The sequence below is a fragment of the Streptomyces sp. NPDC037126 genome, from assembly GCF_055605965.1.
Genome location: NZ_JBVJTD010000002.1, coordinates 409,412 through 632,628 on the forward strand (window position 1 = coordinate 409,412; position 223,217 = coordinate 632,628).

Sequence of the window (223,217 nt, forward strand, 5' to 3'; positions counted from 1 at the left end):
CCGGGCCGGGGCCGCCGAGGCCGGTCCCGCCGGTGCCGGGTCCGCAGTGGCCAGGTCCGCCCTGGCCGGGGCCGCCCTGGCCAAGTCCGCCGTGGTCGGGGCCGGTTCCGCCGGGATCGGTGCCGTCGCAGCCGGTGCCGTCGAGGCCGCTCACGCCCGGGCCGGGGCCGCCGAGGCCGGTCCCGCCGGTGCCGGGTCCGCAGTGGCCAGGTCCGCCCTGGCCGGGGCCGCCCTGGCCAAGTCCGCCGTGGCCGGGGCCGGTTCCGCCGGGATCGGTGCCGTCGCAGCCGGTGCCGTCGAGGCCGCTCACGCCCGGGCCGAGGTCGCCGAGGCCGGTCCCGCCGGTGCCGGGTCCGCAGTGGCCAGGTCCGCCCTGGCCGGGGCCGCCCTGGCCAAGTCCGCCGTGGCCGACGCCCAGTAGGCGGCGGGAGGCCTCGGGGTCGGTGAGCAGGTCGGCGGTGGGGCCCCGGTGTGCGGTGCGGCCGTCGGCGAGGACGACGCAGTGGCGGGCGAGGCGGCGCACCACGGCGAGGTTCTGCTCCACCAGCAGCACCGGCACCGCCTCGGCGGCGCGCTCCAGCACCCGGGCGACCTCGGTGACCACCTTGGGCGCGAGGCCCTTGGTGGGTTCGTCGGCGATGATCAGCCGGTTGCCGCACAGCAGGGTCCGGGCGATGGCGACCATCTGCTGCTGACCGCCGGACAGGGTGCCGGCGGCCTGCCGGGCCCGTCGCCGCAGCTCCGGGAACAGCTCGTACACCAGGTCGTAGGCCGGTTCGCCGGCGCCCGGCCGTTCCGCGAGACGCAGGTTCTCGGCCACCGTGAGGCTGGCGAAGACACCGCGGTCCTCGGGGGCGTAGCCGATGCCCCGGCGTACCAGGGCGTGGGTGGCCAGCCGCACCGTCTCCTCCCCGGCCAGCAGGACGCTGCCGGTGCGCGGGACCAGGCCGAGGATGCCCCGTACGGTGGTCGTCTTGCCGGCTCCGTTGCGGCCCAGCAGCGCGGTGGTGCCGGAGGGGGCCACCTCCAGGTCGACACCGTGCAGGATGTGCCTGCCCCCGATCACGACCCGCAGGTCGCGCACGGTGAGCAGGGGCTCCGGGGCGGGGCTCACAGCTCCTCCCCGAGGTAGGCCTGCTGCACGGTGGGGTCGGCCATCACGGCCCGCGGGGTGTCCAGCGCCAGCAGAGTGCCGTGGTGCATCACGGCCAGCCGGTCGGCGAGGTCCAGCAGCACGTCCATGTGGTGCTCGACCATGAGCACGGTGCGGCCCTCCTCCTTGTGCAGCGAGCGGATGAGTTCGGTCAGCGCGGGCACCTCCTCGGCGCTCACGCCCGCCATCGGCTCGTCCAGCAGCATCAGCCGGGGCTCGCCGACGAGCAGGACCGCGAGTTCGAGCTTCCGCTTCTCGCCGTGCGAGAGGGCCTCGGCGCAGGTGCCGGCGCGGTGGGTGAGCTGGGTGCGGGTGAGCACCCGGTCGACCTGCCGGGTGTAGGTGCCGGCCCGGCGCCAGACCCGGTACGAGCCGCCGTCGGCGGCCTGTGCCGCGAGCCCCACGTGCTCGGCGACCGTCATGCCCGGCCACAGGCTGGAGGTCTGGAAGGTGCGGCCGAGTCCGCGCCGGGCCCGGGCGTAGGCGGCCAGCGCGGTGATGTCGCGGCCGTCCAGTTCGATCGTCCCCCGGGAGGCCGGGCTGAGGCCGCTGACCAGGTTGAACAGGGAGGTCTTGCCGGCGCCGTTGGGGCCGATGAAGGCCAGGAACTCGCCTTCGCGGACGTCGAGGGAGACGGAGTCGAGGATGGTCGCGCCGCCGACCGTCCAGCCGAGGCCGCGCAGCCTGAGCACGGGCGCCGGGGAGGTACGGGCCTCCCCCGCGTCCGGAGTGCCCATGGCGCCCGGAGCCTCGCCCGCGTCCGGAGTGCCCGCGGCGCCCGGTGACGTCGTGTTCGAGGAGGACATCTCAGCCCGCCGTCTTGGCGACCGGGGGTGCGACCGCCGTCATCGGGATGCTGTCGATCAACTCGGGCTCGGCGGTGCCGCCGCTGCCCTTGAGCCGGGCCGTGAACATCGGCTGCAGCAGGGCGTGGTCGGACGCGCGGATCTGCTCCTTGCCCTTGGGCCCGTCGAAGCTCCAGCCCTCCAGCGCCCTGACCATGGCCGCGGTGTCGGTGGCGCTGCCGGACTCGATCGCGTGCACGATCATCTGGGCGGCGGTGAAGCCGTCGGGGCTGAACAGGTCGGGGGTTCCGCCGGCCTTGGTGATGCCGTCGAGCATGGCCTTCTCCACGGGGGTGCCGCCACCGGCGCCCGGGAAGTAGTGCGCGAGGAAGGCGACCTTGGACCCGGCCGGGCCGAAGATCGGGTACGAGGCGGTGCCCGCGAGTCCGGTGACGGCCTTGCCGGCGTCCAGCACGCCCTGCTGGTCGAGCGCGGTCCACAGCGCGGGTGCGGTGGAGCCCGCCCAGGCGACGAACACCAGGTCCGGCTTGCCGGACCTGGTCTGGCGGGCGAAGGGCGTGAGGTCGGTGGCGCTCGGCGGGGCCAGCACGGAGCCGACCTTCGCGCCCTTCGCACCGAGGACGGCCTTCACGGCGGCCACGTTGGCCTGTCCGAACGCCGAGTTCTGGGCGAGCACGGTGACCTTCTTGCCCTTGGCGTCGCCCAGCAGGGTCCCGGCGGCGAGGATGTCCTGGTACGACTGCCGGCCCGAGCGGAAGGTGTAGGTGTTGACGCCGGTGAGCGCGTCGGTGGCGGCGGGGCCGCTGACGTACAGCACCTTGTTCTGCGCGGCCAGCGGCGCCATCTGCAGTGCCACACCGGAGTCGGTGGTGCCGGCGAGGATCTTGCAGCCCTGGCCCACGAGGGTCTTGGCCGCGGCGACGGCCTTCGCCGGATCGCCCGCGTCGTCCTGTTCGGTGACCTGGACGGGGTGGCCGCCGGCCTTGTCCGTCCCGTGTGTCGCATAGGCCAGGCCCGCCTTGAAGCCCTGCTCGTACTGCTTGCCGTAGGCGGCGAGCAGTCCGCTGCGCGAGTACACGAGCCCCACCTTCACGGGGGCCGTCCTGCCTTCCGCGCCGGCGGACGCGGTGCCGGCGGTGCCGGCCGAGGAACAGCCCGCGACCAGGGCACCGATGGCGACGAGCGTGAGCGCGCGGACTGATCTGCTTCTCAGGGGGTTCGTGACACCGGTACGCATGATGAGCGGCTCCTGACGGTGTGGCGCGTGATGGCCGGAACGATAGGAGCGCCGTGCGCGGGGCGGCATGTTGTCGGACACCGCACTTCGGGGCCCGGTCATGGCACCGGCACACATGGCCGGAGGCGTCCGGCGCGGCAAGGGTGAGGAGCACGGAACGGACCCCGGTGGGGAAGGAAGAGCGAAGAGCATGGACAAAGTGGTGGCCGAGGCCACGGAGGCGGTGGCGGACGTACCCGACGGCGCGACCCTCGCGGTGGGCGGGTTCGGCCTGTGCGGCATCCCGTCGACGCTGATCGCCGCGCTGGCCGGGACGAGCGTGTCCGGCCTGCGGATCGTGTCCAACAACTGCGGTGTGGACGACTGGGGTCTGGGACTGCTGCTGCGGACCGGCCGGATCGCCCGGATGACCTCTTCCTACGTCGGTGAGAACAAGGAGTTCGCCCGTCGGTACCTGTCCGGCGAGCTGGAGGTGGAGCTGACGCCGCAGGGCACCCTCGCCGAGCGGCTGCGGGCGGGCGGCACCGGCATCCCCGCGTTCTACACCCCGGCGGGGGTGGGCACCCAGGTCGAGGAGGGCGGCCTGCCCTGGCGCCACACCTCCGACGGGGGCGTCGCGGTGGCCTCACCGCCCAAGGAGACGAGGGAGTTCGGCGGGCGGCGCCATCTGCTGGAGGAAGCCATCACCGCGGACTTCGGCCTGGTGCGGGCCGCGGTCGCCGACCGGCACGGCAACTGCGTCTTCCACGCGGCGGCCCGCAACTTCAACCCGCTGTGCGCGATGGCGGGACGCGTGACCGTGGTGGAGGCCGAACGCATCGTGGACGCCGGTGAACTGCCGCCGGACGCCGTCCATCTGCCGGGCGTGTACGTGGACCGGGTGGTCGCCGCCGACGCGTCGCTGGACAAGCGCATCGAGCGCCGCACCGTGCGCCCGGCGCGCACCGGCGCCGCAGCAGCCTTCACGGGCACCGACTCCGAGGAGAAGTGACCATGCCGCTCGACCGCGACCAGCTCGCCGCCCGCGCCGCCCGGGAGCTGCGCGACGGCCAGTACGTCAACCTGGGCATCGGCCTGCCCACCCTGATCCCCGGCCATCTGCCGGACGGGGTGCACGTGGTGCTGCACTCGGAGAACGGCGTCCTGGGTGTCGGCCCCTACCCGTACGACGGCGAGGAGCACCCGGATCTGATCAACGCCGGGAAGGAGACGGTGACCACCGTCGCGGGCACCGCCTACTTCGACTCGGCCCTCTCCTTCGGCATGATCCGGGCCGGCCGGATCGACGTCTCCGTGCTCGGCGCCATGCAGGTGTCGGCCCGCGGTGACCTGGCGAGCTGGATGATCCCCGGCAGGATGGTCAAGGGCATGGGCGGCGCGATGGACCTGGTCCACGGCGCCCGCAGGCTGCTGGTCGTGATGGAGCACGTCGCCAAGGACGGCACCCCCAAGATCGTGGAGGAGCTGGGTCTTCCCGCCACGGGACGCCGTGTGGTGGACCGGATCGTCACCGACCTGGCCGTCATCGACGTCACCGCCGAGGGGCTGCGGCTGGTCGAGACCGCTCCGAGCGTCACCGTCGGGGAGGTACGGGCAGCGACCGGCGCCCGGCTGCTCGTCGACGAGGACGTACAGGCCCTCGCACCGGCCGATTCCGTCTGAAGCGCGTCCGGGGCGTGCGCAGCACCGACTCGCGGGCTCGGCGGTCACCGTGGTCGGGATGTTCTTCAAGGCGGTCGACGCCGACTCCTCGCTGTCGGCCGTCAGGGCGGAGGCGGAGGGCGCGGGCCCGGTGGCGGCCAACTCGGTGCCGCCGTCCGTGCCCTTCGCCAAGGCCGCCCCGCACGCGGTCACCGCGCTGGACCACGGCTACTCGCTGGGCTTCCTGATCGTCGCGGTCGCCGCGCCGGCCTGCGCGGTCACCACGGCGCTCTCCCTGGGCGGCAAGAGCGAGCACGAGGCCGAGATCGCCATGGTCGAACAGGACCAGGACCCGGCGGTCGTCTGACCTCCACCCGGTTCCGCGCGGCGGGGCAGCGGCGCGGTCAGCGGCGGTTGCGCGGGGCGGACAGGACGGCGGTGAACTCGCCGAGGGCCGCGAGGCTGTGGGCGCTGACGACGGCGTCGCAGTACGGCAGCGCCGCGGCCATGCCGGCCACGAGCGGACGGTAACGGGGGCTCGCCGTACGGGGGTTGACCCATATGACGCGATAGGCGACCCGGGACAGCCGCGCCATCTGGGTGGTGAGGTCGGCGGGCGGGCCGGTGTCCCAGCCGTCGGAGACGATGGCGACGACGGCGCCGCGCGCCATGCCCCGCCTGCCGAACCGTTCGTTGAACTCCGCCAGGCAGTCCGCGATCCGGGTGCCGCCCGACCAGTCCGGGGCCGCCCGGCCGGCCCGTGCCAGGGCGTCGTCCGGCCCGGCCCGCCGGAGGACGGGCGTGAGGCGGGTGAGCCGGGTGGCGAAGGTGAAGACCTCGGCGCGGGTGGCGCGGGCGGCGCAGTAGAGCAGTTGCAGCATCGCGCGGGCGTACGGCTCCATCGACCCGGAGATGTCGCAGAGCACGACGAGGTCGCGGGGGCGGGTGCGGTTCTCGAAGCGGTGCAGCCGCAGCGGGTGTCCGCCGGTGCGGCGGGCGGCGGAGAGGGTGCGGCGCACGTCGGTCCGGGCGCCGTGGCGCGCCGCGCGGCGGCGGCGGGACGGCCGGGTGGGGGTGCGCAGCACGAGGGTGCGCATCACCTCGGTGAGCCGCGCCAGTTCCTCGGCGGAGAGCTGCGCGAAGTCGCGGCCGGCGAGCCGGTCGAGCGGACTGGCGACGAAGGGTACGGGCGCTTCCCGCGGCTCCGCGCCCGCGTCCCTGCCGCGCCCGTCCGCGGTGTCGCTCCGGGTGCCGGGGACACGGCCGCGCACGGCGGTCGGCGGCGACCGGCTCGGGTCGCCGGGCTGCCCGCGCCGTGCTCCGTGGTCGGACGGCCAGCCGAACACCTCACGGAAGACGGCGTCGAACGGCTCGATCTGCTCGCGGCCGGAGACCAGGGTGGCGAGCGCGCAGTGCCGCAGCTCGCGCGTCGTCACCGGCGCGAGCAGGGTGACCGCCCGGACGAAGCTCCGCGTCCGCTCGGGCCCCACCGGGACCCCCGCGTCGCGCAGAGCAGCGGCGAACGACCCGGCCAACTCCGGCAGATCAGCCATCCGGACCCGCCTCCGCGTCGACCAGTTCGTCCAGGCCGGTGCGGCGTACGGCGTCCATGTCCTCGGCGTACTTGAGGACCGCGCCCAGGGTGCGGTCGGCGGCGTCGGTGTCGAGGGCGGGGAGCCCCAGGGTGTGCAGCGCGGCCGCCCAGTCGATCGCCTCGGCGATGCCGGGCGGCTTGGTGAGGTCCTGCCGGGCGCGCAGGCGTCCCACCCCGCGCGCCACGCGTACGGCCAGCCACTCGGCCGACTCCGGCACCCGTCTGCGGATGATCGCGGCGACCCGTGCGGTGTCCGGGTAGCCGATCCAGTGGTAGAGGCAGCGGCGTTTGAGCGCGTCGTGCAGGTCCCGGGTGCGGTTGGAGGTCAGTACGGCCACCGGCGCCACCACGGCCCTGCGGGTGCCGAGTTCGGGGACGGTGACCGCGGCGTCGGCGAGCAGTTCCAGCAGGAACGCCTCGAACTCGTCGTCGGCGCGGTCCACTTCGTCGATGAGCAGCACCGCGGGACGCGGTCCCGGGTGGCAGATCGCGGCGAACAGCGGCCGGGGCAGCAGATAGTCATCGGTGAACAGGTCGGCGTCCCGCAGGGGTTCGCCACGGGACTCGGCCAGCCGGATGGCCAGGAGCTGCCGTGGGTAGTTCCACTCGTAGAGCGCCTCGGCGGAGGACAGCCCCTCGTAGCACTGGAGCCGGATCAGCGGGGTGTCCAGCACGGCGGCGAGCGCGCGGGCCGCCTCGGTCTTGCCGACCCCGGGCTCGCCCTCCAGCAGGATCGGCTGCCGCATGCGCACGGCCAGCAGCAGCGCCGTGGCCAGGGCGTCGTCGGCCAGGTAGCCGGCCGTGTCGAGACGCGAGCGCAGGGCCGGGACGTCGGGTACGAGGGGGTCGGGGTCAGTCATGCGCGTAGCGGGAGGGGTCGTCGGCGAAGGCGTGCTGGCACCCCGGCCCGCAGAAGTACACCGTGGTGCCGGCCCGGTCCAGGGTGAGGGTGGCCGGCGTGATCGCCACGGTCATGCCGCACACGGGGTCCACGCCTTCGGCCGCGGCCCGTGGCGCGGCCGGCCCGGCCTCGGGGCGCATGGTCCGGTCCGCTCTCGGCCGCAGTGCGGTGATCTCGGCGTACACCGACAGCGCGATCTCCCCCGGCGTCCGCGCGCCGATGTCGAGTCCTGCCGGGGTGTGGACGCGCGCGCGTTGCTCCTCGGTGAGGCCGAGCCCGCCGAGCACCGCGGCGCCGCGCTTCGGGCTGGCCACCAGCCCGATGTACGGCACCCCGGCGCGCGCCGCCCCGGTCAGCACGGTCTCCTCGTCGCGGCCGTGGGTGGCGACGACGACGATGTCCAGATCGGGTGGCAGCGGCTCCCCAGGCGCGGCCGGCCGGGCGTCGAGCCCGAGCGCGCGGCCGACGTCGAGCAGGGCGCGGGCGACGGGCGCGTGGCCGTACACGTACGCGAGCGCCGGGGGCAGGTTGGCCTCCAGGAAGATGTCGAGCGTCCCGCCCGACAGACAGGGGTTGGCGACCGTGACCAGGCCCTCGCCCGGCACCTGCGCGCCGTCGGGCACGCTCCGGGCGCCGGGCGTGATCCTCAGCAGCAGCGACTCGCCGGTCTGCAGCACCCGCAGGCCCTGCAGTTGCACCGTCGTCTCGGCGCAGGTGCCGCCCACGAAGCCCTCGACGGTGCCGTCGGGCAGCACCAGCGCGCTGTCCCCGGGCTTGGCGCTCGTCGGCCGCTCCGCGTGGACGACGGTGGCCAGGACGAACGGGGTTCGGCCGTGCCGGAGCACGTCCGCCCGGGTCAGCAGTTCGGTGTTCGTCATCGCGGGCGCCTCAGGTGATCGCCAGGTCCGTGCGCAGCGGCCGGCCCTGGGCGGCCCGCCACACCGCCGCGGGCGTCAGCGGCATGTCGACGTGGTGGACGCCGAGCGGCTTCAGCGCGTCGACGACGGCGTTGACCACCGCGGCGGGCGAGCCGACCGTGGCGGACTCACCGACGCCCTTGGCGCCGAGGGGGTGGTGCGGGGAGGGCGTGACGGTCTCGCCCAGTTCCCAGGAGGGGCACTCGACCGAGGTGGGCAGGAGGTAGTCCATGAACGACCCGCCGAGGCAGTTGCCCTCCTCGTCGAAGGCGATCACCTGCATGAGCGCCATGCCGAGGCCGTCGGCGAGTCCGCCGTGCACCTGCCCCTCGACGATCATGGGATTGATCCGGTTGCCGCAGTCGTCCACGGCGACGAACCGGCGGACCTTCACCTGGCCGGTGGCCGCGTCCACGTCGGCGACGCAGATGTACGCGCCGAACGGGAAGGTCAGGTTCGGCGGGTTGTAGACGCAGGTCGCGTCCAGGTGGCCCTCGACGCCCTCCGGCAGCTCCAGGCTGGAGTGCGCGGCGAGCGCGATCTCGGCCATGGTCCGTCCCTGGTCGGGATCGCCGGTGACGTACCAGCGGCCCTTCTCCCATTCCAGGTCGTCCGGGCTCACTTCGAGCATCGCGGAGGCGACGATCCTCGCGCGTTCGCGCACCTTGCGGGCGACCATCGCGGCGGCGGCTCCGGACACCGGCGTCGAGCGGGAACCGTAGGTGCCGAGCCCGAACGGGGTCTGGTCGGTGTCGCCGTGCACCACCTCGACGTCCTCGACAGGGATGCCCAGTTCCTCGGAGACGATCTGCGCGAACGTCGTCTCGTGGCCCTGCCCCTGGGTCTGCACGGAGATCCGCAGGACGGCCTTGCCGGTCGGGTGGACCCGCAGTTCGGCGCCGTCGGCCATGCCCAGTCCGAGGATGTCCATGTGCTTGCGGGGGCCCGCGCCGACGGCCTCGGTGAAGAAGCTGATCCCGACGCCCATCAGCTCGCCCCGCTCGCGCTTCTCGGCCTGCTCCCGGCGCAGGTCGTCATAGTGCGCGATGTCCATGGCGAGGCGCAGGGCGCGCGGGTAGTCGCCGGAGTCGTACTCCCAGCCCGTCCGGGTGTCGTACGGGAACTGCTCGGGGCGCAGCAGGTTGCGCATCCGCAGCTCGGCCGGGTCGGTGCCGAGCCGGTCCGCGAGCACATTGACCATCCGCTCCACCAGGTACACGGCCTCGGTGACGCGGAACGAGCAGGCGTAGGCGACGCCGCCGGGCGCCTTGTTGGTGTAGACGCCGGTCACGGCGCAGTGCGCGGCGGCCAGGTCGTACGAGCCGGTGAAGACGCCGAAGAAGCCGGCCGGGAACTGCGTCGGCTGTGCGGTGGCGTTGAACGCGCCGTGGTCGGCGATCACTTGGACGCGCAGGCCCAGGATCTTCCCGTCCCTCGTCGCCGCGATCTCGCCGTGCATGTGGTAGTCGCGGGCGAAGGAGGTGCTCATCAGGTTCTCCGAGCGGTCCTCCATCCACTTCACCGGTTTGCCGGTGACGATCGAGCCGACGACGGCGCACACGTAGCCGGGGTAGATGCCGACCTTGTTGCCGAAACCGCCCCCGATGTCCGGGGAGATGATCCGGATCTTGTGCTCCGGGATGCCGGCCACCATCGCGTAGATCGTGCGGTGGGCGTGCGGGGCCTGGGTGGTGGACCACACCGTCAGCTTTCCGGTGATGGCGTCCATGTCGGCCACGGTGCCGCAGGTCTCCAGCGGCGCCGGGTGCACCCGTGGGTAGAGCATGTCCTGCTCCACCACGACGTCGGCGGCCGCGAAGACCTCGTCGGTGCGCTGCTCGTCACCCGCGGACCAGTCGAAGATGTGGTTGTCGCTCTGCTCGTCCTTGTCGTCGCGGATCAGCGGCGCGTCCGGATCGAGCGCCCGGCGGGCGTCGACGACCACGGGGAGCGGTTCGTACTCGACGTCGATCAGTTCGAGGGCGTCCCGGGCCGCGTAGCGGTCCTCGGCGACGACGAAGGCGACCTCCTGGCCCTGGAAACGCACCTTGTCGGTGGCGAGCACGGCCTGCGTGTCGTACGAGAGGGTGGGCATCCAGGCGAGCCCGAGTCCGGCCAGGGTCTCGCCGGTGATCACGGCCCTGACCTTCGGGTGCGCCTCGGCGGCGGTGGTGTCGACGGACACGATCCGGGCGTGCGCCAGCGGGCTGCGCAGGACCGCGCCGTACAGCATCCCGGGCAGGGTCACGTCGTCGACGTAGGTGCCGTGGCCGCGGACGAACCGCGCGTCCTCCTTGCGGGGCATCCGGCCGAATCCGACCGGCCGTTCCTCGGTGGTCGTCATGCCCGCACCTCCTCGCGGCCGGGCGCCGGCTCGGTGGCCGTGTCGGCCGCCCGCTCCCCGCCGCCGTGCTCGGCGGCCCAGCGGATTGAGCGCACGATGTTCTCGTAGCCCGTGCAGCGGCACATCTGTCCGGAGACGGCCTCGCGGATGTCCTCCTCGGACGGGTCCGGATCGTGGTCGAGCAGCCAGCGGGCGGTCATCATCATCCCCGGCGTGCAGAAGCCGCACTGCAGCCCGTGGCAGGCGACGAACCCCTGCTGCACGGGATCGAGTTCGGCGCCGTGCGCGAGGCCCTCGACGGTCCGCACCTCGTGGCCGTCGGCCATCACCGCGAGCACGGTGCAGGACTTGACCGGTGTCCCGTCCAGCCAGACCGTGCACACCCCGCAGTTGGAGGTGTCGCAGCCCCAGTGGGTGCCGGTGAGCCCGAGTCCGTCGCGCAGGAAGTGCACGAGGAGCAGCCTGGGCTCCACGTCGCTGGTGTGCTGCTCGCCGTTCACGGTCACGGTGATCCGCATGTCACGCCTCCTGCCCCTGGGCGCGGGCGGCGGCGGCGCGCAGCGCCCGTGTGGTCAGTTCCCCGGCCAGATGCCGTTTGTAGTCGACCGGGCCGCGCTGGTCGGCCGCCGGCCTGCAGTCCTCGGCGGCGATCCGGCCCGCCTCGGCGAAGCTCTCCTCGTCCGGCCGCCGGCCGCGCAGGTAGTCCTCGGCCCGCTCGGACACGAACCGTGGGGCGCCGACCGCGGTCAGCCCGATCCCGGCCTCCGCGACGAGGCCGTCGGAGATCTCCAGCACCGCTCCCGCGGCGACGACCGCCCAGTCGCCGACCCGGCGTTCGACCTTGCGGTAGGCGCTGGCGTGCGAGCGGATGGGCACGCGGATCTCCACCAGGAGCTCGGCCTCGTCCAGCGCGGTCTCGTAGGGGCCGAGGAAGAATTCCCTGATCCCGATGGCGCGTCTGCCGCCCGGGCCCTGGGCGATGAGGGTCGCCCGCAGCGCCGAGAAGGCGGCGGACAGGTCCTCCGACGGGTCGGCCTGGCACAGCGAGCCGCCCACCGTGCCGCGGTTGCGGACGAGCGGGTCGGCGATGACCCGTTCCGCGTCCCGCAGGATGGGGAAGTGCTCGCCGACGACCGGCGAGGCGAGCAGCTCGGCGTGGCGGACCATGGCTCCGACGGCGAGGTCGTGCCCGTCCACCCGGATCAGCGCCAGCTCGCCGAGGCCGTTGATGTCGATCAGCGCCTCGGGCTGGGCCAGCCGCAGCTTCATCATGGGCAGCAGGCTGTGCCCGCCCGCCACCACCCGCGCCTCGGGGCCGTACCGGGTGAGCAGTTCGATCGCCTGCTCGACGCTGGTGGCCCTCTCGTACTGGAACGCAGCCGGAACCTGCATCGGGCCCTCCTGGATCGCGCGTGCCCGTCGCTGAGGCGATGCTGCGCCTCCCCGCACCGGCCGTGCAATGGGTGGATAAGCATTCACTTATCCACCCGAATGCGGGAAAATCTTCCCGTGACCGTCACGCAGCTCAGCACCTTCGTGCTCGTCGCTCGCCTCGGTTCGGTGGGCGCGGCGGCGCGGACGCTGGACGTGAGCGAGCCCGCGGTGTCGCAGGCACTGACCGCGCTGCGCACCCACTACGGCGACCCGCTCATCCGGCGCGCCGGCGGGGGGATGCGGCTGACGCCCGCCGGGGCGCGGCTGCTGCCGGTCGCCTCCCGGATGGTCGCGCTGAACGCGGACGCCGAGGCGGCGGTGCGGGCGGCGCGGGGTGCGCCCGACGAGCTGCGGGTCGTCGCGACGAGCACCCTGGCCGAGTTCGTGCTCCCGTCCCTGGTGGAGGCCTTCGCCTGCCGTTCGGGGCGCCGGACCGAGACCTCGTTCGGGGTGGCCTCCGGCAGCGCGAGACGCGTGCTGGTCGAGAACCGTCTCGCGGACGTCGGGCTCGGGCCGTGCGCGGGCGCCGCCCGCAGGGGCGAACTGGTCAGCGAGCCCCTCTTCCGCGCCGAGCTGGTCGTGGTGACCGGCGCCCGGTCGCCGCGGCCGCCGGGTCCGCCCTCGCAGTGGTCGTGGCTGGTCGATTCCTCCGGGACCGATCCGGAAGCGGACTCCGGGCGGCTGCTGCGCCGGCTCGGGGTGCCCGAGGGGCATGTGTGGGTGTTCCCCAACCAGGCCGCGACCTGGGCGGCCGCCGCCGAGGGCGCGGGGGTGGCACCGGCACCGGCCCACCTGGTGTCGCCCCGCGTACGGCGGGAGGAGCTGCGGATCCTGGAGACCCCGGCGACGCCGTCCGACGCCACCTGGCACGCCGTCGTCCTGCCGCCCGGGCTGCGCTCCCCTGCCACCGACGCGTTCCTGCACTTCCTGCACACGCCCGCGGCGACCCGCATCATGCGGGCGCCCGGCGCGGGCGTGCCGCCCTCCCGGTTCCGGCCACCGGTGTACGTGACGCTCTGGGGCGCGTGAGCAGGGCGCCCCGGGTCAGTGGACCGCGCTCCCCTGTGCCGCCGCGGCGAGGCCCGGCTGCAGGCGGCGGGCGACGTCGACGTGGTCGCCGGTCCAGATGACGCGGACCGCGGTGGCCGTCGCCCGGCCCCGGCCGTCGACGAGGTCGGCGCGGACGGATTCCACGAGCTGCGACGCGCCCCTGGGACGGAGCGGGAGGGGGTCGGGGACGGGCGCCCTGCGGCCGAGGCTCGCCGCGAAGCCGCAGTACCACTCCATGACGTGGGACGCGGCGCCCGCGATGGCGCGGTGCGCGTCGGTCTGGCCGCCGTCCTTCGCGCCGGTGCCCTGCCACAGGGAGACGACGGCGTCGGCGGCCAGGCGCACGGCGGCCACGCCCGTGACCAGCGCCGTCATGTCGGCGAGCGGCAGGGGCTTCGCGCCGCGTTCGGCCAGGTAGGTCCGGAAGGCGTCGTCGAGGCGGCGTGCGGAGGCCGCCGCCTCGCGGTTCTGCCGCACGGGTTCGCCGACGGCCGCGGCGGGATCCGCCGGGTCGGCGGATCCGAGGCCGTAGTGGACGGCGTCGACGAGGTAGCGGGCGCTGTCGGTGTACGCCTCGGCGAGCGCCCTGTTGACGGCGGCCTCGGCGCCCCGGGGCCAGAAGAACAGCGCGACGACGATGCTGACCGCGCAGCCCAGGGCGATGTCCTGCACCCGGAGCAGGGCGACGTGCCAGTCGGGGGCGTGGCCGATGTTGAACAGCACGACGAGGGTGACGGTGAAGGCTGCCTGCCCCGCGGTGAAGGAGATGGCGGCGGGGGCGACACCGGCCACCAGGACGGCGAGGGGCAGCAGGAACCACAGGGCGGTGCCGTGGTGCCCGATCAGCTGGAGCAGCCCGGCGCCGATGAAGGAGCCGGCCACGGTGCCGAGCAGCGCGCGCAGGGCGTTCTGGCCGGTGCTCAGCGCGTTGGAGCGCAGCACGGACAGGGTGCCGAGCAGCACCCAGAACCCGCGCTGCACCCCGGTCAGGTCGGCGAGGAGCACCGCGATGCCCAGTCCGGCGGCGCCGCGCAGGCTGTTGTGCAGCCACACCGAGCGTGGTCCGAGGTGCGCGGTGGCCCGTTCGCGGGCCAGGGCCAGCGGTTCGGTCAGCGCGCCCGGTTCGCGGCCGAGGAGCCGGTCGAGCCAGGGGCGCTGCCAGGCGGTGGCGGCCAGTTCGACGTTGCCGGCGATCTGCAGGACGGCGAACCCCAGCTCCTGGGCGCGGAAGGAGAGGTCGAGGGTGGCGATGAAGCCGTAGATCTCGGCCGCGCTGCCGCCGACCGGGTGGTCGGCGGGCAGGCGGACCGTGGAGCTCCGCTCCATCCCGTCCATGGTCCGGCGCAGCTCCGCCATGGAGGCCCGCAGCGGGCCGGTGTCCCCGCGCATGCGGGTCAGCAGGGCGGCGCAGTGGTCGAGGACGTCGGCGGCGACGAGCCGCACAGTGCGCGCGGCCGGGTCGCAGGCCGGTGGGTCGTCGGTGTAGGCGGGGCGGTCCGCCAGGATGGTGGTCAGCCAGGTCAGCTCGTCGACCAGCCGGACCAGGGCGCGGGACGTCATGGACAGGCCGGTGGGGCGGTACGGGGTGGTGTCGAAGGCCTGCCGCAGTGCCGCGGCGGCGCCGGCGGTACGGTCGGCCGCCGCCCGGCGCCGCGCGGGATCGGCCACCGGGCCGAGGCCGGCCAGTCCGGAGGCGTCGGTGCGCAGGTGTGCGGCGGCGGCGCGGCAGACCCGGGCGGCGGGCGCGCTGAGCGGATCGGCGACGGGCCGCGGCCACAGGAGGCACACGGCGGGCACCGCCACCGCTGCCGCCAGGCCCGCCCCCGCGAGGCGGTCGGGCAGCTGGGACAGCGGCACCGGTGTGGCGACCGGCAGGACGAACCCCAGCAGGAGCGCGGTGGCGCTGCCCGCCAGGAGCGAGCTGACGACGCCGGAGAAGAGCACCACGAAGCCGACCAGCAGCGTCGTGACGACGGCGAGCCATGTCAGGTGTGCCACCAGGGTGCCCAGGCAGATCAGCACCGCCCAGGTCGCCGCGAGCCCGGTCTGCGCCCTCAGCCGTTCCACCATGGGGCCGCTGAAGTCGACCAGCAGCAGCATCGAGAAGGACCCGAACGCGGCGAAGCTCGCCATCGTCGGCGAGTGGAGCACCTGGCCGCACAGCGCGAACAGGGCCGGCATCACGATCGCGGTCCGCCCGGCCCGCCGCGTCGCGGCCAGATCGGGATCGCGGTCGCGCAGCCACGTCACCGGGCGCGGGGCGGCCGGCGTCCGCCCAGGGTTCCGCACGGACATGCGCACCTCCCGCCGGTGGGGCGCGAAGCGCCGCGCCCCCCTCTTCATATGAAGGACGCCGGGGGGATCTCCGCAACTCCGGGGCGGGCGGAAGCCGGGCCGGTGCGGGGTCGGCCCGGGCGGGCCGGCCGGCGAGGGAGGAACGGCCGGCCCGCCCGGGGGTCTGGCGCGGCGCCGGTGGTGAGGACGGCGGAGTCGACGCCGCGGGTCCGGAGTGGCACCTCCGGGCGAGGGCCGGGCCGAGGCTCGCCCGGAGGTGGTGTGGGCACCGCCGCGGGTTACAGGCCCACGTCGCGGCGGCGGATGTCCTCCAGGGACTCCCGGCGGACGAGCAGGCGGGCGTGACCGTCGCGGACGGCGGCCACGGGCGGGCGGCCGACGAGGTTGTAGCCGGAGGCCATGGACAGGTGGTAGGCACCGGCCACGGGTACGGCGAGCAGGTCGCCGGGGCGGACGTCGGCGGGGAGGTCCACGTCGGCGGCGAGGACGTCGCCGGCCTCGCAGTGGCGGCCGACCACGGTCACACGGGTGCGCTCCGCCGTGCTCTGCCGGCCGATGAGCCGCGGTGCGTAGCGGACGCCGTACAGGGCCGGGCGGGGGTTGTCGCTCATGCCGCCGTCCACGGCCACGAAGACGTGGTCGCCCGTGTGCTTGACGGCGAGGACGTGGTACAGGGCGACTCCCGCGGGGCCGACGATGGCCCGCCCGGGCTCGATCACCAGGCGCGGCACGGGGATCCCCGCCGTGCCGCAGGCGTCGGCGAGTTCCGCGCGGACCTTGCGCGCCAGCGCGGTCAGGTCCAGGGCCTCCTCGCCCGGGCGGTAGGCGATGCCGTGGCCGCCGCCGAGGTCGAGCTCGGGCAGCACCAGGCCGTGCTGCTCGTACAGCCGGGCCATCAGGCCGACCACGCGGCGCACGGCGACCAGGTACGGCTTGACGCTGGTGATCTGGGAGCCCAGGTGGCAGTGCAGGCCGGTGAGTTCGAGCTGTGGCTGGTCGAGTATGCGGGCGATGGCGTGCTGGGCGTAGCCGTCGGCGATGGACAGGCCGAACTTCTGGTCGTCGGTCCCCGTGCGGACCTTCTCGTGGCCGCCCGCCGAGATTCCGGGGACGACGCGGACCATGACCTTCTGGTGGCCCTCGGGCCCGACGGCGGCGGCGAGCCGGGCGATCTCCGACGGACTGTCGATGACGATGCGTCCGACACCGAGGCGCAGGGCGGTCTCCAGGTCACGGGGGGACTTGGCGTTGCCGTGCAGCACGATCCGCTCCGCCGGGAAGCCGGTGGTGACGGCGAGTTCGAGTTCGCCCGCGGAGCAGACGTCGAGGCCGAGGCCCTCCTCGTCCATCCAGTGGGCCATGGCCCGGCACAGGAACGCCTTGGCCGCGTACAGGACTTCGGCGTCGGGGAAGGCGTTCCGGTAGGTGCGGCAGCGGTCGCGGACCTCGGCCTCGTCCAGGACGTAGACGGGGGTGCCGAAGCGGTCGGCGACCTCGGCGAGCGGTACGCCGCCCACCGCGAGGCCGCCGGGCCGGGGCTCGGTGGTCGAGGCGGGCCACACCGCGAGTTCGGCGGCGAGGGTGGTGGTGGGTTCGTGAACCGTGGTCATCGTGGCTGCCCCTCTCAGGCGATCCGCAGCGCGGGGACGGCGGCCCTGACCGGCGTGATCGGCGTGGGTGCCGGCGCGGTGAACTGCGGGTCGACCGTGACGGTGGCGACGCCGAGCGGCGTGGTCAGCGCGCGCAGCGCGGGCTCGGCGAGCCGGATCCACGGCTGGCCGGGGCCGAGGACGGCGGTCAGCCGGCGCTCGGAGGTGAAGCCGACGGCGGTGCGCCCGCCGAGCGGTGTGCGGAACAGGCGGGCCGCACACCCGCGGGGGCCCGGCCGGACCGGGACGTACAGGGGTCCGGCCGGGAACCGATCGGCGGGCTCGGGGTCGTCGCCGTAGAGGAGTTCTGCCATGGGGTGCCTCCCGGAAGGCAGGGAGCGAGTGGGTCGGGGAGACCCCGGACGCGGGGAGGCGGACCGGGGCTCGCTCCCGACGTTATGCCCGGGCGCCCCGGCTTCCGGACAGCCCCTGACGGGACGCTGACGTGGATCCGGACGACCTTGACGGGATGCTGACGACCCTGGCGGGAGAGCACGGGAGGCGCCGTCAGAAGGGCGCCAAGAACTGGCGTACGCCCTGTTCGGACGCCTGGCGCGGAGGTGTGATGGATGCGGTTCCGCAGAGGATCGCCGACCGGACACGCTGCCGTCGGCGTACGCAGAAGGTGAAAGCGATGTCCGATTCACAGCCCCCCTCAGCCGCCCGTGTCGTGGTGGGGGTGAGCGGCTCCCCGGGGAGTCTCACCGCCCTGGGCCGCGCCGCCGGGGAGGCCCGCCGGCGGGGAGCCGAGCTCTGGCCGGTGCTGGCCTGGGAACCGCCGGAGGGGGATCTCACCGCCCGCAGGTTCCCGGCGGCGGCCGCCCTGGCGCAGGAGTGGGAACGGCTGGCCCGGGAGAAGCTCCTCGGGGCGCTCGGCGAGGTCTTCGGGGGCGCGGGCGCCGGGCTGCCCGGGCAGGCGCTCGTCGTCCGGGGCGCCGCCGGACCGGCGCTGGTGCGGATCGCCGACCGGGACGGCGACGTCCTCGTCATCGGTGCGGGCGGGCGCGGCCGGCTGCACCGGGCCCTGTGGCCGTCGGTCGGCCGCTACTGCCTCGCCCACGCGGGCTGCGCCGTCCTCGCGGTGCCGCCGTCCCCCCTGCAGGCCGCGCTGGCGGCGGCACACCGCCGCAACACCCTGCGGCTCCGGCTGGACACGGGTGACCTGCGGCGGGAGTTCGAGACGGTACCGCCGGACGCCTGAGCCACCGTCAGGACGCGGCCGGCACGGAGCGGTTCCGGCGGTCCCGATCGCGAGCGCCGCACCTCCGACACCCCGTCACGACGTGGCCGATACGGGCGGTCCGGCCGGGCCCTGTTCCTGACGCTTTGTCGATTCGTCTCTTCACGAGCACCGCTCGGGCCGTCTCCGGACGCCGAAGTCCGGCGGTGCCGTCAGGACCGGCTATGCGGAGGATCCGACCCCGCCCCGCTCATGACGATTCGTCAATCCGTTTCCTTCAGGGCGGGGTTCGAGGCGCCGGAGCCCGGCGGTGGCGTCAGGACGTGGCTGATGCGGGCAGTTCCGGCTGGTCCGGGTGTCCGCGTCGCGGGGCCGTCGGCACGGTGAGCACCATGGTGAGGCCGCCTCCGGGCGTGTCCTCGGCGTGCAGCGTGCCGCCGACGGCCTCCGCGAAGCCGCGGGCGACCGCGAGGCCGAGGCCGACGCCGACACCGCGGGGCGAGTCGCCGTACCGCTGGAAGGGTTCGAAGATGCGGCTCTTGGCCTCGTCCGGGACGCCGGGGCCCCGGTCCACGACCCGGTCGCCGAGGGCACTCGCGGACACCAGCACCCGCTCCCCGTCCGGGCTGTGCTTCACGGCGTTCTCCACGACGTTGGCGACGGCCCGCTCCAGCAGCCCCCGGTCGACGTCCACCATGGGCAGCGTCTCCGGGATGTCCAGCTCGACGCTGTCGTCGGGCACCCCGCCGAGCGCCATGGGCACGACCTCGTCCAGGTCGCTCTCGCGGATGATCGGGGTCACCGTGCCGGTCTGCAGGCGGGACATGTCGAGGAGGTTGCCCACCAGGTTGTCGAGGCGGTCGGCGCCCTCCTCGATGGCCTCCAGCAGGTCGGCCCGGTCCTGTTCGGACCACTGGACGTCGTCGGAGCGCAGCGAGGTGACCGCCGCCTTGACGCCCGCGAGCGGGGTGCGCAGGTCGTGGCTGACGGCGGCCAGCAGCGCGGTCCTCGTGCGGTTGCCCTCGGCCAGTTCCTTCGCCCGGTCGGCCTCGTGCTGCAGCCGCCGGCGGTCCAGCACGACGGCGGCCTGCGCGGCGAACGCCGCCAGCACGCGGCGGTCGGCGGCGGGCAGCACCCGGCCGCGCAGGGACAGGGCCATGTGACCGCCGGCCGGTACGTCGACGTCCGCGTCCTCGGGCACCTCGGCGGGCCGGGGTCCCACGCTGCCCGCGCACGTCCAGGGATCCGTCTCGCCGGTCCGCTCCAGCAGCGCCACCGACTCCATGCCGAAGGTCTCGCGGACCCGCTCCAGCAGCTCCTCCAGGCCTGTCTCGCCGCGGATCACGTTCCCGGCCAGGAAGGACAGGATCTCCGACTCGGCGCGCAGCCGGGCCGCCTGGTGGGTGCGGCGGGCCGCGAGGTCCACCACCGAGGCCACGGACACGGCGACCCCGACGAAGATCGCGATGGCGACGATGTTCTTCGGGTCGGCGATGGTCAGGGTGTGGACGGGCGGGGTGAAGTACCAGTTGAGGAGGAGCGAGCCCACGACCGCGGAGGCCAGCGCGGGGAAGAGCCCGCCCAGCAGGGCGGCCGCCACCGTCAGGGTCAGGTACAGCAGCATGTCGTTGGCCAGGCCCACGGCCGGGGTGGCGGCGACCAGCAGCCAGGTCAGCAGCAGGGGGCCGAGCACTCCGACGAGCCAGCCCCGGATCACCCGGTGCCGTCCGAGGCGCGCCCCGCGCGGCACCGGGAGCCCGCGGCCCTTGCCGGCCTCGTCGTGGGTGATGAGGTGGACGTCGAGGTCCGGGCCGGACTCGCGGGCCACGGTGGCCCCCACGCCCGGCCCGAAGACGGACTGCCAGCTCCGGCGGCGGGAGACGCCGAGGACGATCTGGGTGGCGTTGACGCCGCGCGCGAAGTCGAGCAGGGCGGCCGGTATGTCGTCGCCGACCACATGGTGGAAGGTGCCGCCGAGGTCCTCCACGAGGGTGCGCTGGACGGCCAGTTCCTTCGGGGAGGCCGCGGTCAGCCCGTCGCTGCGGGCTATGTAGACGGCGAGCACCTCGCCGCCCGCGCCCTTCTCCGCCAGGCGGGCGGCGCGGCGGATGAGGGTGCGGCCCTCGGGTCCGCCGGTGAGCCCGACCACGATCCGCTCCCGGGAGCCCCAGATCTTGGAGACCCGGTGCTCGCGGCGGTATTCGTTGAGGTACTCGTCGACGCGGTCGGCGACCCACAGCAGCGCCAGTTCGCGCAGGGCGGTGAGGTTGCCCGGGCGGAAGTAGTTGGACAGGGCCGCGTCGACCTTGTCGGGCTGGTAGATGTTGCCGTGCGCCATGCGGCGGCGCAGGGCCTGCGGGGACATGTCGACCAGCTCGATCTGGTCCGCCCTGCGGACCACCTCGTCCGGCACGGTCTCGCGCTGGCGCACCCCCGTGATCGACTCCACCACGTCCCCGAGGGACTCCAGGTGCTGGATGTTGACGGTCGAGACCACGTCGATCCCGGCGGCCAGCAGCTCCTCCACGTCCTGCCAGCGCTTGGCGTTGCGCGAGCCGGGGATGTTGGTGTGGGCCAGCTCGTCCACCAGGGCGACCCGGGGGCGGCGCGCGAGGATCGCGTCGACGTCCATCTCGCCGAAGACCGCGTCCCGGTAATCGAGTTCCCTGCGCGGGATCTGCTCCAGGCCGTGCAGCATCACCTCGGTGCGCGGCCGGTGGTGGTGTTCCACGAAGGCGACCACGCAGTCGGTGCCCCGCTCCACCCGGCGGTGCGCCTCGGCCAGCATCGCGTAGGTCTTGCCGACGCCCGGTGCCGCGCCGAGGTAGATCCGGAACCTGCCACGTGCCATGTCATCCCTCGAAGCGGTAGCCCATGCCGGGCTCGGTGATCAGATAGCGGGGGTGGGAGGGGTCCGTCTCCAGCTTCCGGCGCAGCTGTGCCATGTAGACGCGCAGGTAGTTGGTCTTGTTGCGCTGCGAGACACCCCAGACCTCCTGGAGCAGCTGCTTCTGGGTGATCAGCCGCCCGGGGTTGGTCACCAGGATCTCCAGCAGGTGCCACTCGGTCGGTGTGAGCCGGACGTCGCGCCCGTCCCGTACGACCTTCTTGGCGAGCAGGTCGAGGGTGAAGTCCGCCGTCTCGACCAGGATCGGCTGCGGGTCCAGCGGGGTGTCCTCGGTGCGCCGGACGGCGGCCCGCAGCCGGGCCAGGAGTTCGTCCATGCTGAAGGGTTTGGTGACGTAGTCGTCGGCGCCCGCGTCGAGGGCGGCGACCTTCTCGTCGGACGCCTGCCGGGCGGAGAGCACCATGATCGGCACCCGGGTCCAGCCGCGCAGCGCCTTGATGACGTCCACGCCGTCCATGTCGGGCAGGCCGAGGTCGAGCAGGACCACGTCGGGCCGGCGGGCGGCCGCGAGCCGCAGCGCGGTGGCCCCGTCGGGGGCCGGGTCCACGCCGTAGTGGCGTGCCTGCAGGTTGATGACGAGGGCCCGTACGAGCTGCGGGTCGTCCTCCACCACGAGCACCCGGGTCATGGGTGTGCGCCCTTTCGTGTCGTACGGGCCTGGTGCGCCGGGCGAGGGGTGCCCGGCGTCATGGCGGTGGGAGCCGGCGGGTCCGGGATGTCTCCCGCCACCGGCTCCCGCGCGCGTCGCGCAATGCCATCAGTGCTTCGCCGCGAGGTCCTTGAGCGCGATGTTCAGCTCCAGGACGTTCACGCGGGGTTCCCCGATGAAGCCGAGGGCGCGGCCGGACGTGTGGTTCTCGACCAGCTTCTCCACCGCGGCGACCGGCAGGCCGTTGCGCGCGGCGACCCGGTGGACCTGGAGCTCGGCGTAGGCCGGGGAGATCTCCGGGTCCAGGCCGGAGCCGGAGGAGGTCACCGCGTCGGCGGGGACGTCCGCGGCGCTGACCGGGTGGCCGGGCACCGAATTGTCCTTGACCACCGCGGACTTGGCGTCCTGCACCTGCTTGATCAGCACCTTGCTGTCCGCGGACAGGTTGGTGGCGCCGGACAGGATCAGCTTGTACTGCGTGTTCACGCTGTTGCTGCCCAGTCCGTTCGCCGGCCGGCCCTGGAACCACTTCAGGTCCGGGTCCGGGGTCTGCTGACCCTTCTTCAGCGGCAGGTCGTAGGACTGCCCGATGAGGGAGGAGCCGACGACCTTGCCGTCCGCCTTGATCTCGGAGCCGTTCGCCTTGCCGCTGAACAGCCCCTGGGCGATGCCGGTGACCACCAGCGGGTAGATGACACCGGTCACCAAGGTCAGCACGAGGAGGGCGCGCAGGCCCGCCCCGAGCAACCGGGCCGTGTTCACGAAGGAGTTGTTCATGGCTCAGCCGATTCCGGGGATGAGGGAGATGAGCATGTCGATGATCTTGATGCCGATGAACGGGGCGATCAGGCCGCCGATTCCGTAGATCCCGAGGTTGCGGCGCAGCAGCTTGTCGGCGCTGACCGGCCGGTACTGCACGCCCTTCAGGGACAGCGGCACCAGCGCGATGATGATCAGCGCGTTGAAGATGACGGCCGACAGGATCGCGGAGTCGGGCGAGGACAGGTGCATGATGTTCAGCTTGTCCAGGCCCGGGTAGACCACCGCGAACAGCGCCGGGATGATCGCGAAGTACTTCGCGACGTCGTTGGCGATGGAGAACGTGGTCAGCGCACCGCGGGTGATCAGCAGCTGCTTGCCGATCTCCACGATCTCGATGAGCTTGGTCGGGTTGGAGTCGAGGTCGACCATGTTGCCGGCCTCCTTGGCGGCCGACGTGCCGGTGTTCATCGCCACGCCGACGTCCGCCTGCGCGAGGGCCGGGGCGTCGTTCGTGCCGTCACCGGTCATGGCGACGAGCTTGCCGCCGGCCTGCTCCCGCTTGATGAGGGCCATCTTGTCCTCGGGGGTGGCCTCGGCGAGGAAGTCGTCGACGCCCGCCTCCTCGGCGATCGCCTTGGCGGTCAGCGGGTTGTCGCCCGTGATCATGACCGTCTTGATGCCCATGCGGCGCAGTTCCTCGAACCGCTCCCGCATGCCCTCCTTGACCACGTCCTTGAGGTAGATGACACCCAGCACACGGGCGCCCCGCTCGTCGTCGACCGCGACGAGCAGCGGGGTGCCGCCGGCCTCGGAGATGCGGCCGGCGATCGCGTCGGCGTCCTCGGCGACCGTGCCGCTGCGCTCCTTCACCCAGGCCATGACCGAGGCGGTCGCGCCCTTGCGGATCCTGCGGCCGTCGACGTCCACGCCCGACATACGGGTCTGGGCGGTGAACTCGATCCACTCGGCGTGCGCCAGCTCGCCCTGGTGGCGTTCGCGCAGCCCGTACTTCTCCTTCGCCAGGACGACGACGGAGCGGCCCTCGGGGGTCTCGTCGGCGAGCGAGGAGAGCTGGGCGGCGTCCGCGACCTCGGCCTCGGTGGCGCCGCGCACCGGCAGGAACTCGGCGGCCTGGCGATTGCCGAGGGTGATGGTGCCGGTCTTGTCCAGGAGCAGGGTGGAGACGTCACCGGCGGCCTCGACCGCACGGCCCGACATGGCCAGCACGTTGCGCTGGACGAGGCGGTCCATGCCGGCGATGCCGATCGCCGAGAGCAGCGCGCCGATGGTGGTCGGGATGAGGCAGACCAGCAGGGCGACCAGCACGACCATCGTCAGGTGCGTGCCCGCGTAGTCCGCGAACGGCGGCAGCGTGGCACAGGCCAGCAGGAAGACGATCGTCAGCGAGGCGAGCAGGATGTTCAGCGCGATCTCGTTCGGCGTCTTCTGCCGGGCCGCGCCCTCGACCAGGTTGATCATCCGGTCGATGAAGGTCTCGCCCGGCTTCGTCGTGATCTTGATGACGATCCGGTCGGACAGCACCTTCGTACCGCCGGTCACCGCGGAGCGGTCACCGCCGGACTCGCGGATCACGGGGGCGGACTCGCCGGTGATGGCGGACTCGTCCACGGACGCGACGCCCTCGACGACGTCGCCGTCACCGGGGATGACGTCACCGGCCTCGCAGACGACCAGGTCGCCGATCTTCAGTTCGGTGCCGGGGACCTGCTCCTCGGCGGTCCCGGTGAGCCGGCGCGCGATCGTGTCGGTCTTGGCCTTGCGCAGGGTGTCGGCCTGGGCCTTGCCGCGGCCCTCGGCGACGGCCTCCGCCAGGTTGGCGAAGATAACGGTCAGCCACAGCCAGGCGCTGATCGCCCAGCCGAACCAGTCGCCCGGGTCCTTGAAGGAGAAGACCGTGGTCAGGACCGAGCCGATCAGCACCACGAACATCACGGGCGACTTGATCATCACCCGCGGGTCGAGCTTGCGGCAGGCCTCGGGCAGGGACTTGACGAGCTGCTTCGGGTCGAAGAGGCCCGCTCCGACACGGCCCTCGCCGGGCCTGTGCCCGGTGGGGACGTCGCTGTGCGGCGCCCGGGTGGGTGTGGCTGTGGACATGGAGTCCTCTGGGTTCTCAGTACGGGTGGTCATGACGCCAGCCCCTCGGCGAGCGGGCCCAGTGCCAGGGCCGGGAAGTACGTCAGACCGGTGATGATCAGGATGGCGCCGACCAGCAGGCCGGTGAACAGGGGCTTCTCGGTGCGCAGCGTGCCCGCGGTCATGGGGACCGGCTTCTGCTCGGCGAGCGAGCCGGCGAGGGCCAGGACGAACACCATCGGCAGGAAGCGGCCGAACAGCATGGCGAGGCCGGTCATGGTGTTGTACCAGTCGGTGTTCGCGTTCAGGCCGGCGAAGGCCGAGCCGTTGTTGTTCGCCGCGGAGGTGAAGGCGTACAGGACCTCGGAGAAGCCGTGTGCGCCGGAGTTGAGCATCGAGTGCGGCGGGGTGGGCAGTGCCATGGAGGCCGCCGTGAAGACGAGCACCAGGGCGGGGGTGATCAGGATGTAGACGGCCGCCAGCTTGATCTCGCGGGCGCCGATCTTCTTGCCCAGGTACTCGGGGGTCCGGCCGACCATCAGGCCGGCGATGAACACCGCGATGATCGCCATGATCAGGATGCCGTAGAGGCCGGATCCGGTGCCGCCGGGCGCGATCTCGCCCAGCATCATGCTCAGCATCGTGATGCCGCCGCCGAGTCCGGTGAACGAGGAGTGGAAGGAGTCCACCGCACCGGTCGAGGTGAGCGTGGTCGTCACCGCGAAGAGCGACGAGCCGCCCACGCCGAAGCGGACCTCCTTGCCCTCCATCGCCCCGCCGGCCGCCTGGAGCGCCGGGCCGTGGTGGGCGAACTCGGTCCACATCATCAGCGCGATGAAGCCGAGCCAGATGGTGCCCATCGTGGCGAGGATCGCGTAGCCCTGCTTCACGCTGCCGACCATCACGCCGAACGTGCGGGTCAGCGAGAACGGGATCACCAGGATCAGGAAGATCTCGAAGAGGTTGGTGAACGCCGTCGGGTTCTCGAAGGGGTGGGCGCTGTTGGCGTTGAAGTAGCCGCCGCCGTTGGTGCCCAGTTCCTTGATGGCCTCCTGGGAGGCGACCGCGCCGCCGTTCCACTGCTGCGAGCCGCCCATGAACTGGCCGACCTCGTGGATGCCGGAGAAGTTCTGGATCGCGCCGCACGCCACGAGCACGACGGCGGCGACCACGGAGAGCGGCACCAGGATGCGGACCGTGCTGCGCACCAGGTCGGCCCAGAAGTTGCCGATCTCGCCGGTGCGCGACCTGACGAAGCCGCGCACCAGCGCCACGGCGACGGCGATGCCGACGGCCGCGGAGAGGAAGTTCTGCACGGCCAGGCCCGCGGTCTGCACCACGTGGCCCATGGTCTGCTCGCCGTAGTACGACTGCCAGTTGGTGTTCGTCACGAAGGACACGGCGGTGTTGAACGACTGCGCCGGGTTCACCGACGAGAAGCCGAGCGAGCCGGGCAGCACGCCCTGGAGCCGCTGGAGCAGGTAGAGGAAGAGGACGCTGACCGCCGAGAAGGCGAGGACGCCGCGCAGGTAGGCGGGCCAGCGCATCTCGGTGTCCGGGTTGGCGCCGATGCCCTTGTAGATCCACTTCTCGACCCGCAGGTGCTTGTCCGAGGAGTAGACCCGGGCCATGTAGTTGCCGAGGGGGATGTACACGAGGGCCAGCGCGCCTATGAGCGCCAGCAGTTGGAGGAGGGTGGCGAGTTGGGGACTCATGGGAAGTCTCAGAACCTCTCCGGGAAGATCAGGGCGAGGACGAGATAGCCCAGCAGGGCGACGGCCACGATCAGGCCGACTACGTTCTCGGCGGTCACAGCTTCGTCACCCCCTTGGCGACAAGAGCCACCAGTGCGAAACACGCGAGCACGGTGACGACGAAGGCCAGATCGGCCATCGCGAACTCCTGGAGTGAGGTTCGGTTGGATCGGACGTTTCGAGGAAACAGCCTCGGTGGCCGGATCCGGTCGCTCGTTGACGGCTCCCATACGGCTGCCGATTCGGCTTTGACGGGTCTCTTACGACTCCGGTCCGTACCGGCCGGCAGCCGCCCCGACGCGCGGTGACCTGGTTCACAGCACCCGGAAGCGGAGCCGGCAGATCACCGCGTCCGTCTCCCGCCGTACCGTGTGCGCGACGACCGCGCCCCGCTGGTTCTGCAGCAGGCGCTGCCACAGCCGCTCCGGCTCCGCCTCGGGAATCAGCACGGTGACCCGGGTGCCGGGCCCGGCGGCCACCTCGCGGACGTACGCGGCGATGGGACGGCCCAGGCTGCGCCGCTCGCAGGCCAGCCGCACCAGCGGCACGCCGGGGTCCCACTCGGCCCAGGCACGCTCCAGGGCGTGCACCTGGGCCCGGTCCTCGGGGTCCGGGTGGCACACGGTCACGGCGCGGACCTCGTCGCCGAGGGAGGCGGCCGCCGTGAGGGCCTCGGACGTCAGGCGGGACAGGGACGACACCGGGACGACCACCAGCGAGCGCTCGCGGTGCGGGGCCTCGGGGATGCGGCCGAGGCCGAGCCGGTCGCCGATGCGGCCGTAGGCCCGGTGCACGGCCTCGAAGGCCGCCACGAGCAGCGGGAGCGCGATCACGATCAGCCAGGCGCCGTCGGTGAACTTGCTCGCGGTGACGACCACGGTGGCGACACCGGTGAGCAGCGCGCCGAAGCCGTTCAGCAGCGCCTTCCCGCGCCACCCGCTCCCCCGCTCCAGACGCCAGTGCCGGACCATGCCGACCTGGGCGATCGTGAAGCCGACGAAGACGCCGATCGCGAACATCGGCACCAGGGTGTTCGTGTCGCCGCCCGAGAAGACCAGCAGCGCCGCCGAGACCACGGCGAGCGCGAGGACGCCGTGCCGGTGCACCTGGCGGTCGGCCTTCAGGGCGAACACGTGCGGCGCGTAGTTGTCCCGGGCGAGCAGCTTCAGCAGTACCGGGAGCCCGCCGAAGGAGGTGTTGGCGGAGAGTGCCAGCAGGATCATGGTCGCGAACTGGACCACGTAGAAGGCCCAGTTGTGGCCGAACGAGGCGTCCGCGAGCTGGGCGAGGACCGTGACGCCCTCGACCGGCTGGAGGTGGAAGCGGCCGATCAGCACCGACAATCCGATCAGCATCAGGCCGAGGACGGCGCCGAGCGCGATCTCCGCGCGCTGGGCCCGCTTCACGCGCGGGACGCGGAAGGACGGGACGGCGTTGGCGATGGCCTCCACGCCGGTCAGCGCGGCGCACCCGGATGCGAAGGCCTTCAGCAGGAGCAGCGCCCCCACGGTGGAGGCGTTGTCCGCGACGACCGAGGCGTGCCCGGCCGCCGTCGCGCTGCTCGCCGGGTGGGAGCGGAACAGGCCGACGACGACGAGGACGAAGATCGAGCCGACGAACACGACCGTCGGCACGATGAACGCCTTCGCCGACTCCGCGATCCCGCGCAGATTGACGCCCGTGATCAGGGCGAGCACCGCGAGGCACAGCCACAGCCGGTCGCCGTACAGGGCCGGGAACGCGGAGGTCAGCGCCGCCACACCGGCCGTGACGGCGACGGCGACGTTCAGCACGTAGTCCAGCACCAGCGAGGCGGCGGCCACCAGACTCGTGCGCGCCCCCAGGTGTGTCCTCGCCACGGCGTAGGAGCCGCCGCCGTCCGGGAAGGCCGCGATCACCTGCCGGTACGAGGCCACCAGCACCGCCAGCAGGGCGGCGATGGCCAGCGTCACCGGCATCGTGAAGCCGAGTCCGCGGGCGCCCGCGGCGGCCAGGACCAGGACGATCGCCTCGGGGCCGTACGCCACGGACGCCATGGCGTCCAGCGACAGCGCGGCCAGGCCGGTGACGGCGGTCAGCCGGTGGCGTTCGCCGGTATCGGGCGGCTCCTCGCCGGTGGGAACGGCATCCGGCTCGGTGGTCAGGACGGACATGGGCGTGTGCTCCTCACATGCTTCGGCCGCGCACGGGGGCCGAAGGTGCGCGGCTGCACCCAGGTTCTTTCCGTTCCGGCCGCTTCCGGCCGTTCCTTGCGCCATCTTCGCGCCCAACCGGCGGACCTTGACGTGATCTTGACGGGTAGGGCGTCCGGGCGACCGCCGCGATACGCCTCACGGTGTGCATGGACCGTGGCGCGGCTCAGGGGGATTCAGGGCATCGGGTTCGAAGCAACGGCCGGGGCCCGGTTCACCGGCCGCGTACCGGTCCCGCGGCGGCCAGGCCGTCAGGGCGAGGCGTTCGCCGCGGTCGGTGCGGGCTCCGGGCTCCGGGCTCCGGGCTCCGGGCTCCGGGCAGGGTGCTCATGGCGCACCCTCTGCGCTCTGTGCGGTCGGTCCGGCACCCACGGGCCGGGGCGCGAACGGCAGCGACACGACCATGGTGAGGCCGCCGCCGGGGGTGTCCTCGGGGCTGAGGGTGCCGCTCATCGCCTCGGTCAGGCCCCGCGCGAGGGCGAGGCCGAGGCCGAGGCCGGTGGTGTTGTCGGTGTCGCCGAGCCGCTGGAAGGGCTCGAAGAGCCGGTCCCGGCCGTCGGCGGGCAGCCCGGGCCCCCGGTCGACGACCCGCAGCTCCACCCGCCCGGCCAGGGCACTCGCGGTGACCAGCACCTTCCGGCCGGCCGGGGTGTGCCGCGCGGCGTTGCCGACCAGGTTGGCGACGACCCTCTCCAGCAGGGGCGGATCGGCCAGCACCGCCGGGATCTCCTCGACGTCCGCCACCTCGACCCCGGACACGTCGGCCAGCGCCATGGGCAGCACCTCCTCCAGGGAGGTCGCCCGCAGGTTCAGCGTGAGGGCGCCCGCCTCCAGGCGGCTGAGGTCGAGCAGGTTCTCCACCAGGCGGTTGAGCTTGGCCATGGACTCGTCGGCGGTGGCGAGGAGTTCCTCGCGGTCCTGCGCGCAGAAGGCGACGTCGCGGCTGCGCAGGGAGGTGACCGCGGCCCACCCCGCGGCGAGCGGCGTGCGCAGGTCGTGACCGACGGCCCGCAGCAGGGCCGTGCGCAGCCGGTCGGCGGCCTTCACCGGCTCGACCTCGGCCGCGGCCTCGGCCAGCCGGGCCCGCTCCACCGCGGAGCCCACGTGCGCGGCGAAGGCGGCCAGCACCCGCCGCTCGGACGAGGACAGCGTCCGGCCGCGCAGCGCGAGGAACGCGCCGGGCCCGGCGGGAACGGCCGTCACCCCGGCCGCGTCGGGCGGCTCGTCCAGCAGGTCGGCCGAGTCCATCCCGAAGGTCTCCCGGGTCCGCTCCAGCAGCGCCGGGATGGTCGCCTCGCCGCGCACGATGCTGCCCGCCAGGGACGACATGGTCTCCGCCTCGGCCGTTGCCCGGGCCGAGCGGCGCGAGAGGCGCAGGGACCGGTCCACCACCGCGGCCACCGTCGCCGCCACGACCACGAACACCCCCAGGGCCACCAGCGCGTTGGGGTCGTCCAGGGTGAAGGCGCCGATGGGCGGGATGAACCAGTAGTTCAGCAGCAGGGACGCCGTCACCGACGCGATCACCGCCGAGGCGACCCCTCCTATGCAGGCGACGCCGACCACGGCGAGCAGGAAGAGCAGGGCCTCGCTGGTCAGGTTCAGCGTGCCGCGCAGCTGGGCCAGGACGGCGGTGAGGAGGACGGGCAGCACGAGTCCGGCCACCGGGCCCGCGATCAGCCGGGCCGTCGACAGGGTGCGCCGGCGGGACGGCAGCAGGGTGCCGCGTCCGGCGCGCTCGTGGGTGACCCGGTGGACGTCGATGTCCCCGGACAGCTCGGTGACCGTCTCCCCGGTGCCCGGCCCGGTCAGGAACCGCGCGAGCCGCCCCCGCCTGCTCGTCCCGAGGACCAGCTGGGTGGCGTTCTCGGCGCGGGCGAACTCCACCAGGGCGGTGGCGACGTCGTCGCCGACGACCGAGTGGTAGCTGCCGCCGAGGTCCTCCACGAGCCGGCGCTGGCGGGCCAGCGAGGCGTGCGAGACCCCGGCGGCGAGTCCGTCGCTGCGGGCCACGTGCACGGCGAGCAGGTCCCCGCCCGCGGACCGGTCGGCGATGCGCGCGGCCCGGCGGACCAGGGTGTCCCCTTCCGGACCGCCGGTGAGCGCCACGACGACCCGCTCCCGTGTCTCCCACACCCGGCCGATGCCGTGCTCCGAGCGGTACGCCTGGAGCGCCTCGTCGACCCGGTCGGCCACCCACAGCAGCGCCAGCTGGCGCAGGGCGGTCAGGTTGCCGGGCCGGAAGTAGTTGGCGAGGGCCGCGTCGATCTTCTCGGGGGCGTAGATGTTCCCGTGCGCCATCCGCCGGCGCAGCCCCTCGGGCGGCATGTCCACGAGCTCGATCTGCCAGGCCCGCCGAACGACCTCGTCGGGCACCGTCTCGTGCTGGGGCACCCCGGTGATCTTCTCGACCACGTCGTTGAGGGACTCCAGGTGCTGGATGTTCAGCGCCGTGATCACGTCGATGCCGGCGTCGAGCAGGGTCTCGATGTCCTGCCAGCGCTTGGGGTTGCGGCCGTCACCGGGAACGTTGCTGTGAGCGAACTCGTCCACGATCGCCACCTGCGGCCGGCGGGCCAGCACCGCGGCCAGGTCCATCTCCTCGAAGTCGCCGCCCCGGTAGGAGCAGCGCGTCCGGGAGACGGACTCCAGGCCGCGGAGCATCGCCTCCGTGTGCGGGCGCCCGTGGCACTCCGCGAAGCCCACCACCACCTGCGCCCCGCGGGCGGCACGGCGGCGCCCCTCGTCGAGCATCCGGTAGGTCTTGCCGACTCCCGGGGCCGCCCCGAGGTAGACCTTCAGTCGTCCGGGCCGTACGTCACTCATCGCCGCCGACGCGCTCCGCTCACTGGTCCGGCCTTCGCGTGGAAGGTTTCTCCTCCAGGGAAGCCTCCTCGCGCGGCGGCCCGCGCGGCTGTTAGCGCTTCCTTGGCGGCGGCCCCGGAGACCTTGACACCGCCTTGACGTGCCCCGCCCTGCCGGGACGACCGGTCCCCGGTGGAAGCCCCGCCACCGGAGGTAGCGCCGCGGTAGTCCGGGGAGCACCCGGCGCCGTAGACCGCGTCGTTCGACGAGAGCGACGTTCGAAGAGGGCGACGTTCGAAGAGGGCGACGTTCGAAGAGGGCGACGTGCCCTCACGGCACGCGGCGCGTAAGGATCGCGTCAGGATCGGCCGGTACGGCGTCAGGGCCCCGTCAGTGGCGGTCCCCGCGGCCGTACGGGCGCCTAGCGTCGGCGACATGCGACGGAGCGGACCGCCAGGGCCGGCCGGCGACCGCCACTGGCGTGGCAGCGCCCGGCTCGCGGTGTGCTGCGCGCTCGCGTTCTGCGCCATGAGTGTCCTGGTCGACTGGGACGCGGGCAGCCTGACGCCCCCGCGCGCCCTGCTCTGGACGGCCCTGTCCGCCGCGGTGGGTGTCGTCCTGCTCCCCCAGCGGGTCAGCGCGGGCCCCGGCTGGCTCGCGGTGCGCACCCCCTGGCGCCGGCGCGTGGTGCGCACGGACGCGCTGACAGCCGTGTGGCAGCACGACGGCGTCTCCTCGCTCCTGGTCCTGCGGGACGTCGGCGGCCACCGTCTGGAACTCGACCCCCGCATCCTCGTGGCCAACCCGCTGCTCTGGCACGAACTCGACACGGGCGTCCGGCGCTCCCTGGAGCGTGGCACCCTGCGTCACGGCGCGGAGGCGCTGGAGCGGCTGGGCCACCACATCGACACCGAGACGGCAGGGGCCGTGCTCCGGGTGTCGGGAATGCACTGAGCACGGCGATCGGCGGCGCTTCCGCGGCCCGCCCCCAGCGGGTTACATGTACTGTGCACTTTCTCACTTGGCGGGGCGGCCGGACACGGGTAGCGTCCCGAGCGGCCGACGTGGCACCCGCGCCGGCCTGCCGCTCGCGTCCCGCCACCCGAATGGAGAAGCGACCCTTGCCCAGCTCCGCCGCACCCCAGGGCAGCTACTTCGAACCCATCGACGACCGCCGCTACAAGCCGACGACGCACGCGGGCGGCGCCTGGGACCCGGACGAGCAGCACTTCAGCCCACTCGGCGGGCTCGTCGTCCACGCCATCGACCGGTACCGGGTGGCCGGTCCGGACGACGGCCTGGTCCTCTCCCGCATCAGCTACGACATCCTCGGCCGACTCGCGCTCGACGAGTGCGAGATCGAGGTGGAGACCGTCCGCCCCGGCCGGACCATCGAACTCCTGGAGGCGGTCGTACGGATCGCGGGCCGTCCGGTCGTACGGGCCCGGGCCTGGTTCCTGGCCGCCGTCGACACCAGCACGGTCGCGGGCGGCCCCGGCGACCGTCTGACCCCTCCGGAGTCACTGGCCCCCTGGGCGATGTCCGAGGACTGGCCCGGCGGCTACATCGCCTCCGTGGACGTCCGCCCGGTCGCGCCGCCCCGGCCCGGGCGCACGGCGGCCTGGATCTCGACGCCCCTCGATCTGGTCGCGGGCGTTCCGGTGAGTCCGGCGGCCTCGTACCTGGCCCTGGTCGACACGGCGAACGGCATCGCGGTGCGGCAGCCGCCCGCTCAGTGGATGTTCCCGAACGTCGACCTCACCGTGCACCTGCACCGTCAGCCGCGCGGCCCATGGACCGGCCTGGACACCAGCGTCACGTTCGGCCCCTCGGGCCAGGGCCTCACCAGCACGGTCCTGCACGACGCCGACGGCCCGGTCGGCAGCGCCCAGCAGATCCTCACCGTCCGCCCCCAGCCGGGAGCGTGACCCGGGGACCGCACGGTCCCCTGCCCCCCACCGGCGGCCGGCCGCTCCGTGGCCGGCGCCCTCCCGCCCACCGGGTGCTCCCGACCGGCTGCCGCCGCGGGCACGGGCCTGGAGCGGGTGTTGCGGGCGCAGGGCGGGCCCGCCGCCGACGACGACCGCGGTGGTCATGGAGCTGTGTCCCAGGTGCTCGGCCGGAATGAACGGGCGTACGGGATGCACCCGGTGGAGAGGGTAGCCGGGCCGGGGCGGGCGGGTCCGCACGCCGTGCCCGGCCGTGCTCCGGCGGGCCGGGGACGCGGAACGCCGTCCCGGCGCGCGGCCGTGCGTCCCGCGGTCGGTCCGGCTCGATGAGCGCGAGACCGATGTCGGGGCGGTAGGTCTTCTGGAGTTCCCCGGGGCTCTCGCGGACGACGACCTCGAGTGTCGGCCACACCTTGCCCGCCAGCAGGTGGCCGCCGCGGGTCGTACCGTCGGCGAGCCCCAGCACGGCGTGCAGATGGGGGGTCGGCCCGTCGTCGCCGAGGGCGATGTCGCCCAGCAGCGACAGCACCTCGCACTGCTCGTCCACGGGTATCCGCCGGTAGTCCCTGGCGTCGCGGTCGAACCAGCCGACCGTGGCCTCGCAGAAGGCGCCGACCGCCGTCACCTGCGACGCGCCGAGCCCCTTGGCGCGCGCGAACCCGGTGATCCGGTCGAGCGCCTCCTCGTCCGGGTCCAGTACGAGGACGTAGACGGCGGCCGGGGACTCCTGCACCAGTTGCCACTTCATGCGCGCCTGGGTACCCGGGGCCGCCCGGCGTGAACCGCCGGGGCGCGCGGCGCCGAACCGTGGAGGGGCGGTCGATCGCGGTGATCGCGGGGCGCTTCGGCCATCCGGCAATGGGTGGTCGGAAACGAACCGATACGAGAAATGAGAGGCGGGCGCCGACACCGGCTGCACCCGCCTGGTCGTCCACGCCCGCACAGACGCCGCGATCGCCGGCGCCGCGGCACGCGCGATGGCCGCCTGCCCCGAGGGCACACCGGTGCGCTGCGGCCGGGCGCGGCCCGTCAGCGACGCCCGTGCTCCCCGCCGTTCGCGCCGTCCCGCTTCTTCTTCTCCAGCGCGGACGGCTTGTGCACCGCGGACCTGCCGGACTTGTGGCTGCGGACCTGGTACTGCGGGTCGTCCGGCGACGCGTCGACCGTGCGGCCGGCCGCCACGGTGCGCTCGGTGATCCTCTTCTCCACCTCGCCCTCGGCCCGGCCGCCGTGGCTGCGCCAGGCGACCGCGTCGCCCTTCTTCGGCTTCCTGCCCTCACCCCGGCTCTTCGTCATGCGGACGACTCCCTCAGAGAGAAGGAGACTGCCCCTCCAGCGTGCGTGCGTCGCGCCCGTCGCGCGGTTCCTGGACCTCCCCGCCGGTGAAGGCGCTGGTGATCAGGGCGAGGGCGATCGTGTACGTCACCATGACGAGCACCCCGCGCCCGGGGAAGCCGGTGCCGGCGGCGCCGAGCCCGACGAGCAGGTCCGAGCCGAGGAACACCAGCCCGCCCCAGGCCGCCCTCGGCCCCAGCACGCGCGCGGTCAGCGCCATGGCGACCAGGGCGGCGGCGTAGACGGCCACCGCGGTGCCCAGGACCGGTCCGAGCGAGGGGGCCAGGGTGGCGACCGCGGCGGCCCACACCGCGAGGTGGACGGCGCACAGCAGGCGCCGGCGGCGCAGGTGACGCAGGGCGCCCGCGCGCAGGAACGCCGCCGTCCAGCAGAGCTGTGCGCCCAGGAAGAACGCGATCCCGGCGGCGAAGGCGCCCGTGCCGGGCAGCATCAGCGCCACGTCCCCGGCCGCGGCGAGACCGAGGCCGGCCAGGACCGGCGCGTGCCGTGCGCCGGTCCTGCGCCACAGGTGTACGGCGAGCACGGGCGCCAGCAGGAGCTTGGCGACCCACTCCAGGGGCGGCAGGCCCGCCGCGACACCGGCGATGTCGAGGGCGGCCAGCGCGGCGAAGGCGAAGATCAGCGGCGGCATGTCACCCCTCGGCCCGGGGTGCCCAGCCGGGCGGCCCGAACAGGTACCCGGCACGGTCGCGCCAGCGCCGTGCCGTGCGGACGTCGCGCCAGGCGGCCTGGAACTCGTGGAAGGCGACCCGCACCGGGTTGTAGGTGTCGATGTTCTTCGTCAGGCCGTAGACCACCCGTACGCCCTCCGGTTCGAACGTGCCGAAGAGCCGGTCCCAGACGATGAGGATGCCGCCGTAGTTGCGGTCCAGGTAGACGTTGTTCGAGCCGTGGTGCACGCGGTGGTGGGAGGGCGTGTTGAAGAACCACTCCACGGGCCGCCACAGCCTGTCCACCCGCTCGGTGTGCAGGAAGAACTGGTAGACGAGGCTGAAGGCCTGCTGGAGCAGGATCATCCACGGCGGGACGCCGAGCAGTGCCAGCGGCAGCCAGAACGGCAGGCCCGTCATCGGGGTCCAGCTCTGGCGCAGGGCGGTCGAGAGGTTGAAGCGGAGGCTGGAGTGGTGGACCACGTGGCTCGCCCACAGCACCCGCACCCGGTGGTGGGCGCGGTGGAAGGCGTAGTACGCCAGGTCGTCGCCGAAGAACAGCAGCACCCACGTCCACGCGGAGGACGGCGACAGGTGCCAGGGGGCGACGGTGAAGACGGCCGCGTACACCAGGATCGTCGCCGCCTTCCAGGGCACGGCGACGACCTGGCTGCCCGCGCCCATGGACATGCTGGTGACGGTGTCGCGCAGCTCGTAGCCGCGTTCGTCGTCGTCCGGGAGGAAGCGGTAGGACAGCGCCTCGACGACGACCAGCAGCACGAACGCCGGTATCGCGTAGACCACGGCGGGGATCATGTCAGCGCACCGCCTTCCGCGGCGTGGCCGGCACGCTGCGGGACAGCAGCTCGCGCGCCAGCCGTTCGGCCGCCCCGGACTCGCGCGCCGCGATGTGCGCCGCCAGCCGCTGGTGCGCCTCGACGTCGAGGAGTTCCGCGGTCCGCAGGTCGTCCGGCACGTCGGCCACCGGGAGGGTGCCGCCCACCAGGCTGTTGAAGGCCAGCAGATAGGCGACGTTCCCGGACCCCCGCACGATCAGCCGCCACCATGCGACGTCCGCGTCGGCCAGCTCGGTCAGGTCGGGCCCGGAGCGCGCGTACCGGCCCGCGGCCTCGACGATCTCCCCGGCGGCGGCCTCGGAGCACCGCAGCGCGCACAGCCGGGCCGCGTCGGCGCCGATGCACGCCCGCATCTCCAGGGCGTCGCGGGCGAGGTCCGCCACCGAGGGCCCGGCGTCGGCCGCCGCGATGCCCATGGCGAGGTCGAGTCCCGCGGTGTGCCGCCAGTCCAGGACGAGCGTGCGGCCTCCGTGGCTGACCTCGACCAGCCGTGCCTGCTGGAGGCGCTTGACGGCCTCGCGGACGGCATGCCGGTTCACCCCGAACTCGGCTGCCAGGTCCCGCTCGGCGGTGAGCGCGGCACCGGGCGGCAGTTCCCCGCCGAGGATCCTGTCGCGCAGCACGGCGAAGAGCTGGTCCGAGACCGCCTCGCGCCGGATGAGTCCCTGATTCATGGCGATCAGAGTGAGGGCGCCGGGTCCACTGGTCAACTGGTTGGACCAGTTTTTCTTCGCAGCGTTCCAGCGGAACGGCCCGCGGCCCTCGGCCCCGGTGCCGCGGAATTCGAGGATGAAGTCCTTTTCAGGCGCTAGGCTGCGTGCTCGTCATGCCTCGCAACGCAGTCATCGGTGTGGACATCGGCACGTCGAGCAGCAAGGGCGTCCTCGTCGGTCCCGACGGCACCCTGATCCGCTCGGCCGTGCGGGAGCACAGCCCCGACAGGCCGGGCCCCGGCCGCTTCGAGATGGACGCCTCCGTGTGGTGGCGCGAGTTCACCGAACTCACCCGCGAACTGACCGGACCGGACGACACCACGGTCGTCGCCGTCGGGGTCAGTGGCATGGGCCCCTGCGTCCTGCTCACCGACCAGGACGACACCCCGCTGCGCCCGGCGATCCTCTACGGCGTCGACACCCGCTCGGTCCGCCAGATCCGCGGCATCGAGGAACGGCTGGGCGCCGAGGAGATCATCCGCCGTGGCGGCTCCGCGCTCACCACCCAGGCCGCCGGGCCGAAGATCGCCTGGATCGCCGAGGAGGAGCCGGAGCTGTACGCCCGCGCCCGGCGCCTGTACATGCCCAGCTCCTGGCTGGTCCGCCGGCTCACCGGCACCTATGTGCTGGACCACCACTCGGCCAGCCAGTGCACGCCGCTGTACGACACCCTCGCGGGCGAGTGGTACGGCCCCTGGGCCGCCGAGGTGGCCCCCGGCGTCGAGCTGCCGCCGCTGCGCTGGCCCGGCGAGGCCGCCGGCACCGTCACCGCGGAGGCCGCCGCCGCGACGGGCCTGCCGGCCGGGATCCCCGTCGCCACCGGCACCGTCGACGCCTGGGCCGAGGCGCTCAGCGTGGGCGCCCAGCGGACCGGCGACCTGATGCTCATGTACGGCACGACCATGTTCCTGATCCACACCGTGCCCGAGCCGCTCACCAGCCCGTCCCTGTGGGGCACGGTCGGCGCCCTGCCCGGCACCCGCAACCTGGCCGGGGGCATGGCCACCTCGGGGGCCGTCACGAACTGGCTGCGCGATCTGTTTGCCGCCGGGGACCACGCCGAACTGACCAGGCTGGCCGCCGAGTCGGGGCCCGGCGCGGGCGGGCTGCTGATGCTCCCGTACTTCTCCGGCGAGCGCACCCCGATCCTGGACCCGGACGCCCGCGGGGTGATCGCCGGGCTCACCCTGTCCCACACCCGCGGCGACCTCTACCGCGCCGCGCTGGAGGCCACCGGCTTCGGCGTCCGCCACAACATCGAGGTCATCGAGGAGGCCGGCGGCGACATCCGCCGCGTGGTCGCCGTCGGCGGCGGCACCCAGGGTGCCCTGTGGCCCCAGGTCGTCTCCGACATCACCGGCCGGCCGCAGGAGGTGCACACCATCACCGTCGGCGCCGGCTACGGCGGCGCGCTGCTCGCGGCCCAGCTCGTCGGGGACGCCGACATCGACGCCTGGAACCCGGTGCGCAGGACCGTGACACCGCGCGCGGAGCACAGGCACCGCTACGACGAGCTGTACGGCCTCTACCGCCGGCTGTACCGCGAGACGTCGGCGACCGTCCACGCCCTCGCGCCGCTCCAGGAGCGCTGAGGCGGACGGCCCGACCACCGGTCCTCCCGGCCGGCACCTGAGCCGGTGCACGTCAACCACCGCGGCGGCTGGAGAGTTTGACGCGCACCGCCGTCCCGGCGACGGCGGGCCTTCGGGTCCACGCCGACCGGTTCCGACGCGGCCGGTTCCGGCACCGGCTTCGCCGGCGGGCGTCCGCGAGACGCCCGCGAAGCCGCCGCCACCGCCGTACCCGCCCGCCGGAAGTCGAGGTGGCCTACGCCCCGACGCCCCGACCGCCGACAGGGCGCTGCGCGCCGAGGCCGCCCTCTTCGCCGAACTGGGCGTCGAGGCCCACCCGTAGCGGAGACGTGACGCTGTAGCAGGGGGCGCGCCGCACCGCGGCGGTACTCCCTCGTGCTCCGCCCGTCGCCCCACGGCACGGGCGGTGCGGCACGTTCACGTCGTCACTGCGCCGTACCGCTGCCGGCGCCGTCCCCGCCGAGCACCCTGTCCGCGCGGTGGGCGCCGTAGAACTCGCTCTGGGCGGCCATGATGTCGCGCATCGGGGTGCCGCGCGGGACGCCGTACACCGTGCCGGGGAAGTCCGACTCCCGCTGCACGGCCCAGATCTCCTCGTGCCGTTCGGGAGGGAGGAGCCGGGCCGGATCTCCCACGGCGATCCATCCGATCGGTACGACGGCCCCCGGCCGCAGGCGGCAGTTGACCTGCACGACCCCGTTGATCCGCACCTCGGCACCGGCACCCACGACCGCACCGGGGAACAGGGAGGCGCCGGTGGCGAGGAACGCCTCGTCCTCCACCCGCGAGCCGTTGACGTGCGCGTGCGGTCCGACCAGCACGGCGTCCCCGATCACCGCAGGATGCCCCGATCGCCCGCGCACCAGCGCGTTCTCCATCACCACGGTGTTCTCCCCGACCCTGACCTCGCCGTCCTCCGCGGTCAGCACCGCCCCGTGCAGCACCCGCGCACCCTCACCCAGCACGACGGCCCCGCACAGCGTGGCGGAGGGCGCGACATAGGCCGACTCCGGTACGACGGGCCGGCGGCCCCGGTGCTCGATCAGCATGCGTCTCCCTTTCGGCCGGATCGGCCGCCGAGGAGTCCCGGACCTCGGCGCACCCCACTCGCGGCTACCGTGTCCGGCGCCGGGCGCAGGATCGCACGGGCCGCCGCCCCGGGTGTCCACCGGGGCGGGAGAGGGCCGGTGCCGGACGCCGGACCGCGCTCGTACGGTCCCGCGAACGGGTCGCCGCATCGGCCGGCCGGGGTTCTGCCGGGCGCGCCGGTTTGGCCGACGGGCGGTCAGGCTACCCATGGCGCATGATCCCCTCTCGGGTCGACGAGACCCTGCCGGAGCTGGCGCCCTTCGTCCACGCCGTGCAGGCGCGGCGGCCCGACGACGGCACGTGGTGCGAGGCCTGGACGGTACGGGACGTCCTGGTCCACCAGACGGGCAATGCCGAGGAACTGGCCCGGGTTCTGCGGGCGTTCCTCTCCGGGACGCCCGTGGAGACCCGGGGGTTCGACCGTGAGGCCCCCTACCGGTGGATGTCCGACACCGACCTCTGGTCGGCGTTCATGGACCGCTGTGAACGGCTCACCGAGGTCGCCGCGGCCGCCGCGCAGGACCTGTCCCCTGACACGGAGGTCATGTGGACCGGCCGGTCGGTGAAGGTCCCCTTCTTCGCGGAGCACATGCGTGAGGAGCTGATCCTGCACCGCTGGGACCTGACCGGCGACGACCGTACGGCGGTGGGGTCGCTCACCGAGCCCTGGATGACGGAGCACAGCGTGGTGTCGGTCGGCCGGCCCCTGCTGGCCCGCGGCCACGCCGGTCTGGAACTGGGACCCGAGGGACGGGTCGAGGGGCGGCTGCGCACGCCGGGCACGGACGACGTCGTGGTGACCGCCGACGCCGGGGGCAGCGGCATCCGGCTCGCCGCTCCCGAGGGTCCGGCCACGATCGAGAGCGACGCGGCCGTACGGGTCCTGCTGCTGTGGGGACGGCGCCCGGCCGACCCGTCCCGCTGGCACAGCTCCGCCGGGCCGGAGGACCTGCGTCGGGTTCGGGCCCTCCTCGGCGGCTACTGACGGCCGTCGCGTGATCACCCGGGTGGCCGTGCGAGGCTCCGCATCTCGTCCCATGCTGGAAACGAGGGGGGTGGGACCGCGGAGGAAGTGGTGAAGATGCGGACCGTTGTCGACCTCACGCGCTGCCAGGGCTACGCACAGTGCGTCTTCCTCGCCCCGGATGTTTTCGAGCTGCACGGCAATGAGGGGCTGCTGTACTCCCCCGCCGTGCCCGACCACCAGATCGAGCGGGTGCGGAAGGCCGCGGCGGCCTGCCCGGTGCAGGCCATCCTCCTCGGGGAAGAGGTGAGCAGCGGTGCCCGCTGACCTGAAGGACGGCCGCATCGTCATCGTCGGTGCGTCGCTGGCCGGGCTGCGCGCCGCGGAGGCGCTGCGCGAGGAGGGTTTCACCGGTTCCCTGACCGTGGTCGGTGACGAACCCCACGCGCCGTACGACCGGCCGCCGCTGTCCAAGCAGGTGCTGCTCGGCCAGGCGACGGCGGACACCACCGAGCTGCCGATGCGCCGGGACCCCCACGCCGAGTGGCGCCTCGGTGTGCGTGCCACGGGCGTGGACACGCTGGCGAAGCGCGTGCGGCTGGAGGACGGTGAGTCGCTGCCGTACGACCGGCTGCTGATCGCCACCGGGACCCGTGCGCGGCCCTGGCCCAACCCGGACGAGGCCGCCCTGGACGGGGTGTTCACGCTGCGCACCCGTGAGGACGGCGCGGGGCTGTCCGAGCGGCTGGACTCGGGACCCGGGCGGGTGCTCGTGATCGGCGCCGGGTTCACCGGCTCGGAGATAGCCTCGGCGTGCCGGGAGCGCGGCCTGGAGGTCACGGTCGCCGAACGCGGCCCCGCACCGCTGGTGGGCGCGCTCGGCGGCACCCTGTCGAAGCTGGCGGCGCTCATGCAGCGCAACCACGGCGTGGACCTGCGCACCGGGGTGACGGTGACCGCGCTGCGCGGGAACGGCGGCTTCAGCGGCGCGGAGCTGTCCGACGGCAGCCGCGTCGACGCGGACGTGTGCGTCGTAGCGCTGGGGGCGCTGCGCAACGTCGAGTGGCTCGCGGACTCCGGTCTGGCGGCGGGCCCGCGCGGGGTCGCCTGCGACGCCGGGTGCCGGGCCTTCACGATGTACGGGATCGTCACCGACGACGTCTTCGTGGCGGGCGACGTCGCCCGCTTCCCGCACCCCCTGTTCGGTTACCAGATGCTGTCCCTGGAGCACTGGGGCAACGCGGTCACCCAGGCCGAGGTGGCGGCCCACAACATGGTCAACCCCGGGCCGCTGCAGCGTCCGCACCTGGCCCTGCCGACGTTCTGGTCCACGCAGTTCGGGCTCAACATCAAGTCGGTGGGCGTGCCCACCTACTCCGACCACGTGGTCATCGCCCAGGGGTCCCTGGAGGACCGCAGGCTGGCGATGGTCTACGGCTACCGGGGCCGGGTCACGGCGGCGGTGACCGTCGACATGGCCAAGTGGCTGGACTACTACAGGCACCTGATCGAGAAGGCCGCCCCCTTCCCGCCCCCGCCGGGCGCGGTGGGCCGGCCGATCGCGGCCGACGTGGAGATCCCGTCCGACGTGCCGGACCCGTCGGTCCTGTCCCACGGCCCGACCGTCGCGCTCACCGGCCACCTCCCCGACCGCCGGCTGACGGTGGTCTAGCCGGGCGGCCCGGCTCAGGGCGGGGGTGACCGCACGCCGGGGCGGAACTTGGGGATCCGGACCGTGATCTTCGTGCCGGCCCCGACGCCCGTCACGATGACGAGGCCGTGGTCGTCGCCGTCCACCTCGCGCAGCCGCCGGTCCACGTTGCGCAGCCCGATGCCGGTGGCCGGGCCGGCGGTGCCGCGCAGGACGGCGCGCAGGCGCTCGGGGTCCATGCCGATGCCGTTGTCCTCGACGCCGACCCGGGCCTCGGTGCCCCGGTCCTCCGCGGTGATGGTGACACTGCTGCGTTCCACGGCCTCCTCCAGGCCGTGCTCGACGGCGTTCTCCACCAGGGGCTGGAGGCACAGGAAGGGCAGCGTGACGGGCAGCACCTCGGGGGCGATGCGCAGGGTGACCCGCAGCCGGGGGCCGAAGCGGGCGCGGGTGAGTTCCAGGTACTGCTCGACGGAGCGCAGTTCCTCCGCGAGGGTGGTGAAGTCGCCGTCGCGGCGGGCGAGACAGCCGCCGGACGGGATTCGGCGCAGGTCCGTCACCCCCACGGCACCGGCCTCACGCCCGTCCCCGCCGATCCCGTGGGGACCCGGGTGCTGTCCCTTCTGATGGACTCGGTGCACGGCGTGCCGCGGCTGACGGCGGCCGTCCGGGTCACCGCCTTCACCGGCGAACCGGCCGTGACGGAGCCGCACCTGATCAGGCGCTGGGAGTGGCACGAGGTCTCCGACCTGCCCGCGCTCGGCGGACCGCTGTTCACCCCGAGCGCGCACGTCCTGGACACGGTGTGGCCGAAGCTGCTCCCGGGCCTGCCGCCGGTGCACCGGTATCCGGTGGCGGACGGCTGAGGGCTCAGTCCGGCAGGACCAGCCGGGCCGTCTCCCCCGGCCGTACCGGCACCACCCGGTCGGGCAGCCGGACGTCGACGGGTGAGCCGTCGGAGTCGGGGACGGCGACCTCCAGCAGGCCGAAGCGCAGCCGCAGGCGCACGCCCCAGTTGCCCTGGTAGCGGATGGCGAAGCCGTAGGTGGAGAGTTCGGGGAGCGGGACGGGGTCGAGCCAGAGGGCGCCGTCCCGGGTCTCCAGACCGGTCAGTCCGCGCTGCACGAGGTCGAGGGTCCCGGCCATCGCGCCGAGGTGGATGCCCTCGCCGGTGGTGCCGCCCTGGAGGTCGGCGATGTCGCCGCGCAGTGCCTCCTGGACGAAGGCCCAGGCGCCGGCGCGGCGGGCGCGGGCCAGGATCCAGCCGTGGACCAGGCCGCTGAGGGTGGAGCCGTGGCTGGTGCGGTGCACGTAGTGGTCGACGGTCGCGGACCAGGTCCGCTCGTCGAGGTGGTAGCCCAGCCGGTGCAGGAGCGCGCGGAGTTCGGCGGGTGAGAAGAGGTAGCCGAGCATCAGGACGTCGGCCTGTTTGGACGCCTTGTAGCGGTTGACGGTGTCGCCCTCCGCCTCCAGGATCCGGTCCAGGCGCCGGATGTCGTCGTACCGCTTGCGGTAGCCGTCCCAGTCCAGTTCGGCGAGGTCGCCGTAGCCGTCGAACTGGCTGATCACCCCGTCGTGGAAGGGGACGTGCAGGGTGCGCGAGACCTCCTCCCAGCGGCCGGTCTCGTGCTCGTCCAGGCCGGTGCCCTCGGTGAGTTCGCGGCGGCGCGGCTCGGGCAGGGTGCGCAGCAGTTCCAGGGCCCGTTCGAGCACCCAGGCGGCGGTGACGTTGGTGTACGCGTTGTCGTCGAGGCCGGGTCCGGTCGCCCCGGGGTAGGCGTCGTGGTACTCGTCCGGGCCGACGACGCCGCGAATGCGGTACCGGCCGAGGTGGTCGTCGTAGGTGGCCGAGTCGGCCCAGAAGCGGGCAATCTGGAGCAGCATCTCGGCGCCCTCGCCGTCCCGGAAGGCGGTGTCGCCGGTCGCCTCGCAGTACTGCCACACGTTGTACGCCACGGCCGAGCCGACGTGGTGCTGGAGGTGGGAGTGGTCCCGCAGCCAGCGGCCGGATCGGGGGTTGAGGTGCAGCTGCTGGGTCTCCTCGCGGCCGTCGCTGCCGCTCTGCCACGGGTACAGCGCGCCGCCGCGGCCGAGGCGGTGGGCGGCGTGGCAGGCCGCGTCCAGGCGGCGGTGGCGGTAGCGGAGCAGGGCGCGGGAGACCTCGGGCAGGTGGAGGTTGAGGTAGGGCAGGACGAACAGCTCGTCCCAGAAGACGTGCCCGCGGTAGGCCTCGCCGTGCAGTCCGCGTGCGGGGACGCCGACGTCGAGGTCCGCGGTGTGCGGGGACAGGGTCTGCAGCAGGTGGAACAGGTGGAGGCGCAGGATGCTGCCGGCCTCGCCGGGCACCTCGAGCGCGGTGCGCCGCCACAGCTGGTCCCAGGCGGCGCGGTGGGTGTCCAGCAGCGTGTCGAAGCCGGGTGCCTCGCCCACCCGGTCGACGGCGGCGCGCAGCGGGTCGCCGATGGCCGGGTCGCGGGAGGTGTGCAGGGCGACGGTCTTGTCGACCGTGGTGGTGCGGCCGGGCGGCACGGTGAGGCGCAGGTACTGGACGGCGCGCTGGAGTTCGTTCGCGTCGGTCACCGGCGCCGGGGCGGTGAGCCGCTGGGCGAGTCCGATGCTGATGTCGGAGGTGCGGGTGCGGCAGTGCAGCCACACGGTGTCCGGTGCCTCGGTGCCGGTGCGCACGTCGGTGAGGTGACGGCCGGCCAGGTCGAGGTAGCGGGCCACGCCCGAGTTGGTGACGCCCCCGTCGAGGGCGGCCTCCACCTCCAGGTCGACGGTGACCGCGTCGGCGGTGAACTCCGTGCGCAGGACGGCGAGATGGGGGTCGGCCAGGTGAACGAGCCGCAGCTGGCGCACGTGGAGCGTGCCGTCGGCGCCGAGGGGGTAGCGCGTGCGGCGCTCCAGCACGCCGGGGCCGAGGTGGAGGGTCTGGTGGTGCTCGGTGACGGGCGCGGTGTCCGGGGTGAGCCAGTCCCGCCCGGCGGGCCTGAAGCGCAGCGGCAGCCAGTTGGGCAGGTTGACCATGTCCTCGTTCTCGACCCGGCGTCCGGCGACCTCGGAGACGAGCCGGTTGTAGCAGCCGGCCGCATAGGTGCCCGGGTAGTGGATCTCGTCGGCGGTGCACTCGGGCAGCGCGCCGCGGGTGGCGAAGTAGCCGTTGCCCAGGGTGCACAGGGCCTCCCGCAGGCGTTGCTCCTCGGGCCGGTAACCGTCGTACTCCCAGGTCGGTCCGGTCACCTTCACCCCCCGGACAGCAGGCCGCACAGGATCCGGTCGGGTGTGAGGGGCAGTTCGCGGAAGCGGATCCCGGTGGCGTGGTGGACGGCGTTGCCGATGGCGGCGGCGGTGCCGACGATGCCGATCTCGCCGATGCCCTTGCTGCCCATGGGGTTGAGGTGGGTGTCGTCCTCCGGTATCCAGTCGGCCTCGACGGCGGGGACGTCGGCGTGCGCGGGCACGTGGTACGAGGCGAGGTCGGACTCGGTGAAGTCGCCGAACGCGGGGTCCATGGTGCTGCCCTCGGTGAGGGCCATGCCCAGGCCCATGGTCATGGCGCCGACGAACTGGGAGCGCGCGGTGCGGGCGTTGAGGATGTGCCCGGCGGCGAAGATCCCGAGCAGCCGGCGCACCCGGGTCTCGCCGGTGACGGTGTCGACGGCGACCTCGGCGAAGTGGGCGCCGAAGGCGTGCCGGGCGTAGGGGCTGTCGGCGTCGGCCCGGCCCCCGGTGTCGGCGTGGGCGGTGAGGCCGTCGGCGGGCAGTGGTCCGGTGTGCTCGGCGAGCCGGGCCGCGAGGCGGGCGCAGGCGTCGTGCACGGCCCACCCCCAGGAGGCGGTGCCCGTGGAGCCGCCGGCCAGCCATGCCGGGGGCAGGTCGCTGTTCCCGATCTCGGTGCCGACCCGGTCCAGGGGTACGCCGAGGGCGTCGGCGGCGATCTGGGCGAGGACGGTACGGGCGCCGGTGCCGATGTCGGTCGCGTTGGTGCGGACGACGAAGGTGCCGTCGGACAGTGCGTGGGCGGTCGCCGTCGCCGGGACCGCCGAGAAGGGGTAGGTGGCCGCGGCGACACCGGTGCCGAGCAGCCAGGGGCCCTCGCGGCGGGCGCGCGCGGCTGGGTCGCGGTCGGCCCAGCCGAAGCGGCGGGCCCCCTCGCGCAGGCACTGCTCCAGGTGCCGGCTGCTGAAGGGCTTGCCGCTGCCCGGCTCGCGGACGGGCTCGTTGCGGATGCGCAGCTCGACCGGGTCGGTGCCGAGCGCCTCGGCGAGTTCGTCCACGGCGGACTCCAGGGCGTACATGCCGGGCGCCTCGCCGGGGGCGCGCATCCAGGACGGGCTCGGCACGTCCAGGGGCACGACCCGGTGCACGGTGAGCAGGTTCGGCGTGGCGTACATGACCCGGGCGGGCACCGCGGCCTGCTCCACGAACTCCTTCACCCGCGAGGTGTGGGTGGTGACCTCGTGCAGTACGGCGGTGAGCCGGCCGTCCGGTCCGGCGCCGAGGCGCAGCCGGTGCAGGGTGGGGGCGCGGTGGCCGACGACGGTGGGCAGGTACCGGCGGGGGTAGGCGAGGGTGACGGGCCGGCCGGTGTGCCGGGCGGCCATCGTGGCGAGGACGACGTCGGGGCGCGGGGTCCCCTTGGAGCCGAAGCCGCCGCCGACGTGCTCGGCGACCACGGTGATCCGGTCCTCGGGCAGTTCGAACAGCTGGGCGAGCACGGACCGGACCGTGGTGCTGCCCTGGCTGGAGGTGTACACGGTGAGCCGGTCCCCGTCCCAGTGGGCGGTGCTCGTGTGCGGCTCCATGGGGTGGTTGTGCAGCGGCGGCACCCGGTAGGCGGCGTCGACCCGGACGTCCGCGGCGGCGAAGGCGGTCTCCGGGTCGCCGTGCTCGACGCGGCCCGGCAGGCCGGCGTTGGCCTCCTCCGGCTCGTAGGCGTCCGGGTGGTCCTCGGTGAGTACGGCGTCGTGGGGCTCGGCGTCGTAGCGGACGCGTACCGCGCGGGCCGCCGCCCGGGCGGTCTCCGGGCTCTCGGCCACGGCGAGGGCGACGCACCAGCCCCGGTGCGGCACGCGGGTGTCCTGGAGCACGGCGAGGATGGCGTCCTCGGGTTCGGCCAGCCGGGGGGCGTCGTCGGGGGTGAGGACGGCGAGGACGCCGGGCATCGCCAGGGCGGCCGAGGTGTCCACGGCGGTGACCCGGCCGCGGGCCACGGCGGCGGGCACGGGCCAGGCGTGGACGCGGCCGGGCAGCCGGTGCTCGGCGGCGTAGCGGGCTGCGCCGGTGACCTTCTGCCGCCCCTCCCGGCGCTCGGCGGGGGCGCCCAGGGCGGTGCCGGTGCGGGGCATGGGGTCTCCTCCTGTGACGTTCCTCCGGCGGTGGCGTTCCCGCGCGCCGCGTGTGGTGACGTGCCTGCGGGGCTCCCTTCCGGACGGTCGTGCCCGGGCGGTCAGGCCACGGCGGGTGCCGGGGTGAGACGGCCCAGGACGTCGAGGGCGAGGTTGCGGGCGAGGGGCACCTTGTAGGCGTTGTCGCGCAGCGGCCTAGCCGCGTCCAGCTCCAGGTCGACGGCGCGTTCCAGGGCGGCCGGGGTGGGCGCCGCGCCCAGCAGGGCCTCCTCGGCGCGGTGGGCCCGCCAGGGCCGGTGCGCGAGCCCGCCGAAGGCGAGCCCCACCTGGTCGATCGCGCCGTCCGCCAGCCGCACCACGGCGGCCACGGAGGCGAGGGCGAAGGCGTACGACGCCCGGTCCCGGGCCTTGCGGTAGGCGGACGGCAGGCCGGCCGTGCGGGCCGGGAGGGTGACGGCGGTGATGATCTCGCCGGGACGGATCTCGGTGTCCCGCTCGGGGTGTTCTCCGGGCAGCCGGTGGAAGTCGGCCGCGGGCACGCTCCGGGTGCCGTCGATGCCGTACAGCTCGACCCGGGCGTCGAGTGCGGACAGGGCGACGGCCATGTCGGACGGGTGGGTGGCGATGCAGTGCGCGGAGTGCCCGAGGACCGCGTGGTCGCGGTGGACGCCGTCCAGGGCGCCGCAGCCGCTGCCCGGGTCGCGCTTGTTGCAGGGTTTGTCCAGGTCCTGGAAGTAGGGACAGCGGGTGCGCTGGAGCAGGTTGCCGCCGGTGGTCGCGGCGTTGCGCAGCTGGCCGGAGGCGCCCGCGAGGAGGGCCTGGGAGAGCGCCGGGTAGCGGTCGCGGACGCGCGGGTCGGCGGCGAGGTCGCTGTTGCGGACGGTGGCGCCGACGCGCAGGGAGCCGTCGGGCAGCTCCTCGATCGCGTCCAGCGGCAGCCGGCCGACGTCGACGAGGACGGCGGGGCGTTCCACGCCGAGCTTGATCAGGTCGACCAGGTTGGTGCCCCCGGCCAGGTAGCGGGCGCCGGGGTGGGCGGCGTAGGCCTCCGCGGCCTCCTGGAGGCTGCCGGGCCTGAGGTATCCGAAGCCGTTCACCGGATCACGTCCTCCACCGCCTCGACGATGCGCGGATAGGCGCCGCAGCGGCACAGGTTGCCGCTCATGCGCTCGCGGATCTCGGGCCGGTCCAGCGGGACGGGCCGGCCGGAGGGGGCCGCGGGGTCGGTGACGTGGGAGGGGTGGCCGGCGGCGGCCTCGGCGAGCATGCCGACGGCGGAGCAGAGCTGCCCCGGGGTGCAGTAGCCGCACTGGAAGGCGTCGCGGTCGAGGAAGGCCCGCTGGAGCGGGTGCGGCTCCTCGCCGTCCCCGCCCAGGCCCTCCACGGTGGTGATCTCGCTGCCGTCGAGGGTGACGGCCAGCAGCAGGCAGCTGTTCAGGCGGCGCCCGTCGACCAGCACGGTGCAGGCACCGCACTGGCCGTGGTCGCAGCCCTTCTTCGAGCCGGTGAGATCGAGGTCCTCCCGGAGCAGGTCCAGCAGGACGCGTCGGTGGTCGATGATCAGGGTGTGGGGCTTGCCGTTGACCCGGAGGGTGACCTCGGAGTGCCGGCCTGGCCGGTGTGCGCTGGTCATGGCCTGGATGACCTCCCGGACGGGCGGTGGTGCCGTCCAGTCCGCGTATCCAGGCCACGGCGCCTCACACGTCCTTGGGGGCGGCCCTTCGGCCAGGGGTAGCGGACCAGGTCGGACACGTTGGTCGAGGCGTTCGCGGGGCCTCCGGTGTCGTCGGGGACGACGCCGGGGGTGACCAGCAGGTTCTGCCCGGCCGCCAGGGCCGCGTCGATCTGGGCGGCGGTGGCTCCCGGCTTGACGACGTAGAACCGGCTGCGCGGCAGCGAGGTGCCCGCCGGGTGGCCGTTCGCCCAGCTCGTGCCGGTGGAGTCGGTGCGCGTGGCGGGCACGAACACCTGGTAGCCGCCGGAGCCGTCGACGTACAGGAACGGCTTGTCCCGGGTGACCGGGCTCTGCGCGACCGTGGTGTACGGGGGCTTGGGGAAGCTGGTGGCGGGCACGCCCTGGCTGCCGGCGGACACCATGTTCCAGTCGGACCCGGTCCGGCCGCCCAGCTGGTGCGGCAGCGATCCGCGGCACCCGGTCCCCACGTCCCGGGTGCCGCGGCGGTTCAGGCGGGCGTCACCTCGCCGTCCCGCTCGGCGAACTGGGTCCGGTACAGCTCGGCGTACCGGCCGCCCGCCGCGAGGAGTTCCTCGTGGGTGCCGCGCTCCGCGATCCGGCCGGCCTCCACCACCAGGATCTGGTCGGCGGCCCGGACCGTGGACAGACGGTGGGCGATCACCACGGCGGTACGGCCCTCCAGCGCCTCGGTGAGCGCCTCCTGGACGGCCGCCTCGGAGGTGTTGTCGAGGTGGGCGGTGGCCTCGTCGAGGATGACCACCCGCTGGCGGGCCAGCAGCAGCCGGGCGATGGTCATGCGCTGGCGCTCGCCGCCGGAGAGCCGGTAGCCGCGCTCGCCGACCACGGTGTCCAGGCCGTCCGGCAGGGACCGCACGACGTCGGCGAGGCGGGCGCGGCCGAGGGCGTCCCACAGCTCCTCGTCGGTGGCCTCGGGGCGGGCCAGCAGCAGGTTGGCGCGGACGCTGTCGTGGAAGAGGTGACCGTCCTGGGTGACCATGCCGAGCGTGGCCCGCAGGGAGGTCGCGGTCAGGTCGCGGACGTCGACCCCGCCGATGCGCACCGCGCCCGCGTCGACGTCGTACAGTCGCGGCAGGAGCTGGGCGATGGTGGACTTGCCGGCGCCGGAGGAGCCGACGAGGGCGACGGTCCGGCCGGGTTCGGCGCGGAACGAGACGCCGTGCAGGACCTCGGTGCCGCCACGGGTGTCGAGCGCGGCCACCTCCTCCAGGGAGGCGAGGGAGACCTGGTCGGCGGCCGGGTAGGAGAAGCGGACGTCGTCGAACTCGACGGCGACCGGGCCCTCGGGGACCTCGCGGGCGTCCGGCTTCTCCACGATCAGCGGGCGCAGGTCCAGCACCTCGAAGACCCGCTCGAAGCTGACGATCGCGCTCATCACCTCGACCCGGGCCCCGGCGAGCGCGGTGAGCGGGGCGTACAGCCGGGTCAGCAGCAGGGCCAGGGAGACGACCGCGCCGGGCTCCAGGGTGCCGCGCAGCGCGAACCAGCCGCCGAGGCCGTAGACGAGGGCCAGCGCGAGCGCGGAGACGAGGGTCAGGGAGGTGATGAACACCGACTGGGCCGTCGCCGTGCGCACCCCGATGTCCCGGACCCGGGCGGCGCGCGCCGCGAACTCCACCGACTCCTCCTCCGGGCGGCCGAACAGCTTGACCAGGGTGGCGCCGGGGGCCGAGAAGCGCTCGGTCATCCGGGTGCCCATGGCCGCGTTCAGCGCCGCCGCCTCCCGCTGCATCCGGGCCATCCGGCTGCCCATCCGGCGGGCCGGCAGCACGAACAGCGGCAGCAGCACCAGCGCGAGCAGCGTGATCTGCCAGGACAGGGTGAGCATCACGACCAGCGTGAGCAGCAGGGTCACCAGATTGCTCACCACGCCCGACAGGGTGTTGGCGAACGCCCGCTGCGCGCCGATCACGTCGTTGTTGAGACGGCTGACCAGCGCGCCCGTACGCGTACGTGTGAAGAACGCGACGGGCATGCGCTGCACATGATCGAACACGGCCGTTCTGAGGTCGAGGATGAGGCCCTCGCCGAGCGTCGACGACAGGCGCCGGCCGAGGATGCCGAGCCCCGCCTCCGCGAGGGCGACGAGCGCGATGAGCAGGGAGAGGCGGACCACCGTGCCGGAGTCGTGCCCCGACACGATCGCGTCGACGACGTGGCCGGCGAGCACGGGCGTCGCCACGGCGAGCAGTGCGGTCACCACCCCGAGCAGCACGAACCGGACGATGCCCGCGCGGTGCGGGCGGGCGAAGGCGCCGATGCGGCGCAGCGTTTCACGGGCGAAGGGACGGCGTTCCGCCTGCGCGTTCATCACGCTGTGCAGCTGCGTCCATGCGGTGGTCTCCATGCTCATGGGAGAGACCGTAGAACCTCAAGCTTCATTGAGGTCAATGTCCCCGTCTTTTCACCCGCGCCGTTCGCCGGCCCGAGGAGCCCGATGACCACACCCTGTAATCCTCTGTCCGCGGCCCGGCCACCCTGCGTTGGGACGGCGCGGAAAACCTCTGCGAGTGTGACTGCCGTCCCGCTTCCCCCGCTCCCCCGGGGGCGACTCCCCCGTCGCGTCCCCGTCCGCCAGGTGCTGTGCCTCGCGCCGCTCCTGCTCGTCGCGGTGGCCGCCGTGCGCAACCGGGCCCTGCTCGCCGAGGGCTTCGGCCAGCTGCGCACCGCCTCCTGGCCGTGGCTGCTCGCCGCGGCCTCGGCCACCTGCCTGACCTGGGTGGCCGCCGCCGTCACCCGGCAGGGCGCGGTGGTCCAGCCGCTGCCGAAGGCGCGGCTGCTGGCCACCCAGTTCGCGGCGGCCTCGGCCAACCACCTGCTGCCCACCGGTCTCGGCGCGGGCGCGGTGAACCTGCGCTTCATGACCGTGTGCGGAGTGCCCCTGGCCCGCTCCTCGGCCGCGATCGCCCTGTACATGCTGGCCGAGTGCGTGGGCCGGCTCGGGCTGCTGGCCGCCCTGCTGATCGCCTTCCCGGACGCGCTGCGGTTCGGCTCCCTGCTGCCGCACGGTTCGGCGCTCCCGTTGCTGCTGGCCGCGGCCGGCCTGCTGGTGGGGGCGGCGGCCGCGGTGACGCTCGTACGACGGCTGCGCACCCGTGTGGCCGCGTTCGTGCGGGACGCCCTCGCCGAGGCCCGCTCGGTGCACGCCCGGCCGGCCCGCGCACTGGCCCTCTGGGGCGGCTCGCTGGCCTTCCCCGCGCTCCAGGCGGCCGGGCTCGCCGCGGTCGGCCAGGCGCTGCGGCTGCCGGTGCCGCCCGCCCACATGGCGCTCGCCTACCTCGCGGCGACGGCCGCGGTGGCCCTGGTGCCCACGCCGGGCGGGCTCGGTTCCGTCGAGGCGGCGCTGATCGTGGCCCTGGTCGCGGTGGGCGGCCCGGCCGCGGTGGCCACGGCGGTGGTCCTGGCCTACCGGATCATCACCGTCTGGGTGCCCCTGCTGCCGGGGGCGCTGACCCTGGGGGCACTGGTGCGGCTGAAGGTCATCTGAGGCAGAGTGGCCCTCCCAGCCGAACCCAGGGAGTGAGTCGTGCCGGTCCGCGTGGAGCGCAAGGAGTACGTCACCACCGTCGTCCTGTCACGGCCGGCGGCGCGCAACGCCGTGGACGGCCCGACCGCCGCCGAACTGGCCGGCGCCTTCAGGGAGTTCGAGGCGGACGACGGGGCGCGGGTGGCGGTGCTGTGGGGCGAGGGCGGCACGTTCTGCGCGGGGGCCGACCTGAAGGCGATCGGCACGGAGCGTGGCAACCGGGTGGCCGAGGAGGGCGACGGGCCGATGGGGCCGACCCGGATGCGGCTGTCGAAGCCGGTGATCGCCGCCGTCGCCGGGCACGCGGTCGCGGGCGGGCTGGAACTCGCCCTGTGGTGCGATCTGCGGGTCGCCGAGGAGGACGCCGTGTTCGGGGTGTTCTGCCGCCGCTGGGGGGTGCCGCTGATCGACGGCGGCACGGTACGGCTGCCCCGCCTGATCGGTACGAGCCGGGCCATGGACCTGATCCTGACCGGCCGTCCCGTGCCCGCCCGCGAGGCGTACGAGATGGGGCTCGCCAACCGCGTGGTCGCGCCGGGCACCGCCCGCGCCGAGGCGGAGGCGCTGGCCGCGCACATCGCCGGCTTCCCGCAGGCCTGCCTGCGCAGCGACCGCGCGTCGGTCCTCGACGCGGAGGGCCTGGCCGAGGACACGGCGATGCGCGGTGAACTCCGGCACGGACTCGGCGTGCTGGCGGAGAGCGCCGACGGCGCCGCCCGCTTCGCCTCGGGCGCCGGACGGCACGGCTCGTTCACGGACGGCCGAGCGGACCGGCGCCCGACGGTCCCCGTACGGAACGGCGGTCCGGATACGGCAGGATGAACGATCGCGCCGGTCAAAGGAGTTCCGCGGCCGGCGCGATCGCACATCCGCACATCGAGCAGGTGACCACGTGACGAGACCTCACAGCCGGCACTCCGCAGCGCCCTTGCGCCCCGGAGGTGACCGGTGAACCGAACGCCGACCCTGGACGACCTCGTACTGGCCGGAGTCTCCGTCGCGGCGGGCCTGCTGCTCGCCTTCCTCTCCCGCGTCCTGCTGCGCTGGCTGGCCAAGCACGCCAAGCGGACCCGCTGGAGCGGCGACGACGTGATCGTGGACGCGCTGCGCTCGGTGGTGCCCTGGGCGGCGATCGCGGGCGGCCTGGCCGCGGCGGCGGCCGTGCTGCCGCTGACCCGGACCGTCCAGCACCACACCGACCAGGCCCTGGAGGTCTGGCTGATCCTCGTGGTGACCCTGTCCGCGGCCCGGGTCATCGCCGGCCTGGTCCGCACGGTCACCCAGTCCCGCTCGGGCGTGGCGGGCTCGGCGACCATCTTCGTCAACATCACCCGGGTGCTGGTGCTGGCGATCGGCTTCCTGGTCGTGCTCCAGACCCTGGGCATCTCGATAGCGCCGATGCTCACCGCGCTGGGCGTCGGCGGTCTGGCCGTGGCCCTCGCCCTGCAGGACACCCTCGCCAACCTCTTCGCCGGTGTCCACATCCTCGCCTCCAAGACCGTGCAGCCGGGCGACTACATCCGGCTGAGCAGCGGCGAGGAGGGGTACGTCGTCGACATCAACTGGCGTCAGACCACGGTCCGCCAGCTGTCCAACAACCTGGTGGTCATCCCCAACGGCCAGCTCGCCAAGGCCAACATGACCAACTACACGCGGCCCGAGCAGCGGCTGACCGTGCTGGTGCAGGTCGGTGTGAGCTACGACGCCGACCTGGAGCACGTCGAGCGGGTGACCGCCGAGGTGGTCACGCAGGTCATGACCGACGTCGCGGGCGCGCTCCCGGACCACGAGCCCGCCATCCGCTTCCACACCTTCGGCGACTCCCGGATCGGCTTCACGGTGGTCCTCGGCGTGGGCGAGTTCAGCGACCAGTACCGGATCAAACACGAGTTCATCAAGCGCCTGCACCGCCGCTACCGCGAGGAGGGCATCCGCATCCCGGCCCCCGCCCGCACGGTGGCCCTGCAGCAGGGCGCGGTGGTGATACCGCAGCAGCGCAGCGCCGAGGGCGTGATTCCGGAGGTCACCGAGTAGCTCGTATGCTCGAAGCAGCATGAGCACCCCGCCCGACCCCAGCTCCCTCGACCGGCGGCTGGACGCCCTCGCCCGCCAGCCGTTCCGGGCCCGGTTCCGGCTGCGCGGGCGGGACCGGGCCACCGCCGAGCTGAAGGGGCCGACCACGATCCGGTGGCACGCCTACGACCTGATCGCCGCGCGGCTCGCCCCCGACGAGCCGCGCAACGACGGCAGGCAGACCCCGTACCGGGGGCATCCGGTCTTCGTCGCCCAGCACGCGACCGCCACCTGCTGCCGCGGCTGCCTGGAGCGCTGGCACGGGATCCCGAAGGGGCGGCGGCTGAGCCGGGCGGAGCACGTGTACGTGGTCGACGTGATCTGCCGCTGGATCGAGCGGGAGATGACGGCCGGCCCCGCCCGCGGCTGACTCAGAGCGTCGCGGAGTTCCCGTCGTGTCCGGGCCTGCGCCCGCCGTGCCCGCCGTGCGGGGCGGCGAGGGAGGAGGCGCCGGGGTCACCGTCCGTTCGGGGTGCCGCCGTCGTACCGATCAGGCGGCCGCCGGGGCCGTCACTCTGCTGCGACATCTCATGGTCCGCCTTCGCTCGGGCGGCCGGGTGGTCGATCCGGCCGCCCGGTCGGTGGGCGATCACCTGTGGTCACCGGTGATCAATTGTCATGACCACAGGAAGCGGGATCCGGTTGCGCCGGTGCGGCGCGTTTTCCGGCCGGTACCCCTGTCGAGCGGACCCCCGTCACGAGATATCTTGATGTCGAGCAATGTTGCAGACGTGGAGCGGAGCACCCGGTGACTGACTCGACCATCATCTACACCTACACAGACGAGGCCCCGGCCCTGGCGACGCATTCGTTCCTGCCGGTGATCCAGGCGTACGCCTCGCAGGCCGGTGTGCCCGTCACGACCCGTGACATCTCGCTGGCCGGGCGCATCATCGCCGTCTTCCCGGAGTACCTGAACGAGGACCAGCGCATCCCGGACGCCCTGAGCGAGCTGGGCGAGCTGGCCAAGACGCCCGCCGCCAACATCATCAAGCTGCCGAACATCTCGGCGTCCATCCCGCAGCTCAAGGCCGCCGTCGCGGAGCTGCAGGGCAAGGGCTACGCGCTGCCGGACTACCCGGACGACCCGAAGAGCGACGAGGAGCGCGAGATCCGCGCCCGCTACGACAAGATCAAGGGCTCCGCCGTCAACCCGGTGCTGCGCGAGGGCAACTCCGACCGCCGTGCCCCGGCCTCGGTGAAGAACTACGCCAAGACCCACCCGCACCGCATGGGCGCCTGGAGCTCCGACTCCAGGACCAACGTGGCGACCATGGGCGTGGACGACTTCCGCTCCACGGAGAAGTCCGTGGTGATCCCGGAGGCCGGCTCGCTGCGCATCGAGCTCAAGGGTGACGACGGCTCGACCACCGTGCTGCGCGAGTCGGTACCGGTCCTCGAGGGCGAGGTCGTCGACGCCTCCGTGATGCGGGTCGCCGCGCTGCGCGAGTTCCTGACCGCGCAGGTCGCCCGCGCCAAGGAGGAGGGCGTCCTGTTCTCCGTGCACCTCAAGGCCACGATGATGAAGGTCTCCGACCCGATCGTCTTCGGCCACGTGGTGCGCGCCTTCTTCCCGAAGACGTTCGCGCAGTACGGCGAGACCTTCGCCACCGCCGGCCTGACCCCGAACGACGGTCTGGGCGGCATCCTCAAGGGCATCGAGTCCCTGCCGGAGGGCGCCGAGATCAAGGCCTCCTTCGAGGCCGAGCTCGCCGAGGGCCCCGCCCTGGCGATGGTCGACTCCGACAAGGGCATCACCAACCTGCACGTGCCGTCCGACGTCATCGTCGACGCCTCGATGCCGGCCATGATCCGCACCTCCGGCCACATGTGGGGCCCGGACGGCCAGGAGGCCGACACCCTCGCGGTGCTGCCGGACTCCTCCTACTCCGGCGTCTACCAGGCCGTGATCGAGGACTGCCGCGCCAACGGCGCCTACGACCCGTCGACCATGGGCTCCGTCCCGAACGTCGGCCTCATGGCGCAGAAGGCCGAGGAGTACGGCTCCCACGACAAGACCTTCGAGATCCCGACCACCGGCACCGTCCGCCTGGTCGACCAGGCCGGCAACGTGGTCCTGGAGCAGACCGTCTCCGCGGGCGACATCTTCCGCGCCTGCCAGACCAAGGACGCCCCGATCAAGGACTGGGTGAAGCTGGCCGTCACCCGCGCCCGCGCCACCGGCGACCCGGCGGTCTTCTGGCTGGACGCGACCCGCGCCCACGACGCCAACCTGATCGCCAAGGTCGAGGAGTACCTCCAGGAGCACGACACCGAGGGTCTGGAGATCAAGGTCCTGTCCCCGGTCGAGGCCGCCAAGCTGTCGGTGGAGCGCATCCGCCGCGGCGAGAACACCATCTCGGTGACCGGCAACGTGCTGCGTGACTACCTGACCGACCTCTTCCCGATCCTGGAGCTGGGCACCAGCGCCAAGATGCTGTCGGTCGTCCCGCTGATGGCGGGCGGCGGCCTCTTCGAGACGGGCGCCGGCGGCTCCGCGCCGAAGCACGTCCAGCAGCTGGTCAAGGAGAACTACCTGCGCTGGGACTCCCTCGGCGAGTTCTTCGCCCTGGTGCCGTCCTTCGAGCAGTACGCGGAGACCACCGGCAACACCCGCGCCAAGGTGCTCGCCGACACCCTCGACCGCGCCACGGCGACCTTCCTCGACGAGGACAAGTCCCCGACCCGTCGCGTCGGCGGCATCGACAACCGCGGCAGCCACTTCTACCTGTCCCTGTACTGGGCGCAGGAGCTGGCCCAGCAGACCGACGACGCCGACCTGGCCAAGGCGTTCGCGCCGCTCGCCGAGGCCCTCCAGGCCAACGAGCAGCGCATCGTCGACGAGCTGGTCGCCGTCCAGGGCTCCCCGGCCGACATCGGCGGCTACTACCAGGTCGACAAGGCCAAGGCCGACCAGGTCATGCGCCCGTCGGCCACCTGGAACGAGGCGCTCGCGTCCCTGAGCTGACGCCCGCGGCCCCACCGCCTCGACGCTCCGCCCCGGTCGGCACTGCCCGGCCGGGGCGGAGCCGTTGCCGCCACTCCCCCGCCCGAACGCCACCGCCGACGTCCCGGAGCAGCCAGTGACCCCCTTCGAACTCCTGCCCGGTGCCCCCGAGTCGCCCGTGCTGCTGCACGTGCCGCACTCCGCGCGGACGGTCCCCGGCGACGTGCGCGCCGGGATCGTGCTGGACGACGCCGGTCTGGAGCGGGAGCTGGATCACATCACGGACGCCCACACCGCCGAGCTGGCCGAGCGGGCGGCCGCCCTGGCCGAGGTCACCCCCTGGCGGTTCGTGAACCGGCTGTCGCGGCTGGTCGTGGACCCGGAGCGGTTCCCGGACGAGCGGGAGGAGATGCTCGCCGTGGGCATGGGCGCCGTGTACACGCGGACCACGCACCTGGGCGCGCTGCGGCCCGCGGACACCGATCCGGAGCCGCTGCTCGACCGGTACTTCCGGCCGTACGCGCGGGCGATGTCCGAGGCGGTGGCGGACCGGCTGGCGGCGACCGGGCGGGCCGTGGTGATCGACGTGCACTCCTATCCGGCCCGGCCGCTCCCCTACGAGCTGCACGGCACCGGCCCGCGGCCCCCCGTCTGCCTGGGCACGGACCCCTTCCACACCCCGCCCGAGCTGGCCGCGGCGGCCCGCCGGGCGTTCGCGGACTGCGGGGGGACGGGTCTGGACAGCCCGTTCGGCGGCGCCTACGTACCGCTGGAGTACTACGGCACCGACGCGCGGGTCGGCGCGCTCATGGTCGAGATCCGGCGGGACACCTACATGACCGAGCCGGGCGGGCCCGCCGGGCCGGGACTCGACCGGCTCGCCGCCGCGCTGGCCGCGCTGGCCGGCGCCGGGTAGTCCTCCGGCTGGAGCAGTCCCGCGGGACAGCGGTGGTACGCCGTACCACCGTGGACGTCATGACGACCGTGGAGACGAGCACGCCCACCGGCCAGGAGCCGCCGCCCGTACGGGACTGGCCCGCCCTCGACCTGGCCGGGCCGGACTTCGACCCGGTGCTCACCGGGCTCATGGGCGAGGGGCCGCTCAACCGGATCCGGCTGCCGTTCGGCGAGGGCTGGGCATGGCTGGCCACCCGGTACGAGGACGTCAGGCTGATCACCAACGATCCGCGGTTCAGCCGTGCCGAGGTGACCCGCGGTCAGGTCACCAGGCTGGCGCCGAACTTCGCGCCCCGCCCGGGCTCGCTCGCCTGGGCCGACCAGCCGGACCACAACCGGCTGCGCAAGCCCGTCGCGGGCGCCTTCACCGTGAGCGCGATGAAGCGGCTGCGGCCGCGCGCGCAGCGGATCCTCGACGAGCTGGTCGCCCTGATCCTGCGCGAGGGCCCGCCCGCCGATCTGGTCGAGCGGGTGCTGGAGCCGTTCCCGATCAGCGTCGTCAGCGAGGTCATGGGGGTACCGGCCGCCGACCGGGAGCAGGTGCACACCTGGACCCGGCAGATCATCTCCCTGTCCGGTGGCGCGGACGCCGCCGACCGGGCCAAGACCGGCCTGTACGGCTGGATCACCTCGATCGTCCGGGCCCGGGCGCACAGCACCGACGAGGACGTCTACTCGCTGCTCGCCGCCGCCGTGTCGCGCGGGGAGATCAGCGAGGAGGAGGCCGTGGGACTCGCCGGTCCGCTGCAGATCGGCGGCGAGGCGGTCACCCACAACTGCGGTCAGATGCTGTACCTGCTGCTGACCCGGCCGGAGTTGATGGCGCACCTGCGGACGCGTCCCGAGGCGCGCGGGGCGCTGGTGGACGAGCTGCTGCGCTGGGTCCCGCACCGCAGCACGGTCGGGCTCGCCCGGATCGCGCTGGAGGACGTGGAGATCGCCGGGCACCGGATCGCCGCGGGCGAACCGGTCTACGTCTCCTACCTGGCCGCCAACCGGGATCCGCGACTCTTCCCGGACCCGGACCGTATCGACCCGGACCGGAGTCCCAACCCGCACCTCGCCTTCGGCAACGGCCCGCACTACTGCACCGGCGCGGTGCTGGCCAGGCTCCAGCTGGAGCTGCTGGTGGACACGCTCCTGGAGCGGCTGCCGGGGCTGCGGCTCGCCGTGCCGCCCGAGCAGGTGCTCTGGCGCCACAAGACCATGATCCGCGGGCCGCGGACGCTCCCCGTGACCTGGTGAGTCACGGGGTGCCGGAACGGGTCCTGATCAGGCCCGCAGCCACTCCGTGACGATCACCTCCGCGCCGGTGCGCAGCCTGAGGGCGAACGGGCCGGCCGGCGCGCTGTCACTGGTGAAGCGGCCGAGGGTGTCGACGTCGACCGGCTGGACGGCCCCCGGGCCGCCGAGCACCTCGACACCCGCCGACTGCGGCGGCAGCACCTGGCCGATCAGCCCGTCCCCGGTGACCTCGACGTCGACGGTGACCTCGCCCGCGCGGAACGTCAGCATCCGCGGCGCGTCCAGCACGCCCCGGACCGGCAGCGCGTCCACCAGGGAGTCGAAGGTCAGCTCGGCGATCCGGGCGTCCAGGTCGTGCAGCGCATAGGCGTCCAGGGCCAGTTGGCGCAGCGGCTCGGGGACGGGGTCCAGAACGGCCGCTGCCTGCCGCAGCTCCTCCTCCAGGAGCGCGTCCGCCTCCTCCGTGCCCTCGGCGCCCTCGTGTCCGTGTGCCTGCTCGTCGTCGCCGTTCACACCGCACCCCGTGCGTCCATCCGGGCCCGCAGCCGGCGCAGACAGCGCTGCCGCAGGGGGCCGATACTGCCGACCGCGATGCCGAGGGCGGCCGAGATCTCCACGTAGCTGGGCGGCGGCGAGGCGATCAGCACACGCAGCAACTGCCTGCAGCGCTCGCCCAGTTCGTCCAGCTCCTGCCACAGGCGGCGGACCCGCTCGGCCCGGTCCGCCGCCTCCTCCGAGTCGATCAGCGTCTGCTCCGGCGTACGGTCGTCGCTGGCCCGGTCCAGGACCTGCGGGTCGTCCGTCAGCGTCAGCCGCGTCAGCCCCCTGAGCACCTTCAGGCACTCGTGGCGGGCGGTGCTGGCCAGCCAGGCGCCGGCCTTGTCGGGTTCTCTGATCCGGCCCAGGTGCTGGGCGAAGCGGAACCAGACGGTCTGGTAGACCTCGTGCCCGTCGGCGTCGGACAGCCGGTGCGCGCGCACCACCGACCACACCAGCGGACTCATCCCTTCCACCAGCGCCTTCCAGGCCGCGGCGTCCCCGTCGACGGCGGACCGGACGAGCGCGCCGACCTCTGTTCGGTCCACGGCTCCACCCCTCGTGTACGGCTCGTCATCGTACGCCGTGGAGCGGAGGGTTCCGGCCCTCATGCGGGCAGCGCGGGGCTCGGCAGCGGGAGCGGGCGCCAGGTTGGTGGGCGGAGCGCCGGTACGTGCGCCCCGCGCACCTCCGCCCGGCCGGTGGAGTCCGCGAGCAGCGCGGTACCGGCCGCGCGCGGATCGCGCTCCCGGTCCGCGATCATCCGGGCGGCGACGAGTCCCGCGACGACCGGGGTGGCGAAAGACGTGCCGCTCCACTGTGCGAGACCGTCGAACATCACCTGGTCCGGTTTGGCCCCGGTGCTCTCCCGCCCTTCGCTCAACACGCCCGTGTGGCGCGGGAACTGGCAGGTGCAGGGGTAGGAGAAACCGAACCGGCAGGCGTCGTAGGTGGAGTGCTGGTAGAGGTACGGCACGGGCGTGCCGAAGCCGGTGAGGGCGCTGGTGAGGTGCTCGCCGGGGGCGTAGACGCGCACCCAGGGGCCGTGGTTGCTGAAACACGCCTCGCCGTCGCCGTCCGAGCGGAGGGCGCCGACCGACACCACGCTGTCCGCGTACTCGGGCAGGGACGCGTAGGCGGCGGGCCAGAACGGGACGTCGCTCGCGTCGTTACCGGCGGCGGCCACCAGCAGGGTGCGCTGCCCGCGCAGTTCGCGCATGAACGCGTCCAGGCCGATCAGTCCCTCGGTGCCCTCGGTGGGGGTGCCCGCGGAGAGGCTGATGACGTCGGGCCAGCCGCCCTGGTCGACGGCCTCGAAGAGCCGGGCCCCGAACTCGGACTCCAGCACGGCGCCCGCGTCGTTCAGGGTGTTCCTCACGGTGATGCGGGTGTTGGGCGCGACGGCCGCGAGGATCCCGGCGATGAACGTGCCGTGGCCGACGTACTGGCGGAGCACCCCGTCGGGGCCGGTCTCGTCGAGCTGCGCGTCGCCCGTGGTGTGGGCGAGCAGCGGGTAGGCGCCGTGGTCGTGCACGAGACCGGTGTCGATCACCAGGACGTCGACGGCGGTGTCCGCGTCGTGGTCGGCCCCGTCCGCCGCCGGGTTGGGCGACTCGGTGCGGGCGACGGGCACCGGCTCGTCGCCGGGGCAGGCGTTGACCGCGATGTGCACCACGTGGTTGCGGCTCACCAGCGTCCGGCCCCGGCGCCCCTCCGCGTCCCGCAGGGCGCTCAGGGCGTGCGGGACGGTGTCGTCGGCGAGTTCGGGGTCGCCGACCCGGATGCGGGTGACGCCGGTGCGGTCGTGCTCGGGGCCGATGCGGCGCACGTGTTCGGGGAGCAGCCCCCGGGCCTCGGTGAAGTGGGCGCGCACGGTGTCCTCGACGACCCGGGCCTCCTCGCCGGCCCGGGCGAGGACGACGCCCCGCTCGTACAGGAAGTGGGCGTCGCCGTCCGGGCCCATGGCCAGTGGAACGTCCGGCATCGAGCGCTGGATGTGGTCGAACTGCTCGTGGAATCGCTGGGGTGCCATGCCGTGTCCTCCCCCTCGGGACGGTGTCGACAGTGAGAGTCGCGGGGCCACCGTCTGATACAGCAGGCCACTACCATGCGAGGCGTGACAGCGGGAAGCGTGTCGGTGCTCGAACTGCTGCCGATGGTGTTCGCCGACCCGGGCGAGGCCCGGGCGCGCGCGGAGCAGCTGCTCGACGCCGGTGCGCCGCCGCTGCCCGCCAGCGTCGCCCACCAGGTTCTCGGCATCTGGCAGCGGGACTTCGGCGATCTGCGGGTGGCGCTGTGGCATCTGCGACGGGCCCGGGACCTGGCGGCGCGGGCCGAGTCGGCCGACCGCGAGGCGGATGTGCTCGCCACCCTCGGGGTCGCACTGGTGCACGCGGGGCGCACGCGGCAGGGGCTCGCGTCCTTCGAGCGGGGTGTCGCGCGGGGCACCGGACACACCCGTGCGCGGGTGCTGTACCGGCGGGCGTACGTGTGGTGGGTGCTGGGGCACCACCGTGAGGCGCTGGAGGACGTGCGGCGGGCCCTTCCGGTACTGCGCCAGGTCGCCGACGACATCTGGACCGCGCGGGCGCTGACCCTGCGGGCCACCGTGCATCTGGCGCTCGGCGCGGTGGACCGGGCCGTCGCGGACTTCACGGCGGCCGAGCGGCTGTGGGACACCACGGGCCAGGAGCACGACAAGGCGGACGCGGTGGAGAGCCGGGGGCTCGCCGCGTTCCGGTCCGGGGACGTCCCGATCGCGCTGCGGCTGCTGGACGAGGCCGAGGAGCGGTACGCCAAGCTGGGCACGCCGACCTACATGCTGTCGGTCCGGCGCTGCGAGGTGCTGATGGCGGCGGGCCTCGCGCCCGAGGCCCTCGCCGAGGCGGACACGGCGATCGCGCTGCTGGACCGGATCGGCGGCCAGTCCACCCGCAAGGCCGAGCTGCTGCTGGCCGCCGCGCGGGCCGCCCGCTCGGCCGGGGACGCGCCCACCGCCGTCGCCCGCGCGGCCGTCGCCGTACGGCTGTTCGCGGCGCAGCGGCGGATGTGGTGGGAGACGCACGCCCGGCTGGTGCTGATCGAGGCGCGGGTGGCGGCCGGGCGCCGGTCGGGGCGGCTGGTCGGGGACGCGGCGGCGGTCGCGGAGCGGCTGGCCTCCTTCGGTTCGCCCGCGGCGCCGGAGGCGTCGCTGCTCGCGGGCCGGATCGCGCTGGCCCTCGGCTGGACGGCGGACGCGGAGCGCCATCTGGCGGTGGCTGCCCGCAGCCGGCACGGCGGTCCGCCGCCGGCCCGGATGACCGGATGGGCGGCGCAGGCGCTGCGGGCGCGCGCGGCCGGGTCCCGGCGGGGCGTGCTGGAGGCCTGCCGGCGCGGCCTGGCCGTCCTCGACGACCACCGGATGACGCTGGGCGCCTCGGAGCTGCGGGCGCACGCGACCGCGCAGGGCGCCGAACTGGCCGCCCTGGCACAGGAGATGAGCCTGACCCAGCAGGGGCCGCGACGGCTGCTGGAGTGGAGCGAGCGGTGGCGGGCGACCGTGCTGTCCGCGCCGCCGACCCGGCCGCCCGCCGACCCCGCGCTGCTGAGCGGCCTGACCGCCTACCGGGAGATCGCGGCGCGCGCGGAGGGCGCCCGCATGGAGGGCCGCCCGGTCCCGGCCCTGGAGCGCGAACAGCGCCGCCTGGAACGGGAGATCCGCTCCCGCACCCGTCACATGCGCGGGTCCGCCCCGCACGGGGGCGACCGCTTCGACGTGCCCCGGCTGCTGGACCGGCTCGGCGAGGCGCGGCTGGTGGAACTCGCCGTCGTCCAGGGGCGGGTGCACGTGCTGCTGTGCGCGCAGGGCAGGGTACGGCGGTTCACCGGCGGGCCGCTGGCGGAGGCGGTGGCCGAGGCCGAGTACGTGCAGGCGGGGCTGCGACGGCTCGCGCACCCGGGGGCCGAGGCGCGGCTGCCGCTGGTGGAGGCCGCGGGCCGGCGGCTGCAGGAGCTGCTGCTGGGCGGTGCCGTACCGCACCTGGGTCCCGGCCCGGTGGTGATCGTGCCGCCGGGGGCGCTGCACCGGGTGCCGTGGGCGCTGCTGCCCGCGCTGCGGGACCGGGTGCTGAGCGTGTCGCCGTCGGCGGGCAGCTGGCTGCGCGCCCGCGAGACGGAGCCGCCGCCGGACGGCCGCCCGGTGCTGGTGCGCGGTCCCGGTCTCGCGACGGGCGGCGCGGAGGTGCCGGTGCTGGCCGGCCGGTACGGTACGGCGACGGTCCTGGAGGGCGAGGACGCGCAGGTCCCGCGGGTGCTGGCGGAACTCGACGGCGCGGGGCTCGCGCATCTCGCCGCGCACGGCACGTTCCGCGCGGACAGCCCGCTGTTCTCCGCGCTGCGGATGGCCGACGGCCCGCTGATCGTGCACGACTTCGAGCGCCTCGCGCGCAGCCCGTACCGGATCATCCTCTCCAGCTGCGACACGGCCCGTCTCGCCTCGGTCGGCGCGGACGAACTCCTCGGTCTCGTCACCGCGTTGCTCCCGCTGGGGACCGCCGGGGTGGTGGCGAGCAGCGCCCCGGTCAACGACGCCGCCGTGGTGCCGTTGATGCTCGCGCTGCACAAGGGGCTCGACGCGGGCCTCTCCCTGGCCGAGGCCCTCCGCGACGCCCGGGCGGCACTGCCGGGCGACACGGTCCACCAGGCCACGGGCTGGGCATTCGCCGCGTTCGGGGCCGCGTGAGGACGAACGGGCGCGGGGCCGTAAGGGGGCTCTCGGGGCCGCGTGCCGGCCGGCGCAGGGCCGTCACGCGGTGGTGCGTCCGCCACGCTCGGGGCCGCGTGCCGTCTGGCGCAGAGCCGTCACGCGGTGGTGCGTCCGCCACGCTCGGGGCCGCGTGGGCGCCGGGGGGCGGACGGCCGTCACGCGGTCGGGCGTTCGCCGCGTCCTGGGCCGCCTGAGGAACGGCGAGCGTAAAGCCGTCACACGGTCGGGCGTACGCCGGGCTCCGGGCCGCCCGCAGACCGGTGGGCGCACGGCCGTCACGCCGGCTCGTCCAGTAGGCACGGCAGTGCGTCCCGGCCGCCCGTGCCGAGGCGGGTGTACGCGCTGTACAGGTGGTTGCCGACGGTGCGGACCGACAGGGTCAGCCGCTCGGCGATCTCGCGGTTGCTCAGTCCGGCCGCGGCGAGCGTGACGATCTGCCGCTGGCGGGCGGTGAGTTCGCCGAGGACCAGACCGGCGAGGGCCGGTGTGCGCGCGCCCTGGCAGCGGCGGGCCCGGGAGAGCGCCCGGGTGCGGGACCTGCGGGCTGCGCGCGGGTCGCGGTGGACGCGTACGGCCTGTGCGTGGGCCTCGGCCGCGAACAGCAGGAAGCCGCGCTCCTCCAGGGCCTCCGCGGCCCGGTCGAGGGCGGCCGCGTCCCCCTTGGCCAGGGCGTCGGCGTGCCGGGCGAACACGCTGCCCGCCGGCAGCCGCCCGGCGACCCGGCCGGGGTCGCCGAGGCGTACGGCGGCGTAGAGCGCGTAGGCGTCGTCGGCGGCCGTAGCGGGAGCCGGCGGGCCTGCTGCGTCCAACTGGCTCTTCACCAGGTCGAGTTCCGCGCGGCAGGCACTGTCGCCGGGCGCGTGGCGCAGCCCCTCGCGGGCCCATGCGGCCGCGTCGCGCACCTCGCCGCGCAACCGCGCGAACCGGGCGCGGACGGCCGCGTACCCGGGCGGCACCGGGCCGCCCTCGGCCACCAGCCACTCCCCCACCGGCGCGGGCAGCGGACGGACGTCCAGCTGCTCGATGCGCCGTGCCAGGGCCCGCTGTTCGGCCTCCAGGGCCGGGCCGTGGGCGGCGGGCGGGCGGCCCAGCCTGCGGGCGCGGAGCCGGCCGGCCGCGGCACGCAGGGCGGGCCCGTGCAGGGGGTGGGCGAGCGTGACGGCGCCGTGGTCGTCGGCGGCGACCAGCCCGTCGGTCTCCAGACGCTCGAGGACGCCGAGGTCGAGGTCGTTCACCCGCAGCGGCAGGGGCTCGGCGAACGCGAGGCGTTCGAGGGTCTCGCGTTCGCCGGGGCCGGACCGCTCCAGGACGGGGGCCAGCCGTGCGCGTACGGCCGGGGTGACGGGCAGGGGGCCACGCCAGGCCCGCTCCCCGGTGTCCGGGACCGGCAGCAGCCGTCCGCCGGTGCCGAGCGCGGTCACCAGGTCGCGCAGCAGCCGGAGGTCTCCCTGGCACAGCTGGTGCAGCCGGTGCGCGGTGAGGGATTCGAGACCGGCCACGGCGAGCAGTTCGGCGGTGTCCTCGTGGGGCAGCGGTGCCAGGGTCAGCCGGGGCAGCAGCTCACCGCTCCACAGCCGGGTCACCGCGCCGGGCGCCGGTGTGCCGTCCGCCGCGGTCACCAGCAGACGGGTGCGTCCGTGCGCGGCGAGCTGGTGGACCAGGGCGGCGGAGGCCTCGTCCAGCAGATGGGCGTCGTCGACGACGAGGAGCCGGGTGCCGGACAGCGCCCGGACCGCCCGGTGGAGCGAACAGGCCTCGGGCAGCAGGTGCGCGAACGCCGCGAAGTGCAGGTCCCGGGCCTCGGGCGTGCCGGTCACCCGGGCGTGGTCGGTGCCCCGGACCGCCTCCGTGACCAGCCGGGTCTTGCCGCGGCCCGCCGGCCCGGTCACCACGATGCCGTGCCGCCCGGCCGCCGACTCCTCCCGCACCAGCGCCAGTTCCTCCTCCCGGCCGGTGAACGGCCAGGGCGGCTGGTGGGTCTTCGCGTCCTGTTCGTAAGTCCTCACACCATGCAGAGCGCCCGTACTCAGCTTTGATACAGGGTGACTTGAGTAGCCCCCGACTCAGGCGCCCGGGCCCGTCCGGCGGGCACGCTGGCCGCATGACCCGACGCCTCTGCTCGCTACCGCGGCAGCCGGCCCCGTCCTTCGGACCGGGGCTGACCGCCGAGCGGCTGGGCGCGCTGCTCGCCGGGCGGCGGATGTGGGTCGACGGCACGGTTCTGCACTACTGCTTCCTGGACGCCGACAGCGACGCCTCGGTGATCCCGGTCCCCGGGACCGGGGAACCGCGCCGGGTGCCGTGGGCCGGCGGCAAGGAGCAGCAGGACGTGGTCCGCGAGTGCTTCGCCGTGTGGCAGGGGCTCGGCATCGGCGTGACCTTCGCCGAGGTCGGCGACCGGCGCGAGGCGGAGCTGCGGATCGGGTTCCAGGCCGGCGCCGGTTCCTGGTCGGCGGTGGGCCGGGAGGCGCTGGCGGTCGGGCGGGGCGAGCGCACCATGAACCTGGGCTGGGACGTGACCCCGCCCGGGGAGCGCGCGATCGTGCTGCACGAGATCGGGCACGCGCTCGGCATGGTGCACGAGCACCAGAACCCGTTCTCCGGGCTCCACTGGGACGACGAGGCCGTGTACGCCGAGCTGGCGGGCCCGCCGAACCACTGGAGCCGGGAGACGACGTACACGAACGTCCTGCGCGAGCTGGCGGCCTGCGAGGCGGGCGGCTCGGTGTGGGATCCGCAGTCGGTGATGGCGTTCCCGTTCGGACCGGGGCTGGTGCTGGAGCCGGAACGGTACCGAGGGGGGCTGCGTCCGGGCGGGACGCCGTCGCCGCAGGACAAGGAGTTCGTACTGCGCTGGTACCCGCCCGCCGGGCCGTCCGGGCCGGCCGCGCTGGTGCCGTTCCGGTCGGTGGCGCTCGGGCTCGGCCCGGGCGAGCAGGCCGATCTCACCGTCGAGCCGCCGGAGACCCGCGACTACACCGTGGGCACCTTCGGCGACGCCGACACCGTGCTCGTGGTCTTCGAGGAGCGCGACGGGGAACCGCGCTTCCTCGCGGGGCACGACGACGGCGGCACGCCGGACAACGCCGCCGTCCGGGTCAGGCTCGTCAGGGGCCGCCGCTATGTCGTCCGCGTCCGCCTGTACTCCTCGTGGGGGTCGGGAGAGACGGCGGTCATGTGCTGGTGAGCACATGCGGACGACACGCACCACAGTCCGGCACCGGGGGAGCGGTCGCGGACGTCACCTACGGGGGAGGTGACGTCCGCGACCACGCCGGTGCCCGCGGTGCGCGAACGCCCCGCCCGTCCCGCCGATCACGTCCGTCCGCCGGGGCACCGCCCCGCGGTACGCACCGCCCGGACGGGGGAACCCGGGCACCGGACCGGACGACGCGGGCCGGGGCGGCCGGAGGGCGTGATGGCGTGGCACGGCGGAACCGTCATCGACGAACTGGCCAGTGACCACCGCGAGCTGGAGAGGATCTTCGCGCACATCGAGGCGCTGCCCCCGGGGAGTCCGGAGCGCCGGCCGCGCGTGGACCAGGCGATCATCGTGCTGGTGCGGCACTCGGCCGCCGAGGAGGCGTACCTCTGCCCGCTGGTGCGCGAGTCCCTGCTGGACGGGGGCCCGCTCGCGGACAGGGAGGCCGTCGGCCAGGCCGCGCTGGAGCGGCTCGCCGCGGAGCTCGACGGCCTGCCGGAGGACCACCACGACCGGGAACGGGTGCTCGCCCGGCGGATCCGCGCGGTCCGCGCGACGGCTTCAGCAGGGTGGACCGGGCGGTGCGCAGGACGCGCGCGCAGGGGACACGGCGGGGATCCTCGGTCACGTCCTCACCTTCGTCCGGCGGTCTCGCGGGGCGCGTGTGCGGTGCCCTGCACATCTCGTGAAGGTGAACGGCCGTCCGTGGACCGGACGTCGGTGGGCGGCCTCACCCGCGGGAGGCGTCCGGTGCCTCGGTGGCGTGGGCCGCCCAGTCCAGGATCGGGACGGCCGCCCCGGCGGCCTCCAGGCCCTGGCAACGGCCGTGGTGGCGGCGTGCGATGCCGTCGAGGTCGAGGTGGCGGCCGAAGGCGGGGCGGGCGGCGACGCGGCGGACCGCTTGCGCGCGGGGTCTCCTCAGCGTGAGCGACATGTGACATAGTACTGCCGTGGTGATGCGACTGACCTGCGATGTCGTGGTGGTCGGAGCCGGGATGACGGGCGCGGCCTGTGCGCTGTACGCCGCGCGGTCCGGCCTCGACGTGCGGGTGGTGGACCGGGGCCCGGTGGCCGGCGGCACCACCGGCGCGGGCGAGGGCAACCTGCTGGTCTCCGACAAGGAACCCGGACCGGAACTCGAACTCGCCCTGCTGTCGGCCCGGTTGTGGGCGCTGCTGGCGCAGGAACTGGGCGCGGCGGTCGAGTACGAGGCCAAGGGCGGCCTCGTGGTCGCCGCGTCCCCCGAAGCCCTCACCGCACTGCGGGACTTCGCCTACGGCCAGCGGGCCGCCGGGGTCACCGCCCGGCCGGTCGGCCCCGGCGAACTCGACGCACTGGAACCCCACTTGGCCCCCGGCATGGCGGGCGGGGTGCACTACCCCCAGGACGCCCAGGTGATGCCCGCGCTGGCCGCGGCCCACCTGCTCCGCGCCTCCGGCGCCCGCCTGCACACCGGCCGGACCGTCACGGGCGTGCTGCGGGGCACGGACGGCGCGGTCCTCGGGGTCCGCACCGACCGGGGCGACATCCACGCGCCGGCGGTGGTGAACGCGGCCGGCACCTGGGGCGGCGATCTCGCGGCACTCGCGGGCGCCCGCCTGCCGGTGCTCCCCCGGCGCGGCTTCGTCCTGGTCACCGAGCCGCTGCCGCGCATGGTCCGGCACAAGGTCTACGCGGCGGACTACGTGGCCGACGTGGCGAGCGACTCGGCCGCGCTGCGCAGCTCACCGGTCGTGGAAGGCACGGCCGCCGGGCCGGTGCTGATCGGCGCCACCCGCGAACGGGTGGGCTTCGACCGGTCGTTGTCGCTGCCCGCGGTGCGGGCGCTCGCGGCAGGGGCGGTCGGGCTGTTCCCGTTCCTGCGGCGGGTCCGCGCCCTGCGCACGTACGCGGGCTTCCGGCCGTACCTGCCCGACCACCTCCCGGCGATCGGCCCCGACCCGAGGGTGCCGGGACTCTTCCACGCCTGCGGGCACGAGGGCGCCGGCATCGGACTGGCCCCCGGCACCGGGCTGTTGATCGCGCAGACGCTCACCGGGAAGGCGGCGGAGCTGGATCTCACGCCGTTCGCGCCGGAGCGGTTCGACACCGATGGAGGCGATACGGCGTGAATCCACTGGAGCTTGCCCGGGCCCGGCCGGGCGAGGGCTTCACCGTGACCTTCGACGGGCGGCCGCTCGCGGTCCTGCCCGGCCGCACGGTGGCGGCCGCGCTGTGGGCGGCGGGCGTGCCGGCCTGGCGCGGCGCCCGCGGCACGGGCCGGCCCCGCGGGGTGTTCTGCGGGATCGGGGTGTGCTTCGACTGCCTGGTGACCGTCAACGACCGCCCGAACCAACGTGCCTGCCTGGTCACGGTACGGCCGGGCGATGTGATCCGCACTCAGGAGGGGACGGGCCGGGACGATGGCTGAACGACCGCACCTCGCCGTCGTCGGAGCGGGTCCGGCCGGGCTGGCCGGGGCCCTGACGGCGGCCGCGCGGGGCGTACGCGTGACCCTCCTGGACTCCGCCGAGCAGGCGGGCGGGCAGTTCTACCGGCAGCCCGCCCCCGGCCTCGGCGCACACCGCCCCGAGGCGCCGCACCACCGCCGGCGCACCTGGGAACGACTGCGGGACGGACTCGCGCACCGGATCGCCGCGGGACACCTCACCCATCTGACCGACCATCATGTCTGGTGCGTCGCAAGGGACGCCGACGGGTTCGCGGTGCAGGCCCTGCGCGGCCCCGAGCAGGAGGAAGGGGTCACCGTCCACGCCGACGCCGTCCTGATCGCCACCGGCGGCTACGAGCGGGTGCTGCCGTTCCCGGGCTGGACGCTGCCCGGGGTCGTCACCGCCGGCGGCGCCCAGGCCATGCTGAAGGGCCAACTGGTGCTCCCGGGGCGCACGGTGGTGGTCGCCGGCACCGGTCCGCTGCTGCTCCCCGTGGCCACGGGGCTGGCCGCGACGGGCGCCCGGGTGGCCGCGCTGGTCGAGTCCACCGGCCCCGGTGCCCTGCTGCGCCGGGCGCCGGACCTCGCCGCGGTGCCCGGCAAGCTGGCCGAAGGCGCCTGGTACGCGGGCCGGTTGCTGCGGCACCGGGTGCGGGCGCTGTCCCGGCACACGGTGGTGGAGGCGCACGGCACCGACCGGCTGACGGCCGTCACCGTCGCCGCGCTGGACGCGGCCGGCCGGACCAGACCCGGCAGCGCCCGCCGCATCCCCTGCGACGCGCTCGCCGTCGGCCACGGCATGCTGCCGCACACCGACCTCGCCGAGACCCTCGGCTGCACCCTCGCGGGGACGGCCGTACGGGTCGACGGCGAGCAGCGCACGGACGTGCCCGGCGTCTGGGCCGCCGGGGAGACCACCGGCGTCGGCGGGGCGGACCTCGCGCTCGCCGAGGGCCTGCTCGCGGGCCGCTCGATCGCCGCGCGGCTGCGCGGCGCCGCGCCCGAGCCGCGCGGCCTGGCCGCCCCCGCACGGGCCCGGTCCCGGCTGCGGGGGTTCGCGGCGGCGCTCGACTCGGTGTACGCGCCGCCCGCGGGCTGGGCGGACGGCGTCGCGGACGACACGGTGGTGTGCCGCTGCGAGGAGGTCACCGCAGGTGAGGTCCGTACGGCCGCCGGCGCGCTCGGCGCCACGGACCTGCGCGCGGTGAAGCTGCTCACCCGGGCGGGGATGGGCTGGTGCCAGGGCCGGATGTGCGCGCCCGCCGTGGCGGGACTGACCGGCTGCCCGTTCACCCCGGGGCGCAGGCCGTTCGCGCGTCCGGTGCCCCTGGGCGTGCTGGCCGGACTTCCCGAGCGGGGAACCGAATGACCCCGGCGAACCGGAACCGACAGTAATATGTCACACCCTATGGATGGGGGATCACCCATGACCCGACCGCAGCACCGACCCTGGCGGGGCGTCCTCGTCGCCACCGCGCTTCCCCTGCGCGACGACCTCTCCGTCGACCACGACCGCTACGCGGAGCACTGCGCCTGGCTGGTGGCGAACGGCTGCGACGGCGTCGTGCCGAACGGCTCCCTCGGCGAGTACCAGACGCTCACCCCGCGAGAGCGCGCCCGCGTGGTGGAGACCGCCGTCGGCGCGGTCGGCGGCGACCGGGTGATGCCGGGCGTCGCCGCCTACGGCTCGGCCGAGGCCCGGCGCTGGGCCGAGCAGGCGGGCGAGGCGGGCTGCGCGTCGGTGATGCTGCTGCCTCCCAACGCCTACCGGGCCGACGAGCGTTCCGTCCTCGCCCACTACGCGGAGGTCGCCAGGTCGGGTCTGCCGGTGGTGGCGTACAACAACCCGATCGACACCAAGGTCGACCTGGTGCCCGAACTCCTCGCCCGGCTGCACGCGGAGGGGTCCGTGCACGCCGTGAAGGAGTTCTCCGGCGACGTCCGCCGGGCCTACCGGATCTCCGAACTCGCCCCGGAACTTGACCTGCTGGCCGGCGCCGACGACGTCCTGCTGGAGCTGGCGGTGGCGGGCGCGAGGGGCTGGGTGGCCGGGTACCCGAACGCGCTCCCGCGGGCCTCGGCGGAGCTGTACCGTGCGGCGGTGGCCGGCGACATGGGCACCGCCCTCCCCCTCTACCGGCAGCTGCACCCGCTGCTGCGCTGGGACTCCCGGGTGGAGTTCGTACAGGCGATCAAGCTGTCCATGGACGTCGTCGGCCGGTACGGCGGCCCGGTGCGCCCGCCGCGCGTACCGCTGCTGCCCGAGCAGGAGGCCGCGGTCAGGGCGGCCACCGAGAAGGCCGTCGCCGCCGGTCTCGCATAAGCGCGCACAAGGGAGCCGGATCATGCGCAGCAAGCTCGTCCTGCACGCCGTCGACTCGCACACCGAGGGCATGCCGACCCGGGTGATCACCGGTGGCGTCGGCGCCGTGCCCGGCGCCACGATGAACGACCGGCGGCTGTACTTCCGTGAACACCGCGACCACATCAAGCGGTTGCTGATGAACGAGCCGCGCGGCCACTCCGCGATGAGCGGCGCGATCCTGCAGCCCCCGAGCCGCCCGGACTGCGACTGGGGCGTCATCTACATCGAGGTCTCCGGCTATCTGCCGATGTGCGGGCACGGCACGATCGGGGTGGCGACCGTGCTGGTGGAGACCGGGATGGTGGAGGTCGTGGAGCCGGTGACCACGATCCGGCTCGACACACCCGCGGGGGTGGTGGTCGCCGAGGTGGCGGTGGAGAACGGCGCCGCCCGGAACGTGACCCTGCGCAACGTCCCGTCCTTCGCCGTCGGCCTGGACCGCCGGATCACCCTGCCCGACGGCCGCACCGTCACCTACGACCTCGCCTACGGCGGCAACTTCTACGCGATCCTCCCCCTCGACGCGCTCGGGCTGCCCTTCGACCGTGCCCGCAAGGACGACATCCTGGCGGCCGGCCTGGCGCTGATGCGGGCGATCAACGCCGAGGCCGAACCGGTGCATCCGGCGGACCCGTCCATCCGCGGCTGCCACCACGTCCATCTCCACGCGCCCGGCGCGACCGCCCGGCACTCGCGTCACGCGATGGTCATCCACCCGGGCTGGTTCGACCGCTCCCCCTGCGGCACGGGGACGAGCGCGCGCATGGCGCAGCTCCACGCGCGCGGCCAACTCCCGCTGGACACCGAGTTCGTGAACGAGTCCTTCATCGGCACCCGGTTCACCGGACGGCTGCTCGGGACGACAGAGGTCGCCGGGGTCCCGGCCGTGCTGCCGAGCTTCACCGGCCGGGCGTGGGTCACGGGCACCGCCCAGTACCTGCTGGATCCCACCGATCCGTTCCCGGAGGGGTTCATCCTCTAGACTCGCGTGATGCGTGACATGGCACAGAAGCCGCAGCCCGGGGAGGCACCGGCGTCGCTCCCCCATCTCGGCGGCCGGCGGAGCAGCTACCGCGAGCGGGTCGCCGACGCACTGCGCGCCGCACTGATCGCGGGCGAGCTGCGGCCGGGCGAGGTCTACTCGGCGCCCTCCCTCGCGGCGCGCTTCGGTGTCTCGGCGACCCCGGTGCGGGAGGCGATGCTGGACCTGGCCAAGGAGGGCCTGGTCGACACGGTGCCGAACAAGGGCTTCCGGGTCACCGCCGTCTCCGACCGGCAGCTGGACGAGTACACGCACATCCGCGCGCTCATCGAGATCCCCACCGTAGCCGGGCTGGCGCGCACGGCCGACCGGGTCTCCCTGGAGGCGCTGCGCCCGGCGGCCCGGGAGATCGTCACCGCGGCGGCCGCGGGCGACCTGATCTCGTACGTGGAGGCGGACACCCGCTTCCACCTCGGTCTGCTCGCCCTGGCGGGCAACGCCCACCTGGTCGAGGTGGTCGCCGACCTGCGCGGCCGCTCCCGTCTGTACGGCCTGACCGCGCTGGTGGAGGCGGGCCGGCTGCTGTCCTCCGCCGAGGAGCACCTGGAGCTCCTGGATGCGCTGCTGGAGCGCGACGAGGAGGCCGTGCGCGCGGTCATGACCCGTCATCTGGGGCATGTCCGGAGCCTGTGGGCGGCGGGCGACTGACCCCCGGGCCAGGCCCGGCTCAGGGTTCCCGGTGTTCGCGCGCCGCGCTCTCCAGCTCCTCCGCCTCCACGCCGGCGAGACGGGCCTCGGCGTCCACGTCGATGGAGCGGGTCAGCACCCAGTAGAGCGCCGCGGAGACCGGCAGCCCGATGAACAGGGAGATGTCGGCGCCGCCGAGCGCCTTCGCGGCGGGGCCGACGTACAGGGTGCCGACGGAGAAGAACGGGATCATGACGACGAAGCCGACGACGTAGGAGACGATGCCGTGCCAGCCCCAGCGGCCGTAGATGCCGCGGGGGTTGAAGATCTCGGCGACGGCGTAGTGGCCGCGGCGCACGACGTAGTAGTCCATGAGGTTCACCGCGGTCCACGGGATGAACAGGTAGAGCACCAGCAGCAGGAAGTCGTTGAAGTTCGCCAGGAAGTGCGCGGTCGCGGCGAGCGCGCCGATCAGGGAGAGCGCCGCGGTGAGGCCGAGGGTGAGCAGCCGCACGGCCAGCGTCGGCCTCACCCGCCGGAAGGAGTCGATACCGCTGATGAGCGTCAGGGAGCCGCCGTACATGTTGAGCGCGGTGACCGAGACGAGTCCGAGGGCGGCGAAGAGCAGCACGATCGCGCCGAAGCCGTCGAACACCTTGTCGCCGGCGGCGTTGATGGAGCGGATCGTCTCGAAGTTGGAGCCCGCCCAGGCGGCCAGCAGCGTCCCGAGCACCATCAGCCAGATGCCGCCGAGCGCGGAGCCGAAGTACGTCCAGTAGAAGGTCTTGCGGACGGTCACGTCGGGCGGGAGGTAGCGGGAGTAGTCCGAGACGTAGATGGCCCAGCTGATCTGGTAGCCGGCGACCACGCCGAACTGGGCGAGGAACGGCGTCCACCGGAAGGCGCCCAGGTCGAAGGAGCCCGCCGGGTAGTGCAGGGTGACCAGGACGCCGACCGTGAAGATCCCGAAGATCACCAGGAAGACGTACGTCAGGACCCGCTCGGCCTTGTGGATGATGTCGTAGCCCACGAGCGCGACGACGAGCGCGACCGCGGTGACCACGACGACCCACAGCTTCACCCCGCCGTGCAGCGTGGTGTGCAGGGCGTCGGCGGCCAGGATGCTGTTGAAGACGTTGAACCCGGCGTACTGCACATAGGCGAAGAGCCAGACGAGCAGGGCACCGACGTAGCCGAACTGGGGCCGCGACTGGATCATCTGCGGCAGCCCGAGCTGGGGGCCCTGGGCCGAGTGGAAGGCCATGAAGAAGGTGCCGATGACGGTTCCGGCGACGATGGCCAGCAGCGACCAGATGAGGTTCCCGCCGCTCGTGATGCTGATCAGACCCACGGCCAGGGTGGCGATCTGGGCGTTGGACATGAACCACAGGGGGCCCAGATGCCACAGTTTTCCGTGCCGCTCGTCCAGGGGGACGTAGTCGATGGACCGGACCTCGAGCCCGGAGACCCTCGACTCCGCTGATGTACTCATACGGCCTCCCGAGCCCGGGTCTGCCACTGTGGTCACATTGTTCACCGCCCTGGTTCCGCTGACGAGCCTGCTGCGGTGAAAGGATTCTCCGGCTTCGGTGCGCCGATCGGGCCCACCGGACATCTCACGGCGCAAAGGGCACATCGGCGCACTTTTTGCGCGATCGGCGGGTCGGGGCCACAGAACAAACGGCGATTTTGCGACAGGTGGGGGCATCCCCGACCATGGCCCCGTCCCGGCGATCCTGGGACACCAGTTCGATGAGAGGCGCACCACCCATGCACGTCACCGGAACCGCCCCGCAGTCGGCTCCGGCCCCCTCGGAGACCCTGGGGATTCCCGCCGAGGAGCCCCAGGGCAGCCCCAGCCGGCACGCCCGCCGGTTCGGACTGCCCGTGGCCACCGCCCTGGTCATGGGCAACATCATCGGCGGCGGCATCTTCCTGCTCCCCGCCTCCATCGCCCCCTTCGGCACGGTCAGCCTCGTCGCCTTCGGTGTGCTGACCGTCGGTGCCATCGCCCTGGCCCTGGTGTTCGGCCGGCTCGCCTCGCGCGACCCCCGCACCGGCGGCCCGTACGTCTACGCCCGTGAGGCGTTCGGCGACTTCGCGGGCTTCCTCGCGGCCTGGGCGTACTGGATCACCACCTGGGTGTCGAACGCCGCGCTCGCCGTCGCCGCCGTCGGCTACCTGGACGTGCTGATCCCGGTCGGCGGCCACCGCTGGACGGCGTGCCTGGCCGCCCTGGTGCTGCAGTGGCTCCCCGCGCTCGCCAACTTCGCCGGCACCCGTTACGTGGGCGCCGTCCAGCTGGTCTCCACCGTGCTGAAGTTCGTGCCGCTGCTGCTCGTCGCGGTCGGCGGGCTGTTCTTCTTCGACCCGACCAGGCTCGGGCCGTTCAACACCAGCGGCCAGGGTGCGATCGGCGCGGTGTCCGCCTCCGCCGCCCTGCTGCTCTTCTCCTACCTCGGGGTGGAGTCCGCCGCGGTCAGCGCGGGCGAGGTCAGGAACGCCCGCCGCAACGTGGGCCGCGCCACCGTCATCGGCACCGCGGGCGCCGCCCTGGTGTACCTGCTGGGCACGCTGTCCGTCTTCGGCACGGTGCGGCACGACCGCCTGGTGCACTCCACCGCGCCCTTCTCGGACGCTGTGAACGCGATGTTCGGCGGCACGTGGGGCGGCTGGGCCGTGGCGCTCGCGGCGCTGGTGTCGATGACCGGCTGCCTCAACGGCTGGACGCTGCTGAGCGCCCAGACGCCGTACGCCGCCGCGCAGGACGGCCTGTTCCCGTCCGCCTTCGCGCGCCGCCGCCGGGGCGTGCCCACGGTCGGCGTCGGCGTCACGGTGGTCCTCGCCTCGCTGCTCACCGTCTACAACTACATGTCGGGTTCCGGGAAGGTCTTCGAGGTCCTGGTCCTCGTGACCACGTTCACCGCGACGGTGCCGTACCTGCTGGCCACCGCCGCCCAGCTCTTCCACCTCGTCTCCGGACGCGCCGGGTCGGTGAACCGGGCACGGCTGGTGCGGGACTCGGTGATCACCGCGGTGGCGGCCCTCTTCTCGGTCTGGCTGATGGCGGGCGCCGGCTACGCGGCGGTGTACCAGGGCGTGCTGTTCCTGTTCGTCGGGATCATCGTCTACGCGCTGATGGCGGGCCGCCGCCGGCGACAGCAGGCCTGAAACGGCGAAAGGGCCGTGCCGGAAACCTCCGACACGGCCCAGACCTGCGAACTCGCAAGTCGGGACGACAGGATTTGAACCTGCGACCCCTTGACCCCCAGTCAAGTGCGCTACCAAGCTGCGCCACGTCCCGTTGCAGTCCCACGCGGTTTCCGCCGCGTGATCACGCAGGTCAACCCTACCGCACTCGCGCGGGTGCCCGTGTCTCCACGGCCGGGTCGGCGACCACCAGCCGGGCGGGGCGGCGGACCGGGACGAGGAGGGCGGCACCGGCCGCGCCCACGCACAGGACGGTGAGCAGCGCCCAGGCGTGGGTGTAGCCGGAGGCGTACGGCAGGCCCGAGGGCTGCAGCAGCCCGGTGACCAGGACGCCGGTGAGCGCGGCGCCGATGGAACCGCCGATGGTGCGGATGCTGGCGTTCATGCCGGTCGCGGCGCCGGTCTGCTCGGGCGGCACGCTGCCCACGACCAGGTTGGCCATCGAGGCGAAGGCCGGCCCGATGTCGGCATCGGCACGCTGTACCGGAACTTCCCCACCCGCCGCGACCTCTTCGAGAACGTCTACGCGGACGAGGTGAACGCCCTGTGCGCGGCGGCCGGGGAGAGCGACGCGCCGCATCCGCACCGGCCCCGGATGACCCCCGTACGGGATCCGCACCGGCCGCCGCGGGAATCTCACTCCCGCCTACTTGATCAGCGCGTTCGCCACCACCACGACGAACCCCAGCGTCGCGTCCCCCAGGCCGACGACCACGGCGGCCGGCCAGCTCCGCGCCGACCCGCGGGCGGTGACCAGGCCGAGGCTGAAGAGGATCAGGATGTTCAGGCCGAACGCCGGGTACTCCACTCCGTTCGGCGGCCACCACCCCCAGCCCGCGCCCGCGAGCAGGAACACCGTCGGCAGCACGGCCGTGACCAGCGGCCACTCGTCGCGCAGGGCGCGCAGCACGTCCCAGCGGCCGTGCGGGGCGCGCTCGGCGATGTAGTGGGCGTAGCCGTGGGCCATGGCGGAGGCGAGCGCGGTCACCAGCAGCCAGAGGGCGTCGTAGCGGCGGCTGGCGGCGGAGCTGTGTCCGTACTGGGTGAGGGCGGCGACCATCGAGCTGGCGAGGACGGATCCGTAGACCCCGCCGAACAGGACGGCCTCGCGCGTGCCGTGATGCCGTCCGCCCGGCGCGCGGGCGGGCGCCGTGGAGTCGGCCATGTCCCCCACGATCACCCGTGCCCGGCACTGCCGCCAGTCCGCGCGGCCCGACGAAGTGTCCTCCGACCAGGCCCGATGCCCCACACACTGTCGACGGCGGCCGAGGGAGGGGGCTCGCTAGGGTCGTCCCATGACGCACAGCTTCGCGCTCCACATCCCGGACGCCGACCTCGAACCCGAGCCCCTCGACCCGGAGCAGATCGTCTCCGGGAGTCCGGAGGTCACCGGAAAGGTGGTCTGGGAGTCGGCGGACGGCCGGCAGATCCGCGGGATCTGGCAGATCACCCCGGGCGTGGTCACCGACACCGAGGCGGACGAGCTGTTCGTGGTCGTCAGCGGCTCGGCCACGGTCGAGGTCGAGGACGGGCCGACGCTCGAGGTCGGGCCGGGCGACATGGCGGTGCTGCGCGCGGGCGACCGTACGACGTGGACCGTGCACGAGACCCTGCGCAAGGCGTACGCCATCAATCTCTGACGGCCCCGGATCAGGACGGCGGTGGCGGCGCCGTCGTCCCCCGGATCTCCAGGGCAGGTACGGCCAGTTGCACGCGCGCCTCGGCCGCCGGCCGCTCGAAGCGGTCCAGGAGGCAGTGGGCGGCGCGCCGCCCGACCTCGTGCGGGGACGCGTCGACGGTGGTCAGCCAGACGTGCCGCAGCCGGGAGATGCTGGTGTTGTCGTAGCCGGCCACCGACAGGTCGCGCGGTACCCGCAGGCCCAGTTCCCCGGCCGCCGAGAGCGCGCCGACCGAGGCCATGTCGTTGACCGCGAAGAGCGCCGTGGGCCGCTCGGGGCGGCTGAGCAGGCGCACGGTCCCGCGGTAGCCGCCCTCCTCGGTCAGGTCGCCGGGCTCGACCAGGGGTTCGGCGCCGTGCGCCCGCATCGCCGCCTCGAAGCCGCGCCGGCGCAGCTCGCCGACGGCGCCGTGCCCCGCGAGGTGCGCGATCCGGCGGTGGCCGAGCCCGAGCAGGTGCTCGGTGGCGAGCCGCGCGCCGCGCTCGTCGTCACCGGCCACGACGTCCACGCCGGGCGGCTGCGGTTCGCGGGCGCCCGCGACCACGACCGGCATCCGCCGCGCCAGCTCGCCGAGGGCGCCCGCGTCGGGCACCGTGCCGACCACCACAAGACCGTCGACGCCGAGGTCCGTGAAGGGTTCGGCGAGGTCGTGGCCCATCCGCCGGTTCAGCCGGGCGTCCGCGAGCAGCATGCGCAGGCCGGCCGCGTGCAGCGGCGGGTCGAGGCCGTCGAGCAGGTCGACGAACCAGGGGTTGCGCAGGTCGTCCAGGAGCACGCCGATCATGGGGGTCCGCGCGTGCGCGGGAGGCCCGGAGCGGGGCAGGGCGCGCTGTTCGCTCAGGCTGCGGGCGGCCGTGTTGGGCCGGTAGCCCAGTTCGCGCACGGCCCGCAGCACGGCCTCCCGCTTCTCCGGGCGCACCGGTCCGGAGCCGCGCAGCACCAGCGAGACCAGCGACTTCGACACCCCGGCCCGTTGGGCCACGTCACGGATCGTCGGTGGTCTCATGGGATGGACCGTTCCATGTGGTGGACCGCGCTGTCAAAGGGTTGACACGCTTGCCATGTCAGGACAAAGGTGGGCCGAGAGCGAGGTCGTGGACCGGTCCAACTCGGGCCAGGGAGAGGCTGTCATGGTGGAAGCGCTGGGCGTCGCCGTCGTCGGGTTCGGCTGGATGGGCCGGGTGCACACCCAGGCGTACGCCCGTCTCCCGCACCACTACCCCCAGCTTCCGCTGCGGCCCCGGCTGGTCACGGTCGCCGAGGAGGTGCCGGGCCGGGCCGAGGAGGCCGCCGAGAGGTTCGGGTTCGCCTCCGCCACCCGCGACTGGCGCGAGGTGGCCGCCGATCCGCGGGTGCGTGCGGTCAGCATCACCGCCCCGAATTTCCTGCACCGCGAGATCGGCGTGGCGATGGCGGAGGCGGGCAAGCACATCTGGATCGAGAAGCCGGTGGGCCTGACCGGCGGGGACGCGCGCGCGGTCGCGGACGCGGTCGCCAAGGCCGGGGTGCAGGGCACGGTCGGCTTCAACTACCGCAACGCGCCGGCCGTCGAGGCCGCCCGCGAGCTGATCGCCGCCGGCGAGATCGGCACGGTCACCCATGTGCGCGTCCGGCTGTTCAGCGACTACGCGGCGCACCCGGACGGCGCCCTGACCTGGCGGTACGAGCGCGAGCGCGGCGGCAGCGGGGTGCTCGGCGACCTGGCCTCGCACGGCGCCGACCTGGCTCGCTTCCTGCTCGGCGACATCGCCTCGCTCACCGCCGACACCGCGGTCTTCCTCCCGGAGCGCGCCCGGCCCGCCGGGGCCACGGCCGGTCACACCCTCGCCTCCGGCGGCGAGCCGGGTCCGGTGGAGAACGAGGACTACGTCAACTGCCTGCTGCGCTTCGCCTCCGGTGCGCGGGGCGTGCTGGAGGCCTGCCGGGTCTCGGTCGGCGAGCAGAACAACTACGGCTTCGAGGTGCACGGCACGAAGGGCGCGGTGTTCTGGGACTTCCGGCGCATGAACGAGCTGGCGGTCAGCCGGGGCACGACCTACCAGGACCAGCCGGTGAGCACGGTGTACGTCGGCCCCGGGGCGGGCGAGTTCGCCGCGTTCCAGCCGGGCGCGGCCAACGCGATGGGCTACGACGACCTGAAGGTCATCGAGGCGTACCGGTTCGTGCGCTCCGTCGCGGAGGGCACGGCGTACGGCGCGACGCTCGCCGACGCGGTGCACGGCGCGGCCGTGCTCGACGCGATGGCGGAGTCGGCCGCGAGCGGCGGCTGGGTCAGCCTGTAGGCATGTTGTACGGGGTGACGACCTGGATCGGCGAGGGCGGCACGGGCCCCGCGGGCGGCAGCGCTCCGTGGAAGCGCATCACCTCGTGACAGGCCTCGCGCAGATCGTGCCGCAGGTCGTGGTGGAGGACGGCGGACAGGCGGTGGGCGCGCAGCAGGCGGGTGTTGTCGTGGTCGAGGTCGTGGGCGACGAACACCGCGCAGTCGCGGCCGAGGTCGGCGAAGGCTTTCAGGGTGGCGTTGTTGCCGCCGCCGATGGAGTAGACGGCCCGGATCCCGGGGTCCCGTTCCAGCGCGGCGCGCACCAGGTCGTACTGCGTGGCGTCCAGGCCCTGCCCCTCGGCGATCTCCACCAGGGTCCGCTCGGGGTGCCGGGCCCGCATCACGCCCCGGAAGCCCATCTCGCGCTCCTCCTCGTTGCGGAAGAAACCGCTGCTGAGGCTGGTGAGGACGTTGCCGGGGCGGTCGCCGAGCCACTGGCCGGTCAGATAGGCGGCGGTCGCGCCGGCCGCCCGGTTGTCGATGCCGACGTAGGCGAGCCGGCCGCTCGTGGGCAGGTCGGTCACGAGGGTGACGACCGGTATCCCGGCGGCGGTGAGCCGGCCGACGGCCGCGGCGACCTCGGGGACGTCCGGGGCCTTCAGGATCACACCCTGCGAACCCCGGCGGGCGATCCGGTCCAGCGTGCCCACCTGCTCCCGCGCCGGGCCGGTCTCGCGGAAGTGGAAGCGGGAGCGGACCACCGCCGGGTGCAGTCCCGGCAGTTCGGCCTCCAGGGCGGCGCGCACGGCGGTGGTGAACCGCTCGGGTGCCTGCGCCACTATGTCGACCATGAAGGTGCGGCCGACCAGCCGTACCTGGGTGCGCTGCCGGTCGAGGTCGGCGATGGCCCGGTGCACCTCCTGCGCGGTGCTTTCCCGCACCCCTCCCCTGCCGTTGAGCACGCGGTCCACGGTGGCCTCGCTCAGACCTGCCTGACGTGCGATCTCCCGGAGGGGGAACGGGTGTCCCATGGACCGGCTCCTTGAGGGGTTTTTGATTGCCGCCTGCTGATTGTTCGACGGGTTTGTACTGACAAGAATGACAGGGCCGGACGCCTTCCGGGCCCCGCACCCAGGACGCTAGGAGTTGCACCACCCATGCGCATCGGAATCCTCGGCCTCGGCCGCATCGGCGCCTTCCACGCCGAGACCCTGTCCGGCCTGGACGCCGTCGAGTCGCTCGTCGTCGCCGACCCGTTCGCGGACGCGGCCAAGGCCGCCGCGGAGCGGTTCGGGGCCGAGGTCGCGGACTCGCCGGAGGCGCTGCTGGCCGCCGGTGTGGACGGTCTCGTCGTCGCCGCGGCCACGGACGCCCATCCCGCGCTGATCCGGGCCGGTGTGGCGGCCGGCGTCCCCGTCTTCTGCGAGAAGCCGGTGGCCCGCGGCATGGCGGAGGGCGTCGAGGTGCTGGCGTCCGTGCGGGACAGCGGTGTCCCGATCCAGATCGGCTACAACCGCCGCTTCGACGCGGGCTTCGCCGCCGCGCGGGCCGCCGTCCGGGCCGGCGAGCTGGGCAGGCTGCACACGGTCCGCTCCACGACCCTGGACCCGGCACCGCCGCCGGCCGCGTACGTCGCCGCCTCCGGTGGCATCTTCCGCGACTGCTCGGTGCACGACTTCGACATCATCCGCTGGGTGACGGGCCGCGAGGTCACCGAGGTGTACGCGGTCGGCGGCAACCGGGGCGCCGACTACATCAGGGAGGCGGGCGACGCCGACACCACCGGCGCGGTCCTGACCCTGGACGACGGCACCATCGCGGTGGTGTCCAACTCCCGCCACAACGCCCGGGGTTACGACGTGCGCATGGAACTCCACGGCTTCGCCGACTCCATCGCCGTCGGCCTGGAGGACAAGCTCCCGCTGCGCTCGGTCGAGCCCGGTGCCACCTTCCCGTCGGGCACCCCGCACGACTTCTTCATGGACCGCTTCACCGCGGCCTACCGGGCCGAGCTCACCGCCTTCACGGAGGTCGTCGCCGGCACCCGCCCCTCCCCCTGCACGATCGAGGACGCCCTCGAAGCGGGCTGGATCGCGGAGGCCTGCACTCTCTCCCTCCACGAGCACCGCCCGGTGACCCTCGCGGAGGTCCGGGAGGCCTGACGGCGCCGCGGCGGTCACGTCCGTCCGTGTCCGGGCCGAGCCCGGGCACGGACTTCGCGCCGTGCCCGGCCGCTCCGGGTCCGTACGGTCAGCCGCAGTACCTGATCAGCCACTCGTCCGGGTTGTAGGTGTCCCGCGTCGGGTCCGGCACGGTCGCCGGCTTCGTCTCGAACGTGTCCTCGGGGCGTATCCGCTCGGGCAGGGCGCCGAAGCGGTCGCGGCGCAGCACCGCCGCGTCGGTGGTGTCCTGGGGCGTCTTCGGGGTTTCCGCGCGGTGTGTCATCTCGTCCTCCCGTCGGAGCGGGCGTCCCCCGTCGTCGTGCACAACGCCCGCATGCCCCGGTTGGTTCCCGGCCATGCCATGGCCGAATCCATCTGGGTTGCGCAGGAACAGGCCTGCGGGAGGCGGAGGGCACATGCGTGCGCCGCACATCGTCACGGCCGGGCGACGACGTGCGGCGCGTTGCGCGCTGTCAGGCTCCGCAGGAGCGCAGGAAGCGCCGGGTGCGGACCGCGATCGGCAGCGGCCGGTCCGGCTCGCAGGGGTACATGTCCTGCTCGACGATGGCGAACAGGTCCACGCCCAGCTCCTGCGCCGCTTCCAGCACCGGTCCCAACTCGGGCACCCCGGTGGGCGGTTCGCACATCACCCCGCGTTGCACGGCCGGCCCGAACGGCACCTCGTTCGCGACGACCTCGGCGAGGACGGCGGGGTCGACCTGCTTGAGGTGCAGATAGCCGATGCGCTCGCCGTAGGTCTCGATCAGCTTGACGCTGTCGCCGCCGCAGTAGGCGTAGTGCCCGGTGTCCAGGCAGAGGTTGACCAGCCCGGAGTCGGTGGAGTCGAGGAACCGCTCGACGTGGGCCTCGGTGTCGATGTGGGTGTCGGCGTGGGGGTGGACCACGATGTCGAGGCCGAAGCTCTCCCTCACCTCGTGGCCGAGGCGCTCCATGCCCTTGCTGAGGTGCGCCCACTGCTCGCGGGTCAGCTCCGGCGGCTCCAGGACCTCGGCGGTCTTGTCGTCGCGCCAGAAGGAGGGGATCACCACCAGGTGCCGCGCGCCCATCGCCCGGGTGAGCCCGGCGACCTGGCTGACGTGCGCCCAGGTCTCCTCCCAGACGGAGGGGCCGCGGTGCAGGCCGGTGAAGACCGTGCCCGCGGAGACCTTCAGGTTCCGCCTGGCCACCTCCTCGCGCAGCCGCGCGGGGTCGGTGGGCAGATAGCCGTAGGGGCCGAGTTCGATCCACTCGTAGCCTGCCTCGGACACCTCGTCGAGGAAGCGTTCCCAGGGCACCTGCCGGGAGTCGTCGGGGAACCAGACACCCCAGGAGTCGGGTGCCGAACCGACCCGGATGCGGTCGAGGGCGTGGGCCATGGTCAGGAGTTCCCTTCGGGGGAGGTCGCCACGGGCGCGGTGAGGTCCTGCTCCTCGGGCAGTTCGTCGACGTCGACCCCGCGTACCTGGGCCAGTTCGTGCTTGAGCGCGGCGAGTTCGGCGCCGCCGGCCATGTGGTTGGTCAGCTCTTCGAGGCTGACCTCGCTGCGGTCGGCGGAGAGTTCGAGGGTGCCGAGGCGCAGGACGCTGAAGTGGTCGCCGACCATGTAGGCGTGGTGGGGGTTGTGGGTGATGAAGATGACGCCGAGGCCGCGGTCGCGGGCGGCGGCGATGTACTTCAGGACCACGCCCGACTGCTTGACGCCGAGGGCGGCGGTGGGCTCGTCCAGGATGAGGACGCGGGCGCCGAAGTAGACGGCGCGGGCGATGGCCACGCACTGGCGCTGGCCGCCGGAGAGGGTGCCGATGGGCTGTTCGAGGTCGTCCAGGACGATGCCCATGTTGCGCAGTTCCTGGTCGGCGGTCTCCTTCATGCGGGCGATGTCCAGGCGGCGGACCGGCCAGGGGCCCTTGGTCATCTCGGAGCCGAGGAAGAAGTTGCGCCACACCGGCATCAGCGGGACGGTGGCCAGGTCCTGGTAGACGGTGGCGATGCCCTTGTCGAGGGCCTCACGCGGGCTGGTGAAGCGGACCGGGGTGCCATCGACGAGGACGTCGCCCTCGGTGTGCTGGTGCAGCCCTGAGACGATCTTGATGAGGGTGGACTTGCCCGCGCCGTTGTCGCCGAGGACGCAGGTCACCTTGCCGGCGTGGACGGTGAGGTCCACCCCGTGCAGGGCCCGGATGTTGCCGTAGGACTTGCCCGCCCCGCGCAGCTCGACCAGGGGTCCGTCCGCGTCGGGCGCGGTGTCCGCGAGGACGGCGCCGTGGGTGCCGGTTCCGTTGTCAGTCATCGGTTACCTCCGGGTCGCCGTGCGCTGGACCCACAGATTGATCAGGACGGCGCCGAGGAGCATCACGCCGAGGAAGGCCTTGAACCAGTCCGGGTTCCAGCCGGCGTAGACGATGCCCTGGTTGACCATGCCGAACATGAAGGCCCCGAAGACCGGGCCGATCGCCGAGCCGTAGCCGCCCGTCAGCAGGCAGCCGCCGATCACGGCCGCCGCGATGTAGATCAGCTCCTGGCCGACGCCCTCGCCGGACTGCACGGTGTTGAACGAGAACAGCTGGTGCATGCCGATGAACCAGGCGCCGAAGCCGACCAGCATGAACAGCGTGATCTTGGTGAACTTCACCGGGACGCCGACCGCGCGGGCACTGTCCTTGTTGCCGCCGACGGCGAAGATCCAGTTGCCGTACCTGGTGCGCAGCAGCACCCAGGTCGCGAGGGCCGCGAAGACCAGCCACCAGACCACGGTGATCTTCACCTGGACCCCGCCGACGTCGAACGACGAGGCGAAGACCTTCCTCGCCTGGTCGAAGCCGTCCATGTCGCTGATGTCGTCGGTGGCGACGTTGCCGGTGACCAGCTTGGTGACCGCGAGGTTGACGCCCTGCAGGATCAGGAAGGTGCCGAGGGTGACCAGGAAGCTGGGCAGCCCGGTCTTCATCACCATCCACCCGTTGAACGCGCCGATGCCGAGGGACACGACCAGGGCGACGATCACACCGGTCCACACGTTCATGGTCAGCTGGTAGCTGAGCATCGCCGCCGTCAGCGCCGACGTGATCACGGCGACGCCGGCCGACAGGTCGAACTCGCCGCCGATCATCAGCAGCGCCACCGGAAGGGCCATGATCCCGATGGTCGACGACTGGTAGAGGATCGTCGCCATCGAGCTGCCCTGGCGGACCGAGGGTGCCGCGATCAGGAAGAAGACCAGGACGGCGACGGCGCCGAGGAAGACGCCCACTTCGGGCCGGGCCAGCAGCCTCAGCACCAGCGGGCGCCGGGCGGTACGGCCGTCGGTCTGCTTGGAACCGGACGTCGGCGGCCTGCCGACGGCCTGCTGGGCCATGCTCATCACCGGGTCCCCTTCGCGGCGAACTCGGCGACCTTGTCGACGTTGGACTTGTCGACGAACGCCGGGCCGGTGAGCACCGGCTGGACGCCGCCGCCGCTGTAGTTGCCGTTGTTCTTGTAGAGCCACAGGGAGTCCACCGCCAGGTAGCCCTGCAGATAGGGCTGCTGGTCCACGGCGAACTCGATGGAGCCGTTCTGGACGCCCTTCACCAGGTCCTTGTTCAGGTCGAAGGTGGCCACCTTGGCCTTGCTGCCCGCGTCGCCCACGGACTGCACCGCGGTCAGCGCGAACGGGGCGCCGAGGGCGACGATCGTGTCGATGGAGCTGTCCTGCTTCAGCTTCGCCGTGATCGTGGACCGCACCGACGGCATGTCGGTGCCGTTCACGTACAGCGTCTCGGTGGTGCCCTTGAAGGTCTTCTTCACCCCGTCGCAGCGCTGGGTGAGGCCCACGTTGCCCTGCTCCTGGATGACACAGACGATCTTCTTGGCGCCGGTGGTGTTCAGCTTGTCGCCGAACGCCTCGCCCGCCACGCTCTCGTCCTGCCCGAAGAACGACAGCAGGCCCAGCTTCTTCCAGTCGCTCAGGCCCGAGTTCAGGCCGACCACCGGGATGCGGGCCTGCTCGGCCTTGGCGACCACGCCCTTCATCGCGTCGGGCTTGGCCAGGGTGACCGCTATGCCGTCGACCTTCTGGTCGATCGCGTTCTGCACCAGGTTCGCCTGGTTGCCCGCGTTCGGGTCGGCGGAGTAGACGAGTTTGATGTTGTCCTTGGCCGCCGCGGCCTCGGCACCCTTGCGGACGGTGTCCCAGAAGGTGTCGCCGGGCGCCTGGTGGGTGACCAGGGCGACGGTCATCCGGGGGGTGTCGGCCTTGCCCGCGGAGGCGTTCGCCGCCGCCTCCTCGGCCTTCTTGCCGCCGTGGCTGCTGGAGCAGCCCGTGAGGGCCAGGGCCGCCGCGGCGGCCACGGCCGCCAACGGCACCAGTTTGCGGGAGCCCGAGCGAGAAGAGCGGTCCATCTTTCCTTGCACCTCACTGTGCGTGCGACGGGGGAAGGGACGCTGTTGCGTTGGGACGGGATCAAAGTCCTTGGCGAGCCCGCTGTCAATACTTTGTTAAGACATCATTTCACGAGCAGGTCCGAATGTAAGCACAAATCATTGACATCCCCGCCCTTCGGGATCTACACCTGAGAGGCATGAGCCCAGTACACCGCACCCCACGGCGAACGGCACCGGGTGATCGCGCGCTCGATTCCGTCACGTTCACGGTCGACCGCACCAGTCCCGTGCCGCTGTACTACCAGCTCGCCCGGCAGTTGGAGACGGCCATCGAGCACGGGGCGCTGGCACCGGGGAACCTCCTGGGCAACGAGGTCGACCTCTCCGTGCGACTGGGGCTGTCCCGGCCCACCGTCCGCCAGGCGATCCAGTCCCTGGTCGACAAGGGGCTGCTGGTGCGCCGCCGCGGGGTCGGCACACAGGTGGTCCACAGCCAGGTCAAACGCCCGCTGGAGCTGAGCAGTCTCTACGACGACCTGGAGTCGGCCGGGCAGCGCCCGACGACCCGGGTGCTGCGCAACGAAAGGGTGCCGGCGACCGCCGAGGTGGCCGCGGCCCTCGCCGTCGCCGAGGGCGCCGAGGTCGTCGTGCTGGAGCGGCTGCGCGGCACGCACGGCAGACCGGTGGCGTTCCTGTGCAACTACCTGCCCTCCGCGCTGCTCGAACTCGACGCGGAGCGGCTGGAGTCGACGGGCCTGTACCGGATGATGCGCTCGGCCGGCATCACCCTGCACAGCGCCCGCCAGTCCGTGGGCGCGCGCAGCGCGACGGCCGAGGAGGCCGCGCTCCTCGACGAGCGGGAGGGCGCCGCCCTGCTCACCATGCAGCGCACCGCCTACGACGTCACCGGCCGTCCGGTGGAGTACGGCACCCACATCTACCGGGCGTCGCGCTACGCCTTCGACTTCCAGCTCCTGGTGCGCACCTGAAGGATCCCGGTCGCACCCGGAGGATCCCGTCGCACCCGCAGCCCTCCTGGTCAGACCGGTGGACGGAACCACTCCCGTTCACACAGCCCCCACGGCCGCCCGTGCCGTGGGGGCTGTCGCGTCCGCCCGACCCCAACAGTGCAGGTAACGCTGACGATTACGTTTCGGGCAAGACACCCGTCAGGACGACCGCGACTCTTGACGCCTGCGCGGACCTGGGGCTGTTATTACGGCCACGATGTTCGGTCGAGTTGATTTCTGAGCGGTTTCGAAGACCTCAAGGCGATCGACTCACCCCCTTGGCCGAACCCTGTTTCCGTCAGGAGCCGCCATGCGCCTGTCCCCCTCCGGTCTTGCCGTCCCGGGTCCCAGTCGTCGTTCGCTGCTGCGCGGGGCGGGCGGCGCCGCCCTCCTCGCCGGTGCCGGCATACCCCTGCTGTCCGCCTGCGGCGGCAGCGGTTCCTCCTCCGACCCGAAGACCGTCTCCCTCGGCTCCAACGCCTCGGACGCGGTGCCGAAGAAGGCCTTCGCCGAGATCTACGCGGCCTTCACCAAGCAGTCGGGCCTCAAGGTCGATGTGAACACCAAGGACCACAACACCTTCCAGGAGCAGATCAACTCCTACCTCCAGGGCACCCCTGACGACGTGTTCACCTGGTTCGCCGGATACCGCATGCAGTTCTTCGCGGCGAAGAGCCTGGCCTCGCCGATCGACGACGTGTGGGCGAAGATCGGGGACAACTTCCCCGACGCGATGAAGAAGCTGAGCAAGGGCGAGGACGGCAAGTACTACTTCGTTCCGCTGTACACGTACCCGTGGGCGGTCTTCTACCGCAAGAGCGTGTTCCAGCAGCACGGCTACCAGGTCCCCACCACCTGGGACCAGTTCGTCTCCCTCTGCAAGCAGATGAAGAAGGACGGCCTGGTCCCGATCGCCTTCGGCGACAAGGACGCCTGGCCGGCGATGGGCACCTTCGACCAGATCAACTTCCGCCTCAACGGCTACGACTTCCACGTCCAGCTGATGGCGGGCAAGGCGTCCTGGACCGACCCCAAGGTCAAGGCCGTCTTCGACCACTGGAGCGAGCTCCTCCCCTACCACCAGGACGGCTTCATGGGCCGCACCTGGCAGGACGCCGCACAGGGGCTGGTGGCCAAGAAGTCGGGCATGTACGTCCTCGGCTCCTTCGTGGGCCAGCAGTTCACCGACAAGGCCGACCTGGACGACCTGGACTTCTTCGCCTTCCCGGAGATCAACCCCGCGTACGGGCAGGACACCGTCGAGGCGCCGACCGACGGGTTCATGGTGAGCAAGTCCCCGAAGAACCACGACGGGGTCCTCAAGCTCATGGAGTTCCTCGGCACCCCGCAGGCCGAGGCGATCTACCTCAAGGCCGACAACAGCGTGGTGGCCGCCTCCAGCAAGGCCGACACCTCCTCGTACACCGCGCTGCAGAAGAAGGCGTACACGATGATCAGCGGTGCCAAGAGCCTCACCCAGTTCATGGACCGCGACTCACGGCCGGACTTCACCTCCACGGTGATGCAGCCGGGCCTGCAGAAGTTCCTCCAGAACCCCAAGGGCGTGGACAGCCTGCTGTCGTCCATCGAGCGCCAGAAGAAGACGATCTTCGCGTCCTCGTGAGCACCGACATGACGACGGATACGACGACGGACCCGGAGGCGGCCGCCGCGCCGCCCCCGGGCACCTCGCCCGCGCGCACGCGGGCCACGCGGGGCCACCGGCGCCTGCTGACCCGCCGCGACCGGATCACGCTCGCCGTGATGGCGGGCGTGCCCACGGTCCTGCACGTGGCCCTGGTCTGGGTCACCGCCATCGCCTCGATCTTCCTGGCCTTCACCACCTGGGACGGCATCGGGTTCGACTCGATCAAGTGGGTCGGCCTGGACAACTTCACACAACTCTTCAGCGACAACCCGCAGTTCTGGCCGGCCGTCGAGCACAACGTCATCTGGTTCGTCGTGCTCATCCTGGTCCCGACCCCGTTCGGGCTGTTCCTCGCCGTCCAGCTGGACAAGAGGATCCGGTTCAGCCGGGTCTACCAGACCGCGTTCTTCCTGCCGGTCGTCATCTCGATGGCGTGCATCGGCTTCGTCTGGCAGCTCGTCTACAACCCGGACACGGGCCTGATCAACAGCATCATCGGGGCCAACAAGCCCGGCCACTACATCGACTGGATCGGCGACCCCAAGCTCAACCTGTGGGCGATCCTGATCGCCGCCTCCTGGCGGCACGCCGGTTACATGATGATCCTCTACCTGGCGGGCCTGAAGAGCGTCGACCCCTCGCTGCGGGAGGCGTCCGCGCTGGACGGCGCGAACGAGTGGCAGACGTTCAGGAACGTCATCTTCCCCACCCTGCGCCCGACCAACACGGTCGTCCTCGTCGTCACCATCATCGAGGCGCTGCGCGCCTTCGACCTGGTCTTCGTCTTCAACAAGGGCGCCCAGGGCACGGAGTTGCTGTCGATCCTGGTCACCGACAACATCATCGGCGAGTCCAGCCGCATCGGTTACGGGTCGGCCATCGCCGTCGTCCTGCTGGTGATCTCCCTCGCGGTGATCATCCCGTACCTGATCGCCACCTTCCGGAAGGAGCGGCGCGCATGAGCAGCGCCACTGTCCCGCTGAAGCGGCGCGCCCCGGTCCGCCCCGCCAGGATCCTGCTGCACGTCTTCCTCGCCGGCACGGCCCTGGCCTGGCTCGCGCCGCTGCTCTGGGCGATCTTCTCGGCCCTGCGCCCGTACAGCGAGACGAGCACGAGGGGGTACGTGTCCTGGCCCCACACGCTGAACCTCGACAACTTCACGAACGCGTTCGAGAAGTCGGACATGACGCACTACTTCGGCAACACGCTGGTCATCGCGGTGCCCGCCGTCCTGCTGACGCTGTTCCTGTCCTCCTGTGTCGCCTTCTACGTCGCCCGCTTCGACTTCCGGCTGAACCTGGCGCTGCTGCTGGTCTTCACGGCCGGCAACCTGCTCCCACAGCAGGTCATCATCACCCCTCTGTACCGGCTGTACCTGCTGACGAACCTGCCGGGCATCACGGCGAGCGGCAAGCTGTACGACTCCGCGCTCGGTCTGGTCCTCATCCACGTGGCGTTCCAGTCCGGGTTCTGCGCCTTCGTGCTGAGCAACTACATGCGCTCGCTGCCGCACGAGCTGACCGAGGCCGCGCTCGTCGACGGCGCCTCGGTGTGGCGGCTGTACTGGCAGATCACCCTGCCGCTGTGCAAGCCGGCCATGGCGGCGCTGGCCACCCTGCTGTCCATCTGGATCTACAACGACTTCTTCTGGGCCCTCGTGCTGATCTCGACCGGTGCGAACATGCCGATCACCTCGGCCCTGAACAACCTCTCCGGCCAGTACTTCACCGACCCCAACCTGGTGGCCGCCGGCGCCCTGCTGACCGCGATCCCGACCCTGGTCGTGTACTTCGTTCTGCAGCGCCAGTTCGTCAGCGGCCTGACCCTCGGCTCCAACAAGGGCTGAACCGTGCGGACATGACGAAAGGTCGTGTCGGATCACTTCCGACACGACCTCCGACCTGCACAGTCGCAAGTCGGGACGACAGGATTTGAACCTGCGACCCCTTGACCCCCAGTCAAGTGCGCTACCAAGCTGCGCCACGTCCCGATGCGCTCACCCGCGGTGACCCGTGTGATCGCGCGAAGAGCACTTTACCCCACGCGCGGGGGTGCGCCGAAGGGGGCTCGGGGCGGAACGGGGGACAATCGGCCGTATGACGAACGCGGACGCATCGGAGGCCAGGGACCGGGACCCGGAGGGCCGGGCCCGCAGCGCCCGGCCCCGGGACGGGCTGGGGCGGCCGCTGCCGTACGGCGCGCAGGGCGTCCCGCGGCAGCCGGAGGGCGTCCGGCGGGCGCCGGAGGAGACGGTCGCCGAGGCCCAGGCGCTGCTGGACGACGGCAAGCCGTTCCACGCGCACGAGGTGTTCGAGGACGCCTGGAAGTCGGGTCCCGGGGACGAGCGCCCGCTGTGGCGGGGGCTGGCCCAGCTGGCGGTGGGCCTCACGCACGCGGCGCGCGGCAACGCCGTCGGCGGGGCGCGGCTGCTGCGGCGGGGCGCGGGCGCGGTCGAGGAGTGGGAGCGGGACCGGGGCGAGGACCGGCCGTACGGGATGGACCTCGCCGGGCTCGCCCGGTGGGCGCGGGAGCTGGCCGGGCGGGTGGAGCAGGGCGCGGGTGCCGTGGACGCGCGGGCCGAGGCGCCCCGGCTCGGCCCCTGACGGGCGCTGCGGGGCGGTGTCGCACCGCGTGTGGAGGCGGTGGACGCGCTGTCAGTGGCATACGGCAGACTCGGTGGCGTGCGAAAGATTCATGTCATCGGTATCGGCGCGGGCGACCCCGACCAGCTGACCCTGCAGGCGGTCAGGGCGCTGCGGGGCACGGACGTGTTCTTCCTGCTCGACAAGGGCGAGGTGAAGAGCGATCTCACCCGGCTGCGCCGCGACATGCTGGACGCGCATCTGCCCGAGGGGTCCTACCGGGTGGTCGAGGCCCGGGACCCGGACCGGGACCGCAGGGCGGGCGGGTCCTCGTACTCGCCGGCCGTCGAGGACTGGCGCAGCGCCCGCGCCGGTATCTACGAGCGGCTGATCACCGAGGAACTGGGCGAGGACGGCACCGGCGCCTTCCTCGTGTGGGGCGATCCCGCGCTGTACGACAGCACGCTGGGGATCCTGCAGGAGGTGCTGGAGCGGGGCGCGGTCGCGTTCGAGTACGACGTCGTGCCGGGCATCAGCAGTGTCTCCGCGCTCGTCGCCAGGCACCGCACGGGCCTGAACCGGGTCGCGCGCCCGGTGCAGATCACCACCGGGCGGCGGCTCGCCGAGGGCTTCCCGGAGGACGTGGACGACGTGGTCGTGATGCTGGACGCGCACCAGACCTTCCGGAAGTACGCCGGGGACGACATCGACATCTACTGGGGCGCGTACATCGGCACCCCGGACGAGATCCTGGTCTCCGGCCCGCTCGCCGAGGCCGCGCCGGAGATCGAGCGGGTGCGGGCGGAGGCCCGCGAGCGCAAGGGCTGGATCATGGACACGTACCTGCTGCGCAGGAACCCCGGGGACCGGTAGGGCGCCGGCCGGGCCGGCCACCGGATCCGCCCGGCCCGACCACGCGGATCACGCGGTTCGGCTCGGGCCCCGTCACTCGGGGCCGAGGCCCAGCCAGCGCAGTACGCCCGCCACGTCGGGCACCGCCGTCACGCCCGAGGGCAGCGGGGGCCGGCGTACGACGACGACGGGCAGCCCGAGTTCCCGTGCCGCCGTGAGCTTCGCGGCCGTCGCCTCGCCCCCGCTGTCCTTGGTGACCAGGACCTCGATCCGGTGGGCGAGCAACAGCTCCTTCTCGCCGTCGACGGTGAACGGGCCGCGTGCCAGGACCACTTCGGTGCGCGGGGGCAGCGGGGGCCCGGGCGGGTCGACCGACCGGACGACGAAGTGCAGGTCCGTCAGATGGGCGAAGGCGGCGAGGCCCAGGCGCCCTGTGGTGAGGAACACCCGCCGTCCGAGGTCGGGCAGGGCCTTCGCGGCCCCGGTCAGGGACGGCACGTCGTACCAGTGGTCGGCCGGGCCCGGCTGCCAGCCCGGGCGCCGCAGGACGACGGCCGGGGTCCCGGTGGCCGCCGCCGCCCGGGCCGCGTTGGCGGTGATCGACTCGGCGAACGGGTGGGTGGCGTCGACCAGGGCGTCCACGCGGTGTGCCCGGAGCCAGTCGGCGAGGCCCTCGGGGCCGCCGAACCCGCCGGTCCGGGTTTCGCCGGCCACCGCCCGCGGCCGGGCGGTGCGGCCGGCCAGGGAGGTGGTCACCCGGAGGCCGGGGTGTGCGGCGAGGCCGGCGGCGAGGCGCTGGGCCTCGGTGGTGCCGCCGAGGACGAGGACGTGCGGGGACATGGGGTGAGCGTACGAGGTGGCGGGGGCCGATCCGCCGCCCGGGCCGCTACCGTCGGGCCATGGAGTCCCTGGTGTCGGTGCGAGCCGTCCTGATCGACATCGACGGTGTCCTCACCGTCTCCTGGAAGCCGCTGCCGGGTGCGGTGGGTGCGCTGCGCGCGATCCGCACGGCCGGCCTCGGGGTGGCCCTGGTGACCAACACGACGTCCCGGACCCGGGCGTCGATCGCGCGGACGCTGGCTGAGGCCGGTTTCGAGGTGTCCCCCGACGAGGTCCTCACCGCCCCCGCCGTCACCGCCGCCCGTCTCGCCGAGCGGGGCCCGGGTGTGCGCTGTCTGCTGCTCAACAGCGGGGGCGTCGCGGCGGACCTGGGTGACGTCACCCTGGTCGAGGACGACCCCGAGGTGGTCGTCCTCGGCGGTGCCGGGCCGGAGTTCGGCTACGCGGCGCTCAACCGGGCCTTCGCGTGTCTCCAGCGGGGTGCGCGGCTGGTCGCCATGCACCGCAACCTGTACTGGCGGACCGAGGCCGGTCTGCAGCTGGACGCGGGGGCCTTCCTGGCGGGCCTCGAACAGGCCGCGCAGGTCGAGGCGGAGGTCACGGGCAAGCCGTCCCCGGCCTTCTTCGAGACGGCCCTCGCCCGGCTGGGGGCGGGCGCCGGACAGGCGCTGATGGTCGGCGACGACGTCGAGTCGGACGTGCTGGCCGCGCAGCGGGCCGGGCTCACCGGGGTCCTGGTGCGGACGGGGAAGTTCCAGCGGAAGACCCTGGAGTCCGCGAGCGGCACCCCGCACCACGTCGTGGACTCCTTCGCGGACCTCCCGGCGCTGCTGGGCCTAGCGCAGTAGCAGTTGCACTCCGCCCACGATCGTCGCCGCGATCACGAGTTGTTCGAAGAGCCGCTGGTTGATCCTGTTCACAGCCCACTTGCCGAACAACGCACCGGGCACGACGAACACCGCGAGCGCGGCGTCGAGGAGCAGGGAGCGGCCGTCGATCAGGCCGAGGCCCGCGCTGAACGGCACCTTGGAGACGTTCACGATCAGGAAGAAGAACGCCGACGTGCCCAGGAAGCCCAGCTTCCGGAATCCCGCGGACAGCAGGTACAGGGACATCACCGGGCCGCCCGCGTTGGCGACCATCGTCGTGAACCCGCCGAGCACGCCGTAGGACCGGGCCTTCATCCGGCCGGCCCGGCTCGTCACCGCGTCCGGCGGGTCCGGCACGTCCGGCGGGTCCGGCACGTCCGGCGGGTCCGGCACGTCCGCGGTGCCGCGGGACTCCCGGCGCCGGCGCCACAGGGTGACGCCGGCCATCAGCAGCAGGATCGCGCCGATCGAGGTCCGCACGGCCCCGTCGTCGGCCCACATCAGGAACAGGGTGCCGGCCACCACTCCGGCCGCGACGGCCGGGAACAGCCGCCACAGCGTGGGCCAGTGGGCGTGCCGCCGGTAGGTGAGCACGGCGAGCACGTCGCCGGCGATCAGGACGGGCAGCAGCACGCCGGTGGAGGCGCGGGCGGGCAGCACCGCCGCGAAGATCGCGAGGCTGACCGTGTTGGCCCCGCTCACCGCGGTTTTGGAGAAGCCGACGAGCAGGGCCGCGAAGGCGAGCGCGGCGAACTCCCAGCCGGACATGTGCCAGAGCGTGATCGTGTTCATGCGGGGACCGATGCTATGTCCGGACATGCCTGCGGCGTAAGGACCGTCTCGCCAGGTGATCTCCGCCGCCCGCTACGCCCGGTCGGCGTACCGCGCCCGCAGCTCCCGCTTGAGCACCTTCATGCTCGGTCCGAGCGGCAGCGCGTCCGCGAACTCCACGCGCCGCGGGTACTTGTGCCGGCCGAGGTTCTCCTTGCACCAGTCGGTGATCGCCGAGGCGTCGCCGGAGGCCCCCTGCGCCGGTACGACGACCGCGCACACCTCCTCGCCGTGCAGCTCGTCGGGGAGGCCGATGACGGCGACCTGGGCGACCCCGGGGTGCCGCATCAGGACCTCCTCGACCTCGCGCGGATAGACGTTGTAGCCGCCGCGGATGATGACGTCCTTCTTGCGGTCGACGATCCGCAGGAAGCCGTCCTCGTCCTTGGTGCCGAGGTCGCCGGTGCGGAACCAGCCGTCGACCAGGGCCTCGGCGGTGGCCTCCGGGCGGCCGAGGTAGCCGGAGAAGACGTTGTGGCCGCGGATGACGACCTCGCCGAGCTCGCCGGTCGGCAGCAGTTCGATGCGGCCCTCCACCTCGGCGCGCGCGATCTCCACGTCGATGCCCCACAGCGGGTGGCCGATGGTGCCGGCCCTGGTGCCGAACACGGGCTGGTTGACGGTGGCCGTGGGCGAGGTCTCGGACAGCCCGTAGCCCTCGTGGATCCGCGCGCCGAACGCGGCCTCGAACCGCTCCAGCACGGCGACGGGGAGCGAGGCTCCGCCCGAGACGCACACGCGCAGTCCGGGCAGCGTGCCGGCGTCCGCGGCGGCCGCCGCGAGCGCCACGAACATGGTGGGCACGCCGTGGAAGGTGTTGACGCCCTCCTTGACCATCAGCTCGATCGCCCGGGCCGCGTCGAAGCGGGGCAGCAGCACGAGCGTGGCGCCCGCCCGCCAGGTGGAGTTGAGCGAGACGGTCTGACCGAAGGCGTGGAACAGGGGCAGCGCGCCCAGGGCGACGTCGTCGGCGCGGATGTCGTTGGCGTCGAAGGCGTTGACGGTCGCGTTCATCACCAGGTTGAAGTGGCTGAGCACGGCGCCCTTGGGGACCCCGGTGGTGCCGCTGGTGTAGAAGACCACGGCCGGGTCGTCGGCGCTCCGGGTCACGTAGGACGGCAGCGGCTCGGCCCCGGCCGCGAGCCGGTCGAACTCCTCGCCCAGGGTGACCACCCGGACCCCCAGGGCGTCCGCGGCGGCCCGGCCTGTCTCCGCCTGCGCCGGGTGGACCAGCAGCAGGGTCGCACCGCTGTCCCGCAGAACGTGCTCGACCTCCCCGGCCGACAGCAGCAGGTGCACGGGGACGACGACTCCGCCGGCCGCGGCGACGGCGTAGTAGGCCACCGGGAACTCGGCGGTGTTGGGGGCCATCAGGGCGACCCGGTCGCCCGGTCGGGCGCCGAGGCCGGTGAGCGCGCCCGCCCGGGCCAGCGCCCTGCGCCACACCTCGGCGAACGTGAGGCGCAGGTCCCCCTCGACTAGAGCCGTCTTGTCGGGGCGGCGGCGGGCGTTCTCGGCGAGGATGGCGGCGACGGACAGGGTTGCCATGGAGTGCTGCTCCGTTTCCTTGCTGCGGCTGGTGTACCTCGGTCCCCCGGCGGGGAGCCCCGGTCGGGGATGCGTCAGTGCCTCTCGACCAGCACCGCGCTCCCCTGCCCCACTCCCACGCACATCGTGGCGAGCCCGCGCTCCGCGCCCGTGCGCCGCATGCGGTGCAGCAGGGTGGTCAGGATGCGGGCGCCCGAGCAGCCGAGGGGGTGGCCGAGGGCGATGGCGCCGCCGGTCGGGTTCACCAGGTCGGGGTCGATGCCCAGCTGGTCGACGCAGGCGAGGGCCTGTGCGGCGAACGCCTCGTTGAACTCGGCCTCCTGGAGGTCGCCGATCTCCCAGCCGGCCCGGGCGAGCGCCTTGCGGGTGGCGGGGACCGGGCCGACGCCCATGACGTCGGGGTGGACGCCCGCGGAGGCGCCCGCCACGTACCGGCCGAGGGACTCCAGGCCCAGCTCGTTCAGGGCCTCCTCGCTGACGAGGAGCAGTCCTGCGGCGCCGTCGTTCATCGGCGAGGCGTTGCCCGCCGTGACCGTGCCGCCCGCGCGGAAGACCGGCTTGAGGCGGGACAGCTTCTCCAGCGAGGTGTCCTCGCGGACGCACTCGTCCTGCTCGACCACGACGCCGTCGGGGCGTTCCACGGGCAGGAGTTCGTGGTCGAAGTGGCCGTTCTTGCGTGCCGTGGCGGCGAGCCGGTGGCTGCGCAGCGCGAACTCGTCCTGGCGCTCACGGGAGATGCCGTACCGCTCGGCGACCTCCTCGGCGGTCTCGCCCATGGACAGCAGCCCGTGCAGGTCCTTCATGGCGGGGTTGACCAGGCGCCAGCCGAGGCGGGTGTCGTGGGTCTCGATGCGATGCGGCAGGGCCTCGTCGGGGCGGGGCAGGACGAAGGGGGCGCGGCTCATGGACTCGGAGCCGCCGGCGAGCACGATGTCGGCCTCGCCCGCGGCGATCGTACGGGCGGCGGTGGTGACGGCCTCCAGGCCCGAGGCGCACAGGCGGTTGACGGTGGCACCGGGCACGGACTCGGGCAGCCCGGCGAGCAGGGCGGCCATGCGGGCGACGTTGCGGTTGTCCTCGCCGGCCTGGTTGGCGGCGCCCCAGTAGACGTCGTCGATCCGGGCGGGGTCGAGCGCGGGCACGTCGGCCACCAGGTGGCGGATCACGGTCGCCGCGAGGTCGTCGGGGCGCACCGGGGACAGGGCTCCGCGCAGCTTGCCGATGGGGGTGCGGCGGGCGGCCGCGAAGTGGACGGGACGCACGGCTTGGACTCCTGACCTACGACGCTGTGGATCAGCACGGACCGAGACACCACTTAATTAGCAGTGCTAGTTTTGGACTATAGACCGCAGGGCGGCCCCCTGGGAAGATCTTCCGGGACCTTCACCGAGGCACCTGGAGGAGAGATGCCCCACGTCCGCGAGCACGTCCTGACCGGCACCCGCGGCGACATCGCCGTCCGCGTGTGGCCGCACCCCTCGCCGCGGCACCTGGCCCTGCTGGTGCACGGGTACGGCGAGCACGCGGGCCGCTACGCCGGGCTCGCCGCGGCGCTCACCGGGCACGGGGCCGCCGTGTACGCGCCCGACCACATGGGGCACGGGCGCTCGGCCGGCGAGCGCGTGCTGATCGAGGACTTCGAGGACGTGGTCACCGACGTGCACACGGTGGCCGAACTGGCCAGGGCCGCACACCCCGGCCTGCCGCTCGTCCTCGTCGGCCACTCCATGGGCGGGCTGATCGCGGCCCGCTACGCCCAGCGCCACGGCGGCGAGCTGAGCGCGCTGATCCTTTCCGGGCCGGTGATCGGCACCTGGGAGCTGCCGGGCCGACTGCTCGCCCTTGAGGAGATCCCGGACACCCCGGTCAGTCCGTCCGCGCTCTCCCGCGACCCCGCGGTGGGCGCCGCGTACGCCGCCGATCCGCTGGTCTGGCACGGGCCGATGAAGCGCCCGACGCTGGGGGCCTTCGCCCGCACCCTGCGGACCGTCGCCGACGGCGGCGACGTGGGCGCGCTGCCCGTGCTGTGGCTGCACGGGGACGACGACCGCCTGGTGCCGCTGCCCGGGAGCCGGATCGGGGTGGAGCGGCTGAGCGGCGGCGCGCTGACCGAGCGGATCTACCCGGGGGCGCGGCACGAGGTGTTCCACGAGACGGTCGCCGAGGACGTCCTCGCCGAGGTGCTCCGCTTCCTGGGCCGGGTACTGCCCCGCTGATCAGGCCCGTTTTGCACCCCGGACGCTGGGCACCCGCCCCTTCGGACCAGATCCGACGAACCGCATGAAAGGGGACGCACACGCCATGACCGTGGTGCAGAGTTCGCTGCCCGACGAGGCACTCGGTGTCACGGGGACGGCCCTACAGGACACCCTGGTGGATCTGCTCGGCCTGTCACTGATCGGGAAGCAGGCGCACTGGAACATCGTGGGCCCGCGGTTCCGGTAGATCCACCTCCAGCTGGACGAGGTGGTCGCGACGGCCCGCGCCCACTCCCACCCGCCAGCCGCGTCCCCAACCTCACCGGGCAATACACCTAGGGCCTGGGAGGAACCATGAACCGCGACGAGCGGATCGTCCACGAGCTGGTGTCCGGGTACGGGCGGACGTACGCCGAGGAGGCGGGCATCCGCCTGAAGGACACCCCGCAGCCGCTGTACCGGCTGCTCGTGCTGTCCCTGCTGCTCAGCGCCCGGATCCGGGCCTCGGTCGCGGTCGCCGCCTCGCGGGCCCTGCACGAGGACCGCCTGGACAGCCCCCGCCGCATGGCCGGGGCCGAGTGGCAGCAGCGGGTCGACGCCCTCGGCCGGGGCGGCTACCGGCGCTACGACGAGCGGACGGCCACCCAACTGGGCGACGGAGCCGAGCTGTTGACCGAGCGGTGGGGCGGCGATCTGCGCCGGCTGCACGAGGAGGCGCACGGCGACGCCGGTGAACTCGCCCGGCTGCTCCAGGAGGAGCCGGGTGTGGGCCCGGCCGGCGCCGACATCTTCCTGCGCGAGGCGCAGCGGGTATGGCCGGAACTCGCCCCCTATCTGGACGGCAAGGCGCTGTCCGGGGCCGGGCGGCTCGGCCTGCCGAAGGACCCCGAGAAGCTGACGGAGCTGGCCAGGGACACCGAACCGGCGGTCCTGGCAGCCGCGTTGGTGCGCGCGGCGTTGGACGAAGAGGTGGCCGAAGACTGTCTGCGCCGCGCCGGCTGACCGTGTCAGACTGCTGCTCGCACGGCCCCGGGCGACCGCCGGGGCCGGCGGAGCCGAGGAGCAGCACACGTGACGGGGACCGAGCCGGCCGCACACCGCATCGACACGACCCGGCCCCATCCGGCCCGGGTGTACGACTGGTTCCTCGGCGGCAAGGACAACTACCCCGTCGACGAGGAACTCGGCCGGCGGATCACGGCCATCGACGACGGCGCGGCCCGGGCCGCGCGCGCCAACCGGGCGTTCATGCGCCGGGCCACGCGCGCGCTCGCCGAGGACGGCATCCGCCAGTTCCTGGACATCGGCACGGGCATACCGACCGAGCCCAACCTGCACCAGATCGCCCAGTCGGTGACGCCCGACGCGCGGGTGGTCTACGTCGACAACGACCCGATCGTGCTGGCCCACGCCAGCGCGCTGCTGCGCGGCACGCACGAGGGCGTGACGGAGTACGCGCAGGCCGACGCCCGCGACCCGCGCGCCATCCTCGAACGGGCGGGCCGGGTGCTGGACTTCGACCGTCCGGTGGCCCTCTCCCTGATCGCCCTGCTGCACTTCGTCGCCGACGCGGACGGCGCCCACGACGTGGTGTCCACCCTCGTGGAGGCGCTGGCGCCGGGCAGCTGCCTGGTGCTGTCGATGATGACCGCCGACTTCGAACCGGAGAACGTGCACCGGGGCATCGCCGCCTACGCGGCGGGCGGGGTGACCCTGGTGGCCCGCTCCCGGGACGAGGTGGCCGCCTTCTTCAAGGGACTCGACCTGCTCCCGCCGGGCGTCGTGCCGGTCGCCGACTGGCGGGGCGAGGACACCCCGGCGGTCGGCGACCGGCCGGTCTCGCTCTACGGCGCGGTGGGCCGCAAGTCCGCCCGCTGACCCACCGCGCGGGACGTCAGAACAGCACGTCGGCGAACCGGTCGGGCTGGTCCGCGTCCGAGGACCAGCAGTAGAGCACGACCTCGTCGGCGCCGATGCCGAAGAAGGCGTCGACCGCCCCGCGGACCGCCCCCGGGGTGGTGAGCAGCCCGTCGGCCATGTACGACGCGTGGCCGGTGAAGGCGTAGTACGCGGCGATGTTGCGCCGGGCCTGCCCCACCGTAGCCTCGGGGCCGAGGACGGCGTTCACCTGTGCCACCAGGCGCGGCGCGCCGGGGCGGTCGTGCTTCGCCCAGACCGCCTCGACGTCGCGGAACCTGCCGTCCATCGCCGCGGGCGGCAGCGCGGCCCCGATGAAGCCGTCGCCGAACCGGCCGACCCGCTCGATCGCCGCCGGGGCGAAGCCGCCGAACAGCACCTCCGGGCCGCCGGGCGTCGCGGGCGCCGGCCCGACGGGACCGACGCCCTCGCCGTACGGCTCGCCGGACCAGGTCCGGCGCAGCAGGGTCAGCTGTTCGTCGAGGCGGCGGCCCCGGCGGCGATGGCCGACGCCGGCGGCGAGGCTGTCGTCCTCCCGGCCGCCGACGCCGACGCCGAGCGTGAAGCGGCCGCCGGACAGCCGGTCGAGGGTCGCGGTCTGCTTGGCGAGGAGCGCCGTACGGTGGACGGGCGCGATCAGCACCTCGGTCTGCAGACGGATGCGCGAGGTGGCGCCGGCGAGCGCCGCGAGGGTGACGAGGGGCTCGGGGTTGTCGAACACGAGCCGGTCCAGCAGCGCGAGCGTGCTGAACGGGCCGGCGTCGGCGCGCCGGGCCCACGTGAACAGCAGGGCCGGGTCGTCGACGGGAAGTCCGAGACCGATCTTCATGGTGATACCTCCGGAAGGGCATGCCGAATCGACTGCCGCCCCTCCGTGGCTCCGCGCTGCCGTGCGCGGGCTCGCTCCCGTTCTGCGGCGTGGTTCGAGGGAGCGTGATCGCCGGATGGGCGCCGACCGTAACGGGGCCCGCGCGGCCCCCACAACTCCTTTTCGGCGCCGGCCGCGCTACAGGCCGAGGACGCGGGCGACGGTTCGCAGCACCCCGTTGTCGTTGTTGGACGGGGCCAGGTGGCGGGCCCGCCGTACGACCTCCGGGTGGGCGTTGGCCATGGCGAAGGACCACTCGGCCGCGTCGAGCATCTCCAGGTCGTTGAGGTAGTCACCGAACACCATGGTCTGCGCGGGGGTGATGCCGAGCGCCCGCTGCAGTCCGCGCAGGGCGGTGCCCTTGTTCGCGGTGCGGTTCATGACGTCCACCCAGTGCTCGCCGGAGACGACGACCTGGTGCGTGCCGGCGAACGGGGCGAGGGCCGGGGCGGTGGAGTGCTCGGCGGTCCCGAAGTCGAAGACCGCCACCTTGATCGGCTCGTCGTCCACGGCGGTGACGTCCTCGACGATCCGGTGCTCGACGTAGTACTTGCGCACCTCCGCCAGGAACGCCTCGTCGGTGCGCTCGACGTACGCCGCCCGCTTGCCGCACACCACGGCGCCCGCGTCGCCGCCGTCCGCGACCAGCCGCCGTACCGTCCGGGCGACCCCGGCCGCCACGGACCGCTCCAGCGGGTCGGAGCTCAGTTCCGCCCCGTCACGGACCACGTACGTGCCGTTCTCGGCGATGAACACCATGCCCTCGGCGACGTCCGCGAACTGCCGCGCCAGGGTGGCGTACTGGCGGCCGCTGGCCGGGCTGAACAGGACCCCGCGCCGGCGCAGTTCGGCGAGCATCGGCCACAGGCCGTCCGGTATCCGCTTGGCGTCGTCCAGCAGCGTGCCGTCCATGTCGGTGACGACGAGCCGGATGTCCGCGGGGCCGGCCGGCGGGCGGGGGGCGTCGAGCAGGGGCGTGGGCGTGGCGGACATGTGCTGCTTCCGGTCGGCGACGGGGTAGGTCACCAGTGTTCCTCATGCCCCGGAACGACCCGGACGCGCCCCGAACCGCCCGCGGTGTGCGCCTGCCGGGACAGCGCGATCGGCGGGCGGCACAATGACGGCGGCAACCGCACGTGGGAAGGGCGGCGACGTGACCGACGGCGACTCGGCGACGGCCGGACCGGCGAGGCTCAGCACGTCCGTGGCGCACAACGCCCGGGTGTGGAACTACTGGCTCGGCGGCAAGGACAACTACGAGGTGGACCAGCGGGTCGGTGAGCACGTCGCCGGGATGTTCCCGGTGATCCGTGCGGTGGCCCGCGCGGACCGGGCCTTCCTCGCGCGGACGGTGCGGTTCCTGACCACCGAGCGCGGGACACGGCAGTTCCTGGACGTGGGCACGGGCCTGCCGACCGTGGAGAACACCCACGAGATCGCGCAGCGGCTCGCCCCGGAGTCACGGGTCGTGTACGTGGACAACGACCCGATCGTGCTCGTGCACGCCCGTTCCCTGCTCACCAGCTCCGCACAGGGCGTCACGGACTACGTCGACGCCGACGTGCACGATCCGGAGGCCATCGTGCAGCGCGCCGCCGAGACCCTGGACCTGGACCGGCCGGTCGCGGTGATGATGCTGGGCATCCTCAACTTCGTCCTGGACACCGAGGAGGCCCGGGACATCGTGCGGCGGCTCGTGGCGGCGGTGCCCTCCGGCAGCCACCTGGTGCTCACCCACCCCACCTTCGACGCCGAGGCCGGCGGCGAGGGCAACGTCGCGGCGATGGAGTTCTGGAACGCCAACGCCACCCCGCCGATCACCGCCCGCGGCAGGGAGGAGATCGCCTCCTTCCTCGCCGGGCTCGACCTGGTCGAGCCCGGCCTGGTGCCCTGCTCGCAGTGGCGCGCCGAGTCCGCGTCCGCCGCCCCGGTGCCGCAGTTCGGCGCGGTGGCCGTGAAGCCCTGACCCCGAGCGCCGGGCGGAGCCCGGCCAGGAGGACGTATGACCACCCTCGCCGACCCCGTACCCGGCGGCCGCCCCGGCGATCTGCGCCGGGTCGCCGCGCTCACCGCCGAGCTGGCCGCGCGGGATGAGCGCGGCATCGTGCTGGCCTACGTCGACACGGCGGGTGTCGGCCGGGTCAAGACGATCCCGACGGCCCGGCTGGAGGCGGCCGTGTCCTGGGGCGTCGGGATGTCACCGGTGTTCGACACCTTCCTCGCCGACGACTCGATCGTCACCACCGACGTCCTCGGCTCCCCCGACGGCGACCTCCGGCTCTACCCGGACCTCGACCGGCTGGTGGCGCTGGCCGGGCAGCCCGGCTGGGCCTGGGCGCCGGTGGACCGGATCACCCAGGAGGGCGCCCGGCATCCCGGCTGCGCCCGGACCTTCCTGCGCCGGACCGTCGCCGGCGCGGCCGAACGGCACGGCCTCGCGTTCCGGACGGCCATCGAGATCGAGTGGGCGGTCGGTCTCGGCTCGGCGCCCGCCGGGGAGTTCGTGCCGGCGGTCTCCGGACCGGCGTACGGCGCGATCCGGCAGGTCGAGCTGAGCGACTACACCGCCGACCTGCTGGCCGCCCTCGCCGCGCAGGACGTGGACGTCGACCAGCTCCATCCCGAGTACGCGGCCGGGCAGTTCGAGGTCTCGGTGGGCGCGCTGGACCCGGTGGCGGCGGCCGACCGCAGCGTGCTGGTGCGCCAGACGGTCAGGGCGGTCGCGCAGCGGCACGGGCTGCGGGTGTCGTTCTCGCCCGCGGTGTCCGCCGAGGGCGTCGGCAACGGCGGTCATGTGCACCTGTCCTGCTGGCGTGACGGGGTGAACCTGCACGCGGGCGGCGGGCTCCGCCACGGCATGACCCCCGAAGCGGAGTCCTTCGCGGCCGGGGTGCTCGCCCACCTGCCCGCGCTGACGGCGGTCACCGCGCCGAGCCCCGCCAGCTACCTGCGGCTCAAACCCTCCCGGTGGGCGGGGGTGTTCACCGCGTGGGGCCGCGAGACCCGGGAGGCGGCGCTGCGGATGGTCACCGGTACGGCGGGCCGCCGGGACCAGGACGCCAACATGGAGGTGAAACCGGTCGACCTGGCCGCCAACCCGTACCTGGCGCTCGGCTGCCTGATCGCCGCCGGACTCGACGGCCTGACGTCGGCCCGCCCGCTGCCCGAGGAGATCACCGGCGACCCGGCCCGCTACGGCATGGACGAGGCGGCGGCCCTCGGCGTGCGTCGGCTGCCGGTCTCGCTGCCGCGGGCGGTGGAGGAGTTCCGCGCCGACGCGGTGCTGCGCGACGCGCTCGGCCCGGTCCTCGCGGACGCGGTGACCGCCGTGCGGCTCGGCGAGGCGGCCGCGGCCGACGGACTGGACGACGCGGGGGTTGCGGCGGCCTACCGGTGGAAGTACTGAGAGCATGGCGTCCCCCGGACCGGTCCACGAGGCCCTCGCCGCGCTGCCGCTGGTGGACCACCACTGCCACGGCGCGGTGACGGCGGACCTCGCCCCCGGGCAGTTCGAGTCGCTGATCACCGAGGGCGAGGCCTGGCCCGGTGTGTCGCCCTTCGACAGCCCGGTCGGCACCGCCCTACGCCGCCACTGCGCGCCCCTGCTCGACCTCCCCCGGCACGCGCCGCCCGGCGACTACCTGGCCCGGCGCGGGGCCCTCGGCTGGCAGGAGGTCAACCGCCGCTTCCTGACCGCCGCGGGAGCCGAGACGTTCTGCGTGGACACCGGCTACGCCCCGCACCCGGTCACCTCCCCCGCCGGCCTGGCCCGCAGTGCGGGAGCCGCCGCCTACGAGGTCGTACGACTCGAACAGGTGGCCGAGTCGGTGGTTGCGCGGGGCATGGAGGCGGACGAGTACGCGGCCGCCTTCCGCGCGGCCGCCGAGAAGGCCGTACGGAGGCCGGGCGTGGTGGCGGTGAAGTCGGTGGCCGCCTACCGCACCGGGTTCGCGCTCGACCCGGGGCCGCCGACGGACACCGAGGTGACCGCGGCGGCCGCCCGCTGGCTCGCCGGGGGCGGACGCCTTACGGACCCGGTCCTGGTCCGGCACCTGCTGTGGACCGCCGTCGGCCTGGGCCTGCCCCTGCAGCTGCACACCGGCTTCGGCGACGCGGACGTACGGCTGCACCGGGCCGACCCCGCGCTGCTCACCGACTGGCTGCACCGCACGGCCGGCACGATCCCGGTCCTGCTGCTGCACTGCTGGCCGTACCAGCGCCAAGCCGCCTATCTGGCCGCGGTGTTCGAGCACGTGTACCTGGACGTGGGACTGGCCCTGCACTACACCGGCCCGGCCCGCGCCCGGACCGTGCTGGAGGAGGCCCTGGAGATCACCCCCTACCGGAAACTGCTGTACAGCTCCGACGCCTACGGGGTGGCCGAATTCCACCACCTGGGCGCCCTGTGCTTCCGGCAGGGGCTCGCCGCTCTCCTGCAGAGCCGTGTGGACGCCGACGAGCTGAGCCTGCCCGACGCCCTGCGGATCGCGGCCTGGACGGGCCGCGACAACGCCCGCCGCCTGTACGGACCACCCGTATCCGAACCTGTCCGCGATCCCCGCGGACGCCCCACCCGGAAAGTATGATCAAGCAATGTCTGACATGACCGAGACCACGCCCGGCTGGCTGACCACGGACGAGCTGGAAATGGCCAGGGCCCGGATGCCGATCCTGTACGTCGAGGCCGTGCCCGTGCGCGTGGACGACAGCGGCGAAGTCACCAGCATCGGACTGCTGTTGCGCATCGGCCCGGACGGAACGGTCAGCCGGACCCTGGTCTCCGGGCGGGTGCTGCACCACGAGCGGGTCCGCGACGCGCTGCTGCGCCACCTGGAGAAGGACCTCGGCCCGGTGGCCCTGCCCCGCATCCCCGCCTCCCTGCAGCCGTTCACGGTCGCCGAGTACTTCCCGACGGCCGGGGTCACCCCGTACCACGACCCGCGCCAGCACGCGGTGTCCCTGGCCTATGTCGTGCCGGTGACCGGCGACTGCCGGCCGCGCCAGGACGCGCTGGACCTGGTGTGGTTCAGCCCGCAGGAGGCGGCCTCCGCGGCCGTGCAGGGGGAGATGCCGGGCGGGCACGGGGCGCTGCTGAAGCAGGCGCTCGCCCACGTGGGCCTGGCCTTCTGAGTCCGGCGGCCTGACGGACCTGTCTACCAGGCCGGTCAGGCCACCGACCAGGGATTTCCCCGGGGCTTTCAGGTTGCGTTCAGGTTCACGGCGGCCCGGGGCAACACCTGCACCAGAAGCCCCAAAGCAATGGCAAAGGGGGCTGGGGGCGGTGCGGTCGGCCGTGCGAGGGTTCGGTCCATGAGCACAGAGCACGTCCTCGACCGCCGGCCGAGCGGCCTCGCACGCGCGCGCATACGCGAGAGCGCGAACAAGGTGCCGGAGGTCACCGTCTACTTCTGGATCATCAAGGTCCTGACCACCGGCATGGGCGAGACCGCCTCCGACTTCCTGGCCCATGTGTTCGGCCCGATCCCCGCGGTCGGCCTCGGCGGTCTCGCGCTCGTCGCCGCGCTCGTGCTCCAGCTGGCCGTCCGCCGGTACGTGGCCTGGATCTACTGGACGGCGATCGTCATGGTCAGCGTGTTCGGCACCATGGCCGCGGACGTGCTCCACGTCGGCCTCGGCGTGCCGTACACCCTGTCCACCCCGCTCTTCCTCATCGCCCTGGCGGCCGTCTTCGCCCTCTGGTACGCGAGCGAGCGGACCCTGTCGATCCACACCATCCGCACCCGCCGCCGCGAGTGCTTCTACTGGGCGGCCGTCCTCGCCACCTTCGCCCTGGGCACCGCCGCGGGCGACCTCACCGCGACCGTCGGCCTCGGCTACCTCGGCTCGGTGGTCCTCTTCGCGGTGGCCATCGCCGTCCCGGCCGTCGCCCACCGCGCCGGCGCCCTCGGCCCGGTGACCGCCTTCTGGTCCGCCTACGTCATCACCCGCCCGCTCGGCGCCTCCCTCGCCGACTGGATGGCCGTGCCGGGCAGGCGCGGCGGCCTCGACTGGGGGCTGGGCCCGGTCACCCTGTCCTGGACCGTGGCGATCGTCGCCTTCGTGGCGTTCCTCGCGGTGACCCGGCGGGACACCGAGCCGGCCGCCTGACGGCACACGACGGCCCGGCACCGGGAGGGTTCCCGGGTGCCGGGCCGTCGGTGCGTCCGCGGGAGGGCCTCATCGGGACGCGCCCGGCAAGACCCTCCCGCCGTGCACCGGAATCAGGACTTGCGGCGCGCCGAGTCCCCGCGGAAGCGCCGGTACAGCGCGGTCCCGCCGATCAGCGACACCGCGCCCGTGGCGGCGGCGAGCAGGGTGCCGTCCGTACCGGTGTGCGCGAGCGTGCCCGTCGCAGCCGGGGGCTGCATGGTCGACGAGGAGACCGGCGTCGGCGCCGGGCGCGCGGGCGGGACGTGCCGCGCCGGGGCCGGCGGCTCGGACCGGACCGGCGGCGTCACCCGCGGCGGCGGAGTGACCCGCGGCGGGGTGGTCGTGGGGACGTCGGTGTTCACGGACTGGTCGCCGAAAACGGGGTTGCCGATGCCCACGACGTTCGCGGAGTTGCCGCTGATGTTCACCGGGACGTGCACCGGCAGCTGGATGCCGTTCCCGGAGACGACGCCCGGCGAGTCGTGCGTGACACCGGTGGCCGTGGCCCCGCCGTGCGTCACCGATCCGCCGCTCTGGGCGGCACCGCCGCCGGCGTTGGCACAGCCGTTACCCATGGCGGGATTGAGGAGTCCGACCACGTTCACGGTGTCCCCGCACAGGTTCACCGGGACGTGCACCGGCAGCTGCACCGTGTTTCCGGAGATCAGCCCTGGCGAACCGGCCGCGGCACCGTTCGCCGCGGAGTCGGCGAACACCGGACCCGCCACAGCCATCGCGCCCGAGGCGGCCGCGAACGCGATCACACCGTTTCGGGTAACCCGATTCATAGGTTCCCTGCCTTCCAGACATAAGCGCGGGCACTCACCCGCATCTGGTGAAACGCAGGGGGAAACATCCGAGTTATGGCTTTTCAACCGTTTGGCCGGTACCCATTCACCCGGTCGGCGGGTCGTCACGCCCGATCCGGGGCCTGTCGCGGAATCGTCCGGAAATGATCGAAGGGCCGTACCGGACTGCTCCGACACGACCCCTGACCTGCGTCGCCGCAAGTCGGGACGACAGGATTTGAACCTGCGACCCCTTGACCCCCAGTCAAGTGCGCTACCAAGCTGCGCCACGTCCCGATGCCGTTTGACCTGGGATTTCCCCGGCCGAACGCGCAGGGAAACAATACCGCACTCGGCTCGGTGATCGCGCATCCCTTTCCGGGTTGACCTCAAGCTTGGTTGAGGTTGCACGCTCTTCCACATGACGATCACAGCGGACGAGCACCGCACGTACGGCCACGCCGACCTGCCCCGGCTGATGGGCCTGATGACCGGCGACGAGAAACACGGCCCGGCGGCCACCTCCACGCTCGACGTGCTGTGGGTGCTCTACGACCGGGTGCTCCGGGTGACGCCACGACGGCTGGACGACCCGGGCCGGGACCGGTTCCTGCTGAGCAAGGGGCACGGGCCCATGGCCTACTACGCGGTGCTGGCCGCGAAGGGGTTCCTGCCGGTGGAGTGGCTGCCCGGCTTCGGCGGGTACGACTCCCCGCTCGGCCACCACCCGGACCGCGTGCTGGTGCCGGGGGCCGAGATCGGCAGCGGGTCGCTGGGGCACGGGCTGCCGATCGGCGTCGGGACCGCGCTGGGCCTGCGCGCCCAGGGCCTGCACGGGCCGGCCGTCTGGGTGCTGATCGGGGACGCCGAGCTGGACGAGGGCAGCAACCACGAGGCGATCGCCTTCGCCGGGCCCGCCGGACTGGAGCGGCTGCACACCGTCGTGGTGGACAACTCCTCCGCCAGCCATGCCCGGCCCGGCGGGATCGCCGCCCGGTTCGAGGCCGCGGGCTGGTCCGCGACGACCGTCGACGGGCGCGACCACAAGGCCCTGTACGACGCGTTCACCGCGCCCCATCCGGGCCGGCCGCACGTGGTCGTGGCCCGTGTCGAGCCGAAGAACGCCTGACCTCCCCGCTCCGGAAAGGGCATCACCTCCATGGACACCATGCGTGACCGTTTCGCCCCCGTCGTCTCCCGGCTCCTGGACGAGGACCCGCGTGTCGCCGTGGTCCTCGCCGAGATCGGCAAGGACGCCTTCAGGGAAGCCACGGCCCGGCACCCGAACCGGGTGATCAACGTCGGCATCCGCGAGCAGCTCCTGGTCGGGGCGGGGGCGGGGCTGGCGCTCACCGGGCTGCGGCCGGTCGTGCACACCTTCGCCAGCTTTCTCGTGGAGCGGGCGTTCGAGCAGGTCAAGCTGGACCTCGGGCACCAGGACACGGGGGCGGTGCTGGTCAGCGCGGCCGCGTCCTTCGACTGGCCGGCCGGTGGCTACACGCACATGGCCCCGGGCGATGTGGCGCTGCTCGACACCCTGGACGGCTGGACCGTGCATGTGCCGGGGCATCCCGACGAGGCCGAGACCCTGCTGCGCCGCGCGGTCGCCGCGGGCGACGACAAGGTCTACGTACGGCTGTCGGTGCAGTCGAACCGGCAGGGGCGGGCGATCGACGGCGAGCACTTCGTGACCGTCCGGGAGGGGCGCGCCGGTGTGGTCGTGGCGGTGGGCCCGCTGCTCGACGAGGTGCTCGCCGCGACCGAGGGGCTGGACGTGACCGTGCTGTACGCGACGACCGTGCGGCCCTTCGACGCGGCGGGGCTGCGCCGGGCCACCGGGGCTGCGGGCACCGACGTGGTGCTGGTCGAGCCGTATCTGGCCGGGACGTCGACGGGCGCGGTGGCCGAGGCGCTCCTGGACGTGCCGCACCGGGTGCTCGGACTCGGCGTCGGCCGCCGCGAACTGCGCCGCTACGGCACGATCGAGGAACACGTCGCCGCCCACGGCCTGGACGCGCACAGCCTGCGGGAACGGATCAGCGGGTTCCTGGACACGGGACGGCGGACGCACCCCGGCGCGTGAGGCCGTGCGCATGCCCTTCGCGAGACCCGCGCCCACGACGGCCCGTGCGTGGGGCCCGGCCCCCGGGGTGCCTGCGCGCCGTCCCTCAGCGCGCGGGGCCGCTCGGCTCGGCGCGGATCAGGTCGCGTATCCGGGGGGGGACGGCGAGCAGGGTCGCGGCCACGGCGACGCCGGCCACCGCCGCGATCAGCAGGACGTGGCCGTCGGCGGCGAGCCGGGGCACGGTGCTCGCCACTCCCGGCGAAGCCGATGGCGCAGATCTGCCACAGCACCACGTGCCCGGTGAAGAAGAGGCCCGCGGCGAGGGACTGGGTGCCGAGCCGGACGAGGTCGGCGCCGATCATCAGCTTCCGTGTGCTGAACCGGTCGGCGATGACGCCGCCGAGGACGACGAGGCCGGCGAAGGCCGCGGCCGTGGACGCCATGGCGAGGCCGACCGCGCCCGCGCCGTACCCGTGCTCCAGCAGCCCGGCGGCGAGCGCCACGGGCAGCATGGTGTCGCCGAGCCGGGCGGCGGCCCGGGCCACGAAGAACAGCGCGAAGTCCCGTGACCAGACCGCCGGGACGCCGGCCACGCTCCGCCGTACCCCCCGGACGACTCCGCCCCGCCGTGAGGCCGTTCCGGTGATCGCGGTTCCCCTCCCTGTCCCCGTCCGCCCCCGGCGCTCCCGGCACCGGCCCCGCGGTGTGCCCGCACCGCGGCCGCCGCGGGGGATCATGGCACGCCGCGCCCGCGCCCATCGGGGTTTTCAGTGGGCGGGCGGCAGCCTCAGCTCGGGGTGGGCGTCGAGGAGTGCCGGCGGGGCGGCCTGGCGCCAGGAGTCGGCGAGGATGTCCCGCAGTTCGTCCTCGTCCTCCAGCGCGGCGAGTCTCGCCCTCACCCAGGCGAACTGGGCTTCATGGCCGGCGATCCAGAACTTCCCCGGCTCGGCCAGCACCAGTTCGTCCCGCTCCTCCTTCGGGCAGCGCACGGCGATGGACGTCTCGTCCTCGGGCAGGGTCGCGAACATCTTCCCCGCGACCCGGAACGTGGGCATGCTCCAGGCGGTCTTCTCCGTGGTGTCCGGCAGGGACAGGGCGATACGGCGTACGTCTTCTGCGTCGGGCATGCAACGCACCGTAGCTCCTGCCACTGACAGTCACCCGGCGGCCGGATCCAGCCGCTCGTACCAGAGGGTCGTCGGCCGCAACTCCCCCGCGGGGCCTACCTCGTAGCCGGGAACGGGAGTGCTCACGCCTGCGCCGCCTCGCCCAGCGCCCGGAGCACCGGCCGGATCAGCGGGTGTCCCTCGGCCCCGCGCCGTACCGCGGCGAACACCCGGCGGGTGGGAGCCACCCCGTCGACCGGTCGTACGACCACACCCGTGAGGTCCATCCCGCGCAGGGCGGAGCGGGGCACGAGCGCCACGCCCGCGTCGGCCGAGGCGAGCGCGACGACCGCACGGAAGTCGTCGGAGGAGTGTTCGAGGCGTGGCTGGTAGCCGGCGCTCTCGCAGGCCAGGACGACCACGTCGTGGCAGGGGTTGCCCGGGTACGGGCCGATCCACGGGTCCTTGGCCAGCTCGGCGAGCGGGACCTCCGCCGCGTCCGCGAGGCGGTGGCCGACGGGTACGACGGCGTCGAAGGGCTCCGCGTAGAGGGGCACGTGGGTCAGCCGCGGGTCGTCGGCGGACGGTGCGCCCCGGTACTCGACGGCCACGGCCACGTCCACCTGCCGGTCCAGCACCATCGGCAGGCTGGCGTCGCCCTCGGCGTCCTGGACCCGGATCCGTATGCCGGGCGCGGCGGCGGCGAGGCGGGCCACGGCGGGGGCCACCACCTGGGCGATGCCGGTCGCGAAGGCCGCCACGGTGACCGTGCCGGCCTCGCCCGAGCCGTAGGCCGCCAGCTCGGCCTCGGCGCGCTCCAGCTGGGCGAGGACCGCGTTGGTGTGGCCGAGCAGGATCTCGCCGGCCGGGGTGAGCCGCACGCCCTTGGCACCGCGCTCGACCAGGCGGTGGCCGGTCTCCTGCTCCAGGGCCGTCAGCTGCTGCGAGACCGCCGAGGGGGTGAGGTAGAGCGCAGCGGCTGCCGCGGTCACCGTGCGGTGGTCCGCCACCGCACGGAGGATGTGGAGCCGCCGTGCCTCGATCATGCGGTCAATTATCGCAAGACGTCCGCCCTGGTCAGGCCTCCAGCTCGGCGCGCGCCGCGACGAAGGCGTCGACGGCGCGGTCGACGTCCGCCGTGGAGTGCGCCGCGGACAGCTGGACGCGGATGCGGGCCTGGCCCTGCGGCACGACCGGGTACGAGAAGCCGATCACGTACACGCCCCGCTCCAGCAGCAGTTCGGCCATGCGGGCCGCCTTCGCCGCGTCGCCGATCATGACGGGCGCGATGGCGTGGTCGCCGGGGAGGATGTCGAAGCCCTCCTCGGTCATCCGGCGACGGAAGAGCGCGGTGTTCTCGTTGAGCCGGACGCGCAGGTCGTCGGCGGCCTCCAGCAGGTCGAGGACCTTCAGGGAGGCGGCGGCGATCACCGGGGCCAGCGTGTTGGAGAACAGGTACGGGCGCGAGCGCTGGCGCAGCAGGGCGACGATCTCGGCGCGGGCCGCGACATAGCCGCCGGAGGCACCGCCGAGGGCCTTGCCGAGGGTGCCGGTGATGATGTCGACACGGTCCATGACGCCGTGCAGCTCGGGCGTACCGCGCCCGGTGGGGCCGACGAAGCCGACGGCGTGCGAGTCGTCGACCATGACCATGGCGTCGTAGCGGTCGGCGAGGTCGCAGATCTCGCGCAGCGGGGCCACGTAGCCGTCCATGGAGAACACGCCGTCGGTGACGACCAGCCGGCGCCGCGCCCCGGACGCCTCCTTGAGCTTCGCCTCCAGGTCCGCGAGGTCACGGTTGGCATAGCGGTAGCGGCGGGCCTTGGAGAGCCGGATGCCGTCGATGATGGAGGCGTGGTTGAGGGCGTCGGAGATCACCGCGTCCTCCTCGCCGAGGAGGGTTTCGAAGACACCTCCGTTGGCGTCGAAGCAGGAGGAGTACAGGATCGTGTCCTCCTGGCCCAGGAAGCCCGCGAGGCGCGCCTCCAGCTCCTTGTGCACCTCCTGGGTGCCGCAGATGAAGCGGACGGAGGCCATGCCGTAGCCCCAGCGGTCCAGGGCCTGGTGGGCGGCGGCGATCACCTCGGGGTGGTCGGCGAGGCCGAGGTAGTTGTTGGCGCAGAAGTTGAGGACCTCGCCGGGGCGGCCGCCGGCGGAGACGTTGACGGTCGCGGACTGCGGGGTGTCGATGACCCGCTCGGGCTTGTGCAGGCCGGCGGCGCGGATCTCGTCGAGCGTGACGCGCAGGTCGTCGCGGACGGTCTCGAACATGAGGGTGACTCCTGAAGGTGCTTGCGGGCGAGGGGGGTTACGCGGTCCAGTCGAGGATGACCTTGCCGCCGCGGCCGCTCGCCGCATCGTCGAAGGCGGCCTCGAAGTCGCGGTAGCCGTACCGGCCGGTGATCACGGGGGCGAGGTCCAGACCGGCCTCGAGCAGCACCGACATCGCGTACCAGGTCTCGAACATCTCACGGCCGTAGATGCCCTTGATGGTGATCATCGAGGTGACGACGCGGGCCCAGTCGACCGGGAACTCCTGCGCGGGCAGGCCGAGCATGGCGATCCGGCCGCCGTGGGTCATGTTGGCGATCATGTCCCGCATGGCCTCGCCGCGCCCGGACATCTCCAGACCGATGTCGAAGCCCTCGCGCAGCCCCAGCTCCCGCTGCCCCTCGGCGATGGAGGTCTCGGCGACGTTCAGGGCGAGGCTCACGCCGAGCTTGCGGGCCAGCTCCAGGCGCTCCTCGCTGACGTCGGTGATGGCGACGTTGCGGGCGCCCGCGTGCCGGGCCACCGCGGCGGCCATCAGGCCGATCGGTCCTGCGCCGGTGATCAGCACGTCCTCGCCGACCAGCGGGAAGGACAGCGCGGTGTGCACGGCGTTGCCGAACGGGTCGAAGATCGCGGCGACGTCGAGGTCGACCGGGATGCGGTGCACCCACACGTTGGACGCGGGCAGGGCCACGTACTCCGCGAAGGCACCGTCGCGGCCGACGCCGAGGCCGACGGTGGCGCGGCACAGGTGGCGGCGGCCGGCTAGGCAGTTGCGGCACTTGCCGCACACCAGATGGCCCTCGCCGCTGACCCGGTCGCCGATGCGGATGTCGGTCACGTCCCGGCCGGTCTCGACGACCTGTCCGACGAACTCGTGCCCGACGACGAGCGGGGTGCGGATGGCCTGCTGCGCCCAGCCGTCCCAGGCCCGGATGTGCAGGTCGGTGCCGCAGATACCGGTCCGCATGACCTTGATCATCACGTCGCCGGGACCGATCTCGGGCTCCGGGACGTCCGTCAGCCAGAGCCCGGGCTCCGCCTTCTCCTTGACCAGCGCCTTCACGCTTGCGGCTCTCCTGTGGGTAGGCCCGACCGCGGGCAGACACAAGGCGCTCGCACCGGGTCAGAGGGGTGGAATCACTCCGCAATCTGCCGTACGCGCGGGCCGGGGTCCATCGATCTTTTCTTAACCGGCGCCTCAGCTTTCCTTCACACCCCCCGGATCACAGGGGCAGACCGTCCCGCGCACTGCGTTCGATGCGTACGACGAGGTCGGCGGCCAGCGCCTTGATCGTCTCCAGGCCCTCCCTCCCCCAGACGCGCGGCGCGGTGTCGCAGGCGCACACGGTGCCGAGCGCCATGCCGGAGCTGTCGATGAGCGGGGCGCCGAGGTAGGACCGGATGCCGTACTCGTCGACGACGGGGTTGCCGGCGAACCGCGGGTAGTCGCGGACGTCCTCCAGGACCAGGGCCTTGCGGCGGACCACGACATGGGGGCAGAACCCGTGCGCGCGCGGGAGGACCCGGCCGAACTCCGGTCTGCTGCCGTCCTCCCGCAGCACCGGCGGGACGGCCGGGACGCACAGGCCCGCGAAGAACTGGTGTTCCTCGCCGATGAAGTTGACCATGGCGTAGGGCGCGCCGGTGAGCCGGGCGAGATGGTCCGCGAAGGCGTCGAGCGCGGGGTCGGGACGGTCCACCAGCCCGAGTCCGCGCAGCCGGTGCACCCGGGCGGGGGCCTCCTTGTCCTCGGGGGTGAGCAGCAGGCCCCGGACCGGCCGGGGCGGCTCGTAGCTCATGACCGGACTCCGTGGCTGTGGGCGTACCTCATGCAGGGGCTCCGTGGGCGGTAGGGCGGGGTCACATGTGGGCGCCATGGCTCGGCGCGGGCGCCGGGGCGTGGGCCAGGAGGTGGCGTACGAGGGTGAGCAGGGTCTGCACCCCCGAGCTGGAGATACGGGCGTCGCAGCGCACCACCGGGATCTCCGGGTCGAGGTCGATGGCGGAGCGCACCTCCTCGGGGTCGTAGCGGTAGGAGCCGTCGAACTCGTTGACGGCGACGATGAAGGCGAGCCCGCGTTCCTCGAAGAAGTCCACGGCGGCGAAGCAGTCCTGCAGCCGGCGGGTGTCGGCGAGGATCACCGCGCCGAGCGCGCCCTCGGACAGCTCGTCCCACATGAACCAGAACCGCTCCTGCCCGGGCGTGCCGAACAGGTACAGCACGTGTTCCGGATCGAGGGTGATCCGGCCGAAGTCCATGGCGACCGTGGTCTCCATCTTGTTCTCGACGCCTTCGAGGCTGTCCGTCGCCGCGCCGACCGTGGTGAGCAGCTCCTCCGTGCTGAGCGGGGCGATCTCGCTGACCGCGCCCACGAAGGTCGTCTTGCCGACCCCGAACCCGCCCGCCACCAGGATCTTGAGCGCGGTGGGGAACGGATCAGAGCTGTCGTCGTAGTCCATCGAGCACTGCCTCCAGCAGGGACCGGTCAGTGGGTGTGTGGTGGAACGCGGGGGGCTTGGTGGTCAGCGCCCCGCAGTCGACCAGGTCCGCCAGCAGGACCTTGGTGACCACCGCGGGCAGTTTCAGGTGCGCGGCGACCTCCGCCACCGACACGGGCGCCCGGCACAGGTCGAGCGCCTGGGCGTGCTCGGGGCCCAGGTAGCCGAGCGGGGTGACCCCGGTGGCCATCACCTGGGAGATCAGGTCGAGGGCGACGCTGGGTTTGGTGCGGCCGTTGCTGACCGTGAACGGGCGCACCAGCCGTCCCGCCGCGTCGTCCAGCCAGGGCCCGTCACCGGCTGCGGCCACGCTCAAGGCCTCGTCGCCGTGCGTTCGACGGTGTGCTGACGGGGGGCGGTCACCAGGTACGGGCGGACGCTCTTGACCAGCATCGCCATCTCGTAGCCGAGCACGGCGGCGTCGGCCTCGCGGCCGGCGAGCACGGCGAGGCAGGTGCCGGAGCCGGCGGTGGTGACGAACAGCAGGGTCGAGTCGAGTTCGACGACGACCTGACGGACGTCCCCGCCGTCGCCGAACCGGACGCCCGCGCTGCGCCCCAGTGAGTACAGCCCGGAGGCGAGGGCCGCCATGTGGTCGGCGCTGTCGTGGTCGAGCCCGTGGACGGACTTGACCAGTCCGTCGCAGGACAGGAGCACCGCGCTGCTGGTGTGCGGAACACGCTGCACGAGGCCGCTCAGCAGCCAGTCGAGGTCGGATGCGTGGACGGTCGGCGCATCGCTCGCCATGGTGGATCGACTCCTTGGGTACGAAGGTCTGGGGAGCGCTGGTGGGGGGTTGCGCGAGTGCGGGGCTGGTCAGCCGGCCGGGGTGCTCCCCTCGGTCCGGCCGGTGCCGCGGGCGCCCTCGGCCGCGGGCGCGTGAGGGCGTGCCTGAGGTATGGGCGCCGGGTCCCCGTATGCCGCGCCGGTGTTCTCCCGTTCCGCGTGGTGCCGGCTCGCGTGCTCCGGCCCCGTGAGGTCTGGGCCCACGTGCTCCGCACCCCGCGTCTCCGGGCCCGTCCGGTCCGGCCCCGCCTGCGTGAACCGTGTCCGCGCAGGCTCGACGGCCCCCGGAGCGACCGACTCCGCACGCCCGGCCGCCGTGTGCTCCGCGTCCGCGTCCGCGCGGGCCACGGGGTAAAGGGAGTCCGTGTGCGAACTCCCGCCGCGCAGAGGGTCCGTGTGCGAGGAGTCCTCGCGGAGCGCGTCCGTGTGCGGCGAACTCGTGGGCAGGGCGTCCGTGTGCAGGCAGCCCGTGGGCAGGGCGTCCGTGTGCGGGGAACTCATGGGCAGGGCGTCCATGCGCAGAGAGCTGGTCGGCAGGGCGTCCATGTGCAGGGAACTCGTCGGCAGGGCGTCCGTGTGCAGGGAACTCGTCGGCAGGGCGTCCGTGTGCAGGTAGCCCGTGCGGAGAGCGTCCGTGTGCAGGGACCCCATGTACGAAGCGCCCGTGTGCGGCGGACTCGTGTGCCCGGCCTCCGGGCGCGCGGGCTCCACGTGCGCGGAACCCATATGTACGGAGCCGGTGTGCACGGAGCCGGTGTGCCAGGACTCCGTGCGCGGGGACTCCGTGTGCGGGGAGCCCGGGTTCGGGGAGCCCGCGTTCGATGACTTCGGGGGCGCGGAGCCCGCCTCCGGGAAGCCCGCGTCCGGGGAGTCCGTGTGCGGAAGGTCCAGGGCGACCGTGTCCGTCGGCCGGGGCTCCCCGTGTGCCGCCTCCCTGGGCTGCTGCGTCTCGGCGAGTCCGATCCCGCGCTGGAAGGCCGCCATCAGTCCGGGGTCGTGGCCCGCGACGGTGTCTCCGTCCTGCCGGGGCGCGGGGCCACCGCGCAGCTGGGGCACGATGTGCTCCTGGGCGCGGCGGCGGGGCAGCCGGGGCCTGTCCATGGTGCCACGCACCGGGCCGACGCGCGGGGTGGGCGGCATGCCCGCGTGCGACTCCAGCGCCGCCCGGTCCTGGGCGCCGATACCGGGCACGGCCTCGGCGGGCGTGGGCCGTTCCCCATGAGCGCCACGCACGGGAAGGGGGGCCGGAGCACCCCCGTGCCGTACGCCCTCACCACCACGCACGGGCAGCGGAGCCGGAGCACCCTCGCCTTCGGGCACCGGACGGGGAACCGGAACGCCGCCCTGGCCTGCGGCGTCGCCGCCGCGCACGGGCAGCGGGGCCGGGGCACCTCCCTCGGCGCCCTCGCCGTCGCGCGCCGGGCGAGAAGACGGAGCGCCTCCCCGCTCGGCGCCCGCACCGCTCGCACCGCTCGCGCCGGCGAGCCGGGTGGAACCGGTGTCGGTCCCCCGTCGGCCCGGCCCGCCGTCGCCGCCGCGTCGGCCGGAGCCGCGCTGCGCGTGCCTGCGCCGCCCGGTCGCCGGGCCCTGGCCGGCACCCGCCCGGGTCCCGGACCCGGCCTCGGTCCCGGCCTCGCCGTCGGGCCGCGGGCCGCTTCCGGTGGCCGTTCCGGCTCCCAAATCCACCCGGGCGGGTCCGGCCATCGATGCAGTGTCCGGCACAGGGGAGCCGGCCCCCGCCGGGGATCCGTTCGTCTGCCGGGGAACACCGGGCGACGGGGACGGCGAGGACAGGTGGGTCCGCACCTGGTGCAGGGAGCCCGTGTCGGCGGGATTCGACGGCGGCGGTACGGGGGTACCGGCGGCGCCCCCCGGTACGCACGGCGCCGTTCCCAACAGGGCCTGGGGGACGACGAGTACGGCCTGCACGCCGCCGTAGATGTTGGTCTGGAGCCGCACACCGATGCCGTGCCTGCGGGCGAGCTGCGAGACGACGTACAGGCCGATGCGGCCGTCGGCCAGCAGGCTGGCGACATTGACCTGGTCGGGGTCGGCGAGCAGGGCGTTCATCCTGCTCTGTTCGCCGACGGGCATGCCGAGCCCGCGGTCCTCGACCTCCACGGCGAGCCCGGAGGTGACGAGGTTCGCGCGCAGCAGCACCTGGGTGTGCGGCGCGGAGAACACCGTGGCGTTCTCGATGAGTTCGGCGAGCAGGTGGATGACGTCGGCGACGGCGTGGCCGCGCAGTTCGCCGTCGACCGGCGGCACCAGCTTGACCCGGGAGTACTGCTCGACCTCGGCGATGGCCGAGCGCAGCACCTCGGTCATGCTCACCGGATTGCTCCACTGGCGCCGGGACACGGCACCGCCGAGCACGGCGAGGTTCTCCGCGTGCCGCCGGATCCGGGTGGCCAGGTGGTCCACGTGGAAGAGGCCCTTGAGCAGGTCGGGGTCCTCGATCTCGTTCTCCAGGTCGTCGAGGATCGAGATCTCGCGGTGCACGAGGGACTGGAGCCGGCGCGCGAGGTTGACGAAGACCTCCAGCTTCTGCTCGCTGCCCGCCTGGCTGGAGAGCTGGGCGGCGCGCACGACGGCGGTGACGGCGCCGTCGTGCGCGCGGGCCAGATCGGCGGCGAGCAGTTCGAACTCGTCGGCGTCCGACGGGGGCCGGCGGCGCGTCGACCGCTGTGGCGGGGTCTCCCCCTGGCGCAGCGCGTCGACCAGGGCGTGCAGGTCGGCCTCGCCGCGCGCGGCGGTGCGGCGCAGCGCGTCGACGCGGTCGGTGACCATCCGGGCGGCCCGGTCGGCGGCCACGGCCGCGATGAGGATGCCGGCGACGGCCACGGCGACCGCCCCGGCGAGCACGGCCCACAGGACGGGGCCGGTGTGCGCGCCGGTGGAGCGGATGCTGAAGAGGACGGCGGCGGTGGCGCTGAGGGCGACCGCGAGCGGCGGCAGCACGGCGAGCCGCATGAGCTGGGGCCGTATGTGTGTCTCGGGCAGCGCGGGAGCGGTTCGGGCGACCGGTCGCCCGTGCCGGCCGCCCTCCCGACGGTCGGCGCGGGTGGCCGGTGCTCGGAGGTGAGACATCGCTACGTCCTCGTACTGGTCCGTCGGGCCTGGTTCGTCACGCCGTGCGCGATGCGGGCATGCGCCGGCGCGGCGTCGGTCGGCGGGACCGGCGGATCCGCCCGCGCCGCCCGACGGACACTCACAGTAGTTGCCTTGGCATCATGTGCGGTGGGCAGTTGACAAAGTCACCCGGGGAGCGTCCCGCTCTGGTATGAAGCCTCGTACGAAAGACCGACGACCCGGCCGGGAACCCTCGGCCGGGTCGAAAGAGAACGATAAGACCTGCTCAAAAGCGGCCAGAAAGAGCGATCGGGAGGCGGCGGGCCAGCATCCGGTCCGGACCTCGACACCCGCCCGTTCTACGACGGTTGTCGCCGCGTCACGCCCCGCGGGAGCGCCCGCGGAGCCCCCATCGAACCCTCCCGACCGTCACGGAGGGTATCGGTCTTGGCCTTGGATCGCGGGTGTGGAGCGTGTCAGCCCCGCTTGGGCGGCTCGGCGACGAACGCGCCGACCGAGCGCCAGGTCCGGCGCACGTCCCCCGACACCCCGCGCCACCACGCCTGGGCCGGCAGCTTGCCGGCGGGCTCGAAGGGCTCGCCGGGCCGGGGCAGCGCCACCGCCTGCCCGGCCTCCTCGGCCGCCTCCTTCGTCCACTCCCCCGGCTCGGCCCACGGATGCGGGGCGAGGTTGAACGTGCCCCAGTGGATCGGCAGCAGCACGCCGTGCGGCGCTCCGCCCTGCAGGTCGAGATGGGCGCGCAGGCCCTCCTCGGGGGTCATGTGGATGTCGGGCCAGAACTCGCTGTAGGCCCCGATCTGGATCATGGTGGCGTCGAACGGGCCGTGCGCGGCGCCGATGCCCTCGAAGCCGTCGAAGTAGCCGGTGTCGCCGCTGTGGTAGATCCGGTGCTCCTCGCCGGCGACCACCCAGGACGCCCAGAGCGTGTGCTGGGTGTTGCGCAGGCCCCGGCCGCAGAAGTGGCGGGCCGGGGCGGCGGTCAGGGTGAGGCCGCCGACCTTGGTGGACTCGTGCCAGTCCAGTTCGCGCAGCCGGTCGGCGGAGACGCCCCAGTGCTCGAGGTGGGCGCCGACGCCGAGCGGCACGGCGAACAGGGTGTCCGTTCCGGCCAGCGCCTTGATGGTGGGCAGGTCCAGGTGGTCGTAGTGGTCGTGCGAGATGACGACCACGTCGACCGGGCCGAGCACGGCGAGCGGCAGCGGCACCGGGTGCAGCCGCTTGGGCCCGGCGAAGGGGAACGGGGAGCAGCGCTCGCCCCACACGGGATCGAACAGCACTCGGTGGCCGTCGATCTCCGCGAGCACACTGGAGTGGCCCATCCAGGTCAGCCGCAGCCCCGTGGCGGGCGGCGCGGCCAGGTCCGCGAAGGTCGTGGGATGCACCGGGACGGTGCCTCTCGGAGCGCGCAGGGGGCGGGTCTCCTTGTCGAGGAACACCTTCGTGAGGTCCAGCGTGGAGCCGGAGGGCCGGGTGCGTGCGGGGCCGCCGGGGTTCTGGAACACACCGTCCTTGAAATGGGGGGAGCGGCGGATGCGGGCCATGCGCTCACCACCGGGGTCCACGCCGAAGGCCGCGGGGCGCGGCACGCGGAGCCCGGAGCTCGAAGAACGCAAACCGGTCACGGTACCTCCAGGTGGAATCGCCAAGGCCCTCCATTATGGTCGGCCCCTGCGACAGCCCGGTCCCGACCATCACTACTGAACGGCGATTCAGCTCGTTGACAGGTCCCGCACGGGTCCCGATACTGACCAGCTGTTCAATAGAACCCCGGCCGGGGTCCCCCGCCCCGACCGGCCGCCGCACCCCCGCACGGCCCGGATCCGCCCCGCCCCGCCGTCCCCGAGGAGACCCCCATGACCACCCCCTTGATGTCGCTCGTCTGGACCGACCACGTCACCGGCCGCCAGGGCTTCCTGGTGGTGGACCGGCTCGTACGGGGCGTGGCAAGCGGCGGGCTGCGGATGCGTCCGGGCTGCACGCTGGAGGAGGTGGCGGGGCTCGCCCGCGGCATGACGATGAAGGAGGCCCTGCACTACAACCCCGAGGGCCGGTACACCCCGCTCGGCGGCGCCAAGGGCGGCATCGACTGCGACCCGCGGGACCCGGGGGCGTACGACCTGCTGGTGCGCTACCTGCGTGCCATGAGGCCGTACATCGAGGGCTTCTGGACCACCGGCGAGGACCTGGGCCTCACCCAGGACCTGGTGGACCGCGCCGCGACCGAGGCGGGCCTGGTCTCCTGCGTCCAGGCGGTCTATCCACTGCTGGACGACGAGGCGGCGGCCCGAAGACGGCTCGCGGACGCCTTCGCGGTCGAGGTGGACGGCATCGGCCTGGACGAACTGGCCGGCGGCTGCGGGGTCGCCGAGTCGGTGCTCGCGGCCCTGGACCGGGCGGCGGTGCCCCACGCGGGCACCCGGGTCGCCGTGCAGGGGCTCGGCACGATGGGCGGGGCCACGGCGCGCTTCCTCTCGCGCGCGGGGCTGACGGTGGTGGCCGTCGCCGACGTCAAGGGCACGATCGCCAACCCGGCGGGCCTCGACGTCGAGGCGCTGCTCGCCGCACGGGACGCCTACGGCACCGTCGACCGGTCGGCGCTGCGCCCCGAGGACCGCGAACTGCCCGGTGACGCCTGGCTGTCGGCGGACGCGGAGGTGCTGGTGCCCGCCGCCGTGTCGTACGCGATCGACACCGATGTCCAGGAGCGGATCGGCGCCCGCTGGATCGTGGAGGCCGCCAACATGCCGGTGCTGCCGGAGGCGGAGGCGCTGCTCGCGGCACGCGGGGTGACGGTGCTGCCGGACGTGGTGGTCAACTCGGGCACGAACGCCTGGTGGTGGTGGACCCTGTTCGGCGACATCGGCGCCGACGCGGACGAGGCGTTCGCGTACATCCGGCGCTCGATGCGCGCCCTGGTCGGCGTGATGCTCGACCGTGCGCAGGCCGACGGCACGACCCCGCGCGCGGCCGCCCACGCCCTGGTGACCGACCGGCTGCCGGTGATCGCGGAACGCTTCGGCTGGTACCGCTGACGTCCGCCTCACTGACCGCGGCCACGACGGTCCGCCGCGGGGCGTGGGGCGCCGGGTGACTGAACCTTGAGTCAGTAGAGCGCGAGCGCGGACCGGGCCGTGCCGGGGCGTCGTGAGGCCGTCGGCGCCGGTTCGGGCGGCTGTGTAGGGTGACCGGATGGCGAGAGTGCGGTTGAGTGTGGCGGAGCGGCGGGAGGAGCTGCTGCGTGCCGCCGTCGAGCAGATCGAGGCGCGGGGCGTGGCGGCGGTCAGGATCGCCGACGTGGCCGCGGCACTCGGGGTGAGCAACGCGCTGGTGCTGTACCACTTCTCGACCAAGGAGAAGCTGGTCGCCGCCGCGTTCGCCCACGCGGCCGAGGACGATCTCGCGCATCTGCGCCGCCTGCTGGGGCGGCGGACCTCCGCGCTGCGCCGGCTGCGCGCCGCGGTGCGCTGGTACGCGCCCACCGGTCAGGCCAAGGGCTGGCGGCTGTGGATCGAGGGCTGGGCCGTGGCCCTGCGCGAGCCCGCCCTGCGGGACGTCACCCAGGACCTGGACCGGGAGTGGAAGGCCGCGATCGCCGAGGTGCTCGCCGAGGGCGTGGCGGCGGGCGAGTTCGGGTGCCCGGACCCGGTGGGCTCCGCGCTGCGGCTGACCGCGCTGCTGGACGGACTCGCCGTGCAGCTGATCTCGTACCCGGGCGCGGTGCCGCGCTCCCGTGCCCAGGAGTGGGTCGACGGGGCCCTGGCCCACGAGCTGGGCCTGGAACGGGCGGCGTTGACGGAACGGGCACGCTGAGCGCGGACGCGGGCACGCCCCGCGCCGCGAGGTGTGCGGGGCGGGGCGGGGGCCGGTGGGCGGTCAGGCCACGGAGCCGATGCGCATCTTGATGTCGTCCGGGGACAGGGCGCCCTTCGCGGTGACGTGGTCGCCGGAGGACTCGCCGCGCAGTCGGCGGCCGATCCACGGCACGAGGAACTCCCGGGCCCAGTGCACGTCGTCGCGGCGCACCTCCAGGGTGCCGCGGGGCGGCAGCGGCGGCCACGACTGCTCCGGATCGGCCGGCACGTCGACGCCCAGGGCCTGGCCGGCGCGCAGCGCCACCCGCGTGTGGCCCTCGGGCGAGAGGTGCAGCCGGTCACTGTCCCAGGCCCGGCGGTCCCGCACCGACTTCAGCGACCACAGGTCGAGCACGGGACAGCCGTACCGGTCGGCGATGGCGCGGACGTGCCCGTTGTAGGTGGCGATCTTGCCGCGCAGATGCTTGAGCACGGGAACGCCACGGGTGTCGAAGCCGGTCGTCACCATGACCGTGCCCGCGGCCCCGGCCAGCAGGGCCACGGACCGCTCGAAGCGCTCGGCCACCTCGTCCGGGTCGGTGCCGGGGCGGATGATGTCGTTGCCGCCCGCGCAGAAGGAGACCAGGTCCGGGGCCAGTTCGACGGCCCGCGGGACCTGGTCGGCCACGATCTGGTCCAGCAGCTTCCCGCGCACGGCGAGGTTGGTGTACTGGAAGTCCCCCTCGGGCCGCCGGTCGGCGAGCAGTACCGCGAACCGGTCGGCCCAGCCCACGAACGCCCCGTCGGGGCCGGGGTCGCCGACGCCCTCGGTGAAGCTGTCCCCCACCGCCACGTACGACCCGATCACTGATCTGCTGTCATTCTTCGAATCGTCTGCCACGTCGGACCATGATTCACCTTCGGGTGTGACCTACGCGACCGTAGGAAGGGGTTGACGAGCGGTGAGAAGAGCCACTCCAAATTCGTTTGCTTTCCAGGAATACGCCTGCCGGCAGGGCTGTTGGGGCCGGGCGCACCGAAGGCCGGACCCGGGGATCGGGGTCCGGCCTTCGGCTGTCAGGGAGGTGGTTCGGGGCGGCCTCAGCCGACGGTGACTCCGTACCGCAGGAGGTAGGCGACCGGATTCACGTCGGAGCCGTAGTCGGGGGTGGTGCGGATCTCGAAGTGCAGGTGCGGGCCGGTGACGTTGCCGGTGGCGCCGGACAGGCCGAGCTGCTGCCCCTCGGTCAGGGTCTGCCCGGCCGAGGCCAGGATCCGGGAGAGGTGGGCGTACTGGGCGTAGTAGCCGTCGTTCAGCCTGACGACGACCTGGTTGCCGTAGGAGCCGCCCCAGCCGGCGGAGACGACGGTGCCAGCGGCGACGGCCTTGACCGGGGTGCCGCTCGGCACGACGAAGTCCACGCCCGTGTGGTAGCCGCTGGCCCACATGCCGCCCGCCACGTGGTAGCCGGTGCCGACGGTGGCGCCGGTCACCGGGAGGGTGTAGCCGGTCGAGGTGGCGGGCGCCGCCGGCGCGGCCTGCGGGGTCGCCGCCCCGGCGGAGGACGCCGGGGCGTCCGAGGAGGGGCGCGGGGTGGCGGGCGCGGGTCGGGCCTCCGCGGCCGCGCCGCCGAGCACGAGCTTGAGGCCCGGGTGGATCAGCGACGGGTCGTCGCCGACGGCCCGCTGGTTGTCGCCGTAGAGCCGGTGCCAGCCGCCGCGGACGTGCTGCTCGTAGGCGATCGTCGAGAGGCAGTCGCCGGACTTCACCGTGTAGGTGCGCACGGTCCTGGCCGGCTGCTGGGTGGCGGCCTTCGTCACGGTCGCCGGAAGGGACCGCACGGCCTTTCCGGAATCCGGCTGGGCGGTGGTGGCGGCGTGCGCCCCGGTGGCCCCGATGAGCGGGAGGGCCAGCGCGGCGCCACCGGTCCCGGCAGCGGCTATGGAGCGGGAAAAACGCGGGGTCTTGGGACGTCGGTGCTTACCCTTGCCGGGCATGGCGCATTCCTCTCCGACGCCTGCGAGGTCAGCTGTCGGGTTCGGGCTGGAGCGGCCCGGCCGCGCGGTGCGCGACTTCACCCCTAGCCTGTCGCGGAGACCGGACAGGCAGTCGTACCTGGTGGGTCCCCCGCTCCTGCCGAACGCGGGTCAAGTGTGTGGGGACTCCGGGCGGCGGCAGGATTCGGCGTTCCGTCCGGATTCGGGCTGAACGTAAGGGAGCAAGACGCGCGGAAACAAGCAGTGGGTTCCCGGTGTTGGCACTTCGGATGATCGAATGCGGGAATACGACATCACCCTCCGTGAATAACCACCCCCTTCCTTCCCTGAATTTCCCTTTTCCGCAACGCAATTACGTGAACATGACGCGCGACACAGGGTCACGGATATGACCCTCATCACGCACCATCACGCCATGCCCCGTTATTGGGCGTCGAGTTGCAATGAAGGCCTTAAATTCGGACAGAAGGCTCAAGTGTGGCGCAGCCGGAGAACCGTCGCATCAACGTCACCCTTGAGACCGGTGCGCAGCCCGTGGTGCAGCAGGCCCGCACCACGGTGCACTTCGCCCGTTTCACGGCATTCGTACGATGCCGAGGGGTCGAGCCCCCGCAGCCGCACCGCGGGCACGGGCTCGCCGTAGCTCTGCGCCCGGAGGCAGGCGAGGACCACCGTCTCGTCCCCCAGGAGGTACTGGACGGCACTCAGGCCGCCCTCCGGAGGCCTGAGCCGGTACTGGTCGCCGCGCTGGACCAGCGGGCGGATCTCCTTGTACAGCTCCACCCACCGCCGGGTCTCGGCCGGCTCCCCCTCGCTCCACCCGGTGAGGTCGCCGCCGACGCCGAGGACGCCGGCCATGGCACTGACGAAGCGGAACCGCAGCGAGCCGATCCGGCCGTTGAGCTGGGGGTGCGGCTCGCCGGGCCAGCCGGCGTCGGTGAAGCAGCGGTTGAAGTCCCACTTCACATAGTCGACCGGGACTCGAAGGGCCGGTGGCCGGGCAGCGGGCGCGCCGCGAGGGCCTCGGTGTCCGCGAGCGCGGTCCCCGGTCCCCGGTGGAGGTGCAGCAGCTCGTCCGCGTCGGTGAGACGCAGGGCATAGCTGCTGGTGGGCCCCGACAGAAGCCGGGTGCGACCGCCTTCGGCGATGTCCACCATCGAGACCTCACGGGTGCCCACAGATCCGTTCGGGTACGAACATCATCCGGCCCTTCAGTCCCAGGTGACCATGCCTGTGGACAACTCATTGCCCCGGGAAATCAATGTCGTATCGTCGACTGAGCGCCCGCCGACGAGCAGCGACGGCGGGGCCGACCGGGAGGAGCCCCCGTGACGCAGCAGGTCCCGTCGACCGAGCCCGAGCTGGCCGGAGTGCGCAATTTCCGTGACGTGGGCGGACTTCCGACCGTGGACGGACGGCGGGTGCGGGGCGGTGTGCTGTTCCGCAGCGGGCACCTCGCGCACGCGACGGGTGAGGACGCCGTCTTCCTCTCCTCCCTGGGCCTGCACACGATCTTCGACTTCCGCAACGCGGCCGACCAGAAGCTGGAGGGCCCGGACGTCGAACTGCCGGGGGTGCGCAACGTGAACCTGCCGCTGAGCGACCCGGCGGACGGCGCGGAGTTCTGGAAGATGGTCCGCGACGGCGACCTCGACCAGCTGCGCACGATCCTCGACGACGGCAAGGCGGCGGGCAGGATGGTCGCCTCGTACCGGACGATCGTCAAGGAGCGCACCGGCGAGCACTCACGGGTGCTGCACGCGCTCGCCGAGGACAGCGTGCCCGCGCTGATGCACTGCGCGGCCGGCAAGGACCGCGCGGGCATCTCGATAGCGGTGACCCTGCTCGCAGTGGGCGTGGAGCGCGAGGCGATCGTCGCCGACTACCTGGAGTCGAACGCCAAGCACCGCCGCTACAAGGTGCGCCGCAACGGCACCGCGGCGAGCGCGTACTCCCCCGAGGTGATGGAGCTGCTCAGCCCGCTCTTCGACGCCCGGGCCGAGTATCTGGCGGCGGCCTTCGACAGCATCGAGGAGACGTGGGGCGGGGTGGACGCCTACCTGGAGCAGGGGCTGCGGCTGTCCCCGGAGAACCGGGAGCGGCTGCGGGCGCGGCTGCTGGACTGAGCGGCCCCGCCGGGCGGCCTCAGCCCTTCCCGCCCAGCGCGAACAGCAGGTAGAGGAACGCGGCGAAGAGGTGTCCGATGGCGATGTAGATGATCAGCCGGATCCACAGGGAACGGGGGAACTTGGTCTCGAAGTCGCTCATGGCAGCTCTCCGGTCAGGGGCCCCAGGCACAGTGCGGCCGTGGGGCTCTGCAGCAGGGTGTGGACGAACAGCAGCTCCACGCCGCCCTGGTCCTCGGCGGCGAGGCGGTGCGGGGTGAGCGAGTCGAAGTGCGCGCTGTCCCCGGGTGCGAGCAGGTGCACGGTGTCGCCGAGGCGCAGGCGCAGGTGCCCCTTCAGGACGTAGAGCCACTCCTCGCCGGGATGGACCCGCACGATGTCGCCCTGCGAGCCGTAGGGCACACGGACGCGCAGCGCCTGCATGCCACGGCCGGGCGCGCCCGCCGGGAAGTAGGTCCAGCCGCCCGCCCGGGTCGGCTCCATGTCGCCCGCCCGTATGATCGAGTCACGATCGGCAACGGTCTCGCCGAGCAGATCGGAGACCGTCGTACCGTAGATGCGGGCCAGCGCGAGCAGCATCGGCAGCGAGGGCTGGCGCTGCCCGGTCTCCAGGCGGGACAGATGGGCCGGCGAGAGTCCGGCGTCCCGGGCCGCGGCCTCCAGGGTGAGGCCGGCCCGCCGGCGCAGGGCGCGCAGCTGTGGCGCGACGGCCGGCAGACCGTCGCCCTGTCCCGCCGGCGGCGGGACCTCTGAGGCGTTCATGCCTCCATTCAGCCCGACTTTTGCCTCGGCGGCAATTTTCTTGCCTGAGAGGCAAAGTCGCCCCGGCATCCTTCCCCGCGGTCTGCCGCTGCTACGCTCTTCCCAAGACTTGAACGCGTTCAAAAACAGGGGGGTCGCATCATGTCCGTGCCGACCGGGCCGCAGCGGGGCGGGTCGCCCGCCACCGCGCTGGGCCCCACCGCGCTCGTCTTCGGGATCGTCGCCGCCGCGGGGGCCTGGCCCACCCTCACCTTCCTCCTGCTGCCCTGGTCCCTGATCGCCGGCGGGCTGGCCGTCACCTTCGGCGCGATGGGCCTCCACCACGCGGGACGCGGGGTGGGCGGCGTCTGGACCTCCGTCACCGGAACCGTGCTGGGCGCGATCGGGCTCGCCGCGCTCTTCATGCTCTTCGTGGTGCTCGCCTAGCCGGAAAACGGCCCGGGAACGTCCCCGCCCCGCGGCGGACACGAGCCGCAGCGGGGCGGGGACGGGCAGGCAGACAGGGCCACCTCAGCGGTTGGCCACCGCCTGCTTGATCAGGGTCTTGCCGAAGTCCCACATCAGACCGCCGCCGCTGTGGGCGTCGTCCATGACGGCACTGAAGGCGTCGACGAACCTGTCCACGTCGGCCTCGTCGAGGACGAGCGGCGGGATCAGCTTGATCACTTCGAGATGGTCGCCGGAGACCTGGGTGAGGATCCGGTGGCGCTGGAGCAGCGGTACGACCACCATCTGCGCGAACAGGCCCTTGCGGGCGGCCTGGAGCATGGTCCAGCGGCCGCGCAGCTTCAGCGAGGACGGCCTGCCGAACTCGATGCCGATCATCAGGCCCCGGCCGCGCACGTCCGCCAGCAGCTCGTACTTGCCGATCAACGCGGTGAGCCGGGACTTCAGCAGCTCGCCCGTCGTGCGCACCCCGGCGACGATCTGCTCGTTCTCCATCACCGACAGCACGGCGAGCCCGGCGGCCATCGCCTGAGCGTTGGAGCCGAAGCTCGCCGAGTGGACCAGCACCCGGTCCATCGAGGAGTAGACCTTCTTGAAGATCCAGTCCTTGCCGAGGGTCGCGCCGACCGGGACGTAGCCGCCGGACAGGGCCTTGGCGACGCACACCAGGTCCGGTTCGACACCGTCCTCGTGCTGGTAGGCGTAGAAGTCGCCGGTGCGGCCGAGGCCGGTCTGCACCTCGTCGGCGATGAGCAGCGCCTTGTGCCGGTGCAGCAGGTCCTGTGCCGCGCGCAGGTAGCCGGGCGGGGCCTCGTGCACGCCCTTGCCCTGGATCGGCTCCACGATCAGGGCCGCCACGTCGCCCCTCCTCAGCTCACGCGCCAGGGCGTCGAGATCGCCGAGGGGTACGGCGGTGTCGGGCAGCAGCGGGGCGAAGCCGTCGCGGAAGCCGGTCTCGCCGTTCACCGACAGCGAGCCGGTGGTCAGGCCGTGGAAGGCGTGGTCGCAGTAGAGGATCCGCGGTCTGCCGGTGGCGTACCGGGCGAACTTCAGGGCGGTCTCGACCGCTTCGGTGCCGCTGTTGCCGAAGAACACCCGGTCCAGGTGCGGGCTGTGGCCGAGGAGCCGTTCGGCGAGCAGGCCGGGCAGCGGCTGGCAGTCGAAGCGGGTGAGGTCGGCGAGGTTCAGGTCGAGGACGTCGTGCAGCGCCCGCCGGACGACCGGGTGGTGGCGGCCGAGGCCCATCACCCCGAACCCGGCGAGCATGTCCAGGTAGTCGTTGCCCTCCGCGTCGAAGAAGTGGGCCCCCTCGGCGCGTTCGTAGACCTTGTCGAAGCCGATGGTGTGCAGCATGCGCGGCAGCTGCGGGTTCAGGTATCTGGAGTGCAGCTCGTAGCGTTCGGCTCCACGCTCGGCGAGCAGGGCGCCGAGGTCGAACTCGGTGGTCATTCACTCTCCTTGGCTGTGCCGTCCGCGTCCCTGACGGCCAGGCTCGCGCTGATCCGCCCGGCGATCTCGACGGGCGTGAGGCCGATGTCGGCCAGCACCTCGCCGCGCTTGGCGTGCGCGAGGAACTGGTCCGGGATGCCGAACCGCCGTACCGGCACGTCCACGTCGGCGTCGCCCAGGGCCAGCGCCACCGCCGAACCGACGCCGGCCGCACGGCTGTTGTCCTCCACCACGGCCACCAGGCGGTGCTCGGCGGCGAGGCCGGGCAGGGCGGGGTCGACCGGCTTGACCCAGCGCGGGTCCACCACGGTGCAGTCGATGCCGCGTGCTGCCAGCAGCTCCGCGGCCTGCAGGCACACCGGCGCCATCACGCCGACCGCCACCAGCAGGACCTCGGGACGTCCGGCCCGGTGCAGGACGTCCACGCCCCCGACGCGGCCGACGGCCGGGATCCGCGGTCCGACGGACTCCTTCGGGAAGCGGAGCAGGGTGGGCGCGTCGTCCACGGCGACGGCCTCGCGCAGCTGGGCGCGCAGTTGCTCGTCGTCTCGTGGGGCGGCGATCCGCAGGCCGGGGACGACCTGGAGGACGGACATGTCCCACATGCCGTTGTGGGACGCCCCGTCCACGCCGGTGACGCCGGCCCGGTCCAGCACGAAGGTGACGCCGCAGCGGTGCAGGGCGACGTCCATGAGGAGCTGGTCGAAGGCGCGGTTGAGGAAGGTGGCGTAGACCGCCACGACCGGGTGCAGCCCCCCGGTGGCCAGCCCGGCCGCGGAGACGGCCGCGTGCTGTTCGGCGATGCCCACGTCCCACACCCGGCCGGGGAAGCGCTCGGCGAACCCGCCGAGGCCGACGGGGTGCAGCATGGCCGCCGTGATGGCGACGACGTCGTCCCTCTCCTCCCCGATCCGTACGATCTCCTCGCCGAACACCGATGTCCAGGAAGGCCCGTTGGAGGGGGCGAGCGGCTCGCAGGTCCGCGGGTCCATCACTCCGACGGTGTGGAAGTGGTCCTCCTCGTGCGCGAGGGCGGGCTCGTAGCCGCGGCCCTTCTCGGTGAGGCAGTGCACGAGGACCGGGCCGTGGAACCGTTTCGCGCGGCGCAGCGCCGACTCGACGGCCTTGATGTCGTGGCCGTCGATCGGGCCGACGTACTTCAGGCCCAGGTCCTCGAACATGCCCTGCGGGGCGAAGGCGTCCTTGAAGCCCTTCTTCGCGCCGTGCAGGGACTCGTAGATCGTGCCGCCGACCACGGGCGTCCGCAGCAGCACGTCCTTGCCCCAGGCCAGCACCTTCTCGTAGCCGTCGGTCGTGCGCAGGGTGGCCAGGTGGTTGGCGAGGCCGCCGATGGTCGGGGCGTACGAGCGCTCGTTGTCGTTGACGACGATGATCAGCGGGCGGTCCTTGGCGGCCGCGATGTTGTTCAGCGCCTCCCAGGCCATGCCGCCGGTGAGCGCGCCGTCGCCGATGACCGCGACCACATGGCCCTTCTCCCCCAGCACCTGGTTGGCCTTGGCGAGACCGTCGGCCCAGCCCAGCGCGGTGGAGGCGTGGCTGTTCTCGATGACGTCGTGCTCGGACTCCTCGCGTGAGGGGTATCCGGACAGCCCGCCCTTGCCGCGCAGCTTCGAGAAGTCCTGACGTCCGGTCAGGAGTTTGTGGACATAGCTCTGGTGACCGGTGTCCCACAGGATGCGGTCGACCGGTGACTCGAAGACCCGGTGGAGCGCGATGGAGAGTTCCACCACCCCCAGGTTGGGCCCGAGGTGACCGCCGGTCCGCGACACCGCCTGCACCAGGAACTCACGTATTTCCTCGGACAGTTCACCAAGTTCCGTCTCGGACAGCGCCTTCAGGTCGCGCGGTTGCCGGATCGTCTCCAGAATCGTCACGTTCGGGCCCCCTCTCGGTCCGTGTCTTGCTTGGACTCACTTCATCCGCCCGGCGAGCTTCTGGGCCTCCTCGATGAGGGTCTCGACGATCCTGGACTCGGGGACGGTCTTGACGACCTCACCCTTGACGAAGATCTGACCCTTTCCGTTGCCTGAGGCAACTCCGAGGTCCGCCTCACGGGCCTCCCCCGGGCCGTTGACCACACAGCCCATCACCGCCACGCGCAGCGGCACCTCCATGCCGTCCAGACCGGCGGTCACCTCGTCGGCGAGCTTGTAGACGTCCACCTGGGCGCGCCCGCACGACGGGCAGGAGACGATCTCCAGGCGCCGTTCCCTCAGACCGAGCGACTCCAGGATCTGGATGCCGACCTTGACCTCCTCGGCCGGGGGCGCGCTCAGCGACACCCGGATGGTGTCCCCGATGCCCCGGGACAGCAACGCCCCGAACGCCACGGCCGACTTGACGGTGCCCTGGAACGCCGGCCCCGCCTCCGTCACACCCAGGTGCAGCGGATAGTCGCAGCGCTCGGCCAGCTGACGGTACGCCTCGATCATCACGACCGGGTCGTTGTGCTTCACCGAGATCTTGATGTCCCGGAAATCGTGCTCCTCGAAGAGCGACGCCTCCCAGAGAGCGCTCTCGACGAGGGCCTCCGGGGTCGCCCTGCCGTACTTCTGCAGCAGCCGCCGGTCCAGGGAGCCCGCGTTGACCCCGATCCGGACCGGCGTGCCGTGGTCCTTCGCGGCGCGCGCGATCTCTTTCACCTGGTCGTCGAACTTCTTGATGTTGCCCGGGTTGACGCGGACCGCTGCGCAGCCGGCCTCGATCGCCGCGAAGACGTACTTCGGCTGGAAGTGGATGTCCGCGATCACCGGGATCTGCGACTTGCGGGCGATGGTGGCGAGGGCGTCCGCGTCGTCCTGCGTGGGGCAGGCGACGCGGACGATCTGGCAGCCGGACGCGGTGAGTTCCGCGATCTGCTGAAGGGTGGCACCGACGTCCGACGTACGGGTCGTCGTCATCGACTGCACCGACACCGGGGCACCGCCCCCGACCGCCACCGGACCGACGTGGATCTGCCGCGACCGCCGCCGCGGCGCGACCGGCCGGGCCGGTACCTCGGGAACGCCCAAGGGAACGGCGGTCATCGGATCACTCCCGGTTCCCGGACACGGTCTCGCGCATGGCCCGCAGCGACTCCTTCAGGGAACCCATCGTGGCGAGGACGGCGGTGGGCTCGTAGCCGCAGTGCGCCATGCAGTTGGCGCAGCGCGGGTCCTTGCCGCGGCCGTACTTGTCCCAGTCGGTGTCCTCGATGAGTTCGCGGTACGTCGGCACGTACCCGTCGCTCATGAGGTAGCAGGGGCGCTGCCAGCCGAAGAGCGAGTAGTTCGGGATCGCCCACGCGGTGCACGGGAAGTCGACCTTGCCCTCCAGGAAGTCCAGGAAGAGCGGGGAGTGGTTGAGCCGCCAGCGCCTGCGGTTGCCGCCCGCGAAGGCCTTCCGGAACAGTTCGCGGGTCTGCTCGACACCGAGGAAGTGCTCCTGGTCGGGCGCCTTCTCGTAGGCGTAGGCGGGCGAGATCATCATCTCGTCGACCTCGAGGTCGTCGTTGAGGAAGTTGAGCACCTCGATGATGGTCTGCGGGGTGTCGGTGTTGAAGAAGGTGGAGTTGGTGGTCACCCGGAAGCCGCGCCGCTTGGCCTCCTTGATGGCCTCGACCGCCTCGTCGAAGACGCCCTCCTTCGCGACGGACTCGTCGTGCCGCTCGCGCAGCCCGTCGATGTGCACCGCGAAGGCGAAGTAGGGCGAGGGCTTGAACTTGTCCATCTTTTTGCGCATCAGCATCGCGTTGGTGCACAGGAAGACGTACTTCCGCCTGGCCACCAACTGGCGCACGATCTCGTCGATCTGAGGGTGCATCAACGGTTCTCCACCGGCGATGGAGACCATCGGCGCACCGGACTCCAGAACCGCGCCCACCGCCTGGGCGACCGGCATCCGCTGCTTCAGCACACCGGCCGGGTGCTGGATCTTGCCGCAGCCCTCGCACTTCAGGTTGCAGGCGAACAGCGGCTCGAGCTCCACGATGAGCGGGAACTTGTCCCGCCTGCGCAGCTTCTGCTCGGCCAGGTATGTAGCGACCTTGATGGACTGACGCAACGGCATGGCCATCTGGCTCACCTCCGGGGGAGCAACAAAGAACGGTGCCATTCGAAAAATGCGGGAAGAACGGAACGAAGTACGCGGAAAGCCGATATTCCGCCGCGCACCGTGCCGATCCGTACGAGTTCGTGTTCGGGAGCGTCCACGACCACCCGCACGGCGGCGACGGGACGCTCGCCCGCGCGGACGGCCGTGAGCAGCGTGGCCGCCGACTCCATGTCGACCGCGAGGGCGCCGGTGGCGCCGAGGTCGGCCCGTTCGGGCCCCCGGACCACGTGGTCGGAGCCGCTGAGCGGGCCGGTGTGGACCGTGCGTCCGGGCAGCAGACGCGCGAGTTGCTTGACGAGCAGTTCGGTGCCGACGCACGGGACGGTCCCGCGCGGGTCCCGGGTCTCCTCGGCCACCACCAGGTCGCCGGGGTGCATGCCGGGGGCCAGTCCGGCGCAGAAGCCGGTGGCCAGTACGGCGGCCTCGGCGAGCGCCGGCTCGGCCAGCCGCCGGGTGACGGCCCGCTGCGCCGCACGCGGGCCCATCCCCGTGCGGACGAACGTGACCGGCCCGCCCGCCCCGCCGCGGTCGCCGGAGCGCAGGGCGAGGTGCTCGATGCCGAGCGCGCAGGCGATCAGCAGCGGAGCCGGGGCGGGCTGGGTGCTCACGTCAGCTCCCCTTGGCCTCGGAGAGGGACGCCTTGGACTGCTCGGTCGCGGCCGGCCGCTTCCTGGGCCCGGCGAGCGGCTTGCGCTCGAACGGGTCCCCGTGCAGGTAGCGGCCGAGCGCGGTGAGCGGGAACACCTGCCGGTACAGGTGGTAGTTGATGGAGAAGTCCCAGGGGAAGCCGGTGCCGGTGAAGTACGGCTCGTCCCAGGTGCCGTCCTCCCGCTGGGTCCCGGCCAGCCACTGGACGCCGCGCTCGACCGCCTTGGAGTCCCGCTCCCCGGCCGCGAGCAGCGCCATCAGCGCCCACGCCGTCTGCGAGGCGGTGGAGGCGCCCCGGCCGCTCCATTCCTTGACGTACTTGTAGGAGCGCAGGTCCTCGCCCCAGCCGCCGTCGTCGTTCTGCACGGACTCCAGCCAGGCCACCGCCCGCCGGATCGCGGGGTGCGAGCCGGGCAGTCCCGCGGCGGTCAGCGCCGGGACCACCGACCCTGTGCCGTAGATGTAGTTGACGCCCCAGCGGCCGAACCAGGAGCCGTTGGCCTCCTGTTCGGCGAGCAGCCACTCGATGCCGTGCCGGGTGCGCGGGTCGTGGGCGAGGCCCTCGGCGGCGAGCATCTCCACGACGTGCGCGGTGACGTCCGCGGACGGCGGGTCGATGACCTCGCCGAAGTCGCAGAACGGCAGCCGGTTGGGGAACGGGCTGGTGTTGTCGACGTCGAAGGCGCCCCAGGCGCCGTTCCTCGACTGCATCCCGAGGTTCCAGCGCACGGCGCGCCCGATGACCCGGTCGACCCGCTCGGGGTCCTGGTGGGCGACGCGGCGCAGCGCGAGGGCCACCTCGGCGGTGTCGTCGATGTCCGGGTAGTTGTCGTTGTGGAACTCGAACGCCCAGCCGCCGGGCGGGAGCTGGGGCCGCCTGACGGCCCAGTCGCCGGGCCGGACGATCTCCTCGCCGAGCATCCAGTCGGCCGCCTTGACCAGTTGCGGGTGGTCGGCGGGCAGACCGGCGTCCGCCAGCGCGATGGTGGCGAGGCAGGTGTCCCACACCGGGGACTGGCAGGCCTCGATCATCCGGGCGCCGTCCTCGCGCCACACGGCGAAACGGTCCAGCGAGGCGAGGCCCTCGCGCATCACCGGGTGCTGGAGGTCGTAGCCGAGCAGGTGGAGGGCGATGACCGAGTACACGGCCGGGGGCTGGATGCCGCCCCAGCAGCCGTCGTTCTCCTGCCGCTCGATGATCCAGCGGGCCGCCGAGTTCATCGCGGCCCTGCGCAGTCTGCGCGGTGCCACCTTGCGCGCCTGGTGCAGCGCCTTGTCCAGGCGCTGGAAGGCACCGTCCCAGCTGGCGAGGGGGGCGAGCGGCTTGGGCGGGTTGGGCATCGCCGGGTCGGTGTGCAGCTCGTCCAGGGCGAAGGGCGCCGGACGCACCGGGCGCTTGGCCGAGACGACCGTGAGCGGCACGATCGTCTGCCGGGCCCAGCACCCGAAGTCGTAGATGTTGAGCGGCATCCAGGTGGGGAAGTAGATGAGCTCGGGCGGGAGTTCGGGCAGGTCCTCCCACTTCCACCAGCCGAACAGGGCGAGCCAGATCCGGGTGAAGACCCGGGCGGCGGCGATACCGCCGCGCTCGCGGATCCAGGCGGACGCCCTCGCCATGTGCGGGGCGTCGGGCGCGTCGCCGGCCAGGCGCAGGGCGACGTACGCCTCGATGGTGGTGGACAGCTCGCCGGGCCCGCCGTAGAAGGTGGCCCAGGTGCCGTCCTCGCGCTGCTCGCCGCGGATGAAGAGGGCGGCGGCCTGCGTGGTCGCGTCGTCGCGGATCCCCAGGAACTCGCGCAGCAGCAGGTCCTCGGCGTCCATGGTGACGTTCGTCTCCAGGTCGCCCTTCCACCAGCCCTCGGCGTCCTGCCGGGAGAGGAGGAAGTCGGTGGCGCGCCGTGCGGCGCGTGCGGCGGCCTCGTGCACCCCGGCCGTCTCGGGGGTGGTGATGGTGGTGTCGCTGGCCGCGGTCGCGCGGGACGGCAGGGTCGCCCCGGTACTTCCGTCGGTCGTCGCTGTCATGGCTTCCCCTTCGTGCAGTCGTGCGAGTCGTGCTGCTGTGGGTCCGCCGTCGGCCGGTGTCCTTCATCGTGTGACACCGGCCGGCGACTACGCGAGGCTTGTTCGGCCGATAGTGATCATCTCTTTCGTACGACGACGAAGTCGGCGAGCGCCGTGAAGGAGTCCCGCACCCGGCCGGGCATGTCGACGGCGTCGAGGGCCTCGATGGCGATGACGTGCTGACGGCGCGCTTCCGCGGCCGTCCACTCGCGGCCGCCGGCCTCCTCGATGAGGGCGGCGCGGGCCGCGAACTCCTCCTCGGAGAAGTTCTCGAAGTCGCTGCTCTTGGCGTCGGCGGCGAGGATCTCGCCGAGCCGCTCGGAGGCGGGGCCGCCGGCCGCGAGGGCGGCCACCACCGGCAGGGACTTCTTGCGCTGGCGCAAGTCGCTCCAGGTCTGCTTGCCGGTGGCCTCCGGGTCGCCCCAGATGCCGAGCAGGTCGTCGACGGCCTGGAAGGCGAGGCCGAGGTGGTAGCCGTACTTCTCCAGCGCGTCGGCGGTGGCGTCGTCCGCGCCGCCGAGGACCGCGCCGATGGAGCTGGAGGCGGCGAGCAGCGCGCCGGTCTTGTTGCCCTCCATCTCCAGGCACTCCTCGACGCTGACGCGGTCGCGGTGCTCGTAGGAGATGTCCTGTGCCTGGCCGTCGATCAGGGCGCGGGTGGCGGTGGTCAGCCGGCGGGTGGCGCGGCCCGCCTCGACCGTGCCGATCTCCAGCAGGATCTCGTTGGCGAGGGCGAACAGGGCGTCACCGACCAGGATGGCCTGGGCCGGTCCGTGCACCTTCCAGACGGTGTCGCGGTGCCGGCGCTGCTCGTCGCCGTCCATCAGGTCGTCGTGCAGCAGCGAGAAGTTGTGGACCAGTTCGACGGCCACGGCACCCGGGACGCCCACCTCGGGCGCGCCACCGGTGACCTCGGCGGAGAGCACGGCGAGCGCGGGACGGACCGCCTTGCCGCCGTCGCCGTCGGCCGGGTTGCCGGCGGCGTCGATCCAGCCGAAGTGGTAGGCGGCGACGGTGTCCATGGGAGGAGCCAGACGGTCGACCGCCGCCCGCAGGACCGGTGTGGCCAGGGTCCGGCCGCGCTCCAGCAGCGCGGTGACGTCCACCGCGGTCCCTCGCGCGGGCGTCGAGGCCGGGGGCACAGTGGGCACAGTCTCTCCTCTTGTTGCGGTACCGGGGGTGCGGGGGCCTGCCGCGGGCTGCTGATCGAGCATCAGGCCGCCTCCTCGAAGGCGAAGAGACGGCTGGGGCGGGGCCGGCCCAGGGCGCGGAGCGCGGCGTCGGCCGCGCTCACTCCACTGCGGACCGCACTCTCCATGGTCGCGGGCCACCCTGTGGCGGTCCACGCTCCGGCCAGGTACAGGCCGGGGGCCTTGGTGCGGGCGCCGGGCCGCAGGCGCCCGACGCCGGGGGTGGGGGCGAACGTCGCCGTCCGCTCCCGGGTCACGAAGAAGTCCTTCACCACGGCGCCGCGCGTACCTGGAATCAGCCGCTCCAATTCGGGCAGATAGCGCTCCCGGAGGTCGGCGACCGGCATGTCGATCTCGTCCTGCGCGGCCGACTGGGAGAGCGCGAGGTACTGCCCCGAGCCCAGCCCGGAGGCGTTCGTGCGGTCGAAGACCCACTGCACGGGGGTGCCGAGCGCAGCGAGGAAGGGCCGCGCGAGCACCTTGCGGTCGTAGACGACGTGGACGTTGAGGATGGGGGCCGTGCCGATCTCGAGCAGCCGCCCGGGGGCGTCGAGGGCGCCGGACGGCAGCAGGCCGTGCGCCTCGCGCTGGGGTACGGCGAGGACGACGGCGTCGGCGGAAAGTGTCCCGCCGGGAACCTGAACGCTCCAGGTTCCGTTCTCGTTTGTAGAGACGGAGGTGACGCGTGTACGGACCTCGGTACGGACGCCCGCGGAGTCGAGCGCCTTGCGGGCCAGCCGGTCGTGCAGTTCGCCCAGCGGGACATGGGCCCAGCCGATGTCGGCGGCGCCCGGGTCGGACAGCAGACCGGTCTTGAACACCATCGCGGCGAGCCCCAGCGAGGCGTCGCCCGCGACCGCGTTGAGGGTGGCGACCCCGACCAGGTCCCACAGGGCCTCGACGGCACGCGCCGACTGGCCGTGGGCGGCCAGCCAGCTGCCGAAGTCCTGGGCGTCCAGGGTCGGATCGGCGAGGTCGAGCCCCTTGAGCGCGAGCGCGGCACGCCCGACAGCGGCGCGCTCGGCGAGCGAGAGATGCGGATAGGTGGCCAGGCTGCGTCCCAGATGGAGGGGGACGGGCAGCGGGTCGCGCCGCAGCCGGCCGAGCCGCCTGCCCTCGGGCCTGGCGACGTCGACGACGGGCACGTCCAGGCGGTCCTGCAGTGGTGCCAGCGCCGCGCCCTCGATCCGGTCGAGGAACCAGCGGTAGGCGGTGCAGCAGCGCAGGTACACGTGCTGGCCGTTGTCGACGGTCAGTTCGCCGCGCTGGAAGGAGAAGGCGAGGCCGCCCAGCCTGGGCCTGCCTTCGAGCAGGCTGACCCGGACGCCCGCGTCGGCGAGCGCGAGCGCCGCGGTGACGCCGGCGAGTCCGCCGCCGACCACGACGGCACTGCGGGCTGCGCCGTTCGGGTTGCGCGTGCCGGTTTCCGCGGGGCGTGAGCCGTCGCTCATCGTGCGTCCTTCCGTGCGTGCCGAGCGTGCTGGTTGAACGGTGCACGCCCGGCCGTCGCAGTCTGGGACGCCACGCCGCAGCGGAGGGTTGCCTCCCGCATGTCTCCTGGTTCGGTCAGATCCATCAGGCGCGCCTCCTGGCGGAGCGCCCGGGGCCCTGGCGGGTCACGTGCCGGGTGTCGAGCCCGGACAGGCCGCGCACGGCGACATAGGCCTTCTCGCGTCCGGGCAGCGACACGCGGCCGCGCAGCACGGCCTCCGGGTCGCGCTCGATGCGGTCCAGCAGCCGGCGGTAGATGCCGGCCATGGCGGCCACGCACGCGCCGCTGCGCCGGTCGAGCATGGGCAGCAGCCGGTAGCCCTCGGCGAACAGGGCACGGACCCGCCGTACTTCGAAGTGCACGAGGCCGGCGAAGTCGGAGCCCGCCGGCGGGGTCGGCCCGTCGAACCCGGCCGAGCAGCCGAACTTGGCGAGGTCGTCGGCGGGCAGGTACGTACGGCCGCCCTGGGCGTCCTCCCGGACGTCCCTGAGGATGTTGGTGAGCTGGAGCGCGAGGCCGAGGGTGTCGGCGTACTCGGACGCGCGATCGGCGCCGCGGGCGCCCGGTTCGGTGCCGAACACGCCGAGCGAGAGGCGTCCGATGGCACCGGCGACACAGCGGCAGTAGACCTTCAGGTCGTCCCAGGTCTCGTAGGTCTCCCCGCGCACGTCCATCTGGACGCCGTCGATGAGTTCGTCGAGGCCGCCGAGCGGGATGGGGAAAGCGCGTGCGGCGTGGGTGAGGGCGACGGCCACCGGGTCGGTGTCGTCCTCCTCGACCTCGTCCTCCCGGATCCGGGCGAGCAGCGCCCGGGTCTCCTCGAGCCGCTTCAGCTTCACCTCGTCGGCCAGGTCGCCGTCGCCGATGTCGTCCACGCGCCGCGAGAACGCGTACAGCGCCGACATGGCGCGGCGCTTGGGCGCCGGCAGCAGCCGGATGCCGTACGCGAAGTTGCGGGCCTGCTGCCCGGTCACGGTCTCGCAGTAGCTGTAGGCGGCGAGTACCGGTGCGGACACGTGCGACGGAGAATCCACGGTCCGGATCACCCCTCTCCTCGCAGGATCACGCCCGCCTCACGCAGCAACTGGACCTTGCCGGGTTTGGGCGGGCCGGGAAGTACGTCGTATTCGGCGGCGGCGATCGCCCTGATCGCCGCCCTCCCCCCTGCCACGAACCCCGCGAGCAGCAGCTTCAACCTGCCGTTGACGCTACCCACCAGGGGGGCGCCTTCATTCAGCAGATCGCGGGCGCGTTGCGCTTCGTATGCAACCAGGGCGCGCACCGATGCGCCTGTGGTTTTCGCGGCGAGATCCGTTTCCTGGACATGAAAGCGCTTCATGTCCTCGGCCGGCAGGTAGATCCGGTCGCGGCCGAGGTCCTCGGCGACGTCCTGGAGGTGCTCCACGATCTGCAGCGCGGTACAGATCGCGTCGGACAGACGGATCCGTTCGGGGGTCGAGGTGCCGGTGACGGCGAGGACGAGACGGCCGACGGGGTTGGCGGACAGTTCGCAGTAGGCGAGCAGGTCGTCGTAGGTCTCGTAGCGGGTGACCAGCTGGTCCTGGCGGTTGGCGGCGATCAGGCCGAGGAACGGCTCGGGGGTGAGGGAGCGGCGGCGCACGGTGGGCTGGAGCCGGCGCAGCAGGGGGTGGGCCGGCGTACCGTCGAACACGCGGCGCAGATCGGCCTCGAAGGCGTCGAGCAGGACGAGGCGGTCGTCGGCCTCGGTGGCCGACACGCCGAGCAGACGGGCGTCGGCCCCGCCGGGGGCGAGGTCGCCGTCGCCGATGTCGTCCACCAGGCGGGCGAAGCCGTAGACCGCCATGAGGTCGTCGCGCCAGTCGCGGGGCAGGAAGAAGGGGGCCACGGGGAAGTTCTCACCCGTGGCCTTGTCCAGGGTGGCGCGTTCCGGGTCCTGCGCCGTCCCGGTGGCCGTCATCGGGCGCTGCCTGGGGCGGGGACGGCACATGCTGCGTTGAGCTGGGGAGTTTCCGTAGCCATTGCCGTCACATCTCCCGTTCTACACTGCCTATCCAATACACACTATTTCGGACACGCCGCCCGGCGGCCCGCAGGGCCGCCCTGGCGCAGGATGTCGCGTATTATCGCCCCACTTGCCGCTTTCCGGCACCCGTACAGCTTACGTTGTACAACGCGGCACGGTCCGAGGGGGTGTCCTGCACATCACAACAACACACCGATTGGCGTCAAGATTCCTTGCCGACGCCGGAGTTGACGCTTCCTTTGCGGACGCGGGGCCCCGCCGGACGGATTCCGCCGGGGCCCTGGCCGAAACGGTCACTTGCCCGTGAACTTCTCGTACTCCTTCAGGACCTCTTCGGTCGGACCGTCCATGCGCAGCTCACCGCGCTCCAGCCACAGGACGCGGTCGCAGGTGTCCCGGATCGACTTGTTGTTGTGACTGACCAGGAACACCGTGCCGGCCTCCTTGCGCAGTTCCCGGATGCGTTCCTCCGAGCGCTTCTGGAACTTGCGGTCGCCGGTGGCGAGGGCCTCGTCGATCATGAGGACGTCGTGGTCCTTGGCCGCCGCGATGGAGAAGCGCAGCCGGGCCGCCATGCCCGAGGAGTACGTGCGCATCGGCAGCGTGATGAAGTCGCCCTTCTCGTTGATCCCGGAGAAGTCGACGATTTCCTGGTAGCGCTCCTTGACCTGCTCACGGGACATGCCCATGGCCAGACCGCCGAGGATGACGTTGCGCTCGCCGGTGAGGTCGTTCATCAGGGCCGCGTTCACGCCGAGCAGGGACGGCTGGCCGTCGGTGAAGACCTTGCCCTTCTCCGCGGGCAGCAGGCCGGCGATGGCGCGCAGCAGGGTGGACTTCCCGGAGCCGTTGGAGCCGATCAGGCCGATGGCCTCGCCGCGGTAGGCGACGAAGGACACGCCCCGGACGGCATGCACCTTGCGCACCCCGCGCGCCGTCTCGTCGGAGCCCCGCTTCAGGATGCGGCTGAGGGCGGCCGTCGCGCCCCCCTTGCCGGTCCTGCCGCCGTTGACGCGGTAGACGATGTGCAGCTCGTCGGCGATGACCGTCGGGCGGCGCTCGCCGGTGCCCGCCCCGATGGTGTGCTCAGCCACGGCCGTACCGCTCCTCAGCCTTCCAGAAGTACACGAAACCGCCCGCGAACAGCAGCACGGCCCAGAACACGGCGATGGCCCACACGTGCGGCGGCAGGTTCGAGGCGCCGTAGCCGTCGATCAGCGCGAAGCGCATGAGGTCCATGTAGATCGCGGCCGGGTTCACCTGGAGCGCCCGGACGGCCCACTCGGAACGGCCCTCCATCATCTTGCTGATGGAGAACATCACGCCCGAGGTGTACATCCAGGTGCGCAGGACGAACGGCATCAGCTGCGCGAGGTCGGGCGTCTTGGCGCCGAGGCGGGCCACGATCAGCGCGAGCCCGGTGTTGAACAGGAACTGCAGCAGCAGCACCGGCACGATCAGCAGCCAGGACAGGCTCGGGTAGCTGCCGAACCCGATCGCCACGACGAACAGCACGATCATCGAGAACAGCAGCTGCTGCAGCTGCTGGAGCGAGAAGGAGATGGGCAGCGAGGCGCGCGGGAAGTGCAGCGCGCGCACCAGCCCGAGGTTGCCGGAGATGGCGCGCACGCCCGTCATGACCGAGCTCTGGGTGAAGGTGAACACGAACACACCCGTCACCAGGAACGGGATGTACACGTCCTTGGACATGCCGCGGCTCGCGTGCAGGATGACACCGAAGATGAAGTAGTACACGCCCGCGTTCAGCAGGGGGGTCGCCACCTGCCACAGCTGACCGAGCTTGGCCTGGCTGTACTGGGCCGTCAGCTTCGCCTGCGAAAAGGCGAGTACGAAGTGGCGCCGCCCCCACAGCTGCCGGACGTACTCGGCGAGGGAGGGCCGTGCGCCGCTCACGGCGAGCCCGTACTTGGCCGCGAGCTGCGACGCCGTCAGGCCTTCGTCGGGCGACGGTATCGCGCTCACCGCGACACCGCCGTCATGGGTTGTGTGACTCACGAGGGGAAATCCGGACTCTCTCGGTAAGAAGCTTGCTCTCTTCAGGTAAGAGAAGCTTCTCAGATCACCGGAGGACGGCCCAGCCGGGTCAGCCGCCAGACCGTTCGCCAGCGCATCGGGCGGCGCGGACCGCACGGCGTGGTCCAGCCCTCCTTGAAGCCCCCGAACCAGGCTCGCAGGGCCGGACCGGAGGGGCGGCGGAGCAGGGTGAGCAGCATCCAGACCCCGAGGTAGACGGGGACCAGGAGGGCGGGGAGGTTGCGGCGGGCGAGCCAGACACGGTTGCGGGCGACCATGCGGTGGTAGACCGCGTGCCGCGAGGGCGCGGTCGTCGGGTGGTACAGCACCATGTCGGACCGGTAGTCGATCATCCAGCCGCCGTCCAGGGCCCGCCAGGCCAGGTCGGTCTCCTCGTGGGCGTAGAAGAACTCGTCCGGCAGTCCGCCGACGTCGGCGAAGACACGGGTGCGGACGGCGTTGGCACCGCCCAGGAAGGTGGTGACCCGGGAGGAGCGCATCGGGTCGGAGGCGCGCAGCCTCGGCACGTGCCGGCGCTGGGTCTCGCCGGTCTCGGGGTCGGCGATGCGGAAGCTGACGATGCCGAGCGCGGGATCCGCCTCGAAGGCCGCGCGGCACAGCTCGGCGGTGTCGTGGCGGGCGAGCAGGCCGTCGTCGTCGAGGAAGAGCAATATGTCGACATCGCGGCCACCGGGGCCGAAGGCCTCTATGCCGACGTTGCGGCCGCCGGGGATGCCCAGGTTCTCGGGCAGCTCCACCGTCCGGACGCCCTCGGGGACGTCCGGGACGGGCGAGCCGTTGCCGACCACCACCACCTGCACCCGCTCGCCGTCCTGCTGGGCGACCGAGTCGAGCAGGGCCCGCAGCTCCTCGGGCCGGTTGCCCATGGTGATGATGACGGCGCCGACCCTCATGGCGCTCACTTCAGCCTGCTGGACGCGAGGATGGACACCAGGTGCAGCAGGGTCTGGAGCAGGGCGATGCCGGCCATGACGGCGACGCCCAGCCGGGAGAAGAACAGGTCGCCGCGCACCTGGTCGACCACGGCCAGCACGAGGATCAGCAGGGACGCCTCGATGCCGAGGATCAGCCGGTGGAACTTCAGCGCGGCGGCGGCCCGGCGGGCCAGCGCCATGCCGGAGGAGCGCATCTCGGCGGCCGCCTCCTGCACCGGCGGCTTGCCGGCCTGGTGGCGGGCGACGCCGACGAGGTCGGTCTCCGCCTTGATGAGGATGGCGCCGAGCGCGGCCAGCGTGCCGAGGAACGCCCACAGCCAGTCGATACGGCCGCCGCCCCACAGGTCGGCGGCGCGCAGGCCGAAGCCGACGAGCACCGCGGCGTCCGTCAGATAGGCGCCGACGCGGTCCAGGTAGACGCCGTTCAGCGAGTACTGCTTCTTCCAGCGCGCGATCTCGCCGTCGACGCAGTCCAGCAGCAGGTACATCTGGACGCAGACCACGCCGAGCACGGCGCCCGGGATCCCCGGCACCAGCAGTGCCGGGGCCGCGAGCACGCCGAAGACGGTCATCAGGTACGTGAGCTGGTTGGGCGTGACCCTGGTGTTGACCAGGTAGCGGTCGACCCGCAGGGACACCTCACGCATGTAGAGGCGTCCCATCCAGTGCTCACCGCTGCGCCGGTCCTTCACCCCCGCGGGGTGGACGACCGGACGGAGTTCAGCTACCGATGGCCTTGACATAGTCGGCGTAGATGTCCTTGATCTGGTTCGTCTTGAGGTCGAGGTGTTCGAGGATCGTGTAGCGGCCGGGCCGGGTCTCGGGAGCGAACTCCACGGCACGGACGAACTCGTCCACGGTGAAGCCGATCTCCTCCGGCAGCACGGGAAGCCCGTGCCGGCGCAGCACACCGGCGGTGAAGACGGACTCCTCGTGGGCCCCCCGCAGGTACATCGCGAAGGCCGCGCCCAGTCCGCACTGCTCGCCGTGGGCGGCCGCCCGCTTGGGGAACAGCAGGTCGAAGGCGTGGTTGATCTCGTGGCAGGAGCCGGAGGACGGGCGGGAGTCGCCCGAGACCGACATGGCGATGCCGCTGAGGACGAGCGCCTCGGCGAGCACCTGGAGGAAGTCGTTCTCCCCGATGCCGCCGGGGTGCCTGAGGACCGCCTCGCCGGCCTGCCGGGCCATGGCCGCGGCGAGACCGTCGATCTTCTCGCCGTTGACGCGGTGGGACAGCTCCCAGTCCGCGACCGCGTTGACGTTGGAGATCGCGTCGCCGATGCCGGCCCGGACGAAGCGGGCGGGTGCCTCGCGGATCACGTCCAGGTCGATGACGACCGCGATCGGGTTGGGCACACCGTAGGAGCCCCGGCCGGCGTCGTTGTCCAGGGTCGCGACCGGCGAGCAGATGCCGTCGTGCGCGAGGTTCGTCGGCACGGCGACGAGGGGCAGGCCGACCCGGGCCGCGGCGAACTTGGCACAGTCGATGATCTTGCCGCCGCCGAGCCCGACCACCGCGTCGTAGTGGCCGGACTTCATCTCGCCGGCCAGGCGGATGGCGTCGTCGAGGGTGCCGCCGCCGACCTCGTACCAGGACGCGCCCGGCAGCGAGGGGGCGATGCGCTCGCGCAGCTTCGCGCCCGAGCCGCCGCTGACGGCGACGGCGAGCCGGCCGGACTGGGCGATGCGCTCGTCGGCGAGGACGCAGGCCAGGTCGTCCAGGGCACCCGGGCGGATGTCCATGACGACCGGCGAGGGAATCAGCCGGGTCAGTAGCGGCACGCGATCTCCCGTCCCTTGGCGAGGTCGTCGTGGTTGTCGATCTCGACCCACTGGACGTCGCCGATCGGCGCCACGTCGATGCGGAAGCCGCGGTCGACCAGCTCCTGGTAGCCGTGCTCGTAGAACTGCTGCGGGTCGGTCTCCCAGACCGTCTTCAGCGCGTCGCCCAGCTCGGCCGCGGCGTCGCCCTCGATGAGGGTGACGCCGATGTACTCGCCGGTGGCCTCGGCCGGGTCCATCAGCTTGGTGATCTTCGTCATGCCCTTGTCGGGGTCGACGACGACCTTCATCTCCTCGTCCGCGAGGGACTTCACGGTGTCGAGGGCGAGGATGATCCTCCTGCCCTCGCCACGCGCGGCGAGCAGCGTCTTCTCGACGGAGACCGGGTGGACGGTGTCGCCGTTGGCGAGGATCACGCCGTCCTTGAGGGCGTCACGGCCGCACCACAGGGAGTAGGCGTTGTTCCACTCCTCGGCCTTGTCGTTGTCGATGAGGGTGAGCTTGAGGCCGTACTTCTGCTCCAGGGCCGCCTTGCGCTCGTAGACGGCCTCCTTGCGGTAGCCGACGATGATCGCGACCTCGGTCAGCCCGATCTCGGCGAAGTTGCCGAGGGTCAGGTCCAGGACCGTCGGTTCGCCCTCTATGCCGGCGGGGCCCACTGGCACCAGAGCCTTTGGCAGGCTGTCGGTGTAGGGGCGCAGACGCCGTCCGGCGCCGGCCGCCAGCACGAGGCCGATCATGCGGTTTCTCCTTCGTCGTGTACGGCGGGCGCCCCTGCGGACACCCAGAAGCGGATGCTCTCGACGAGCACCACCAGGGCGACGGCCACGGCGAGGACCGTGAGCGCGACCTTGAACTGCGAGGCGGTGAGCACCGCGGCCAGGACCGTGACGAACAGCGTCCGCCCCTCCTGGCCCCCGATGGAACGGACCAGCCAGGCCGGGGGCGCTCCGGCGTTGCCGCGGATGCGGTACACCGTGTCGTAGTGATGGTAGGCGACGGCCGCCACCAGGCCGAAAGCCGCAGGGAGGGCCCCGTTTACCCCGGCTTTACTCGCCAGGACCAGGACGGTGCCGTACTCGGCGGCCCGGAACAGCGGCGGGACCAGCCAGTCCAGGGCGCCCTTGAGAGGGCGGTACAGCGCCTGGCCCGAGGCGACGGCGTAGACGACCGCGCCCGCGACCGGAGCCCAGTTGACACCGGAGAACAGGGAGACGGCGAGGACGGCCGTGCCGGCGAGCGCCACCAGGAGCGGGGAGCCGAGGCGGACGCGCGTGGCGCGGGCGACGGCGGAGGCGAGCGGACCGTTGTCGGCGAGGTCCGCCAGCGCCAGGGCCGCCCGGTCGGTGCGCCGCGCCTTGCGGGTCAGGGACCGCAGCACCCGGCCGGCCGTGGTGTAGGTCGCCGCGAGGGCGCAGCCGGCGATCAGCACGTAGAAGGTGATCCGCGGGGTCGTCGCCGCCGTCAGGACCGCGATCATCGCCCAGCGCTCGCCGATCGGCAGCACTATCATCCGGCGCACCCAGACCGTCCAGCCGACGCTGTCCAGCTTGTCGGAGAGGGCCGCGGTGGGGCTGGTGTTGGCGGTGGCGTCGTGGTTCGCCTCGTTGAAGGAGAAGTCGACCACGTGCCGGCAGGTCTGCAGGATCATCGCGCCGAGCGCGAGGGCCCACACGTCGTCATGGCCGCCGCGAGCGGCGCCGAGGGCGAGACCGGCGTAGTAGGCGTACTCCTTGGCCCGGTCGAAGGTGGCGTCGAGCCAGGCGCCGAGGGTGGAGTACTTCAGGGCGTAGCGGGCGAGCTGGCCGTCGGTGCAGTCCAGTACGAAGGACGCGATCAGCAGCACGCCCGCCGCTATGAACCCGCCGCGGGTGCCCGTGGCCGCGCAGCCGGCCGCGACGAGCGCGGTGAGCAGCGAGGCGGTCGTGACCTGGTTCGGGGTCAGGCCGCGGCGGGCGCACCAGCGGGCGATGTAGCGCGAGTACGGGCTGATGAAGAAGGTGGTGAAGAAGCCGTCGCGGGACTTCACGGCCGACTTCAGGCGGACGGCCTCGTCGTCGACGGCGGCGACCGCCTGCCGTGCCTCGTTGCGGGCCTGCGGGTCGGCGGGGACGGCGGCGACGAGGCTGCCCAGCTCGGGGCGGTGGACGTCGTTGTCGTCGGCGTCGAGCGCGGTGACGACCTGGTCGGCGAGGTTGTCGACGGCGAGGGTGGTGCCGCCGCCCGCCGAGGTCTCGCGGGCCACCGCCCGGGTCAGCGCCTGCCGGGCGGCCGGCTGCGCGGTGACGGCACCGGGGATCGCGGCCAGCGGGAAGCGCGGGTCGGTCAGGCCGAGACGCAGGGCGTGCAGGTGGCCGACGAAGCGGGCGTCCACCAGGGCCACGCGGTCACCGGCCGGTGCGGCGGCGAGCACGCGCTCCGCCTCGGAGGCGTCCGCGGCCACCCGCACGTCGAAGCCGAGGGACCCCAGATCGTGCTCCAGCGACGATCCGGGAACCGGCTGACCGGTGACGATGGCGGTCGGCAACCGAACTCACTCCCTGGGTGCCGGCGCGTCGGCGCCGGTCTTCTGCGTGGTGGGGCGCCCTGCCTGCGGCTCCCGGGCGGCATGTCGGCAGAGGGTATCGGATGGGCCGAAGACCGTGTTCACCGGCCGTTCACGGGCCGGTCCACGGGGACTGCCCAGGCCTTTGCCGCGATCATCATCGGTGATCCGGGCCCCGGCCGACAAACCCGTCGGCGCAGACCCGGGCATCCGGGACAACCGCTCGGGGGGCCCGCATAGGGTGGGCGACCATGACGTGGCTGATCACCGGCGGAGCCGGATACATCGGGGCACATGTGGCACGGGCCATTGCCGGCGCCGGGGAGCGCGTCGTGGCGCTGGACGACCTGTCGGCCGCCGTGCCCGAGCGGCTGCCCGCCGAGGTCCCGCTCGTGGCGGGCTCGACGCTGGACGGGGAGTGCCTGCGACGGGTCTTCACGGAGTACGGCGTGACGGGCGTCGTCCATCTCGCGGCGCGCAAGCAGGTCGCCGAGTCCGTGGCGGAGCCCACCCGCTACTACCGGGAGAACGTGGGCGGCCTCGCCACGCTCCTGGACGCGATGGCCGAGGCGTGCGTGCGCCGGCTGGTGTTCTCCTCGTCGGCGGCGGTGTACGGCAACCCGGACGTGGACCTGATCACGGAGGACACCCCGTGCGCGCCGGTCAACCCGTACGGCGAAACCAAGCTGGCCGGTGAGTGGCTGGTACGGGCGGCGGGGCGGGCGCACGGGATCTCCACGGTGTGCCTGCGCTACTTCAACGTGGCGGGCGCGGTCCCGCCGGAACTCGCGGACACGGGCGTGTTCAACATCGTGCCGATGGTCTTCGACCGGCTCACCCGCGACGAGGCCCCGCGGATCTTCGGCGACGACCACCCGACGCCGGACGGCACGTGCGTCCGCGACTACATCCATGTGGCCGACCTCGCCGAGGCCCACCTGGCGGCGGCCCGGCGGCTGGCCGGCGGCGCCCGGGCCGGCGACCTGACGCTGAACATCGGCCGGGGCAAGGGCGTCTCGGTGCGTGAGCTGATCACGGTCATCGGAGAGGTCTCCGGGGACCGCCGCACCCCGGTGGTGGAGGGACGGCGGCCGGGGGACGCGCCGCGTGCGGTCGCGTCCACCGAGCGGGCCGCCGAGGCACTGGGCTGGCGGGCCCGGCGCGGGGTGCGCGAGATGGTGGAGTCGGCCTGGCAGGGCTGGCGGCTGCACCACGGCGGATGAGCGCGGAGCGCCCTGACCAGCGCATCGTTTGCGCAGGTCAGGGCACATGACAACGGCTTTCAGTACCGCGTTGCCCGATACCCCCTCCCCGTAGTTCACTGGCCTCTCGGACGGAACGCGAAAGGGCGGTTGTCATGGGTGCTGGGCACGACCACGGGCATGCGCACACCCATGCGCCACCCACGGGCACGGCCGCGGCCGCCTACCGCGGGCGGCTGCGGATCGCGCTGGCCATCACGCTCACGATCATGGTCGTCGAGATCACCGGTGGCCTCCTCGCGAACTCCCTCGCGCTGGTCGCGGACGCGGCGCACATGGCGACCGACGGTGTCGGGCTCGGCATGTCCCTGCTCGCGATCCACTTCGCGAACCGCCCGCCGAGCACCAACCGCACCTTCGGCTACGCCCGCGCCGAGATCCTCGCCGCCCTGGCCAACTGCCTGCTGCTGCTCTGCGTCGGCGGCTACGTCCTGTACGAGGCGGCCCAGCGGTTCGTCACTCCGGCGGACACCCGGGGCGGCCTCATGATCGTGTTCGGTCTGATCGGCCTGGCCGGGAACTCCGTCTCGCTCGTGCTGCTGATGCGCGGGCAGAAGGAGAGCCTGAACGTGCGCGGCGCCTTCCTGGAGGTGGCCGCCGACGCCCTGGGCTCGGTGGCGGTGCTGATCTCGGCGACCGTGATCCTGACCACGGGCTGGCAGGCCGCCGACCCGATCGCCTCGCTGGCCATCGGCCTGATGATCGTGCCTAGGACGCTGAAGCTGATGCGGGAGACGGTCGACGTGCTGCTGGAGGCGGCCCCCAAGAACGTCGACATGGGCGAAGTGCGCACCCACATCCTGGCCCTGGACGGCGTGGAGGACGTGCACGACCTGCACGCCTGGACGATCACCTCGGGCATGCCGGTGCTCTCGGCGCACGTGGTGGTCAGCTCGGAGGTGCTGAACGCCATCGGGCACGAGAAGATGCTGCACGAGCTGCAGGGCTGCCTGGGCGACCACTTCGACGTCGAGCACTGCACCTTCCAGCTGGAGCCGGGCGGGCACGCGGAGCACGAGGCCAGACTGTGCCACTGAGGCACTCGCACATCCGTTCGACCACCACCCCGACGGTTCTGCCCGTCGGACACCGGGCACGATGATCTACCGGGTCCGACTTCCGGTGCCGCGCCGCGCGCGGACGTGCCGGGAAGTGCCGGGAGTGCCGGATTCGTACGGCAGACTTGGGGTGCGAAGACCGAGGCGAAGGATGGGTATGCCGATCACACCTGCCACCGCGACGCACAGCTCGTCGAACGGCACCGCAGAGCCGATTTTGCTGGAACTGGTCGACGAGAAGGGCGTGACGATCGGCACGGCGGAGAAGCTGGCCGCGCACCAGCCGCCGGGACGGCTGCACCGCGCCTTCTCGGTGTTCCTCTTCGACGAGCAGGGCCGGCTGCTGCTCCAGCAGCGGGCGCTCGGCAAGTACCACTCCCCCGGTGTGTGGTCCAACACCTGCTGCGGCCACCCCTACCCCGGCGAGGCGCCCTTCGCGGCGGCGTCCCGGCGCACCTTCGAGGAGCTGGGCGTGTCGCCCTCGCTGCTCGCCGAGGCGGGCACCGTCCGCTACAACCACCCGGATCCGGCCTCGGGCCTGGTGGAGCAGGAGTACAACCACCTCTTCGTCGGGCTGGTGCAGGCACCGCTCGCGCCGGACGCGGAGGAGGTCGAGGCGACCGCCTTCGTGACGGCGCCCGAGCTGGCCGAACGGCACGCCAGGGACACCTTCTCGTCCTGGTTCATGACCGTGCTGGACGCGGCCCGTCCGGCGATCAGGGAGCTGACGGGCCCGTCCGCGGGCTGGTGAGGGGCATCACGGCAACCGGGCGGGCTTGAGCGGCAGGGCGGCCCAGATCACCTTGCCGCCGCTCGCCGTGTGCTCCACGTCGACCACCCCGCCGGCCTCCTGGGCGACCTCGCGGACCAGGAGCAGCCCCCGCCCGCCGGTCTGCGCGTGGTCGGCCTCCAGAGCGGTCGGACGATAGGGGTGGTTGTCCTCCACGGACACCCGCACCCACTCGGCCCCGACGGCCACCTCGACGGCCAGCATCGGCGACAGCAGCGCCGCGTGCCGGACCGCGTTGGTGACCAGCTCGGAGACGATCAGCAGCAGCCCGTACACCAGGTCGTCGGAGATCGGTACGCCCTGGCGCAGCAGCAGGTCCCGCACCGCATGGCGGGCCTGCGGGACCGAGGCGTCCACCGCGGCGGCGGTGAACCGCCAGACGCCCTCGTACGGCAGTGGATCCGGCGGCCTCACGGCGTCCCCCGCTGGGCGCGGGCCGTCCCCGCGCCCATGGTTGTCCATTGTCCGGTCGCCACCCTCGCGCTCGATTGTCACCACACGTCGAGTGTTGGTAACGATCGGCTCCCGGCCAAAGACCTGAACACAAGTCAGCGGATATCGAACGATTTCTGACCGACTGGGTATGACAAGGTCACGTGTCGGACTGATCCTGTCCCCCCGGCGCCGATTCGCGAACTCTTCGGTTTGTCGGGCCCGGCGGCGCCCGGCGCGTCCGGCGCCCGCCGCGGCCGGTGGCGACGAGGCAGAGCCTGAAACAGGGGGTGCCGCGGGCCGCCGGAGGCGGCGGCGCGACCGCGACCGCCGGTCGATACGATCCGGCGCATGGAGCCCCAGCTGTCGCACCAGGTCACCGACTCGGTCGCCACCGTCGTGATCCGTCATCCGGCCAAGCGCAACGCCATGACGGCCGCGATGTGGCGGGCCCTGCCGCCGCTGCTGGACGGTTTCGCGCGCGATCCCGGGGTGCGGGCACTGGTGCTGACCGGCGAGGGCGGGACCTTCTGCGCGGGCGCGGACATCACCACGCTGCGGGGGTCGTCCGGGGAGGCGCAGGGGCTCGCGGTCGCGGCCGAGGAGGCGCTGGCCGCGTTCCCCAAGCCGACGCTCGCCGCCGTGCGCGGGCACTGCGTGGGCGGCGGCGCCCAGCTGGCGGCGGCCTGCGACCTGCGACTGGCCGAGGACGGCGCGCTGTTCGGGGTGACCCCGGCGCGGCTCGGCATCGTCTACCCCGCCTCCTCGACCCGCCGGCTGGTGTCGCTGGTGGGCCCGGCCACCGCCAAGTACCTGCTGTTCACCGCCGAGTTGATCGACGCCGGGCGCGCGCTGCGCACCGGCCTCGTGGACGAGGTGCTGCCCGAGGGCGAACTGGACAAGCGGGTCGCCGAGTTGACCCGGACCCTGGTGTCCCGCTCGCAGCTGACCCAGGCCGCCGCCAAAGAGTTCGCGGGCGGCCGCACCGACAGGGACGCCCACTGGGCGGAGCAGGCGCGTGGCAGCGGCGACACCGCCGAGGGCGTCGCCGCGTTCCTGGAACGCCGTCAGCCGCGCTTCACCTGGAACGTGGCCGCCTCCGGCTGACCGGCCCGGACACCGCCGGCTCCGGCCGTCGCCCGGGTGGCGTAGCGGCTGTTACTCACTTTCGGGTGAAGGCGCGGGGGTGCGGGCGCGGGGTCCGGCGGAACAAGCCGGAACTTCCTGGGTGAACCGGTCACATCGTGGCGTAAACGAGCATTAGACATATAGATGGTCGTTACACACGAGAGTTACAGGAATCTCTTAGATCCGTAATGTCCCTCGCGAGTCCGCCGCCGCGACCGGGTCGCGGGTTGCAAGGTGTGGTCGTGCGGCCGACCGGCCGCCACCCGCAACACTTGCGAAGGGGGACCTTGTGTCCGTTTTTGCTTCAGTCCGCAGGCTGACCGCCGCATCCGTCGTGGCGGCCGCCGCCGTGGCCGCGGCGGCGCTGCCGGCGGCCGCCGCCGATCAGCACCAGGGCCATCTGCACCCGGCCGTGGCCGTCCGCGGCGTGCACCACGACTTCCCTGGTCCCGGCGACCGCTCGTGGGGCCGTGACCACCGTCGTGACGGCGACGGATGGCGTGACGGCAACGAATGGCGCGACGGCGACGGATGGCGCTACCGCGGCCACCGTCACGAGGGCCGCGACTGGCGTGGCGGCGACCACCGGCGCGACTGGGGCGGCTGGCACCACGGCGGTGGCTGGCGCGGGGACCGCGACCACCGCGGTGGGCACTGGCACTGATCCGCTGACCCACGGGCAGTAGCCAGGGCGGCGGGGCCGGGCAGGAACCATTCTGCCCGGCCCCGCCCGCATGTCCGGATCACCACGGTGGTCGCGCCGCGGCCCGGCGCCCCGCCGAGCGCCGCCCTGATCCCCGGTTGTCGGTGTCACCTGCCACAATTGCCGCGCAACCTCAGTGGAGAAGGCGGTACGGGATCGTGACGACACCCGGGTCCATCGAAGTAGGGTCCATCGAAGGCAGGATCGCCGAGGAGCTCGGCGTACGGGAGCGGCAGGTGAAGGCCGCGGTGGAACTGCTCGACGGCGGTTCGACCGTGCCCTTCATCGCCCGCTACCGCAAGGAAGCGACCGAGATGCTCGACGACGCGCAGCTGCGCACGCTCGAGGAGCGGCTGCGCTACCTGCGGGAACTGGAGGAGCGGCGGACCGCGATCCTGGAGTCGGTGCGCGAGCAGGGCAAGCTCACCGAGGAGCTGGAGGCCCGGATCCGCGGCGCCGAGACCAAGGCGCGGCTCGAGGACGTCTACCTCCCCTACAAGCCCAAGCGGCGCACCAAGGCGCAGATCGCGCGCGAGGCGGGCCTGGAGCCGCTGGCCGAGGGTCTGCTCGGCGATCCCTCCGTCGAGCCGCTGGCGGCCGCCGCCGCGTTCGTGGACGCCGGCAAGGGCGTCGCCGATCCGCAGGCGGCGCTGGAGGGCGCGCGGGCGATCCTCACCGAGCGGTTCTCGGAGGATGCCGACCTGATCGGCGAGCTGCGCGAGCGCATGTGGGTGCGCGGGCGGCTGGCCGCCAAGGTGCGGGAGGGCAAGGAGGAGGCGGGCGCCAAGTTCGCCGACTACTTCGAGTTCGCCGAGCCCTTCACCGAGCTGCCCTCGCACCGTGTCCTGGCGATGCTGCGCGGGGAGAAGGAGGAGGTCCTGGACCTCGTCCTGGAGCCGGAGGAGCCCACGGACGGCCCGTCGTCCTACGAGGGCGCCATCGCGCACCGGTTCGGGATCGCCGACCGGGGCCGCCCCGCCGACAAGTGGCTGACGGACACCGTCCGCTGGGCCTGGCGCACCCGTGTCCTGGTGCACCTCGGCATCGACGTCAGGCTGCGCCTGCGGACGGCCGCCGAGGACGAGGCGGTGAACGTGTTCGCCGCGAACCTGCGCGACCTGCTGCTCGCGGCCCCGGCCGGCACCCGGGCGACGCTCGGCCTGGACCCCGGTTTCCGTACGGGCGTGAAGGTCGCCGTGGTCGACGCGACCGGCAAGGCCGTCGCCACGGACGTCATCTACCCGCACGTCCCCGCCAACAAGTGGGACGAGGCGATCGCCAAGCTGGCCGGGCTCGCCAAGGAGCACGCGGTCGAGCTGGTCGCGATCGGCAACGGCACGGCGTCCCGCGAGACCGACAAGCTGGCCACCGAACTGATCGCCAGGCACCCGGAGCTGAAGCTCACCAAGGTGATGGTGTCGGAGGCGGGCGCGTCGGTGTACTCGGCGTCGCAGTACGCCTCGCAGGAACTGCCGGGCATGGACGTCTCGCTGCGCGGCGCGGTCTCCATCGCCCGGCGGCTGCAGGACCCGCTGGCCGAGCTGGTGAAGATCGACCCCAAGTCGATCGGCGTCGGCCAGTACCAGCACGACCTGTCCGAGGTGAAGCTCTCCCGGTCGCTGGACGCGGTCGTCGAGGACTGTGTGAACGGCGTCGGGGTGGACGTCAACACCGCGTCCGTGCCGCTGCTTTCGCGGGTGTCCGGCATCTCCTCCGGTCTCGCCGAGAACATCGTGGCGCACCGGGACGTGAACGGGCCGTTCACCTCCCGCTCGGAGCTGAAGAAGGTCGCGCGGCTCGGCCCCAAGGCGTACGAGCAGTGCGCGGGCTTCCTGCGCATCCGGGGCGGCGACCCGCTGGACGCCTCCAGCGTGCACCCGGAGTCGTACCCGGTGGTGCGCCGCATGGTGAAGACCACGGGTCAGGAGGTGGCGTCCCTCATCGGCAACACGGGCGTGCTGCGCTCCCTGCGGCCCGCCGACTTCGTGGACGACACCTTCGGTCTGCCGACCGTCTCCGACATCCTCAAGGAGCTGGAGAAGCCCGGCCGCGACCCGCGTCCCGCGTTCAAGACGGCCACCTTCAAGGAGGGCGTGGAGAAGATCTCCGACCTCGCCGCCGGGATGGTCCTGGAGGGCGTGGTGACCAACGTGGCGGCCTTCGGCGCGTTCGTGGACGTCGGCGTCCACCAGGACGGCCTGGTGCACGTGTCGGCGATGTCGAGGACGTTCGTCAAGGACCCGCGGGACGTGGTCAAGCCGGGCGACATCGTCAAGGTGAAGGTCCTCGACGTGGACATCCCGCGCAAGCGGATCGGGCTGACCCTGCGTCTGGACGACGAGGCCGCACCGCAGGGGCAGGGCGGCGGCGGACGTCAGCAGCGGGGCGGTGCCCGGCCGCCGCAGCAGCGGCAGGGCGGCGGTGAGCGCCAGGGCGGCGGCAGGCGCGAGGCCCGGGGCGGTGACCGCGGCGGCCGGCAGGCCCCGCCGCCGGCCAACAGCGCCATGGCCGACGCACTGCGCCGGGCGGGCCTGCTCGACCCGAAGAAGCGCTGACCCCCAGGGGCCGGAGCCACACGGCTCCGGCCCCGTTCCTCAGCGCTCGGTCACCTTGCCGGACGCCACTTCCAGACGGCGGGTGACGTGGACCGCGTCGAGCATGCGGCGGTCGTGGGTGACCAGGATCAGGGTGCCCTCGTAGGAGTCGAGGGCGGACTCCAGTTGCTCGATGGCGGGCAGGTCGAGGTGGTTGGTGGGCTCGTCGAGGACCAGGAGGTTCACGCCACGGCCCTGCAGGAGGGCCAGCGCGGCCCGGGTGCGCTCGCCCGGTGAGAGGGTCGCGGCCGGGCGGAGCACATGGTCCGACTTCAGGCCGAACTTGGCGAGCAGGGTGCGGACCTCGGCCGGCTCGGTGTCGGGCACGGCCGCGCAGAACGCGTCGAGCAGGGACTCGGGGCCGTGGAACAGCCCCCGCGCCTGATCCACCTCGCCGACCAGGACTCCCGAGCCGAGGGCGGCGTGCCCGGAGTCGAGCGGGACACGGCCGAGGAGCGCGCCGAGCAGGGTCGACTTGCCGGCGCCGTTGGCCCCGGTCACCGCCACCCGGTCAGCCCAGTCCAGCTGCAGGGAAACCGGCCCGAAGGTGAAGTCGCCGCGCCGGATCTCGGCGTCCCGCAGGGTCGCCACGACCGCGCCCGAGCGCGGGGCGGCGGCGATCTCCATGCGCAGTTCCCACTCCTTGCGCGGTTCCTCGACCACTTCGAGGCGTTCGATCATGCGCTGGGTCTGCCGGGCCTTGGATGCCTGTTTCTCACTGGCCTCGCTGCGGAACTTGCGGCCGATCTTGTCGTTGTCGCCGCCGGCCTTGCGGCGGGCGTTCTTCACGCCCTTGTCCATCCAGGACCGCTGCATCTGCGCGCGGTCCTGGAGTGCGGACTTCTTGTCGGCGTACTCCTCGTAGTCGTCGCGGGCGTGCCGGCGGGCCACGTCCCGCTCCTCCAGGTAGGCCTCGTAGCCGCCGCCGTAGAGGTTGATCTGCCGCTGGGCCAGGTCGAGTTCGAGGACCTTGGTGACCGTGCGGGTGAGGAACTCCCGGTCGTGGCTGACGACGACCGTGCCCGCGCGCAGGCCGGTGACGAACCGTTCCAGGCGCTCCAGGCCGTCCAGGTCGAGGTCGTTGGTGGGCTCGTCGAGCAGGAAGACGTCGTAGCGGGACAGCAGCAGGGAGGCGAGTCCGGCGCGGGCCGCCTGGCCGCCGGACAGGGCCGTCATCGGCTGGTCCAGGCCGACGGCGAGACCCAGCGAGTCCGCGACCTCCTCCGCGCGCTCGTCCAGGTCGGCCCCGCCGAGGCCGAGCCAGCGCTCCAGGGCGGCCGCGTAGGCGTCGTCGGCGCCGGGCGCGCCGTCGACCAGGGCCTGGGTGGTCTCGTCCATGACCCGCTGCGCCTCGGCCACGCCGGTGCGGCGGGCCAGGAACTCCCGCACGGTCTCCCCCGGCCGGCGTTCCGGCTCCTGCGGCAGATGGCCGACGGTCGCGGCCGGCGGGGACAGCCGCAGTTCGCCCTGCTCGGGCGGGGTGAGCCCGGCGAGCAGCCGCAGCAGGGTGGACTTGCCCGCGCCGTTGGCGCCGACCAGCCCGATCACGTCTCCGGGCGCCACGACGAGGTCGAGCCCGGAGAAGAGGGAGCGGTCGCCGTGCCCGGCGGCGAGGTTCTTCGCGACGAGAGTGGCAGTCATCAGGAGCCCGATCCTAGTGCGCCGCGCACCCGCACCTCAGCCCGGCTCTCCCCCGGGTCACCGGGCCGCCGGGACGCCTCCCGGGGGACGGCGACGAGGGCCGGCCGTACAGGGCCTATCGTCCTGGCGTGAACAGCGAGCCGAGTGACGAAGTGATCGTGGTCGGGGGCGGGATCGTCGGGCTGACGACCGCCGTGGTGCTGGCCGAGGCGGGGCGGCGGGTGCGGGTGTGGGCGCGGGAACCCGCCGAGCGCACCACCTCGGCGGTCGCGGGCGGCCTGTGGTGGCCGTACCGCATCGAGCCGGAGGCACTGGTCGGCGCCTGGGCACTGGAGTCCCTCGCGGTGTACCAGGAGCTGGCCGAGCGGCCGCGGGAGACGGGCGTACGCCTGGTCGACGGTGTGCACCTCGGGACCCGGCTGGACGAGCTGGGCGACTGGGCCGGCCGGGTGCCGGGGCTGCGGGCCGTGGCGGACGGGCTGGCGGCGCGGTTGCCGGTGATCGACATGCCGGCGCACCTCGCGTGGCTGCGGGAGCGGCTCGCCGGGGCGGGCGGCGAGGTGGAGGTGCGGGAGGTGACCGACCTGGCGGCCGTGCCCGCCGCCGTGGTCGTCAACTGCACGGGTCTCGGGGCCCGTTCGCTGGTGCCGGATCCGGCGGTGCGTCCGGTGCGGGGGCAGCTGGTCGTGGTGGAGAATCCCGGGATCACCACCTGGCTCACCTCCGTCGACCATGTGTCGGCCGCCTCGACGTACTTCGTCCCGCAGCCGTACGGACTGCTCCTCGGCGGTACCGCGGAGGAGGACGACTGGTCACTGGAGCCGGATCCGGCGACCGCGGCGGCGATCGTCGCCCGGTGCGCGGCCGCGCGCCCGGAGATCGCCGGGGCCCGGGTGCTCGCCCACCGGGTGGGGCTGCGGCCGTCCCGGGACGCGGTACGGCTGGAGCGGCGGTCCCTGCCCGACGGGCGGGTGCTGGTCCACCACTACGGGCACGGCGGGGCCGGGGTGACGGTGGCCTGGGGGTGTGCCCGGGAGGCGGCCGGGCTGGTGCTGCGCCCGGCCGCCTGAACGGTCAGCCCGCCGGGATGTGCCGGACCGCGCGCGGTGCGCGCAGGCCGCTCGGGAACACCGGCGCGGGGGCCGCGGCCGTGCCGCCGGACGTGGCGCGGGTGAAGGCCGCCGCGCCGCCGACCAGCGGGAGCCGGGCCGTCGTACCGGACAGGTCGACCGTGACGGTCGGCCTGGTGGACGGCGGGTTGATGAGGTCCTTGTCCGTGCCCGCGACGATCAGGGCGAGGCGGTGCCCCTTGGGGACGACGTGGTCGGTGGCCGCCAGGGTGAGGGTCATCCGGTAGGCCTTGCCCGGGGTGAGCGGGACGCCCTCGGCGAGCGAGGCGTAGTGGCCGAGGTCGGCCCAGCCGCGGCTGAACACCGTGTAGCCGACCTTCGCCGTCTTCGCCGCGGTCTCCAGGTAGCAGGCGCTGTCCCCGGCCGTGCTCTCCCCCCAGCAGGTGCGGTTCTTCAGCGTGGTGATGCCCTCGGCGGCGTCCGCGTAGTCGCGGACGGTGTCCGGGCCGAGGTCCACCAGGACCGCGGACAGGTGCGCCGAGGCGGTGGTCGGGGTGGCGGTGACGGTCACCGTCGAGGTACCGGACAGGCGCAGGTCGTGGCTGAGCGGCGCCGTGAGGAAGCCGTCCTTGCCCGGGGTGGACGCGGTCAGCGCGGCGGCCCAGTCGGTCTCGCTCAGCTTCGGGTCGTCGGTGAACGTCTCGGTGCCGGCGGCCGGGCGCAGGCCGAGCGTGCCGACGCCGGGCGCGTTGCCGGGGGCCGGGTGCAGGGTGGTGGCGGCGGTGCCGCGCGGAGGCCAGGACGCCGAGGTGACCCACTGGTCGGGGTGGCGTTCGATGTCGGCCGTCGGCGCGCGGTCGATGCCGTTGTCGTAGCCGAGGAGTTCGTGGTCGAACCAGCGGTGCAGGGTGTCGACCCAGGCGCCGCGCCGGTAGTCGAAGGGGTCGACGTGGCCGGTCTGGGAGAGCCACAGCTTCCGCTTCACGCCGTGCTTGGCGAGGGCGTCCCACCACTGGCCGAAGTGCTTGGTGCGGACGTTGAGGTCCTGCATGCCCTGCGCCACGAACACGCTGGCACGCACCTTGGCCGCGTCCTTGACGTAGTCCCGCTCGGTCCACAGCGGGGTCCAGTCGCCGCTCACCGGGCTGCCGTCGGTGAGCCTCTTCTGCTCGGCCGCGCAGTGGGCCGCCGCGCCGTCGCTCTCGACGTACCCGGCGAGGTCGGCGGGTCCGCCGTCGTAGAGCGGGGCGCCCTGGGCGAAGTAGTAGTCGTACCAGGAGGAGATGGCGCTGATCGGCACGATGGTCCTCAGGCCCTTGACGCCCGTGGCGGCGACGCCGTTGGCGATGGTGCCGTCCCAGCTCTTGCCGATCATGCCGGTACGGCCGTTGGTCCAGCCGGCCTTCACCGTCGTGGTGCCGGTCCGGGTGCTGTACGCCCTGGCACGGCCGTTCAGCCAGTCGATGACGGCCTTCGCGGACTGGACGTCGGAGCGGCCGCCGACGTCGACGCAGCCGTCGGAGCGGTTGGTGCCGGCGAGGTCGACGCCGACGAAGGCGTAGCCGCGGGGCACGAAGTAGTTGTCGTAGAACAGCGGCATCCGGACGACGTGGCCGCTCGCGTCGTACGTCTTGACCTGGCTCTCGTTGCCGCGCCCGCAGCATGAGTAGTACGGGCTGGCGTCCATGATGACCGGCACCTTGCGGCCCTGGCGGGCCGGTTCGGCGGGACGGACGATGTCGGCGGCGACGCGGTCGGTCCGCCCGTCGCCGTCCTCGTCGAGGCCGGTGTCCACCCACACGGACTCGCGGATGGCGTGGGCGTAGGAGTAGACGGGGGTGCTCTCACGGGGCGCGGCCTGGGCCGCGGCCGGGATGAGGAACGCGGCCATCAGGGTGGCGGCGGCCGCTGTCGCGAGCGCTCTGAAGATCGTGAAGCGCGTACGCAGGGCTCTGCGCAGGGGCGTGCTAATCGGCATGCGCGGACGGTACTCCGGTCAACTCCCGTACAGAAGAGTGCTTTACGGCACCCGGGTGGCTCATGTCGGCCGAATGGCGATCGTGTGACAGCAGAGGTCATGGACAGGCCAGGGAGCACAGGGACTGAATAGGGTCCGTACAGAGATCTCCGAACGGACCCGCAGTCCCGACGACTTGGAGCTTACGTGCACCGCAGAATCATCGCGCCGGGCGCACTGGCGGCGGCCTCCCTCCTGCTGGCGATCCCGGCATCGGCCGCGGGCTACTCGCCCGGCGCGCCGGGCATCGGCGACCCCTACTACCCGTACTACGGCAACGGCGGCTACGACGTCTCGCACTACGACCTGAGGCTGCGTTACCAGCCGGCGACGGACGAACTGCAGGGCACGGCGACGATCCTGGCGCGGACCACACAGGACCTGTCCAGCTTCGACCTGGACTTCCTGCTGGACGTGAGCGAGGTGCGGGTCAACGGCGCCAAGGCCGCGTTCGCGCACTCCCGGCAGCACGAGCTGGTGATCACGCCGAAGACGCCGCTGGCGAAGGGCACGCCGGTCACGGTCGTGGTCCGCTACAGCGGGGTGCCGTCGACGAAGAGCGCGTACGGGTTCGACACCTGGCACCGCACGCCCGACGGCGCGGTGGCCGCCGACGAGCCCGAGGCCGCCTGGTGGTGGTTCCCCAGCAACGACCACCCGAGCGACAAGGCCACCTACGACGTGTCGGTGGCGGTGCCCGACGGCACCCAGGCCATCTCCAACGGCACGCTCCAGGCGACCTCCTCGCAGCTGGGCTGGACCCGCTACAGCTGGCGGCAGAACAAGCCGCAGGCGACCTACCTGGCCACGCTCGCCATCGGGAAGTTCGACATCACCACCGGTACCTCCGAGGGTGGTGTGCCGGTCGTCAACGCCTACAGCAAGGACCTCGGCGACAACGACGGGGCCGCGCGGGCGAGCGTGGAGCGCACCGGGGAGATCGTCGACTGGCTGAGCGGCTATTTCGGGCCGTATCCGTTCGCCAGCGCCGGCGGCTATGTCCCGAACACCACCACCGGGTACGCGCTGGAGACGCAGACCCGGGTCTACTACAGCCCGAAGCAGTTCGCGAAGGGCGCCAACGCCTCCGTCGTGGTGCACGAGCTGGCGCACCAGTGGTACGGCGACGACGTGTCGGTCAAGCACTGGAAGGACATCTGGCTCAACGAGGGCTTCGCGACGTACGCGCAGTGGCTGTGGTCCGAGCACGAGGGCGACGGCACCGCGCAGCAGCTCGCCGACTACGTGTACTCCTCCCACCCGGCCGACGATGCCTTCTGGAAGGTGAAGCCCGGCGACCCGGGCGCGGACAACCAGTTCGACGACGCCGTCTACGACCGGGGCGCGGCCGCCATCCAGGCGCTGCGCGACGAGGTCGGCGACCCCGCGTTCTTCCGCATCCTCAAGGGGTGGCCGAAGGCGCACGCGTACGGCAACGCCTCGGTGGCCGACTTCGAGAGGTACGCCGAGCACGTGTCCGGGAAGTCCCTCGCGGGTCTCTTCGACACCTGGCTGTTCCAGCCGTCGAAGCCGCCCGCGTCCGCGGCACGCTCCTTCGCGAAGGCGGGTGCGGCGGTCGCCCGGCCGAAGTCGTGGAAGAAGATCGAGGCCGCGCGGGACGGACGCTGAGGTCCCAGGGCGAGCGGGACGGGTGTTGAGGTCGCGGGCCGTGTACGGCGCGTGCCGGGGTCCGGGCCGCGTGGCGTGCGCGCCGGGACCTCAGCGGGACGGCTCGGCCGCCCTCGCCAGGAGGTCGTCGCGGCCTATCGCGCCCGCGCGGGTGGCCGGGACGGTGCAGGCGTACGCGCCGGCGATCGCCCCGAAGCGGGCGCACCGCTCGGGCGGCTCGCCGGTGAGACGGCCGTAGAGGAACGCGGCGGCGAAGGCGTCGCCCGCGCCGTTGGAGTCGACGACCGGCGCGGGCGGGGCCACCGCCGGTACCCGGGTCAGCTCGCCGCCGGCCAGCAGATGGGCGCCCTCCGCGCCCGCTGTGGCGACCACGACCTCCGCGCGGCCCCGCTCGGCGATGTCCCGCATGGTGCGCTCGGGGTCGGCCAGTGCCGCGGCGGACAGGAAGACGACGTCGGCCGCGAGCGCGAACGGCTCGTGGTACGGGTTCTCGCCGTCCCAGTCGTGGAGGTCCGTGGACAGGGGCAGGCCCGTCCCGGTCAGCACCGGCAGGGCCGCGGCGCAGGGCTGGGTGATCGTCACGTGCACGTGCCTGCTCGCCCCGGCCAGGGTGCGCAGCATCTCCGGTGGAAAGCGGTCGCCGGGGCGGGCGCGGCTGGTGTCGTAGAGGGACAGGCGACGGCCGTCCGGGCCGACGAGGTTGACCGCCCGCTTGGTGCCCGCGGGCCCCGGGAGCGCGGTCAGCGCGATGCCGTGCTCGCGGTGCAGGGCGCGGACGAGGTCGCCCTCGGGGTCGTCGCCGAGCAGGTCGAGGTGGTGGGTGCGCAGGCCGAGCGCGGCGAGACCGAGGGCGACGAAGTCGCCGGTCTGCCCGGCTCGGGTGCGGATCCCGGTGTCGATCATGTAGCTGTCGGCGTACGGCAGCGGCAGCTCGGGCACCTGGATGACGGTGTCCACGCCCGCCCCGCCCAGCACCAGCACATCGGCCACTCGCATCAGGCACCCTCCCCGTGTCGTACACGGTCACCGGTGGCTCCGCCGGGGGCGCCGTCTCCGTCGCCGTGGGCCCTCGGGTGATCGGTACGTGCGGATCGTACAGGGCCGGCCGCGCGGTTCCCCGGCGCACCTTCACGGGCGCACCTCCCCGGCCGCCCGCAATGAACACAACGGTGGCGTCATGCCGGAGATACGTGATCTCCGGCATGACGCCACCGTGGGCGGGGCCGCTGGGGGTGGCCCCCCGGGGTGCTACTTCGACAGCTGGGAGAGTTCCCGCTCCGCGTTCTGGGAGACGCGGCGGCGCACGCCGAACCAGCCGGCGACCAGCATGACGGCGATCACCGGGATCAGCAGGATGGTCTTCCGGCCGACCTCGGGGTCGTTCCACATCATGCCGAGGCAGACCAGCAGGAACGCGATCGTGGTGATCTCGGTGACCGGGGAGAACTTCAGCTGGAAGTTCGGCCGGGTCGTGAGGCCGGCGCGGGCGCGGCGGACGAAGATCATGTGGCAGAGCATGATGATCACCCAGGTGCTGATGATGCCGAGCGAGGCGACGTTCAGCACGATCTCGAAGGCCTGGCTGGGGACCAGGTAGTTGAGGCCGACGCCGAGCACGCAGACCGCACAGGTCAGCAGGATGCCGCCGTAGGGCACCTGGCTGCGGTTCATGCGGGCGGTGAACTTCGGGGCGGAGCCCGCCATGGCCATGGAGCGCAGGATGCGGCCGGTCGAGTACAGACCGGAGTTCAGCGAGGACATGGCGGCGGTCAGCACGACGAGGTTCATGACGTCGCCGGCCGCCGGGACGCCGATCTTCGACAGCACCGTGACGAACGGGCTCTCGTCGGCGGAGTACACCGAGCCGGGCAGCAGCAGGGCGAGGAGCACGACCGAGCCGACGTAGAACAGGCCCACGCGCCACATGATCGAGTTCACCGCGCGCGGGACGACCTTCTCGGGCTCGGCGGTCTCGCCGGCGGCGACACCGACCAGTTCGAGGGCCGCGTAGGCGAAGATCACGCCCTGCATGACCAGGACGACCGGCATCGCACCGTGCGGGAGGAGCCCGCCGTGCTCGCTGATGACGCTCAGACCGGGGGTGTGGCCGCCGACCTTGTGGTGGGTGGCGAGCAGGAAGATGCTGATCAGCATGAAGCCGACGATGGTCGCGACCTTGATGATCGCGAACCAGAACTCCATCTCACCGAAGATCTTCACCGAGATGAGGTTCACGGCGAGCACCACGGCGAGGGCGATCAGCGCGAGCACCCACTGGGGAATGCTGGTGAACATCGACCAGTAGTGCGTGTACAGCGCGATCGCGGTGATGTCGGCGATGCCGGTGGTCGACCAGTTCAGGAAGTACATCCAGCCGGCGACGTAGGCGCCCTTCTCGCCGAGGAACTCGCGGGCGTAGCTCACGAAGGACCCGGAGGACGGGCGGTACAGGACCAGCTCGCCGAGGGCCCGGACGACGAAGAAGGCGAAGACGCCGCAGACCAGATAGGCCAGGGCGAGCGCGGGGCCCGCGTTGTGCAGACGGCCGCCGGCGCCCAGGAGGAGTCCGGTGCCGATGGCGCCGCCGATGGCGATCATGTTGACGTGGCGGGCCTTGAGGTCCTTGCTGTAACCGGCGTCGCCCGCGTCCGCGGGTCTTCCGGCCACCTGGTGGGGGGTGGTGGCCCGCGCCGATTCCACGGTGTCCTTACTGCTCAAGGGTGGTTCCACTTCCTGGTGCGCCCGGCCTCGTGGGCCCGGGGGTCGTGCAGGTCCTGGCCCGCACCACCCTGGTGTGTCGCGGCACAGACCAAGACAGCACCTTCCCAGGAGGATCACCGGATACGCGGTGGTCCACGTCACACAGCGTTACTTCTCACACGATTCACGCACGGTGTGCACGACGTTCACCAGGTCTTTCACAGTAATGGTGAGACAGCGATACTGTTGAACATGACGACCGACACCGGGGAGCCGACGCTCACCATCGACGAACTCGCCGCGCGGGCGGGCGTCACGGTCCGTACGATCCGCTTCTACGGCAGCAAGGGCCTGCTCCCGCCGCCGGTGATCGGTCCGCGCCGGGTGGGTCACTACGGCCCCGGGCACGTGGCGCGGCTGGCCCTCATCGAGGAGCTGCAGCGGCAGGGGATGACCCTGGCGGCGATCGAGCGCTACCTCGGGCAGCTGCCGGCGGACCTCAGCCCGCACGACCTCGCCATCCACCGCGCGGTGGTCGCGTCCTGGGCGCCCGACGCGGTGGAGGCGGTGTCGCGACGGGAGCTCGAACGACGGGCCGGCCGGCCGCTCGGTCCCGGGGACATGGAGCGGCTGGCGGCGATGAACGTCGTCACGCCCGGTGACGGGGACACGTTCCGTGTCGACTCCGGGCTGCTCCGGCTCGGTGTGCAGCTCCTCGACGTACCGCTGTCGCAGGACGCGATCCTCGCGGCGCGCGAGGTGCTCCTGGAGCACTCGCGCGCCGCGGCCCACGAACTCGCTCAGGTCTTCCGCGGCGAGGTCGCCGAGCGGGACGCCCGGGACGTGAAGTCCCTGTCGGCGCACATGCACCCGCTGGTGGTGCAGGCGCTGCTCACGACGTTCCAGCGGTCGCTGCGAGAAGAGCTGAGCGAGTGGCTCACCGGGTCAGGAACGGACTGAGTCGCCGAACCGCTCCCCCTTCTCCGCCTTCTCCACGAGCAGCGCGGGCGGGGTGAACCGCTCGCCGTACGCCTCGGCCAGTTCCCGCGCGCGGGCCACGAAACCGGGCAGGCCGCCCTCGTAGCCGTTGATGTACTGGAGCACGCCGCCGGTCCAGCCGGGGAAGCCGATGCCGAGGATGGAGCCGATGTTGGCGTCGGCCACCGAGGTCAGGACGCCCTCTTCGAGGAGCCGCACGGTGTCGAGCGCCTCGGAGAAGAGCATCCGCTCCTGCATGTCCCGGAACGGGATCTCGTGGCCGGCCCGGGTGAAGTGCTCGCGCAGCCCCGGCCACAGCCCGGCCCGCCCGCCGTCCTCGGCGTAGTCGTAGAACCCGGCGCCTCCGCTGCGGCCCGGCCGGCCGAACTCGTCGACCATGCGGTCGATGACGGCCTCCGCCGGGTGCGCGGTCCAGGTGCCGCCCGCCTCCTCCACGGCGCGCCGGGACTCGTTGCGGATCTTGCGCGGCAGGGTGAGGGTCAGCTCGTCCATGAGGGAGAGCACCTTGGCCGGGTAGCCGGCCTGTGCGGCGGCCTGCTCCACGGAGGCGGGCTCGATGCCCTCGCCGACCATGGCGACGCCCTCGTTGATGAAGTGGCCGATCACGCGGGAGGTGAAGAAGCCGCGCGAGTCGTTGACGACGATCGGCGTCTTGTTGATCTGCCGGACCAGGTCGAAGGCGCGGGCGAGGGCCTCGTCGCCGGTCCGCTCGCCCTTGATGATCTCGACCAGCGGCATCTTGTCGACCGGCGAGAAGAAGTGCAGCCCGATGAAGTCGCCCTGGCGCTCCACGCCCTCGGCGAGGGTGGTGATGGGCAGGGTGGAGGTGTTGGAGCACAGCAGTGCGTCGGGGGCGACGACGGACTCGATCTCCTGGAAGACCTTGTGCTTGAGGGCCGGGTCCTCGAAGACGGCCTCGATCACGGCGTCGCAGCCGGCGAGGTCGGCGGCCTCGGCGGTGGGGGTGATGCGGGCGAGCAGCGCGTCCGCCTTCTCCTGGCTGGTACGACCCTTGGCGACGGCCTTGGCGCACAGCTTCTCGGAGTAGCCCTTGCCCTTGGCCGCGGCCTCCGGGGTGACGTCCTTCAGGACGACGTCGATGCCCGCGCGGGCGCACGAGTAGGCGATGCCGGCGCCCATCATGCCGGCGCCGAGCACGGCGACCTTGCGGACCTGGCGCGGCTCGATGCCCTTGGGGCGGTTGGCGCCGGAGTTGACGGCCTGCAGGTCGAAGAAGAACGCCTGGATCATGTTCTTCGACGTCTGCCCGGCGGCCAGCTCCACGAAGTAGCGGGCCTCGATGACCTGGGCGGTCTCGAAGTCCACCTGGGAGCCCTCGACAGCCGCGGCGAGGATGTTGCGCGGGGCGGGGTAGGGGGCGCCGCCCGTCTGCTTGCGCAGGCTGGCCGGGAAGGCGGGCAGGTTGGCGGCGAACTTCGGGTTGGCCGGGGTGCCGCCCGGGATCCGGTAGCCGGGCAGGTCCCAGGGCTGCTGGGACTCGGGGTTGGCGTCGATGAACGCGCGGGCCTTGGCGAGCAGTTCCTCCGGCGTGGCGGCGACCTCGTGGACCAGGCCGTTCTCCCGGGCGCGGACCGCGTTGTACTGCGTGCCCTGGAGGAGCACCTTCAGCAGCGCGTCGGCGATGCCGAGCAGCCGTACGGTGCGGACGACTCCGCCGCCGCCGGGGAGCAGGCCGAGGGTGACCTCGGGGCAGCCGATCTTCGTGCCGGAGGTGTCGAGGGCGACCCGGTGGTGGCAGGCGAGGGCCAGTTCGAAACCGCCGCCCAGGGCCGCGCCGTTGATCGCCGCGACGACCGGCTTGCCGAGGGTCTCGATGCGGCGCAGGTTCCGCTTGATGGCGAGACCGCCGTCGAACAGGTCCTGCGCGGTCTCGGGCGTGACCCGGATCAGGTCGCGCAGGTCGCCGCCCGCGAAGAAGGTCTTCTTCGCCGAGGTGAAGATGACGCCGCGGACGGAGTCCTTCTCGGCCTCCAGCCGGTCGGTGATCGCGGCGAGCGAGTCGCGGAACGCCTGGTTCATGGTGTTCGCGGACTGGTTCGGGTCGTCCAGGACGAGGGTGACGACACCGGTGTCGTCCTGCTCCCAGCGGATGGTGGTGCTCTCGGTCATGACAGTGGTCTCCGTTGAGGTCTCGTGGTTCCGCGGGGAGTTCAGACGCGCTCGACGACGGTGGCGATGCCCATGCCGCCGCCCACGCACAGCGTGGCGAGGCCGTAGCGCTTGTCCTGGCGCTCCAGTTCGTCCACGAGGGTGCCGAGGATCATCGCGCCGGTCGCGCCGAGCGGGTGGCCCAGCGCGATGGCGCCGCCGTTGACGTTGACCTTGTCCAGCGACAGGCCCATGTCCTTCACGAAGCGCAGCACCACCGCGGCGAACGCCTCGTTGATCTCGACCAGGTCGATGTCGTCGATGGTCAGGCCGGCCCTGGCGAGGGCCTTGCGGGTGGCGGGGGCGGGACCGGTGAGCATGATGGTGGGCTCGGAGCCGGAGACGGCGGCGGAGACGATCCGCGCGCGCGGGGTGAGGCCGTGGCGCTCGCCGACCTCCTTGGAGCCGATGGCGACGAGCGAGGCGCCGTCGACGATGCCCGAGGAGTTGCCCGCGTGGTGGACGTGGTCGATCTTCTCCACCCAGTGGTACTTCTGCAGGGCGACGGCGTCGAAGCCGCCGAGCTCGCCGATGTCCGCGAACGACGGCTTCAACTTGCCGAGGGAGTCGGCCGTGGTGCCGGGGCGCGGGTGCTCGTCGTGGTCGAGGACGACCAGGCCGCTGCGGTCCCTGACGGGGACGACCGAGCGGTCGAAGCGGCCCTCCTTCCACGCGGTGGCGGCACGCTCCTGGGACAGGGCCGCGTACTCGTCGACGTCGCGGCGGGTGAAGCCCTCGATGGTGGCGATGAGGTCGGCGCCGATGCCCTGCGGCACGAAGTTGACGGCGAGGTTCGTCATCGGGTCGTTGAACCAGGCACCGCCGTCGGAGGCCATCGGGACGCGGGACATCGACTCGACGCCGCCCGCGAGGACCAGGTCCTCCCAGCCGGAGCGGACCTTCATCGCGGCCATGTTGACCGCTTCCAGGCCGGAGGCACAGAAGCGGTTCTCCTGGACGCCCGCGACCGTGTCCGGCAGCCCGGCGGCGATCGCGGCGATCCGGGCGATGTCGGAGCCCTGGTCGCCGACGGGTCCGACGACGCCGAGGACGATGTCGTCGACCGCGGCCGGGTCGAGGCCGGGGAAGCGGTCGCGGATCTCGTGGATGAGGCCGACGACCAGGTCGATGGGCTTGGTGCCGTGCAGGGCGCCGTTCGCCTTGCCGCGGCCGCGCGGGGTGCGGATCGCGTCGTACACGTACGCTTCGGTGCTCACTGATGTGCCTTTCGGGAGGGTGGGCCGAGCGGGGTCGGCCGCCGAGGGCGGGTGGTCGTCGGGTGGGTGGGTCAGTCGCCGTCGGGGACGGGTTCGCCGTACACGAGTGCGGGTGTCCCCCAGTCCCGCGCCACCGTCTCCGTGTCCGCGCCGGGCCGGGCCGGACCGGTGCGGATGGTGGTGGGGGTGGCGGAGAAGCGGGGGGCGGGGGCGGGCTGGGTGATGCCGCCGTGGTCGGTGAACGTGCCGCGGGCGGCCAGATGCGGGTGGTGCGGGGCCTCGCGCAGGGACAGCACGGGGGCCACGCAGGCGTCCGTGCCCTCGAACACGGCCGTCCACTCCTCGCGGGTGCGGGAGCCGAAGCGGGCGGCGATCCGCTCGCGCAGCTCGCCCCAGCGGGTCCAGTCCCCGCGGGCCGGTACGAGGTCGTCCAGGTCCAGCAGGCGCAGGAACTCCTCGTAGAACCGGCCTTCCAGGGCGCCGACCGCCATGTACCCGCCGTCGGCGGTCTCGTAGGTGCCGTAGTAGGGGCAGCCGCCGTCGAGGAGGTTGGCGGCGCGCCGGTCCTGCCAGCCGCCGGCGGAGAGCATGCCGTGGATCATCGCGGACAGATGGGCCGTGCCGTCGACGATGGCGGCGTCGACGACCTGTCCGGTGCCGGTCGCGCGGGCGTGGTGCAGGGCGGCGAGGACACCGACGACCAGGTACAGCGAGCCGCCGGCGTAGTCGCCGAGGAGGTTGGCGGGGACGGCCGGGGGCTCGTCCGGGCGGCCGATCATGCCGAGGGTCCCGGTGAGCGCGATGTAGGCCACGTCGTGGCCCGCGCGCTGGGCGAGGGGGCCGTCCTGGCCCCAGCCGGTCATGCGGCCGTAGACCAGGCGGGGGTTGCGGGCGTGGCAGTCGGCGGGGCCGACGCCGAGGCGCTCGGCGACGCCCGGGCGGTAGCCCTCGATGAGGATGTCGGCGCGTTCGGCGAGGTCGAGGACGCGCGCGGGGCCGTCCGGGGCCTTGAGGTCGACCATGATCGAGCGCTTGTTGCGGTTGGTGACGTCGTGGGCGGGGTCGATGCCGAGGCCGGGGCCGCCGGGGCGGTCCACCCGGACCACGTCGGCCCCGAGGTCGGCCAGGAGCATGGCGGCGAACGGGCCCGGTCCGATGCCGGCCAGCTCCACCACGCGCACGCCGGAGAGCGGGCCCTGCCCTGCTGGTGCCGCCGTGCTCATGCAGTCCCCCAAGCGTGTGACACAACTGATGTAACACCAGTGATGCTAAGAACGCGTTCCACCGGACACAAGACCTGAACGAGCAAGCGCTTAGCCAAGTGCCCGGCCGGTCGGCGATCACCCGGAAGAGTGAGGGGCCGGTGCGCGTGGAGTGCGGCTGTGGGGCGCCCGGGAGGCGTGCCGGTGCTTTCTCCCGCTTTTTCGGTGCGTTCCTGGCTGCGGCCACACCTGCCTCCGGGCTGGTCGTCGTGCTGCGCACCCCTCACGCTAGCCTCAGCCACCGACAGCGGCGCGGGCTGCAGGACCAAGGGGTGCCATGAGCAGGCTGAACAGGACCGATCGTCCCTACGACGTGGTGCTCTTCGGGGCCACGGGCTTCGTCGGCACGCTCACCGCGGAGTACCTCGCCGCGCATGCGCCGGACGGCCTGCGCTGGGCCCTCGCGGGCCGTGACGAGGCGCGGCTGGAGCGGCTGCGCGAGCGGCTGCCCGGCGCCGCGGGCATCGGCGTCCTGCGGGCCGACGTGGGCGAGCCGGCCGGCCTGCGCGCCCTCGCCGAGCACGCGCGCGTGGTCGCCACGACCGTCGGGCCGTACGTGCTGCGCGGCGAGGAACTGGTCGCCGCCTGCGCGGACACCGGGACCGACTACGTGGACCTGACCGGTGAGCCGGAGTTCGTGGACCTGATGTACGTCCGGCACGACGCACGCGCGCGGGAGACCGGCGCGCGCCTCGTGCACGCCTGCGGATTCGACTCCGTGCCGCACGACCTGGGCGCGTACTTCACCGTCCGGCAGCTGCCGGAGGGCGTGCCGCTGCGGGTGGACGGCTATGTGACGGCGGACGCGGCCTTCTCCGGCGGCACCCTGGCCTCGGCGCTGAACCAGGCCTCCCGCCCAGGGCGGATGCTGGCCGCCGCGCGCGAGCGGGCCCGGCACGAGCCGCGGCTGCTGGGGCGCCGGGTGGCGTCGCCGGCCGGCCCGCCGAGGTTCGCCCGGGAGGTCGGCGCGTGGGCGCTGCCGCTGCCGACCATAGACCCGCAGATCGTGCGCCGTTCGGCGAAGGCGCTGGAGCGCTACGGCCCCGACTTCCGTTACCGGCACTTCGCCGCGGTCCGGCGTCTGCCGGTCGCCCTCGGCGGGGTCGCCGCCGTCGGCGCGGTGGCGGCGGCCGCCCAACTGCCGCCCGCCCGGCGCTGGTTGTCGGACCGGCTCCGGCCGGGCGACGGTCCGGACGCGGAGCGGCGGGCGAAGAGCTGGTTCACGGTGCGCTTCGTGGGCGAGGGCGGCGGACGGCGCGTCTTCACGGAGGTCGCGGGCGGCGACCCCGGCTACGGCGAGACGGCCAGGATGTTCGCCGAGTCGGCCCTGTGCCTGGCCTTCGACGACCTCCCGCCGACGGCCGGACAGGTGACCACGGTCCAGGCGATGGGCGACGCGCTCACCGAGCGGCTGCGCGCGGCCGGGATCACCTTCCGGGTGGCGGCGGAACGGTAGCGGACGACCGCCCCGACCCGGTGCCTTGCCCCGGGGTTGAGACTTCACCACGGACGTGCGCCGCACCACCAGCGACTGCCGCACCAAAGCCTCAAAGGGCGTCTCAATGAGACGATTGAGGCCGATCGAGGCCAGGGCGGGGAACGGACCGAGGAGGCGGACAGGCGTGAAGTTCGTGCTGGAAGTGGCCGTGGACGAGGACGCGTCGCCGCAGGACCGCGCCGGCGAGCTGGGGCGGATCCTGCGGTACTGGGGCGGCAACCTCCACCACTACGCCCTCGCACCGGGCGACGGCTCGGCCGTCTACGACTCGGCGTACCGGGAGGTCGGCGCCTGGCGCGTCGACGCGTCCTGAGCGTCCGTGGAGGCGGTCCCCCGCGCCGTCGCCTCCCTCAGGGCCCGGCGGCACAGGGCGTCGGCCGCGCGGGTGGTCTGGGGCAGCCGGAACTCGGGGGTGAGAGCCAGCGTGTGGGCCAGGGCGCCGTCCAGGCCGACCCGGTGGCCCACGGAGACGAAGACCGGCTTGACCCCGTCCCGGGTGCGCAGGGCGCGGCCGACCTCCTCGGTGCCGGCGAGCAGCGGGGCCGAACTGCCGCGCGCGGGCCCGGGGTCGTCGTACGTGAAGGTGAACGGGTTCTTGGCGACGCCGATGGTGGGCAGGCCGGTGAGCACGCCCAGGTGGCTCGCGAGGCCGAAGCGGCGCGGGTGGGCCAGGCCGTAGCCGTCGCAGACGACCAGGCCGGGCGGGCACGGCAGGGCCTCCAGGGCGCCCAGGACGGTGGGGATCTCGCGGAAGGCGAGGAGCCCGGGGACGTAGGGGAAGGACACCCGCCCGACGGCGGTCGCCTCGGCCACGACGTCGAGGGTGGCGGCGTCCAGCACGACGGCCGCCGCGGCGACCAGGTCCAGCTCGTCGTCGTAGGCGACGTCGACCCCGGTGACCCGGCCCGTCCCGGGCGGCGGCCCGGGCTCGTCGAGCACCACCCGCGCGCGCAGCTCGTCCTGGACGGCGCGGGCCTCTTCCTCGGTCGCGGGCCAGCCCGCGGGTGCGCCTACGGTCGTCATGATGGCCCCGACTGTACGGGCCCGCGCCGGGCCGCCGCCCCCGGGGGTAGGCTCGCGATCATGTTCGTACTGGAGCTGACCTACACCGCGCCCCTCGACTCCGTGGACGCCCTGCTGCCCGACCATGTGGCGTGGCTGGAGGAGCAGTACGAGAAGGGCTTCTTCCTCGCCTCGGGGCGCAAGAACCCCCGCGACGGCGGGGTGATCCTGGCCGTCGCGGGGGACCGCGCCCGCATCGACGAGATAGTCGCGGGCGACCCGTTCGCCGTCGCCGGTGTGTGCACCTACCGCGTCACGGAGTTCGTCGCCACGAAGACGGCACCGGAGCTGGCGGGGCACCGGCAGACGCTCGGCTGAGCGTCGGGGCTCATCCCTTCCTGTCGTTCAGCGCGCGCTGCAGCTGGCCCTTGTTCATGTGGGAACGGCCCTCGATGCCGCGCTGCTTGGCCTCGTTGTAGAGCTGGTCGCGGGTCGGGCCCTGGGAGCCGGACCCGCTGCCCGACCGCCGGCCGCCCCGCTCGCCGGACGACATGTCCTGCGTCGAGCTGCGGCTGGCGGTCTCGGACTCGCCGGAGCGGGCCCGCTCCTTGTTCACCGTCCGCGCGGCGATCTCCTCGGCGCGCCCGGTGCTCTCGCCCCGGTCCTGCGCGCTCTTCTTGATGTGCTCGTACTGACGCTCGCGCTTGGGGCTGGAACCGGCTGGCATGATCGCTCCCTTCCTCCGTGCCGGGATGCCTTTGCGGCAGGGAACGAGTACCCGGGCCGCGGGCGGTTACGTCACCGTTCCAGCCGGGCCACCCTGCCCTGTTCGCCGGCCGCCCAGCAGCCGAGGTCGGCGGTGCAGTCGACGGTGTCGTACGAACCGGTGTCGATCGTCCGCCAGGTGCGGCCGCCGTCGGTGGTCAGGTCGGTGCCGGTGGGGCCGACGGCGAGCGCGGCGGTGCGGCTGTGCGGGAGCCAGGCGGCGCCGGAGCGGTAGGCGGGCGGCGGTGTGGTGGCGGGCCGCCAGCTGCGGCCGCCGTCGGCGGTGACCGCGGCGGCCTCCGGAGAGGGCTGGTCGGGGCGGTAGTCGCCGCCGACGGCGATGCCGTGGGTGCGGTCGCGGAAGGCGAGCGCGAAGACACCGCGGGCCGGGTCGCCGGCCGGGACCGGGGTGTCGGCCGCCGTCCACGTCACTCCGCGGTCGGCGGAGTGCAGCACGCGCGCGCGGGCGCCGCCGCCGGTGGCCAGCCAGACGTCCCTGGCGCCGGACGTGACCAGGCACTGGCCGCTCGCCGCGAAGCCGGCCTCGCCGTCCAGGGCGGGCGGCATGCCCGCCGAGGGCAGCACCCGCCAGGAGCGGCCGCCGTCTGCCGTGGACAGGATGCGGAACCGTCCGTCCACCGGGTCGCTCACCGCGAGGCCGTGGCGGCGGTCGAAGAAGGCCAGGCAGTCGTAGAACGCCTTCGGGTCGGTGTTGCGGAAGGACTCGGTCCAGCTCGCCCCGCCGTCCTCGGTGCGGTAGACGCGGGACGTGTCGCCCTCGCCGATGGCCAGCACCACCGCGTGCCGGGCGTCGAAGGCCTCCACGTCCCGGAACTGCAGATCGGCGGCTCCGGGCGGAGAGACGTTCCGCCACGACGCTCCGCCGTCCCTGGTGACGAGGACCGTGCCCCCGGTGCCGGCCAGCCAGGCGGTGTGCCGGTCGACGGCCGCGAGACCCCGGAAGCGGACCTGCGGGGTGCCCGGGTCCTTCGCCGCCCAGTGCACTCCCCCCTGCCCGAGCGGCCGGGCCTCGGCCGCCGGGACCGTCAGCGCGGCCAGCGCCGCCCCGCACGCCACCCCCGCCGCAACCAGCCTGCCCGTCCGTCCCCTGCGTCGCGTGCTCCCCAAGCGCCTCATGGCGGGCGAAGCTAGTGCACTCCCCGGGCGCCGTCCAGAGGACCTGCGACGGCCTCTTTGCGCGGGAGAACGAGCGCGCCCGCGGCGTGCATGAAGGCGGTGACCGAGGTCACTCGTTCCGGGTGTGCACGCCTCGGCCGTTTCCGTCGTCTCTTCCGTTGCCGGGTGTCACACCAGGACGTAGTCCAGCCGTCACGAGGGAGCAAGGCGTTGTCCACCGTCATCGAGCAGCCTGTAGAGGCCCGCCTCGTCGCAGCCGCACCACGCATGCCGAACATTCCGGCCACGCTGCGCTACGACCGCCGCGATCCGTTCGCCGTCCGCATGACCTTCCCGGCCCCGGCCACCCTCGAAGGGGTCGAGGTGTGCTGGACCTTCTCCCGCGAGCTGCTCTCCGCCGGTCTGCAGGGACCCGAGGGCCGCGGTGACGTCCGGGTGCGGCCGTACGGCTACGACCGCACCGTGCTGGAGTTCCACGCTCCCGAGGGCACCGCGATCGTGCATGTCCGCTCGGGTGAGATACGCCGGTTCCTGGAGGCGGCCAACGAGCTGGTGCCCGTCGGCCTCGAACACCTCCAGCTCGACCTCGACCACGACCTGGCCGAGCTGATGCGGGACGCCTGCTGATCGTGGCGGGCCCCACCCCGCGCGCGTGAGCGGCGCCTTCGGCTCTCCATAGCCGTACCCGCCGGCCAGGGCCCCGCGGGTCCCGGCGCCGAGCAGCTCCCGCGCGGCGCGGCGGACCGGGGCGTGGGCGGCCCGGGCGGCGCCCGCACCGATTTGGGCCACGCCGAGCGCGGCCGGCTCCCCGACGGACGGCGCGCCGGGGCACACCGTCGCGTCGACCGGGCCGTCGACGCCCGCGGCCGGCTTGCCGAGCGTCTCCGGGTCGACGGCCCCGGCGACGAGGACGCCGTCCGCCCCGGCGACACGGAGGACCGCCGCCCCCTCCAGGGGCCGGTTCACTCCCCCGGCGCGGGTGCCGAGGCCTCATGGAGTCGACCCGGCCGGGGCGGCCCGGATGCCGGCAGGGGTCCGGCGGAGGCGCGGATTTAATCGCGTTGACAGCCACCCGGCCGCCTCATACGTTGTACAGCGGTTCTGTTGCCGCCGATTGGAGAAGGACGTTGCTCGTCTGAGGTCCTGAGACACCGCGTCACACCCGTGAGGTGTGCGTGGCGTACGACCTCGGCGTTCGAGCCGTCCTCCGGCACAGGCCCTTTCTCGTTTCGGCCTCCTGGTGCCCAGGGCCCTTCGGTTCCCGCCTCGCGGTGTCTCGACACGCGCCCGCCCGACCGCACCCACCCCATCGCGAGGCCTCCATGTCATCATCCCTCACCTGCACGTCCCTCTCCTTCGCCTGGCCCGACGGCACCGCCGTGTTCGACGGGCTCGACATCGCCTTCGGACCCGGCAGGACCGGGCTCGTCGGCGTCAACGGATCGGGGAAGTCGACCCTGTTGAAGCTGCTGGCCGGCGAGCTCGCCGCGGCCGACGGCACGGTCAGGGTGGCCGGCGAGATCGGCTACCTCCCGCAGAACGTCACCCTCGACACCGCCCTCCGCGTCGACGAGGCCCTCGGCATCGCCGGACGGCGGGCCGCGCTGCACGCCATCGAGGCGGGCGACGTGGCCGAGGAGCACTTCGAGACGGTCGGCGACGACTGGGACGTCGAGGAGCGCGCCCTCGTCACGCTCGGCGAACTCGGCCTCGGCCACATCGGCCTGGACCGCACCGTCGGCGAGGTGTCCGGCGGCGAGTCGGTGCTGCTGCGGCTGGCCGCGCTGCTGCTGCGCCGCCCGGACGTGCTGCTGCTGGACGAGCCCACCAACAACCTCGACCTGTACGCGCGCCAGCGGCTGTACCAGGCCGTCGGGGCCTGGCCGGGCGTGCTGGTCGTGGTCAGCCACGACCGGGAACTGCTCGACCTGGTCGACCAGATCGCGGACCTGCGCTCCGGAGAGGTCACCTGGTACGGCGGCAACTTCTCGGCCTACGAGGAGGCCCTCGCCGTGGAGCAGGAGGCGGCCGAGCGGATGCTGCGCGTCGCCGAGGCCGATGTGCGCAAGCAGAAGCGCGAACTGGCCGACGCCCAGGTCAAACTGGCCCGCCGCAAGCGGTACGGGCAGAAGATGTACGAGTCCAAGCGCGAGCCGAAGATCGTCATGGGCGCGCGCAAACGGGCCGCCCAGGAGTCGGCGGGCAAGCACCGCATCATGCACGAGGAACGGCTCGCCGAGGCCAGGGACCGCCTGGACGAGGCGGTGGACGCGGTACGGGACGACGACGAGATCCGCGTCGAGCTGCCGTACACCGCCGTCCCGCCCGGCCGGCAGGTGCTGACGCTGCAGAACCTGGAAATGGCCTACCACGCGCGCGTGGAGGGCATTCTCGATCTGCGCGGTCCCGAGCGGATCGCGCTGGTCGGCCGCAACGGCGCCGGCAAGACGACGCTGCTGCGGACGGTCGCCGGGGAGCTGACGCCGCTGGCCGGCGAGGTGCTGGCACACGTCCCGCTGCGGTTCCTGCCCCAGCGGCTGGACGTGCTGGACGACGAGCGGACGGTGGTGGAGAACGTGGCCCGGTTCGCTCCGGGCGCCACCAACAACCGGATCCGGGCGCGCCTGGCCCGCTTCCTGTTCCGGGGCGCGCGGGCCGACCAGCGGGCGGCCACGCTGTCGGGCGGCGAGCGCTTCCGGGCCGCTCTGGCGGCGCTGATGCTCGCCGAACCCGCACCGCAACTGCTGCTGCTCGACGAGCCGACGAACAACCTCGACATGGCGAGCGTGCGGCAGCTGACCTCGGCCCTGGAGTCGTACGAGGGGGCGCTGCTCGTGGCCAGCCACGACCTGCCGTTCCTCGGGTCGATCGGCATCACCCGCTGGCTGCTGATGGAGAACGGAGAGCTGAAGGAGACCACACCGGAGGACATCGGGCATTTCGCCTAGCGGCGACCACGCCGGCACCGCGGTGACCGGCTCGGCCCTCCTCGCCGACACGGCGGATCTCAGGAGGGCCACAGCCTGACAACGGGGGTTTTGCCCTGGCCGTCGCGGACTGCATGATGGCGGACCGGTGCCGCACCGCAGGCGCCGGTCCGCACCACCGATTCGAAAGGCCCCTCGTGCCCAGCAAGAAGGCCCTGGTCCGCCGCCCCAGCCCCCGCCTCACCGAAGGCCTGGTGACGCACATCGAGCGGGAAAAGGTCGACCTGGGGCTCGCGGAAGAGCAGTGGGAGGCCTACGCCGAGGCGCTGCGTACCCACGGCTGGGAGACGATCGAGGTCGAACCGGCCGAGGACTGCCCGGACTCGGTGTTCGTCGAGGACGCCGTCGTCATGTTCCGGAACGTGGCGCTGATCACCCGGCCCGGTGCCGAGTCCCGGCGCGCCGAGACCGCCGGTGTCGAGGAGGCGGTGGCCCGGCTGGGCTGCTCGGTGAACTGGATCTGGGAGCCGGGCACGCTGGACGGCGGCGACGTGCTGAAGGTCGGCGACACGGTCTACGTCGGCCGGGGCGGGCGGACCAACGCGGCCGGTGTGCAGCAGCTGCGGGCCGCCTTCGAGCCGCTGGGCGCCCGGGTGGTGGCCGTGCCGGTGAACAAGGTGCTGCACCTGAAGTCGGCCGTGACCGCGCTGCCGGACGGCACGGTCATCGGGCACATCCCGAAGGTCGACCGGCCGTCGCTGTTCCCGGGGTTCCTGTCGGTCCCGGAGGAGTCCGGCTCGCACGTGGTGCTGCTCGGCGGCCACAAGCTGCTGATGGCGGCGAGCGCCCCGAAGACGGCGGAGTTGCTGACCGACCTCGGCCACGAGGTGGTCACGGTGGACATCGGCGAGTTCGAGAAGCTCGAGGGCTGTGTGACCTGTCTCTCGGTGCGCATGCGGGAGCTGTACACCTGACCGGGTGGAGGATCCACGCGAAGGGCCCCAGGACCTGCGGCTCCCGGGGCCCTTCGGCGTGTCCCCAACGCCCCGTCACGCGCGGGCTGATCAGCGATCTTTACGACAGCCTTAACCTACGGCTACGTAACCTACGGCCTCGTAGCCTACGATCACGTAGGTTCCGGCACCGCTCGCCGGTACGCCCATTCTCCTCTCCCCCTGCTTCGGCGTCCCCCTGGAGTTCCCGTGACGATCACCTCCCCTCACCTCGGCAGCCCGACCGCCTGGACCGACGCGCGGCTGCTGTACGCACTGGAGGAAGTGGTCGAGAAGGAACTGAACCGGCACCTGAAGGTCGCCAAGGACTGGATGCCGCACGAGTACGTGCCCTGGAGCGACGGGCGCAACTTCCCGGGCCTGTTCGAGGACGGCGAGGCCTGGGGCAAGGAACAGTCCAAGGTGACCGAGATCGGCCGCACCGCCCTCATCGTCAACCTGCTGACCGAGGACAACCTGCCGAGCTACCACCACGAGATCGCCTCGCTCTTCGGCCGCGACGGCGCCTGGGGCACCTGGGTGCACCGCTGGACGGCCGAGGAGGGCCGGCACGGCATCGTGATGCGGGACTACCTGCTGACCTCGCGCGCGGTGGACCCGGACAAGCTGGAGCAGTTCCGCATGTCCCACATGAGCGAGGGCTTCGAGTCCGACAACCGGCACTCGATGCTGCACTCGATCGCCTACGTCGCCTTCCAGGAGCTGGCGACCCGGATCTCGCACCGCAACACCGGCCACCAGTCCGGCGACCCGGTCTGCGACCGCATGCTCGCGCGCATCGCGACCGACGAGAACCTGCACATGGTCTTCTACCGCAACCTGCTGGGGTCGGCCTTCGAACTCGCCCCCGACCTGACGATGCAGGCCGTGCGGGACGTCGTCGTGAACTTCCGGATGCCCGGGCACGGCATCCCCGGCTTCGAGCGGGCCGCCGCGCAGATGGCGATCGGCGAGGTCTACAACCTGCGCATCCACCACGACGACGTGCTGCAGCCGGTGCTGCGCTTCCTGAAGGTCATGGAGATCGACGGCCTCGGCCCCGAGGGACGCCAGGCGCAGGAGGAACTCGGCCTGTTCATGGGCGGGCTGGACGCGGAGGCCTCGAAGTTCGACGAGAAGCTGGCCGCTCGGAAGGCCCGGATGGCGGCACGCGCCGCCGGCTGACACCGGTGGCCCCGGCCGGGCGGTCCGTTCCGGTCCCGGTCCGGTCAGCCGGAGGTGCGCCTGAGGGCGAGCCGTTCCTTCTCGGACAGGCCGCCCCAGACACCGAAGCGCTCGTCGTTGGCCAGCGCGTAGTCCAGGCAGGCCGCGCGCAGGTCGCACATCCCGCAGATGCGCTTCGCCTCGCGCACCGAGCTGCCCGGCTCGGGGAAGAAGAAGTCCGGCCCGGTCTGCGCGCACAGGGCCTGTGCCTGCCAGCTCTGGTCGGCCGGGGTGATCGTTTCGAAGTGCATGGGCAGGATCGTGCCGCCCGGTGAAAAACGTTCGATCAACGCGCGCTCAACGCCGCCCCCGGGGTTCCCGGCCGCGTCGATGATGCTCCCCGGGACCGGGCCTGCGCACGGCGGCGCGCACGGGAAGAACGAAAACCGGGTGAACGTGGGCGGTCACCCGGGGTGATGTCCGATGTCGGTCCGGCGCGTCGCGGTGCCCCGGCGGCGATTGTCGGTGGGCGGTGCCAGACTCGGCAGTGCAGAGGACGGGACCCCTTCGAGGAGGGCGACACATGCTCACCACCCGTTTCGTCAACGGCGCCCCGAACTGGATCGACATCGGCACTCCCGACATCGACGGCGCCCTCTCCTTCTACGGCGGGCTCTTCGGCTGGCAGTTCCAGTCCGCGGGCCCGGACGCCGGCGGCTACGGCTTCTTCCAGCTGGACGGCCGGACCGTCGCCGGCGGCATGCAGACCGGTCCCGACCAGGGGGCGCCGACCTGGACGGTGTACTTCCGGAGCGAGGACGCGCAGACCACCGCGAAAACGGTCGAACAGGCCCACGGCAGGGTGCTGTTCCAGCCCCTCGACGTGATGGGCGAGGGACGCATGGCGGTCCTCGCCGACCAGGCGGGCGTGTCGTTCGGCATCTGGCAGCCGGGCCGGACCAGGGGCGTGGACGTGGCGAACGAGCCGGGCGCGCTGTGCTGGGTCGAGCTGTACACGCCGGACATCGCGGCGGCGGCCGCCTTCTACCACCGGGTGCTCGGCCTGGAGACCTCGGCGGTGCCCTTCCCCGGCGGGACGTACACCTGCGTCAACCCGGGCGGTGGCGGGGAGGACTCGATGTTCGGCGGGATCGTGCCCCTGGCCGACGACCCGGCCGAGGCGGAGGGCCGGCCGTACTGGCTGCCGTACTTCGAGGTGGCGGACACCGACGCCGTGGCCGCGAAGGCCCAGGAGCTCGGCGGGACGGTGCGCATGCCGCCGACGACGGTGGAGGGCGTGGGCCGCATGGCCAAGTGCGCCGATCCCTACGGTGCCCGTTTCGCGGTGATCCGGAGCGAGTCCCCGCAGGACTGAGCCGCGGCCGGTCGGGAGCCAGTACCGCGACCGGAGGGGTCCACCGGCCCGCGACGCCCGGAGAACCTCTCCGGCCACGGCACCAGGGCCTGTCTGACCATTCCCGTCTGCCGCGCGACGCCATGCACGCACTCTCGCCGCGCGCCCGCCCTTCGGGCGACGGCGCGCATTGTCAGACAGGCCCTAGGCGGACGCGCGTCGTATCAGTGTGGTCGGCAGGACCACGCCGGGCGACGGCGTGTCGGCCGCCGGGTCGGCACGCCCCGCGCCGGGCGCGCCGCCCAGCAGGAGGCGGGCCATCAGCCGGCCCATCTCCTCGATGTCCTGACGGACCGTGGTCAGCGGCGGGTCGGCCTGCTCGGCGAGCGGCAGCATGTCGTCGAAGCCGATCACGGCGACGTCGTCGGGCACCCGTCGGCCGGTCTCCCGCAGGACGCGCAGGGCGCCGAGGGCCGTGAGGTCGTTGGCGGCGAACACCGCGTCCACGTCGGGGCAGCGGTCGAGGAGTTCCCGCATGGCGAGTTCGCCGCCGGCCGGCGTGAAGTCGCTCTCCACCACCAGCCCGGGACCGCCACCGGTGAGGTCGCCGACGACGTCCCGGTAGCCGTCGAGCCGGTCCACCGCCGAGGTCTGGTCCAGGGCACCCGTGATGTGCGCGATGCGCGTCCGGCCGAGGCCGGCGAGGTGGCGAACGGCCGCCCGGGCCCCGCCCCGGTTGTCGCTGTCCACGTACACCGCGGTGCCGGTGCCCTCCCGCCAGCCGGGCCGGCCGCCGAACACGGTGGGCACGCCGGCGTCCCGGATCAGGCCGGGCAGCGGGTCGTCGAGGTGCAGCGAGAAGACGAGTGCGCCGTCGACATGGCCGCCGGCGAGATACCGGGCGACGCGCGCGTGGTCGTCCCTGCCCTCGGTGAGGAGCAGGACCAGCTGGTTGTCGTGGACCGTCAGTTCCTTGCTGATGCCGCGCAGCTGGAGGGCGAAGAAGGGGTCGGTGAAGACCCGGGCCTCGGGTTCGGCGATGACGACCGCGACGGCGTCGTGCCGTTTGGTCACGAGGCTGCGCGCCGCCTGGTTGGGCACGTAGCCCAGCTCCTCGACGGCCTGGCGCACCCGCTCGGCCAGCGGCTCCCGGACGCCTTCCCCGCCGTTGACCACCCGCGACACGGTGGCCCGGGACACCCCGGCACGCGCGGCCACGGCCTCCAGCGTGGGACGCGACACTGCCTCGGTCACTGCGCGACTCCTCCTCAGCGGCTGGTGATCAGGATAACCGCGGGGTGGATCCGCCGTGGGTGCCTGGACGCAGGTCGCCCCAAGGTTCAGGCCAGCAGGTCGACGCTCGTCCCCAGACCTCTGCGCTCGGCCTCCTGCCAGGCCGGCCAGGCGAGGGCGAGGTCCTGCCAGGGGAGGCCCACGGGGGCGTACACGGTGCGCTGCGTGGCCGAGGCGCGCCCGGGACGGGTGCCGAGCAGCAGCTCGGCGAGGGTGGCGTCGGCCGTGGCCCTGACGAGGCCGGGATCGGTCAACGCGCCCATGTGCCGGGCCGTTTCGTGGTCGTCGACGACGAGGAGGGACGCGTCGAGCAGATCGGGGGCGAGCTCCCGTTTGCCGGGCTCGTCGGTGCCGAGGCTCGTGAAGTGCTGTCCGGGGCGGGTGTCCGCGAGGGCGAGCAGCGGTGCGCGGGACCAGGTCGCGAGCAGGACGACGTCGGCGGCCCCGGCCACCGCCGCCGCGGAGTCGAGGGCCCGGCCGCCGTGCCGCTCGGCGAACGCGGCGGCCCGTCCGAAGTCCGTGTCGTGCACGACGAGTCGGCGCGGCCGGTGCCCGCCCGCCAGGCCGCGCAGCGTCAACTCGGCCTGCGCGCCCGCCCCGATCACCCCGAGGACGTCGTACGCGGCCGGTGCCAGCAGCCGGGTTCCGAGGGCGGCGGCCAGTCCGGTCCGCCAGGCGGTGACGGTCGCCGAGTCCAGCAGCGCGAGCAGTTCCCCGTCCGTCCCGCTGTGCAGGCAGATCACACCGCGCAGGGCGGGTCGGGCGCCGGGGAACTTGGCGTTGACCTTCACCGTGTAGGCGTCGATGCCGGGCAGCAGGCCGGGGATGAGCGCCGTGGCGGTGCCGGAAAACGGCAGGTCGGTCCGCACCCGCCGGCCGGGCACGGCCGCGGCGCCGGCCACGCGGAAGCCGTCGCGCAGGGCGGTGAGACAGGCCGCCGGGTCCAGCACGGCCTCCAGATCGCTTCGGGTCAGTACTCGGGTCACCCCGGCATGATCGCGCACCGGGCCGCCGGGGGGCTGTCCGCGAGCGGTCCGGCGAGGGTCACGACGTGGGTTCGTGGCGGGCGCGGCTCGGCTGGACGCGTTTCGGTTCGCCCGGCATCTTCGGGTACTCCGGCGGGTACGGCAGATCGCCGAGGCCGTGGTCGTGCTCGTCCCGGCGGGCCAGCTCCAGCAGGGCCTCCAGGGAGTAGGCGTGCTCGTCCATGTCGGCGTGCACGTCGCCGAGTTCGGCGAACCGGGCCGGCATGGTGGCGATGTCGAAGTCGTCGGGGCGGGCGGCGCCGACCTCCTCCCAGCGCAGCGGCGCGGAGACGGGGGCGTGCGGGCGGGGCCGTACGGAGTAGGCGGAGGCGATGGTGCGGTCGCGGGCGGTCTGGTTGTAGTCCAGGAAGATGCGCTCGCCGCGCTCCTCCTTCCACCACTTGATGGTGACCTGTTCGGGCATGCGCCGTTCCATCTCCCGGCCGACGGCGATCGCGGCGCGACGCACCTGGGTGAACGTCCAGCGCGGTTCGATGGGCACGAAGACGTGCAGGCCGCGGCCGCCGGAGGTCTTGGGCCAGCCGCGCAGCCCGCCGAACTCGTCCAGCACGGCGCGCAGTTCGTGGGCGGCGCGGACGGCGTCGGTGTAGTCGGTGCCGGGCTGCGGGTCGAGGTCGATGCGGAGTTCGTCGGGGTGGTCGACGTCGGTGGCGCGCACCGGCCAGGGGTGGAAGGTGAGGGTGCCGTACTGCGCGGCCCACACCACGGCGGCCTCCTCGGTGGGGCACATCTCGTCGGCGCTGCGTCCGCTGGGGAAGGTGATGTGGGCGGTCGGGATCCAGTCGGGCATGCCCTTGGGCGCCCGTTTCTGGTAGAACCACTCGCCGCCGATGCCGTCGGGGTAGCGCTCCAGGGTGGTGGGGCGGTTGCGCAGGGCGCGCAGGATGCCGGGGCCCACGGCGACGTAGTACCGGGCGAGGTCCAGCTTGGTGAAACCACGCTCCGGGAAGAACACCTTGGCCGGGCTGGACAGCCGTACGGTCCGCCCGGCCACGTCCAGTTCCACCGCTTCGCCCATGCGGCCACCGTAGGCGCACCCCGCACGGCTCGCACACCGGGCGAAGGCGGAGGGGCGCGAGCAGAATCGGAGCCATGGATCTGCCGGTCATGCCGCCCGTGAAGCCGATGCTCGCCAAGTCGGTGGCGAGGATCCCGCCCGGTATGCACTACGAGGCGAAGTGGGACGGGTTCCGTTCGATCGTGTTCCGGGACGGGGCCGAGATCGAGCTGGGCAGCCGCACCGGGAAGCCGCTCACCAGGTACTTCCCCGAGCTGGTCGCGGCGCTCGCGGAGCGGGTGCCCGAGCGGTGCGTGCTCGACGGGGAGATCGTGATCGCGCGCGGCGGCCGGCTGGACTTCGACGCGCTGACCGAGCGCATCCACCCGGCCGCCTCCCGGGTGCGGACGCTGGCCGAGCGCACCCCGGCCTCCTTCGTCGCCTTCGACCTGCTCGCGCTGGGCGACCGGGCCCTGCTCGACGAACCGCTGACCGAGCGCCGGGCCCTGCTGGACGGGGCCCTCGCCGGTGCGACTCCTCCGGTGCACCTGGCACCGGCGACGACGGACCTCCAGGTGGCGGAGCAGTGGTTCGAGCGGTTCGAGGGCGCCGGTCTCGACGGGGTCGTGGCCAAGCCGCTCACCCTGCGCTACCGGCAGGACGAGCGGGCCATGTTCAAGATCAAGCACGAGCGGACGGCGGACGTCGTCGTGGCCGGGTACCGCTTCCACAAGAGCGGCCCCGTGGTGGGCTCGCTGCTCCTGGGCCTGTACGACGACGGGGGCAGGCTCCAGCACGTGGGCGTGTCCGCCGCCTTCGCCATGAAGAGGCGCGCCGAACTGGTCGAGGAGCTGGAGCCGCTGCGGATGGACGACGCCGCCGGGCACCCCTGGGCGGCCTGGTCGGACGAGTCCGCGCACGAGACGGCCAGGCTGCCGGGCGCGCCCAGCCGCTGGTCCGGCAAGAAGGACCTGTCCTGGGTGCCGCTCCGCCCGGAGCGGGTGGCCGAGGTCGCCTACGATCACATGGAGAACGGGCAGCGCTTCCGGCACACGGCCCGCTTCCGCCGCTGGCGTCCGGACCGCACCCCCGAGAGCTGCACCTACGGCCAACTGGAGGAGCCGGTGCGCTACGACCTGGCGGAGATCCTGGGCGAGAAGGACCGCGGCTGAGCCCGCGGTCCCGGGACAGCACACCTAGGGCTGCATGAGGATCTTGATGGCGCCGTCCTGCTTGTGCTGGAACATCTCGTAGGCGTGCGCCGCGTCGGCCAGCGGCAGCCGGTGCGTGGCGAAGTCCTGGACGCCCAGCGGGTCCTCGTCCGTCAGGTACGGCATGATCTCGTCGGTCCAGCGGCGTACGTTGGCCTGTCCCATGCGCATCTGGATCTGCTTGTCGAACAGGGTGAGCATCGGCATCGGGTCGGCCATGCCGCCGTACACGCCGCTGAGCGATATGGTGCCGCCCCGCCGCACCAGCTCGATCGCCATGTGGAGGGCGCCGAGCCGGTCGATGCTGAAGCGTTCGGCGAGCGGCGCGCTGAGCTTGCGGGGCAGCAGGCCGGTGGCCGTCTGGGCGAGCTTGGCGGCGGCGCTGCCGTGGGCCTCGGTGCCGACGGCGTCGATCACCGCGTCCGGGCCCCGGCCGCCGGTCTCGTCGCGGATCGCGTGGATCAGCTCCTTCTCGTCGTCGAAGGCCCTGAGGTCGTACGTCTCCACGCCCCGGCGCTTCGCCCGGGCGAGCCGTTCGGGCACCAGGTCGATGCCGAAGACCCGTTCGGCGCCGCGGGCCTTGGCGATCCGGCAGGACATGTCGCCGATCGGGCCGAGGCCGAGGACGGCGAGGGTGCCGCCGGGCGGTACGGCGGCGTACTCGACCGCCTGCCAGGCGGTGGGCAGCACGTCGGAGAGGTACACGAAGCGGTCGTCCGGCGGGCCCTCGGGCACCTTGATGGGGCCGAACTGCGCCTGCGGCACCCGCAGGTACTCGGCCTGGCCGCCGGGCACGGCGCCGTACAGACGGGTGTAGCCGAACAGGGCCGCACCCATGCCCTCGCCGGTGACCTGTGTGGTCTCGCACTGGGTGGGCAGCCCGGTCGAGCACATGAAGCAGTGCCCGCAGGCGATCTGGAACGGCACCACGACCCGGTCGCCGCGCCGCAGGTTCGTCACCTCCGGGCCGACCTCCTCGACGATGCCCATGGGCTCGTGGCCGAGGATGTCCCCGGGGGTCATGAACGGGGTGAGCACCTCGTACAGGTGCAGGTCCGAGCCGCACAGTCCGGTGGACGTGATGCGGATGACGGCGTCCGTGGGCTCCTCGATGCGTGGGTCGGGCACGTCCTCGACCCGTACGTCCCGCCTGCCCTGCCAGGTGACTGCCTTCATGGGGTCGCGCTCCCTCGGTCGCGTGGCGCGCCGGAAGTCCCTGGCGCGTCCGTTGGTCGCGGGCGCACCGGTATGCCCCGGCGCGTCCGTTTCGGGATGGCGCCCGGGTACCCGTGCGCATCGGCGCCGAACCCCCAGGCCGGCACGGGCGGCCGTGCTCGCGGTACGCGGCTGCGGCCCGGGCGCGCGAGCGCGGGGGCCATGTATGGCCAGCGATGCCCCTATGAGCGCACAATCGGACAAACACGAACGGGGTGGCGACGGTGAATTCCGGACACAGGACGTGCACGAGACGCACCGCGCCGACGGCGGCACTGCTGGCCGCCGTGCTGACGGTCTCCCTCACCGCGGGCTGCACCCACCACGGCCAGACCGGCGGCCGCACTCCGCAGCGCACCTCGCGGGCGGCCCCTACTCCGACGCCCTCCCGGTCGGCCGCCGCCGGCTCCCCGCTCGCCGTGAAGATCGACAACGTGTCCGCGGCCCGCCCGCAGACCGGGCTCGACGCGGCCGACGTGGTGTACGCCGAACAGGTGGAGGGCGGCCTGAGCCGACTGCTGGCGGTGTACGCGACCAGGCTCCCGAAGGCCGTCGGACCGGTGCGCAGCGCCCGCGAGTCCGATCTGGAGCTGTTGCGCCAGTTCACCCGGCCCTACCTCGCCTTCTCGGGCGCCCAGCACAAGCTGCTGCCGCTCATCGACAGGGCGCCCCTGCGCGCCGAGTCGCCCGACGAGGCCCCGCGCGCCTACTACCGCGGCACCGCGAAGGCCGCGCCGCACAACCTCTATCTGCACCCCTCGGCTCTGCTGCGCTCCGCCCCGGGCCGGGCCGCGCTGACCACGGGCTTCCGCTACGGCCCCGCGGCGTCCGGCGGCACCCCGGTGACCTCGCGCACCGTGCGCTACCCGGCGGCGCGCTTCACCTTCACCTGGTCCGCCGCGCGGCACGGCTGGCTGGTCGCGATGGACGGCACGCCCACGGCGACGACGGACGGTTCCCGGCCGGCCCCGGCGACGGTCGTCGTGCAGTACGTGAAGATCCGTGCCTCGCGGTTCCACGACGTGCTCGGCAACAGCACGCCGTACACCGTGACGGTCGGCTCCGGGAGGGCGGAGGTGCTGCGTGACGGGCGGGCCTTCGCCGCCACCTGGTCACGGCCGGCCGCGACGGACGGCACGACGTTCACCGCGGCGGACGGCGGCCCCTTGGACTTCGCCGCCGGCCAGGTGTGGGTGGTGTTCGCGCAGGCCCGGTGAGGCATCCGGCCGTCGGCGCCGGGGCCGTTCGGGCCTGCCGGCCGGCCGGCGCCTCCGCCGGGTTGCGCAGGCCCTCGGCCGCGTCCGCGACCCGGCGGACCAGGTCGAGGAAGACGCCCTGCTCCTCGGGGGACAGCGGGGAGGAACACCTGGTTCATCCGGGCGACGCGCACGGCCAGCCTGCGGTGGCCGCGCAGTCCCTCGTCGGTGAGGCGCAGCAGGAAGCGCCGGCCGTCCTCCGGGTCGCGTAACTTGCCGCGAGGGCCTGGAGTGGCTGGTGGAGAGCGCCGAAGCGGGCATCGGGGTGTCGGTCAACGTGCTGCACCCGGCCACCTACATGGACACCGGGACGGTCCGCGAGGGCGGGGTCACCCCTGGAACACGGGCGCCGACGGGGCACCGGGCGTGCTGGCCCTGGCCGCGCCGGAGCCGGGCAGCGGCGGCTCCTTCGACGGGACGCGCCCGGCGCGCGCCCACGAGGCGACGTACGACCCGCAGGTCCGCGCGCGCCTGGCGGCGGTCACCGAGCAACTGCTCGCCATGTGAGGCGGTCGCGGCACAAGGGCTTGTCTGACAATGCGTGTCGTCGCCCGAAGGGCGGCCGCGCGGCGAGCGTGCGTGCATGGCGCCGCGCGGCAGACGGGAATCGTCAGACAGGCCTTAGCGCGTCCTCCCCGCCTGCAGCGCCTCCCTCGCCTGTGCCACCAGTCCGTCGGCGCCGCAGGACCGCGCCAGGTCGAGGCCGCGGTTCAGCTCGGTGACGGAGCCCGCGGCGATCCCGTGCTCGATGCGGGCGGCCGCGTGCTCGTACTGGCACGGGGAGGCTTCCAGGTAGGTGACGGCCCGGGCGGCGAGCTGGACCGCCCGCTGCCCGGTCTCCAGGGCGGCGGCGCAGCGCAGGGCCTCGCCGATCGCGGTGTCCGTGCCGAAGCGTTCGGCCTGTCTGCGGGCGTCGGCGGCGAGCCGGGCGGCTCGGGCCGGGTCCTGGTCGGCGAGGGCCTTGGCGAGGTCGATCGACCAGGGCGCGAGGACGGGGTTGTGGCCGCCGCGCGACGCGGCGGTCTTCTCGGCGGCCTCCAGCTCGTTGACACCCTCCTTCGTACGGCCCACGGCGAGCAGCAGCCGGCCGCGCACGGAGCGGATGTCGGGGAGCACGATGGTGGAGGGGTAGGGCGGGGCGAAGCCGTACTGTTCGGCGATCGACCAGGCCTCCTCGACCCGGCCGCGGGCCAGCAGGGTGTCGACCAGCCCGCAGCTGGCGGACCAGTACAACGGCAGGCGGCGCCCGACGCGTTCGGCGAGGACGAGGGCCTCGCGCAGGGTGGACTCGGCGTCCCGGAGGCGGCCCTGCCTGCGGTAGGCGAGACCGAGGAAGGCGTTGGCCAGGGAGAGGTGCCCGCCGCGCCAGCCGGCGCCGGTGTAGACGCGCAGGGCCTCGGCGAAGAGGCTCTCGGCGCGGTCCAGCCGGTCGGCGTAGGCGTACGCGCTGCCGAGCATCATCAGCAGCTCCATGCCCCACTCGGGGTCGGTCCAGCCGAGGCCGGGCGCGAGACGGCCGTTGACGAGGGCCCGGTCGCACAGATCCAGGACCTCGGCGGCGCTCTCACCGTGGGTCATCGCGTCGAAACCGCGCAGGATCAGCAGGGCGCGTTCGGCGTTGTCGCGGCCGGTGCAGGTGGCGGCGAGCTCGGCCAGCCGCCGGGAGCGGGCCGGGGACACGGTCTCGCCGTGGATGCCCTCCCACATGAACTGCACGGCCTGCAGCCGCATCCGGACGGGGCCCGGCTCGTGCCGGGCGGCCTCGGCCTCGACGGTGCGGACGGCCTCCTCCAGCTGGTCGTTGTGGAGCAGCGCCTGGGAGAGCCGGACGACCGCGTCGACGCGCCGGTCGGTGTCCAGGCCGGGCATGGCGAGCGCGTACTGCAGGTGGTCGATGGTGACGGCGGGCGCGGTGAGCAGGGTGGCGCAGCCGAGTTCGTAGAGGACGTGGGCGTGCACGTCGGGGCGCGGCGGTTCCTCGAGGGCGCGTTCCAGGCAGACGCGGGCCGCGTCGGGCGCGCCGACGGCGAGGTTCTCGCGGGCGGCCTCGCGCAGCTGCTCGACGAGTTCCTCGTCGTCGTCCGGGTGGACCTTGAGCAGGTGCCGGGCGGCCTCGGCGGCGCCGCGTCCCATCTCGGTGATGATCTGGGCGGCGACGCCGTGCATGGCGGTGCACACGGCCGCCGGGATGGAGTTGTAGACGTCGGTGGCGATGAGCGGGTGGACGAACTCCAGCTCGCCGTCCTCCCGTTCGGCGGCGGGGTCGGGCCGGGTGAGGATGCGGGCGTTGCAGAGGAGTTCCCCGCAGCGCCGGGCGATGTCGTCGTTCATGGTGGCGAGGCGGGCGACCATGTCGACGGTGATGCCGGTGCCGAGGATGGCGGCGGCCCAGGCGAACCGGGTGGCCTCCAGGCCGAGGCTCTTGAGCCGGTCGACGAGACCGCCGCCGCGGGCGGCGCGGTTGAGGGCGCGCAGTTCCCCGGCCCGGGCCTCCACGGGCTGCAGTTCGCTGTCCTGCACCTTGGCGAGCAGTTCGACGGCCTCGTAGGGGTTGCCCGCGGTGACGGCCCAGACCTCGCGGCAGAACGCGTCGTCGGCGTGCCGTCCGAGGGTGCCGCGGGTGAGCCCCGCGGCGGCGTCGGGGGTGAGGGCACGCAGGTTGCCGACCGGGAGGCCCGCGGCGGCGGCGACCGCCTCTAGGTGACGGGCGCTTTCCCCGCTGACCTCGCCGGGCCGGCGGGCGACCACGACGAGGACGGACAGGTCGTCCAGGCGGCCGGCGAACGCGGCGAGCCAGCGCAGGCTCTCCTGGTCGGCCCAGTGCGCGTCGTCGATCAGCAGCACGAGGGGCCATTCGCGGCGGGCGAGCCGGCGCACCGCCGCGACGAGTCCGTCGCACACGTACTGGGGGTCCGCGCTGCCCTCCTGGGGATCCGCTATGCCGAGGGCGGGACCGGCGATGTCGTACCAGTCGCCGAGGTACTCGCGGGCCTCTCCGGGCAGGAGGGACAGCAGTGCGGGCTGGAGCAGCTGCCGTACGACGTTGAACGGCACGGACCTCAGGGTCTCGGCGCCGCGCGCGGACCACACCGTGCAGCCGCGGCGTTCGGCGATGCGGCGCGTCTCGGCCAGCAGCGCGGTCTTGCCGAGCCCGGCCTCGCCGCGGAACACCAGCAGACCGCCCCCGGACGACTGGTCGGCGCACAGGACGTCGAGCGCCTGTGCGACGGTGGCGATCTCCGCGTCCCGCTCCCACAGGGAAGCCGAGGCGGCCGCAGGCGGCCGTCCCTCCGTCATCCCGTTACCTCCCCAGGTCGCCCGAATGACGTACAGACCACGAGCGTAGCCGTCCGGTGGGATGTGTGGTGGCCGGTCGGGACAGCTGTTGCCCCGCCGGGTGAAAGCGAGGGCGGGCGGGCGACGCCGAACCGGCCCGACCAGCCGGTCAGCAGCGGACGGAGCGTCAACAGTGGCCAATACGAGTCGGGTTCCGGACCGCCGGGCGGGGCGGCGGGGCCCCGGGGTGCGGGCGGTGGCGGCGGGGTCGGTGGGGAACTTCGTCGAGTGGTACGAGTTCGCCGTCTACGGCTTTCTGGCAACGGTGCTGGCCGACCGGTTCTTCACCCCCGCGGGCGGCGGCGCGGCGGAGGGGCTGGTGCGGACGTACGCCTCGTTCGCGCTGGCGTTCTTGTTCCGGCCGGTGGGCGCGGTCCTGTTCGGCAGGCTGGGCGACCGGTGGGGGCGGCGGCCGGTGCTGATCGGGGTCGTGACGCTGATGTCGGGCGCGACGGCGCTGATCGGGCTGCTGCCGACGTACGGCACGGTGGGCGTGATCGCGCCGTGGCTGCTGACCTCGCTGAGGGCCGTTCAGGGACTGGCGGCGGGCGGTGAGTTCGGGGGCGCGGTGGCGCTGCTGACGGAGTTCGCCCCGCCTGGGCGGCGCGGGCTGTACGGGGCGTGGCAGTCGTTCACGGTGGCGCTGGGGCTGCTGGCCGGGGCGGGGGCGACGGCCCTGACGGCCTCCGTGCTCGGTGCCGCCCGGCTGTCCGAATGGGGGTGGCGGCTGCCGTTCCTGCCGGCCCTGCCGTTGGGCCTGGTGGCGCTGTGGCTGCGGGTGGGGCTGCCGGAGACCCCCGTCTTCCTGGACCGTGCCGAGCGGCCCGAGGCCCGGCTCGGGCGCGGGGCGCTGGTGCTGGCGGGGGCCCGGGTCGCGGGGTGGTGCGCGGCCGGGTACACCTTCCTGATCGTGCTGCCGTCGTATCTGCAGGCCTCGCTGCACGCGGACCTGGGGCAGGCGCTGCTGGCCGCGGTGCCGGCCAACGCCGGGTTCGCGGCCGCGATCCTGCCCGCGGGGCTGCTCAGCGACCGGGTGGGACGGCGGCCGGTGCTGTTCGCGGGTGCCGCGCTGGTGGTGGTGACGGCCCTGCCGCTGCTCGGCCTGCTGCGGGACCCGGGGGTCTCCCCGCCGGTCAAGGCCCTGGCGCTGGCGGGCGCGGGCGCGGTGGTGGGGCTGATGGCGGGGCCGGGTCCCGCGCTGCTGGCCGAGATGTTCCCGGCGCGGGTGCGCTGGACGGGGCTCGGGCTCGCGTACGCCGTGTCGAACGCCGTGTTCTCCGGCTGCGCGGGGCTGGTGATCACCGAGGCGGTGCGGCGCACCGGTGACCCGGACGTGCCCGCCTACTACGCGGCGGCGGCCTGCGCGGTCAGCGCGGCCGCCCTGCTCGGACCCGCTCCGGAGGTGCCGGCGCGGACTGCGACGGAGGTGCGTGACGGATGAGGGTGATCGGGCTGATGTCGGGGACGTCGTACGACGCGGTCGACGCGGCGGCGGCCGATCTGCGGCTGGACGGCGACACGCTGGAGCTGCGGTCCCTGGGGATGGTCAGCACGCCGTACGAGGAGGCGCTGCGCGCGGCGCTCACCGCGGCGCTGCCGCCGGCCGCCGCGGGCCTGGCCGCGGTGTGCCGGCTCGACACCGGCATCGGGCGGGCGTTCGCGGCGGCGGCCGTCCGGGCGGACGCCGAACTGTGCTCGGGCCGCTCGGAGTTGGTGGCCTCGCACGGGCAGACCGTCTACCACGGAGTGGCCGACGGCCGGGTGTACGGGACGCTCCAGCTCGGCCGGCCCGCGTGGATCGCCGAGGCGACGGGGCTGCCCGTGGTCGCGGACTTCCGCGCCCGGGACGTCGCGGCGGGCGGCCAGGGCGCCCCCCTGGTCAGCCTGGTGGACCTGTTGTGGCTGCGCGGCAGGCCGGGTCGGCCGGTGGCGCTGAACATCGGCGGCATCGCCAATCTGACCGCGCCGGACGGGACGGCCTTCGACACCGGTCCCGGCTGTGCGCTGCTGGACGCGGCGGCCCGGGAGTTCAGCGGCGGGCGGCTGGCGTACGACGCGGACGGCGCCCTCGCCGCACGGGGCCGGCCGGACCCGCGGTTGCTGGACCGGCTGCTCGCGGAGCCGTACTACGCGCTGCCGGCGCCGAGGACGACCGGCAAGGAGCTGTTCCACGCCGGGTACCTGCGGGCGGCGGGCGCCTTCGACGGCGGGTGCGCCGAGGACGTCCTGGCCACGCTCACGCTGCTGACGGCGCGGACGGTCGCGGACGCGGTGCGGTCCGTCGGGGCGACCGAGGTGATCGCCTCCGGCGGGGGCGTCCGCAACCCGGTGCTGGCCGGCCTGCTCCGGGAGCGGCTCGCGGGGATCCCGGTGCGCTCCTCGGACGAGCTGGGTCTGCCGGCCGCCGCGAAGGAGGCGCTCGCCTTCGCGGTCCTCGGTTTCCTGACCGTCCACGGCCTGCCGGGCACCGACCCGCGCAGCACGGGCGCCCGCCGGCCCAGCGTGCTGGGGTCGGTGACCCCGGGGCGGGCGGGGTTCCGGCTGCCGCCGGCCGCGGCGCGGGGACCGCGGCGGCTGGTGGTGAAGAGCGTCACAGGGCAGGGGTAGGCGAAGAATTCCCGGGCGAAATGCTCGATTTGCTCGATTGGTCGGGGATCCTCTCATCCCGCTTTCACCGTCGCCTCATACGGTGGTCGCATGACGCAGGTGACTCCCCCCGGGTGGTACCCCGACCCCGGGCAGACGAATGACGGTCCGCCCACCGAGCGCTGGTGGGACGGCAAGGCCTGGACGGACCAGACCCGCCCCGCCGGGACGGCCGCCGCGTGGGGTCCTGCGGCACAGCCGGCACCGTCCGCCGCCCCGGGGTACGGCGCGTACCCCGGGCACCAGGGGTACCCGTCGTACCCCGCCCCTCCGTCGGCGTCCCCCCGGCGCGGTCTGCGCATCGGCATAGCCGTCGCGGCGGCGGCCGCGGTACTGGTCAGCATCGGGGTCGGCGTCTACGCCCTCACCAGGAGCGACGGCGGCAGCGACCGTGCCGGCTCGCAGCAGGGGCAGGACGGCGGCCAGGGCGGGTTCGGCGGTCCCGGCGGCGGCCCCGGGGGCTCCGGCGGACCGGGCGGCGCCTCGCCCTCGCCGGGGCAGACCCAGACGCCCAAGATCAAGGGCGGCGGGACCGTGCCCGACCCGGTCAACGGGATCAGCCTGCCGGTGCCCGAGGGCTGGACCGGGCAGACGATCAGCGTCGGCGCGCAGGTGACCTCCGACAACTCCTACAAGTGCCCGGGCAACAGCTCCCAGACGTGCACGGCGGGCGGCGCCTACACGGCCCCGGCCGAGGCGCTGAACATCGAGGGCAGCACCGCGGAGCAGGTCGCCAAGGCGGACATCGCGGCCAACGCCAAGGAGTCGTACGGCGGTGACACCTACGGCAGCATCACCTCGCACCAGGTACTGGCCTCCCAGGCGGTGACGGTGGCCGGGCAGAAGGGCTACCTGGTGCGCTGGAAGGCGGTCACCAGCAAGGGCGCGGACGGCCTGGTCGAGTCGGTCGCCTTCCCCTCGCCCAACGACGCCAAGCAGATGGTCGTGGTGCGCTTCGGCATCGACGAGGGCCAGAAGACGTCGGTCATCGACGACATCATCAAGGGGATCAAGGTCTCGTCCGGCGGCGGCGACGGGCAGACCGTCTGAGCGGGTGATTCGGCCGGGTGGGGTTCCCCCCGCTCAAGAGGAACCCCACCCGGCCGGGGGTGCGCGCCGCCCCCGTCCCCACGGTGCGGCGCGATCAGGTCGCCGTTCAGTCATCCCGTGAACGGCGGCCTGGGTCTCAGGTCAGTCCGAGCGCGGGCAGCACGGTGGCCTCCACGAACCGGACCAGGTAGTCGGAGTCGGCGTACTGGCCGCTGAGCACCGGCCGGACGCGCAGCACGCCGAACATCATGGCGGGCACGTACTCCAGAGCCGGATTGTCCGCGCGGACCTCGCCCCGGGCCACGCCCCGGGCGAGCATCTCCTGCAGCGCGGCGATCTCCGGGTACACCAGCGCCTCGCGCAGCGCCTGGGCCAGTTCGTGGTCCGCCGTCACCGCGGGCCCGAGCGCCTGGAGCAGCCTGGTGTCCTTGCCGGACCAGTCGCCGGCGGCCCGGGCGGCCTCGCGCAGGTCCTCGGCGAGCGATCCGGTGTCGACGCCGGCGAAGCGCACCCGCCGGCTGGCCCGCAGCGCGGCCGCGACGAACTGGGGCTTGGTCTTCCACTGCCGGTAGAGCGTGGACTTGCTGCACCGGGTGGTGGCGGCGACGCCCTCCATGGTGACGGACTCGTAGCCGCACTCGCGGATCTGCTCCAGCACGGCGTCGAAGAACTCCCGCTCACGCTCCGGCGTGATCTTGGAGCGGCGCGAGGCGACGACCGACTCCGGTCCCTCCGCGGCCTGCGACGTCATGTGGCGCTTCCTCTCCTCGTGTCCGGCCGGTTCCCCGGCTCGCGGCCCGCTGCGGCAGTGCTCGAGCCGGGCCGACGACCCTGTTCCCAGTGTGTCGCACATCAATCGATACGCCAGTGTACCGGTACTCAGCCGTATCGGTACACTGGCGTATCGGTACGGGGACGTATCGATGGGATTCCGGGCCGCCGCGCCCGGCGCCCGACCGCACCACCACACGCACCACCGTCAGCGAAGGGGCCGGGGGATGACTGCCCGAACCGAGCCTGCCGAGGCAGAGACGGCGCCGGACGCCCTCGCGCGTCCGGCGCTCATACGTGAGTTTCTGCTGGTCGCCGGGCTCTTCCTGGTCTACAAGCTGGGTCGGCAACTGGCCACGGGACACACCTCGGACGCCTTCCGCAACGCCCACCGCGTATGGCACGCCGAACGGGCGCTGCACCTCCCCCGCGAGACCGCCGTGCAGTCCGCACTGCTGCACGGCGACACCCTCGTCCACCTCGCGAACACCTACTACGCGACCGTCCACTTCCCGGCCACGCTGGCGTTCCTGGCCTGGCTCTACGTCAGGCGGCCCGCGCACTACGTCTGGGCCCGCCGGGTGCTCGCGGTCGTCACCTCGGCCGCCCTGGTGCTGCCCTTCACGTTTCCGCTGGCCCCGCCGCGCATGCTGGCCGGGACCGGCCTGGTGGACACCGCCCGGGTCTACGGCCCGGACGTGTACGGCCCGCCGTCCAGCGACCACCTGTCCAACCAGTTCGCGGCGATGCCCTCCCTGCACTTCGGCTGGGCGCTGATGGTGGCGATCGGCCTGATCGCGGCCACCCGCTCCCGGTGGCGCCGGCTGTGGCTGCTGCACCCGCTGGTCACCCTGCTGGTGATCGTGGGCACGGCCAACCACTACTGGCTCGACGCGATCGTCGCCACGGCGATGCTGGGCGCCGCCCTCGCCGTCATCCACCCGCCGCGCCGGACCGCCGCGACGGCGGGCCGCGGCACCGGCCGGCTCGCCCCCCGCGAGCCCGTCCTGACAGGAGCGGGCCGATGAGCACCGCCACCCTGGCCGCGGTCGCGCTGTCGCTGGTGTCGGCCGTCGCCTACGCGCTGGCCGCCGTGGCCCAGGAGCGCCTGGCCGCCCGCAGTTCGGACGCCGGCCTGCTGCGGCTGCTCGGCACGGGCGCCTGGTGGTCGGCGGTCGGCCTGAACGCGGCCGCCGCGCTGCTGCACGTGGTGGCCCTCAAGTACGGTCCGCTGACCGTCGTACAGCCGCTCGGCGCGCTCACCCTGGTCGCGGCCGTGCCGCTCGGCGCGCGGGCGGCCGGACGGCGCGTCAGCACGGCGGAGTGGCGCGGTACGGCCCTGACGCTGCTCGGGCTCGGCGCCCTGCTGGTCACCGCCTCCGGGCCGGCGCCCGCACGGGTGCTCACCCTGCCTCAGGCACTCGCGGTCGCCGGTACGACCGCCGTCCTCATCGGCACCCTCTCCCGGCCCGGCGCCCGGCCCGGCCTGCGGCACGCCACCGCGTCCGGCTTCGCCTCCGGAGTCGCCTCGGCGCTCACCCAGACGGTGACCGTGGCCGCGACCGACCGCTCGGGGCCGTCGCTCGGCACCGAGGTGCCCGTGGTCGCCGTGCTCGTCGCCGCGTTCGCCGTCGGCGGGCTGCTGCTGTCGCAGACCGCCTACCGCGGCGGCCTCGGCGCCCCGCTGGCCGTGGTCACCCTCGCCAACCCGGTGGCCGCCGCGCTGATCGGGCTCACGCTGCTCGGACAGGGCCTGACGGGCGGCGCCGGCGGAGTGCTGCTGGCCCTGGCCGGGGCGGGTCTGGCCGCCTGGGGCGTGGTGCTGCTCACCCGGGTGCCGCCGGCGCCGGAGCCGGACGACGTCCATGACGACGACCACCCCGTGGCCGCGGTGCTGGCCCTGGAACCGGACACGGCGGCGGCGGAACCGGCACTGGTGCCGCGGCAGCCGGAACAGCCGGGACACCTCACGGCTCTGTGACCGAAAAGGACGGCGGCCGGTGCGCGCGAAGTCCGCGCGCACCGGCCGCCGTTGCCGTGGCCCCCGTGGCGGGCCGGCTCAGTTCCAGCCCCGCGAGTCCTGCTTGAGGGCGGTGTCGACGGTCAGGGCCGTCGCCACCACGAGGCTCAGCAGCGGCTCGGGCAGCTGGTAGTGGATCTGCAGGACGTAGTTGTCCGCGGTCGTGAACAGCGTCTTGGCGAGGCCTTCCCAGGTCTTGGTGATCCGGGCCACCTCGTTGTCCGCGTGGTCGACGATCGCGAAGTTCCACGCCCGCCAGTTCTCCGCCTTGATCGCGCCGACCTGCTGGCCGTTCGCGTTCATCGCGAAGTTGATCTTGCCGATCATGTTCTGCTGGACGATCTCGCCGACGGTCGAGCCGTCCGGACGGGTCACGATCACCCGGGACTTGAAGATCTTCGCGGGCCGGGTCAGCAGCAGCTGCGGCTGGCCGTAGGCGTCGCGGATCTCCAGCTTGTGGGTCATGAACTGGTCCCAGCTGGAGATGAAGCGGAAGATCTTCCTCAGCACCCCCTGGCCGACCTCGGTGACCGAGCCGAGCTCCCGGCCGTTCTGATCCATGACCTTGTACTCGTTGGTCACCTCGATCAGCTTGGCCTTCTGGTTCACCACCAGGACCGGCTCGGTGAACAGGGTGCCGCCACCGGGCCCGCCGGCCGCGACCCCGGCCTGCTGCTGCACCTGGCGCCGCACCCTGGGGTCGGCGGTCTGCTGCTGCGGGATCTGCGGGGCGGGCTGCTGGGCCGCCGGCGCCTGCTGCGCCTGCGGGTTCGTGTGCTCGGTCCACTGGGTGCCGTCCCAGTAGCGCAGCGTCTGGGGCGCCCCGTGCGGATCGGGGTACCAGCCTGCGGGAGTGTTCGATTGCGTGGTCACCGGGGCACACTACCCTGATCTGACCGGTACCTGACCAGTCCGCACGGAGCGGTCCTCATCGCCCGTTCACTCCGTCACGATCGCCGGGTCGCTGACGCCCGCCCGGCCGTTCTCGACGTGCCCGGCGAAGCCGCGCAGGAACGCCGGATCGGCTGCCGAGGTGACCGTCAGGTCGTACCAGCGCCGGCTCGCCGTCAGGTCCACGCGGTGCCGCACGGTCGCTCCGGGCCGCACGCTCACGGTGGCCGGGGCGCCGCCGTAGCCGCTCACGACCTTCAGCTTCACCGTGCCGGAACCCTTGTTGGTGAAGGTGAGTTCCACGTGTTCGCCGCGGTGCCGGGCGGTCACCTCGGGACCGGCCGTCCGGTTGCCGCCCTTGAAGACGCGCAGGAAGCCGTTGGGGCCGTGCACGGCGAGGTCGTAGGAGCCCCCCGAGTAGACCGAGTTCCAGTTGTCGGACAGGGACTTGCCGGCCTCCGTGGTGTACGACCAGGGGCCGTCGGTGCGGTTGCCGGAGGTGACGAGGAAGGCCGCGCCCGCGTGCGCCCCCGAGGCGAACGTGAGCGTGAAGGTGCCCGCCGTGGTGTCCGCCGAACCGTCCACCGCGGGTGCGTACCGCAGCGGGCGGGTGGGCCGGCTGCCGCGCTCCTGGCGGGGCAGGGACGGGTTCGCGGGCGGCTTGGGCACGTAGTCGGGGTGGCGGTCGTGGTCCGGCGGCAGGTAGCCCGCCGTGGACGGCAGCGCGACCGGCTTGGTGTCCTTGCGGGAGAAGTCGAAGGCGCTGGTCAGGTCGCCGCACACGGCACGCCGCCACGGCGAGACGTTCGGCTCGTGCACCCCGAAGCGGCGCTCGATGAACCGGATGATCGAGGTGTGGTCCAGGGTCTCGGAGCAGACGTAACCGCCCTTGCTCCACGGGGACACGACCAGCATCGGCACGCGCTGGCCGAGACCGTAGGGGCCGGCGACGTGGCTGCCGTCGCCCTTGAACACGTCGAGCGAGGCGTCTACCGTCGACTTGCCCTGCGCGCCGGAGGCCGGCGGGAACGGCGGGACCACATGGTCGAAGAAGCCGTCGTTCTCGTCGTAGGTGATGAACAGCGCGGTCCTGCTCCACACCTCGGGGTCGGCCGTCAGCGCGTCCAGGACCTGGGAGACGTACCAGGCGCCGTAGTTGGCGGGCCAGTTGGGGTGCTCGGTGAAGGCCTCGGGGGCGACGACCCAGGAGACCTGCGGCAGCTTGCCCGCCTTGACGTCGGCCTTCAGCTGGTCGAAGAAGCTCTCGCCGTTCTTGGCGTCGGTGCCGGTGCGGGCCTTGTCGTAGAGCGGGTCGCCCGGCTGGGCGTTGCGGTACTGGTTGAAGTAGAGGAGCGAGTTGTCGCCGTAGTTGCCGCGGTAGGCGTCGTTGATCCAGCCCCAGCCGCCGGCGGCGTCCAGGCCGTCGCCGACGTCCTGGTAGATCTTCCAGGAGACCCCGGCCCGCTCCAGGCGCTCGGGGTACGTGGTCCAGCCGTAGCCCGCCTCGTCGTTGCCGAGGACCGGGCCGCCGCCCTGGCCGTCGTTGCCGGTGTGCCCCGTCCACATGTAGTAGCGGTTGGGGTCGGTGGAGCCGATGAACGAGCAGTGGTAGGCGTCGCAGATGGTGAAGGCGTCCGCGAGCGCGTAGTGGAACGGGATGTCGTTCCGGTTCAGGTACGCCATCGTCGTCGAGGACTTGGCGGGCACCCACTTGTCGTACCTGCCGTTGCCGAAGGCGGCGTGGCCGTCGTTCCAGCCGTGCGGGAGGTCCTGGATGAAGGCGAGGCCCAGGTCGTCGGCGTCGGGGTGGAAGGGCAGGATGTCCTTCTTGCCGTCGGACTGCTGCCAGACCGAGCGGCCGTTCTGGGTCACCGGCCGCGGGTCGCCGAAGCCCCGGACTCCTCTGAGCGAGCCGAAGTAGTGGTCGAAGGAACGGTTCTCCTGCATCAGGACGACGATGTGCTCGACGTCCTCGACCGACCCGGTCCGGTGGTGGGCGGGCAGGGCGGCCGCCCGCTGGATGCTGCTGGACAACGCCGTGAACGCCGTGGTGGCGCCCGCTATCTGGAGGAAACGCCGCCGGTTTACTTCGGTCATGGGTTGAGGGTCCTCTCATCCTGACGTACGTGATGCCGTCAGATGACGGAATCTGCGCGCAGCGAGTGTTCCAAGAGCGACAAACGTCAGGGAAGGGTCCGGTGGCGCCCGTGTGAAACCCGGCGGTCCGTGAGGTGCTGATTCGGCCATGGACGACTTTGCCGGAGGGCTTCCGTCAGGCGGAAGTCGTCATTGCGGACCCTGGGCATCGGGATCACGTTACGGGGTCGCCCTCGCCCCGCAGGGCGAGACCGGCCTGCTCGATCTGGACGCGGTCCTGGACGGCACCGGCGACGGCGCCCTGGTGTACTGCTGCGGTCCGGGACCGTGGTGGCCCCCTTTGGCCGGGCGCCGGAGGGGGCCCCGGGTGTCAGCTCGCCGGATAGGCCTCCACCTCGCTGAACTGCCTTGCCGGCCAGCCCGTGTTGCCGCTGACCGTCAGGCGCAGGTAACGCAGGTTCGTGCCGCCCGGCAGTGACACGGTGGCGGTGTTGCCGGTGGCCGGGTCGAAGCGGTAGCCCTGGGAGCCGGCGACGGTGGAGTAGGTCGAGCCGTCGGTGCTGCCGAGCACGGTGACGGTCTGGGTGCGGGCGCCCCAGGCCGAGGAGGGCGGCAGCTTCAGCACCAGCCGGCGCACGGCGTAGGAGGAGCCGAGGTCGACCGTCAGGGACTGCGGGAAGGCGTTGTTGGTGGACTCCCAGTAGGAGTTCGCGTCGCCGTCGACCGCTTTGCCGGGCGTGTAGACGTCCTGCGAGCCGGTCGCGGTGGCCGGACGGCCCTTGGCGAGGTTGCGGTTCGGGTCGGGTTCCGGGTTGCCCTGGCCGGGCTGGGGCCAGGTGGAGCAGTCAGACCAGGTGCTGGACCAGCCGGAGTTGCCGCCGCCGTCGGTGAGCGCGAAGGAGCCGGAGGTCGCCGGGTAGGGGCAGTTGTAGACGCCGGCGGATCCGACGCCCGTGGCCGTGACGTTCCTGAAGGTGGCCGCGCCCTGCGCCTCGGCCTGGACGACGACCGTGCCGGTGCCTCGCACGGTCGCGCCGTCCACGGTGACGTTGCGGACGGGGTACCCCTGCCCGCCGCCGGAGACGAACTCGAAGGCGCTGTAGGGGCTGTCCGTGATCGTCGTGTCGGTGATGTTCACGGTCGCGTTGATCGCGCTGTCGTAGGAGTCGACGCGCAGGGCGCCCATCGGATGGTTCCAGTTGGGGTTCATCGCGCCGGCGCGCACCAGCGTGTTGCCGGCGACGGTGATGGTGCCGGACAGCGGGGAGAAGGGGTCCATGAACTTCTGGTTGGAGATCGCGATGCCGCTGCCGAGGGCGTTGGTGTCCGAGACCAGGTTGTCGCGCACGGTGATGTCGGTGCCGCCGTAGATGGCGATGCCGTTGGCGAGGTTGGGCTGCGAGACGGTGTTGTTCTCGAAGCTGGAGTCGGTGTCCGGGGAGTACAGCGACCACATGGCCAGGGAGTCGTCGCCCTGGTTGCGCAGGAAGTTGTCGCGGACGCGGACGCCCTTGGCGGTGCCGTTGAGGTTGATGCCGTCGGCGGTGGTGTCGAGGATGCGGTTGTTCTCGACGACGAGGTTGTCGTTGGTGCCGGTCAGCCACATCCCGCACTTCATGTGCTGGATCCACATGCCGGAGACCGAGGAGTTCGGCCCCAGGGAGCCGTTGACGAAGTTGTCCGGGCTGGAGTCGACGCGTTCGGTGACCTCGCCGATGACCGCGAAGTCCTTGATGTGGACGTTCCCCGAGGAACCGGACTGGTCGACGAACCGGGAGGTGTGGACGACCGAGTACCAGCTGCCCGCGCCCTGCAGGGTCACGTTCTGCACACCGTTGAGGGAGGAGGTGAGCCGGTAGTCGCCCGGCGGGATCCAGACCGTGCCGCCCTGGGCCGCGGCGACGGCGTCCCGGAAGGCCTGCGTGGAGTCGCCGCCGCCGCTCGGGTCGGCGCCCTTGGAGACGACGGACACCGAACCGGCCGGCTGTGCGGCGGCCGCGGCGACCTGCTCGAAGTCGGCGACGTCCACGGTGACCTGGACATTGGTCGCCACGAACGCGACCTTGTCACCGGCCTGGACGTTCTGGCCCAGCAGCAGCCGGGCGTCGTCGAAGAAGTGGTGCGTCCTGCTGCCGGTGATCCAGCCGGTGTCGACGTACGAGTACCTGGACGTCACCGGAAGGGTCCTGCTCAGCCGGATGCCGTTGACGTAGACGTCGAGCGAGCCGGACTGGCCGTCGGGGACGCTGTAGGAGAGGTTCACCGCGTCGGCCACGCGCGGCACGGTGAACTCCACGCGCTGCCCCGAGGTCAGCCGGACCGCCTGGCGGCCGGAGGCCTCCGAGGCGAGGGTGCCCTGGGTGTAGTCGGGGCCGATCTTCGTGCCGCTGGTCGTCGCCGACTCCGCCTCCACCGAGGTGAAGGGGAGGGAGGCGCCGGGGGGCGCCGCGTGGGCGGCGGGGGCGACGGCGACGAGCGTGCCCGCGGCGAGGGCGACGACCGCCGCCCCCAATGCTGGCATGCTCCTGACACTTCTGTGCGTACCGGCGTACATGGGCTGATCCCTTCGTGGTGGGGGTGCGTGGGACAGCGGTGCGAGGCGGCTCAGGCGTGCAGCCAGGCCGCCGTGTCCTGCGGCAGCCGGCCCGCGTCGTCCAGCGGGCCGCTGCTCAGCAGGAGCCGGGAGTGCGCGGGCAGTCGGGCGGGCGCGGGCGCGAGGTTGACCACGCACATCACCCCCTCCGCGCGGGAGAAGGCGAGGACGCCGTCGGGAGCCGGGAGCCAGGTCAGCGGGGAGTCGCCGAACACCGGGCGCAGGGCGATCGCCCCGCGGTACAGGGTGAGCATCGACCGGGGGTCGTACCGCTGGCGGTCGACCGCGTACGCGGGCCAGTCCACCGGCTGCGGCAGCCACGGCTCCTCGCGCGAGCCGAATCCCGCGTACGGCATCCCGGCGGCCCAGGGCAGCGGTACCCGGCAGCCGTCCCGGCCGGGGTCCGCGCCCCGCGAGCGGAGGAACATCGGATCCTGGATGCGCCCGGCCGGGATCTCCACCTCGGGCAGGCCCAGTTCCTCGCCCTGGTAGAGGTACACCGAGCCGGGCAGCGCCAGGGAGAGCAGGCAGGCCGCCCGTGCCCTGCGGGTGCCGCGCGCCAGGTCGGTCGGGGTGCCGAAGGCCTTGGTGGCGAAGTCGAAGGCGGTGTCCTCGCGGCCGTACCGGGTGACCGTGCGGGTGACGTCGTGGTTGCACAGCACCCAGGTGGCCGGGGCGCCGACCGGGGCGTGCTCGGCGAGGGTGGTGTCGATCGACGCGCGCAGCCGCGCGGCGTCCCAGGGGCAGGACAGGAACGAGAAGTTGAAGGCCGTGTGCAGCTCGTCGGGGCGCAGGTAGCGGGCGAAGCGCTCGGCGTCGGGGAGCCAGACCTCGCCGACGAACACGCCGTCGTAGACGTCGGCCACGGCACGCCAGGAGCGGTAGACGTCGTGGAGCTCGTCGCGGTCGACGAACGGGTGCGGCCGCGGGTCCGTGGCCAGGTCGGGCAGGTCCGGGTCCTTGGCGAGCAGGGCGGCCGAGTCGATGCGGACGCCCGCGACGCCCCGCTCGAACCAGAAGCGCAGGATGTCCTCGTGCTCCTGGCGGACGGCAGGGTGGGCCCAGTTGAGGTCCGGCTGCTCGGGGGTGAACAGATGCAGGTACCAGTCGCCGTCGGACAGCCGGGTCCACACCGGCTCGGTGGAGCCGGCGAACTGCGAGGGCCAGTCGTTCGGCGGGAGTTCGCCCCGCGGTCCGCGCCCGGGCCGGAAGTGGAACAGCTCCCGCTCCGGGCTCCCGGGCCCGGCGGCGAGGGCGGCCCGGAACCAGGGGTGCCGGTCGGAGACGTGGTTGGGCACGATGTCGACGATGGTGCGGATGCCCAGTTCCCGCGCCTCGGCGATGAGCTTCTCCGCCTCGGCGAGGGTGCCGAACGCCGGGTCGATCGCCCGGTAGTCGGCGACGTCGTACCCGCCGTCCTTCATCGGCGACAGGTACCAGGGGTTGAACCACAGGGCGTCCACGCCGAGTTCGGCCAGGTACGGCAGCCGGGCACGGACGCCCGCGAGGTCGCCGGTGCCGTCTCCGTCGCCGTCCGCGAAGCTGCGGACGTACACCTGGTAGATGACGGCGGAGCGCCACCAGTCGGGGTCGTTCCGGTCAGGGGTGGGCTGTCCCACTGGGCTTCCCTTTCTGTAGACGGGAGTCGGCGTCAGCCCTTGGTGCTGCCCGCGCTGATCCCGGCGATGATGTGCCGCTGGAAGACGAGGAACAGCGCCACCATCGGGATGCTGGCGATCACCATCGCGGCGATGAGCACGGTGAGCTGGATGTTCTGCGACAGCTGGACCAGGGCCACGCTGATCGGCTGCTCGTCGGTGTCGGAGAAGACCATCAGCGGCCACAGGAAGTCCTGCCAGACGGCGACCAGCGCGAAGATCGACACGACGCCGAGCACCGGCCGGGACATGGGCAGCACGACCGACCACAGGATGCGCAGCTTGCCGGCGCCGTCGATCTCTGCGGCCTCCAGCACGTCGCGGGGCAGCTGGTCGAAGAACCGCTTGAGCAGATAGAGGTTGAAGGCGTTGGCGACGGCGGGGAGCCAGATACCGAGGGGGTCGTTGAGCAGGCTGGTGTGGAGCAGCGGCAGGTCGGCGACCGTCAGGTACTTGGGGACGACGAGCGCCTGCGCCGGCACCATCAGGGTGGCGAGGATGCCGCCGAGGACCACCTTGCCGAAGGCCGGTCTCAGCCTGGACAGGGCGTAGGCCGCGGCCGTGCAGAAGACCAGTTGGAACGCCCACGCGCCGGCCGCCTGGACGAGCGTGTTCCACAGGTGCTCCGGGAGCTGCATCAGGTCCCAGGCGTCGGTGTAGCCACCGAGGTGCCAGTGCCGCGGGACGAGTGTGGGCGGGGTGCGGGCCACCTCGTCCGGGGACTTCATCGCCCCGGTCACCATCCAGTAGACGGGGAAGAGGAACGCGAGCGCGAAGAGAACGACGACGGCCGTGAACACCGTCCAGTAGATCGCCCTGCCGCGGGGGCGGGCGAGGGTGGCCGGGGAGATCAGGGTGCGGGTGGCGCTCATGCGTCCCCCTCGGAGCGGGTGAGCCGCAGGTAGACGGCGGAGAAGGCGCCGAGCAGGACCAGGAGCATCACGCTCAGGGCGCAGGCGCCGCCGAAGTCGTTGTAGAGGAAGGCGTACTTGTAGATGAGGTAGAGGACGGTGACGGTGGCGTTCTCGGGGCCGCCGCCGGTGATGACGAACGGTTCGGTGAACACCTGCATGGTGGCGATGATCTGGAGGAGCATCAGCATCAGGATCACGAACCGGGTCTGCGGGACCGTGACGTGCCGGACACGCTGGAGCAGGTTCGCGCCGTCCAGTTCGGCCGCCTCGTACAGCTCTCCGGGGATGGACTGGAGCGCGGCCAGGTAGACGAGGACGGTGCCGCCCATGTTGGCCCAGGTCGCCACGATCACCAGGGACACCAGCGCGGTGTCGGTGCCGTTGGACCAGTTCGAGGTGGGCAGGTGGAGCAGGCGCAGCGCCTCGTTGGCGAGGCCGGCTCCGGGGTCGTAGAACCACTTCCACAGCAGCGCGCTGACCACCGGCGGGATCATCACCGGCAGGTAGACCACGACCCGGAAGAAGGCCTTCGCGTGCCGCAGTTCGTTGAGGACGAGCGCGAGGACGAAGGGGATCGCGAACCCGATGAGCAGGGCCAGCAGGGTGAAGTACAGGGTGTTGCGCCAGGCCGCCGAGAACTCCGGGTCGTGCAGGACGCGGGTGAAGTTGGCGGTGCCGACCCACTGGGGCGGCGAGCCGGGCGTGTACTTCTGGAAGGCGATCACGACCGCGCGGATCGCCGGGTACCAGGAGAACAGGGCGAAGCAGATCAGGGCGCCGAGGAGGAAGGCGTAGGCGCGGGCCTGGTCGAGGAGGCGGCGCCGCCTCCGGTCCCCTGCCGGGGGCGGCGCCGGGACCGGGTGGACGGCGGCCGTCGCCGGGGACTGCCGCTCGGCCGTCTTCGTCATGGCGGTCAGCCCCGGGCCAGGATGCTGTCGATCTTGCCGGACGCGTCCTTGAGGAGCTGGTCGATGTCGGCGTCCTTCTTGGTGAGGACGGCGGACACGGTGCCGTCGAGGACGGAGTAGAGCTGCTGGGCGTCGGTCGGCTCGATCTTCATCCGCAGCTTCTGGTTGCCGTCGAGGAAGGCCTGGTAGTTCTCCACCGGCACATTGGCGTTGGCCTTCTTGACCTGCTGGTCCCTGGCGTCGGCGGCGCCGGTGAACAGACGCGGCTCGGGCAGTCCGACGGGGGCGTCGTTCTTCTTGGCCCGGGCGTAGTCGCCGAGGAAGCCGGAGCCGGGGGTGAGGAACATGTGGTCGAGCCACTTCAGGCCGGCCCGTATCTGGGCGGGCGTGTCGTGCCTGTCGAACATGTAGCCGTCGCCGCCGATGAGGGTGCCCTGGCCGCCGGGCATGGGGCCGATGGCGATGTCGTCGTAGTTCGCGCCCTTCTCCTTGACCAGGATCGGGATGTTGTCCGGGGCGGAGAGGTACATGCCGAGCTTGCCCGCGCCCATCATCTGCTGCACGTCGTTGATGACGAGAAGCTGCTTGCTGCCCATGGAGTCGTCGGTCCACCGCATGTCGTGGAGGTTCTGCAGGACGGCACGGCCCTGGGGGGTGTCGATCGTCGCCTTCTTGCCGTCGGCACCGACCACGTCGCCGCCCTGCGAGTACAGCTCGGCGGTGAAGTGCCAGCCGCCCTGGTTCTGGGCGCTGTAGTCGGCGTATCCGACGGTGCCGTCGCCGAGCGCGGCGATCCGCTTGGCGTCGGCGCGGACCTCGTCCCAGGTCGCCGGGGGCCTGTCGGGGTCGAGGCCGGCCTTCTGGAACAGCTTGCGGTTGTAGATCAGGCCCATGGAGTAGCCCGTGCGCGGGATGCCGTAGACCTTGCCGTCGACGGTGTAGATGTCCCTCAGCTGCTGCTGGATGGTGTCGTAACTCTTGAGATCCTTGAGGTACGGCGTGAGATCGGCGGCCTGGTTGACGTCCACCACGTGCCTGGCGTCGGTGAAGTACGTGTAGAACACGTCCTCCATCTGGCCGCCGGCGAGCTTGGCGTCGAAGGTCTTCGGGTCCTGGCAGGGGAAGGCGTCGTGCGCGACGACGTCGACGTCCGGGTGCTGCCTCTCGAAGGAGGCGACGTCCTCCTCGAAGAACTTCCGGTCGGTCTTGGCGCTCTTCGGCGGCTCGCAGTTGACGGTGATGCGGGTCTTGCCGCCCGCCGCGCCGTCGCCGCCCGAACCGCAGGCGGTGGCGGCGAGGGCGAGGGAGGAACAGACGCCGATCGCGACGAAGGTACGGCGGAACCCGGTGCGTGTCATCGGTGGACCCCTCATGGCACTCGTGGCAGGAGCGGTGGGCGCCGCACACTCAAGCACCGCCGACATCCCTCCGCAAGATATCGCGCGAAATCTGTAATTACTCGACAGCAGTTCGGATCTCTTGGATCTCAGTCGCGCGGCGCTTGCGCCGTCGAGCCGCGGACCACCAGCTCCGGCTCGAACAGAAGCTCCTCGGCGGGTACGGCGGCGCCTCCGATCTGCACGTTCAGCAGTTCCACGGCCGCGCGGCCCATGGCCTCGATCGGCTGGCGCACGGTGGTGAGCGGGGGTTCGGTGCAGTTCATGAACGCGGAGTCGTCGTAGCCGACGACGGAGATCCGCCCCGGGACGCCGAGTCCCTTGCGCCGGGCGGCCCGCACCGCGCCGAGGGCGAGGGGGTCGCTGGCGCAGATGATGCCGGTGACACCCCGGTCGATCAGCCGGGAGGCGGCGGCGTGACCGCCCTCGATGGAGAAGATGGCCCGCGCGACGAACTCCTCGGGCAGGTCGCCGGCGATGGCCCGGGCCGCGACCAGCTTGCGCGCCGAGGGCACGTGGTCGCCGGGGCCGAGCACCAGGCCGATGCGCTCGTGGCCGAGGGAGGCCAGGTGCCGCCAGGCCTGTTCGACGGCGACCGCGTCGTCGCAGGACACGCCCGGGAAGCCGAGGTGTTCGATGGCCGCGTTCACCAGCACGACGGGGATGTTGCGCTCGGCGAGCTGCCGGTAGTGGTCGTGCGGGGCGTCGGCCTGGGCGTAGAGGCCGCCGGCGAAGACGACACCGGAGACCTGCTGTTGCAGCAGCAGCTCGACGTAGTCCGCCTCCGAGACCCCGCCCTTGGTCTGCGTGCACAGCACCGGGGTGAGGCCCAGCTGGGCGAGCGCGCCGCCGATGACCTCGGCGAACGCCGGGAAGATGGGGTTCTGCAGCTCCGGAAGGACCAGGCCGACGAGCCGGGCGCGCTCCCCGCGCAGCTGGGTGGGGCGCTCGTAGCCGAGCACGTCCAGGGCCGTCAGCACCGCCTGCCGCGTGGCATCGGACACCCCGGGCTTCCCGTTGAGCACCCGGCTGACCGTGGCCTCACTGACCCCGACCTTCTTCGCCACTTCCGCAAGTCGTCGCGTCATGCACGCAAGCGTAGCGCAAGTTACGCAAGCTGTTTGCGTAAGCGGAGCCGCGGCGAGAGCCGGAGCGGGGGCACGGGGTTGGCTGACGGCAGGGCGGTGGTGTAGGCGGCCGAAAGCGGCTCAGCTTCAGCCTCCCCGGTCTCGGACGCCGGCCCTCAGGCGCCCACACCCCCCAGGGGCGCTCCTCGGGCGCCCTCACTCGGGCCGCGCGCCCCGCGGACGCTCCTCGGGTGCCCTCGTTCAGGCCGCGGCCCGGTGGCGCTCCCTCGACGGCGGCCGGGGCAAAGGCCTCGCGCTCGTGCCCGGGCCCCGCTCCCGGACGGTGGTCGCCCGTGTCAGTCCTCGGGTGGCGGTACGACCGTCAGGTGGCCCGGGGTGTCCCGGGGACGGCGGGGGCGGCGGGTCGGGGCGGCGGGGCGGCGGGGGTCGCGCAGGACCATCGTCAGGCGCAGATAGCCCAGCTCACGCAGGGTCCCCGGGGTCTCGTCGACGACGCGGCACTCGGTGGTACCGCGGCGCGGGTCGGGGTGCAGCAGCAGCCGTACGGCCCCGTCGAGCCGGGTCGCGGCCTCGCCCACGGCGTGGATCCAGTACGGCAGCCCCTGCCGGTAGGCGGCCTCCATGATCGGGTCCTGGGCGATGTCCCGGCGGACCGCCTGGAGTTCGGGGTCGTGGCCGTACCGCTCGAGGGCGCCCTTCAGATGGGCCAGCATCGGCAGGCACCACCCCGCCTCGTGGTCGCCGAGGACATGCCCCGCGTCAGGATGGAACAGGACGAACCGCAGGAAGTTCTCCACGGGCATGGCCGTCGGATGCGGCCGCACACCCCGGAAGAGTGTCTCGAACGCGCCGTTGGCCATGACCACGTCCCAGCGGTGGTCGACGACCAGGGACGGAGACAGGACGGAGTCCAGCAGCGCGGCGTAGTCCTGCAGGTACGCCTGGGTCTCGGAGGTCTCGGGGACGGGCCGCGGTGCCGGCCGCTGCCCTCCTGCCTGATGTGCCATCGGGAGGTCACCCCTCTTGCCTCTGCGGCCTTCACGCGGCGATGCGATCCTGCTTCCCCGCCACGATCGGTGTCAACTATCGTGGCATTTCATGCCGGTTGACGGCTGAAATTCGCCACAGTTGTGGCGACACCTGGATGTGAGTTCGAGGCACCGGCTACTCTCCGGGAAGTTCACGGCGACCGCCGGTCCTGGTACCGAGCATGCGGGAAGCACGGACGCACCTGTTGCCCCCGAGAGACGTAGGAGTTCTGTCGGTGACGGATGGCTACGAGGATCCGGACGCCGCGGCGACCGCCCAGCTGCCGGCCGTCGTCGCCCGCGTCACCGCGCTCGCCGAGCGGCTCGGCGTATCGCACGCCGAGGTCTTCGACGTCGCCCGGCTCTCGGTCTCCTGTGGGGTCCCCGAGCCGGTGGTCAAGGCCCTGCTGAGCGGCCGGCCCGCGGGCGAACCGGACGTGCAGGCACGGTTCCTGCAGCGCCTGGACCTGCTGCGGCGAAGTCGGCTGAAGCCCAACGGCCGCAGGTACACCCAGCAGGAGATCGCCGACGGCGCGGGCATGTCCCGGCAGCAGGCCGGCGCCCTCATCAACGGCGACCGGCGGCCCACCATGGAGCACTGCGACGCGCTGCAGCGGTTCTTCCGGGTGCACGCGGGCTTCCTCACCGCCGAGGACCCGGAGGCGCTCGCGGGCGCGCTCCAGCGCACCGAGCAGGAGCTGCTGCAGAAGCTCGCCGACCGCGAGCGGGCCGCGGCCGCGGCCGCCGAGGACCCGCTGGAGCGGCTGCTGCAGGACCACGGCGTGCGCGGAATCGCCTGGCGGGCCGCGCAGTTGCCCACCGACCAGCACCGCGACAAGGTCGCCGAGTGGCTGGACATGCTCCTGGAGAGCGTCAAGCGGCCCGAGGGCTGACCGGGCGGCCGGCGCCCCCGGCGGGGTGCGGTTCCACCCCGCCAAGCGGGCGAACCGGGGCGGGGCCGGGCGGCGTTGTCAGTGGTGGGCGGCAAGCTGGAGGTGTGCGCCCGCCGGGCGCGCGACCGTGACGCCTATTCGGGGAGAGCCGACCGATGCCCACCGCCGTACTGACCGACCGTGAGCGCACCGCCGTCCAGGCCTATCTGCGGCTGCTGCACACGGTGCGCGCATCCTTCGACGGACCACCGGACGGCGCCCGGCCGGTCGTCGTCCCGCCCGTCGTGCTCGCCGAGGCGGACGCGGCGCTGGAGCGTGCGGGACTGGCGGGCAACGAGACGGAGTTCTTCCGGCTGCTGCAGGAGTGGTGCCCGAACGCCTGACCGCCGCCTCGGGGCCGGGCGGCCGTCGTCGTCCCGCGCGGCGTGGCGCGCCGGCGGCGGCCGCCTCTCGTCGGGGACGGGGGCCGCCCCGTCAGTGCGGTACGACGACCGAGGTGGTCACCACGGAGGCCCGTACGGCCCAGCGGCCCTCGAAGGCCTGGAGCCGGCGGTCGCCGACCCGGGGGCCGGGGACGAGGAGTTCGGCGCGCAGGGTGCCGGCCGCGGCCCCGTCGGGGCCCGGGTGCAGGGTGATGTCGGCCTCGGAGAAGTCCAGCCACTTACGGGTGAGGGGGTACCAGGCCTTGTAGACCGACTCCTTGGCGCTGAACAGGATCCGGTCCCAGTGCACGGCGGGCTGCTGCCGGGCGAGCCGGGTGAGCCGCTCGATCTCGGCGGGCAGGAAGACGGACGCGCCGACCCCCTCTGGAAGCGGCCCGTTCGGTTCGGCGTCGATGCCCAGCGACGCCAGGTCGGTGGCGCGGACCAGGGCGGCAGCACAGTAGCCGTCGCAGTGGGTCATGCTGCCGACGAGACCGGCGGGCCACTGCGGGGCGCCCCGCTCGCCGCTGACGACGGGCTGGGGCGGTACGCCGAGCTTCTCCATGGCACGCCGGGCGCAGCCGCGTACGGCGGCGAACTCGCGGCGCCGCTTGTCCACGGCGCGCGCGACGAGCGCCGCCTCCTCCGGGTAGAGCGGGGCGTCCCACAGCGGGTCGTCATGGTGTGCCTCCACGGCCACGACCGACTCCGGGAGCAGCTCCTGGATCACCTGCTTCTACCTCCATAGGCAGGATACGGCGCAGCCTTCCCGGCGGTTCCGGGCGCTTGCGCCACTCACGGGGGTATCCCACGGAGACCTCGGTGAAGCGGACTCCGTCGTGCCACGTGGTGCGGGGTATGTGCAGATGGCCGTAGACCATGGTGGCGACGCGGAACCGGCGGTGCCAGTCGGCGGTCAGCCGAGTGCCGCACCACATGGCGAACTCGGGGTGCCACAGGACCTCGGTGGGGTGCCGGTCCAGGGGGTAGTGGTTGGCCAGCACGGTCGGGAGGTCGTCGGGCAGCGCGGCGAGCCGGCGCTCGGTCTCCTCGACCCGTGCCCGGCACCACGCGTCACGGGTCGGATAGGGGTCCGGGTGCAGCAGGTACTCGTCGTTGCAGACGATGCCGGTGCTCTCCGCGTAGGCCAGGCCCTCGGCCTTGGTGGCGCAGCCGGCGGGCAGGAACGAGTAGTCGTAGAGCAGGAACAGCGGGGCGACGGCGACCGGGCCGCCGGGGCCCTGCCACACCGGGTAGGGGTCCTCGGGTGTGACCACGCCCAGTTCCCGGCAGACCTCGACCAGGTGCTCGTAGCGGGCGACTCCGCGCAGGGTGACGGTGTCCCGGGGGTGGGTCCACAGGTCGTGGTTGCCGGGCGCCCACAGCACCTTGCGGAAACGGCCCGCGAGCGTGGCGAGGGTCCAGCGGATGTCGGCGACCGTCTCCGCGATGTCACCGGCGACGATGAGCCAGTCCTCGTCGCTGCCCGGACGCATCCCCTCGACCAGGGCGCGGTTCTCCGCATAGGTGATGTGCAGGTCGCTGATGGCCAGCAGCTGTCCGGCCCCGGCCGTCGACTCCACTCCCGGCCCCCTTTGATGATCGGCTCGCCGGCTCCACAAGAACACATACCGGGACCGGGGGACAAGTGGCCTCCCGGCCTCGTGTCGGGGCCTCGGCCGGTGGGGCCGGCGGGCGTTCCCCGGGGGCGGCGGCGCGCCCCGGGTCGGACACGGAAAGCCGGTGGACGGTCACCGCCAATCCGTAACATCCGCGTGGCACGCGCGGCCCGTTGAAAGCCGTATGATCGCCCCAACACCGAAGCCCCTCATCTCCCTTCACGCAGGGCCGCTTGGTGTCCCTTCCTCCCTCCTGCCCGGGCACGGGCCGCCGAGCCCTGCCCGCACACCCTGAAAGGCGGCCTGGATGTTCTCTCGCGTACGCGTCTGGCTCAACCGCACGTACGCGGAGAACGTCTTCTTCATGGATCAGCTGCGCAGGAATCCCAGCGATCGCGCGGTCGAGATCCATGCCACGCACGCCGACGCCGACTCCCCCGTGCTGGCCGCCGCGGACACCGCCGACCTGGAGCCGGTGGGCCTGTCCCCCGCCGCGTACGTCGAGTACGCCCTCGACCAGTGCGTCCGGCGCGGCATCGACGTGTTCGTGCCCCGGCTGCACCAGGCCGCGATCGTTGCGCACCGCGCGGAGTTCAGGGCGGCGGGCACGGCCCTGCTCGCGCCGACGCCCGAGGCGGTCGCCGTGTTCGAGGACAAGGCCACCGCGTACGAGGCGGTGCGCTCGGTGGGCGTTCCGGTGCCGCCGTGGTGGCGGGTGCGCACGGCGGACGAACTCGTGGCCGCCGTGGAGGAGTTGGAGGCCGCCGGGCACAAGGCGTGCTTCAAGCCGGCTGCGGGCGCGGGCGGGGTCGGCTTCCGGGTGGTCACCCGGGCCCCCTTCTCGCTGGCCCACCTCGAAGGTTTCCCCGGTCCGTACGTGCAGCTCGACCTCGTCGTCGAGGCGCTGCGGCGGGCCGAGGAACCGGTGGACTGGCTGGTGATGCCGCGCCTGGAGCAGCCGGAGGTCTCGGTCGACTGCCTCACCGGGCCGGACAACCGGGTGCGGCTCGCGGTGGGCCGGACGAAGAACGGCCGCCGCCGGGGCTTCACCCTGGACGAGCGCTGGCTGGCGCCCGCCCGGCTGATCGCCGGGGGCTTCGGGCTCCACTACCTGTCCAACATCCAGTTCCGCATGTTCGGCGACCGCCCGGTGCTGCTCGACATCAACACCCGGCCCGCCGGCGGGCTGCACCAGCTGTCGCTCTGCGGGGTGAACGCCCCCTGGGCCGCTGTGCAGTTGGCGCTGGGCGAGGACCCCGGGGTCGTCGAGCCGCCGTTCCTCGGGCAGGACTACACGGTGGTGTCCGGGCCGCGCCCGCTGCTGCCCGCGGCGCTTCCGCGGCAGCGGACGGAGTCCCCCGAGGTCGTGCTGCCGGTCCCGCTGCCCGTACAGGCTCCGGCTTCGGCGGCGGAGGTCCTGCCGCTGTAGCCCGGCGCACCTTCCCGAGGGCCCGCGCGGGGCACGGACCCGGCGCGGGCACCGGCTCGGCGGTGAAAACTGAGGACATTCGTGGTGACGATGTCCGGACTGCCCGGCGGCGAGCCCGGCGCGAGGCGGCCGAACTGGATCGTCAACGCGTGGAACTCCGCCGCCCTCGACGTGCTCGACCGCCAGTGGGACATCGCCGCCCCCTTCCGGGGGAGATCGACCGGCTCGCCGGCGACCACGACGTCAAGGTGCCCCGCGACTGCACCCGCAGAACCTGGGGCTGACCGCCCGCCTACTTGAGGTACGCGAGACCCGGGTGGACCGCGGTGTACCCCTCGACCAGCCGGCGGGCGACGGTCACGGAGTCGACCAGCGGGTGCAGCGCGAAGGCCTTCACCGCCGTCGTACGGGATCCGGACGCGGCGGCGGAGAGCACCTCGCGCTCCACCGCCTTGACCGCGCAGACCAGCCCGGTCGCGTGCCCGGGCAGCGGGTCGACCGCGACCGGATGCGCCCCGTTGGCGTCGACCAGGCAGGGGACCTCGATGACGGCGGCGGCGTCGAGCGCGGCGAGGGTGCCGCGGTTCTGCACGTTCAGGACCAGCGTCGTCCGCTCGTTCCGGGCGATCGCCCGCATCAGGGCCAGGGCCACCTTCTCGTAGCCGCCGGAGAGGTCGTCGGCCTCCCGCTCCCCGGCGCCCGCCGTCTCGCGGTTCTCCGCCATGTAGGTGGCCTCGCGCTCGGCCCGGGTACGCTCCCACGCCGCCAGGGCGGAGCCGTCCGTGCGCCGGGCCTCCTCGTAGAAGCGGGCCTGCTGGTCGCGCAGGAAGGCGCCCCGGGTCCGCTCGGCCTCCTGGTAGGCGCGGACGGTCTCCCGGTTGAAGTAGTAGTAGTGCAGGTACTCGTTGGGGACGGCGCCCAGGGACCGCAGCCAGTCGGCACCGAAGAGCCTGCCCTCCTCGAAGGAGCCGAGCAGCGCGGGATCGCCGAGCAGACGGGGCAGTTCGTCGCGTCCGGCGACGCGCAGGCCGCGGACCCAGCCGAGGTGGTTGAGGCCGACGTAGTCGACGAACGCCTCCTCCGGGTCGGCACCGAGGACGCGGGCGATGCGGCGGCCGAGGCCGACCGGGGAGTCGCAGATGCCGATGACGCGGTCGCCGAGGTGCCCGGCCATGGCCTCGGTGACCAGGCCGGCCGGGTTGGTGAAGTTGATGACCCAGGCATCGGGTGCGAGGCGGGCCACACGGCGGGCGATGTCGACCGCGACGGGAACGGTCCGCAGGCCGTAGGCGATCCCGCCCGCGCCGACCGTCTCCTGCCCGAGCACGCCCTCGGCGAGCGCCACCCGCTCGTCCTGCGCCCGGCCGTCCAGTCCGCCGACGCGGATCGCGGAGAAGACGAAGCGGGCGCCGCGCAGCGCCTCGTCGAGGTCGGTGGTGGCGGTCACCCGGGGGGCCTCGGGGACTCCGGCGGCCTGTTCGGCCAGGACACGGGTCACCGCGCGCAGCCGGCCCTCGTCCAGGTCGTGCAGGACGACCTCGGTGACCCGTCCCTCGCCGCGGTCGGTCAGCAGCGCGCCGTACACGAGCGGCACCCGGAACCCGCCGCCGCCCAGAATCGTCAGCTTCACCCCTGCACCCTTCCCGGCGGACACCCTGAACGCCATGCGTCATCTTGCATCACACCGGTGCCCGCTCCTTGGCGACCGCCCGCCCGCGGGCCGGGCACCACCGCGCCGCCACCGAGTCCACGCCGCGTCTTCAGGGCGGCTTCATCCGGGAGTTCCGGGATCCCGCGATGCTGCGGCACGTGAGCGAGGGAAGAGCGGCCGGGCTCGCGTGCGCCGGACCGTACGACGGCGTCGCCGCCGCACCCGGTCGTCGCCGGGCGTACCCGGCGGGCCCCCACCGACGCCGGGAGGGCGCGGCCGAGGTCCGTATCGGGTACTACCGGCACGAGGGCATCGTCCTCACGAACCACCGGCGGTTCCGTGGCCTCGGCGGGCTGGCGGCGACCTGGGAACTGTCCCTGGGCGACGGCCGGGCGCTGACCGCGCCGGCCGAGCTGCCGGATCTGCGGCCGGGCGAGACCGCGGCCGTACCGCTGCCGCTGCCGCTCCCGCCGCCGGGGGACGGCGGCGAGGTGTGGCTGACGCTGCGGGTGACGACGGCCGAGGACGAGCCCTGGGCGCCGCGCGGCACGGAGGTCTGCGCGCCCCGGATCCTGCTGCGGGCGGCCGCCCCGGCTCCGGCGACGGCCCCCGCCGGTCCGCAGCCGGCGGTCATCAGGGCCCGGCCCGCCGAGCCGCATCAGACGGCCGCCGGCGGTACCGCACGGCGAACGCCTCGCGACCCGGCGGTGTGCATTCGGTCATGAACCACCGACACCGGGGTGCGCCGGGCGGGCACGTGGTTCTATTCGAGCTCCATCTGCATATACATGACAGGAGCCCGATGAAGCGTCAACTCGCCGCGCTCACCGCCCTGGTGGGCGCGCTCGTGTGCGCCGCCCCCGGCGCCTCGGCGTCCGAGCCGACCCGGTGGGCGGCGACCGGCACGTCGTACACCGACACCCTGGGCGGCGGCCAGGGCCTCGCGAGCCGGGCCGACGGCTCGCTGCTGCACCGCGGCCTGCTGGACATCCCGCTCGACCTGCGGATCAAGGGCTGGAACCACGTGGGCGACCCGGACATCGCGCGCGGCTACGTCTTCGACGCCTACCAGGGCGCCGACACGGCCACGTCGAAGATGTACGCGGTGACCACGCCGGGCGGGAAGCGGTACGACTACGTGCACCCGCTGGATCCGGGCGAGAAGGTCAACAACTCCTTCGCCGCCGTCTCGCCCGACGGGCAGTGGCTGGTGTCGGGCGAGTGGGGCGACCAGAGCCGGCTCCAGGTGTTCCCGGCGCCCCTGCTGAACCCGGCCACGCCGAGGACCGGCGGCACACTGGCGCAGGCCGGGCAGATCAGCCTGGACAAGCCGGTCCGGTCCATCCAGGGCTGCGACTTCGTCACCGCCACCCGCCTGGTGTGCGCCTCGGACGACGCCTCGCGCGAGCTGTTCCCCGAGAGCAGGCCGCTGCTCCAGGTCGACCTGCCGCACCCGCTCGACGGCAGGCCGGTGACCGGCGCGGTGAGCAGCCTGTTCGGGGTGCCGCAGAAGAGCCTGTGCACGGGCACGTTCGAGGCCGAGGGCGTCGACTACGACCCGGGCACCGGCACCCTGCGCGCGGAGGTGATCGCGCCGGGCGTGTGCGCGGTGGCGACGACGGTGTACTCGTACCGGCAGCAGTAGGCCGCCGGGCGTGGCGCCGGGACGGACTCCGCAGGACGGCGGCGGGTTCGGCGCCGCCGTCCCACCGCCCGGTCCGGCAAGGAACGATCACCGTGGTCGGCGACGGTTGTCGCACACCTGGCGGCGGGGCATGCCGGGGGCGACCAGGCGTCCGATAAGCGCGACAGCCCTGGACACCGATGGAGTGAGCGGGCGGCCGCCGCAGGGCGTGAGCCGGGTGGCCGCGCGGCCGGTCAGACACGGCCGCCGAAGAAGACCTGGACCTCGTGGATGAGGCCGTCCCGCACGGTGATGGCCTCGACGTTGCGGTACCGGCCGCCGGTGGCCGGCTCGTACTCGTACTGCACGAACACCGACTCCTCGTCGGCCGGGACCAGATGCAGGATGCGCTGCTCGACGAAGCGGTCGGCGGTGGGGAAGCAGCGCTCGAAGAAGGCCGCCTTGCCGATGTGGTCGTCCTGCGGGCTGGTGAAGGTGAAGTCGTCGGCGTAGAGCGGGAGCGCGGCCTCCCGGTCCCCCGCCCGGTAGTGGCGGAACGCCGCCTCGACGACGCGGGCCGGAGTGCCGTTCATGCGCTCTCCTCGGTCGTGGGGTGCCCGTACCCCGCCACGATAGGACCGCGAGGCGCCCGGGGCCGGGCACGGCCGCCGCGCGTCCTCACCGGAACCCTCGGCGAGCACCCTCCGG

General features: G+C 73.1%; 195 protein-coding genes, 3 tRNA genes, 15 pseudogenes and 1 riboswitch. Of the genes and pseudogenes, 86 read left to right on the forward strand and 127 right to left on the reverse strand.

Features of this window, described 5'->3' with window-relative positions; translation table 11 throughout:
• Positions 1 to 394 precede the first annotated feature (394 nt).
• From ACZ7FF_RS06820 to ACZ7FF_RS06830, 3 genes and pseudogenes are all read right to left on the reverse strand, one after another.
• Positions 395 to 1,084: pseudogene (locus tag ACZ7FF_RS06820) on the reverse strand (ABC transporter ATP-binding protein); the annotation flags it as partial.
• Between the two features lie 26 nt (positions 1,085 to 1,110).
• Complete coding sequence (locus ACZ7FF_RS06825; RefSeq protein ID WP_470810589.1) at positions 1,111 to 1,890, reverse strand: ABC transporter ATP-binding protein; 780 nt, start codon at positions 1,888 to 1,890, stop codon at positions 1,111 to 1,113.
• Positions 1,891 to 1,960: 70 nt separating this feature from the next.
• Positions 1,961 to 3,196 (reverse strand): substrate-binding domain-containing protein, encoded by a 1,236-nt coding sequence (locus tag ACZ7FF_RS06830; RefSeq protein ID WP_470810092.1) that lies wholly within the window; start codon positions 3,194 to 3,196, stop codon positions 1,961 to 1,963.
• A gap of 190 nt (positions 3,197 to 3,386) precedes the next feature.
• On the opposite strand from ACZ7FF_RS06830, the gene ACZ7FF_RS06835 reads away from it, so the two are divergent.
• From ACZ7FF_RS06835 to ACZ7FF_RS06845, 3 genes are read left to right on the forward strand one after another with little or no spacing between them, the layout of a single operon-like run.
• Positions 3,387 to 4,187 (forward strand): CoA transferase subunit A, encoded by an 801-nt coding sequence (locus ACZ7FF_RS06835; RefSeq protein ID WP_470810094.1) that lies wholly within the window; start codon positions 3,387 to 3,389, stop codon positions 4,185 to 4,187.
• Positions 4,188 to 4,189: 2 nt separating this feature from the next.
• Positions 4,190 to 4,858 carry a 3-oxoacid CoA-transferase subunit B gene (locus ACZ7FF_RS06840; protein ID WP_470810095.1) on the forward strand — a complete coding sequence of 223 codons (669 nt, stop codon included), beginning with the start codon at positions 4,190 to 4,192 and terminating at the stop codon, positions 4,856 to 4,858.
• A 58-nt stretch (positions 4,859 to 4,916) separates the two neighbouring features.
• Positions 4,917 to 5,204 carry a hypothetical protein gene (locus ACZ7FF_RS06845; protein WP_470810097.1) on the forward strand — a complete coding sequence of 96 codons (288 nt, stop codon included), beginning with the start codon at positions 4,917 to 4,919 and terminating at the stop codon, positions 5,202 to 5,204.
• Positions 5,205 to 5,241: 37 nt separating this feature from the next.
• Here the strand turns inward: ACZ7FF_RS06845 and ACZ7FF_RS06850 are convergent, their stop codons facing one another.
• Genes ACZ7FF_RS06850 through ACZ7FF_RS06875 form a run of 6 tightly spaced genes read right to left on the reverse strand, consistent with a single transcriptional unit; the run spans position 5,242 to position 11,985 of the window.
• Positions 5,242 to 6,390, reverse strand: a complete 1,149-nt coding sequence (locus tag ACZ7FF_RS06850) for a vWA domain-containing protein (RefSeq protein WP_470810099.1) — start codon at positions 6,388 to 6,390, stop codon at positions 5,242 to 5,244.
• Positions 6,383 to 7,291: an AAA family ATPase gene (locus ACZ7FF_RS06855; RefSeq protein WP_470810100.1), complete on the reverse strand. Its 909-nt coding sequence runs from the start codon at positions 7,289 to 7,291 to the stop codon at positions 6,383 to 6,385. The genes ACZ7FF_RS06850 and ACZ7FF_RS06855 overlap by 8 nt, the downstream gene beginning before the upstream one ends.
• Positions 7,284 to 8,210 (reverse strand): XdhC family protein, encoded by a 927-nt coding sequence (locus tag ACZ7FF_RS06860; protein ID WP_470810101.1) that lies wholly within the window; start codon positions 8,208 to 8,210, stop codon positions 7,284 to 7,286. The genes ACZ7FF_RS06855 and ACZ7FF_RS06860 overlap by 8 nt, the downstream gene beginning before the upstream one ends.
• Before the next feature lie 10 nt (positions 8,211 to 8,220).
• Positions 8,221 to 10,593: an aerobic carbon-monoxide dehydrogenase large subunit gene (locus ACZ7FF_RS06865; protein WP_470810103.1), complete on the reverse strand. Its 2,373-nt coding sequence runs from the start codon at positions 10,591 to 10,593 to the stop codon at positions 8,221 to 8,223.
• Positions 10,590 to 11,111, reverse strand: a complete 522-nt coding sequence (locus ACZ7FF_RS06870) for a (2Fe-2S)-binding protein (protein ID WP_470810104.1) — start codon at positions 11,109 to 11,111, stop codon at positions 10,590 to 10,592. The genes ACZ7FF_RS06865 and ACZ7FF_RS06870 overlap by 4 nt, the downstream gene beginning before the upstream one ends.
• A gap of 1 nt (position 11,112) precedes the next feature.
• Complete coding sequence (locus ACZ7FF_RS06875) at positions 11,113 to 11,985, reverse strand: FAD binding domain-containing protein (protein WP_470810106.1); 873 nt, start codon at positions 11,983 to 11,985, stop codon at positions 11,113 to 11,115.
• A 117-nt stretch (positions 11,986 to 12,102) separates the two neighbouring features.
• On the opposite strand from ACZ7FF_RS06875, the gene ACZ7FF_RS06880 reads away from it, so the two are divergent.
• Positions 12,103 to 13,056 (forward strand): LysR family transcriptional regulator, encoded by a 954-nt coding sequence (locus ACZ7FF_RS06880; protein ID WP_470810108.1) that lies wholly within the window; start codon positions 12,103 to 12,105, stop codon positions 13,054 to 13,056.
• Between the two features lie 15 nt (positions 13,057 to 13,071).
• On the opposite strand, the gene ACZ7FF_RS06885 is transcribed toward ACZ7FF_RS06880, so the two are convergent.
• The 3 genes from ACZ7FF_RS06885 to ACZ7FF_RS06895 form a co-directional block, all read right to left on the reverse strand.
• The gene (locus ACZ7FF_RS06885; protein WP_470810109.1) at positions 13,072 to 15,372 is read right to left on the reverse strand and encodes an FUSC family protein; all 2,301 of its coding nucleotides are present in this window, start codon (positions 15,370 to 15,372) and stop codon (positions 13,072 to 13,074) included.
• A gap of 278 nt (positions 15,373 to 15,650) precedes the next feature.
• Positions 15,651 to 16,982, reverse strand: coding sequence for a diaminopimelate decarboxylase (gene lysA, locus ACZ7FF_RS06890; protein WP_470810111.1), 1,332 nt, complete (start codon positions 16,980 to 16,982; stop codon positions 15,651 to 15,653).
• A gap of 14 nt (positions 16,983 to 16,996) precedes the next feature.
• Positions 16,997 to 17,335 (reverse strand): SAV_915 family protein, encoded by a 339-nt coding sequence (locus tag ACZ7FF_RS06895; RefSeq protein ID WP_470810113.1) that lies wholly within the window; start codon positions 17,333 to 17,335, stop codon positions 16,997 to 16,999.
• A 320-nt stretch (positions 17,336 to 17,655) separates the two neighbouring features.
• On the opposite strand from ACZ7FF_RS06895, the gene ACZ7FF_RS06900 reads away from it, so the two are divergent.
• Entirely contained in the window at positions 17,656 to 18,222 is a 567-nt protein-coding gene (locus ACZ7FF_RS06900; RefSeq protein ID WP_470810114.1) for a universal stress protein, read from the forward strand.
• Between the two features lie 295 nt (positions 18,223 to 18,517).
• Here ACZ7FF_RS06900 and ACZ7FF_RS06905 read toward each other — a convergent pair whose 3' ends face one another.
• The 8 genes from ACZ7FF_RS06905 to ACZ7FF_RS06940 form a co-directional block, all read right to left on the reverse strand.
• Positions 18,518 to 21,052 (reverse strand): DUF4118 domain-containing protein, encoded by a 2,535-nt coding sequence (locus tag ACZ7FF_RS06905; RefSeq protein WP_470810116.1) that lies wholly within the window; start codon positions 21,050 to 21,052, stop codon positions 18,518 to 18,520.
• Position 21,053: 1 nt separating this feature from the next.
• Positions 21,054 to 21,737, reverse strand: coding sequence for a response regulator (locus ACZ7FF_RS06910; protein ID WP_470810117.1), 684 nt, complete (start codon positions 21,735 to 21,737; stop codon positions 21,054 to 21,056).
• Between the two features lie 129 nt (positions 21,738 to 21,866).
• A complete protein-coding gene (locus ACZ7FF_RS06915) occupies positions 21,867 to 22,535 on the reverse strand; it encodes a potassium-transporting ATPase subunit C (protein WP_470810118.1) in 669 nt (222 codons plus the stop codon).
• A gap of 3 nt (positions 22,536 to 22,538) precedes the next feature.
• Positions 22,539 to 24,638, reverse strand: coding sequence for a potassium-transporting ATPase subunit KdpB (gene kdpB / locus ACZ7FF_RS06920; protein WP_470810591.1), 2,100 nt, complete (start codon positions 24,636 to 24,638; stop codon positions 22,539 to 22,541).
• 29 nt (positions 24,639 to 24,667) lie between these two features.
• Positions 24,668 to 26,332, reverse strand: a complete 1,665-nt coding sequence (gene kdpA / locus ACZ7FF_RS06925; protein ID WP_470810119.1) for a potassium-transporting ATPase subunit KdpA — start codon at positions 26,330 to 26,332, stop codon at positions 24,668 to 24,670.
• An 8-nt stretch (positions 26,333 to 26,340) separates the two neighbouring features.
• Positions 26,341 to 26,430 carry a K(+)-transporting ATPase subunit F gene (gene kdpF / locus ACZ7FF_RS06930; RefSeq protein WP_018566520.1) on the reverse strand — a complete coding sequence of 30 codons (90 nt, stop codon included), beginning with the start codon at positions 26,428 to 26,430 and terminating at the stop codon, positions 26,341 to 26,343.
• A gap of 255 nt (positions 26,431 to 26,685) precedes the next feature.
• Positions 26,686 to 28,524 carry an APC family permease gene (locus ACZ7FF_RS06935; RefSeq protein ID WP_470810120.1) on the reverse strand — a complete coding sequence of 613 codons (1,839 nt, stop codon included), beginning with the start codon at positions 28,522 to 28,524 and terminating at the stop codon, positions 26,686 to 26,688.
• 366 nt (positions 28,525 to 28,890) lie between these two features.
• Positions 28,891 to 31,389, reverse strand: a complete 2,499-nt coding sequence (locus ACZ7FF_RS06940) for an ATP-binding protein (RefSeq protein WP_470810122.1) — start codon at positions 31,387 to 31,389, stop codon at positions 28,891 to 28,893.
• Between the two features lie 414 nt (positions 31,390 to 31,803).
• On the opposite strand from ACZ7FF_RS06940, the gene ACZ7FF_RS06945 reads away from it, so the two are divergent.
• Both ACZ7FF_RS06945 and ACZ7FF_RS06950 read left to right on the forward strand, forming a co-directional pair.
• Positions 31,804 to 32,322 (forward strand): hypothetical protein, encoded by a 519-nt coding sequence (locus ACZ7FF_RS06945; RefSeq protein ID WP_470810123.1) that lies wholly within the window; start codon positions 31,804 to 31,806, stop codon positions 32,320 to 32,322.
• 152 nt (positions 32,323 to 32,474) lie between these two features.
• Positions 32,475 to 33,296, forward strand: a complete 822-nt coding sequence (locus tag ACZ7FF_RS06950; protein ID WP_470810125.1) for a thioesterase family protein — start codon at positions 32,475 to 32,477, stop codon at positions 33,294 to 33,296.
• Here the strand turns inward: ACZ7FF_RS06950 and ACZ7FF_RS06955 are convergent.
• The 5 genes from ACZ7FF_RS06955 to ACZ7FF_RS06975 form a co-directional block, all read right to left on the reverse strand.
• Positions 33,268 to 34,065, reverse strand: coding sequence for a PPC domain-containing DNA-binding protein (locus ACZ7FF_RS06955; RefSeq protein WP_470810126.1), 798 nt, complete (start codon positions 34,063 to 34,065; stop codon positions 33,268 to 33,270). The two genes, ACZ7FF_RS06950 and ACZ7FF_RS06955, sit on opposite strands and share 29 nt — an antisense overlap.
• A gap of 281 nt (positions 34,066 to 34,346) precedes the next feature.
• On the reverse strand, positions 34,347 to 34,613 hold the full coding sequence (locus tag ACZ7FF_RS06960) for a hypervirulence associated TUDOR domain-containing protein (RefSeq protein WP_470810128.1): 267 nt from the start codon (positions 34,611 to 34,613) through the stop codon (positions 34,347 to 34,349).
• Positions 34,614 to 34,626: 13 nt separating this feature from the next.
• The gene (locus tag ACZ7FF_RS06965; RefSeq protein ID WP_470810129.1) at positions 34,627 to 35,304 is read right to left on the reverse strand and encodes a lysoplasmalogenase family protein; all 678 of its coding nucleotides are present in this window, start codon (positions 35,302 to 35,304) and stop codon (positions 34,627 to 34,629) included.
• Position 35,305: 1 nt separating this feature from the next.
• Positions 35,306 to 36,139, reverse strand: coding sequence for a sterol desaturase family protein (locus ACZ7FF_RS06970; RefSeq protein ID WP_470810131.1), 834 nt, complete (start codon positions 36,137 to 36,139; stop codon positions 35,306 to 35,308).
• Position 36,140: 1 nt separating this feature from the next.
• Positions 36,141 to 36,854 (reverse strand): FadR/GntR family transcriptional regulator, encoded by a 714-nt coding sequence (locus ACZ7FF_RS06975; RefSeq protein ID WP_470810133.1) that lies wholly within the window; start codon positions 36,852 to 36,854, stop codon positions 36,141 to 36,143.
• A gap of 152 nt (positions 36,855 to 37,006) precedes the next feature.
• Between ACZ7FF_RS06975 and ACZ7FF_RS06980 the strand changes: the two genes are divergently transcribed.
• Positions 37,007 to 38,485, forward strand: coding sequence for an FGGY-family carbohydrate kinase (locus ACZ7FF_RS06980; RefSeq protein WP_470810135.1), 1,479 nt, complete (start codon positions 37,007 to 37,009; stop codon positions 38,483 to 38,485).
• A 425-nt stretch (positions 38,486 to 38,910) separates the two neighbouring features.
• Here ACZ7FF_RS06980 and ACZ7FF_RS06985 read toward each other — a convergent pair whose 3' ends face one another.
• The gene (locus ACZ7FF_RS06985) at positions 38,911 to 39,534 is read right to left on the reverse strand and encodes a gamma carbonic anhydrase family protein (protein WP_470810136.1); all 624 of its coding nucleotides are present in this window, start codon (positions 39,532 to 39,534) and stop codon (positions 38,911 to 38,913) included.
• Between the two features lie 254 nt (positions 39,535 to 39,788).
• On the opposite strand from ACZ7FF_RS06985, the gene ACZ7FF_RS06990 reads away from it, so the two are divergent.
• From ACZ7FF_RS06990 to ACZ7FF_RS07000, 3 genes are all read left to right on the forward strand, one after another.
• Entirely contained in the window at positions 39,789 to 40,559 is a 771-nt protein-coding gene (locus tag ACZ7FF_RS06990; protein ID WP_470810138.1) for a maleylpyruvate isomerase N-terminal domain-containing protein, read from the forward strand.
• A 96-nt stretch (positions 40,560 to 40,655) separates the two neighbouring features.
• Positions 40,656 to 40,865 carry a ferredoxin gene (locus tag ACZ7FF_RS06995; RefSeq protein ID WP_470810139.1) on the forward strand — a complete coding sequence of 70 codons (210 nt, stop codon included), beginning with the start codon at positions 40,656 to 40,658 and terminating at the stop codon, positions 40,863 to 40,865.
• Positions 40,855 to 42,210, forward strand: a complete 1,356-nt coding sequence (locus ACZ7FF_RS07000; RefSeq protein ID WP_470810141.1) for an NAD(P)/FAD-dependent oxidoreductase — start codon at positions 40,855 to 40,857, stop codon at positions 42,208 to 42,210. The genes ACZ7FF_RS06995 and ACZ7FF_RS07000 overlap by 11 nt, the downstream gene beginning before the upstream one ends.
• A gap of 14 nt (positions 42,211 to 42,224) precedes the next feature.
• Here the strand turns inward: ACZ7FF_RS07000 and ACZ7FF_RS07005 are convergent.
• Positions 42,225 to 42,707, reverse strand: a pseudogene (locus ACZ7FF_RS07005) (sensor histidine kinase); the annotation flags it as partial.
• A gap of 93 nt (positions 42,708 to 42,800) precedes the next feature.
• On the opposite strand from ACZ7FF_RS07005, the gene ACZ7FF_RS07010 reads away from it, so the two are divergent.
• Complete coding sequence (locus ACZ7FF_RS07010; RefSeq protein ID WP_470810142.1) at positions 42,801 to 43,055, forward strand: NUDIX hydrolase; 255 nt, start codon at positions 42,801 to 42,803, stop codon at positions 43,053 to 43,055.
• A 4-nt stretch (positions 43,056 to 43,059) separates the two neighbouring features.
• Here the strand turns inward: ACZ7FF_RS07010 and ACZ7FF_RS07015 are convergent, their stop codons facing one another.
• From ACZ7FF_RS07015 to ACZ7FF_RS07040, 6 genes and pseudogenes are all read right to left on the reverse strand, one after another.
• A complete protein-coding gene (locus ACZ7FF_RS07015) occupies positions 43,060 to 45,429 on the reverse strand; it encodes a glycoside hydrolase family 65 protein (protein WP_470810143.1) in 2,370 nt (789 codons plus the stop codon).
• A 2-nt stretch (positions 45,430 to 45,431) separates the two neighbouring features.
• Positions 45,432 to 47,537: a xanthine dehydrogenase family protein molybdopterin-binding subunit gene (locus tag ACZ7FF_RS07020; protein ID WP_470810144.1), complete on the reverse strand. Its 2,106-nt coding sequence runs from the start codon at positions 47,535 to 47,537 to the stop codon at positions 45,432 to 45,434.
• Between the two features lie 101 nt (positions 47,538 to 47,638).
• The gene (locus tag ACZ7FF_RS07025) at positions 47,639 to 48,634 is read right to left on the reverse strand and encodes an FAD binding domain-containing protein (protein ID WP_470810145.1); all 996 of its coding nucleotides are present in this window, start codon (positions 48,632 to 48,634) and stop codon (positions 47,639 to 47,641) included.
• Positions 48,631 to 49,170: a 2Fe-2S iron-sulfur cluster-binding protein gene (locus ACZ7FF_RS07030; protein WP_470810146.1), complete on the reverse strand. Its 540-nt coding sequence runs from the start codon at positions 49,168 to 49,170 to the stop codon at positions 48,631 to 48,633. Before ACZ7FF_RS07030 ends, ACZ7FF_RS07025 begins: the two co-directional genes overlap by 4 nt.
• Before the next feature lie 161 nt (positions 49,171 to 49,331).
• Positions 49,332 to 49,667: pseudogene (locus ACZ7FF_RS07035) on the reverse strand (coagulation factor 5/8 type domain-containing protein); the annotation flags it as partial.
• 53 nt (positions 49,668 to 49,720) lie between these two features.
• Positions 49,721 to 51,598, reverse strand: coding sequence for an ABC transporter ATP-binding protein (locus ACZ7FF_RS07040; protein WP_470810593.1), 1,878 nt, complete (start codon positions 51,596 to 51,598; stop codon positions 49,721 to 49,723).
• Positions 51,599 to 51,763: 165 nt separating this feature from the next.
• On the opposite strand from ACZ7FF_RS07040, the gene ACZ7FF_RS07045 reads away from it, so the two are divergent.
• The 4 genes from ACZ7FF_RS07045 (at position 51,764) to ACZ7FF_RS07060 (ending at position 55,220) form a co-directional block, all read left to right on the forward strand.
• Entirely contained in the window at positions 51,764 to 52,738 is a 975-nt protein-coding gene (locus ACZ7FF_RS07045) for a lysylphosphatidylglycerol synthase transmembrane domain-containing protein (protein WP_470810148.1), read from the forward strand.
• Positions 52,739 to 52,777: 39 nt separating this feature from the next.
• Positions 52,778 to 53,599 (forward strand): crotonase/enoyl-CoA hydratase family protein, encoded by an 822-nt coding sequence (locus ACZ7FF_RS07050; protein WP_470810150.1) that lies wholly within the window; start codon positions 52,778 to 52,780, stop codon positions 53,597 to 53,599.
• Between the two features lie 126 nt (positions 53,600 to 53,725).
• Positions 53,726 to 54,811 (forward strand): mechanosensitive ion channel family protein, encoded by a 1,086-nt coding sequence (locus ACZ7FF_RS07055; protein WP_470810151.1) that lies wholly within the window; start codon positions 53,726 to 53,728, stop codon positions 54,809 to 54,811.
• A gap of 19 nt (positions 54,812 to 54,830) precedes the next feature.
• On the forward strand, positions 54,831 to 55,220 hold the full coding sequence (locus ACZ7FF_RS07060) for a DUF4186 domain-containing protein (RefSeq protein ID WP_470810152.1): 390 nt from the start codon (positions 54,831 to 54,833) through the stop codon (positions 55,218 to 55,220).
• Position 55,221: 1 nt separating this feature from the next.
• On the opposite strand, the gene ACZ7FF_RS07065 is transcribed toward ACZ7FF_RS07060, so the two are convergent.
• On the reverse strand, positions 55,222 to 55,377 hold the full coding sequence (locus ACZ7FF_RS07065; RefSeq protein ID WP_470810154.1) for a hypothetical protein: 156 nt from the start codon (positions 55,375 to 55,377) through the stop codon (positions 55,222 to 55,224).
• A gap of 221 nt (positions 55,378 to 55,598) precedes the next feature.
• On the opposite strand from ACZ7FF_RS07065, the gene ACZ7FF_RS07070 reads away from it, so the two are divergent.
• The 3 genes from ACZ7FF_RS07070 (at position 55,599) to ACZ7FF_RS07080 (ending at position 59,999) form a co-directional block, all read left to right on the forward strand.
• Positions 55,599 to 57,818: an NADP-dependent isocitrate dehydrogenase gene (locus tag ACZ7FF_RS07070; protein WP_470810156.1), complete on the forward strand. Its 2,220-nt coding sequence runs from the start codon at positions 55,599 to 55,601 to the stop codon at positions 57,816 to 57,818.
• A 115-nt stretch (positions 57,819 to 57,933) separates the two neighbouring features.
• Positions 57,934 to 58,713: an N-formylglutamate amidohydrolase gene (locus ACZ7FF_RS07075; RefSeq protein WP_470810157.1), complete on the forward strand. Its 780-nt coding sequence runs from the start codon at positions 57,934 to 57,936 to the stop codon at positions 58,711 to 58,713.
• A 59-nt stretch (positions 58,714 to 58,772) separates the two neighbouring features.
• Complete coding sequence (locus tag ACZ7FF_RS07080; protein WP_470810159.1) at positions 58,773 to 59,999, forward strand: cytochrome P450; 1,227 nt, start codon at positions 58,773 to 58,775, stop codon at positions 59,997 to 59,999.
• Positions 60,000 to 60,026: 27 nt separating this feature from the next.
• On the opposite strand, the gene ACZ7FF_RS07085 is transcribed toward ACZ7FF_RS07080, so the two are convergent.
• From ACZ7FF_RS07085 to ACZ7FF_RS07095, 3 genes are read right to left on the reverse strand one after another with little or no spacing between them, the layout of a single operon-like run.
• Complete coding sequence (locus tag ACZ7FF_RS07085) at positions 60,027 to 60,512, reverse strand: hypothetical protein (protein WP_470810160.1); 486 nt, start codon at positions 60,510 to 60,512, stop codon at positions 60,027 to 60,029.
• Complete coding sequence (locus ACZ7FF_RS07090; protein ID WP_470810161.1) at positions 60,509 to 61,147, reverse strand: RNA polymerase sigma factor; 639 nt, start codon at positions 61,145 to 61,147, stop codon at positions 60,509 to 60,511. The genes ACZ7FF_RS07085 and ACZ7FF_RS07090 overlap by 4 nt, the downstream gene beginning before the upstream one ends.
• Positions 61,144 to 62,568 (reverse strand): S8 family peptidase, encoded by a 1,425-nt coding sequence (locus ACZ7FF_RS07095; RefSeq protein ID WP_470810163.1) that lies wholly within the window; start codon positions 62,566 to 62,568, stop codon positions 61,144 to 61,146. The genes ACZ7FF_RS07090 and ACZ7FF_RS07095 overlap by 4 nt, the downstream gene beginning before the upstream one ends.
• Before the next feature lie 75 nt (positions 62,569 to 62,643).
• Between ACZ7FF_RS07095 and ACZ7FF_RS07100 the strand changes: the two genes are divergently transcribed.
• Positions 62,644 to 65,256: a CHAT domain-containing protein gene (locus ACZ7FF_RS07100; protein WP_470810164.1), complete on the forward strand. Its 2,613-nt coding sequence runs from the start codon at positions 62,644 to 62,646 to the stop codon at positions 65,254 to 65,256.
• A gap of 299 nt (positions 65,257 to 65,555) precedes the next feature.
• On the opposite strand, the gene ACZ7FF_RS07105 is transcribed toward ACZ7FF_RS07100, so the two are convergent.
• Positions 65,556 to 67,286, reverse strand: a complete 1,731-nt coding sequence (locus ACZ7FF_RS07105) for a LuxR family transcriptional regulator AbsR2 (protein WP_470810166.1) — start codon at positions 67,284 to 67,286, stop codon at positions 65,556 to 65,558.
• A 95-nt stretch (positions 67,287 to 67,381) separates the two neighbouring features.
• Between ACZ7FF_RS07105 and absR1 the strand changes: the two genes are divergently transcribed.
• The gene (gene absR1 / locus ACZ7FF_RS07110) at positions 67,382 to 68,467 is read left to right on the forward strand and encodes a beta-glucuronidase AbsR1 (protein WP_470810167.1); all 1,086 of its coding nucleotides are present in this window, start codon (positions 67,382 to 67,384) and stop codon (positions 68,465 to 68,467) included.
• A gap of 231 nt (positions 68,468 to 68,698) precedes the next feature.
• A pseudogene (locus ACZ7FF_RS07115) lies at positions 68,699 to 68,932 on the forward strand (hemerythrin domain-containing protein); the annotation flags it as partial.
• 280 nt (positions 68,933 to 69,212) lie between these two features.
• On the opposite strand, the pseudogene ACZ7FF_RS07120 reads toward ACZ7FF_RS07115, so the two are convergent.
• Positions 69,213 to 69,377: pseudogene (locus ACZ7FF_RS07120) on the reverse strand (glutathione S-transferase family protein); the annotation flags it as partial.
• Positions 69,378 to 69,432: 55 nt separating this feature from the next.
• Here ACZ7FF_RS07120 and ACZ7FF_RS07125 point away from each other — a divergent pair.
• The 6 genes from ACZ7FF_RS07125 to ACZ7FF_RS07150 are packed head-to-tail and all read left to right on the forward strand — an operon-like array spanning position 69,433 to position 74,968.
• On the forward strand, positions 69,433 to 70,593 hold the full coding sequence (locus ACZ7FF_RS07125; RefSeq protein ID WP_470810169.1) for an NAD(P)/FAD-dependent oxidoreductase: 1,161 nt from the start codon (positions 69,433 to 69,435) through the stop codon (positions 70,591 to 70,593).
• Positions 70,590 to 70,892 carry a (2Fe-2S)-binding protein gene (locus ACZ7FF_RS07130; RefSeq protein ID WP_470810170.1) on the forward strand — a complete coding sequence of 101 codons (303 nt, stop codon included), beginning with the start codon at positions 70,590 to 70,592 and terminating at the stop codon, positions 70,890 to 70,892. The genes ACZ7FF_RS07125 and ACZ7FF_RS07130 overlap by 4 nt, the downstream gene beginning before the upstream one ends.
• Positions 70,885 to 72,282, forward strand: a complete 1,398-nt coding sequence (locus ACZ7FF_RS07135) for an FAD-dependent oxidoreductase (protein ID WP_470810172.1) — start codon at positions 70,885 to 70,887, stop codon at positions 72,280 to 72,282. The genes ACZ7FF_RS07130 and ACZ7FF_RS07135 overlap by 8 nt, the downstream gene beginning before the upstream one ends.
• Before the next feature lie 57 nt (positions 72,283 to 72,339).
• A complete protein-coding gene (locus tag ACZ7FF_RS07140) occupies positions 72,340 to 73,236 on the forward strand; it encodes a dihydrodipicolinate synthase family protein (RefSeq protein WP_470810173.1) in 897 nt (298 codons plus the stop codon).
• A gap of 22 nt (positions 73,237 to 73,258) precedes the next feature.
• A complete protein-coding gene (locus ACZ7FF_RS07145) occupies positions 73,259 to 74,260 on the forward strand; it encodes a proline racemase family protein (protein ID WP_470810174.1) in 1,002 nt (333 codons plus the stop codon).
• Positions 74,261 to 74,269: 9 nt separating this feature from the next.
• Positions 74,270 to 74,968, forward strand: a complete 699-nt coding sequence (locus ACZ7FF_RS07150; protein WP_470810176.1) for a GntR family transcriptional regulator — start codon at positions 74,270 to 74,272, stop codon at positions 74,966 to 74,968.
• Between the two features lie 19 nt (positions 74,969 to 74,987).
• On the opposite strand, the gene ACZ7FF_RS07155 is transcribed toward ACZ7FF_RS07150, so the two are convergent.
• A complete protein-coding gene (locus ACZ7FF_RS07155) occupies positions 74,988 to 76,439 on the reverse strand; it encodes a purine-cytosine permease family protein (protein WP_470810178.1) in 1,452 nt (483 codons plus the stop codon).
• Between the two features lie 278 nt (positions 76,440 to 76,717).
• On the opposite strand from ACZ7FF_RS07155, the gene ACZ7FF_RS07160 reads away from it, so the two are divergent.
• On the forward strand, positions 76,718 to 78,118 hold the full coding sequence (locus ACZ7FF_RS07160; RefSeq protein ID WP_470810179.1) for an amino acid permease: 1,401 nt from the start codon (positions 76,718 to 76,720) through the stop codon (positions 78,116 to 78,118).
• Positions 78,119 to 78,177: 59 nt separating this feature from the next.
• Here the strand turns inward: ACZ7FF_RS07160 and ACZ7FF_RS07165 are convergent.
• Positions 78,178 to 78,251: transfer RNA gene (locus ACZ7FF_RS07165), tRNA-Pro, on the reverse strand.
• 45 nt (positions 78,252 to 78,296) lie between these two features.
• A pseudogene (locus ACZ7FF_RS07170) lies at positions 78,297 to 78,620 on the reverse strand (MFS transporter); the annotation flags it as partial.
• Between ACZ7FF_RS07170 and ACZ7FF_RS07175 the strand changes: the two are divergent.
• Positions 78,612 to 78,722: pseudogene (locus tag ACZ7FF_RS07175) on the forward strand (TetR/AcrR family transcriptional regulator); the annotation flags it as partial. The pseudogenes ACZ7FF_RS07170 and ACZ7FF_RS07175 sit on opposite strands and share 9 nt — an antisense overlap.
• An 81-nt stretch (positions 78,723 to 78,803) precedes the next feature.
• Here ACZ7FF_RS07175 and ACZ7FF_RS07180 read toward each other — a convergent pair.
• Complete coding sequence (locus tag ACZ7FF_RS07180) at positions 78,804 to 79,322, reverse strand: hypothetical protein (RefSeq protein WP_470810181.1); 519 nt, start codon at positions 79,320 to 79,322, stop codon at positions 78,804 to 78,806.
• A gap of 130 nt (positions 79,323 to 79,452) precedes the next feature.
• On the opposite strand from ACZ7FF_RS07180, the gene ACZ7FF_RS07185 reads away from it, so the two are divergent.
• Positions 79,453 to 79,797, forward strand: a complete 345-nt coding sequence (locus tag ACZ7FF_RS07185) for a cupin domain-containing protein (RefSeq protein WP_470810183.1) — start codon at positions 79,453 to 79,455, stop codon at positions 79,795 to 79,797.
• Between the two features lie 10 nt (positions 79,798 to 79,807).
• On the opposite strand, the gene ACZ7FF_RS07190 is transcribed toward ACZ7FF_RS07185, so the two are convergent.
• A complete protein-coding gene (locus ACZ7FF_RS07190) occupies positions 79,808 to 80,842 on the reverse strand; it encodes a LacI family DNA-binding transcriptional regulator (RefSeq protein ID WP_470810185.1) in 1,035 nt (344 codons plus the stop codon).
• Between the two features lie 124 nt (positions 80,843 to 80,966).
• On the opposite strand from ACZ7FF_RS07190, the gene ACZ7FF_RS07195 reads away from it, so the two are divergent.
• Positions 80,967 to 82,118: a Gfo/Idh/MocA family protein gene (locus tag ACZ7FF_RS07195; protein WP_470810187.1), complete on the forward strand. Its 1,152-nt coding sequence runs from the start codon at positions 80,967 to 80,969 to the stop codon at positions 82,116 to 82,118.
• Here the strand turns inward: ACZ7FF_RS07195 and ACZ7FF_RS07200 are convergent.
• Complete coding sequence (locus ACZ7FF_RS07200; RefSeq protein ID WP_470810188.1) at positions 82,108 to 83,130, reverse strand: LacI family DNA-binding transcriptional regulator; 1,023 nt, start codon at positions 83,128 to 83,130, stop codon at positions 82,108 to 82,110. The two genes, ACZ7FF_RS07195 and ACZ7FF_RS07200, sit on opposite strands and share 11 nt — an antisense overlap.
• Positions 83,131 to 83,256: 126 nt before the next feature.
• Between ACZ7FF_RS07200 and ACZ7FF_RS07205 the strand changes: the two genes are divergently transcribed.
• Positions 83,257 to 84,261 carry a Gfo/Idh/MocA family protein gene (locus ACZ7FF_RS07205; RefSeq protein ID WP_470810190.1) on the forward strand — a complete coding sequence of 335 codons (1,005 nt, stop codon included), beginning with the start codon at positions 83,257 to 83,259 and terminating at the stop codon, positions 84,259 to 84,261.
• Positions 84,262 to 84,349: 88 nt separating this feature from the next.
• Here ACZ7FF_RS07205 and ACZ7FF_RS07210 read toward each other — a convergent pair whose 3' ends face one another.
• The 5 genes from ACZ7FF_RS07210 to ACZ7FF_RS07230 form a co-directional block, all read right to left on the reverse strand.
• Positions 84,350 to 84,544: a hypothetical protein gene (locus tag ACZ7FF_RS07210; protein ID WP_470810191.1), complete on the reverse strand. Its 195-nt coding sequence runs from the start codon at positions 84,542 to 84,544 to the stop codon at positions 84,350 to 84,352.
• Positions 84,545 to 84,734: 190 nt separating this feature from the next.
• Positions 84,735 to 85,637: a sugar phosphate isomerase/epimerase family protein gene (locus ACZ7FF_RS07215; RefSeq protein ID WP_470810193.1), complete on the reverse strand. Its 903-nt coding sequence runs from the start codon at positions 85,635 to 85,637 to the stop codon at positions 84,735 to 84,737.
• A 2-nt stretch (positions 85,638 to 85,639) separates the two neighbouring features.
• Positions 85,640 to 86,551 (reverse strand): ATP-binding cassette domain-containing protein, encoded by a 912-nt coding sequence (locus ACZ7FF_RS07220; protein WP_470810194.1) that lies wholly within the window; start codon positions 86,549 to 86,551, stop codon positions 85,640 to 85,642.
• Positions 86,552 to 86,554: 3 nt separating this feature from the next.
• A complete protein-coding gene (locus ACZ7FF_RS07225) occupies positions 86,555 to 87,622 on the reverse strand; it encodes an ABC transporter permease (protein ID WP_470810196.1) in 1,068 nt (355 codons plus the stop codon).
• The gene (locus ACZ7FF_RS07230; protein ID WP_470810198.1) at positions 87,622 to 88,641 is read right to left on the reverse strand and encodes a sugar ABC transporter substrate-binding protein; all 1,020 of its coding nucleotides are present in this window, start codon (positions 88,639 to 88,641) and stop codon (positions 87,622 to 87,624) included. The genes ACZ7FF_RS07225 and ACZ7FF_RS07230 overlap by 1 nt, the downstream gene beginning before the upstream one ends.
• Before the next feature lie 179 nt (positions 88,642 to 88,820).
• Between ACZ7FF_RS07230 and ACZ7FF_RS07235 the strand changes: the two genes are divergently transcribed.
• The 4 genes from ACZ7FF_RS07235 to ACZ7FF_RS07250 all read left to right on the forward strand — a co-directional run bounded on the left by ACZ7FF_RS07235 (position 88,821) and on the right by ACZ7FF_RS07250 (position 93,127).
• Positions 88,821 to 89,612 carry a GntR family transcriptional regulator gene (locus ACZ7FF_RS07235; RefSeq protein ID WP_470810200.1) on the forward strand — a complete coding sequence of 264 codons (792 nt, stop codon included), beginning with the start codon at positions 88,821 to 88,823 and terminating at the stop codon, positions 89,610 to 89,612.
• 331 nt (positions 89,613 to 89,943) lie between these two features.
• A complete protein-coding gene (locus tag ACZ7FF_RS07240) occupies positions 89,944 to 91,257 on the forward strand; it encodes an ABC transporter substrate-binding protein (RefSeq protein ID WP_470810202.1) in 1,314 nt (437 codons plus the stop codon).
• Between the two features lie 8 nt (positions 91,258 to 91,265).
• Positions 91,266 to 92,243, forward strand: a complete 978-nt coding sequence (locus ACZ7FF_RS07245; protein ID WP_470810594.1) for a carbohydrate ABC transporter permease — start codon at positions 91,266 to 91,268, stop codon at positions 92,241 to 92,243.
• A complete protein-coding gene (locus ACZ7FF_RS07250) occupies positions 92,240 to 93,127 on the forward strand; it encodes a carbohydrate ABC transporter permease (protein ID WP_470810204.1) in 888 nt (295 codons plus the stop codon). The genes ACZ7FF_RS07245 and ACZ7FF_RS07250 overlap by 4 nt, the downstream gene beginning before the upstream one ends.
• A 70-nt stretch (positions 93,128 to 93,197) precedes the next feature.
• On the opposite strand, the gene ACZ7FF_RS07255 is transcribed toward ACZ7FF_RS07250, so the two are convergent.
• Positions 93,198 to 93,271: transfer RNA gene (locus ACZ7FF_RS07255), tRNA-Pro, on the reverse strand.
• Positions 93,272 to 93,377: 106 nt separating this feature from the next.
• On the opposite strand from ACZ7FF_RS07255, the gene ACZ7FF_RS07260 reads away from it, so the two are divergent.
• On the forward strand, positions 93,378 to 93,884 hold the full coding sequence (locus ACZ7FF_RS07260; protein ID WP_470810205.1) for a DUF309 domain-containing protein: 507 nt from the start codon (positions 93,378 to 93,380) through the stop codon (positions 93,882 to 93,884).
• Positions 93,885 to 93,962: 78 nt separating this feature from the next.
• The gene (cobF, locus tag ACZ7FF_RS07265; protein WP_470810207.1) at positions 93,963 to 94,736 is read left to right on the forward strand and encodes a precorrin-6A synthase (deacetylating); all 774 of its coding nucleotides are present in this window, start codon (positions 93,963 to 93,965) and stop codon (positions 94,734 to 94,736) included.
• 72 nt (positions 94,737 to 94,808) lie between these two features.
• On the opposite strand, the gene ACZ7FF_RS07270 is transcribed toward cobF, so the two are convergent.
• On the reverse strand, positions 94,809 to 95,555 hold the full coding sequence (locus ACZ7FF_RS07270) for a cobalt-precorrin-6A reductase (protein WP_470810209.1): 747 nt from the start codon (positions 95,553 to 95,555) through the stop codon (positions 94,809 to 94,811).
• Positions 95,556 to 95,623: 68 nt separating this feature from the next.
• On the opposite strand from ACZ7FF_RS07270, the gene ACZ7FF_RS07275 reads away from it, so the two are divergent.
• The gene (locus tag ACZ7FF_RS07275) at positions 95,624 to 96,403 is read left to right on the forward strand and encodes a TIGR01458 family HAD-type hydrolase (protein WP_470810596.1); all 780 of its coding nucleotides are present in this window, start codon (positions 95,624 to 95,626) and stop codon (positions 96,401 to 96,403) included.
• Here the strand turns inward: ACZ7FF_RS07275 and ACZ7FF_RS07280 are convergent.
• From ACZ7FF_RS07280 to ACZ7FF_RS07290, 3 genes are all read right to left on the reverse strand, one after another.
• The gene (locus ACZ7FF_RS07280; protein WP_470810210.1) at positions 96,392 to 97,216 is read right to left on the reverse strand and encodes a sulfite exporter TauE/SafE family protein; all 825 of its coding nucleotides are present in this window, start codon (positions 97,214 to 97,216) and stop codon (positions 96,392 to 96,394) included. The two genes, ACZ7FF_RS07275 and ACZ7FF_RS07280, sit on opposite strands and share 12 nt — an antisense overlap.
• A 72-nt stretch (positions 97,217 to 97,288) precedes the next feature.
• Complete coding sequence (locus ACZ7FF_RS07285) at positions 97,289 to 98,803, reverse strand: long-chain-fatty-acid--CoA ligase (RefSeq protein WP_470810211.1); 1,515 nt, start codon at positions 98,801 to 98,803, stop codon at positions 97,289 to 97,291.
• 74 nt (positions 98,804 to 98,877) lie between these two features.
• On the reverse strand, positions 98,878 to 100,065 hold the full coding sequence (locus ACZ7FF_RS07290; RefSeq protein ID WP_470810213.1) for a thiolase family protein: 1,188 nt from the start codon (positions 100,063 to 100,065) through the stop codon (positions 98,878 to 98,880).
• Between the two features lie 144 nt (positions 100,066 to 100,209).
• Between ACZ7FF_RS07290 and ACZ7FF_RS07295 the strand changes: the two genes are divergently transcribed.
• From ACZ7FF_RS07295 to ACZ7FF_RS07310, 4 genes and pseudogenes are all read left to right on the forward strand, one after another.
• Positions 100,210 to 101,019: an alpha/beta hydrolase gene (locus ACZ7FF_RS07295; protein ID WP_470810214.1), complete on the forward strand. Its 810-nt coding sequence runs from the start codon at positions 100,210 to 100,212 to the stop codon at positions 101,017 to 101,019.
• Positions 101,020 to 101,104: 85 nt separating this feature from the next.
• Positions 101,105 to 101,338, forward strand: a pseudogene (locus tag ACZ7FF_RS07300) (DNA starvation/stationary phase protection protein); the annotation flags it as partial.
• A 17-nt stretch (positions 101,339 to 101,355) separates the two neighbouring features.
• Complete coding sequence (locus ACZ7FF_RS07305; protein WP_470810216.1) at positions 101,356 to 102,003, forward strand: endonuclease; 648 nt, start codon at positions 101,356 to 101,358, stop codon at positions 102,001 to 102,003.
• A 69-nt stretch (positions 102,004 to 102,072) separates the two neighbouring features.
• On the forward strand, positions 102,073 to 102,879 hold the full coding sequence (locus ACZ7FF_RS07310) for an SAM-dependent methyltransferase (RefSeq protein WP_470810218.1): 807 nt from the start codon (positions 102,073 to 102,075) through the stop codon (positions 102,877 to 102,879).
• Positions 102,880 to 102,895: 16 nt separating this feature from the next.
• Here ACZ7FF_RS07310 and ACZ7FF_RS07315 read toward each other — a convergent pair whose 3' ends face one another.
• Together ACZ7FF_RS07315 and ACZ7FF_RS07320 are read right to left on the reverse strand one after the other, a co-directional pair.
• Positions 102,896 to 103,747 carry an LLM class flavin-dependent oxidoreductase gene (locus ACZ7FF_RS07315; protein WP_470810219.1) on the reverse strand — a complete coding sequence of 284 codons (852 nt, stop codon included), beginning with the start codon at positions 103,745 to 103,747 and terminating at the stop codon, positions 102,896 to 102,898.
• Between the two features lie 177 nt (positions 103,748 to 103,924).
• Positions 103,925 to 104,779, reverse strand: coding sequence for a Cof-type HAD-IIB family hydrolase (locus ACZ7FF_RS07320; RefSeq protein ID WP_470810597.1), 855 nt, complete (start codon positions 104,777 to 104,779; stop codon positions 103,925 to 103,927).
• 124 nt (positions 104,780 to 104,903) lie between these two features.
• On the opposite strand from ACZ7FF_RS07320, the gene ACZ7FF_RS07325 reads away from it, so the two are divergent.
• The 5 genes from ACZ7FF_RS07325 (at position 104,904) to ACZ7FF_RS07345 (ending at position 109,894) form a co-directional block, all read left to right on the forward strand.
• The gene (locus ACZ7FF_RS07325) at positions 104,904 to 105,752 is read left to right on the forward strand and encodes an SAM-dependent methyltransferase (protein ID WP_470810220.1); all 849 of its coding nucleotides are present in this window, start codon (positions 104,904 to 104,906) and stop codon (positions 105,750 to 105,752) included.
• 36 nt (positions 105,753 to 105,788) lie between these two features.
• Complete coding sequence (locus ACZ7FF_RS07330) at positions 105,789 to 107,192, forward strand: type I glutamate--ammonia ligase (RefSeq protein ID WP_470810222.1); 1,404 nt, start codon at positions 105,789 to 105,791, stop codon at positions 107,190 to 107,192.
• Between the two features lie 4 nt (positions 107,193 to 107,196).
• The gene (locus tag ACZ7FF_RS07335) at positions 107,197 to 108,372 is read left to right on the forward strand and encodes an amidohydrolase family protein (RefSeq protein WP_470810223.1); all 1,176 of its coding nucleotides are present in this window, start codon (positions 107,197 to 107,199) and stop codon (positions 108,370 to 108,372) included.
• A 16-nt stretch (positions 108,373 to 108,388) separates the two neighbouring features.
• A complete protein-coding gene (locus ACZ7FF_RS07340; RefSeq protein WP_470810598.1) occupies positions 108,389 to 108,916 on the forward strand; it encodes an NUDIX hydrolase family protein in 528 nt (175 codons plus the stop codon).
• A gap of 180 nt (positions 108,917 to 109,096) precedes the next feature.
• The gene (locus tag ACZ7FF_RS07345) at positions 109,097 to 109,894 is read left to right on the forward strand and encodes a COG4705 family protein (RefSeq protein ID WP_470810225.1); all 798 of its coding nucleotides are present in this window, start codon (positions 109,097 to 109,099) and stop codon (positions 109,892 to 109,894) included.
• Positions 109,895 to 110,007: 113 nt separating this feature from the next.
• Here ACZ7FF_RS07345 and ACZ7FF_RS07350 read toward each other — a convergent pair whose 3' ends face one another.
• Together ACZ7FF_RS07350 and ACZ7FF_RS07355 are read right to left on the reverse strand one after the other, a co-directional pair.
• Positions 110,008 to 110,700, reverse strand: coding sequence for a chaplin (locus ACZ7FF_RS07350; RefSeq protein WP_470810226.1), 693 nt, complete (start codon positions 110,698 to 110,700; stop codon positions 110,008 to 110,010).
• A gap of 247 nt (positions 110,701 to 110,947) precedes the next feature.
• Positions 110,948 to 111,021, reverse strand: a tRNA-Pro gene (locus ACZ7FF_RS07355).
• 124 nt (positions 111,022 to 111,145) lie between these two features.
• On the opposite strand from ACZ7FF_RS07355, the gene ACZ7FF_RS07360 reads away from it, so the two are divergent.
• On the forward strand, positions 111,146 to 111,853 hold the full coding sequence (locus ACZ7FF_RS07360) for a transketolase (protein ID WP_470810228.1): 708 nt from the start codon (positions 111,146 to 111,148) through the stop codon (positions 111,851 to 111,853).
• Positions 111,854 to 111,883: 30 nt separating this feature from the next.
• Positions 111,884 to 112,807, forward strand: coding sequence for a transketolase family protein (locus tag ACZ7FF_RS07365; protein WP_470810229.1), 924 nt, complete (start codon positions 111,884 to 111,886; stop codon positions 112,805 to 112,807).
• A 145-nt stretch (positions 112,808 to 112,952) separates the two neighbouring features.
• Here the strand turns inward: ACZ7FF_RS07365 and ACZ7FF_RS07370 are convergent.
• The 11 genes and pseudogenes from ACZ7FF_RS07370 to ACZ7FF_RS07420 form a co-directional block, all read right to left on the reverse strand.
• Positions 112,953 to 113,436 (reverse strand): annotated as a pseudogene (locus tag ACZ7FF_RS07370) (MFS transporter); the annotation flags it as partial.
• A gap of 120 nt (positions 113,437 to 113,556) precedes the next feature.
• Complete coding sequence (locus ACZ7FF_RS07375; RefSeq protein WP_470810231.1) at positions 113,557 to 113,916, reverse strand: MmcQ/YjbR family DNA-binding protein; 360 nt, start codon at positions 113,914 to 113,916, stop codon at positions 113,557 to 113,559.
• Positions 113,917 to 114,038: 122 nt separating this feature from the next.
• On the reverse strand, positions 114,039 to 114,941 hold the full coding sequence (locus ACZ7FF_RS07380) for a LysR family transcriptional regulator (RefSeq protein ID WP_470810232.1): 903 nt from the start codon (positions 114,939 to 114,941) through the stop codon (positions 114,039 to 114,041).
• 31 nt (positions 114,942 to 114,972) lie between these two features.
• The gene (locus ACZ7FF_RS07385; RefSeq protein ID WP_470810234.1) at positions 114,973 to 116,166 is read right to left on the reverse strand and encodes a glycine C-acetyltransferase; all 1,194 of its coding nucleotides are present in this window, start codon (positions 116,164 to 116,166) and stop codon (positions 114,973 to 114,975) included.
• Positions 116,167 to 116,203: 37 nt separating this feature from the next.
• Positions 116,204 to 117,232 (reverse strand): L-threonine 3-dehydrogenase, encoded by a 1,029-nt coding sequence (gene tdh, locus ACZ7FF_RS07390; protein ID WP_470810238.1) that lies wholly within the window; start codon positions 117,230 to 117,232, stop codon positions 116,204 to 116,206.
• Positions 117,233 to 117,392: 160 nt separating this feature from the next.
• A complete protein-coding gene (locus ACZ7FF_RS07395) occupies positions 117,393 to 117,968 on the reverse strand; it encodes a GAF domain-containing protein (protein ID WP_470810239.1) in 576 nt (191 codons plus the stop codon).
• 61 nt (positions 117,969 to 118,029) lie between these two features.
• Positions 118,030 to 118,629 carry a GTP-binding protein gene (locus tag ACZ7FF_RS07400; protein WP_470810240.1) on the reverse strand — a complete coding sequence of 200 codons (600 nt, stop codon included), beginning with the start codon at positions 118,627 to 118,629 and terminating at the stop codon, positions 118,030 to 118,032.
• Positions 118,607 to 118,978, reverse strand: a complete 372-nt coding sequence (locus ACZ7FF_RS07405) for a DUF742 domain-containing protein (RefSeq protein WP_470810241.1) — start codon at positions 118,976 to 118,978, stop codon at positions 118,607 to 118,609. The genes ACZ7FF_RS07400 and ACZ7FF_RS07405 overlap by 23 nt, the downstream gene beginning before the upstream one ends.
• Positions 118,979 to 118,980: 2 nt before the next feature.
• Positions 118,981 to 119,415 (reverse strand): roadblock/LC7 domain-containing protein, encoded by a 435-nt coding sequence (locus tag ACZ7FF_RS07410; protein WP_470810242.1) that lies wholly within the window; start codon positions 119,413 to 119,415, stop codon positions 118,981 to 118,983.
• A gap of 69 nt (positions 119,416 to 119,484) precedes the next feature.
• Entirely contained in the window at positions 119,485 to 122,544 is a 3,060-nt protein-coding gene (locus tag ACZ7FF_RS07415; RefSeq protein ID WP_470810243.1) for an ATP-binding protein, read from the reverse strand.
• A gap of 458 nt (positions 122,545 to 123,002) precedes the next feature.
• Positions 123,003 to 124,169 (reverse strand): MBL fold metallo-hydrolase, encoded by a 1,167-nt coding sequence (locus ACZ7FF_RS07420; protein WP_470810244.1) that lies wholly within the window; start codon positions 124,167 to 124,169, stop codon positions 123,003 to 123,005.
• Positions 124,170 to 124,400: 231 nt separating this feature from the next.
• On the opposite strand from ACZ7FF_RS07420, the gene ACZ7FF_RS07425 reads away from it, so the two are divergent.
• Both ACZ7FF_RS07425 and ACZ7FF_RS07430 read left to right on the forward strand, forming a co-directional pair.
• Entirely contained in the window at positions 124,401 to 125,579 is a 1,179-nt protein-coding gene (locus ACZ7FF_RS07425; RefSeq protein ID WP_470810246.1) for a glutamate dehydrogenase, read from the forward strand.
• Positions 125,580 to 125,736: 157 nt separating this feature from the next.
• On the forward strand, positions 125,737 to 126,357 hold the full coding sequence (locus ACZ7FF_RS07430) for a TetR/AcrR family transcriptional regulator (protein ID WP_470810247.1): 621 nt from the start codon (positions 125,737 to 125,739) through the stop codon (positions 126,355 to 126,357).
• 63 nt (positions 126,358 to 126,420) lie between these two features.
• On the opposite strand, the gene ACZ7FF_RS07435 is transcribed toward ACZ7FF_RS07430, so the two are convergent.
• From ACZ7FF_RS07435 to ACZ7FF_RS07450, 4 genes and pseudogenes are all read right to left on the reverse strand, one after another.
• Positions 126,421 to 127,206, reverse strand: coding sequence for an SGNH/GDSL hydrolase family protein (locus ACZ7FF_RS07435; protein ID WP_470810599.1), 786 nt, complete (start codon positions 127,204 to 127,206; stop codon positions 126,421 to 126,423).
• 233 nt (positions 127,207 to 127,439) lie between these two features.
• A complete protein-coding gene (locus tag ACZ7FF_RS07440) occupies positions 127,440 to 128,336 on the reverse strand; it encodes a M23 family metallopeptidase (protein WP_470810249.1) in 897 nt (298 codons plus the stop codon).
• Between the two features lie 2 nt (positions 128,337 to 128,338).
• Positions 128,339 to 128,503: riboswitch (cyclic di-AMP (ydaO/yuaA leader) on the reverse strand.
• Between the two features lie 304 nt (positions 128,504 to 128,807).
• Positions 128,808 to 129,314, reverse strand: a pseudogene (locus ACZ7FF_RS07445) (GH36 C-terminal domain-containing protein); the annotation flags it as partial.
• The gene (locus ACZ7FF_RS07450) at positions 129,299 to 129,514 is read right to left on the reverse strand and encodes a hypothetical protein (RefSeq protein ID WP_470810250.1); all 216 of its coding nucleotides are present in this window, start codon (positions 129,512 to 129,514) and stop codon (positions 129,299 to 129,301) included. The pseudogene ACZ7FF_RS07445 and the gene ACZ7FF_RS07450, both read right to left, overlap by 16 nt.
• Positions 129,515 to 129,664: 150 nt before the next feature.
• Here ACZ7FF_RS07450 and ACZ7FF_RS07455 point away from each other — a divergent pair, with 150 nt between their 5' ends.
• A complete protein-coding gene (locus ACZ7FF_RS07455) occupies positions 129,665 to 130,462 on the forward strand; it encodes a tyrosine-protein phosphatase (RefSeq protein ID WP_470810252.1) in 798 nt (265 codons plus the stop codon).
• Positions 130,463 to 130,481: 19 nt separating this feature from the next.
• Here ACZ7FF_RS07455 and ACZ7FF_RS07460 read toward each other — a convergent pair whose 3' ends face one another.
• Positions 130,482 to 130,604 (reverse strand): DUF6126 family protein, encoded by a 123-nt coding sequence (locus tag ACZ7FF_RS07460; RefSeq protein ID WP_470810253.1) that lies wholly within the window; start codon positions 130,602 to 130,604, stop codon positions 130,482 to 130,484.
• The gene (locus ACZ7FF_RS07465) at positions 130,601 to 131,224 is read right to left on the reverse strand and encodes a helix-turn-helix domain-containing protein (RefSeq protein WP_470810255.1); all 624 of its coding nucleotides are present in this window, start codon (positions 131,222 to 131,224) and stop codon (positions 130,601 to 130,603) included. Before ACZ7FF_RS07465 ends, ACZ7FF_RS07460 begins: the two co-directional genes overlap by 4 nt.
• A 141-nt stretch (positions 131,225 to 131,365) precedes the next feature.
• On the opposite strand from ACZ7FF_RS07465, the gene ACZ7FF_RS07470 reads away from it, so the two are divergent.
• Positions 131,366 to 131,650, forward strand: a complete 285-nt coding sequence (locus tag ACZ7FF_RS07470; protein ID WP_470810256.1) for a hypothetical protein — start codon at positions 131,366 to 131,368, stop codon at positions 131,648 to 131,650.
• 84 nt (positions 131,651 to 131,734) lie between these two features.
• On the opposite strand, the gene ACZ7FF_RS07475 is transcribed toward ACZ7FF_RS07470, so the two are convergent.
• From ACZ7FF_RS07475 to ACZ7FF_RS07560, 18 genes are all read right to left on the reverse strand, one after another.
• A complete protein-coding gene (locus tag ACZ7FF_RS07475; RefSeq protein ID WP_470810258.1) occupies positions 131,735 to 133,120 on the reverse strand; it encodes an aspartate aminotransferase family protein in 1,386 nt (461 codons plus the stop codon).
• Positions 133,117 to 135,015, reverse strand: coding sequence for a 1-deoxy-D-xylulose-5-phosphate synthase (dxs, locus tag ACZ7FF_RS07480; protein ID WP_470810259.1), 1,899 nt, complete (start codon positions 135,013 to 135,015; stop codon positions 133,117 to 133,119). Before dxs ends, ACZ7FF_RS07475 begins: the two co-directional genes overlap by 4 nt.
• Positions 135,016 to 135,051: 36 nt before the next feature.
• The gene (gene ispG / locus ACZ7FF_RS07485) at positions 135,052 to 136,167 is read right to left on the reverse strand and encodes a flavodoxin-dependent (E)-4-hydroxy-3-methylbut-2-enyl-diphosphate synthase (protein ID WP_470810261.1); all 1,116 of its coding nucleotides are present in this window, start codon (positions 136,165 to 136,167) and stop codon (positions 135,052 to 135,054) included.
• Positions 136,168 to 136,171: 4 nt separating this feature from the next.
• Positions 136,172 to 137,194, reverse strand: coding sequence for an adenosyl-hopene transferase HpnH (hpnH, locus tag ACZ7FF_RS07490; RefSeq protein ID WP_470810262.1), 1,023 nt, complete (start codon positions 137,192 to 137,194; stop codon positions 136,172 to 136,174).
• A 5-nt stretch (positions 137,195 to 137,199) separates the two neighbouring features.
• The gene (locus ACZ7FF_RS07495) at positions 137,200 to 137,841 is read right to left on the reverse strand and encodes a phosphorylase family protein (protein ID WP_470810264.1); all 642 of its coding nucleotides are present in this window, start codon (positions 137,839 to 137,841) and stop codon (positions 137,200 to 137,202) included.
• A gap of 1 nt (position 137,842) precedes the next feature.
• The gene (gene shc, locus ACZ7FF_RS07500; protein ID WP_470810265.1) at positions 137,843 to 139,903 is read right to left on the reverse strand and encodes a squalene--hopene cyclase; all 2,061 of its coding nucleotides are present in this window, start codon (positions 139,901 to 139,903) and stop codon (positions 137,843 to 137,845) included.
• A 116-nt stretch (positions 139,904 to 140,019) separates the two neighbouring features.
• The gene (locus tag ACZ7FF_RS07505) at positions 140,020 to 141,156 is read right to left on the reverse strand and encodes a polyprenyl synthetase family protein (protein ID WP_470810267.1); all 1,137 of its coding nucleotides are present in this window, start codon (positions 141,154 to 141,156) and stop codon (positions 140,020 to 140,022) included.
• Positions 141,156 to 142,583 carry a hydroxysqualene dehydroxylase HpnE gene (gene hpnE, locus ACZ7FF_RS07510; protein WP_470810268.1) on the reverse strand — a complete coding sequence of 476 codons (1,428 nt, stop codon included), beginning with the start codon at positions 142,581 to 142,583 and terminating at the stop codon, positions 141,156 to 141,158. Before hpnE ends, ACZ7FF_RS07505 begins: the two co-directional genes overlap by 1 nt.
• Entirely contained in the window at positions 142,580 to 142,708 is a 129-nt protein-coding gene (locus ACZ7FF_RS07515) for a DUF6380 family protein (protein ID WP_470810270.1), read from the reverse strand. Before ACZ7FF_RS07515 ends, hpnE begins: the two co-directional genes overlap by 4 nt.
• Positions 142,708 to 143,670, reverse strand: coding sequence for a presqualene diphosphate synthase HpnD (gene hpnD, locus ACZ7FF_RS07520; protein WP_470810271.1), 963 nt, complete (start codon positions 143,668 to 143,670; stop codon positions 142,708 to 142,710). The genes ACZ7FF_RS07515 and hpnD overlap by 1 nt, the downstream gene beginning before the upstream one ends.
• Positions 143,667 to 144,563: a squalene synthase HpnC gene (hpnC, locus tag ACZ7FF_RS07525; protein ID WP_470810273.1), complete on the reverse strand. Its 897-nt coding sequence runs from the start codon at positions 144,561 to 144,563 to the stop codon at positions 143,667 to 143,669. Before hpnC ends, hpnD begins: the two co-directional genes overlap by 4 nt.
• A 359-nt stretch (positions 144,564 to 144,922) precedes the next feature.
• Positions 144,923 to 145,723: an ABC transporter ATP-binding protein gene (locus tag ACZ7FF_RS07530; RefSeq protein WP_470810274.1), complete on the reverse strand. Its 801-nt coding sequence runs from the start codon at positions 145,721 to 145,723 to the stop codon at positions 144,923 to 144,925.
• Positions 145,716 to 146,645, reverse strand: coding sequence for an ABC transporter permease (locus tag ACZ7FF_RS07535; RefSeq protein WP_470810275.1), 930 nt, complete (start codon positions 146,643 to 146,645; stop codon positions 145,716 to 145,718). Before ACZ7FF_RS07535 ends, ACZ7FF_RS07530 begins: the two co-directional genes overlap by 8 nt.
• 59 nt (positions 146,646 to 146,704) lie before the next feature.
• Positions 146,705 to 147,577 (reverse strand): glycosyltransferase family 2 protein, encoded by an 873-nt coding sequence (locus tag ACZ7FF_RS07540; protein WP_470810276.1) that lies wholly within the window; start codon positions 147,575 to 147,577, stop codon positions 146,705 to 146,707.
• 5 nt (positions 147,578 to 147,582) lie between these two features.
• Entirely contained in the window at positions 147,583 to 148,362 is a 780-nt protein-coding gene (locus ACZ7FF_RS07545; protein WP_470810277.1) for a CDP-alcohol phosphatidyltransferase family protein, read from the reverse strand.
• Positions 148,340 to 149,401, reverse strand: coding sequence for an iron-containing alcohol dehydrogenase family protein (locus ACZ7FF_RS07550; RefSeq protein WP_470810278.1), 1,062 nt, complete (start codon positions 149,399 to 149,401; stop codon positions 148,340 to 148,342). Before ACZ7FF_RS07550 ends, ACZ7FF_RS07545 begins: the two co-directional genes overlap by 23 nt.
• Positions 149,389 to 150,141: a phosphocholine cytidylyltransferase family protein gene (locus ACZ7FF_RS07555; protein ID WP_470810280.1), complete on the reverse strand. Its 753-nt coding sequence runs from the start codon at positions 150,139 to 150,141 to the stop codon at positions 149,389 to 149,391. The genes ACZ7FF_RS07550 and ACZ7FF_RS07555 overlap by 13 nt, the downstream gene beginning before the upstream one ends.
• Positions 150,138 to 151,928, reverse strand: coding sequence for a DUF5941 domain-containing protein (locus tag ACZ7FF_RS07560; protein ID WP_470810282.1), 1,791 nt, complete (start codon positions 151,926 to 151,928; stop codon positions 150,138 to 150,140). The genes ACZ7FF_RS07555 and ACZ7FF_RS07560 overlap by 4 nt, the downstream gene beginning before the upstream one ends.
• Before the next feature lie 269 nt (positions 151,929 to 152,197).
• Here ACZ7FF_RS07560 and galE point away from each other — a divergent pair, with 269 nt between their 5' ends.
• From galE to idi, 3 genes are all read left to right on the forward strand, one after another.
• The gene (gene galE, locus ACZ7FF_RS07565) at positions 152,198 to 153,169 is read left to right on the forward strand and encodes a UDP-glucose 4-epimerase GalE (protein ID WP_470810283.1); all 972 of its coding nucleotides are present in this window, start codon (positions 152,198 to 152,200) and stop codon (positions 153,167 to 153,169) included.
• A 134-nt stretch (positions 153,170 to 153,303) separates the two neighbouring features.
• Positions 153,304 to 154,245, forward strand: coding sequence for a cation diffusion facilitator family transporter (locus tag ACZ7FF_RS07570; RefSeq protein ID WP_470810285.1), 942 nt, complete (start codon positions 153,304 to 153,306; stop codon positions 154,243 to 154,245).
• A 178-nt stretch (positions 154,246 to 154,423) separates the two neighbouring features.
• Complete coding sequence (gene idi, locus ACZ7FF_RS07575; RefSeq protein ID WP_470810287.1) at positions 154,424 to 155,017, forward strand: isopentenyl-diphosphate Delta-isomerase; 594 nt, start codon at positions 154,424 to 154,426, stop codon at positions 155,015 to 155,017.
• A gap of 6 nt (positions 155,018 to 155,023) precedes the next feature.
• Here the strand turns inward: idi and ACZ7FF_RS07580 are convergent, their stop codons facing one another.
• Positions 155,024 to 155,518, reverse strand: a complete 495-nt coding sequence (locus ACZ7FF_RS07580; protein WP_470810288.1) for an ATP-binding protein — start codon at positions 155,516 to 155,518, stop codon at positions 155,024 to 155,026.
• A gap of 321 nt (positions 155,519 to 155,839) precedes the next feature.
• Between ACZ7FF_RS07580 and ACZ7FF_RS07585 the strand changes: the two genes are divergently transcribed.
• The 3 genes from ACZ7FF_RS07585 (at position 155,840) to ACZ7FF_RS07595 (ending at position 159,874) form a co-directional block, all read left to right on the forward strand.
• Positions 155,840 to 156,595 (forward strand): enoyl-CoA hydratase/isomerase family protein, encoded by a 756-nt coding sequence (locus ACZ7FF_RS07585; protein ID WP_470810290.1) that lies wholly within the window; start codon positions 155,840 to 155,842, stop codon positions 156,593 to 156,595.
• Positions 156,596 to 156,905: 310 nt separating this feature from the next.
• Positions 156,906 to 157,280, forward strand: a complete 375-nt coding sequence (locus tag ACZ7FF_RS07590; protein WP_470810292.1) for a hypothetical protein — start codon at positions 156,906 to 156,908, stop codon at positions 157,278 to 157,280.
• Between the two features lie 197 nt (positions 157,281 to 157,477).
• Entirely contained in the window at positions 157,478 to 159,874 is a 2,397-nt protein-coding gene (locus tag ACZ7FF_RS07595; protein WP_470810294.1) for a Tex family protein, read from the forward strand.
• A gap of 39 nt (positions 159,875 to 159,913) precedes the next feature.
• Here the strand turns inward: ACZ7FF_RS07595 and ACZ7FF_RS07600 are convergent, their stop codons facing one another.
• Positions 159,914 to 161,554 carry an ABC-F family ATP-binding cassette domain-containing protein gene (locus ACZ7FF_RS07600; protein ID WP_470810296.1) on the reverse strand — a complete coding sequence of 547 codons (1,641 nt, stop codon included), beginning with the start codon at positions 161,552 to 161,554 and terminating at the stop codon, positions 159,914 to 159,916.
• A gap of 152 nt (positions 161,555 to 161,706) precedes the next feature.
• On the opposite strand from ACZ7FF_RS07600, the gene ACZ7FF_RS07605 reads away from it, so the two are divergent.
• Positions 161,707 to 162,624, forward strand: a complete 918-nt coding sequence (locus ACZ7FF_RS07605; protein WP_470810600.1) for an FAD-dependent oxidoreductase — start codon at positions 161,707 to 161,709, stop codon at positions 162,622 to 162,624.
• 4 nt (positions 162,625 to 162,628) lie between these two features.
• On the opposite strand, the gene ACZ7FF_RS07610 is transcribed toward ACZ7FF_RS07605, so the two are convergent.
• A complete protein-coding gene (locus tag ACZ7FF_RS07610; RefSeq protein WP_470810298.1) occupies positions 162,629 to 164,602 on the reverse strand; it encodes a Xaa-Pro dipeptidyl-peptidase in 1,974 nt (657 codons plus the stop codon).
• Between the two features lie 186 nt (positions 164,603 to 164,788).
• Here ACZ7FF_RS07610 and ACZ7FF_RS07615 point away from each other — a divergent pair, with 186 nt between their 5' ends.
• Entirely contained in the window at positions 164,789 to 166,270 is a 1,482-nt protein-coding gene (locus tag ACZ7FF_RS07615) for a M1 family metallopeptidase (protein ID WP_470810300.1), read from the forward strand.
• A 90-nt stretch (positions 166,271 to 166,360) separates the two neighbouring features.
• On the opposite strand, the gene ACZ7FF_RS07620 is transcribed toward ACZ7FF_RS07615, so the two are convergent.
• Positions 166,361 to 167,266, reverse strand: coding sequence for a PfkB family carbohydrate kinase (locus tag ACZ7FF_RS07620; protein ID WP_470810302.1), 906 nt, complete (start codon positions 167,264 to 167,266; stop codon positions 166,361 to 166,363).
• A gap of 252 nt (positions 167,267 to 167,518) precedes the next feature.
• Positions 167,519 to 168,988, reverse strand: a complete 1,470-nt coding sequence (locus ACZ7FF_RS07625) for an amino acid permease (protein WP_470810304.1) — start codon at positions 168,986 to 168,988, stop codon at positions 167,519 to 167,521.
• A gap of 234 nt (positions 168,989 to 169,222) precedes the next feature.
• Between ACZ7FF_RS07625 and ACZ7FF_RS07630 the strand changes: the two genes are divergently transcribed.
• Positions 169,223 to 169,930, forward strand: a complete 708-nt coding sequence (locus tag ACZ7FF_RS07630) for a MerR family transcriptional regulator (RefSeq protein WP_470810306.1) — start codon at positions 169,223 to 169,225, stop codon at positions 169,928 to 169,930.
• Here the strand turns inward: ACZ7FF_RS07630 and ACZ7FF_RS07635 are convergent.
• From ACZ7FF_RS07635 to ACZ7FF_RS07645, 3 genes are all read right to left on the reverse strand, one after another.
• Complete coding sequence (locus tag ACZ7FF_RS07635) at positions 169,916 to 172,099, reverse strand: 3-hydroxyacyl-CoA dehydrogenase NAD-binding domain-containing protein (protein ID WP_470810307.1); 2,184 nt, start codon at positions 172,097 to 172,099, stop codon at positions 169,916 to 169,918. The genes ACZ7FF_RS07630 and ACZ7FF_RS07635 overlap by 15 nt on opposite strands.
• Positions 172,100 to 172,140: 41 nt before the next feature.
• Positions 172,141 to 173,355: an acetyl-CoA C-acetyltransferase gene (locus ACZ7FF_RS07640; RefSeq protein WP_470810309.1), complete on the reverse strand. Its 1,215-nt coding sequence runs from the start codon at positions 173,353 to 173,355 to the stop codon at positions 172,141 to 172,143.
• A 71-nt stretch (positions 173,356 to 173,426) separates the two neighbouring features.
• A complete protein-coding gene (locus tag ACZ7FF_RS07645; RefSeq protein ID WP_470810310.1) occupies positions 173,427 to 174,578 on the reverse strand; it encodes a CaiB/BaiF CoA transferase family protein in 1,152 nt (383 codons plus the stop codon).
• A gap of 316 nt (positions 174,579 to 174,894) precedes the next feature.
• Between ACZ7FF_RS07645 and ACZ7FF_RS07650 the strand changes: the two genes are divergently transcribed.
• Entirely contained in the window at positions 174,895 to 176,073 is a 1,179-nt protein-coding gene (locus ACZ7FF_RS07650; protein WP_470810312.1) for a saccharopine dehydrogenase family protein, read from the forward strand.
• A 166-nt stretch (positions 176,074 to 176,239) separates the two neighbouring features.
• Complete coding sequence (locus tag ACZ7FF_RS07655; protein ID WP_470810313.1) at positions 176,240 to 176,428, forward strand: hypothetical protein; 189 nt, start codon at positions 176,240 to 176,242, stop codon at positions 176,426 to 176,428.
• On the opposite strand, the gene ACZ7FF_RS07660 is transcribed toward ACZ7FF_RS07655, so the two are convergent.
• On the reverse strand, positions 176,377 to 177,138 hold the full coding sequence (locus tag ACZ7FF_RS07660; RefSeq protein ID WP_470810315.1) for an endonuclease V: 762 nt from the start codon (positions 177,136 to 177,138) through the stop codon (positions 176,377 to 176,379). The two genes, ACZ7FF_RS07655 and ACZ7FF_RS07660, sit on opposite strands and share 52 nt — an antisense overlap.
• Positions 177,139 to 177,198: 60 nt before the next feature.
• On the opposite strand from ACZ7FF_RS07660, the gene ACZ7FF_RS07665 reads away from it, so the two are divergent.
• A complete protein-coding gene (locus ACZ7FF_RS07665; protein ID WP_470810316.1) occupies positions 177,199 to 177,495 on the forward strand; it encodes a YciI family protein in 297 nt (98 codons plus the stop codon).
• Positions 177,496 to 177,505: 10 nt separating this feature from the next.
• Here the strand turns inward: ACZ7FF_RS07665 and ACZ7FF_RS07670 are convergent, their stop codons facing one another.
• Positions 177,506 to 177,844, reverse strand: coding sequence for a plasmid stabilization protein (locus ACZ7FF_RS07670; protein WP_470810318.1), 339 nt, complete (start codon positions 177,842 to 177,844; stop codon positions 177,506 to 177,508).
• A 71-nt stretch (positions 177,845 to 177,915) separates the two neighbouring features.
• Entirely contained in the window at positions 177,916 to 179,019 is a 1,104-nt protein-coding gene (locus ACZ7FF_RS07675; RefSeq protein ID WP_470810319.1) for a WD40/YVTN/BNR-like repeat-containing protein, read from the reverse strand.
• A gap of 210 nt (positions 179,020 to 179,229) precedes the next feature.
• On the opposite strand from ACZ7FF_RS07675, the gene ssgD reads away from it, so the two are divergent.
• A complete protein-coding gene (ssgD, locus tag ACZ7FF_RS07680) occupies positions 179,230 to 179,646 on the forward strand; it encodes a spore wall synthesis regulator SsgD (protein ID WP_470810320.1) in 417 nt (138 codons plus the stop codon).
• A gap of 102 nt (positions 179,647 to 179,748) precedes the next feature.
• Here ssgD and ACZ7FF_RS07685 read toward each other — a convergent pair.
• Positions 179,749 to 179,985 (reverse strand): annotated as a pseudogene (locus ACZ7FF_RS07685) (isocitrate lyase/phosphoenolpyruvate mutase family protein); the annotation flags it as partial.
• Positions 179,986 to 180,341: 356 nt separating this feature from the next.
• Here ACZ7FF_RS07685 and ACZ7FF_RS07690 point away from each other — a divergent pair.
• The 3 genes from ACZ7FF_RS07690 to ACZ7FF_RS07700 all read left to right on the forward strand — a co-directional run bounded on the left by ACZ7FF_RS07690 (position 180,342) and on the right by ACZ7FF_RS07700 (position 184,123).
• Entirely contained in the window at positions 180,342 to 181,967 is a 1,626-nt protein-coding gene (locus ACZ7FF_RS07690; RefSeq protein WP_470810321.1) for an ABC-F family ATP-binding cassette domain-containing protein, read from the forward strand.
• 176 nt (positions 181,968 to 182,143) lie between these two features.
• Positions 182,144 to 182,920 (forward strand): dimethylargininase, encoded by a 777-nt coding sequence (gene ddaH, locus ACZ7FF_RS07695; protein WP_470810322.1) that lies wholly within the window; start codon positions 182,144 to 182,146, stop codon positions 182,918 to 182,920.
• A gap of 228 nt (positions 182,921 to 183,148) precedes the next feature.
• Positions 183,149 to 184,123 (forward strand): acyl-ACP desaturase, encoded by a 975-nt coding sequence (locus ACZ7FF_RS07700; RefSeq protein WP_470810323.1) that lies wholly within the window; start codon positions 183,149 to 183,151, stop codon positions 184,121 to 184,123.
• A 44-nt stretch (positions 184,124 to 184,167) separates the two neighbouring features.
• Here the strand turns inward: ACZ7FF_RS07700 and ACZ7FF_RS07705 are convergent, their stop codons facing one another.
• Entirely contained in the window at positions 184,168 to 184,413 is a 246-nt protein-coding gene (locus ACZ7FF_RS07705) for a WhiB family transcriptional regulator (protein ID WP_470810324.1), read from the reverse strand.
• A gap of 272 nt (positions 184,414 to 184,685) precedes the next feature.
• On the opposite strand from ACZ7FF_RS07705, the gene ACZ7FF_RS07710 reads away from it, so the two are divergent.
• Positions 184,686 to 185,477, forward strand: a complete 792-nt coding sequence (locus tag ACZ7FF_RS07710; RefSeq protein ID WP_470810325.1) for a VOC family protein — start codon at positions 184,686 to 184,688, stop codon at positions 185,475 to 185,477.
• Positions 185,478 to 185,660: 183 nt separating this feature from the next.
• Here ACZ7FF_RS07710 and ACZ7FF_RS07715 read toward each other — a convergent pair whose 3' ends face one another.
• From ACZ7FF_RS07715 to ligD, 3 genes are all read right to left on the reverse strand, one after another.
• Entirely contained in the window at positions 185,661 to 186,710 is a 1,050-nt protein-coding gene (locus ACZ7FF_RS07715) for a LacI family DNA-binding transcriptional regulator (RefSeq protein ID WP_470810327.1), read from the reverse strand.
• Between the two features lie 86 nt (positions 186,711 to 186,796).
• Positions 186,797 to 187,735 carry an ornithine cyclodeaminase family protein gene (locus ACZ7FF_RS07720; RefSeq protein ID WP_470810328.1) on the reverse strand — a complete coding sequence of 313 codons (939 nt, stop codon included), beginning with the start codon at positions 187,733 to 187,735 and terminating at the stop codon, positions 186,797 to 186,799.
• 58 nt (positions 187,736 to 187,793) lie between these two features.
• Positions 187,794 to 188,813 (reverse strand): non-homologous end-joining DNA ligase, encoded by a 1,020-nt coding sequence (ligD, locus tag ACZ7FF_RS07725; RefSeq protein WP_470810330.1) that lies wholly within the window; start codon positions 188,811 to 188,813, stop codon positions 187,794 to 187,796.
• 74 nt (positions 188,814 to 188,887) lie between these two features.
• Here ligD and ACZ7FF_RS07730 point away from each other — a divergent pair, with 74 nt between their 5' ends.
• On the forward strand, positions 188,888 to 189,964 hold the full coding sequence (locus ACZ7FF_RS07730; protein ID WP_470810331.1) for an ATP-dependent DNA ligase: 1,077 nt from the start codon (positions 188,888 to 188,890) through the stop codon (positions 189,962 to 189,964).
• A gap of 24 nt (positions 189,965 to 189,988) precedes the next feature.
• On the opposite strand, the gene ACZ7FF_RS07735 is transcribed toward ACZ7FF_RS07730, so the two are convergent.
• Positions 189,989 to 191,179, reverse strand: coding sequence for a zinc-dependent alcohol dehydrogenase (locus ACZ7FF_RS07735; protein WP_470810332.1), 1,191 nt, complete (start codon positions 191,177 to 191,179; stop codon positions 189,989 to 189,991).
• Positions 191,180 to 191,433: 254 nt separating this feature from the next.
• Here ACZ7FF_RS07735 and ACZ7FF_RS07740 point away from each other — a divergent pair, with 254 nt between their 5' ends.
• On the forward strand, positions 191,434 to 192,435 hold the full coding sequence (locus tag ACZ7FF_RS07740; protein WP_470810334.1) for a DUF3048 domain-containing protein: 1,002 nt from the start codon (positions 191,434 to 191,436) through the stop codon (positions 192,433 to 192,435).
• Positions 192,436 to 192,478: 43 nt separating this feature from the next.
• Here the strand turns inward: ACZ7FF_RS07740 and ACZ7FF_RS07745 are convergent.
• A pseudogene (locus tag ACZ7FF_RS07745) lies at positions 192,479 to 192,701 on the reverse strand (MarR family winged helix-turn-helix transcriptional regulator); the annotation flags it as partial.
• Between the two features lie 29 nt (positions 192,702 to 192,730).
• Between ACZ7FF_RS07745 and ACZ7FF_RS07750 the strand changes: the two are divergent.
• Positions 192,731 to 192,981: pseudogene (locus ACZ7FF_RS07750) on the forward strand (3-oxoacyl-ACP reductase); the annotation flags it as partial.
• A gap of 114 nt (positions 192,982 to 193,095) precedes the next feature.
• On the opposite strand, the gene ACZ7FF_RS07755 reads toward ACZ7FF_RS07750, so the two are convergent.
• Entirely contained in the window at positions 193,096 to 195,771 is a 2,676-nt protein-coding gene (locus tag ACZ7FF_RS07755; protein ID WP_470810336.1) for an ATP-binding protein, read from the reverse strand.
• Positions 195,772 to 196,021: 250 nt separating this feature from the next.
• Between ACZ7FF_RS07755 and ACZ7FF_RS07760 the strand changes: the two genes are divergently transcribed.
• The 3 genes from ACZ7FF_RS07760 to ACZ7FF_RS07770 all read left to right on the forward strand — a co-directional run bounded on the left by ACZ7FF_RS07760 (position 196,022) and on the right by ACZ7FF_RS07770 (position 199,506).
• On the forward strand, positions 196,022 to 197,251 hold the full coding sequence (locus tag ACZ7FF_RS07760; protein ID WP_470810337.1) for an MFS transporter: 1,230 nt from the start codon (positions 196,022 to 196,024) through the stop codon (positions 197,249 to 197,251).
• A complete protein-coding gene (locus tag ACZ7FF_RS07765) occupies positions 197,248 to 198,417 on the forward strand; it encodes an anhydro-N-acetylmuramic acid kinase (RefSeq protein WP_470810338.1) in 1,170 nt (389 codons plus the stop codon). Before ACZ7FF_RS07760 ends, ACZ7FF_RS07765 begins: the two co-directional genes overlap by 4 nt.
• A gap of 90 nt (positions 198,418 to 198,507) precedes the next feature.
• Entirely contained in the window at positions 198,508 to 199,506 is a 999-nt protein-coding gene (locus tag ACZ7FF_RS07770) for a DUF2510 domain-containing protein (RefSeq protein ID WP_470810339.1), read from the forward strand.
• A 136-nt stretch (positions 199,507 to 199,642) separates the two neighbouring features.
• On the opposite strand, the gene ACZ7FF_RS07775 is transcribed toward ACZ7FF_RS07770, so the two are convergent.
• A complete protein-coding gene (locus ACZ7FF_RS07775) occupies positions 199,643 to 200,257 on the reverse strand; it encodes a TetR/AcrR family transcriptional regulator (protein WP_470810341.1) in 615 nt (204 codons plus the stop codon).
• Between the two features lie 247 nt (positions 200,258 to 200,504).
• Between ACZ7FF_RS07775 and ACZ7FF_RS07780 the strand changes: the two genes are divergently transcribed.
• On the forward strand, positions 200,505 to 201,305 hold the full coding sequence (locus ACZ7FF_RS07780; RefSeq protein ID WP_470810343.1) for a phosphatase PAP2 family protein: 801 nt from the start codon (positions 200,505 to 200,507) through the stop codon (positions 201,303 to 201,305).
• Positions 201,302 to 202,258 carry a hypothetical protein gene (locus tag ACZ7FF_RS07785; protein WP_470810344.1) on the forward strand — a complete coding sequence of 319 codons (957 nt, stop codon included), beginning with the start codon at positions 201,302 to 201,304 and terminating at the stop codon, positions 202,256 to 202,258. Before ACZ7FF_RS07780 ends, ACZ7FF_RS07785 begins: the two co-directional genes overlap by 4 nt.
• Positions 202,259 to 202,336: 78 nt before the next feature.
• On the opposite strand, the gene ACZ7FF_RS07790 is transcribed toward ACZ7FF_RS07785, so the two are convergent.
• Both ACZ7FF_RS07790 and ACZ7FF_RS07795 read right to left on the reverse strand, forming a co-directional pair.
• Positions 202,337 to 203,170 carry an LURP-one-related family protein gene (locus tag ACZ7FF_RS07790; RefSeq protein ID WP_470810345.1) on the reverse strand — a complete coding sequence of 278 codons (834 nt, stop codon included), beginning with the start codon at positions 203,168 to 203,170 and terminating at the stop codon, positions 202,337 to 202,339.
• Between the two features lie 66 nt (positions 203,171 to 203,236).
• Entirely contained in the window at positions 203,237 to 205,285 is a 2,049-nt protein-coding gene (locus tag ACZ7FF_RS07795) for a phosphocholine-specific phospholipase C (protein WP_470810346.1), read from the reverse strand.
• Between the two features lie 217 nt (positions 205,286 to 205,502).
• On the opposite strand from ACZ7FF_RS07795, the pseudogene ACZ7FF_RS07800 reads away from it, so the two are divergent.
• A pseudogene (locus ACZ7FF_RS07800) lies at positions 205,503 to 205,613 on the forward strand (oxidoreductase); the annotation flags it as partial.
• 42 nt (positions 205,614 to 205,655) lie between these two features.
• On the opposite strand, the gene ACZ7FF_RS07805 reads toward ACZ7FF_RS07800, so the two are convergent.
• The 7 genes from ACZ7FF_RS07805 to ACZ7FF_RS07835 all read right to left on the reverse strand — a co-directional run bounded on the left by ACZ7FF_RS07805 (position 205,656) and on the right by ACZ7FF_RS07835 (position 214,850).
• Positions 205,656 to 207,806 (reverse strand): discoidin domain-containing protein, encoded by a 2,151-nt coding sequence (locus ACZ7FF_RS07805; RefSeq protein WP_470810347.1) that lies wholly within the window; start codon positions 207,804 to 207,806, stop codon positions 205,656 to 205,658.
• A gap of 83 nt (positions 207,807 to 207,889) precedes the next feature.
• Positions 207,890 to 209,497 carry a glycoside hydrolase family 13 protein gene (locus tag ACZ7FF_RS07810; protein WP_470810348.1) on the reverse strand — a complete coding sequence of 536 codons (1,608 nt, stop codon included), beginning with the start codon at positions 209,495 to 209,497 and terminating at the stop codon, positions 207,890 to 207,892.
• Between the two features lie 32 nt (positions 209,498 to 209,529).
• Positions 209,530 to 210,408 (reverse strand): carbohydrate ABC transporter permease, encoded by an 879-nt coding sequence (locus ACZ7FF_RS07815; RefSeq protein ID WP_470810349.1) that lies wholly within the window; start codon positions 210,406 to 210,408, stop codon positions 209,530 to 209,532.
• Entirely contained in the window at positions 210,405 to 211,358 is a 954-nt protein-coding gene (locus tag ACZ7FF_RS07820) for a carbohydrate ABC transporter permease (protein ID WP_470810351.1), read from the reverse strand. The genes ACZ7FF_RS07815 and ACZ7FF_RS07820 overlap by 4 nt, the downstream gene beginning before the upstream one ends.
• A 5-nt stretch (positions 211,359 to 211,363) precedes the next feature.
• Positions 211,364 to 212,716: an ABC transporter substrate-binding protein gene (locus ACZ7FF_RS07825; protein WP_470810352.1), complete on the reverse strand. Its 1,353-nt coding sequence runs from the start codon at positions 212,714 to 212,716 to the stop codon at positions 211,364 to 211,366.
• Between the two features lie 128 nt (positions 212,717 to 212,844).
• Positions 212,845 to 213,843, reverse strand: coding sequence for a LacI family DNA-binding transcriptional regulator (locus ACZ7FF_RS07830; protein ID WP_470810354.1), 999 nt, complete (start codon positions 213,841 to 213,843; stop codon positions 212,845 to 212,847).
• Between the two features lie 335 nt (positions 213,844 to 214,178).
• Positions 214,179 to 214,850 (reverse strand): MmyB family transcriptional regulator, encoded by a 672-nt coding sequence (locus ACZ7FF_RS07835; RefSeq protein WP_470810356.1) that lies wholly within the window; start codon positions 214,848 to 214,850, stop codon positions 214,179 to 214,181.
• Positions 214,851 to 215,107: 257 nt separating this feature from the next.
• Between ACZ7FF_RS07835 and ACZ7FF_RS07840 the strand changes: the two genes are divergently transcribed.
• Together ACZ7FF_RS07840 and ACZ7FF_RS07845 are read left to right on the forward strand one after the other, a co-directional pair.
• The gene (locus tag ACZ7FF_RS07840) at positions 215,108 to 215,764 is read left to right on the forward strand and encodes a helix-turn-helix domain-containing protein (protein ID WP_470810357.1); all 657 of its coding nucleotides are present in this window, start codon (positions 215,108 to 215,110) and stop codon (positions 215,762 to 215,764) included.
• 155 nt (positions 215,765 to 215,919) lie between these two features.
• The gene (locus ACZ7FF_RS07845; protein ID WP_470810358.1) at positions 215,920 to 216,147 is read left to right on the forward strand and encodes a hypothetical protein; all 228 of its coding nucleotides are present in this window, start codon (positions 215,920 to 215,922) and stop codon (positions 216,145 to 216,147) included.
• 91 nt (positions 216,148 to 216,238) lie between these two features.
• Here the strand turns inward: ACZ7FF_RS07845 and ACZ7FF_RS07850 are convergent, their stop codons facing one another.
• A complete protein-coding gene (locus tag ACZ7FF_RS07850) occupies positions 216,239 to 216,916 on the reverse strand; it encodes a 4'-phosphopantetheinyl transferase family protein (protein ID WP_470810359.1) in 678 nt (225 codons plus the stop codon).
• Positions 216,864 to 217,769 carry a metallophosphoesterase family protein gene (locus tag ACZ7FF_RS07855; protein ID WP_470810361.1) on the reverse strand — a complete coding sequence of 302 codons (906 nt, stop codon included), beginning with the start codon at positions 217,767 to 217,769 and terminating at the stop codon, positions 216,864 to 216,866. Before ACZ7FF_RS07855 ends, ACZ7FF_RS07850 begins: the two co-directional genes overlap by 53 nt.
• Positions 217,770 to 218,112: 343 nt before the next feature.
• Between ACZ7FF_RS07855 and ACZ7FF_RS07860 the strand changes: the two genes are divergently transcribed.
• The gene (locus ACZ7FF_RS07860; RefSeq protein WP_470810362.1) at positions 218,113 to 219,234 is read left to right on the forward strand and encodes an ATP-grasp domain-containing protein; all 1,122 of its coding nucleotides are present in this window, start codon (positions 218,113 to 218,115) and stop codon (positions 219,232 to 219,234) included.
• 292 nt (positions 219,235 to 219,526) lie between these two features.
• Here the strand turns inward: ACZ7FF_RS07860 and ACZ7FF_RS07865 are convergent, their stop codons facing one another.
• Entirely contained in the window at positions 219,527 to 220,864 is a 1,338-nt protein-coding gene (locus tag ACZ7FF_RS07865; RefSeq protein WP_470810363.1) for a 6-phospho-beta-glucosidase, read from the reverse strand.
• Between the two features lie 98 nt (positions 220,865 to 220,962).
• Here ACZ7FF_RS07865 and ACZ7FF_RS07870 point away from each other — a divergent pair.
• Together ACZ7FF_RS07870 and ACZ7FF_RS07875 are read left to right on the forward strand one after the other, a co-directional pair.
• Positions 220,963 to 221,493, forward strand: a pseudogene (locus tag ACZ7FF_RS07870) (DUF4981 domain-containing protein); the annotation flags it as partial.
• Positions 221,494 to 221,687: 194 nt separating this feature from the next.
• Entirely contained in the window at positions 221,688 to 222,530 is an 843-nt protein-coding gene (locus ACZ7FF_RS07875) for a hypothetical protein (protein ID WP_470810365.1), read from the forward strand.
• A gap of 233 nt (positions 222,531 to 222,763) precedes the next feature.
• On the opposite strand, the gene ACZ7FF_RS07880 is transcribed toward ACZ7FF_RS07875, so the two are convergent.
• A complete protein-coding gene (locus tag ACZ7FF_RS07880) occupies positions 222,764 to 223,102 on the reverse strand; it encodes a nuclear transport factor 2 family protein (protein ID WP_470810366.1) in 339 nt (112 codons plus the stop codon).
• Positions 223,103 to 223,217: the final 115 nt, after the last annotated feature.

Bases quoted from the DNA above. Each gene is read 5' to 3' on its own strand.
- ACZ7FF_RS06825 (WP_470810589.1), bottom strand. From the start codon at position 1,890: ATGGGCACTCCGGACGCGGGGGAGGCCCGTACCTCCCCGGCGCCCGTG.
- ACZ7FF_RS06830 (WP_470810092.1), bottom strand. From the start codon at position 3,196: ATGCGTACCGGTGTCACGAACCCCCTGAGAAGCAGATCAGTCCGCGCG.
- ACZ7FF_RS06835 (WP_470810094.1), top strand. From the start codon at position 3,387: ATGGACAAAGTGGTGGCCGAGGCCACGGAGGCGGTGGCGGACGTACCC.
- ACZ7FF_RS06840 (WP_470810095.1), top strand. From the start codon at position 4,190: ATGCCGCTCGACCGCGACCAGCTCGCCGCCCGCGCCGCCCGGGAGCTG.
- ACZ7FF_RS06845 (WP_470810097.1), top strand. From the start codon at position 4,917: ATGTTCTTCAAGGCGGTCGACGCCGACTCCTCGCTGTCGGCCGTCAGG.
- ACZ7FF_RS06850 (WP_470810099.1), bottom strand. From the start codon at position 6,390: ATGGCTGATCTGCCGGAGTTGGCCGGGTCGTTCGCCGCTGCTCTGCGC.
- ACZ7FF_RS06855 (WP_470810100.1), bottom strand. From the start codon at position 7,291: ATGACTGACCCCGACCCCCTCGTACCCGACGTCCCGGCCCTGCGCTCG.
- ACZ7FF_RS06860 (WP_470810101.1), bottom strand. From the start codon at position 8,210: ATGACGAACACCGAACTGCTGACCCGGGCGGACGTGCTCCGGCACGGC.
- ACZ7FF_RS06865 (WP_470810103.1), bottom strand. From the start codon at position 10,593: ATGACGACCACCGAGGAACGGCCGGTCGGATTCGGCCGGATGCCCCGC.
- ACZ7FF_RS06870 (WP_470810104.1), bottom strand. From the start codon at position 11,111: ATGCGGATCACCGTGACCGTGAACGGCGAGCAGCACACCAGCGACGTG.
- ACZ7FF_RS06875 (WP_470810106.1), bottom strand. From the start codon at position 11,985: ATGCAGGTTCCGGCTGCGTTCCAGTACGAGAGGGCCACCAGCGTCGAG.
- ACZ7FF_RS06885 (WP_470810109.1), bottom strand. From the start codon at position 15,372: ATGTCCGTGCGGAACCCTGGGCGGACGCCGGCCGCCCCGCGCCCGGTG.
- lysA (WP_470810111.1), bottom strand. From the start codon at position 16,982: ATGACCACGGTTCACGAACCCACCACCACCCTCGCCGCCGAACTCGCG.
- ACZ7FF_RS06895 (WP_470810113.1), bottom strand. From the start codon at position 17,335: ATGGCAGAACTCCTCTACGGCGACGACCCCGAGCCCGCCGATCGGTTC.
- ACZ7FF_RS06900 (WP_470810114.1), top strand. From the start codon at position 17,656: ATGTCCGATTCACAGCCCCCCTCAGCCGCCCGTGTCGTGGTGGGGGTG.
- ACZ7FF_RS06905 (WP_470810116.1), bottom strand. From the start codon at position 21,052: ATGGCACGTGGCAGGTTCCGGATCTACCTCGGCGCGGCACCGGGCGTC.
- ACZ7FF_RS06910 (WP_470810117.1), bottom strand. From the start codon at position 21,737: ATGACCCGGGTGCTCGTGGTGGAGGACGACCCGCAGCTCGTACGGGCC.
- ACZ7FF_RS06915 (WP_470810118.1), bottom strand. From the start codon at position 22,535: ATGAACAACTCCTTCGTGAACACGGCCCGGTTGCTCGGGGCGGGCCTG.
- kdpB (WP_470810591.1), bottom strand. From the start codon at position 24,638: ATGTCCACAGCCACACCCACCCGGGCGCCGCACAGCGACGTCCCCACC.
- kdpA (WP_470810119.1), bottom strand. From the start codon at position 26,332: ATGAGTCCCCAACTCGCCACCCTCCTCCAACTGCTGGCGCTCATAGGC.
- ACZ7FF_RS06935 (WP_470810120.1), bottom strand. From the start codon at position 28,524: ATGTCCGTCCTGACCACCGAGCCGGATGCCGTTCCCACCGGCGAGGAG.
- ACZ7FF_RS06940 (WP_470810122.1), bottom strand. From the start codon at position 31,389: ATGAGTGACGTACGGCCCGGACGACTGAAGGTCTACCTCGGGGCGGCC.
- ACZ7FF_RS06945 (WP_470810123.1), top strand. From the start codon at position 31,804: ATGCGACGGAGCGGACCGCCAGGGCCGGCCGGCGACCGCCACTGGCGT.
- ACZ7FF_RS06950 (WP_470810125.1), top strand. From the start codon at position 32,475: ATGGAGAAGCGACCCTTGCCCAGCTCCGCCGCACCCCAGGGCAGCTAC.
- ACZ7FF_RS06955 (WP_470810126.1), bottom strand. From the start codon at position 34,065: ATGAAGTGGCAACTGGTGCAGGAGTCCCCGGCCGCCGTCTACGTCCTC.
- ACZ7FF_RS06960 (WP_470810128.1), bottom strand. From the start codon at position 34,613: ATGACGAAGAGCCGGGGTGAGGGCAGGAAGCCGAAGAAGGGCGACGCG.
- ACZ7FF_RS06965 (WP_470810129.1), bottom strand. From the start codon at position 35,304: ATGCCGCCGCTGATCTTCGCCTTCGCCGCGCTGGCCGCCCTCGACATC.
- ACZ7FF_RS06970 (WP_470810131.1), bottom strand. From the start codon at position 36,139: ATGATCCCCGCCGTGGTCTACGCGATACCGGCGTTCGTGCTGCTGGTC.
- ACZ7FF_RS06975 (WP_470810133.1), bottom strand. From the start codon at position 36,854: ATGAATCAGGGACTCATCCGGCGCGAGGCGGTCTCGGACCAGCTCTTC.
- ACZ7FF_RS06980 (WP_470810135.1), top strand. From the start codon at position 37,007: ATGCCTCGCAACGCAGTCATCGGTGTGGACATCGGCACGTCGAGCAGC.
- ACZ7FF_RS06985 (WP_470810136.1), bottom strand. From the start codon at position 39,534: ATGCTGATCGAGCACCGGGGCCGCCGGCCCGTCGTACCGGAGTCGGCC.
- ACZ7FF_RS06990 (WP_470810138.1), top strand. From the start codon at position 39,789: ATGATCCCCTCTCGGGTCGACGAGACCCTGCCGGAGCTGGCGCCCTTC.
- ACZ7FF_RS06995 (WP_470810139.1), top strand. From the start codon at position 40,656: ATGCGGACCGTTGTCGACCTCACGCGCTGCCAGGGCTACGCACAGTGC.
- ACZ7FF_RS07020 (WP_470810144.1), bottom strand. From the start codon at position 47,537: ATGCCCCGCACCGGCACCGCCCTGGGCGCCCCCGCCGAGCGCCGGGAG.
- ACZ7FF_RS07030 (WP_470810146.1), bottom strand. From the start codon at position 49,170: ATGACCAGCGCACACCGGCCAGGCCGGCACTCCGAGGTCACCCTCCGG.
- ACZ7FF_RS07040 (WP_470810593.1), bottom strand. From the start codon at position 51,598: ATGGAGACCACCGCATGGACGCAGCTGCACAGCGTGATGAACGCGCAG.
- ACZ7FF_RS07060 (WP_470810152.1), top strand. From the start codon at position 54,831: ATGAGCACCCCGCCCGACCCCAGCTCCCTCGACCGGCGGCTGGACGCC.
- ACZ7FF_RS07065 (WP_470810154.1), bottom strand. From the start codon at position 55,377: ATGTCGCAGCAGAGTGACGGCCCCGGCGGCCGCCTGATCGGTACGACG.
- ACZ7FF_RS07080 (WP_470810159.1), top strand. From the start codon at position 58,773: ATGACGACCGTGGAGACGAGCACGCCCACCGGCCAGGAGCCGCCGCCC.
- ACZ7FF_RS07090 (WP_470810161.1), bottom strand. From the start codon at position 61,147: ATGAGGGCCGGAACCCTCCGCTCCACGGCGTACGATGACGAGCCGTAC.
- ACZ7FF_RS07095 (WP_470810163.1), bottom strand. From the start codon at position 62,568: ATGGCACCCCAGCGATTCCACGAGCAGTTCGACCACATCCAGCGCTCG.
- ACZ7FF_RS07100 (WP_470810164.1), top strand. From the start codon at position 62,644: ATGCGAGGCGTGACAGCGGGAAGCGTGTCGGTGCTCGAACTGCTGCCG.
- absR1 (WP_470810167.1), top strand. From the start codon at position 67,382: ATGACCCGACGCCTCTGCTCGCTACCGCGGCAGCCGGCCCCGTCCTTC.
- ACZ7FF_RS07135 (WP_470810172.1), top strand. From the start codon at position 70,885: ATGGCTGAACGACCGCACCTCGCCGTCGTCGGAGCGGGTCCGGCCGGG.
- ACZ7FF_RS07140 (WP_470810173.1), top strand. From the start codon at position 72,340: ATGACCCGACCGCAGCACCGACCCTGGCGGGGCGTCCTCGTCGCCACC.
- ACZ7FF_RS07145 (WP_470810174.1), top strand. From the start codon at position 73,259: ATGCGCAGCAAGCTCGTCCTGCACGCCGTCGACTCGCACACCGAGGGC.
- ACZ7FF_RS07150 (WP_470810176.1), top strand. From the start codon at position 74,270: ATGCGTGACATGGCACAGAAGCCGCAGCCCGGGGAGGCACCGGCGTCG.
- ACZ7FF_RS07155 (WP_470810178.1), bottom strand. From the start codon at position 76,439: ATGAGTACATCAGCGGAGTCGAGGGTCTCCGGGCTCGAGGTCCGGTCC.
- ACZ7FF_RS07160 (WP_470810179.1), top strand. From the start codon at position 76,718: ATGCACGTCACCGGAACCGCCCCGCAGTCGGCTCCGGCCCCCTCGGAG.
- ACZ7FF_RS07180 (WP_470810181.1), bottom strand. From the start codon at position 79,322: ATGGCCGACTCCACGGCGCCCGCCCGCGCGCCGGGCGGACGGCATCAC.
- ACZ7FF_RS07185 (WP_470810183.1), top strand. From the start codon at position 79,453: ATGACGCACAGCTTCGCGCTCCACATCCCGGACGCCGACCTCGAACCC.
- ACZ7FF_RS07190 (WP_470810185.1), bottom strand. From the start codon at position 80,842: ATGAGACCACCGACGATCCGTGACGTGGCCCAACGGGCCGGGGTGTCG.
- ACZ7FF_RS07195 (WP_470810187.1), top strand. From the start codon at position 80,967: ATGGTGGAAGCGCTGGGCGTCGCCGTCGTCGGGTTCGGCTGGATGGGC.
- ACZ7FF_RS07200 (WP_470810188.1), bottom strand. From the start codon at position 83,130: ATGGGACACCCGTTCCCCCTCCGGGAGATCGCACGTCAGGCAGGTCTG.
- ACZ7FF_RS07205 (WP_470810190.1), top strand. From the start codon at position 83,257: ATGCGCATCGGAATCCTCGGCCTCGGCCGCATCGGCGCCTTCCACGCC.
- ACZ7FF_RS07210 (WP_470810191.1), bottom strand. From the start codon at position 84,544: ATGACACACCGCGCGGAAACCCCGAAGACGCCCCAGGACACCACCGAC.
- ACZ7FF_RS07215 (WP_470810193.1), bottom strand. From the start codon at position 85,637: ATGGCCCACGCCCTCGACCGCATCCGGGTCGGTTCGGCACCCGACTCC.
- ACZ7FF_RS07220 (WP_470810194.1), bottom strand. From the start codon at position 86,551: ATGACTGACAACGGAACCGGCACCCACGGCGCCGTCCTCGCGGACACC.
- ACZ7FF_RS07225 (WP_470810196.1), bottom strand. From the start codon at position 87,622: ATGAGCATGGCCCAGCAGGCCGTCGGCAGGCCGCCGACGTCCGGTTCC.
- ACZ7FF_RS07230 (WP_470810198.1), bottom strand. From the start codon at position 88,641: ATGGACCGCTCTTCTCGCTCGGGCTCCCGCAAACTGGTGCCGTTGGCG.
- ACZ7FF_RS07235 (WP_470810200.1), top strand. From the start codon at position 88,821: ATGAGCCCAGTACACCGCACCCCACGGCGAACGGCACCGGGTGATCGC.
- ACZ7FF_RS07240 (WP_470810202.1), top strand. From the start codon at position 89,944: ATGCGCCTGTCCCCCTCCGGTCTTGCCGTCCCGGGTCCCAGTCGTCGT.
- ACZ7FF_RS07245 (WP_470810594.1), top strand. From the start codon at position 91,266: ATGACGACGGATACGACGACGGACCCGGAGGCGGCCGCCGCGCCGCCC.
- ACZ7FF_RS07250 (WP_470810204.1), top strand. From the start codon at position 92,240: ATGAGCAGCGCCACTGTCCCGCTGAAGCGGCGCGCCCCGGTCCGCCCC.
- ACZ7FF_RS07260 (WP_470810205.1), top strand. From the start codon at position 93,378: ATGACGAACGCGGACGCATCGGAGGCCAGGGACCGGGACCCGGAGGGC.
- ACZ7FF_RS07270 (WP_470810209.1), bottom strand. From the start codon at position 95,555: ATGTCCCCGCACGTCCTCGTCCTCGGCGGCACCACCGAGGCCCAGCGC.
- ACZ7FF_RS07280 (WP_470810210.1), bottom strand. From the start codon at position 97,216: ATGAACACGATCACGCTCTGGCACATGTCCGGCTGGGAGTTCGCCGCG.
- ACZ7FF_RS07285 (WP_470810211.1), bottom strand. From the start codon at position 98,803: ATGGCAACCCTGTCCGTCGCCGCCATCCTCGCCGAGAACGCCCGCCGC.
- ACZ7FF_RS07295 (WP_470810214.1), top strand. From the start codon at position 100,210: ATGCCCCACGTCCGCGAGCACGTCCTGACCGGCACCCGCGGCGACATC.
- ACZ7FF_RS07305 (WP_470810216.1), top strand. From the start codon at position 101,356: ATGAACCGCGACGAGCGGATCGTCCACGAGCTGGTGTCCGGGTACGGG.
- ACZ7FF_RS07315 (WP_470810219.1), bottom strand. From the start codon at position 103,747: ATGAAGATCGGTCTCGGACTTCCCGTCGACGACCCGGCCCTGCTGTTC.
- ACZ7FF_RS07320 (WP_470810597.1), bottom strand. From the start codon at position 104,779: ATGTCCGCCACGCCCACGCCCCTGCTCGACGCCCCCCGCCCGCCGGCC.
- ACZ7FF_RS07325 (WP_470810220.1), top strand. From the start codon at position 104,904: ATGACGGCGGCAACCGCACGTGGGAAGGGCGGCGACGTGACCGACGGC.
- ACZ7FF_RS07330 (WP_470810222.1), top strand. From the start codon at position 105,789: ATGACCACCCTCGCCGACCCCGTACCCGGCGGCCGCCCCGGCGATCTG.
- ACZ7FF_RS07335 (WP_470810223.1), top strand. From the start codon at position 107,197: ATGGCGTCCCCCGGACCGGTCCACGAGGCCCTCGCCGCGCTGCCGCTG.
- ACZ7FF_RS07340 (WP_470810598.1), top strand. From the start codon at position 108,389: ATGACCGAGACCACGCCCGGCTGGCTGACCACGGACGAGCTGGAAATG.
- ACZ7FF_RS07345 (WP_470810225.1), top strand. From the start codon at position 109,097: ATGAGCACAGAGCACGTCCTCGACCGCCGGCCGAGCGGCCTCGCACGC.
- ACZ7FF_RS07360 (WP_470810228.1), top strand. From the start codon at position 111,146: ATGACGATCACAGCGGACGAGCACCGCACGTACGGCCACGCCGACCTG.
- ACZ7FF_RS07365 (WP_470810229.1), top strand. From the start codon at position 111,884: ATGGACACCATGCGTGACCGTTTCGCCCCCGTCGTCTCCCGGCTCCTG.
- ACZ7FF_RS07375 (WP_470810231.1), bottom strand. From the start codon at position 113,916: ATGCCCGACGCAGAAGACGTACGCCGTATCGCCCTGTCCCTGCCGGAC.
- ACZ7FF_RS07380 (WP_470810232.1), bottom strand. From the start codon at position 114,941: ATGATCGAGGCACGGCGGCTCCACATCCTCCGTGCGGTGGCGGACCAC.
- ACZ7FF_RS07385 (WP_470810234.1), bottom strand. From the start codon at position 116,166: ATGTTCGAGACCGTCCGCGACGACCTGCGCGTCACGCTCGACGAGATC.
- ACZ7FF_RS07395 (WP_470810239.1), bottom strand. From the start codon at position 117,968: ATGAGCTACGAGCCGCCCCGGCCGGTCCGGGGCCTGCTGCTCACCCCC.
- ACZ7FF_RS07400 (WP_470810240.1), bottom strand. From the start codon at position 118,629: ATGGACTACGACGACAGCTCTGATCCGTTCCCCACCGCGCTCAAGATC.
- ACZ7FF_RS07410 (WP_470810242.1), bottom strand. From the start codon at position 119,415: ATGGCGAGCGATGCGCCGACCGTCCACGCATCCGACCTCGACTGGCTG.
- ACZ7FF_RS07415 (WP_470810243.1), bottom strand. From the start codon at position 122,544: ATGTCTCACCTCCGAGCACCGGCCACCCGCGCCGACCGTCGGGAGGGC.
- ACZ7FF_RS07425 (WP_470810246.1), top strand. From the start codon at position 124,401: ATGACCACCCCCTTGATGTCGCTCGTCTGGACCGACCACGTCACCGGC.
- ACZ7FF_RS07430 (WP_470810247.1), top strand. From the start codon at position 125,737: ATGGCGAGAGTGCGGTTGAGTGTGGCGGAGCGGCGGGAGGAGCTGCTG.
- ACZ7FF_RS07440 (WP_470810249.1), bottom strand. From the start codon at position 128,336: ATGCCCGGCAAGGGTAAGCACCGACGTCCCAAGACCCCGCGTTTTTCC.
- ACZ7FF_RS07460 (WP_470810253.1), bottom strand. From the start codon at position 130,604: ATGAGCGACTTCGAGACCAAGTTCCCCCGTTCCCTGTGGATCCGGCTG.
- ACZ7FF_RS07465 (WP_470810255.1), bottom strand. From the start codon at position 131,224: ATGAACGCCTCAGAGGTCCCGCCGCCGGCGGGACAGGGCGACGGTCTG.
- ACZ7FF_RS07470 (WP_470810256.1), top strand. From the start codon at position 131,366: ATGTCCGTGCCGACCGGGCCGCAGCGGGGCGGGTCGCCCGCCACCGCG.
- ACZ7FF_RS07475 (WP_470810258.1), bottom strand. From the start codon at position 133,120: ATGACCACCGAGTTCGACCTCGGCGCCCTGCTCGCCGAGCGTGGAGCC.
- ispG (WP_470810261.1), bottom strand. From the start codon at position 136,167: ATGACCGCCGTTCCCTTGGGCGTTCCCGAGGTACCGGCCCGGCCGGTC.
- hpnH (WP_470810262.1), bottom strand. From the start codon at position 137,194: ATGGCCATGCCGTTGCGTCAGTCCATCAAGGTCGCTACATACCTGGCC.
- shc (WP_470810265.1), bottom strand. From the start codon at position 139,903: ATGACAGCGACGACCGACGGAAGTACCGGGGCGACCCTGCCGTCCCGC.
- ACZ7FF_RS07505 (WP_470810267.1), bottom strand. From the start codon at position 141,156: ATGCTCGATCAGCAGCCCGCGGCAGGCCCCCGCACCCCCGGTACCGCA.
- hpnE (WP_470810268.1), bottom strand. From the start codon at position 142,583: ATGAGCGACGGCTCACGCCCCGCGGAAACCGGCACGCGCAACCCGAAC.
- ACZ7FF_RS07515 (WP_470810270.1), bottom strand. From the start codon at position 142,708: ATGGATCTGACCGAACCAGGAGACATGCGGGAGGCAACCCTCCGCTGC.
- hpnC (WP_470810273.1), bottom strand. From the start codon at position 144,563: ATGACGGCCACCGGGACGGCGCAGGACCCGGAACGCGCCACCCTGGAC.
- ACZ7FF_RS07540 (WP_470810276.1), bottom strand. From the start codon at position 147,577: ATGAGGGTCGGCGCCGTCATCATCACCATGGGCAACCGGCCCGAGGAG.
- ACZ7FF_RS07545 (WP_470810277.1), bottom strand. From the start codon at position 148,362: ATGTCAAGGCCATCGGTAGCTGAACTCCGTCCGGTCGTCCACCCCGCG.
- ACZ7FF_RS07555 (WP_470810280.1), bottom strand. From the start codon at position 150,141: ATGATCGGCCTCGTGCTGGCGGCCGGCGCCGGACGGCGTCTGCGCCCC.
- galE (WP_470810283.1), top strand. From the start codon at position 152,198: ATGACGTGGCTGATCACCGGCGGAGCCGGATACATCGGGGCACATGTG.
- ACZ7FF_RS07570 (WP_470810285.1), top strand. From the start codon at position 153,304: ATGGGTGCTGGGCACGACCACGGGCATGCGCACACCCATGCGCCACCC.
- idi (WP_470810287.1), top strand. From the start codon at position 154,424: ATGCCGATCACACCTGCCACCGCGACGCACAGCTCGTCGAACGGCACC.
- ACZ7FF_RS07580 (WP_470810288.1), bottom strand. From the start codon at position 155,518: ATGGACAACCATGGGCGCGGGGACGGCCCGCGCCCAGCGGGGGACGCC.
- ACZ7FF_RS07585 (WP_470810290.1), top strand. From the start codon at position 155,840: ATGGAGCCCCAGCTGTCGCACCAGGTCACCGACTCGGTCGCCACCGTC.
- ACZ7FF_RS07600 (WP_470810296.1), bottom strand. From the start codon at position 161,554: ATGACTGCCACTCTCGTCGCGAAGAACCTCGCCGCCGGGCACGGCGAC.
- ACZ7FF_RS07610 (WP_470810298.1), bottom strand. From the start codon at position 164,602: ATGCCGATTAGCACGCCCCTGCGCAGAGCCCTGCGTACGCGCTTCACG.
- ACZ7FF_RS07620 (WP_470810302.1), bottom strand. From the start codon at position 167,266: ATGCGAGTGGCCGATGTGCTGGTGCTGGGCGGGGCGGGCGTGGACACC.
- ACZ7FF_RS07630 (WP_470810306.1), top strand. From the start codon at position 169,223: ATGACGACCGACACCGGGGAGCCGACGCTCACCATCGACGAACTCGCC.
- ACZ7FF_RS07635 (WP_470810307.1), bottom strand. From the start codon at position 172,099: ATGACCGAGAGCACCACCATCCGCTGGGAGCAGGACGACACCGGTGTC.
- ACZ7FF_RS07645 (WP_470810310.1), bottom strand. From the start codon at position 174,578: ATGAGCACGGCGGCACCAGCAGGGCAGGGCCCGCTCTCCGGCGTGCGC.
- ACZ7FF_RS07650 (WP_470810312.1), top strand. From the start codon at position 174,895: ATGAGCAGGCTGAACAGGACCGATCGTCCCTACGACGTGGTGCTCTTC.
- ACZ7FF_RS07660 (WP_470810315.1), bottom strand. From the start codon at position 177,138: ATGACGACCGTAGGCGCACCCGCGGGCTGGCCCGCGACCGAGGAAGAG.
- ACZ7FF_RS07665 (WP_470810316.1), top strand. From the start codon at position 177,199: ATGTTCGTACTGGAGCTGACCTACACCGCGCCCCTCGACTCCGTGGAC.
- ACZ7FF_RS07670 (WP_470810318.1), bottom strand. From the start codon at position 177,844: ATGCCAGCCGGTTCCAGCCCCAAGCGCGAGCGTCAGTACGAGCACATC.
- ACZ7FF_RS07675 (WP_470810319.1), bottom strand. From the start codon at position 179,019: ATGAGGCGCTTGGGGAGCACGCGACGCAGGGGACGGACGGGCAGGCTG.
- ACZ7FF_RS07690 (WP_470810321.1), top strand. From the start codon at position 180,342: ATGTCATCATCCCTCACCTGCACGTCCCTCTCCTTCGCCTGGCCCGAC.
- ACZ7FF_RS07705 (WP_470810324.1), bottom strand. From the start codon at position 184,413: ATGCACTTCGAAACGATCACCCCGGCCGACCAGAGCTGGCAGGCACAG.
- ACZ7FF_RS07710 (WP_470810325.1), top strand. From the start codon at position 184,686: ATGCTCACCACCCGTTTCGTCAACGGCGCCCCGAACTGGATCGACATC.
- ligD (WP_470810330.1), bottom strand. From the start codon at position 188,813: ATGGGCGAAGCGGTGGAACTGGACGTGGCCGGGCGGACCGTACGGCTG.
- ACZ7FF_RS07730 (WP_470810331.1), top strand. From the start codon at position 188,888: ATGGATCTGCCGGTCATGCCGCCCGTGAAGCCGATGCTCGCCAAGTCG.
- ACZ7FF_RS07735 (WP_470810332.1), bottom strand. From the start codon at position 191,179: ATGAAGGCAGTCACCTGGCAGGGCAGGCGGGACGTACGGGTCGAGGAC.
- ACZ7FF_RS07755 (WP_470810336.1), bottom strand. From the start codon at position 195,771: ATGACGGAGGGACGGCCGCCTGCGGCCGCCTCGGCTTCCCTGTGGGAG.
- ACZ7FF_RS07765 (WP_470810338.1), top strand. From the start codon at position 197,248: ATGAGGGTGATCGGGCTGATGTCGGGGACGTCGTACGACGCGGTCGAC.
- ACZ7FF_RS07770 (WP_470810339.1), top strand. From the start codon at position 198,508: ATGACGCAGGTGACTCCCCCCGGGTGGTACCCCGACCCCGGGCAGACG.
- ACZ7FF_RS07775 (WP_470810341.1), bottom strand. From the start codon at position 200,257: ATGACGTCGCAGGCCGCGGAGGGACCGGAGTCGGTCGTCGCCTCGCGC.
- ACZ7FF_RS07780 (WP_470810343.1), top strand. From the start codon at position 200,505: ATGACTGCCCGAACCGAGCCTGCCGAGGCAGAGACGGCGCCGGACGCC.
- ACZ7FF_RS07785 (WP_470810344.1), top strand. From the start codon at position 201,302: ATGAGCACCGCCACCCTGGCCGCGGTCGCGCTGTCGCTGGTGTCGGCC.
- ACZ7FF_RS07795 (WP_470810346.1), bottom strand. From the start codon at position 205,285: ATGACCGAAGTAAACCGGCGGCGTTTCCTCCAGATAGCGGGCGCCACC.
- ACZ7FF_RS07805 (WP_470810347.1), bottom strand. From the start codon at position 207,806: ATGCCAGCATTGGGGGCGGCGGTCGTCGCCCTCGCCGCGGGCACGCTC.
- ACZ7FF_RS07815 (WP_470810349.1), bottom strand. From the start codon at position 210,408: ATGAGCGCCACCCGCACCCTGATCTCCCCGGCCACCCTCGCCCGCCCC.
- ACZ7FF_RS07820 (WP_470810351.1), bottom strand. From the start codon at position 211,358: ATGACGAAGACGGCCGAGCGGCAGTCCCCGGCGACGGCCGCCGTCCAC.
- ACZ7FF_RS07825 (WP_470810352.1), bottom strand. From the start codon at position 212,716: ATGACACGCACCGGGTTCCGCCGTACCTTCGTCGCGATCGGCGTCTGT.
- ACZ7FF_RS07830 (WP_470810354.1), bottom strand. From the start codon at position 213,843: ATGACGCGACGACTTGCGGAAGTGGCGAAGAAGGTCGGGGTCAGTGAG.
- ACZ7FF_RS07835 (WP_470810356.1), bottom strand. From the start codon at position 214,850: ATGGCACATCAGGCAGGAGGGCAGCGGCCGGCACCGCGGCCCGTCCCC.
- ACZ7FF_RS07845 (WP_470810358.1), top strand. From the start codon at position 215,920: ATGCCCACCGCCGTACTGACCGACCGTGAGCGCACCGCCGTCCAGGCC.
- ACZ7FF_RS07860 (WP_470810362.1), top strand. From the start codon at position 218,113: ATGTTCTCTCGCGTACGCGTCTGGCTCAACCGCACGTACGCGGAGAAC.
- ACZ7FF_RS07875 (WP_470810365.1), top strand. From the start codon at position 221,688: ATGAAGCGTCAACTCGCCGCGCTCACCGCCCTGGTGGGCGCGCTCGTG.
- ACZ7FF_RS07880 (WP_470810366.1), bottom strand. From the start codon at position 223,102: ATGAACGGCACTCCGGCCCGCGTCGTCGAGGCGGCGTTCCGCCACTAC.